216 protein-coding genes and 1 tRNA gene (2 of these 217 only partly in view) are annotated in these 227,281 nt (G+C 68.2%); 94 read left to right on the forward strand and 123 right to left on the reverse strand.

The features are described from left to right. From EV649_RS34885 to EV649_RS34895, 3 genes are all read left to right on the forward strand, one after another. Positions 1-306: the end of an FtsX-like permease family protein gene (locus EV649_RS34885; RefSeq protein WP_130387958.1), read on the forward strand. Its footprint begins 1,017 nt before the window's first position; only the last 306 of its 1,323 coding nucleotides appear in the window; its start codon lies beyond the left edge, outside the window; the stop codon is at positions 304-306. Continuing rightward, positions 306-926: a CDP-alcohol phosphatidyltransferase family protein gene (locus EV649_RS34890; RefSeq protein ID WP_130387959.1), complete on the forward strand. Its 621-nt coding sequence runs from the start codon at positions 306-308 to the stop codon at positions 924-926. Before EV649_RS34885 ends, EV649_RS34890 begins: the two co-directional genes overlap by 1 nt. An 82-nt stretch (positions 927-1,008) precedes the next feature. Beyond that, on the forward strand, positions 1,009-1,497 hold the full coding sequence (locus tag EV649_RS34895) for a hypothetical protein (RefSeq protein WP_130387960.1): 489 nt from the start codon (positions 1,009-1,011) through the stop codon (positions 1,495-1,497). On the opposite strand, the gene EV649_RS34900 is transcribed toward EV649_RS34895, so the two are convergent. Next, positions 1,494-2,369: a phosphoribosylaminoimidazolesuccinocarboxamide synthase gene (locus EV649_RS34900; protein WP_130387961.1), complete on the reverse strand. Its 876-nt coding sequence runs from the start codon at positions 2,367-2,369 to the stop codon at positions 1,494-1,496. The two genes, EV649_RS34895 and EV649_RS34900, sit on opposite strands and share 4 nt — an antisense overlap. Positions 2,370-2,390: 21 nt before the next feature. Continuing rightward, positions 2,391-3,452, reverse strand: coding sequence for an FAD-dependent oxidoreductase (locus tag EV649_RS34905; RefSeq protein WP_130387962.1), 1,062 nt, complete (start codon positions 3,450-3,452; stop codon positions 2,391-2,393). Positions 3,453-3,505: 53 nt separating this feature from the next. Between EV649_RS34905 and EV649_RS34910 the strand changes: the two genes are divergently transcribed. Then, positions 3,506-4,084, forward strand: coding sequence for a TetR family transcriptional regulator C-terminal domain-containing protein (locus EV649_RS34910; protein WP_130387963.1), 579 nt, complete (start codon positions 3,506-3,508; stop codon positions 4,082-4,084). Here EV649_RS34910 and EV649_RS34915 read toward each other — a convergent pair. From EV649_RS34915 to purD, 10 genes are all read right to left on the reverse strand, one after another. Then, complete coding sequence (locus EV649_RS34915; protein ID WP_130387964.1) at positions 4,068-4,490, reverse strand: hypothetical protein; 423 nt, start codon at positions 4,488-4,490, stop codon at positions 4,068-4,070. The two genes, EV649_RS34910 and EV649_RS34915, sit on opposite strands and share 17 nt — an antisense overlap. A gap of 95 nt (positions 4,491-4,585) precedes the next feature. Then, positions 4,586-4,870 (reverse strand): hypothetical protein, encoded by a 285-nt coding sequence (locus EV649_RS34920; RefSeq protein WP_130387965.1) that lies wholly within the window; start codon positions 4,868-4,870, stop codon positions 4,586-4,588. Between the two features lie 2 nt (positions 4,871-4,872). Next, the gene (locus tag EV649_RS34925) at positions 4,873-6,882 is read right to left on the reverse strand and encodes a glycosyltransferase family 39 protein (RefSeq protein ID WP_130387966.1); all 2,010 of its coding nucleotides are present in this window, start codon (positions 6,880-6,882) and stop codon (positions 4,873-4,875) included. Between the two features lies 1 nt (position 6,883). Further along, complete coding sequence (locus tag EV649_RS34930; protein ID WP_130387967.1) at positions 6,884-8,116, reverse strand: bifunctional glycosyltransferase family 2/GtrA family protein; 1,233 nt, start codon at positions 8,114-8,116, stop codon at positions 6,884-6,886. 63 nt (positions 8,117-8,179) lie between these two features. Next, positions 8,180-8,572 carry a hypothetical protein gene (locus EV649_RS34935; protein WP_130387968.1) on the reverse strand — a complete coding sequence of 131 codons (393 nt, stop codon included), beginning with the start codon at positions 8,570-8,572 and terminating at the stop codon, positions 8,180-8,182. Position 8,573: 1 nt separating this feature from the next. Then, positions 8,574-8,930: a hypothetical protein gene (locus tag EV649_RS34940; protein WP_130387969.1), complete on the reverse strand. Its 357-nt coding sequence runs from the start codon at positions 8,928-8,930 to the stop codon at positions 8,574-8,576. Positions 8,931-8,933: 3 nt separating this feature from the next. Then, the gene (purB, locus tag EV649_RS34945) at positions 8,934-10,370 is read right to left on the reverse strand and encodes an adenylosuccinate lyase (RefSeq protein WP_130387970.1); all 1,437 of its coding nucleotides are present in this window, start codon (positions 10,368-10,370) and stop codon (positions 8,934-8,936) included. A gap of 15 nt (positions 10,371-10,385) precedes the next feature. Then, positions 10,386-11,003 (reverse strand): hypothetical protein, encoded by a 618-nt coding sequence (locus EV649_RS34950; RefSeq protein ID WP_130387971.1) that lies wholly within the window; start codon positions 11,001-11,003, stop codon positions 10,386-10,388. Next, the gene (locus EV649_RS34955; RefSeq protein ID WP_130387972.1) at positions 10,996-11,484 is read right to left on the reverse strand and encodes a SigE family RNA polymerase sigma factor; all 489 of its coding nucleotides are present in this window, start codon (positions 11,482-11,484) and stop codon (positions 10,996-10,998) included. Before EV649_RS34955 ends, EV649_RS34950 begins: the two co-directional genes overlap by 8 nt. Positions 11,485-11,571: 87 nt before the next feature. After that, positions 11,572-12,849 carry a phosphoribosylamine--glycine ligase gene (purD, locus tag EV649_RS34960; RefSeq protein WP_130387973.1) on the reverse strand — a complete coding sequence of 426 codons (1,278 nt, stop codon included), beginning with the start codon at positions 12,847-12,849 and terminating at the stop codon, positions 11,572-11,574. A gap of 76 nt (positions 12,850-12,925) precedes the next feature. Here purD and EV649_RS34965 point away from each other — a divergent pair, with 76 nt between their 5' ends. The 3 genes from EV649_RS34965 to EV649_RS34975 are packed head-to-tail and all read left to right on the forward strand — an operon-like array spanning position 12,926 to position 16,102. Next, entirely contained in the window at positions 12,926-13,843 is a 918-nt protein-coding gene (locus tag EV649_RS34965; protein WP_241999073.1) for a sugar ABC transporter permease, read from the forward strand. Next, entirely contained in the window at positions 13,840-14,682 is an 843-nt protein-coding gene (locus EV649_RS34970; protein ID WP_130387974.1) for a carbohydrate ABC transporter permease, read from the forward strand. Before EV649_RS34965 ends, EV649_RS34970 begins: the two co-directional genes overlap by 4 nt. 16 nt (positions 14,683-14,698) lie before the next feature. Beyond that, complete coding sequence (locus EV649_RS34975) at positions 14,699-16,102, forward strand: ABC transporter substrate-binding protein (RefSeq protein WP_130387975.1); 1,404 nt, start codon at positions 14,699-14,701, stop codon at positions 16,100-16,102. A 23-nt stretch (positions 16,103-16,125) separates the two neighbouring features. Here the strand turns inward: EV649_RS34975 and EV649_RS34980 are convergent, their stop codons facing one another. Continuing rightward, on the reverse strand, positions 16,126-16,578 hold the full coding sequence (locus EV649_RS34980) for an SgcJ/EcaC family oxidoreductase (RefSeq protein WP_130387976.1): 453 nt from the start codon (positions 16,576-16,578) through the stop codon (positions 16,126-16,128). A 152-nt stretch (positions 16,579-16,730) separates the two neighbouring features. On the opposite strand from EV649_RS34980, the gene EV649_RS34985 reads away from it, so the two are divergent. Further along, the gene (locus tag EV649_RS34985) at positions 16,731-18,446 is read left to right on the forward strand and encodes an HNH endonuclease signature motif containing protein (protein ID WP_130387977.1); all 1,716 of its coding nucleotides are present in this window, start codon (positions 16,731-16,733) and stop codon (positions 18,444-18,446) included. Positions 18,447-18,524: 78 nt separating this feature from the next. Then, positions 18,525-19,067 carry a GrpB family protein gene (locus EV649_RS34990; RefSeq protein WP_130387978.1) on the forward strand — a complete coding sequence of 181 codons (543 nt, stop codon included), beginning with the start codon at positions 18,525-18,527 and terminating at the stop codon, positions 19,065-19,067. Between the two features lie 400 nt (positions 19,068-19,467). Here EV649_RS34990 and EV649_RS35000 read toward each other — a convergent pair whose 3' ends face one another. Continuing rightward, the gene (locus tag EV649_RS35000; RefSeq protein ID WP_130387979.1) at positions 19,468-20,043 is read right to left on the reverse strand and encodes a TetR/AcrR family transcriptional regulator; all 576 of its coding nucleotides are present in this window, start codon (positions 20,041-20,043) and stop codon (positions 19,468-19,470) included. A gap of 129 nt (positions 20,044-20,172) precedes the next feature. On the opposite strand from EV649_RS35000, the gene EV649_RS35005 reads away from it, so the two are divergent. Together EV649_RS35005 and EV649_RS35010 are read left to right on the forward strand one after the other, a co-directional pair. Next, positions 20,173-20,907, forward strand: a complete 735-nt coding sequence (locus EV649_RS35005) for an SDR family oxidoreductase (RefSeq protein WP_130387980.1) — start codon at positions 20,173-20,175, stop codon at positions 20,905-20,907. Between the two features lie 29 nt (positions 20,908-20,936). Then, on the forward strand, positions 20,937-21,563 hold the full coding sequence (locus tag EV649_RS35010) for an NAD(P)-binding domain-containing protein (protein ID WP_130387981.1): 627 nt from the start codon (positions 20,937-20,939) through the stop codon (positions 21,561-21,563). Here the strand turns inward: EV649_RS35010 and EV649_RS35015 are convergent. Beyond that, on the reverse strand, positions 21,551-22,231 hold the full coding sequence (locus tag EV649_RS35015) for a hypothetical protein (protein ID WP_241999075.1): 681 nt from the start codon (positions 22,229-22,231) through the stop codon (positions 21,551-21,553). The two genes, EV649_RS35010 and EV649_RS35015, sit on opposite strands and share 13 nt — an antisense overlap. A 6-nt stretch (positions 22,232-22,237) precedes the next feature. Further along, complete coding sequence (locus tag EV649_RS35020; RefSeq protein ID WP_130387982.1) at positions 22,238-23,104, reverse strand: alpha/beta hydrolase; 867 nt, start codon at positions 23,102-23,104, stop codon at positions 22,238-22,240. 80 nt (positions 23,105-23,184) lie between these two features. Here EV649_RS35020 and EV649_RS35025 point away from each other — a divergent pair, with 80 nt between their 5' ends. Continuing rightward, complete coding sequence (locus tag EV649_RS35025) at positions 23,185-23,556, forward strand: FKBP-type peptidyl-prolyl cis-trans isomerase (protein WP_130387983.1); 372 nt, start codon at positions 23,185-23,187, stop codon at positions 23,554-23,556. 60 nt (positions 23,557-23,616) lie between these two features. Here EV649_RS35025 and EV649_RS35030 read toward each other — a convergent pair whose 3' ends face one another. Further along, positions 23,617-27,297 (reverse strand): S8 family serine peptidase, encoded by a 3,681-nt coding sequence (locus tag EV649_RS35030; protein WP_198682855.1) that lies wholly within the window; start codon positions 27,295-27,297, stop codon positions 23,617-23,619. Between the two features lie 140 nt (positions 27,298-27,437). On the opposite strand from EV649_RS35030, the gene EV649_RS35035 reads away from it, so the two are divergent. From EV649_RS35035 to EV649_RS41350, 4 genes are read left to right on the forward strand one after another with little or no spacing between them, the layout of a single operon-like run. Further along, the gene (locus EV649_RS35035) at positions 27,438-28,421 is read left to right on the forward strand and encodes a helix-turn-helix domain-containing protein (protein WP_130387985.1); all 984 of its coding nucleotides are present in this window, start codon (positions 27,438-27,440) and stop codon (positions 28,419-28,421) included. Positions 28,422-28,474: 53 nt separating this feature from the next. Beyond that, the gene (locus tag EV649_RS35040) at positions 28,475-29,065 is read left to right on the forward strand and encodes a hypothetical protein (protein WP_130387986.1); all 591 of its coding nucleotides are present in this window, start codon (positions 28,475-28,477) and stop codon (positions 29,063-29,065) included. 23 nt (positions 29,066-29,088) lie between these two features. Next, complete coding sequence (locus EV649_RS41390; protein WP_206751599.1) at positions 29,089-29,934, forward strand: hypothetical protein; 846 nt, start codon at positions 29,089-29,091, stop codon at positions 29,932-29,934. Beyond that, positions 29,862-30,155: a nucleotide disphospho-sugar-binding domain-containing protein gene (locus EV649_RS41350; protein ID WP_206751600.1), complete on the forward strand. Its 294-nt coding sequence runs from the start codon at positions 29,862-29,864 to the stop codon at positions 30,153-30,155. The genes EV649_RS41390 and EV649_RS41350 overlap by 73 nt, the downstream gene beginning before the upstream one ends. A gap of 10 nt (positions 30,156-30,165) precedes the next feature. Here EV649_RS41350 and EV649_RS35050 read toward each other — a convergent pair whose 3' ends face one another. Next, entirely contained in the window at positions 30,166-35,154 is a 4,989-nt protein-coding gene (locus EV649_RS35050) for an AAA domain-containing protein (protein ID WP_130387987.1), read from the reverse strand. Beyond that, on the reverse strand, positions 35,151-36,317 hold the full coding sequence (locus EV649_RS35055) for a M48 family metalloprotease (protein ID WP_157996370.1): 1,167 nt from the start codon (positions 36,315-36,317) through the stop codon (positions 35,151-35,153). Before EV649_RS35055 ends, EV649_RS35050 begins: the two co-directional genes overlap by 4 nt. Positions 36,318-36,379: 62 nt before the next feature. Between EV649_RS35055 and EV649_RS35060 the strand changes: the two genes are divergently transcribed. Next, on the forward strand, positions 36,380-37,105 hold the full coding sequence (locus EV649_RS35060) for an MBL fold metallo-hydrolase (protein ID WP_130387989.1): 726 nt from the start codon (positions 36,380-36,382) through the stop codon (positions 37,103-37,105). Here EV649_RS35060 and EV649_RS35065 read toward each other — a convergent pair. Next, positions 37,069-38,016, reverse strand: a complete 948-nt coding sequence (locus tag EV649_RS35065) for a LysR family transcriptional regulator (RefSeq protein WP_130387990.1) — start codon at positions 38,014-38,016, stop codon at positions 37,069-37,071. The two genes, EV649_RS35060 and EV649_RS35065, sit on opposite strands and share 37 nt — an antisense overlap. Before the next feature lie 83 nt (positions 38,017-38,099). Between EV649_RS35065 and EV649_RS35070 the strand changes: the two genes are divergently transcribed. Next, positions 38,100-41,405, forward strand: coding sequence for a S8 family serine peptidase (locus EV649_RS35070; protein WP_157996371.1), 3,306 nt, complete (start codon positions 38,100-38,102; stop codon positions 41,403-41,405). Positions 41,406-41,412: 7 nt separating this feature from the next. Here the strand turns inward: EV649_RS35070 and EV649_RS35075 are convergent, their stop codons facing one another. The 3 genes from EV649_RS35075 to EV649_RS35085 form a co-directional block, all read right to left on the reverse strand. After that, positions 41,413-42,294, reverse strand: coding sequence for an ABC transporter ATP-binding protein (locus EV649_RS35075; protein WP_130387992.1), 882 nt, complete (start codon positions 42,292-42,294; stop codon positions 41,413-41,415). Between the two features lie 3 nt (positions 42,295-42,297). Further along, positions 42,298-43,335, reverse strand: coding sequence for an iron chelate uptake ABC transporter family permease subunit (locus EV649_RS35080; RefSeq protein ID WP_130387993.1), 1,038 nt, complete (start codon positions 43,333-43,335; stop codon positions 42,298-42,300). 115 nt (positions 43,336-43,450) lie between these two features. Beyond that, complete coding sequence (locus EV649_RS35085; RefSeq protein WP_130387994.1) at positions 43,451-44,518, reverse strand: iron chelate uptake ABC transporter family permease subunit; 1,068 nt, start codon at positions 44,516-44,518, stop codon at positions 43,451-43,453. 115 nt (positions 44,519-44,633) lie between these two features. Here EV649_RS35085 and EV649_RS35090 point away from each other — a divergent pair, with 115 nt between their 5' ends. Beyond that, the gene (locus EV649_RS35090) at positions 44,634-45,440 is read left to right on the forward strand and encodes a siderophore-interacting protein (protein ID WP_130387995.1); all 807 of its coding nucleotides are present in this window, start codon (positions 44,634-44,636) and stop codon (positions 45,438-45,440) included. 4 nt (positions 45,441-45,444) lie between these two features. Here EV649_RS35090 and EV649_RS35095 read toward each other — a convergent pair whose 3' ends face one another. The 3 genes from EV649_RS35095 to EV649_RS35105 all read right to left on the reverse strand — a co-directional run bounded on the left by EV649_RS35095 (position 45,445) and on the right by EV649_RS35105 (position 47,787). Further along, positions 45,445-46,632: an alginate lyase family protein gene (locus EV649_RS35095; protein ID WP_130387996.1), complete on the reverse strand. Its 1,188-nt coding sequence runs from the start codon at positions 46,630-46,632 to the stop codon at positions 45,445-45,447. Positions 46,633-46,790: 158 nt separating this feature from the next. Next, a complete protein-coding gene (locus tag EV649_RS35100; RefSeq protein ID WP_157996372.1) occupies positions 46,791-47,186 on the reverse strand; it encodes a PPOX class F420-dependent oxidoreductase in 396 nt (131 codons plus the stop codon). 16 nt (positions 47,187-47,202) lie between these two features. Continuing rightward, the gene (locus EV649_RS35105) at positions 47,203-47,787 is read right to left on the reverse strand and encodes a TetR/AcrR family transcriptional regulator (RefSeq protein WP_130387998.1); all 585 of its coding nucleotides are present in this window, start codon (positions 47,785-47,787) and stop codon (positions 47,203-47,205) included. Positions 47,788-47,877: 90 nt separating this feature from the next. On the opposite strand from EV649_RS35105, the gene EV649_RS35110 reads away from it, so the two are divergent. Continuing rightward, the gene (locus EV649_RS35110; protein WP_130387999.1) at positions 47,878-48,579 is read left to right on the forward strand and encodes an SDR family oxidoreductase; all 702 of its coding nucleotides are present in this window, start codon (positions 47,878-47,880) and stop codon (positions 48,577-48,579) included. Here the strand turns inward: EV649_RS35110 and EV649_RS35115 are convergent. Then, positions 48,568-49,164 (reverse strand): DJ-1/PfpI family protein, encoded by a 597-nt coding sequence (locus EV649_RS35115; protein ID WP_130388000.1) that lies wholly within the window; start codon positions 49,162-49,164, stop codon positions 48,568-48,570. The genes EV649_RS35110 and EV649_RS35115 overlap by 12 nt on opposite strands. 176 nt (positions 49,165-49,340) lie before the next feature. Between EV649_RS35115 and EV649_RS35120 the strand changes: the two genes are divergently transcribed. After that, complete coding sequence (locus EV649_RS35120) at positions 49,341-51,341, forward strand: sialate O-acetylesterase (RefSeq protein WP_157996373.1); 2,001 nt, start codon at positions 49,341-49,343, stop codon at positions 51,339-51,341. 30 nt (positions 51,342-51,371) lie between these two features. Next, positions 51,372-53,213: a serine/threonine-protein kinase gene (locus EV649_RS35125; RefSeq protein ID WP_130388002.1), complete on the forward strand. Its 1,842-nt coding sequence runs from the start codon at positions 51,372-51,374 to the stop codon at positions 53,211-53,213. A gap of 24 nt (positions 53,214-53,237) precedes the next feature. On the opposite strand, the gene EV649_RS35130 is transcribed toward EV649_RS35125, so the two are convergent. Together EV649_RS35130 and EV649_RS35135 are read right to left on the reverse strand one after the other, a co-directional pair. Beyond that, complete coding sequence (locus tag EV649_RS35130) at positions 53,238-54,518, reverse strand: adenylosuccinate synthase (protein WP_130388003.1); 1,281 nt, start codon at positions 54,516-54,518, stop codon at positions 53,238-53,240. Positions 54,519-54,785: 267 nt separating this feature from the next. Beyond that, positions 54,786-55,262: a VOC family protein gene (locus tag EV649_RS35135; RefSeq protein WP_130388004.1), complete on the reverse strand. Its 477-nt coding sequence runs from the start codon at positions 55,260-55,262 to the stop codon at positions 54,786-54,788. Positions 55,263-55,319: 57 nt separating this feature from the next. Here EV649_RS35135 and EV649_RS35140 point away from each other — a divergent pair, with 57 nt between their 5' ends. After that, positions 55,320-56,138, forward strand: coding sequence for a helix-turn-helix transcriptional regulator (locus tag EV649_RS35140; RefSeq protein WP_130388005.1), 819 nt, complete (start codon positions 55,320-55,322; stop codon positions 56,136-56,138). 9 nt (positions 56,139-56,147) lie between these two features. Here the strand turns inward: EV649_RS35140 and EV649_RS35145 are convergent, their stop codons facing one another. The 5 genes from EV649_RS35145 to EV649_RS35165 all read right to left on the reverse strand — a co-directional run bounded on the left by EV649_RS35145 (position 56,148) and on the right by EV649_RS35165 (position 61,007). Then, positions 56,148-57,479, reverse strand: a complete 1,332-nt coding sequence (locus EV649_RS35145) for a DEAD/DEAH box helicase family protein (RefSeq protein ID WP_157996374.1) — start codon at positions 57,477-57,479, stop codon at positions 56,148-56,150. Then, on the reverse strand, positions 57,476-58,375 hold the full coding sequence (locus tag EV649_RS35150; RefSeq protein ID WP_130388007.1) for a CBS domain-containing protein: 900 nt from the start codon (positions 58,373-58,375) through the stop codon (positions 57,476-57,478). The genes EV649_RS35145 and EV649_RS35150 overlap by 4 nt, the downstream gene beginning before the upstream one ends. Before the next feature lie 83 nt (positions 58,376-58,458). Continuing rightward, positions 58,459-59,664, reverse strand: a complete 1,206-nt coding sequence (locus tag EV649_RS35155) for an MFS transporter (protein ID WP_130388008.1) — start codon at positions 59,662-59,664, stop codon at positions 58,459-58,461. Between the two features lie 154 nt (positions 59,665-59,818). After that, positions 59,819-60,556: a 2-phosphosulfolactate phosphatase gene (locus EV649_RS35160; protein WP_130388009.1), complete on the reverse strand. Its 738-nt coding sequence runs from the start codon at positions 60,554-60,556 to the stop codon at positions 59,819-59,821. 43 nt (positions 60,557-60,599) lie between these two features. Next, positions 60,600-61,007: a DUF3151 domain-containing protein gene (locus EV649_RS35165; protein ID WP_130388010.1), complete on the reverse strand. Its 408-nt coding sequence runs from the start codon at positions 61,005-61,007 to the stop codon at positions 60,600-60,602. Positions 61,008-61,150: 143 nt separating this feature from the next. On the opposite strand from EV649_RS35165, the gene EV649_RS35170 reads away from it, so the two are divergent. Genes EV649_RS35170 through EV649_RS35180 form a run of 3 tightly spaced genes read left to right on the forward strand, consistent with a single transcriptional unit; the run spans position 61,151 to position 63,394 of the window. After that, on the forward strand, positions 61,151-61,600 hold the full coding sequence (locus tag EV649_RS35170) for an HNH endonuclease (RefSeq protein WP_130388011.1): 450 nt from the start codon (positions 61,151-61,153) through the stop codon (positions 61,598-61,600). 12 nt (positions 61,601-61,612) lie between these two features. Further along, positions 61,613-62,377 (forward strand): GNAT family N-acetyltransferase, encoded by a 765-nt coding sequence (locus tag EV649_RS35175; protein WP_130388012.1) that lies wholly within the window; start codon positions 61,613-61,615, stop codon positions 62,375-62,377. A gap of 45 nt (positions 62,378-62,422) precedes the next feature. Next, the gene (locus tag EV649_RS35180; protein WP_241999077.1) at positions 62,423-63,394 is read left to right on the forward strand and encodes a type IV toxin-antitoxin system AbiEi family antitoxin domain-containing protein; all 972 of its coding nucleotides are present in this window, start codon (positions 62,423-62,425) and stop codon (positions 63,392-63,394) included. Between the two features lie 64 nt (positions 63,395-63,458). Here the strand turns inward: EV649_RS35180 and fbaA are convergent, their stop codons facing one another. Together fbaA and EV649_RS35190 are read right to left on the reverse strand one after the other, a co-directional pair. Then, a complete protein-coding gene (fbaA, locus tag EV649_RS35185) occupies positions 63,459-64,484 on the reverse strand; it encodes a class II fructose-bisphosphate aldolase (RefSeq protein ID WP_130388013.1) in 1,026 nt (341 codons plus the stop codon). A gap of 192 nt (positions 64,485-64,676) precedes the next feature. Then, positions 64,677-65,396, reverse strand: coding sequence for a GntR family transcriptional regulator (locus EV649_RS35190; RefSeq protein ID WP_130388014.1), 720 nt, complete (start codon positions 65,394-65,396; stop codon positions 64,677-64,679). Positions 65,397-65,535: 139 nt separating this feature from the next. Here EV649_RS35190 and EV649_RS35195 point away from each other — a divergent pair, with 139 nt between their 5' ends. Beyond that, the gene (locus tag EV649_RS35195; RefSeq protein ID WP_130388015.1) at positions 65,536-66,555 is read left to right on the forward strand and encodes an SIS domain-containing protein; all 1,020 of its coding nucleotides are present in this window, start codon (positions 65,536-65,538) and stop codon (positions 66,553-66,555) included. Positions 66,556-66,637: 82 nt separating this feature from the next. After that, positions 66,638-67,057 carry a VOC family protein gene (locus EV649_RS35200; RefSeq protein ID WP_130388016.1) on the forward strand — a complete coding sequence of 140 codons (420 nt, stop codon included), beginning with the start codon at positions 66,638-66,640 and terminating at the stop codon, positions 67,055-67,057. 13 nt (positions 67,058-67,070) lie between these two features. Here EV649_RS35200 and EV649_RS35205 read toward each other — a convergent pair whose 3' ends face one another. Together EV649_RS35205 and EV649_RS35215 are read right to left on the reverse strand one after the other, a co-directional pair. Then, the gene (locus tag EV649_RS35205; RefSeq protein ID WP_198682856.1) at positions 67,071-68,012 is read right to left on the reverse strand and encodes a DUF1905 domain-containing protein; all 942 of its coding nucleotides are present in this window, start codon (positions 68,010-68,012) and stop codon (positions 67,071-67,073) included. A gap of 55 nt (positions 68,013-68,067) precedes the next feature. Next, positions 68,068-68,850, reverse strand: a complete 783-nt coding sequence (locus tag EV649_RS35215; protein WP_130388017.1) for an IclR family transcriptional regulator C-terminal domain-containing protein — start codon at positions 68,848-68,850, stop codon at positions 68,068-68,070. A gap of 64 nt (positions 68,851-68,914) precedes the next feature. Between EV649_RS35215 and EV649_RS35220 the strand changes: the two genes are divergently transcribed. Genes EV649_RS35220 through EV649_RS35230 form a run of 3 tightly spaced genes read left to right on the forward strand, consistent with a single transcriptional unit; the run spans position 68,915 to position 72,619 of the window. Beyond that, on the forward strand, positions 68,915-70,003 hold the full coding sequence (locus tag EV649_RS35220; RefSeq protein ID WP_130388018.1) for a maleylacetate reductase: 1,089 nt from the start codon (positions 68,915-68,917) through the stop codon (positions 70,001-70,003). A gap of 16 nt (positions 70,004-70,019) precedes the next feature. Beyond that, on the forward strand, positions 70,020-70,892 hold the full coding sequence (locus tag EV649_RS35225) for an intradiol ring-cleavage dioxygenase (RefSeq protein WP_130388019.1): 873 nt from the start codon (positions 70,020-70,022) through the stop codon (positions 70,890-70,892). Next, a complete protein-coding gene (locus EV649_RS35230; protein WP_130388020.1) occupies positions 70,889-72,619 on the forward strand; it encodes an FAD-dependent monooxygenase in 1,731 nt (576 codons plus the stop codon). The genes EV649_RS35225 and EV649_RS35230 overlap by 4 nt, the downstream gene beginning before the upstream one ends. Here the strand turns inward: EV649_RS35230 and EV649_RS35235 are convergent. The 3 genes from EV649_RS35235 to EV649_RS41355 form a co-directional block, all read right to left on the reverse strand. Further along, the gene (locus EV649_RS35235; protein WP_130388021.1) at positions 72,608-72,796 is read right to left on the reverse strand and encodes a hypothetical protein; all 189 of its coding nucleotides are present in this window, start codon (positions 72,794-72,796) and stop codon (positions 72,608-72,610) included. The two genes, EV649_RS35230 and EV649_RS35235, sit on opposite strands and share 12 nt — an antisense overlap. A gap of 93 nt (positions 72,797-72,889) precedes the next feature. Next, complete coding sequence (locus tag EV649_RS35240; protein WP_130388022.1) at positions 72,890-74,068, reverse strand: alpha-amylase family glycosyl hydrolase; 1,179 nt, start codon at positions 74,066-74,068, stop codon at positions 72,890-72,892. Continuing rightward, positions 74,058-74,201, reverse strand: a complete 144-nt coding sequence (locus EV649_RS41355) for a hypothetical protein (protein ID WP_198682889.1) — start codon at positions 74,199-74,201, stop codon at positions 74,058-74,060. Before EV649_RS41355 ends, EV649_RS35240 begins: the two co-directional genes overlap by 11 nt. 848 nt (positions 74,202-75,049) lie before the next feature. Between EV649_RS41355 and EV649_RS35250 the strand changes: the two genes are divergently transcribed. Further along, complete coding sequence (locus tag EV649_RS35250; protein WP_130388024.1) at positions 75,050-75,472, forward strand: MarR family transcriptional regulator; 423 nt, start codon at positions 75,050-75,052, stop codon at positions 75,470-75,472. On the opposite strand, the gene EV649_RS35255 is transcribed toward EV649_RS35250, so the two are convergent. Beyond that, entirely contained in the window at positions 75,454-76,080 is a 627-nt protein-coding gene (locus EV649_RS35255; protein ID WP_130388227.1) for a TrmH family RNA methyltransferase, read from the reverse strand. The genes EV649_RS35250 and EV649_RS35255 overlap by 19 nt on opposite strands. A 60-nt stretch (positions 76,081-76,140) precedes the next feature. Between EV649_RS35255 and EV649_RS35260 the strand changes: the two genes are divergently transcribed. Further along, positions 76,141-76,839, forward strand: coding sequence for a DedA family protein (locus tag EV649_RS35260; protein ID WP_241999079.1), 699 nt, complete (start codon positions 76,141-76,143; stop codon positions 76,837-76,839). Here EV649_RS35260 and EV649_RS35265 read toward each other — a convergent pair. The 5 genes from EV649_RS35265 to pyrE form a co-directional block, all read right to left on the reverse strand. Further along, entirely contained in the window at positions 76,833-77,243 is a 411-nt protein-coding gene (locus tag EV649_RS35265; RefSeq protein WP_130388025.1) for a hypothetical protein, read from the reverse strand. The genes EV649_RS35260 and EV649_RS35265 overlap by 7 nt on opposite strands. Positions 77,244-77,335: 92 nt before the next feature. Then, a complete protein-coding gene (locus tag EV649_RS35270) occupies positions 77,336-80,317 on the reverse strand; it encodes a BTAD domain-containing putative transcriptional regulator (RefSeq protein WP_130388026.1) in 2,982 nt (993 codons plus the stop codon). A 216-nt stretch (positions 80,318-80,533) separates the two neighbouring features. After that, positions 80,534-81,367 (reverse strand): LemA family protein, encoded by an 834-nt coding sequence (locus EV649_RS35275; RefSeq protein WP_130388027.1) that lies wholly within the window; start codon positions 81,365-81,367, stop codon positions 80,534-80,536. Positions 81,368-81,404: 37 nt separating this feature from the next. Then, complete coding sequence (locus EV649_RS35280) at positions 81,405-82,136, reverse strand: DUF3137 domain-containing protein (RefSeq protein ID WP_130388028.1); 732 nt, start codon at positions 82,134-82,136, stop codon at positions 81,405-81,407. Next, positions 82,136-82,681 (reverse strand): orotate phosphoribosyltransferase, encoded by a 546-nt coding sequence (gene pyrE, locus EV649_RS35285; RefSeq protein WP_130388029.1) that lies wholly within the window; start codon positions 82,679-82,681, stop codon positions 82,136-82,138. Before pyrE ends, EV649_RS35280 begins: the two co-directional genes overlap by 1 nt. Before the next feature lie 112 nt (positions 82,682-82,793). Between pyrE and tdh the strand changes: the two genes are divergently transcribed. The 7 genes from tdh to EV649_RS35320 all read left to right on the forward strand — a co-directional run bounded on the left by tdh (position 82,794) and on the right by EV649_RS35320 (position 88,404). Beyond that, positions 82,794-83,843, forward strand: a complete 1,050-nt coding sequence (gene tdh / locus EV649_RS35290; protein WP_130388030.1) for an L-threonine 3-dehydrogenase — start codon at positions 82,794-82,796, stop codon at positions 83,841-83,843. After that, positions 83,843-85,027: a glycine C-acetyltransferase gene (locus tag EV649_RS35295; RefSeq protein ID WP_198682857.1), complete on the forward strand. Its 1,185-nt coding sequence runs from the start codon at positions 83,843-83,845 to the stop codon at positions 85,025-85,027. The genes tdh and EV649_RS35295 overlap by 1 nt, the downstream gene beginning before the upstream one ends. 177 nt (positions 85,028-85,204) lie before the next feature. After that, positions 85,205-85,675 (forward strand): hypothetical protein, encoded by a 471-nt coding sequence (locus tag EV649_RS35300; RefSeq protein ID WP_130388032.1) that lies wholly within the window; start codon positions 85,205-85,207, stop codon positions 85,673-85,675. A gap of 38 nt (positions 85,676-85,713) precedes the next feature. Further along, positions 85,714-85,989: a ribbon-helix-helix protein, CopG family gene (locus EV649_RS35305; RefSeq protein ID WP_130388033.1), complete on the forward strand. Its 276-nt coding sequence runs from the start codon at positions 85,714-85,716 to the stop codon at positions 85,987-85,989. Continuing rightward, entirely contained in the window at positions 85,989-86,399 is a 411-nt protein-coding gene (locus EV649_RS35310) for a type II toxin-antitoxin system VapC family toxin (RefSeq protein WP_130388034.1), read from the forward strand. Before EV649_RS35305 ends, EV649_RS35310 begins: the two co-directional genes overlap by 1 nt. 32 nt (positions 86,400-86,431) lie before the next feature. Next, entirely contained in the window at positions 86,432-87,517 is a 1,086-nt protein-coding gene (locus EV649_RS35315) for a winged helix DNA-binding domain-containing protein (protein WP_130388035.1), read from the forward strand. 62 nt (positions 87,518-87,579) lie between these two features. Then, positions 87,580-88,404: an aldo/keto reductase gene (locus EV649_RS35320; protein ID WP_130388036.1), complete on the forward strand. Its 825-nt coding sequence runs from the start codon at positions 87,580-87,582 to the stop codon at positions 88,402-88,404. Here the strand turns inward: EV649_RS35320 and EV649_RS35325 are convergent. Next, positions 88,401-89,294, reverse strand: a complete 894-nt coding sequence (locus EV649_RS35325) for a LysR family transcriptional regulator (protein WP_198682858.1) — start codon at positions 89,292-89,294, stop codon at positions 88,401-88,403. The genes EV649_RS35320 and EV649_RS35325 overlap by 4 nt on opposite strands. A 98-nt stretch (positions 89,295-89,392) precedes the next feature. Between EV649_RS35325 and EV649_RS35330 the strand changes: the two genes are divergently transcribed. Further along, positions 89,393-89,638 (forward strand): hypothetical protein, encoded by a 246-nt coding sequence (locus tag EV649_RS35330; protein WP_130388038.1) that lies wholly within the window; start codon positions 89,393-89,395, stop codon positions 89,636-89,638. Further along, positions 89,595-90,494, forward strand: a complete 900-nt coding sequence (locus tag EV649_RS35335) for a LysR family transcriptional regulator (RefSeq protein WP_130388039.1) — start codon at positions 89,595-89,597, stop codon at positions 90,492-90,494. Before EV649_RS35330 ends, EV649_RS35335 begins: the two co-directional genes overlap by 44 nt. 14 nt (positions 90,495-90,508) lie before the next feature. On the opposite strand, the gene EV649_RS35340 is transcribed toward EV649_RS35335, so the two are convergent. Continuing rightward, the gene (locus EV649_RS35340) at positions 90,509-91,303 is read right to left on the reverse strand and encodes an SDR family oxidoreductase (protein WP_130388040.1); all 795 of its coding nucleotides are present in this window, start codon (positions 91,301-91,303) and stop codon (positions 90,509-90,511) included. Positions 91,304-91,355: 52 nt separating this feature from the next. On the opposite strand from EV649_RS35340, the gene EV649_RS35345 reads away from it, so the two are divergent. From EV649_RS35345 to EV649_RS35360, 4 genes are all read left to right on the forward strand, one after another. Beyond that, positions 91,356-91,994, forward strand: coding sequence for a pyrimidine 5'-nucleotidase (locus tag EV649_RS35345; protein WP_130388041.1), 639 nt, complete (start codon positions 91,356-91,358; stop codon positions 91,992-91,994). Between the two features lie 94 nt (positions 91,995-92,088). After that, positions 92,089-92,787 carry an FCD domain-containing protein gene (locus tag EV649_RS35350; protein ID WP_130388042.1) on the forward strand — a complete coding sequence of 233 codons (699 nt, stop codon included), beginning with the start codon at positions 92,089-92,091 and terminating at the stop codon, positions 92,785-92,787. Then, positions 92,784-93,215 (forward strand): GNAT family N-acetyltransferase, encoded by a 432-nt coding sequence (locus EV649_RS35355; protein WP_130388043.1) that lies wholly within the window; start codon positions 92,784-92,786, stop codon positions 93,213-93,215. The genes EV649_RS35350 and EV649_RS35355 overlap by 4 nt, the downstream gene beginning before the upstream one ends. Positions 93,216-93,287: 72 nt before the next feature. Beyond that, on the forward strand, positions 93,288-95,240 hold the full coding sequence (locus tag EV649_RS35360) for a glycosyl hydrolase family 28-related protein (protein ID WP_130388044.1): 1,953 nt from the start codon (positions 93,288-93,290) through the stop codon (positions 95,238-95,240). Between the two features lie 21 nt (positions 95,241-95,261). Here EV649_RS35360 and EV649_RS35365 read toward each other — a convergent pair whose 3' ends face one another. Then, positions 95,262-96,821 carry an MFS transporter gene (locus EV649_RS35365; RefSeq protein ID WP_198682859.1) on the reverse strand — a complete coding sequence of 520 codons (1,560 nt, stop codon included), beginning with the start codon at positions 96,819-96,821 and terminating at the stop codon, positions 95,262-95,264. A gap of 93 nt (positions 96,822-96,914) precedes the next feature. Here EV649_RS35365 and EV649_RS35370 point away from each other — a divergent pair, with 93 nt between their 5' ends. Next, complete coding sequence (locus EV649_RS35370; RefSeq protein ID WP_130388045.1) at positions 96,915-97,346, forward strand: MarR family transcriptional regulator; 432 nt, start codon at positions 96,915-96,917, stop codon at positions 97,344-97,346. 4 nt (positions 97,347-97,350) lie between these two features. Next, complete coding sequence (locus EV649_RS35375) at positions 97,351-98,502, forward strand: pyridoxal phosphate-dependent aminotransferase (protein WP_130388046.1); 1,152 nt, start codon at positions 97,351-97,353, stop codon at positions 98,500-98,502. Here the strand turns inward: EV649_RS35375 and EV649_RS35380 are convergent. Beyond that, positions 98,499-98,963, reverse strand: a complete 465-nt coding sequence (locus EV649_RS35380) for a hypothetical protein (RefSeq protein WP_130388047.1) — start codon at positions 98,961-98,963, stop codon at positions 98,499-98,501. The genes EV649_RS35375 and EV649_RS35380 overlap by 4 nt on opposite strands. A 102-nt stretch (positions 98,964-99,065) precedes the next feature. Between EV649_RS35380 and EV649_RS35385 the strand changes: the two genes are divergently transcribed. After that, positions 99,066-99,617 carry a dihydrofolate reductase family protein gene (locus EV649_RS35385; RefSeq protein ID WP_130388048.1) on the forward strand — a complete coding sequence of 184 codons (552 nt, stop codon included), beginning with the start codon at positions 99,066-99,068 and terminating at the stop codon, positions 99,615-99,617. Positions 99,618-99,665: 48 nt separating this feature from the next. Here EV649_RS35385 and EV649_RS35390 read toward each other — a convergent pair whose 3' ends face one another. From EV649_RS35390 to dnaK, 8 genes are all read right to left on the reverse strand, one after another. Further along, on the reverse strand, positions 99,666-102,287 hold the full coding sequence (locus tag EV649_RS35390) for a hypothetical protein (RefSeq protein WP_130388049.1): 2,622 nt from the start codon (positions 102,285-102,287) through the stop codon (positions 99,666-99,668). Then, positions 102,284-102,883 carry a hypothetical protein gene (locus tag EV649_RS35395; protein ID WP_130388050.1) on the reverse strand — a complete coding sequence of 200 codons (600 nt, stop codon included), beginning with the start codon at positions 102,881-102,883 and terminating at the stop codon, positions 102,284-102,286. Before EV649_RS35395 ends, EV649_RS35390 begins: the two co-directional genes overlap by 4 nt. Positions 102,884-103,122: 239 nt before the next feature. Next, positions 103,123-105,702 carry an ATP-dependent chaperone ClpB gene (clpB, locus tag EV649_RS35400; RefSeq protein WP_130388051.1) on the reverse strand — a complete coding sequence of 860 codons (2,580 nt, stop codon included), beginning with the start codon at positions 105,700-105,702 and terminating at the stop codon, positions 103,123-103,125. Between the two features lie 163 nt (positions 105,703-105,865). Next, entirely contained in the window at positions 105,866-106,402 is a 537-nt protein-coding gene (locus EV649_RS35405; RefSeq protein WP_130388052.1) for a GNAT family N-acetyltransferase, read from the reverse strand. A gap of 218 nt (positions 106,403-106,620) precedes the next feature. Further along, entirely contained in the window at positions 106,621-107,076 is a 456-nt protein-coding gene (locus EV649_RS35410; protein ID WP_130388053.1) for a helix-turn-helix transcriptional regulator, read from the reverse strand. Then, positions 107,076-108,239 carry a molecular chaperone DnaJ gene (gene dnaJ, locus EV649_RS35415; protein WP_130388054.1) on the reverse strand — a complete coding sequence of 388 codons (1,164 nt, stop codon included), beginning with the start codon at positions 108,237-108,239 and terminating at the stop codon, positions 107,076-107,078. Before dnaJ ends, EV649_RS35410 begins: the two co-directional genes overlap by 1 nt. Positions 108,240-108,269: 30 nt before the next feature. After that, positions 108,270-108,959 (reverse strand): nucleotide exchange factor GrpE, encoded by a 690-nt coding sequence (gene grpE / locus EV649_RS35420; RefSeq protein ID WP_130388055.1) that lies wholly within the window; start codon positions 108,957-108,959, stop codon positions 108,270-108,272. Further along, on the reverse strand, positions 108,956-110,827 hold the full coding sequence (gene dnaK, locus EV649_RS35425; RefSeq protein WP_130388056.1) for a molecular chaperone DnaK: 1,872 nt from the start codon (positions 110,825-110,827) through the stop codon (positions 108,956-108,958). Before dnaK ends, grpE begins: the two co-directional genes overlap by 4 nt. Positions 110,828-111,059: 232 nt before the next feature. Here dnaK and EV649_RS35430 point away from each other — a divergent pair, with 232 nt between their 5' ends. Further along, positions 111,060-111,521, forward strand: coding sequence for a GNAT family N-acetyltransferase (locus EV649_RS35430; protein ID WP_130388057.1), 462 nt, complete (start codon positions 111,060-111,062; stop codon positions 111,519-111,521). 143 nt (positions 111,522-111,664) lie between these two features. After that, positions 111,665-112,579, forward strand: coding sequence for a DUF559 domain-containing protein (locus tag EV649_RS35435; protein ID WP_130388058.1), 915 nt, complete (start codon positions 111,665-111,667; stop codon positions 112,577-112,579). An 18-nt stretch (positions 112,580-112,597) separates the two neighbouring features. On the opposite strand, the gene hutI is transcribed toward EV649_RS35435, so the two are convergent. The 9 genes from hutI to hutH all read right to left on the reverse strand — a co-directional run bounded on the left by hutI (position 112,598) and on the right by hutH (position 122,930). After that, on the reverse strand, positions 112,598-113,761 hold the full coding sequence (gene hutI / locus EV649_RS35440) for an imidazolonepropionase (RefSeq protein ID WP_130388059.1): 1,164 nt from the start codon (positions 113,759-113,761) through the stop codon (positions 112,598-112,600). After that, the gene (locus EV649_RS35445; protein ID WP_130388060.1) at positions 113,758-115,068 is read right to left on the reverse strand and encodes a formimidoylglutamate deiminase; all 1,311 of its coding nucleotides are present in this window, start codon (positions 115,066-115,068) and stop codon (positions 113,758-113,760) included. The genes hutI and EV649_RS35445 overlap by 4 nt, the downstream gene beginning before the upstream one ends. Continuing rightward, on the reverse strand, positions 115,065-116,252 hold the full coding sequence (locus EV649_RS35450; protein ID WP_130388061.1) for an allantoate amidohydrolase: 1,188 nt from the start codon (positions 116,250-116,252) through the stop codon (positions 115,065-115,067). The genes EV649_RS35445 and EV649_RS35450 overlap by 4 nt, the downstream gene beginning before the upstream one ends. 7 nt (positions 116,253-116,259) lie before the next feature. Next, on the reverse strand, positions 116,260-117,183 hold the full coding sequence (locus EV649_RS35455) for an ABC transporter substrate-binding protein (RefSeq protein WP_130388062.1): 924 nt from the start codon (positions 117,181-117,183) through the stop codon (positions 116,260-116,262). Positions 117,184-117,262: 79 nt separating this feature from the next. Then, positions 117,263-117,913 carry an ABC transporter permease gene (locus EV649_RS35460; protein WP_130388063.1) on the reverse strand — a complete coding sequence of 217 codons (651 nt, stop codon included), beginning with the start codon at positions 117,911-117,913 and terminating at the stop codon, positions 117,263-117,265. 1 nt (position 117,914) lies between these two features. After that, positions 117,915-118,571: an ABC transporter permease gene (locus EV649_RS35465; RefSeq protein ID WP_130388064.1), complete on the reverse strand. Its 657-nt coding sequence runs from the start codon at positions 118,569-118,571 to the stop codon at positions 117,915-117,917. After that, positions 118,568-119,566 (reverse strand): ABC transporter ATP-binding protein, encoded by a 999-nt coding sequence (locus EV649_RS35470; RefSeq protein WP_130388065.1) that lies wholly within the window; start codon positions 119,564-119,566, stop codon positions 118,568-118,570. The genes EV649_RS35465 and EV649_RS35470 overlap by 4 nt, the downstream gene beginning before the upstream one ends. 150 nt (positions 119,567-119,716) lie before the next feature. Beyond that, positions 119,717-121,372 carry a urocanate hydratase gene (gene hutU / locus EV649_RS35475; protein ID WP_130388066.1) on the reverse strand — a complete coding sequence of 552 codons (1,656 nt, stop codon included), beginning with the start codon at positions 121,370-121,372 and terminating at the stop codon, positions 119,717-119,719. Positions 121,373-121,388: 16 nt separating this feature from the next. Further along, a complete protein-coding gene (gene hutH, locus EV649_RS35480) occupies positions 121,389-122,930 on the reverse strand; it encodes a histidine ammonia-lyase (protein ID WP_198682860.1) in 1,542 nt (513 codons plus the stop codon). A 107-nt stretch (positions 122,931-123,037) separates the two neighbouring features. Between hutH and EV649_RS35485 the strand changes: the two genes are divergently transcribed. From EV649_RS35485 to EV649_RS35495, 3 genes are read left to right on the forward strand one after another with little or no spacing between them, the layout of a single operon-like run. Continuing rightward, positions 123,038-123,934 carry a GNAT family N-acetyltransferase gene (locus EV649_RS35485; protein ID WP_241999081.1) on the forward strand — a complete coding sequence of 299 codons (897 nt, stop codon included), beginning with the start codon at positions 123,038-123,040 and terminating at the stop codon, positions 123,932-123,934. Beyond that, on the forward strand, positions 123,931-124,122 hold the full coding sequence (locus tag EV649_RS35490) for a hypothetical protein (protein ID WP_130388067.1): 192 nt from the start codon (positions 123,931-123,933) through the stop codon (positions 124,120-124,122). The genes EV649_RS35485 and EV649_RS35490 overlap by 4 nt, the downstream gene beginning before the upstream one ends. 25 nt (positions 124,123-124,147) lie before the next feature. Further along, entirely contained in the window at positions 124,148-124,906 is a 759-nt protein-coding gene (locus EV649_RS35495; RefSeq protein ID WP_130388068.1) for an IclR family transcriptional regulator, read from the forward strand. A 6-nt stretch (positions 124,907-124,912) separates the two neighbouring features. Here the strand turns inward: EV649_RS35495 and rpsN are convergent, their stop codons facing one another. Both rpsN and rpmG read right to left on the reverse strand, forming a co-directional pair. Further along, positions 124,913-125,218 (reverse strand): 30S ribosomal protein S14, encoded by a 306-nt coding sequence (gene rpsN / locus EV649_RS35500; RefSeq protein WP_130388069.1) that lies wholly within the window; start codon positions 125,216-125,218, stop codon positions 124,913-124,915. Further along, positions 125,219-125,386, reverse strand: a complete 168-nt coding sequence (gene rpmG, locus EV649_RS35505) for a 50S ribosomal protein L33 (RefSeq protein ID WP_130388070.1) — start codon at positions 125,384-125,386, stop codon at positions 125,219-125,221. Between the two features lie 74 nt (positions 125,387-125,460). Here rpmG and EV649_RS35510 point away from each other — a divergent pair, with 74 nt between their 5' ends. The 3 genes from EV649_RS35510 (at position 125,461) to EV649_RS35520 (ending at position 128,346) form a co-directional block, all read left to right on the forward strand. Then, positions 125,461-126,543, forward strand: coding sequence for a GTP-binding protein (locus EV649_RS35510; protein WP_130388071.1), 1,083 nt, complete (start codon positions 125,461-125,463; stop codon positions 126,541-126,543). Next, a complete protein-coding gene (locus EV649_RS35515; RefSeq protein WP_130388072.1) occupies positions 126,540-126,785 on the forward strand; it encodes a type B 50S ribosomal protein L31 in 246 nt (81 codons plus the stop codon). The genes EV649_RS35510 and EV649_RS35515 overlap by 4 nt, the downstream gene beginning before the upstream one ends. Positions 126,786-126,924: 139 nt before the next feature. Beyond that, positions 126,925-128,346 (forward strand): aromatic amino acid lyase, encoded by a 1,422-nt coding sequence (locus EV649_RS35520; protein ID WP_130388073.1) that lies wholly within the window; start codon positions 126,925-126,927, stop codon positions 128,344-128,346. On the opposite strand, the gene EV649_RS35525 is transcribed toward EV649_RS35520, so the two are convergent. From EV649_RS35525 to kdpF, 7 genes are read right to left on the reverse strand one after another with little or no spacing between them, the layout of a single operon-like run. Continuing rightward, the gene (locus tag EV649_RS35525) at positions 128,343-129,185 is read right to left on the reverse strand and encodes a hypothetical protein (RefSeq protein WP_130388074.1); all 843 of its coding nucleotides are present in this window, start codon (positions 129,183-129,185) and stop codon (positions 128,343-128,345) included. The genes EV649_RS35520 and EV649_RS35525 overlap by 4 nt on opposite strands. A 53-nt stretch (positions 129,186-129,238) precedes the next feature. After that, positions 129,239-129,916, reverse strand: coding sequence for a response regulator (locus EV649_RS35530; RefSeq protein ID WP_130388075.1), 678 nt, complete (start codon positions 129,914-129,916; stop codon positions 129,239-129,241). Then, positions 129,913-132,486 (reverse strand): DUF4118 domain-containing protein, encoded by a 2,574-nt coding sequence (locus EV649_RS35535; RefSeq protein ID WP_130388076.1) that lies wholly within the window; start codon positions 132,484-132,486, stop codon positions 129,913-129,915. Before EV649_RS35535 ends, EV649_RS35530 begins: the two co-directional genes overlap by 4 nt. A 17-nt stretch (positions 132,487-132,503) precedes the next feature. Next, a complete protein-coding gene (gene kdpC / locus EV649_RS35540; protein WP_130388077.1) occupies positions 132,504-133,136 on the reverse strand; it encodes a K(+)-transporting ATPase subunit C in 633 nt (210 codons plus the stop codon). A gap of 13 nt (positions 133,137-133,149) precedes the next feature. Further along, positions 133,150-135,150, reverse strand: a complete 2,001-nt coding sequence (gene kdpB / locus EV649_RS35545; RefSeq protein WP_130388232.1) for a potassium-transporting ATPase subunit KdpB — start codon at positions 135,148-135,150, stop codon at positions 133,150-133,152. 17 nt (positions 135,151-135,167) lie between these two features. Next, the gene (gene kdpA / locus EV649_RS35550) at positions 135,168-136,829 is read right to left on the reverse strand and encodes a potassium-transporting ATPase subunit KdpA (protein WP_130388078.1); all 1,662 of its coding nucleotides are present in this window, start codon (positions 136,827-136,829) and stop codon (positions 135,168-135,170) included. Beyond that, entirely contained in the window at positions 136,829-136,918 is a 90-nt protein-coding gene (kdpF, locus tag EV649_RS35555; RefSeq protein WP_130388079.1) for a K(+)-transporting ATPase subunit F, read from the reverse strand. Before kdpF ends, kdpA begins: the two co-directional genes overlap by 1 nt. A gap of 136 nt (positions 136,919-137,054) precedes the next feature. Here kdpF and EV649_RS35560 point away from each other — a divergent pair, with 136 nt between their 5' ends. Continuing rightward, a complete protein-coding gene (locus EV649_RS35560) occupies positions 137,055-137,678 on the forward strand; it encodes a hypothetical protein (protein ID WP_130388080.1) in 624 nt (207 codons plus the stop codon). On the opposite strand, the gene EV649_RS35565 is transcribed toward EV649_RS35560, so the two are convergent. From EV649_RS35565 to EV649_RS35580, 4 genes are all read right to left on the reverse strand, one after another. Beyond that, positions 137,675-138,481, reverse strand: a complete 807-nt coding sequence (locus EV649_RS35565; protein ID WP_130388081.1) for a PhzF family phenazine biosynthesis protein — start codon at positions 138,479-138,481, stop codon at positions 137,675-137,677. The two genes, EV649_RS35560 and EV649_RS35565, sit on opposite strands and share 4 nt — an antisense overlap. Positions 138,482-138,565: 84 nt before the next feature. Continuing rightward, complete coding sequence (locus tag EV649_RS35570; protein ID WP_130388082.1) at positions 138,566-139,045, reverse strand: GNAT family N-acetyltransferase; 480 nt, start codon at positions 139,043-139,045, stop codon at positions 138,566-138,568. A 96-nt stretch (positions 139,046-139,141) separates the two neighbouring features. Next, positions 139,142-139,702, reverse strand: a complete 561-nt coding sequence (locus EV649_RS35575; protein ID WP_130388083.1) for a cysteine dioxygenase family protein — start codon at positions 139,700-139,702, stop codon at positions 139,142-139,144. Beyond that, positions 139,699-140,601: an amidohydrolase family protein gene (locus tag EV649_RS35580; RefSeq protein WP_130388084.1), complete on the reverse strand. Its 903-nt coding sequence runs from the start codon at positions 140,599-140,601 to the stop codon at positions 139,699-139,701. Before EV649_RS35580 ends, EV649_RS35575 begins: the two co-directional genes overlap by 4 nt. Before the next feature lie 116 nt (positions 140,602-140,717). Here EV649_RS35580 and EV649_RS35585 point away from each other — a divergent pair, with 116 nt between their 5' ends. The 4 genes from EV649_RS35585 to EV649_RS35600 all read left to right on the forward strand — a co-directional run bounded on the left by EV649_RS35585 (position 140,718) and on the right by EV649_RS35600 (position 146,345). Then, on the forward strand, positions 140,718-141,719 hold the full coding sequence (locus EV649_RS35585) for a LacI family DNA-binding transcriptional regulator (protein WP_130388085.1): 1,002 nt from the start codon (positions 140,718-140,720) through the stop codon (positions 141,717-141,719). 171 nt (positions 141,720-141,890) lie between these two features. Next, positions 141,891-144,767: a LuxR family transcriptional regulator gene (locus EV649_RS35590; RefSeq protein ID WP_198682862.1), complete on the forward strand. Its 2,877-nt coding sequence runs from the start codon at positions 141,891-141,893 to the stop codon at positions 144,765-144,767. Positions 144,768-144,815: 48 nt separating this feature from the next. Beyond that, positions 144,816-145,820 carry a methyltransferase gene (locus EV649_RS35595; RefSeq protein ID WP_130388087.1) on the forward strand — a complete coding sequence of 335 codons (1,005 nt, stop codon included), beginning with the start codon at positions 144,816-144,818 and terminating at the stop codon, positions 145,818-145,820. 27 nt (positions 145,821-145,847) lie between these two features. After that, on the forward strand, positions 145,848-146,345 hold the full coding sequence (locus EV649_RS35600; protein WP_130388088.1) for a nitroreductase/quinone reductase family protein: 498 nt from the start codon (positions 145,848-145,850) through the stop codon (positions 146,343-146,345). 27 nt (positions 146,346-146,372) lie between these two features. Here the strand turns inward: EV649_RS35600 and EV649_RS35605 are convergent, their stop codons facing one another. The 3 genes from EV649_RS35605 to EV649_RS35615 form a co-directional block, all read right to left on the reverse strand. Continuing rightward, complete coding sequence (locus EV649_RS35605) at positions 146,373-146,831, reverse strand: SDR family NAD(P)-dependent oxidoreductase (RefSeq protein ID WP_277875750.1); 459 nt, start codon at positions 146,829-146,831, stop codon at positions 146,373-146,375. 533 nt (positions 146,832-147,364) lie between these two features. After that, a complete protein-coding gene (locus EV649_RS35610) occupies positions 147,365-150,220 on the reverse strand; it encodes a M36 family metallopeptidase (protein WP_241999084.1) in 2,856 nt (951 codons plus the stop codon). Positions 150,221-150,494: 274 nt separating this feature from the next. Then, positions 150,495-151,706, reverse strand: a complete 1,212-nt coding sequence (locus tag EV649_RS35615) for a peptidase S8 (RefSeq protein ID WP_130388091.1) — start codon at positions 151,704-151,706, stop codon at positions 150,495-150,497. Between the two features lie 365 nt (positions 151,707-152,071). Between EV649_RS35615 and EV649_RS35620 the strand changes: the two genes are divergently transcribed. The 6 genes from EV649_RS35620 to EV649_RS35645 all read left to right on the forward strand — a co-directional run bounded on the left by EV649_RS35620 (position 152,072) and on the right by EV649_RS35645 (position 158,787). Further along, the gene (locus tag EV649_RS35620) at positions 152,072-153,334 is read left to right on the forward strand and encodes a sugar ABC transporter substrate-binding protein (RefSeq protein ID WP_241999086.1); all 1,263 of its coding nucleotides are present in this window, start codon (positions 152,072-152,074) and stop codon (positions 153,332-153,334) included. Between the two features lie 83 nt (positions 153,335-153,417). Beyond that, positions 153,418-154,197: a sugar ABC transporter permease gene (locus EV649_RS35625; protein ID WP_241999088.1), complete on the forward strand. Its 780-nt coding sequence runs from the start codon at positions 153,418-153,420 to the stop codon at positions 154,195-154,197. Further along, entirely contained in the window at positions 154,182-155,006 is an 825-nt protein-coding gene (locus EV649_RS35630; RefSeq protein WP_241999090.1) for a carbohydrate ABC transporter permease, read from the forward strand. The genes EV649_RS35625 and EV649_RS35630 overlap by 16 nt, the downstream gene beginning before the upstream one ends. 107 nt (positions 155,007-155,113) lie before the next feature. After that, positions 155,114-155,830: a hypothetical protein gene (locus EV649_RS35635; protein WP_130388094.1), complete on the forward strand. Its 717-nt coding sequence runs from the start codon at positions 155,114-155,116 to the stop codon at positions 155,828-155,830. Beyond that, positions 155,814-158,285, forward strand: coding sequence for a GH116 family glycosyl-hydrolase (locus EV649_RS35640; RefSeq protein WP_130388095.1), 2,472 nt, complete (start codon positions 155,814-155,816; stop codon positions 158,283-158,285). The genes EV649_RS35635 and EV649_RS35640 overlap by 17 nt, the downstream gene beginning before the upstream one ends. A gap of 16 nt (positions 158,286-158,301) precedes the next feature. After that, complete coding sequence (locus tag EV649_RS35645) at positions 158,302-158,787, forward strand: hypothetical protein (RefSeq protein WP_130388096.1); 486 nt, start codon at positions 158,302-158,304, stop codon at positions 158,785-158,787. A gap of 46 nt (positions 158,788-158,833) precedes the next feature. Here the strand turns inward: EV649_RS35645 and EV649_RS35650 are convergent, their stop codons facing one another. Continuing rightward, positions 158,834-159,214: a DUF779 domain-containing protein gene (locus EV649_RS35650; RefSeq protein ID WP_130388097.1), complete on the reverse strand. Its 381-nt coding sequence runs from the start codon at positions 159,212-159,214 to the stop codon at positions 158,834-158,836. Between the two features lie 4 nt (positions 159,215-159,218). Further along, the gene (adh, locus tag EV649_RS35655; RefSeq protein WP_130388098.1) at positions 159,219-160,742 is read right to left on the reverse strand and encodes an aldehyde dehydrogenase; all 1,524 of its coding nucleotides are present in this window, start codon (positions 160,740-160,742) and stop codon (positions 159,219-159,221) included. Between the two features lie 83 nt (positions 160,743-160,825). Here adh and EV649_RS35660 point away from each other — a divergent pair, with 83 nt between their 5' ends. Further along, a complete protein-coding gene (locus EV649_RS35660; RefSeq protein ID WP_130388099.1) occupies positions 160,826-162,277 on the forward strand; it encodes a helix-turn-helix domain-containing protein in 1,452 nt (483 codons plus the stop codon). Position 162,278: 1 nt separating this feature from the next. Here EV649_RS35660 and EV649_RS35665 read toward each other — a convergent pair whose 3' ends face one another. Further along, positions 162,279-162,806: a hypothetical protein gene (locus tag EV649_RS35665; protein ID WP_130388100.1), complete on the reverse strand. Its 528-nt coding sequence runs from the start codon at positions 162,804-162,806 to the stop codon at positions 162,279-162,281. Between the two features lie 189 nt (positions 162,807-162,995). On the opposite strand from EV649_RS35665, the gene EV649_RS35670 reads away from it, so the two are divergent. The 5 genes from EV649_RS35670 to EV649_RS35690 all read left to right on the forward strand — a co-directional run bounded on the left by EV649_RS35670 (position 162,996) and on the right by EV649_RS35690 (position 169,539). Continuing rightward, entirely contained in the window at positions 162,996-165,152 is a 2,157-nt protein-coding gene (locus EV649_RS35670; protein ID WP_130388101.1) for a (Fe-S)-binding protein, read from the forward strand. A gap of 87 nt (positions 165,153-165,239) precedes the next feature. After that, entirely contained in the window at positions 165,240-166,037 is a 798-nt protein-coding gene (locus tag EV649_RS35675; RefSeq protein WP_130388102.1) for a hypothetical protein, read from the forward strand. Between the two features lie 99 nt (positions 166,038-166,136). Further along, positions 166,137-167,708: an alkaline phosphatase D family protein gene (locus tag EV649_RS35680; protein ID WP_130388103.1), complete on the forward strand. Its 1,572-nt coding sequence runs from the start codon at positions 166,137-166,139 to the stop codon at positions 167,706-167,708. Beyond that, the gene (locus EV649_RS35685; protein WP_198682864.1) at positions 167,705-168,556 is read left to right on the forward strand and encodes a discoidin domain-containing protein; all 852 of its coding nucleotides are present in this window, start codon (positions 167,705-167,707) and stop codon (positions 168,554-168,556) included. Before EV649_RS35680 ends, EV649_RS35685 begins: the two co-directional genes overlap by 4 nt. A 188-nt stretch (positions 168,557-168,744) precedes the next feature. Then, positions 168,745-169,539 carry an aminoglycoside phosphotransferase family protein gene (locus EV649_RS35690; RefSeq protein WP_130388104.1) on the forward strand — a complete coding sequence of 265 codons (795 nt, stop codon included), beginning with the start codon at positions 168,745-168,747 and terminating at the stop codon, positions 169,537-169,539. On the opposite strand, the gene EV649_RS35695 is transcribed toward EV649_RS35690, so the two are convergent. Further along, complete coding sequence (locus EV649_RS35695; RefSeq protein ID WP_130388105.1) at positions 169,531-170,067, reverse strand: hypothetical protein; 537 nt, start codon at positions 170,065-170,067, stop codon at positions 169,531-169,533. The two genes, EV649_RS35690 and EV649_RS35695, sit on opposite strands and share 9 nt — an antisense overlap. 66 nt (positions 170,068-170,133) lie before the next feature. Then, positions 170,134-170,207 (reverse strand) — tRNA-Gly (locus tag EV649_RS35700). Between the two features lie 357 nt (positions 170,208-170,564). Here EV649_RS35700 and EV649_RS35705 point away from each other — a divergent pair. Beyond that, the gene (locus EV649_RS35705; protein ID WP_130388106.1) at positions 170,565-171,005 is read left to right on the forward strand and encodes a MarR family transcriptional regulator; all 441 of its coding nucleotides are present in this window, start codon (positions 170,565-170,567) and stop codon (positions 171,003-171,005) included. A gap of 145 nt (positions 171,006-171,150) precedes the next feature. Then, on the forward strand, positions 171,151-171,726 hold the full coding sequence (dcd, locus tag EV649_RS35710; protein WP_130388107.1) for a dCTP deaminase: 576 nt from the start codon (positions 171,151-171,153) through the stop codon (positions 171,724-171,726). Between the two features lie 43 nt (positions 171,727-171,769). Here dcd and EV649_RS35715 read toward each other — a convergent pair whose 3' ends face one another. From EV649_RS35715 to EV649_RS40980, 4 genes are all read right to left on the reverse strand, one after another. Then, positions 171,770-173,281: a hypothetical protein gene (locus tag EV649_RS35715; protein ID WP_130388108.1), complete on the reverse strand. Its 1,512-nt coding sequence runs from the start codon at positions 173,279-173,281 to the stop codon at positions 171,770-171,772. A 195-nt stretch (positions 173,282-173,476) separates the two neighbouring features. Continuing rightward, entirely contained in the window at positions 173,477-173,722 is a 246-nt protein-coding gene (locus EV649_RS35720; protein ID WP_130388109.1) for a hypothetical protein, read from the reverse strand. Positions 173,723-173,866: 144 nt separating this feature from the next. Next, positions 173,867-174,703, reverse strand: coding sequence for a DUF4097 family beta strand repeat-containing protein (locus tag EV649_RS35725; RefSeq protein WP_130388110.1), 837 nt, complete (start codon positions 174,701-174,703; stop codon positions 173,867-173,869). Further along, positions 174,700-175,476, reverse strand: a complete 777-nt coding sequence (locus EV649_RS40980; RefSeq protein WP_157996375.1) for a hypothetical protein — start codon at positions 175,474-175,476, stop codon at positions 174,700-174,702. The genes EV649_RS35725 and EV649_RS40980 overlap by 4 nt, the downstream gene beginning before the upstream one ends. 228 nt (positions 175,477-175,704) lie before the next feature. Here EV649_RS40980 and EV649_RS35735 point away from each other — a divergent pair, with 228 nt between their 5' ends. Then, positions 175,705-176,499 carry an SDR family oxidoreductase gene (locus tag EV649_RS35735; protein WP_130388111.1) on the forward strand — a complete coding sequence of 265 codons (795 nt, stop codon included), beginning with the start codon at positions 175,705-175,707 and terminating at the stop codon, positions 176,497-176,499. Here the strand turns inward: EV649_RS35735 and EV649_RS35740 are convergent. Further along, positions 176,487-177,071, reverse strand: a complete 585-nt coding sequence (locus EV649_RS35740) for a TetR/AcrR family transcriptional regulator (protein ID WP_157996376.1) — start codon at positions 177,069-177,071, stop codon at positions 176,487-176,489. The genes EV649_RS35735 and EV649_RS35740 overlap by 13 nt on opposite strands. 187 nt (positions 177,072-177,258) lie before the next feature. Between EV649_RS35740 and EV649_RS35745 the strand changes: the two genes are divergently transcribed. Next, on the forward strand, positions 177,259-179,343 hold the full coding sequence (locus EV649_RS35745; RefSeq protein ID WP_130388113.1) for a hypothetical protein: 2,085 nt from the start codon (positions 177,259-177,261) through the stop codon (positions 179,341-179,343). On the opposite strand, the gene EV649_RS35750 is transcribed toward EV649_RS35745, so the two are convergent. Further along, positions 179,316-179,699 (reverse strand): hypothetical protein, encoded by a 384-nt coding sequence (locus tag EV649_RS35750; protein ID WP_198682865.1) that lies wholly within the window; start codon positions 179,697-179,699, stop codon positions 179,316-179,318. The two genes, EV649_RS35745 and EV649_RS35750, sit on opposite strands and share 28 nt — an antisense overlap. Positions 179,700-179,804: 105 nt before the next feature. Between EV649_RS35750 and EV649_RS35755 the strand changes: the two genes are divergently transcribed. After that, complete coding sequence (locus EV649_RS35755; protein WP_130388114.1) at positions 179,805-182,300, forward strand: polysaccharide lyase family 8 super-sandwich domain-containing protein; 2,496 nt, start codon at positions 179,805-179,807, stop codon at positions 182,298-182,300. Here the strand turns inward: EV649_RS35755 and EV649_RS35760 are convergent. From EV649_RS35760 to EV649_RS35790, 7 genes are all read right to left on the reverse strand, one after another. Next, positions 182,278-182,754 carry a MarR family transcriptional regulator gene (locus EV649_RS35760; protein ID WP_130388115.1) on the reverse strand — a complete coding sequence of 159 codons (477 nt, stop codon included), beginning with the start codon at positions 182,752-182,754 and terminating at the stop codon, positions 182,278-182,280. The genes EV649_RS35755 and EV649_RS35760 overlap by 23 nt on opposite strands. Further along, positions 182,751-183,350, reverse strand: coding sequence for a DJ-1/PfpI family protein (locus EV649_RS35765; RefSeq protein WP_198682866.1), 600 nt, complete (start codon positions 183,348-183,350; stop codon positions 182,751-182,753). The genes EV649_RS35760 and EV649_RS35765 overlap by 4 nt, the downstream gene beginning before the upstream one ends. A 212-nt stretch (positions 183,351-183,562) precedes the next feature. Then, complete coding sequence (locus EV649_RS35770) at positions 183,563-184,735, reverse strand: MFS transporter (RefSeq protein ID WP_130388117.1); 1,173 nt, start codon at positions 184,733-184,735, stop codon at positions 183,563-183,565. Next, on the reverse strand, positions 184,732-185,754 hold the full coding sequence (locus tag EV649_RS35775; RefSeq protein ID WP_130388118.1) for a MerR family transcriptional regulator: 1,023 nt from the start codon (positions 185,752-185,754) through the stop codon (positions 184,732-184,734). Before EV649_RS35775 ends, EV649_RS35770 begins: the two co-directional genes overlap by 4 nt. A gap of 34 nt (positions 185,755-185,788) precedes the next feature. After that, complete coding sequence (locus EV649_RS35780) at positions 185,789-186,307, reverse strand: AAA family ATPase (RefSeq protein ID WP_241999092.1); 519 nt, start codon at positions 186,305-186,307, stop codon at positions 185,789-185,791. A 16-nt stretch (positions 186,308-186,323) separates the two neighbouring features. Beyond that, entirely contained in the window at positions 186,324-187,475 is a 1,152-nt protein-coding gene (locus EV649_RS35785; protein ID WP_130388119.1) for an anhydro-N-acetylmuramic acid kinase, read from the reverse strand. Between the two features lies 1 nt (position 187,476). Then, positions 187,477-188,754 carry an MFS transporter gene (locus EV649_RS35790; RefSeq protein WP_130388120.1) on the reverse strand — a complete coding sequence of 426 codons (1,278 nt, stop codon included), beginning with the start codon at positions 188,752-188,754 and terminating at the stop codon, positions 187,477-187,479. A 132-nt stretch (positions 188,755-188,886) separates the two neighbouring features. Here EV649_RS35790 and EV649_RS35795 point away from each other — a divergent pair, with 132 nt between their 5' ends. From EV649_RS35795 to EV649_RS35805, 3 genes are all read left to right on the forward strand, one after another. Then, positions 188,887-189,393 carry a SigE family RNA polymerase sigma factor gene (locus EV649_RS35795; RefSeq protein ID WP_130388121.1) on the forward strand — a complete coding sequence of 169 codons (507 nt, stop codon included), beginning with the start codon at positions 188,887-188,889 and terminating at the stop codon, positions 189,391-189,393. After that, the gene (locus EV649_RS35800) at positions 189,390-190,238 is read left to right on the forward strand and encodes a hypothetical protein (protein WP_130388122.1); all 849 of its coding nucleotides are present in this window, start codon (positions 189,390-189,392) and stop codon (positions 190,236-190,238) included. Before EV649_RS35795 ends, EV649_RS35800 begins: the two co-directional genes overlap by 4 nt. A gap of 157 nt (positions 190,239-190,395) precedes the next feature. Further along, the gene (locus EV649_RS35805; RefSeq protein ID WP_130388123.1) at positions 190,396-191,295 is read left to right on the forward strand and encodes an endo-beta-N-acetylglucosaminidase H; all 900 of its coding nucleotides are present in this window, start codon (positions 190,396-190,398) and stop codon (positions 191,293-191,295) included. A gap of 45 nt (positions 191,296-191,340) precedes the next feature. On the opposite strand, the gene EV649_RS35810 is transcribed toward EV649_RS35805, so the two are convergent. Both EV649_RS35810 and EV649_RS35815 read right to left on the reverse strand, forming a co-directional pair. Continuing rightward, positions 191,341-191,559, reverse strand: coding sequence for a hypothetical protein (locus EV649_RS35810; RefSeq protein WP_130388124.1), 219 nt, complete (start codon positions 191,557-191,559; stop codon positions 191,341-191,343). 97 nt (positions 191,560-191,656) lie between these two features. Further along, positions 191,657-192,172 (reverse strand): histidine phosphatase family protein, encoded by a 516-nt coding sequence (locus tag EV649_RS35815; RefSeq protein ID WP_130388125.1) that lies wholly within the window; start codon positions 192,170-192,172, stop codon positions 191,657-191,659. Positions 192,173-192,266: 94 nt separating this feature from the next. Between EV649_RS35815 and EV649_RS35820 the strand changes: the two genes are divergently transcribed. From EV649_RS35820 to EV649_RS35840, 5 genes are all read left to right on the forward strand, one after another. Beyond that, positions 192,267-194,126 carry an acyl-CoA dehydrogenase gene (locus EV649_RS35820; RefSeq protein WP_130388126.1) on the forward strand — a complete coding sequence of 620 codons (1,860 nt, stop codon included), beginning with the start codon at positions 192,267-192,269 and terminating at the stop codon, positions 194,124-194,126. Positions 194,127-194,426: 300 nt separating this feature from the next. Next, positions 194,427-195,638, forward strand: a complete 1,212-nt coding sequence (locus EV649_RS35825; RefSeq protein ID WP_130388127.1) for a hypothetical protein — start codon at positions 194,427-194,429, stop codon at positions 195,636-195,638. Beyond that, positions 195,635-196,279, forward strand: coding sequence for a hypothetical protein (locus EV649_RS35830; RefSeq protein WP_130388128.1), 645 nt, complete (start codon positions 195,635-195,637; stop codon positions 196,277-196,279). Before EV649_RS35825 ends, EV649_RS35830 begins: the two co-directional genes overlap by 4 nt. Further along, positions 196,276-197,496 carry a hypothetical protein gene (locus EV649_RS35835; RefSeq protein ID WP_130388129.1) on the forward strand — a complete coding sequence of 407 codons (1,221 nt, stop codon included), beginning with the start codon at positions 196,276-196,278 and terminating at the stop codon, positions 197,494-197,496. Before EV649_RS35830 ends, EV649_RS35835 begins: the two co-directional genes overlap by 4 nt. Before the next feature lie 117 nt (positions 197,497-197,613). Further along, positions 197,614-198,384 carry a DUF4097 family beta strand repeat-containing protein gene (locus EV649_RS35840; protein ID WP_130388130.1) on the forward strand — a complete coding sequence of 257 codons (771 nt, stop codon included), beginning with the start codon at positions 197,614-197,616 and terminating at the stop codon, positions 198,382-198,384. A 4-nt stretch (positions 198,385-198,388) separates the two neighbouring features. Here EV649_RS35840 and EV649_RS35845 read toward each other — a convergent pair whose 3' ends face one another. The 11 genes from EV649_RS35845 to paaN form a co-directional block, all read right to left on the reverse strand. After that, a complete protein-coding gene (locus EV649_RS35845; protein ID WP_130388131.1) occupies positions 198,389-198,637 on the reverse strand; it encodes a DUF6458 family protein in 249 nt (82 codons plus the stop codon). A gap of 59 nt (positions 198,638-198,696) precedes the next feature. Next, entirely contained in the window at positions 198,697-200,475 is a 1,779-nt protein-coding gene (locus tag EV649_RS35850) for an NHL domain-containing thioredoxin family protein (protein ID WP_130388132.1), read from the reverse strand. Positions 200,476-200,530: 55 nt separating this feature from the next. After that, a complete protein-coding gene (locus EV649_RS35855) occupies positions 200,531-202,165 on the reverse strand; it encodes a hypothetical protein (protein ID WP_241999095.1) in 1,635 nt (544 codons plus the stop codon). A 142-nt stretch (positions 202,166-202,307) separates the two neighbouring features. Beyond that, the gene (locus tag EV649_RS35860) at positions 202,308-203,213 is read right to left on the reverse strand and encodes a carbohydrate ABC transporter permease (RefSeq protein WP_130388133.1); all 906 of its coding nucleotides are present in this window, start codon (positions 203,211-203,213) and stop codon (positions 202,308-202,310) included. After that, entirely contained in the window at positions 203,210-204,109 is a 900-nt protein-coding gene (locus EV649_RS35865; RefSeq protein WP_130388134.1) for a sugar ABC transporter permease, read from the reverse strand. Before EV649_RS35865 ends, EV649_RS35860 begins: the two co-directional genes overlap by 4 nt. 43 nt (positions 204,110-204,152) lie before the next feature. Next, complete coding sequence (locus EV649_RS35870; protein ID WP_130388135.1) at positions 204,153-205,430, reverse strand: ABC transporter substrate-binding protein; 1,278 nt, start codon at positions 205,428-205,430, stop codon at positions 204,153-204,155. A 302-nt stretch (positions 205,431-205,732) separates the two neighbouring features. After that, complete coding sequence (locus EV649_RS35875; RefSeq protein ID WP_130388136.1) at positions 205,733-206,287, reverse strand: hypothetical protein; 555 nt, start codon at positions 206,285-206,287, stop codon at positions 205,733-205,735. Beyond that, positions 206,284-206,847: a WHG domain-containing protein gene (locus EV649_RS35880; RefSeq protein ID WP_198682867.1), complete on the reverse strand. Its 564-nt coding sequence runs from the start codon at positions 206,845-206,847 to the stop codon at positions 206,284-206,286. Before EV649_RS35880 ends, EV649_RS35875 begins: the two co-directional genes overlap by 4 nt. A gap of 41 nt (positions 206,848-206,888) precedes the next feature. Next, positions 206,889-207,407, reverse strand: a complete 519-nt coding sequence (locus EV649_RS35885) for a flavin reductase family protein (RefSeq protein ID WP_130388137.1) — start codon at positions 207,405-207,407, stop codon at positions 206,889-206,891. Then, positions 207,404-208,771 carry a serine hydrolase domain-containing protein gene (locus tag EV649_RS35890; protein ID WP_241999097.1) on the reverse strand — a complete coding sequence of 456 codons (1,368 nt, stop codon included), beginning with the start codon at positions 208,769-208,771 and terminating at the stop codon, positions 207,404-207,406. The genes EV649_RS35885 and EV649_RS35890 overlap by 4 nt, the downstream gene beginning before the upstream one ends. Positions 208,772-208,902: 131 nt before the next feature. Next, positions 208,903-210,576: a phenylacetic acid degradation protein PaaN gene (gene paaN / locus EV649_RS35895; protein WP_130388139.1), complete on the reverse strand. Its 1,674-nt coding sequence runs from the start codon at positions 210,574-210,576 to the stop codon at positions 208,903-208,905. A gap of 71 nt (positions 210,577-210,647) precedes the next feature. On the opposite strand from paaN, the gene paaI reads away from it, so the two are divergent. The 3 genes from paaI to paaK are packed head-to-tail and all read left to right on the forward strand — an operon-like array spanning position 210,648 to position 213,572. Further along, a complete protein-coding gene (gene paaI / locus EV649_RS35900; RefSeq protein ID WP_130388140.1) occupies positions 210,648-211,067 on the forward strand; it encodes a hydroxyphenylacetyl-CoA thioesterase PaaI in 420 nt (139 codons plus the stop codon). After that, a complete protein-coding gene (gene pcaF / locus EV649_RS35905; RefSeq protein ID WP_130388141.1) occupies positions 211,064-212,266 on the forward strand; it encodes a 3-oxoadipyl-CoA thiolase in 1,203 nt (400 codons plus the stop codon). The genes paaI and pcaF overlap by 4 nt, the downstream gene beginning before the upstream one ends. A gap of 10 nt (positions 212,267-212,276) precedes the next feature. Continuing rightward, positions 212,277-213,572, forward strand: coding sequence for a phenylacetate--CoA ligase PaaK (gene paaK / locus EV649_RS35910; protein ID WP_130388142.1), 1,296 nt, complete (start codon positions 212,277-212,279; stop codon positions 213,570-213,572). An 89-nt stretch (positions 213,573-213,661) separates the two neighbouring features. Here the strand turns inward: paaK and EV649_RS35915 are convergent, their stop codons facing one another. Continuing rightward, a complete protein-coding gene (locus EV649_RS35915; protein WP_130388143.1) occupies positions 213,662-214,345 on the reverse strand; it encodes a hypothetical protein in 684 nt (227 codons plus the stop codon). A gap of 128 nt (positions 214,346-214,473) precedes the next feature. Between EV649_RS35915 and EV649_RS35920 the strand changes: the two genes are divergently transcribed. Together EV649_RS35920 and EV649_RS35925 are read left to right on the forward strand one after the other, a co-directional pair. Beyond that, complete coding sequence (locus EV649_RS35920) at positions 214,474-214,836, forward strand: DUF664 domain-containing protein (RefSeq protein WP_241999100.1); 363 nt, start codon at positions 214,474-214,476, stop codon at positions 214,834-214,836. A gap of 87 nt (positions 214,837-214,923) precedes the next feature. Further along, positions 214,924-215,550 (forward strand): TetR/AcrR family transcriptional regulator, encoded by a 627-nt coding sequence (locus tag EV649_RS35925; RefSeq protein WP_130388145.1) that lies wholly within the window; start codon positions 214,924-214,926, stop codon positions 215,548-215,550. Here the strand turns inward: EV649_RS35925 and EV649_RS35930 are convergent. Then, on the reverse strand, positions 215,547-218,795 hold the full coding sequence (locus EV649_RS35930; protein ID WP_198682868.1) for a BTAD domain-containing putative transcriptional regulator: 3,249 nt from the start codon (positions 218,793-218,795) through the stop codon (positions 215,547-215,549). The genes EV649_RS35925 and EV649_RS35930 overlap by 4 nt on opposite strands. 85 nt (positions 218,796-218,880) lie before the next feature. Between EV649_RS35930 and EV649_RS35935 the strand changes: the two genes are divergently transcribed. Further along, positions 218,881-220,233 (forward strand): serine hydrolase domain-containing protein, encoded by a 1,353-nt coding sequence (locus EV649_RS35935; protein WP_130388147.1) that lies wholly within the window; start codon positions 218,881-218,883, stop codon positions 220,231-220,233. Here EV649_RS35935 and EV649_RS35940 read toward each other — a convergent pair. The 5 genes from EV649_RS35940 to EV649_RS35960 form a co-directional block, all read right to left on the reverse strand. After that, positions 220,230-220,673, reverse strand: a complete 444-nt coding sequence (locus EV649_RS35940) for a VOC family protein (protein WP_130388148.1) — start codon at positions 220,671-220,673, stop codon at positions 220,230-220,232. The genes EV649_RS35935 and EV649_RS35940 overlap by 4 nt on opposite strands. Before the next feature lie 36 nt (positions 220,674-220,709). After that, complete coding sequence (locus tag EV649_RS35945; protein WP_130388149.1) at positions 220,710-221,525, reverse strand: ABC transporter permease; 816 nt, start codon at positions 221,523-221,525, stop codon at positions 220,710-220,712. Then, positions 221,522-222,511 carry an ATP-binding cassette domain-containing protein gene (locus tag EV649_RS35950; RefSeq protein WP_130388150.1) on the reverse strand — a complete coding sequence of 330 codons (990 nt, stop codon included), beginning with the start codon at positions 222,509-222,511 and terminating at the stop codon, positions 221,522-221,524. The genes EV649_RS35945 and EV649_RS35950 overlap by 4 nt, the downstream gene beginning before the upstream one ends. Positions 222,512-222,610: 99 nt before the next feature. Beyond that, on the reverse strand, positions 222,611-223,927 hold the full coding sequence (locus EV649_RS35955; RefSeq protein ID WP_130388151.1) for an MFS transporter: 1,317 nt from the start codon (positions 223,925-223,927) through the stop codon (positions 222,611-222,613). Continuing rightward, positions 223,924-224,655: a GntR family transcriptional regulator gene (locus EV649_RS35960; protein ID WP_241999101.1), complete on the reverse strand. Its 732-nt coding sequence runs from the start codon at positions 224,653-224,655 to the stop codon at positions 223,924-223,926. The genes EV649_RS35955 and EV649_RS35960 overlap by 4 nt, the downstream gene beginning before the upstream one ends. Positions 224,656-224,902: 247 nt before the next feature. Here EV649_RS35960 and EV649_RS35965 point away from each other — a divergent pair, with 247 nt between their 5' ends. Further along, positions 224,903-226,288: a S8 family serine peptidase gene (locus EV649_RS35965; RefSeq protein ID WP_130388153.1), complete on the forward strand. Its 1,386-nt coding sequence runs from the start codon at positions 224,903-224,905 to the stop codon at positions 226,286-226,288. 680 nt (positions 226,289-226,968) lie between these two features. On the opposite strand, the gene EV649_RS35970 is transcribed toward EV649_RS35965, so the two are convergent. Beyond that, positions 226,969-227,281, reverse strand: the 3' portion of a protein-coding gene (locus tag EV649_RS35970) for an AAA family ATPase (protein WP_198682869.1). The gene runs 1,451 nt beyond the window's last position; only the last 313 of its 1,764 coding nucleotides appear in the window; its start codon lies off the right edge, out of view; it ends in the stop codon at positions 226,969-226,971.

The following is a 227,281-nucleotide window of genomic DNA, read 5'->3' on the forward strand; positions in this document are numbered from 1 at the left end:
CGCCAGTTCGCCAGCCTGACCGCGCTAGGGGTGGACCTACCGTTCCTCCGCCGGGTCATTCGCCGCCAACTGACCGTCGTCGCGGCTCCCGCGTTGGCCGTCGGTCTGCTGTTCGGCACGGTGATCGGCATCAACCGAGTAGCCGGCGGCGCGGTCGTGCCGTTCGATCCGGGGACGCTGCTGCTCGCGGCGATCCTGACGATCGCAGGCTGGCTCCTCGGTCACCTCGGCGGCGCCGCCGCCGGTTTCCTGCTTCGCAACCAACTGCGGGACGCACTCGATCCCGAGAATCTGAGGGCGGCCTGATGACCTCGACACCTTTGGCGGTCCGACCCGCGTTGCTGCTCGGGGTACCGAACCAGATCACGCTGGTCCGGACCGTGATCGCGATGGCGCTCGCCACCTACGCGTTCAGCACCGGCGATCTGCTGTGGCTGGTGATCGGGTACGTCGCCTACTGGTTCGGCGACAGTCTCGACGGCTGGGTGGCTCGCCGCCGGAACGAGGAGTCGCTGTCCGGGGCGGTGTTCGACATCGTCTGCGACCGGGCCTGCTCGTTCCTGCTGGCGGCCGCCTTCATGGCGACGTACCCGGACACGATCGGGCCGCTGGCGATCTACCTGGCGCAGTTCGGCGTACTGGACACCATGCTGACGTTCTCGTTCCTGCTCTGGCCGTGGATGCTCAGCCCGAACTACTTCTACAAGGTGGACCGGCCGATCTACATGTGGAACTGGTCCAAGCCCGCCAAGGCGATGAACACCGGCGCCGTGGTGGTCTCGCTGGTCGTCGCCGGCCAGACCGGAGCCGACTGGCTGCCGTACGCAGTCGCCATCGCGGCCCTCGCGGTCAAGATCGTCTCGTCCTACCGGCTGATCCAGATCCTCTGCGGACGCCAGGCCGCCGCCCCGGGAGAGCCACGATGATTACCCGATGTGACCCTGATCCCTCCCCCAACAGGGGCCGAGATCCGTGGCGGTGGCCGTGATCGCGCTTAGCCTCGGAGTTATGTGGGTGTGGCAACTGGTGGTTGCGGTGGGCTTCGGGATCGGGTCCGCCGTCGTACCGTTCGTGAACGCCGAGGCGTACGTGCTCGGCGTCGGTGTCACCGGTGCCCTGAACCCGATCGTCGCCGCGAGCGGCATCGCCGTCGGCCAGACCATCGGCAAGGTCGCGATGTTCCTCGCCGTCCGGTACCGCCCCGGCTACGCGGCCCGCAAGACCAAGGAACCGAAACCGGTCGACCTGGACACCCGCTGGGGCCGCTTCGTCCAGCGCAACCGCGACCTGAGCAAGCGGCTCCTGGACGCGATGAGCGACAGCCGCTGGGGCATCCCGGTCACGTTGCTGAGCGCGTTCGTCGGCGTCCCGCCGCTGTACGGCGTCGCGCTGATCGGCGGCGCCTCGCGGATGAAGACCGTCGTCTTCACGCTGTCGGTCCTGGTCGGCCGCAGCGCCCGCTTCATCCTGCTGGCGCTGGGCATCAGCGCGATCTAGGCGTCGAACTTCCGCCCGGTCAGCTGCTCGTACGCCGCGATGTACGACGACCTGGTCCGCTCGACGACCTCGTCGGTCAACGGCGGTGGCGCCTCACCGGATGTGCGGTCCCAGCCGGACTCGAACTGCAGCCAGTCCCGGATGATCTGCTTGTCGTACGACGGCTGCGGCTTGCCCGGCGCCCACTGGTCGGCCGGCCAGAAGCGGCTCGAATCCGGTGTCAGCACCTCGTCGGCGAGCACGAGCGTCCCGTCCGCGCGGGCACCGAACTCGAACTTCGTGTCGGCCAGGATGATCCCGCGCTCCTCGGCCATCGCCCGCGCCGTCGTGTAGATCTCGAGCGTGGTGTCCCGCAGGGCAGCCGCCGTGTCCGCGCCGACGGTCGCGACCACCACGTCGTACGACACGTTCTCGTCGTGCTCGCCGAGCGCGGCCTTCGTGGCCGGCGTGAAGATCGGGGTGTCGAAGCGCGAGCCCTCGACCAGGCCGCCCGGCAGCGGGATCCCGCAGACCGCGCCGGTGGCGTTGTAATCGAGCAGGCCGGTGCCGCTCAGGTACCCGCGGGCCACGCACTCCACCGGGTAGATCGCGAGCTTCTCGCACACCACGGCCCGCCCGGCGACCTCGGCCGGCACGTCCGTGGAGATGATGTGGTTCGGCACGTCCAGCTGCTCGAACCACCACAGGCTCATCGCGGTGAGCACCTTCCCCTTGTCGGGGATCGGCGTCTCCAGGATCCAGTCGAACGCGCTCTGCCGGTCGCTAGCGACCATCAGCAGGTCGCCGGACTCGAGCTCGTACAGATCCCGGACCTTGCCGGAGTGGAGGTGCTTCGCACCAGGAATCTCGGGCGCCTGCGGAGGTGTGGTCACAGGCCAGATTGTTCCATCCGCCTACTTGCGGGCCCGCAGGGCCACCAGCTTCCCGCCGACGGCGAGCAAGGCGTCACGGATCGTGCAGAGCACTGGGTTCTCCGTCTGGCCCACACGGCCGACGCTGCGAGAGCGCTTCACCAGCTTGGTCGTCGCGGGCCGCCGTTCGGCGTCGTACGCCGTCAGCGCCGCCGGCAGATCGCTGGTCCGTCCGAGGTGGCGCGCCAGCGCGCCGGCGTCCTCGATCGCGGAGCAGGCGCCGCGGCCAAGGTTCGGCGTCATCGCGTGCGCCGCGTCCCCGAGCAGCACCACCCTCCCCTGCACGAACGGCACCAGCGGCAACGTCAGGTCGTAGATGTCGTTCTGCAGGATCTTCTCGCTGCCCGCGATCAACCGCGGCAGCGGATCGTGCCAGCTCTCGAACACGGTCGGCTCGCTCTTCGTGCCGGCCGGCTGGTTCGCGGTCGCGTACCAGTAGAACCGCCCGTCGATCAGCCGCGCGAATCCGAACAGTTGCCCGCGGCCCCAAGTCTCGCCGCCACCGTCGTCGAGGTCCACGTCCGCGATCCCGCGGTACGCCGTGAACCCGGAGTACCGCGGTCCTGCGTACTGCGGATACAGCGCTCCACGCACCGCGCTCCGGATCCCGTCAGCCGCCACCAGCAGCTCCGCCCGCAGCTCACCGTTGACCGTGACACCATGCGAATCCTGCGTCACCGTCCGTACGTCGTACCCGGTCCGGACCGTCACCGCCGGACCGAACTCGGCCGTGATCAGGTCGTGGAGCTGCGCGCGATGGATCATCACCGGGAGCTCCATGCCCAGATCGGCCGCGCCGACCACCCAGCGGCCGTCGGGTTTACGCATCCCGGCCGGCTTGGACTGCACCGACGCCTTCTCGACGCCCTTGACCCCGAGTTCCTCGAGCACGGCGACCGCCGACGGCCAGACCGAGATACCGGCCCCAACCTCACCCAGCTCCGGAGCACGCTCCAGGACTGTGACCTGCCAGCCGCGCCGTTGCAGCGCGACAGCAGCCATGACCCCTCCGATACCCGCCCCGACCACGATCGCCGTACTCATGACACCGACTCTACATCTGTAGAGTTCGGCTGGGAAGTGCGAGACTGTGCGACGTGACGAAGGAGGCTCCGCGGGGTGCGGATCGGCAGGACGCCATCGCGGACGCGGCGATCCATCTCGTCGCGACCCGCGGACTGCGCGGGCTGACGCACCGCGCCGTCGACGCCGAGGCGGGCCTGCCGCCCGGCTCCACGTCGTACTACCTGCGGACGCGGAACGCCCTGCTCACCGCGTGCGTGAGCCGGATGCTCACCCGGGACGTGGCCGGGATGCCGCCGCCCGGGGCGGATCCGGTCGAGCTGATGGTGGCGATGACGGCGGGCCTCGCGCAAGACCGGCCGGACGACCTGGTCGCGCGGTACGAGTTGTCGCTGGAGGCGAGCCGTCAGCCGGAACTGCGGACCGCGATCGACGAAGGCGGACGGCAGCTGCGGGCGATGCTCACGCAGTTGCTGGCCGGTCTCGGCGTACCCGATCCGGAGGCGGCGGCGTGGCCGGTCGCCGCGATGCTGGACGGACTGATGTACGACCGGGTCGCCGGGACCGGAACAACGCTCTCACCAGAAGCGTTCGAGGCCGCCGTACGACGCTCTGTCACGGCGCTGATCGCCGGACTCAGAGACGGTCCGTGACCGCGACGAACGTGAAATAGCCGACGCCGATCAGCATGCCCACGTGGCCGAGGACGGACAGGCCGGCGCCGGAACCCCAGGCGTCACTCTGCGCATCCTCGGAGTGTTTGCCGGCGCTCGGCAGCCAACGGGCCAGAAGCAACAATCCGATGACCGTCAGCAACCACCAACCGGCAAGTATGACCAGAGCGATCTCGCGCCGACCGGTGACCAGGGCAACGACCCAGCCGATCAGCGTGATCACTCCGACCACGGTGTGCAGCCGTATCAGCGTTGCTGAGTACCCGTGCCGGCCGGCGCCGTGACCGGTGCCGTCGACAACAGTCCCACCGAGCCGGACGCGCGTGATCAGTACGACGACCGCGCCGAGCGCGGTCAGGAACCAAGTGACGTTCGACCATTCCACGCACCGATCCTTACCCCTCCCGGTGCGCAAGTGAACCATTCAGCGTGTCGTCTCGTCCTTGACGCTCGTCCAGAATGGTCGGTGGGGCACTCGGGTCAGCGGTTCGGGGGTGTGGCTTGCCCGGTGCCTTGGCCGTTGCCCTGGGGGAACCCGCCGGGGCCGCCGAACTGGCCCTGCTGGTTGCTCGTGCCGTCCCACGAGTGCCCGACCGCCATCCCGCCGAGGAAAGCCAGCACGGCAAGGATCGAACCGGCCCCAGCAAGCACCAGATTGCTAGGCCGACCACCCTTCGTAACCTCCGGCTCCTGAGCCGGCGGGGTGGCCGGGTTGCTCTGGGCGGCCTGTGCAGCCTGGAACTGGGCTTCTGTGGACTGTGTCATCTTCATGCTCCTGTTCCGGTGGAGAGGTCGTAGACGGCGGTGCTGCCGACGGTCTGGGACTGGAAGTTCTCGCTGACCCAGGTGGCGATCTCGCTCGAGGTGCCGTTGCGGCCGCCCATCATCCCGCCGCCACTGCTTCCAATGAAGTAGTGGATCTTGCCCTGGGCAACCAGCTCCTTGAACTCGTCGAGCGAAGGCGCCGGGTCGGTGCCGTTGAACCCGCCGATCGCCATGATCGGCTCGCCGGACGCGATCTGCAGCGGCGCGGCGCCGTTCGCGGTGACTGCCGCGGCGGCCCAGGTGTACCCCTTCGCGCCCTGCTGCAGCAGGGTCACCAGCTCGCTGGAGACTCCACTGATCCCGCCACCGCCGAGGAACCCGCCCATACCGCCACCACCAGGACCAGCTTGCTGCGTAGCGCCGGTCCCCGGCTGCTGCGTCGTACCGGTGCCGGTCTGGCCAGGCAGCGTCCCCATCCGGCCGCCGCCACCGAAGCCACCGCGCCCACCGCCCATGCCACCGGCACCCGACGGTCCAGCGGAAGGCAATGCACCGGCGTGCGCCGCACTGATCGTCTCGACCGAGTACGCCGTCGGCCCGGCCAGCGCGCTCACCGCGAGCAGTGTCGCCGCGAACAGCCCGGCCCGCCGAGCCGCCGTACGGTGCAACTTCAGCTCAGGCAGCACCATCAGCAACCCGGCCGCCACCACACCGGCGGCCAGAACCACCCAGCGCAACCACGGCTGCCACGTCGGCGTCTGGTTCAGCAGCGCGAAGCTCCACCCTGCCGTCAGCAGGATCCCGCCGGCCAACGTTGTTCGTGGCAACCATTCCGTACGTCGCTTCCAGAGCACCGCCATCGCCGCACCGATCAGCGCACCGATCGCCGGAGCCAGCGCGATCATGTAGTAGCTGTGGATGATGCCCTGCATGTAGCTGAACACCAGCCCGGTGACAACCAGCCAGCCGCCCCACAGCAGCGCGAATGCCCGCTTCCGATCCGTCCGCGGCGCTTTGCCCGAGGCAACAACCAGCACGATCGTCGCGAGCAGAGCCGCCGGCAGCAGCCAAGCGATCTGTGAGGCGAACTCACCGCCGAACAGCCGCTGGACGCCGGCTGCGCCACCCCACCCGGCGCCACCGGTCCCGCCGCCGACCGAACCGGTCTCGTTGCCGTTCAACCGGCCGAGGCCGTTGTAGCCGAGGGTCAGCTCGAGAATGCTGTTCGTCGACGACCCACCGATGTACGGTCGCGCCGAGGCCGGAATCAGCTCGACGACCGCGACCCACCAGCCGGCGCTCACGATCAGCGAAACAGTCGCGAGCACCAGGTGCAGGAGACGCTTCCCCCACGCCGGCTTCCCGGCAACCAGGTACGCGATCCCGAACGCGGGCAGGATGAGGAACGCCTGCAGCATCTTCGTCAGGAAGCCGAACCCGACAAGGGCACCGGCCAGGATCATCCATCGCGCCGAGTGCTTCACGGAGTCGATCGCCCGCGTCACGGCCCATGCGCCGGCGACGAGCAGCAGGATCAGCAGCGCGTCCGGGTTGTTGAACCGGAACATCAGTACGGCGACGGGCGTCATCGCGAGGATCGCTCCGGCCAGCAGGCCGGCGTTCGCGGAGAACCACCGCCGTACGGACACGTACACGAAGCCGACGCTCGCGACGCCCATCAGCGCCTCGGGTACCAGCATGCTCCAGGTGTTGAAGCCGAAGATCCGCCCGGACAGCCCCATCACCCACAGCGAGGCAGGGGTCTTGTCGACGGTGATGAAGCTGGAGGAGTCGAGCGACCCGAAGAACCAGGCCTTCCAGCTCGTCGACCCGGCCTGCACCGCGGCGGCGTAGTACTCGTTCGCGTAGCCGTTCTTGGACAGGCCCCACAGGTACGCGATCGCGGTCAGCGCCAGCAGACCGCCGTACAGGACCTTGTCCCTTCCGAGCGTGTACTGCGTGGAGATCGCGCGAGGTCTTGTCGCCTCGACGGGATCGGTGAGTGTCGCCATGTCAGTTGCTCCGGGTGTTTTCGAGAACCGCCGGGGGTTCGAAGGTGGGGATGGTGGGTGCGTTGTCGTCGAAGACCCAGGCCTGGAAGAGGCTGAACCGGACGACAGTTGCGGCCAGGTTCGCGATCGTCAGGACGGTGATCTCGACCGCCTGGTGTGGCGCGGCGACCGCGGTGTGCAACAGCCAGAGCGACGCCGCGGTCAGGCTCCAGCCGATCCCGAAGGTGACCAGGCCGCGCAGGTGATGCCGCCAGCGGCCTTCGATACCGCGCACCCCGAACGTGACCCGCCGGTTGAGCGCGGTGTTGCCGACCGCGGTGATCAGCAGCGCCATCAGGTTCGCCACCTGGGCCGGCATGCCCTGGCGCAGCACGAGATAGAGCAGCGCGTACGCCGCCGTACTCAGCACCCCGACCGCGCAGAACCGCAGGACCCGCGCAGCCATCGCGGTCCGCGGATCGAGGATGCGTGGCCGGCCGTACTTCTGCCGGATCGGCTCCAGGTCGACGCGCCCACGTCCCACATCGCGCATGAGTCGGGCGATCCCCCGCAGGTCCTCGCCCACCGTCTTCGCGATCGCGACCCGGGAGTCCAGGTCGTCGACCCAGTCCACCGGTATTTCGTGGATCCGCAGCCCGGCCTGCTCCGCGAGCACCAGCAGCTCGGTGTCGAAGAACCAACTGGTGTCCTCCACCAGCGGCAGCAGCTCGCGCGCCACGTCGGCGCGGATCGCCTTGAAGCCGCACTGCGCGTCGGAGAAGTGCGCGCTCAACGTTGCCCGTAGCAACAGGTTGTACGAGCGCGAGATGAACTCCCGCTTCGGCCGCCGGACCACCCGGGAGCTCTTCGCCAACCGGGTGCCGATGGCAACGTCACTGTGCCCGGCGAGCAGCGGCGCGACCAGCGGCAGCAGCGCGTTCAGGTTGGTGGACAGGTCGACGTCCATGTAGGCGAGCACCTCGGCGGTGCTGGCGGACCAGACCTGCTTCAGCGCGCGCCCGCGCCCGGACTGCTCGAGCCGCACCACCCGGACCCCGGGCAGCTCGGCGGCGAGCAGCGTGCCGATCTCATATGTCGCGTCCGTACTTCCGTTGTCCGCGATGCAGACCTCGGCCGGAAACGGGAAAGCGGTGTCGAGGAACTCCCGCAACCGTCTGATATTCGGTCCGAGGTCGTTTTCCTCGTTCTTGACGGGTACGACGATCTCGACCCGAGGATGACCTGGAATCTGCATGTCACCGATGCTGTCCGGTGAACCTGAGTCAGCCCCTGTGTGTGGCTGGCAGTTTCCTGGGACTCACCGCGTGCGACGGAGCCAGAGCAGGCCGAGCACGGGAAGGACGAGCGGCACGAAGCCGTAGCCCTGCCCGAAGTGCGACCACACGGTCGCGTCCGGGAAGTCGTCCGGTACGGCGTAACTGAACGCGCCGATCGCGATCACACCGGCCAGCTCGATCGCGATCGCGGCCGTGGCGACCTTGCGCGACACCACGGTCGCCTTCGCCAGCGCGAACGTCGCGGCGCAATAGATGACTGCGGCAACGGCCGACAACAGGTACGCGATCGGGGCGTCGCCGAACTTGGTCGCGATCTGTACGCCGGCCCGCGCGGTCGCGGCCAGCGCGAACACGCCGTACACCGCGATCAGGATCCGTCCGGGCCCGTGCTTCGTGGCCGCGGGATCGGTCATCTCAGACCGCCCACAGGTCGTGCAGCCGCAGCTCGACGATCGGGATCACCAGGCAGGCGATGGCCAACGCGCCAGCACCCCACCGGCTGCTCTCGGCCAGTGCCCAGAACGCCCCGATCGGCAGGATGATCAGCGACCCGATCAGGTACCCGATGAAGAACGGGCCGGACACGTCCCGGTCGGTCCCGGCGTACTGCGCGATCCCCACGACCAGTTGCGTGATCAGCCCGACCTCGACGATCCCGACCGCGCCCAGCACAGTCCAGTCGATCCGCTTGTCCCGCGCCGCCAGCACGACGGCGTACACCATCGCAAGCAGCGCCGACGCGACAAGAAACCAGGTGAGCGGTGCGAACACGAGTTAGAGGATGTCACCCGGGGTGTAGGCGGCTGCTTCCGGGTGGCGCTTGGCGAGTTCGTCGATCTTGGCGACGACCGTGGCGACCTGGGCGACGGCCGCGCCGGTGAAGGACAGTGGCTCGCCGACGATGCCGACGATCTGCTCCTCGGTGAGGCCGAGGCGGCCGTCGGCGCCGAGGCGGTGGAACAGGTCGTTCGCCGGGAGGCCCTTGCGGAGGTCGAGCGCGGTGGCGACCGCGTGCTCCTTGATCACCTCGTGCGCGGTCTCCCGGCCGACACCGTTCTTCACCGCGGCCATCAGCACCTTGGTCGTGGTCAGGAACGGCAGGTACCGCTCGAGCTCACGCGACACGACCGCCGGGTACACCCCGAACTCGTCCAGCACGGTCAGGAACGTCTCGAACAGCCCGTCCAGCGCGAAGAACGCGTCCGGCAGCGCGACCCGCCGTACGACGGAACAGAAGACGTCGCCCTCGTTCCACTGGTTGCCGGCCAGCTCGCCCGCCATCGACGCGTACCCGCGGAGGATCACCGCGAGACCGTTGACCCGCTCGCAGGACCGGGTGTTCATCTTGTGCGGCATCGCCGAGGAGCCGACCTGGCCCTCCTTGAAGCCTTCGGTGACCAGCTCGTGCCCGGCCATCAGCCGGATCGTGGTCGCGAGGCTCGACGGGCCCGCGGCGAGCTGCACCAGCGCGGACACGACCTCGTAGTCGAGCGACCGCGGGTACACCTGGCCGACGCTCGTGAGTGTGTGGCTGAACCCGAGGTGCTGGGCGATGTCCTGCTCCAGCTCGTCCAGCTTCGCCGGGTCACCGCCGAACAGGTCCAGCATGTCCTGCGACGTACCCACCGGGCCCTTGATGCCGCGCAGCGGGTACCGCTCGATCAGCTCCTCGATCCGGGCGACCGCGACCAGCAGTTCGTCGGCGGCCGACGCGAACCGCTTGCCCAGCGTGGTCGCCTGGGCGGCCACGTTGTGCGAGCGCCCGGTCAGCACCAGCGCCGCGTGGTCGGCCGCCAGCTGGCCGAGCCGTACGGCGGTTGCCACCGCACGGTCCCGGACCAGTTCCAGGCCGGCGCGGATCTGGAGCTGCTCCACGTTCTCGGTCAGGTCACGACTCGTCATCCCCTTGTGGATGTGTTCGTGCCCGGCGAGCGCGCTGAACTCCTCGATCCGCGCCTTCACGTCATGTCGCGTGACCCGCTCGCGGTCCGCGATCGACGCCAGGTCGACCTGGTCGACCACTCGTTCGTAGTCCTCGACGACCCCGTCCGGAACCGCGACCCCGAGCCGGCTCTGGGCCTTCAGTACGGCGACCCAGAGCTTCCGCTCGAGCACGATCTTGTGCTCCGGTGACCACAGCTCCGCCATCGACTGACTGGCGTAGCGCGCGGCGAGAACGTTGGGGATCCGGGGTTTGGTCACGAACCCCATTCTCCCAGACGGCGACTAGCTGACGGTCACCAGACCACAGAGCAGCGAACCGGACAGCGTGCACACCCGGTACGAGCCCGACGGCAGGCCCTTCGGCATCGCCAGCGTGTACGGACCGGCGCCGGAGTACGACGGGATCGCGATACCCGCCTCACCCGTCATCCGGATCGCGTACGGCGTGGTCGGGTCACCCGGGACCTTCGCGACCAGCGTGTACAGCGCGACTTCCGGCTTGGACGCCGAGGACAGCGAGAACGTCACCGCGCGGACCTGCTTGTCCGGAAACGAGGCGACGAACTCTCCGCCGGCGAGCGTGGTCACCGATTTCAGCGACTTCAGGCCGAGCGCGCCGGCCTTCTGCAGCGGCGGCGCGGACGTCACCGACTCCACCGACGGCGGCGCAACCTTGTTGGTGGGCACCGGGCTGTCAGCGACGGGCGTGTTCGTCGCCGGCCGGAGCGTCGGGACGATCGCGACGGCGCCGACCACCGCGGCCGCACCGATCACGGTCAGACCGGCGGTCCGGCGGCGCTTGCGGGTCTTGGCCGTGGTCAGAACGGAGTCGAAGTCTCCGGCGGACTCGGCGGCGCGGCGGTCGGCCAGCGCCTGCAGGTCCTCCTGCAGATCAGGCATGGTCGTCACTCCTCAACAGCAATGAATCGGACAGGGTGTCCCGGGCGCGGGACAGGCGCGATTTGACCGTGCCCTCCGCGATTCCGAGCGTGTCCGCCACCTGAGCCACGCTCAGGTCACAGACGTAATGGAGGACGACAACCTGCCGGGTCGGCATCGGCAGGCCGGCGAGAGCCTGCTCGAGGTCACCGGCATACCGGTCGGCGGGGTCCGGGACGTGTTCGGCCGGCAGCCGGTGGAACAACTGCGTGAACCGATTGCCGTCCCGGTGCCTGTTCGCGGCCAGCCGCACCGCGACCAGGCGAACCCAGGCCTCCGGAGCCTCGTACCGCGACACCTTCTCCCAGCGGGGCACGAGCCGGACGAACGCCTCCTGGACGATGTCCTCGGCCTCGGCACGCGACCCGGTCAGCAGCGAGATCACACCCACCAGCCGCGGCTGGTGGGCGCTGTAGAACTCTCGCAGCCCCTCCGTCTCCATACCTACCAACACCCCCGACCCCTGGATCCGGTTCCATCGAATTCTCGACTTTATCCTGACCTCGGGCTGCGGTGAGCTGCTGTGCGGTCAGACGGTGATCTCGCCGCGCTCGGCCTTGAGGGCGATGTCGGTGCGGTGCTGGGAGCCCTTGATCCGGATCTGACCGACGGCGGCGTACGCGCGCTGGCGGGCCTCGGCGAGGTCCTTGCCGACGGCGCTCACCGCGAGGACGCGGCCGCCTGCCGTCACCAGTTCCTCGTCGTCGAGCGCCGTACCGGCGTGGAAGACGCGGACGTCGTCGCTCTCCGCCTGCTCGACGCCGGTGATCGCGTCGCCGCTGCGCGGGCTGGCCGGGTACTTCTTCGCGGCGACCACGACCGCGACCGACGACGCGTTCCGCCAGCTCAGGTCACCGTGGTCGGCGAGCTTGCCGGTCGCGGCGGCGTACAGCAGGCCACCCAACGGGGTCTTCAGCATCGGCAGCAGCGCCTGCGTCTCCGGGTCACCGAAGCGGCAGTTGAACTCGATCACGCGGACACCACGCGACGTCAGCGCGAGACCGGCGTACAGGAGACCACTGAACGGCGTACCGCGATGGCGGAGCTCGTCGATCGTCGGCTGCAGGACGTTCTCGGTGATGTCGGCGACCAGGTCGTCCGGCGCCCACGGGAGCGGCGTGTAGGCGCCCATGCCGCCGGTGTTCGGGCCCTCGTCGTTGTCGCCGAGGCGCTTGAAGTCCTGCGCCGGTTGCATCGGCAGCACAGTCGTGCCGTCGGTGATCGCGAACAGGGACACCTCAGGGCCGTCCAGGAACTCCTCGATCAGCACCTGGTCGCACTCGGCCGCGTGCGCGAGCGCCGCCTCACGGTCCGAGGTGACGACCACACCCTTACCCGCGGCGAGCCCGTCGTCCTTCACGACGTACGGCGGCCCGAACGCGTCGATCGCCGTCGCGGCCTCCTCGGGCGTCGTGCAGACGTAGGCCCGTCCGGTCGGCACGCTCGCGGCGGCCATCACGTCCTTGGCGAAGGCCTTCGAGCCCTCGATCTGCGCGGCCTCCCGGGACGGTCCGAAGACCGCGAACCCGGCGTCCCGCAGCGGATCGGCCAGGCCGGCTACCAGCGGCGCCTCCGGTCCGACGATCACCAGATCGACGCCCAGCTCCCGCGCCAGCGCGACGACCGCGTCGTGGTCGGAGATGTCCACCGGACGGCAAACGATCGTTTGCCCGTCGTACGCCGGACGCAACACGGCAATGCCAGGGTTGCCCGGGGCCGCCACGACCTGCTCGACCTCCGAATCCTGGGCCAGCGCCCAGGCCAGAGCATGCTCGCGGCCACCCGAGCCGATCACCAAGACCTTCACGGGCGCTCAGCCTAGCGTGCCTGGCTCTGGAGGACCCCGGGCGGTGTAAGACTGCGCCCCTACTGGAGGTAAGCGATTGACTACAACAACAGCCGCGGCGCGCGCCGGACGCCGCCCCACTCCCGCTTCGCTGCTGTCCTGGTTGATGCTCCTGCCGTGCGTCGTGGTGTTCGCACTGTTCATCGTCTGGCCGCTCGGTAAGTCCGTCTCGCTGTCGCTGCACGGCTCGGACCTGTTCGGCCGGCCGGACGCGTACGTCGGGCTGCAGCACTACAAGGACATGCTCGGCTCGGCCGAGTTCCGGCACATCCTCTGGGTGACGTTCGCGTTCGTGCTGCTGACCGTGATCCCCGGCGTGCTCGGCGCGCTGGTCGTCGTACTGCTGCTCGAACAGCACATCAAGGGCATCCGGATCTTCCGGACCGCGTTCGCGCTGCCGTTCGCGTTCTCGGTCGCCAGCGCCTCAGTCATCTTCGCCACCATCTACAACCCGGCGATCGGGCTCGCGAACGGCCTGCTCGGCCGGTTCGGCGTCGACCGGATCGGGTGGCTGACCGACCCGTCCTGGGCGCTGATCAGCATCGCCATCACCACGGTCTGGATGAGCATCGGGTACAACGTCCTGGTCCTGTCCGCGGGTATCGGCGCGATCCCGACCGAGATCAACGAGGCCGCCACCCTGGACGGCGCCGGCGGCTTCCGCGCGTCGCGGTACATCACGATCCCGCTGCTCGGCCCGCAGTTGTTCTTCCTGATCGTGATCTCCACGATCCAGTCCCTGCAGGGCTTCGGGCAGATCAAGATCCTGACGCCGGAGGGCGGCCCGGAGCAGTCGACCAAGACGCTCGTCTACTCGATCTACCACACCGCCTTCGCGAACAACGCCAGCGACTTCGGCGCCGCGTCGGCCCAGGCGATCGTGCTGCTCGTGATCCTGCTCGCCTGTACGGCGATCCAGTTCGGCGTCCTGGAGAGGCGGGTGCACTACAAGTGAGAACAGGTCGTGTTGTCACCTACGTGGTGCTGATCGGGGCCGCGCTCCTGGTGATCTTCCCGGTGTACTACGTCATCGCCGGGTCGGTCATGGCACCCGGGCGGATCTCGTCGTACCCGCCGGATCTCTTCCCGCACGGGTTCTTCACCGGCAACTACAAGGGTGCGACGTCGTCGGGCACGCCGATCGGGCAGCAGTACCTGAACTCGATCCTGCAGACGTCGATCATCACGCTGTCGCAGCTGATCACCAGCGTGCTGGCGGCGTACGCGTTCGTCTTCATGAAGATGTGGGGACGCACCGTGCTGTTCGGGCTCTTCCTGGCCACGCTGATGGTGCCGTGGGAGTCGATCGTCCTGCCGAACTACCTGACCATCACCGGCTGGGAGCTCGGCGGGCACGGACTGACCAAGACGTACGCCGGGACGATGATCGCGCTGGTGCTGCCGTTCCTGGCGAACGCGTTCGGGGTGTTCCTGCTCCGGCAGTCGTTCCTGCAGTTCCCGGTGGAACTGCGGGACGCGGCAACGATCGACGGTGCCGGTCACTGGCGGTTCCTCAGCCGGATCCTGCTGCCGCTGAACAAGCCGGCGCTGATGGCGGTCGGGCTGTACGTGTTCCTGTCCGCGTGGAACCAGTTCTTCTGGCCGTTGCTGATCGGCGACTCGGCGTCCCGCCGTACCTTGCAGATCGGCATCAGCCAGCTCAACGACGCGGAGGCCGCCGACCCGGGACTCATCCTGGCCGGCGTCACGCTGTCGATCCTGCCCACGCTGGCCATCGTGATCTTCGGCCAGCGCTTCATCGTCCGCGGGCTGACCGCGGGTGCGATTCGCTGAGAAAGGTTGGTTTCGTATGAGATCCGTTCGACGTACGGCGAGTGCCGCGGCACTGCTGGCGGTGCTGGCTCTGGTCGCCGCCGGCTGTGGTGGCTCCTCGGATTCCAAGGACTCCGGCAGTGGCGGGCAGGACGCGCCCGACGCCGGCGCGCTCGACAAGGCGAGCGGGGTCACGAAGGTCACCTTCTGGCACGGCATGAAGGGCGCGAACGGCGCGGCCGTCGACAAGCTGGTGAAGGCGTTCAACGCCGCGAACTCCGGCAAGATCGAGGTCACCGCGGTCTACCAGGGTGACTACGACGACACGATCACGAAGTACAAGACCTCGGTACAGCAGGGCAACACGCCTTCCGTCGTACAGATCTACGACATCGGGTCGCGGTTCATGATCGACTCCAAGCAGACCGTGCCGGTGCAGAAGTTCGCCGACAAGGACGGCTACACGCTGGACTCGATCGAGCCGAACATCGCGAACTACTACTCGATCGACGCACAGCTGAACTCGATGCCGTTCAACACGTCGATGCCGTTGCTGTACATCAACAAGGAAGCCTTCGTGAAGGCCGGCCTCGACCCGGCGAAGCCGCCGACGAACCTCGACGAGATCATGGCGGCCGCGAAGAAGCTGACCGTCAAGCAGGGCGGGAAGACCGTGCAGTACGGCTTCAACGCGGCGATCTACGGCTGGTTCGTCGAGCAGCTGATCGCCCAGTCCGGTACGACGTACTGCGACAACGACAACGGCCGCAAGGACCTCGCGACGAAGGTGAACTTCGCCGACGAGCAGGGCGTGAAGATCGCGACCTGGTACCAGGAGATGGTCAAGCAGGGCCTGATGCCGAACACCGGCAAGAAGACCGACGACGCACAGGCCGTCTTCAAGTCCGGTACGTCGGCGATGCACCTGGAGTCGACCGGTGCACTGCGGGGCTACCTGGACGCCGCGAAGGGCAAGTTCACGGTGATGACCGCGCCGTTCCCGCACCTGACCGCCTCTGACAGCGGTGGACCGATCATCGGCGGCGCGTCGCTGTGGATCGACGGCCCCGGCCACTCGGATGCCGAGAAGCGCGCCTCGTGGGAGTTCGTGAAGTTCGCCTCCTCCCCCGCCCAGCAAGCAGCCTGGCACACCGGCACCGGCTACTTCCCCATCAACAAGAAGGCGCTGGACGAACCCGCCGACAAGGCGTGGGTGGCGCAGTACCCGCAGTTCACCACCGCGATCACCCAACTCCACAACACCAAGCCGACCAACGCCTCCTCCGGCTGCATCCTCGGCGTCATGCCGCAGGCTCGCAAAGCCGCCGAAGACGGCCTGGAGAAGGCAGTCCTAGGCACCGACCCAGCGACCGCAATGAAGGCCGCCGCAGACTCCATCAAGCCCCAGATCGACCAGTACAACAAGACAGTCAAGAAGTAGCTCTTACGCACTGCAGCCTGTCTTCAGTCGCCCTGACTGAAGACAGGCCTGCTTTCCGCGTCTGCAACCAACTCGTCGTCGAGAACGCCGGTGTTCTGGCAGGCGGTCAGAAGCCACCGTCCGTCCTCTTTCGTCATGACCCACAGCGGCGTACCCACGTCCGGCCCATCGGGCGTCCGGTACACCTGGCGCACCTTGACCGCCGCGACGTCGGGGCGGATGAAGAGCACGTGCTCCAACTCGAACGTGACCGTCATGCCCTGCATCCCGCCCGGAAGCACCTGATGTGTGAAGGTCGAGATCGCCTCGAGGCCGAAGAGACGCTTGCCACCGCCCGTTGTCCAGATCGCATCCGTTCGGAACAGCCCGAGGAACTCGTCGGGGAGCTCATTGTTCTGGGCGTGTTCGACTACGGCGATCACCTGCTCGATCGCTGCGATGTCGGCCTCGCGCGAAGAGACGTCTGAAGTGTCCATGGGGTTGATGGTGAAACATCATGCACACTTGAGGTCAAGACATCGCGTGCGCCCACGCCATCGCCTCGCACGAGGGCGCTTCCCCTTGTGAATAAGGCTTCTGGACTCATCTCGATTTGAGCGAGACGCAATCGTGACCTAGAATAGAACACATGTTCGATGAAGATCTGGAGGAACTCGGCACCGCGGACCTGCTGGCCGCGGCGTCGCAGTTCGGCCGGATCCAGGACCGGGCCGCCGTACGGGTGCTGGAGGCGGCGCTGGTCTTCGCGGATCGCAACGGGGAGGTGTACCGCGAGCCACGTCCGGGCTACGAACAGATCCACGTGTACGGCGGCGACGGCTGCCCCGGCGTCGCGGAGTTCGCACCGATCGAGTTCGGTGCGGTGATGCGGATGTCTTCAGGTGCGGCCGCGGCGCTGATCGGCGAGGCGCTGGCGTTGCGGCATCGGCTGCCGAGGATCTGGGCCGCCGTACTGGCCGGAAACGCCGTCGCGTGGCGGGCCCGCAAGGTTGCCCACGCCTGCCTGTCGCTGTCGCTGGAGGCGGCCGCGCTCGTGGACCGGCGGGTGGTCGGGATCGTCGACACCGTCACGCCCGGTGCGTTGAAGAAGATCGTCACCGCGGCCCTGTGGGAGGCCGACCCCGAGGCAGCGAAAGCCCAGGCAGAGGCGGCCGCGCGGACCCGGGGTGTGTTCGTCGCTCCGTCCGATGACCAGGGCACGAAACGGATCTGGGTCCGCGCTGCGGCCGGTGATGTGATCCGGTTCGACGCGACGACCGACGACCTGGCCCGGGCGTTGAAGATCCTGGGTGACACCGACGACCTGGACCAGCGGCGTGCGAAGGCGATCGGCTGGATCTCCGACCCCGCAGCGGCCCACCAGCTCTTGGAGGTAGCCCGCTACCTCGCCCGCACCCAGCCGACCGATACCCCGCAAGCAGACCCCACGCCAGCAGGCACCCATCCGACCGACTCGCATCCCACCGACGCCCAGCCGCCCCACACCCGGCGGACGCACGTCACCCCAGACAATGCTGCCCCAGCACCGCCGTGGGCCGGCCCCGAGGACGAGTCCGTCCAGGCCGAGCAGGATGCGCCGGCAGCCGACCAGACCGCGCAGTTCACGGCCGACGAGGCAGAGGACCGCGCAGAGGCCCGGGCAGACGGCGCGTATGACGCTGCAGATGACCGTGGGGAGGACGTTGCCCGTGACGGTGGGGATGACGGGGATGGTGGGGATGCGTTCACGCGGCGGATGTTGGCGGGTGAACTGCCTGCACGGCTGGCCGCGATCAAGCAGGAGGCCCACAGGAACGGTCTCGGTGCTGGGAGTGGGCGGCGGAACCGGCACACGCTGTACGTGCATCTGACCGACCGGACGCTTGCTACCGGCAACGGCGTACTGCGGGTTGAAGAACTCGGACCGCTACTGGCCAGCCAGCTGACTGAACTACTCGGCCACGACCAGGTCGTCGTGAAGCCCGTGATCGATCTTCAGGACGAGGTCAGCGTGCACAGCTACGAGATCCCCGACTGGATCCGCGAACAGGTGAGACTCCGGCACCCAGTCGACATGTTCCCGTACAGCGGCGCCGAGGCCACCACCCGGATGGATCAAGACCACATCACGCCTTACGACCGCGCCGGCCCACCCGGGCAAACCACCGCCGACAACCTCATACCGCTAGGCAGACTCCACCACCGCGCCAAAACCTTCGGCGGCTGGCGAAGCCGACGCCTGCCCACCGGAGCCGTCGACTGGATCAGCCCTCATGGGTTCCGGTTCGTTGTCGACCACACTGGCACCCATCCAGTCCCGCCCGCCTCCACCGCGACAGACTTCGACACGGCTGCAGGTCTGTGACAGCCTCCCTGCAAAGCACATGGTCAGACGTCGGATCGACCCACTGCCGCGTTCATTCGTGCGAACTATGGTTCTGGCATGGAGGGTGCTGTCGGCGGCTCGGGTCTCGGGCTGATGCGCGGAGAGGTGCGCCTGGCGCCGAGCACCCCATCCTGGCCGGCGGCGTACGAGCGGGTGGGTCTCAAGCTGCGAGCTGCGCTGCGAGGTTTCGTGGTCGCGGTCGAGCATGTCGGGTCGACGGCAGTACCAGGTTTGCCGGACAAACCGATTCTCGACGTTGCTGTCGGCCTTCGGGCTGACGCGGACCGGGACACGGTGGTCGAGGTACTCGAATTGCCCGGGTTCATCCACCGAGGGACCGTGGAGGAGGACGACGGGCCCAACCTGATGTTCGGTTGGGAGGACATCCCGAGGCATCGAGTCGTCAATCTCCACGTCGTTTCTCACGCCGGCCGGCAGTGGCATGAATGGATGGTCTTCCGTGACCGCCTCCGCGCGGACAGCCGGGCGCGCGCCGCCTACGCTCAATTGAAGGCCGACCTGGCCCGCAGGTTCCCGAATAACCGACAGGCATACATCGCCGGCAAGGACGCATTCGTTGAGCGAATCCTTGCAACCTGACGTGCCGGGCCCTTCGTCAGCACCTGTTGTTGTAGGAGGGTTTTGCTGCGATAGCGCCAGATTCGCTCCAGTGCGGTGCCGAAGGTTTTCGTAGATGCGCTCGCCCTCCGGTGTGGCGCTGAGGTCAACTCGGTCGGCGGCGATGGAGCGTGCCCGATCGCTGACGTCGCGCGCCAGTGTCGTTCCATAGCCGCGGCCACGATGCTCGGGCAAGGTGATGACGTTGGCCAGTCGAACCGTTCGTCCCGTCGGACATTGCGGGTTGGGAACCCCGAGCTCGAGTGTGCCGATGGCTGTGGCGACTGTCTGTCCGTCGACTTCGATCAGCGGGAACCGGGCGTTGCCGGCGTCGTCGACGTACCGAGCGAACCAGTCACGTGCGTGAACCCAGCCCGGGCCGTCATGACGCCGGGATGGCGTTGTCGATTAGGACGGTGGCGATGGCGGCGGCGGTGGGGAAGGATTCGGTGTTGAGGACTCGGGTGCGGGCCGAGGCGCCGTCGATGAGCAGGGCCAGTTGTTCGCCGAGTTGTTCGGGGTTGGTGGCGCCGGCTTCGCGGGCGGTTTCGGTGAGCCGCGCGGCGATGGCGGTCTTGTAGTCGCGGGCGTACTGGGATGCGGGGTGTTCTGGGTCGTGGAGTTCGACGGCCGCCGCGATGTACGGGCACAGGGGCATGGACGCGGGGATCTCGAAGGCGGCGAGGAGTCGCTCGCGGGGTGCGAGGTCGGTGCGGTCGAACACTCCGGGCATGACGTCGGGATCGAATCGGCGCAGGTATTCGGCGACGAGTTCGTCCTTGCTGGTGAAGTGCTGGTACGCCGTGCGCTTGGACACCTGGGCCACGGCGCAGAGTTGGTCCATGCCGGTGCGGTTGATGCCCTGATCGCGGAACAGCTGCTGTGACGCGCTGAGGATGCGCTCGCGTGCGCCCCTACCGCGGCGCCGGCCCAGAGGGCCCTTCTCCAACTCCGTCATGCCTCCAGTATAGGCGGTTCGGTACCGACCGGTGTACGTAGCTTGCGCTCCCCATCGGCCATCGGATACGTTACGTACACAGTTTGGTGTATATAAGCGCCGGACACCCATCAATCCAACGGAGTAATCGTGGGAAAGCTCGACGGCAAGGTAGCGGTGATCACCGGCGGATCCACCGGTATGGCACTGGCCGGCGCCAAACTGTTCGTCGACGAAGGCGCGTACGTCTTCATCCAGGCCCGGCGGCAGGAAGCACTGGACGACGCGGTCAAGCTGATCGGCCGCAACGTCACCGCCGTCCAGGGTGACGCGGCCGACCTGGACGACCTGGACCGCTTGTACGACACCGTCAAGCGGGAGAAGGGCTCGATCGACGTGCTGTGGGCCCACGCCGGGAACGGCGAAGAGGCCGTCCTCGGCGATATCACCGAGGAACAGTTCGACCGCGCCTTCTGGCTCAACGCGCGCGGCACCCTGTTCACCGTGCAGAAGGCACTGCCGCTGATCAACGACAACGGCTCGATCTTCATGACCGGATCCAACGCCTCCCTCGGCGCCTTCCCCGGCTGGAGCCTCTACGCGGGAAGCAAAGCCGTCCACCAGGCCTGGGCCCGCGTCTGGCTCAACGAACTGCGCGACCGCAAGATCCGGGTCAACGTCCTGACCCCCGGCCAGGTGGCCACTGCCAAACAGGAAGAACTGTTCGACGAGGCAACCAAGGCCGCATTCGAGTCCCTCATCCCCCGCGGACAGATGGGCCGCCCCGAGGAAATCGCCACCGTCGCCCTGTTCCTCGCCTCCGACGACTCCAGTTACGTCAACGGCCTGGAACTGGTCGCCGACGGCGGCACCACCGCCATCTGAACCACACCCAGGAAAAGGGAGCACACCTCATGAGCAGCATCACCCTCATCGGTACAGGGAACATGGCCCGTACCATCGGCACGCTCGCGGTGGCGGGCGGCAACACCGTCGAGGTCATGGGACGCGATCAGTCCAAGGCCGATGGCCTGGCCGAGGCTCTGGGCGGCGGCGCGACGACGGGCAAGTGGGGCGCCGTACCGGCCGGGGACATCGTCATCACGGCCCTGTTGTACGACGGTGTCGTTCCGGTCGTCGCCGACTACGGAGACGCCCTCGCGGGCAAGGTCATCGTCGACATCAGCAACCCCTTCAACGCCACATTCGACGGACTGGCTCACAGCGAGGAGACCTCGATCGCACAGGAGGTGGCCAAGGTGGCCCCGGCCGGCGCCAGCGTGGTGAAGGCGTTCAACACCATCTTCCGTAACGTCCTGGAGAACGGCCGGCCCAACGTCTTCATCGCCGGCGACAATGCGCAGGCGAAGGCGGGCGTGGCGGCGTTCATCGAGAGCCTCGGGCTGCGTCCGCTGGATGTCGGCGGCCTGAAAATGGCGCACTGGCTGGAAGGAATGGGCGTGGTCACGATGGGCCTCGCCGGCAATGGGGTCGGCCACTGGGACTTCGCCCTCGGCGTCAACGAATATCAGCGCCAGTAGTACCGGCCGTCGGCATTCCAGGTGAGGGGGACTGTGGTGCGGTTGGTGAAGGACATGCCGAGGCCCTTCGCCAGTTCTACTGTGCGAGTTAGCTGGAGGGCGTAGGGGTGTTGGTTGTCGTCCCACCACTGTTCGTACTGGGTGATGCAGGTCTGGTTTGAGTAGTACGGGTTGTTGCAGGGGTGGGGTGGGAGCCACTTCTGGAGGTGGCGGAAGTGGACCGTGGTGGAGCCGTTGGGGGGCTTGATGGTGCCGGTGGCGTCCAGGCAGTAGCCGGCCGCGGGGATGGTCCACTTCACGTAGTGGTGGCGGCCGGCGTTGGGCGGGATGGGTTGCTGGTTGGCGCAGTTCGCGTCGCCGATGGTTTCGGTGGTGACGCGTTGGATCTGGGTAAGCGGTCGGCCGGCGCCGTCGTTGTAGCCGTCGAGGAGGACCCAGTCGCCGTCGTGGACGAAGTGCTCCGCGGACTTCGGCGGCCAGGCCTTCGGGTCACCCCAGGAGATGTCGGACTCCGTCGTACTCAACGGAGTCCACGCCCACTGCCCGGCCGCCGTCCCGCCGGCGAAGTACTGCCCGGCGGACTTCTCGAACATCATGGAGTACTGCGCATACGTCTCCGGGGCAGGCGCAGTCAGCAAGCTGACCACTAAAACGAGCGCTTTGATCACAGAGCGCTACTCTACGCCGAGCACCTCGCGGAGCTTGGCGGCGAACTCGACCGGCTTGCCCGGCTGCCCGTACTCGTTGCCGAGGAAGCCGCCGTGCCCGCTCGGGAACACCACCGGCGTCAGCCCGAGCCTCTCGGCCGCGACCTTCCCGCCACGACCCGCGAGCGCGTTGCCCGACTCCTCGCCGACCCCGATGACGATCCGGTCGGTCGCCTTGCCCAGGGCGTCGAAGTCCGGCTGGTACGACGTACAGCCGCGAAGGTTCTGCCCGAGCAGGGCGTCCGTCCGCGTCCCGTCGTCCTCCAAAGGCAGGCCGAACATCGCCGGATCCGGTGCGGGCTGCTGCGTGTAGTCGGCCGGGATCTCGCCGTCGTACGACACCAGCGTGATGAACTTCGCCATCCCGGGCCCCATGCCGTCGCGCTGGTACGTCTCGTACATGTCTGCGACCGCGGCCAGTGCGGCCTCGCGGTCCGGGAGGATCCCGGCGAGCGGCGGCTCGTGCGCGACCAGCGTGTTGATCAAGTCAGGGCGACGAGCGGTCAGCGCCAGCGCGTTCACCGCCCCGCCGCTGCTGGCGAAGATGTCCACAGGCCCCGCGTCCAGGTGCTCGATCAAGGCGGCGAGGTCACCGGCGTGGTCGTCAGGCGAGAGCTCACCCAGCTCACCACTCCGGACGCTACGCTCGACACCCCGCGGGTCGTAAGTGACTACTGTGCGGTCCTCGAAGTGCGAGGCCAAGGTCGGGAATCCGCTGGCACCCATCGGTGAGCCGATCATCAACAGCACCGGCCGTTGCGCCAGGTCACCACGAACGTCGTACGTCAGCGTCGCCGCCGATACGTCGAGCGTCTGCGTCACAGGCTCCGGCATCACAGCACCTCCAGGTCCGGCCCACCCCCATTGGTCGGCCTCCTGACCGAGAGCCTAGACCGGTCTGGTTAGCTGGTGGCATGACTGAGAAGCCAGAGATCGACTTTCCGGATGGACCGCCGCCGGCGGATCTGGAGATCACCGACATCACCGTGGGCGACGGCGACGAGGCCAAGGCCGGTTCGCGGGTGAACGTGCACTACGTGGGCGTTGCCCACTCCACCGGCGAGGAGTTCGACGCGTCGTACAACCGCGGCGCCCCGCTGGCGTTCCAGCTCGGCGTGGGTCAGGTCATCCAGGGCTGGGACACCGGCGTCCAGGGCATGAAGGTCGGCGGCCGGCGCAAGCTCGTCATCCCGCCGCACCTCGGGTACGGCGACCGCGGCGCGGGCAGCGCGATCAAGCCCGGCGAGACCCTGATCTTCGTCGTGGACCTGATCACCGTCAGCTGACGAAAACCAACAGCCGGCGGTGACCAGGAACTCCTGGTCACCGCCGGCTGAGTCATTTCCTTACCGGATCGCGGTCGCCCGAATCACTTCCTGGCTGACCTTGTTCCCGGCGTCGTCGGTCGCCGTCGCGCGCAGCGAGAGGTACGACGCACCCTTCGGCAGCCGCACGACAGACGACCACTCGGCACCCGTCCGCGAGAGCGGAGCGGCCTGCCAACTGGCGCCGTCGTCGTACGAGACGTCCAGCGTCGCGCCGTTGACCTTGCCCGCACCTTCGACGCCGGCGAGGTGGAACGCGGACAGGCCGATGCGCTGCCAGCTGCCACCCGCGAACGCGCCGTTCAGGTCCGTCGCCAGGTGGTAGTCGAGCTGGATCAGCGGCAGGTAGACCCAGTCGCTCGACTCGGTCGTCTGGGCCCGGAAGTCCCACGCGCTCGTCGTCTTCGTCCCGAGGCTCCACACCTCCGGCCGGGCGGTGTCCATCTCGAACCGGTAGTCCGCCCATCCGGACGTCGCCGGTACGCCGGTCTGCACCGCCTGGAAGGTGCTCTTCCGAATCAGCGTCCCGTTCTGGAACAGCCGCGTCTCCACCGTCGACTCGTCGTCCATCGAACCGGTGACACCCTGGTCGCCGCTGCTCGTCGTCGGCACGTTCACCGCGAAGAAGTCACCGCTGCGGCGGGGGTTCCAGTATCCCGAGCCGACCCGAGGCCGGGCGGCCGGAGCGAACCACGAGTTCGTCTGCAGGGTCCGCGGCTTGTAGGTGTGCCGCTCGCCCCGCTGCTCCCAGCCGCGCGGGTGGTTCGTCTGCTCGTACCAGTCCGTGCCCGCCTGCGTGGACACATAGTCGATCCGCTGGGTCCCGAGGTGGATCGGCTCGGTCACCTGCAGACACGGCGGCCAAAACCCGATCCGGCAGTCGGCGCGGCTCTCGAACGCGAGCTCACCGGTCGGCCCGACGAACCGGTTGACGACCGTGGCCAACTCCCCGGACCCCGGCGCGTACCGCAGGTCCGCGGGAAGCGCACCGGTGTAGGCCTTCACCAGGTCATACAGGTACGGCGGCGCCTCGGTACCGATCACCCGCAGCCGAACGTTGCCCCCAGCACCGATCCGCGCAACCAACGGACCGCCCTCGGCGGCCGTCAGCGAGTACACGGGCAGATCGGTCCCACCGGCGAGGTCGTAGTACTTGCCCGCACCGCTGTTCACCACGACGAGCAGCCGAGCCCCGGCGTCGCGAGCAGCAGTCGCCCGCGCGCTCGGCGTGACCGCATCGCTCGCCGTCACGAACACGACCTTCCCGCGAACGTCCTTGCCCGCATAGTCCGCAGCCGCACCAGCACCGACGTACGCCGCAGTCAGCGTCGCCTTGCCGTCCCAGCGCTTCGAGCCGCGCTGCAGCAACGGATGCAGCTGCTGGTAGTCGACTGTCATCGACACGAGCGGCGACGTACGGCGCCAGCGGGACGAGAAGTCGTACACGCCACCGGCCACCGCGCCGGTCGGAGCGGCGTACACCTTGGTGACCACCGGCGTCGGCACGTACTGGCTGAGGAAGGTCGCGTAGTCGCCACCGATTCCCGAGTCGTGGTACCAGCCGGACCGGCGATAGACGTCCTCGCCGGGCAGCGGCGTGCTGAGGGTGATCGGGTTCGCCTGTCGCGCGTCGAGCTTGAGGTCGGTGTTCTTCTCGATGACAAGGTGCGGGTTGCCGACCAGCGCGACGCCCTCACCTCCGTCGACCGGCAGCCAGGAGTACGCCGCGTACACGCCAGGCGTCAGGCGCTGGCCCGAGAGAGTCCCGGTGGCGGGGTCGATCTCGAACGTGTTCACGAACTGGTCGCCGTACTTGTAGAGCGTCAGGAACCCACCTGCGGGCTTACCGTCACGACCGGTCGCCTGCACGTTGAGGTCGTACCGCTCCCCTTCCATGACGAGGCCGACCGCGGTCTGCGCGATCTGCTTGCCGTCTTGCTTGGCGATGACCGTGCCCGAGTAGGTCAGTCCTGGAGTGGCCAGGTTCGGCGTCGCGGTGACGGTCACCGAGGCGGTCCCGTTCACGGGCACGGTGACCTGGGCCGATCCGAGCGTGAACAGTCCGGCGGGCGCCGGCGTCGTACCGTCGCTGGTCACGTCGGCCGACAGGTCGAGCGTGGCCGGGGTGTCGCCGAGGTTCGTGTAGGTGATGGTCTGCTCGACCGGGGCGTCGTCGCCGTGCGGCCAGGTGTGGAGGCCGAAGTCGCGGGTCGCGGTCGCGTTGATCTTCCCGAAGGCGGCCGCCGGTACGTCGAGCCGACCGCCACCGACCTGGTACGCCGTCTCGCCGGCGAGCGGCTTCGCGGTGCTGACCAGCGCGGCCTTGACCTGCTCGCCCGTCCAGTCGGGGTGCTTCTGGACGAGCAGCGCCGCGGCACCGGCCACATGCGGCGTCGCCATCGACGTACCGCTGAGCGACTTGTAGTACCCGGTGCCCGAGGACTTCGCCGCGCGAGCCGCCAGTACGTCGACGCCCGGCGCCACGATCTCCGGCTTCACCGTGGCATCGCCGAGGCGCGGACCCATGTCCTGGAAGTACGCCCGCTCGTCGTTCTTGTCCACCGCGCCGACCGTGAGCGCGGACGCTGCCGCACCCGGCGAGCCGATCCCGCTTACCCGGCCATAGTTGCCTGCGGCAATCACGAACAGGGCGCCGGTCTCCGCACTCAGTTCGTCGACCGCGAGCGCCATCGGGTCGGTGCCGTCGCTGGCCTCGGTGCTACCGAGGCTCATGCTGACCACCTTGGCGCGGTGCGCGGCCCACTCCATTCCTTCGATGATCCAGGACTCGGCACCGGAGCCGCCGTCGTTGAGCACCTTGCCGATCGCGAGCTGCGCGGCCGGCGCGACGCCCTTCTCGACGCCGTTCGACGCGGCACCGGTACCGGCGACCGTGGAGGCGACGTGCGTGCCGTGACCGTTGACGTCGTCGGTGGTCTCGCCCGGGACGAAGCTCTTGGTCTCGGCGATCCGCCCCGCTACGTCGGGGTGGGTCTGGTCGATGCCGGTGTCGAGGACGGCGACCGTCGTACCGGTGCCGTCGAGGCCCTGGGCCCAGGCGTCCGGCGCGCCGATCTGGGCGACGCTCTCGGCCAGGCTGGCCTCGACCTTCCCGTCGAGGAACACCTTCTGGATCCCGGCGCCAAACTGCCCGGGGATCGCCGACCTAGCAGTGCTAGCGGTGATTCCGGACCAGAACTGGGAGGCCTCCGCCTTGTGCGCGGACAGACCAAGACCGCCGATGCTCTCCAGCGTGGCGCCACGGTCGGCATGCTGCGGGGTCGCCGCGGCCGCACGCAGGCCCGGGCGGTACTGCACGATCAGCGGGATCGACTTGACCGACGCGTCGTCGTACCCCTGGTCGACGAGGGACGTGACGTTGAAGAGATCGGGGTCGAGACGACCTGCAGCGAGGTACGGCAACGCGACGTCCGGTACGACGTACAGGTCATCGCCGACCTGCTGGATCTGGACGCCTCCGGCATTGCCGGCTGCCTGCTCGACGGCGGCCGTCGGCGGCCCGCCCGCCGTTTCGGTCAGGGTGACCACGTCGCCGGTGAGGAGCGTGACGCGGTGGGTCTCGATGGGTGGTGCGGCATCAGGTACGGCGACGCCGTCGGCCTGCGATGGAGCCGTCGTCACCGCGGCGAGGGCCACGAGTACGGCGAGACCACCGGCGACGGCGCGGGCGGATCGGGACATGGGCGGACCCTTCCTGGGGGATCTGCGGAACAGATGGCATGAACATGCCATGCCGCCGTAGACTGCTCAATGGCGGGATTGCGGCATGACATGTGTCCGCCACGCCGTACGTCACCGAAGGGCCCTCGAAGGAGCGCACGATGCTCGACGTGCTGGGATTGGATGCGATCGAGGAAGGCGCCTACCGGCGGCTGATCGCGCTGCCGTCGGAGTCGCTGGAGACCTTGGCTGCCTCGATGGAGGTGGAGGTCGCCGACGTCGCCGCGGCCCTCGACGGACTCGAGGAGAAGGGCCTGGTGGCGCGGTCGACCGCGACGCCGGGACATTTCGTCGCGTCCCCGCCGACGCTCGCGCTCGGCTCACTGATCGTGCAACGCCAGGAGGAGATCCGGCGGGCGCAGCTCGAGCTCGGGCGGCTCGCGGAGCAGTACCGGGGCGTGATGGCGGATCGCTCCGACACCGACGTGATCGAGGTGGTCCGCGGCGCGCAGGCCGTGGCGCAGCGGTTCGGCCAGATGCAGCGTGGGGCGTCGGAGGAAGTGCTGGCGCTGGTGAAGGCGTCGGTCGCGTTGGTGCCTGCGGACGAGAACGTGGACGAGGATGCGGCGCTGGCTCGCGGCGTCTCCTACCGGGTGGTCGTCGAGCGGGCGGCGTTCGCCAAACCCGGGTTCGTCGACCTGGTGGCCGAGTCGCTCAAGGCCGGCGAGAAGATCCGGGTCACCGGCGATCTTCCGCTCCGGCTGATCATCGCCGACCGCTCGCTCGCTTTGTTGCCCTTGGCCCCCACTGCGGCGAACGCCGCCGGCGGGGCACTACTCGTGCATCCGTCCGGGCTGCTGGATGCGCTCCTGCATCTGTTCGACCTGGTCTGGGCGACAGCCAACGAGGTGCTACCCACCGCCGACGGAGCTACCGAACAGGCCGCCGAACGCCTCGACGACATCGACGCCCGAATCCTCACCCTGCTGCTCGCCGGCCTCACCGACCACGCGATCGGCGGCCAGCTCGGTATGTCGCTACGCACCGTCCAACGCCGGGTCAGCCAACTCATGGACCGGGCGCAGGTCGTCACCCGCTTCCAACTGGGCCACGAAGCCTCTCGCCGCGGCTGGCTGGGCGTCTGATGATCGGTAGTTGTACTCATCCGCCGTACGCCGCGGCTCGATTGACTGGTGGTATGAGTTTGACACGGTACGCCGCTCTGCTCGCGAAGGTGCTGCTCCTCGGGTTGTTGCTGTCGGCACTGATCTGGCCGGACCTCAGCGGTATCAAGGGAAAGGCGTCGACCGCTCGCCTGGTCGTGTACCCGCTCGGCGGGATGGTCCTGCCGCTGTGGTGGTGGGCCTACGGGCGAACGCGGAGCAAACTACACCGCTCGTTCCCGTGGCCGGCGGATCTGCTGATGACGCTGCCCTGGTTGATCGACCTGATCGGCAACCGGCTCAACCTGTTCGACACCGTCGGCTGGTGGGACGACGCGATGCACTTCGTCCTGTGGGGCTTCCTGACTGCCGGCGTACTGCTGGCGTTCGTACCCCGCGACCTCTCGAGCGCCGTCACCACGTTCGTCGCCCTCGGCTTCGGCGCCACCGCCGCGGTCGTCTGGGAGGTCGGCGAGTACGTCACCTTCGTCCGCAACTCACCCGAACTCCAAACCGCCTACACCGACACCCTGGGCGACCTGACCCTCGGCACGCTGGGCGCGCTGCTCGCCGGCCTGATCGTCAGCCAGCTCCGCCCACATCCCCCTACTACTCGTAACCTGTAGCGGACCGGAACGGAGACCTTTCGATGCGTGTTGTATTGACGGCCTGGGGATCGCGCGGAGATGTGGAACCGTTGGCGGCGCTGGCGGTGGCGCTCCGGGAGGTCGGTGCGGAGGCAGTGGTCTGTGTGCCACCGGAGCCGGATTTCGAAGCATTGCTGAAGCGGGCCGACGTACCGATGGTGCCACTCGGTCCGTCGGCGCGGTCGGTGGTCACCGCGCCGAAACCATCATCGGGGCATCCCGCGTTCGAGCTGGCGCCCAGGCTCGTCGCCGCGCGGTTCGAGACGCTCGGCGCCGTGGCGCAAGGCGCCGATGCGATCGTGGCGACCGGGTTGATGCCGGCCGGTGCGCGGGACGTGGCCGACAAACTCGGCCTCCGCTACGTGCTCGCCTGCTTTCACTTGGGCGGAATTCCGTCGCAGCATTTCCCGCCCGGAGCACGACCAGGTACGCCGTCGCCGGCCGGCGAGACCGATCGGCGCGTGCTGTGGGAGCACGATGCTCAGCGGGTGAACGAGTTGTACGGGTCGGCGCTGAACAGCCAGCGGGCCGCGATCGGACTGCCGCCGGTCGCGAACGTCCGCGACTACGTGTTCACCGATCACCCCTGGCTCGCGGCGGATCCGACGCTGTGCCCGTCGAAGGGCATGACGGATCTCGACGTCGTACAGACCGGCGCATGGATCCTGCGTGACGACCGTCCGCTCCCGGACGAACTGCAGGAATTCCTCGAGGCCGGCGAGCCGCCGGTGTACGTCGGGTTCGGCAGGCACTGTTCCCGAGGGTCGCGGCGGTCGTGCACCACGGCGGCGCGGGTACGACGACCACGGCCGCGCGAGCCGGCGTGCCACAGCTCGTCGTACCACTGATCGCGGATCAGCCGTACTGGGCTTCCCGGGTCGCCGCGCTGGGCATCGGCGCCGCACTCCAGGGCTCGGCGCCGACCGTTGACTCCTTGTCCAGAGCACTCGGGGAAGCCTTGTCTCCGGAGGTCCAGGCGCGCGCCGCAACTGTGGCCGGTGCGATCAAGCTCGACGGTGCAACGGTCGCAGCGCAACTCCTTCTCGACGGTGCAGCCACGTCGTCCTGACGACCCGTAGCTAGTCGACCGGGCGGTGCAGGGCGTCGATCAGGTGGGTGACGACGGTCTCCGGCGAGCGGGTCCAGTCCGTCGTCAGGACGTGGTGGACTCGCCAGCCGGTGGTGGTCAGCGCGGCGGGGTGGGTGGTCAGCCGCTCCAGGAGAGTGTCGGCAGCGACTCGTTCGGGCGTGTCTACGAGAACCGCGAGGCGATACCCGGTGTCCCCGGGGACCTTCAACGCGAGGTCACATCGGAACACGGACTCGCCCACCGCGAGATCGACCGCCACGCCGCGAGCCTCCAGTGCGGCAGCGAGTTGTTCGACGACCGGAGTACGACGCGTGCCGGCCACGCGCGCGGTCCTCAAGCTGTACGACGTGAGCGCGGACTTGGCGGCAACCTGGTCTCCTCGGGACACGGCAGCGGCGTACCCGAGGAATCGGCGCAGCGTGTTCGCGCCGTCGTTGTAGGTGTTGGTGATCGCGTCGGGTTCGATGCTGCTGACGATGACCATGTGTTCGCGCGCCCGGCTGAAGATCACGTTCAGGCGCTTCTCGCCGCCCGATGTGTTGATCGGGCCGAAGTTCATCAACATCCGGCCGTCGGGGCCGGCGGCGTAGCAGACGCTCATCAGGATGATGTCGCGCTCGTCGCCCTGCACGTTCTCCAGGTTCTTCACGAACAACCCGGCGTCCTGCTCGCCGTGCGTCCGCACCTGCTCCGCCTCGTACAGCGCCGCGAAGGACGGATCGCGGTCGGCGAGCTCGTCCAGCGCCCGCTCGATCTCGCCCTGCTGTGCCTCGGAGAACGCCACGATCCCGAGACTCTTGCCGGTCCCCCGCACCAGCAACTCCTGCACCAGCGAAGCAATCCACCGCGCCTCGGCCGGATTGGTACGCCGGACGTACACCCCGTCGACGAGCCGAACCGCCGTGATGCTCCCGGCCAGCAGGCTGTCGCACACCTCGGCCACCTCGGACACCGGAGAGTCGGCCCGCAGCGTCCACGGCGGCGCCGTATTGGGCGGCAACCGATCGGGAACTGTGGCCAGCTTGCCCTGGTAGAACGCCGCGTTGCTGAACGAGATCAACGCCTCGGAGCGACTCCGGTAATGCCAGGTCAGCATCGTCGACGCCAGCCGCAACGCACTGATCGAGAGGAAGCTGTCCTCGGTCAACGCGATCCCGACCTGTTCGGCGCCCTCGTCGTCCGCCTGGAGGTCCTCGGGTTCGCTCCGCACCCGGAAGTACTGCGTCGGCGGCAGCTGCATCTGATCCCCGACGACGATCACCTGCGGCGCACGGTGCAGCGCCGGGATCGCCTCCTCCACAGGGATCTGGCTCGCCTCGTCGTACACCACGACGTCGAACGAAGTTGTCAACGGCAACGTGTCGGACACCGAGGACGGGCTCATCAACCACACCGGCCGCAGGACGGACACCACCTCGCCGGGGGCACCGGACGCGACGTCGCGGATCGACCGGTACCGCATCACCTTGCCGAACTCGTGTTCCAGCTCGCGCCGCCCGGTCGCGAACGTCTTCTTGCGTTCACGGTCCTCGGGCGACATGCCGGTGACGCTGCGCTCGGAGTGGTCGACCTCGGCGAGGAACCGGCGGCGGACCTGGGCGACGACGACTTCCGCGTTGAGCGCGGTGAGGTCGTCGTACACCATGCTCAGCTCGCCGACGATCGCGTCGACGCGGTCCGAGGACAGCTGCAACGGCGCAGCCGAGCGGGCACGCTCCCATTCCGCAGCGCAGACGGCGTACTCGAGCTGGTCCGGCGTCGCATCCAGCCGACGGAGCGCGGTGAGCGCGGAAGGCGTCAGCTCCCGAAGCTTGGGACCGACGGCGCGTACGACGGGACCCTCGGACGCCAGCCGATCGGCGAGGTCGCGGAGACCGTCGACTGTCAACGTGTCCCAGTGATCGGCCAACAGATCGCTGGTGACTTCCGAGGCGTCGTCGAGGGCATCCGCCAAGCGCGCGAGCTCAGCCGGGGCGCCGTCGTCGAGGACGAAACGCCAGTCGGGGATGCTCTTGCGGGCGGCGGCGAGTTGGTCGATCAGCTCGCGCGGATCGTCGGCCGCCCAGTCGTGGCGGGTCTGTTCGGTGTGTTCCGCGACGGCGGCCGAGGCGGATTGGGCGGCGACCAGGTCGGTGAGGATCTCGGTGACGGACGGCTGCACGGAGCGCGTCGTACTGTCGAAGCGACTGCGGACAAGGTTCTTCACGCGGCGCCAGTCGCCGCTGAGGAACGAGAACGCCCTACCTTCCTTGCTCTGGGCAACCTTCAACGCGGATCGTGCGTCGGCCGGCGCGAGCGGCTCCTGCCAGCCCGCGGCCTCCTTCCACGCGGTCCGCTCGGCGGCGACGAGCTTCTTCCGCTCCGCCCCGGCTGCCGCCAGGTCGCGAGCCGTCGCCGACCGCGGAACGATCACGTCCACCTGATCCAAAGCCGCCAACGGCTCCAGCAACCGTCCGAGCTGAGCCAATCCGCGCACCTCCCGCACAGCCGCATCACTCGAGCCGGACAGAGCGACCGCCACTGCATCCCACTTCGCGCGGAGTTCCCTGGCGGACGCTGTCACGTCGGAGTCCCACCGGGCGAGGAACGCAAGCGGGCTCCGCGCCAACACTCCACCGGTCGACGGATCAGCCGCCGCCAGCGCCTGAGCAACCTCCCGCACAGCTCCCTCGGCCGCAAACCACTCACCCACAGCCGGCAGCTCGGACCCCTCAGGCGGGTTCCACGCGTGATCATGAAGCGAAGCGAGCCGATTGACGAGATCCCGGAGCCGAGGGCTGCCAGTCGCCAACTGTTTCTCGAAGGCATCCACAGTCGCCAGCAGACGATCGACCCGCGCGACCAGCTCAGCACGCCGCTCTGTCAACGCGTCCAAATCGTCCTCAGCGGACAGCCACGATTCGTACGTCTCCCGAAGCCCGTGGATGAACGCCTTCTTGTCGCCCTGCGAATCGTGGATCAGCGCACACAGCCCATCCAAGCGCCGACTCGCCAACCGCGCGTGCACGACGTCCAGCGCAGCCCGCTTCTGGCAGACGAACAGCACCCGTTTCCCGCGGGCGACGAAGTCCGCGATCAGGTTGGTGATCGTCTGCGACTTCCCCGTCCCCGGCGGTCCCTGGATCACGAAGCTCTCGCCCCGCCGCGCCCGCGCGATCGCCGCCACCTGCGACCCATCGGCAGGTACGACGAGATGCCGGTCGGCAGGAGCCAGCTCCGGCAGCGCACTCCCCACCGGTCGCGGTCGATCCGAGAACAGCTGGTCGAACGACGCCGCAGACTCCCCGGTCGTCAGCAGCTCGTCATAGTCCCGAACCAGCCCCAGCGTCCGGTAGTTGAAGTTCGCCAGCGACACCGCGCAGAGATCGACGTCCCACGAGTACGGTCCGCCCTCGGTGTCGAGCGAGTACACGTCGGTCTCGAGCGCCCCCGGCCGCCGCGGCTCCGCGCCGAGTGCGATCCCGAGCGGCAGCGACTGCTGCGCGATCTGGGCCCGGAAGATCTGCACCCCGAGCGGCTGATAGTCCGTACGCCGGTACGAGTACGGATACTGCTTCCCGCCGAACCCGGTCGCCACGTTCCCATGCCGCCGCCGGTTGTACGTCCGCAGCCGCGTCATCGCCCGCTGCCGCACCAGGTCGATCCGCGGTTTCTCGCGCAGATGCAGCTGCAGACCCGGCTCGGTCGCCTGGATCTCCTTCGCCAGCCGCTCGTGCAACTCCCGCAGCGCACCAGGAGCCGACAGGTCGACAGTCTCCGGCAACGAGATCCCGTACAGCTGCCGCAAGCTGTGCCGCAGCGTCGGATTGACCTCCGCGATCGGATCCGTGACCCGCAACGTGTACGAGTCCCGCACACCGCGCTTCTTCGTCAGCTCCACCTTCGCCAGCACCAACGGCGACGCGAGCCGCGTGTCCCTGTCGTTCTTCAGGTCGTGCCAACGCAAGAACGCCGGCACCAGCCGCAGCTGGTCCTGCCCGTAGTCGGCGCGATCCCGGCGCGCCGTGGAGATCAGCTTGTCCAGCGTGTTCGCGGCGTACGGCGCCTCGTCGTACCGGATCCACTTACCCAGCGGCTGGGCCTTCTTCAGCAGGTGTTCCGCGATGTCGTCGCGCCAGGTGAACAGCTGCTCCGAGCGAATCGTCCGTACGTCGAGCATCAGCGGCACCGACACCTCGGTGAGGTTCAACGTCTGGGCCGTCGGGCGGAAGTTGATCAGCCGGTTCCGCCGGGAGAGGTCGAAGAGCCGGTCGCGGAGCGCGCCGAGCACCGCCGTACGACGGTCCGCGGCGCCTTGGACGATCGCCTCGACGTCGAAGTCGAGCGGCTGGTCGCGATAGTTCTCCAGTCGTTCGATCAGCGAATGCAGGTCCTGCGCGCGCCGGTGCCGGTCCGGCTCGACCATCTGCGCGGCGACCGAGACGATCACCGGGTGCAGGTCCGGATCCAGCCGATACAAGTTGCCCCGGGCATCGATCAGGGTCGCGACGTCCTCGGTCCTCGACAGGTCGAGACCGCAGCCGAGCGCGAGCAGCAACTGCCCCAGACTGAAGATGTCGGTGAGCTGATCGTGGTGCCCGACCACGTGCTCCCAGCTCTGCCACCCGGCCACCAGCGTCGGCGCCCCGATCGCGTCCGGAACCGGCTCTGGTACGACGGTGGTCTCCTGGCCGCCGCTCTCCCCCAGATCGAAGTCGGCCTGTCGATGCGCCACAACCTCAACAGCAGAAGGACGTTTGCCCTGTCTTACCTCGATCTCAGCGGCGGCCAGAGCCGGCCGGCCCGCGTCCTCGGGCGCGAATCCCAGCCGGTTCTGCTCGTCGACCACGATCCGATCCAGGCCGCGCAACGGCGCGACCAGCCCACGCTCGTGCACGGCTGCCGTCTCGTGGAACAGCGGCAGCACCGCCGCCAGCAACGCATCGTTGCCCAGACCGCCCTGCGAGACGGCCAGCGCGACGAGATCCTCCGCGCTCATCCGACCACCTCCGCGGCAGCCTGCACGAAGCGTGCCCGTTCCTTGTCGCTCCACCCGAGCTCGTCGTCTGCGACATCGACGTACCCGGGCAATCCGGACCGTCGCGCAACAGCCAGCGACGCGACCAACCCGGCATCGCCGACCTCGGGATCAGCCGTGGCGAGATCGAGCAGCAAGTAACACAGATAGCGTTTCGTGGCCGCGGTCAACGGGCGTGGTCGCGGCAGTGGCGCTCCGTCCACCGGTCGCACCGCCAACGGCTCGTCGAAGCGCACCGCTCCGCCAGGCACGCCGAGAGGTCCAGGCGGATCCGCGAAGCCGGCTGCCGCTGTGGCGATCGCATCGGTCCGCAGCCCGTCCGTGTGCGCGATCGCCGCGGCGAAGTCCCGACTCAGCTCACGCAACAACACAGCGTCGAGCAGGTCCGGCGCGTCCACGTCGAGCGGACCGGTCACCAGGACCTCGACGTCCTCGCCGTCGAGCCAGTTCTTCAACGCCCACGCTCGTCCGACAGCCTCCGGGTGCGACGTCCCTCGACTACCGGAGCGGAGATCCAGCGACTCCGCCTGCCGCAGGTACGCCGCGGGGTCCGCCGTACTCAGACCCGTCTCCAGCTTCAGCAACGCGCGGATCGCCGTACTCAGATCACCGCACGCCGTCACCGCTCCCCGGTCCGCGAACAACTCCGTCGCCAGCGACCAGCGCCGATGCGTCTCGAGGTACTGCGACGGCGTCCGAGCGTCACCCGCCGCCGCATCGAGCAGCCGATCGACAGCGAGGTACCCACCGTCCTCGGCCTGCCACAACAGCCGATGCGCCAACTCGTGCCCGATCACGGCCGTCAATTCATCCTCGTCCAGCCGGTCGAGCAACGCCCCTTGGAAGAGGATCACCGCCTTGCCGGCCTGGTGAAGGTACGCCGCATTCGGCTCGCCGCTCACCTGGTAGAAGTCGACGCCCTCGTCCAGCTCCAACGCACGAGCCGCCCGCTCCCCCGCCCGGAAGACATCCGGATGTGCGTCGGCCTCCAACCGGTACGCATTCCGCAACAAGAGCTCGTCGAGCGACCCCTCCGGCCCACCGTGCAACGCCGCCCAGGCACGCTCGTCCACCTGGCGGACGACCGCCAGGACGGACCGGTGATACCCGAGCGCTGACAACATGCTCGCCACCATAACCACCCCGACCGACGAAATCCGAGCCTTCTCTCTGAGACTGTGGACAAGTGGACGTGACTGTTGCCGGCAGCGGAGACGCCTTCGGATCGGGCGGGCGTTTCCAGACCTGTATCGCGATCGGTACCCAGACGCTCGTCGACTGCGGCGCGACCAGCCTGACCGCGCTCCGTCAACAGTCCCTGGACCCGAACGAGATCCGCACGATCGTGATCACCCACCTGCACGGCGACCACTTCGGCGGACTGCCGTTCCTGATCCTCGACGGCCAGTTCCGCCGCCGCACCGAAGACCTCACCATCGTCGGCCCACCCGGCACCCAGGCCCGCCTGACCACTGCCATGGAGACGCTCTACCCGGGCTCGTCGCAAGTCCGTCGCCGCTTCGCTGTCCACATCCACGAGCACGCCGATCGCCGTACGCGCCAAATTGAAGGCCTGCGGATCACGCCCTACGAGGTGCGGCACGCATCCGGTGCGCCGGCGTACGCCGTGCGGGTGCAAACGCCCGAGCGAACGGTCACGTACTCCGGTGACACCGAGTGGACGGACGCACTTCTGGACGCGGCCGACGGCGCCGATCTCTTCCTCTGTGAGGGATACAGCCTCACTCCGATCCGCTGGCACCTCGACCTGGACACGCTGGCGAAGCACCGCAATGCCCTGACCTGTCGAGAGCTGATCCTGACCCATCTCTCGCCGACCGCACTCCAGGCGGACCTCAGCGACTGGCGCGTGGCCTATGACGGATTGCGCCTGCCACGCCAGGCTCGATAGGCCGGCGTCACGTCGGCAAGGGCCTGGTAAGCGGCCAGGAGCTCGTCACGAATCTGCTGGGCGTGCTCGGCGACCGGACCGGCAGGCGACCAGACGAGGCGTTCGCGGACCCACATCGGGTCGTCGGCCAGCGGGCGTACGACGACGTTCTCGCGTTCGACCGTGACTGCTCGGCACACGGCGACGCCGTGGCCCTGGCTGATCAGCGAGAACACGACGCTCGCGTTCGTCGGCTGGATCCGGCGCGGCACGAAACCCGCCCGGCGGCACGCCTCGCGGAACATCGAGCGCATCCGCAGGTCGTTCCCGTCGCCGGGAAGCCACTGCTCGCCGGCCAGCGCGGCGAGCGGAATTTCCGTCTCACCGGCGAGTGCGTGGTCCTTCGACAGCACGACGAACGCCGGCTCCACCATCAGCTCCGCCTCGGTCAGACCGTCCGGCACCGGCAGTTCGTAGCCGGGATAGTCCTGCGTCAGCCCGAGCTCGAGCCGGGCCTCGGCGAGAAGTTCGATCAGTTCCTCGTCCGAATCACAGACGTGCAGGGAGACCTCGACGTCCGGCAGGACCTGCCGGCTCACGGTCACCAAGGCGGCCGCCATCGGTCCGGCGGTGGCGCCGAGCCGCAGCGTTGCCAGGTCCGCGCCGGTCTCTCGTCGCCGGACGTCACGCACCAGGTCGTCGTGCAACGCGATGATGCTCTGCGCGTGGGACAGGACGATCGTGCCCAGCGCGGTCGGTCGCGCACCGCTTCCGTCCCGGGCGAAGAGCGGACCGCCGAGAAGGCGTTCGATCCGCTGCAGCTGCCCGGTGACGGCCGGCTGACTGTGGCCGAGCAGCACCGACGCCCGGCTGATACTGCCCGTCTCGGCGATCGCGGCGACGACCCGGAGGTGGCGGATCTCCAGATCCATAACGCGATGTTATGGGCAAATCGGAGTACCTGAGGGGGCTGTCCGGATCCCAGACTTTTCCTGACGCATCAGGAAGGAGACTTATGTCTCGACTGTCCCGGCGCCGGCGCCTGACCGTTCTCGCGCTGACCACCGCCCTCCTCGCCGGTCCCCTGACCGCTGCGACCGCCCATGCCGAAGCAGAGCCGACCGGCTGGACCACCCGGCAGGCCGCGAAACCGACCGGAAGCTGGGTCACACTGCTCACCGGCGACCGGGTCTTCGTCGACGGCAACCGGATCACGCTCGACCCCGCACCCGGCCGGGAACAGCTCGGCTTCACCCAGTACCAGCGCGACGGCCACCAGTACGTCGTACCGAACGACGCCCTCGGCCTCGTCTCGAGAAACCAGGTCGACCAGCGGCTCTTCGACGTCACCGGACTGGTCCAGGCCGGGTACGACGACGCACACGTGGCCGAGGTGCCGACGATCGTGTCGTACGGCGCGACCGCGGCTCCGAAGCTCCGAGCAGCCCGCGTCACCAAGAACCTGCCTGCCCTGCGCGCAGCCGCGATCAAGGTCGGTAAGACCAAGGCCCGCGACTTCTGGACCGACGTCACCACCGGCACCACGACCAAGCGGACCACCGCACCCGGGATCGCCCGGGTCTGGCTCGACGGCAAGCGCGAGGTGTCGCTCGACCAGAGTGTCCCGCAGATCGGCGCGCCCACCGCCTGGGCAGCCGGGTACGACGGAACGGGTGTCACCGTGGCCGTGCTGGACACCGGCATCGACGACACCCACCCGGACCTGGCCGGCAAGATCATCGGCGAACAGAACTTCAGCGACGCCGCCGACACCGAGGACAACGTCGGACACGGAACGCACGTCGCCTCGACGATCGTCGGCAGCGGCGCGGCGTCGGGCGGCAAGTACAAGGGCGTCGCACCCGGTGCGAACCTGTTGATCGGCAAGGTCTGCAGCACGCGGAACTGTGCCGAGTCGGCCATCCTGGCCGGCATGGAGTGGGCAGCGCCCCAGGCCAAGGTCATCAACATGAGCCTCGGCGGCGACGACTACCCGGGCATCGACGTACTCGAGGAAGCCGTCAACCGCCTCACCGCCCAGACCGGGGCGCTCTTCGTCATTGCCGCAGGCAACAACGGCGCCACGGGCGGGGTCTCGTCACCGGCGACCGCCGATGCGGCGCTCGCGGTCGGCGCGGTCGACAAGCAGGACAACCTGGCCGACTTCTCCAACCGCGGCCCGCGGAACGACGGAGCGATCAAGCCGGACATCACCGCTCCCGGCGTCGGCATCGTCGCGGCTTTGGCCAAGGGCTCCGACTATCCGCAGTACTCCCCCGGGTACACCCAGCTCAACGGCACGTCGATGGCCACGCCACATGTCGCCGGAGCCGCGGTGTTGCTCGAGCAGCAGCACCCCGGGTGGTCCGCGACCGACCTGAAGGCAGCGCTGATGGCGTCGGCCAAGCCGAACAGCGCCTTGACAGTGTTCGAGCAAGGCGCCGGCCGAGTGGATGTCGGCCGCGCGGTCCAGCAGGCCGTCCTGCCCAGCGTCTCCAGCCTGGCTCTCGGCTCCCAGCCCTGGCCGGCTGAGGACGACACACCGGTCACCAAGACCGTGACGTATCGCAACGAAGGCACGTCCCCCGTGACGCTCGACCTGTCGACCGCGGTGACCGGACCGGACAACGCTCCTGCTCCGGCCGGGTTGTTCACAGTCACTCCGGCCCAGCTCGTCGTACCGGCTGGAGGTACGGCGGACGCCGTACTGACCGCTGACACCCGAGTGCAGTCGGCTACCGGCCTGTTCACCGGCGCGTTGGCCGCAACCAACGCCGATGGTGTGTCGGTGCGCGTGCCGTTGACGATTACGAAGGGACACGAGGCACGGACCGTCACCTTCAAGGTGACCGACCGGACCGGTGCACCGGCGGCCGACTACGCGATCTGGGCGACTGGACTGGATCTGGACGTCTTCAAGTTCCCGTACAGCGCGTCCGGAACAGTCACTGCCCAGCTGCGGCCAGGCCGGTACCACGTGCAGGCCTCGGTGGTCAGCCCGGACGGTAGCTCCACTCTGCTGGTGCAGCCGAACCTCACTGTCGGTCACTCGGACGACGGTGTGGTCGAACTGGATGCCCGCAAGGGCACACCGGTGTCAGTCACCGTCCCTAAGGCCTCGGCCAGGACCAAGTTGGTCTCCGTCGGTGCCTATCGCGTGCTGCCGCGCGGCTACGCGATCGACGCCCGTATTACCGGGCCTGACTTCAGCAAGCTCTTCACCGCGGACCTGGGTGACGAGGTCACGGCAGACGAGGGCACGCTGCTCACAGACGTCACCAGTCGCTGGGCCGAGCCGACTGCGGACGGCACGTTCTACAACTCGCCGTACGAGTACGACATCGTCGACTTCGTCCGGGGACGCTTCCTCACCAACTACAAGCACACCGTCCGCCAGAGCGAACTGGCGACAGTGACCACCCGCAACCACAGCGTCTGGCCCGTCAAACAGACCGGCTTCATGCACAACTGGGGATTCCCGGCCGAGGGTGGCAGTGCGATCTCGGCAGCGATCCTGTACGACGTACCCGGCGTCCGGACCATCTACTACAGCGCGAAGGGCGTGACCTGGAACAACCGCTGGGACATCAGCGGCGGTAGCCAGACACAGTTCTGGTACGACGGCACCACCTGGCAGCCAGGTCGTCACTACACGGTCGACTGGCAGCGTGGACCGGCCGGACCGAAGTTCAACGCACGCACGTACGTCGCCCGGGTCGGCAACACGATCGTGCTCAACGTGCCGCCGTTCGGCGACGACTCCGGTCACACCGGGTACTCGCTGCTCGACAGCGGCCGGGTCGGGTTCTACCAGAACGGCGTGCGGCTGGCCGAGATCCCGACGTACTTCTACGACGCGAGCGGGCCGGTGCCGGCCGCGGAAACGCCGTACCGGCTGGAGTACGAGGTCAATCGGCCAACCGGGTTCAACACATCGACCAAGATCAGTGGCTCGTGGACCTTCAAGTCCTCGGAGGTCGGCACCGACAAGTGGACCTACCTGCCGCTGTCGTCGTTCTCCTTCACGCCGGCGGTCGATCTGAACAACAGCGCGCCGGCCGGTACGGCGTACCTCGTGCCGGTCAGCCTGAAGACACAGCCGGGCTCGACGCCGTCCGCGACACGCAAGATCACCGTCGACGTCTCGTACGACGAGGGCACCACCTGGCGCACCACCACCCTCATCCAGACCGGGGCTGACACGTGGCTCGCCGCCCTGCGTCACCCGTCGAAGGGTTCGGTGTCGTTCCGGGCCACTGCGGAACGTGCCGACGGCGGCACGGTCGACTACACCGTGATCCGCGCGTACAACCTGCGGTAGCTAGGACCTAGGCGTCTGTCGGACGGCAGATACCGCTCGCGGCGGCGGAGGCAGCCAGTGCCTTCGCCGCCAGGTTGTTCGGCGCAGGGGTGGTGTGCCGGCCGATCGGGACGACCATCGGGGTGCCGGCGACCGGGTCCGGGACGACCTTGACCGCCAGCCCGAACACGTCCTGGACGACCTCTTCGGTGATGACCTGCGACGGGTTGCCCTCGGCAACGATCGCGCCGTCCTTCATCGCGATCAGGTGGTCGCCGAACCGGCAGGCCTGGTTCAGGTCGTGCAGCACCAGCACGATCGTTCGATCCTCCGACTTGTTCAGGTCGACCAGCAGGTCGAGCACCTCGAACTGGTGCGTCAGGTCGAGGAACGTCGTCGGCTCGTCCAGCAGCAGGATGTCGGTCTCCTGCGCCAGCGCCATCGCGATCCACACCCGCTGCCGCTGACCGCCGGACAGCTCGTCGATCGGCCGGTCCGCGATCGACAGCACGTCGGTCGACGTCATCGCTTCCGCAACTGCTTCGTCGTCGGAACGCGACCACTGCCGGATCCACCGCGTCCGCGGGTACCGCCCACGACCGACGAGGTCCGAGACCGTGATCCCTTCCGGTGCTGTCGGCGACTGCGGCAGCAGGCCGAGCTTGGTCGCCACCTCCCGCGTCGGGATCTGCTGGATGCTCTTCCCGTCCAGCAGCACCGTCCCGCGCGACGGCTTCAGCAACCGCGCCAGCGTCTTCAGCAGCGTCGACTTGCCGCAGGCGTTGGCGCCGACGATGACCGTGATCTTCCCGGTCGGGATCCGCACCGACAGGTCGTGGATGATCTCCCGCTGGTCGTACCCGACCGCGAGACCGTCCGCTGCCAAGCTGTGTTCCACAGGGTTCTCCATCTTTCAGCCACCACTCCCGACACGGTTGGCCCGCGCCAGCAGGAACATCAGGTACGGCGCTCCGACCACGCCGGTCACCACACCGACCGGCAACTGCGTCTCTCCGAATGCGTGCTGCGCGACCAGATCCGACAGCCCGACCACGAGCGCCCCGAGCAGGCCGGACGTGATCATCGCCGGCCCCGGCGACCGGGTCAGCCGGCGCGCGATCGGCGGCGCGACGAACGCCACGAACCCGATCGGCCCGGCCGCCGCCGTCGCCACCGCGGCCAGCAGTACGGCGACCACGATCAACCCGAGCCGCGCCACCTCGACCCGCAGCCCGAGCCCGTACGCCGTCTCGTCGCCGAGCTGCAGGATCCGCAGCTGCCGCACGAGTAGTGCCATCACCGGAAGCAGGACGACGAAGGTGATCGCCAGCGACCGTACGTTCGACCAGTCCCGCCCGTTCAGGCTCCCGGTCAGCCAGATCAGGGCCTGCTGCGCGATCTCCACCCGAGCCTTGGTCAGCAGGTACGACGTGATGCTCGTGGCGATCGCGCCGATGCCGATCCCGATCAGGATCAGCCGGTAACTCGACACCCCGTGCCGCCACGCCAGCACGTACATGATGAAAGCGGTCAGCACCGCGCCGACGATCGCGAACGCCGACACCGCGACCCCGGTCAGCCCGAGGGTGATGATCGCGAACACGGCGAACGCGCTGGCGCCGTACGTCACGCCGATGATGTCCGGGCTCGCCAACGGGTTGCGGGCGATGCTCTGGAAGATCGCTCCCGACAGGCCCAACGCCGTACCGACCAGCAGCCCGGTGAGTGCCCTGGGCAACCGCAGCCGGTTGACGATGAACTCGGTCGCCCGGTCGCCGCCGCCGAACAGGGTCTTCACCACGTCGATCACCGGGATCTTGAAATCACCCAGCGACAGCGAGACGCAGAAGGTCGCGAACACCACAACCGCGAGGACGGCGATGACGACCAGCGAACGGGCCTGCCGGGCCGCGCGCGCCCGAGCGATGACCTGGACCGCTTCGCCGGTCATGGGGCCTCCCGTCCTGGACTGAGGAGCGGAGGGAGCGAAGCGACCGGAGCGACGAGGGAAGGACGGGAGTTACAGCCCCATGACCCGCCGCGACGGAGTCGCGGCATCAGTACGGTCACAGGTCTGCCAGCTTTCGGCGTCGTACCAGGACGATGAAGAATGGAGCGCCCAGCACTGCGGTGACGATGCCGACCTGCAGTTCACCGGGCAGCGCCACGACACGGCCGATCACGTCGGACCCGAGCAGCAGGATCGGCGCGAGCAGCATCGAGTACGGCAGGATCCACCGGTAGTCCGGTCCGGTCACCAGCCGCGCCACATGCGGGATGGTCAACCCGATGAACCCGATCGGCCCAGCCGCCGCGGTCGCCGCACCACAGAGCAGCACGACGACCACAGCGACGAAGACGCGGGCGAGTCCCACCCGCTGACCGAGTGACTTGGCCACGTCATCCCCCAGCGACAACGCGTTCAGCACTCGCCCGCAGAACATGGCAAGCACCATCCCGACCAGGATGAACGGCGCCACCTGTTTCGCGATGTCGGGGCCGCGGCCGGCGAACGATCCCACCGACCAGAACCGGAACTGGTCGAAGGTGTCGACGTCACCGATCAGCAAGGCCGTCGTCAGCGACCCGAGCATCGCGGTCAGCGCCGCACCGGCGAGCGCGAGTTTCACCGGCGTCGCGCCCTCGCGTCCCATCGAACCGAGCAGGTAGACGGCGACCGACGCCGCGGCCGCGCCCAGAAACGCAAGCCAGACGTACGACGTCAACGACGACAACCCGAACCAGTAGATGCCCCCGACAACGAACAGCGCCGCACCGCCGTTCACACCGAGGATGCCCGGATCGGCCAGCGGGTTCCGGGTCACGCCCTGCATCAGGGCCCCGGACAGACCGAGCGCGGCGCCGACCATCAGGCCGATCAGCGTCCGCGGCACACGCAGTGACCGGACGATCACGTGATCGGTGTCGGACTCGTTGTAGTGGCGGAGGGCATCGATCACCGTGGACAACGGGATCTGCTTGGACCCGATCGCGATGCTGAGCAGCGACACCAGGACCAGCAGGACGACGCAACCGACCAACCCGAGGACGAGCGTGGTCCGCCGGGTTCGGCGCGGGCGCGACGGGACAGCGGTCTCCGGGCCGGCTTCGACCATGGCACTGGGCGGGGGCATTGGACTTTCGGGATCCTCTTAGGTAAGGCTAACCTCTAGATGCCTCAGAATAACCCGGCCGCCCTCGGGTCCGCATCTGAGCCTCCCCTGCCAGAGTTTATGGAGAAACCAGCGCATGACGACTGTGCTCGAGCGATCGATCGTTTTCGACTCGCTCCTGGCCACCGTGGCGGCCGTTGAGGACCTGAGCCCGCACCTGCGCCGCGTGACGTTCGTCGCACCGCGGATCGCGGAGGCGGTCACCGCCGGACCGGACCAGCGGATCAAGATCCTGCTCGCCCCGCCCAACGGCAGTGCGATCAGACTGCCGTCTGGACCCGAGTGGTACACCGAGTGGTGCGCCCAGCCGGTGGAAGAGCGCTTCATCATGCGGACCTACACCGTGCGAGCACTCCGGCCGGAGGTGGCCGAACTGGACGTCGAGTTCGTCCTGCACGGAGTAAACGGACCTGCATCAGCGTGGGTGAGTGAAGCCGAGCTGGGCGACCAGGTGGGCCTGCTGTTGCCGTTCGCGGTCGACACGACCAGCACCAAGGGCCTCCTGCACTCTGGCGTCGACTACGTCCCGCCGGCGACCAGCGTGCGCCGGATCCTCGTAGCGGACGAGACGGCATTGCCGGCACTGGCCGGGATCCTGGAGGAGCTGCCGGCCGCAGTACAGGCCGCGGTGTTCGTCGCCGTACCGGATGCTGCTGACGTGCGGCCGCTGGCCAGCTCGGCTGAGGTCACATGGGTGACTGACGGCTCGTTGGTGGACGCGGTGAAGTCAGGAGCGCTGCCGTTCGACCCTGACTACGCGTGGGTCGCAGGCGAGTCGTCGATGATCAAAGAGGTACGTCGCCACCTCGTGAACGCCGTCGGGATGCCGAAGTCGGCGATCTCGTTCCAGGGCTACTGGAAGCGCGGCGAGGCGCACTGCTGATGCGCTAGGACGGGTTCTCCGCGTGGGTCAGCGTCTCCCACGCGACGAACAGGTTGTTGGAGCCCGCCGGCCGCCGGGACTCGGTCAGCGCCTGGGTGTTCGCCATCGCGATCCCGAGCCGCGTGTGCAGCGCGTTGTAACCGACCTCGGTGATCGGTCCGAGCCCGCGCTTGAGCGTGCCCTTGCAGAGCCACGACGGCACCGGCTCCAGGTTGCGCTCCCACTTGGACTGGAAACCGAGCGCCTGACGGAGCCGCTCACCGAACTCGGGGTACATGTCGATGCCCTGGATCCGCGCCGTCTCCAGCACGTGTGAGATCGACGAGATGCCGTAGCCGGTGTGAGTGAAGTCGCGGCAGGTCTCCTGAGTCAAGCCTGTCACGAACGTTCCCTGGCCCTGCCAGTAGCTGACGATCTTGTCGCGGGTGTTGAGGTTCTGGCTCGGCACGGTCTTCGGCAGCGCGCCGTCGGACTCCAGGTACACGTACGCCGGTACGCGCAGCCGGTAGAGCGCGATCGCCTTGTCGTAGATCGCCTTGTCCTCGAGGAACACCCCGATGCCCTGCAGCGCCTCGATCATGCTCAACTCCCAGTTCCCGTTGGAGTTCGAGCCGTTGATGATCTCCGGGACGTAGACGTTGCGGAGCATGGTGGCGAAGCGGCCGGAGTTCGGCCAGTTGCCGTACACATGCTTGATGATCTCCGCGGCCTTCGGCCACGAGGACGCGGACCAGGCGGTCTGCAGCGGCGCATTGCTGTTGGTGTGGTCCTGGATGGTCGCCGACCACGCATCCATCAGCTGGATGGACTTCTGGGCGTAGCGGTCGTCGCGGGTGAGGTACCAGAGCAGTGCGTCGGTGTACGCCGCGATGGCGTCCTCACGTTCGTCGGTGCAGCCGTAGTTCGGGTTCGAGTACGGACCGCACTCCACGACCGCGCGTGGTTTCGGCGTACGGGACAGGGAGGCGTACGCACTGTTCTTCGCCTGGTTGAAGGCGTCGGTCCACGGCTGCGCGCCGGCCTGCACCTTGGCACGAACGAAGTCGAGCTGAGCCTGACTCGACCCGACACCGGGATGGGTGAACGTCGCAGGCGCGCCGACCGATTGCGACGAGGCGGCTGCCGGACTGCTGAGGGTCCCGGCAACCAGCGCGGCACAGGCGGCGGCCAGGACGAAGGGCATCTTTCGCATGGGCGGTGTCCTGTCTTCGGGGGCGGTAGGACAGCGGTTTCCACCGCAGTTTCACGACGCCCGATGCCACGGTCAAGACCTCGCCGGTACCGGAACTTCCCTGGAACAGAGGGCTCTTCTGTCCCATTTCCCGTGGAACAAAAGGCGTTCCCGTCCCACTAGTGACCGAGCTGGCTGGTGATGCGGTCGACGACGATGCTCGTCGCGTAGCGCGTCGTACCCGGCGGCTCGACATCCGACCAGCTGCCGGTGTACTTCCGCGCGATCGCCTGCTCCAGCGCGAACTCCGGATCGGCGACCAAGTCGTCGATCCGGCCGCGCAGCTCGATGTAGTACGTCGGCTGCGCCGGATCGACGACCACCACCGAGATCGCCGGGTTCCGCTGCAGGTTGCGCAGCTTCTGCCGCCCGTCCACCAGGCTGATGCGCACCCGCTCGCCGTCCCACAGGAACCACAGCGGCGTCACCTGAGGTTCGCCGCGCTTGCCGATCGTCCCCACCAGCGCGATCGCCGTCGAGGTCAGCAGGTCATGAAACTCACCAGGAATCTCCACGGTGGCGAGAATAGGCTCAGCTGAGGGCGAGCTCACCCGCATGGATGCCTGCGGCGTCGAGGAGCGCGGCCGCGGTGGTCGCACCGATGCCGCCGAGCGGCTGCGCGCGGACGACGGCACGAGCGGCCGCGCCGTCGAAGATCATCGTGAGCTGGACGGCCAGCGTGGACGGATCCTCCGCGTCGGCCTTCACCAGTTCGCGGTGGAAGAAGTCGGTGAGCTGCTGCTTGAAGTGCCGCGCCACCACGGACCCCGGGTGCTCGGGGTTCTTCAGCTCCACCGCCGTACTCACATAAGGGCAGCCGAGGTAGTTGCCCGCCGCAACCATGGCGTCCTGCCGGTCGAACACGGTGAGGATCCGCTCCCGCGGCGCGCGGTCGTCCTCGGCGCCCGGGTGCAGCAACGTCTGGTACGCCGGACCGCGGCTGGCCAGGCTTTCCGCGATCAGCTCGTCCTTCGACCGGAACAGCTGGTACATGGACTTCTTCGACACCCCCGCCGCCTTGCAGAGCGCGTCCACGCCGATGTTGACGCCGTCGCGATAGAAGAGTTCGCCCGCGGCGTCCAGAAGCCGCTCACGGGGAGTTGCGGAAGTGCTCATGCATTGAAGGGTACCGGCTGGATTTGAATTCGGAAACCGATCGGTTTACGGTGGCTGAAACAGATCGGTTTCCATCCTCAGGAGTTTCAGATGACCACACTCGAAGGCGCCGTTGTCCTCGTCACCGGCGGGCAGCGCGGGATCGGCAAGGCGATCGTCGACGACCTGCTCACCCGCGGCGCGGCCAAGGTCTACGCGACCGCCCGCAGTCCCCGCCCGAGCACCGACCCACGCGTCGTACCGCTGCCGCTCGAGGTCACCGACCAGGCCTCGATCGACGCACTGGCCGCGGCCGCGCCGGATGTCACCGTGCTGATCAACAACGCCGGCGCGAGCTCGCCGGACACCTACCTCGACGCCCCGATCGAGGACGTCCGCGCGGTCTTCGAGGCGAACTTCTTCGGCCCGCTCCAGCTCACCCGGGCGTTCGTCCCGATCATCGAGCGCAACGGCGGCGGCCATCTCCTGAACGCCCACTCGGCCCTGTCCTGGGTCGCCCGGCACGGCGCGTACTCCGCGACCAAGGCCGCGTTCTGGCTGCAGACCAACGCGATCCGGCTCGAACTGCTGAACCGCGGCATCGGAGTCACCGGCCTGCACATGGGGTACGTCGACACCGACATGGTGACCGCCGTGACCGCACCGAAGTCCCGCCCCGAGGACATCGCCAAGCAAGCCCTCGACGGCATCGAGTCCGGCGCGTACGAGGTCCTCGCCGACGACACCGCCCGCGGCGCGAAGGCCGCCATGGCCCTCGACCTGACCGCCGTCTATCCCGAGCTAGCCGGCTGACACGTAGACGTCGCGGTCGCGGGTGTACTCCATGGCTCCCGCGATTCCGTCGGCCACGTCAGCGCCGAGCTCGCGCTCGACGACGTACAGCGCCAGATCGATCCCCGAGGTGACGCCGCCCGCGGTGACGAGCGTGCCGTCGTCGACGACGCGGTTCTTCTTCAGCTCGGCGCCGAACTCCTCCAGCTCGGCCCACGCACCGCGGTTCGTCGTGGCCGGCCGGCCCTTCACCAGGCCGGCCTCGGCGAGCAGCATCGAGCCGGTGCACACCGCGCCGATCCACTGCAGCGACGGCGCCAACTCGGCGATCCGCGCCGGCATCACGCCACGCCGCGCCTCGGCCCACGCACCCGTCTCCGCACGGTTCATCCAGCCACCACCCGGTACGAACAGCGCATCCGGCTGCCCGAGACCCTCAGGTGCCTTGAACTGCAGCCCGTGCAGCCCGGTGACCTCGGCCGGCCCGTCCAGCCCGACCAGCGCCATGTCGAACCCAGGCCGCCTCGACGCGTGACTCCACACCTCGAACGGCCCCATCACGTCCATCTCGTCCACACCGTCGAACACCAGAATCTCGATCCGCATACCTCCACCCAACTGGGATGCGGGGACTGGAGCCAGTGGCCACGAGGCCGTGGTTCGCAAGATTCTGGCCACCTCTCGGCGCACGGTTGGCACCGCTGAGCGCTTGCCGCTCGCACCAGGGTCATCAGGCCGCTACATCTGGTGGAGAGACATCCCGCCGCCCCTGGAGGTCCACCGTGAGACGTCCTGCCGCTGTTGTCCTGACTCTGCTCGCCGCATCCCTTGTCGTCCTACCGACACCCGCCAGTGCTGCCACTGCGTGTGATGCCGCAGCCGCCGGATTCACACCCGTCCTGCAACTGGATCTGCCCGAACGCGCCAATTACCTGAACACCACACCGCCTTACAGCCTCGACCGGACCGCCGAGATCGGGCCCAACTTCGACCGTGTCGGTTACTGCCTGGAACTCGACGGGCAGTGGGTGTGGACGGCGATGGAACCGTTCAGCACCGACGCCCGGCGGATCGGTCTGCCGACCCGGCCGGGCGAGATCGTGCGCCAACGCGTCGGCGATCTCGACGTGCGATCCAACGTGCCCGGCGTGACCGAGGGCACAGGTCAGTCCGGCTACCTGGAGATGTGGCCGAACCAGTACGCGAAGACGGCTAGTGCCCAAGTGGCGAACGCGTCGGCGGCTACGTACGACGCCGACGACAGCCCGACCACGACCCTCGGCTACGGCTCGTTCCAGGTCTCGCAGGTCGGGCCGACGCGGCCGTCGACCGTGCCCGCGAAGCCGGTGTTCGCGATCAACACCTTCACCCAGTCGGACACCAGTCTGCTGTCGCTCGGCATCGGCGCGAGGCCCACCGCCGATCCGGACTGGACGTTCGCCGACAACGCAGCTCAGTACACCCAGCGTCGGCTGACGGCGTACGTGCGCACTTCGATCGTCACCCTGACCGAGTCACCTCAAGACCGTCAGCTGATTCCCCGGGACGCGTCCGGCGGCGCGGCAGTGCCCGTCGCCGGCCGGATCACCGATCCAAGGGTGAAGAGCGTGCAGCTGAAGGTGATCGGCAACGGCAAGACCGACGTCTACACGTCGGCATCGAGGCAGTTCCGTTTCACGCCGCGGATCACGGCGGGGCTGCACGAGTACACGTTCGAACTGCTGGCGCTCGGCCGGGTGGTGGCTCGCCGTGACGGCATCGTGTCCGGTGATGCGTACGTCGTCCAAGGGCAGTCGAACGCCGAAGCGTCGATGTACAACGGCGCCGCGAGTGGCGAGGAATCGCCGTACCTGCGCAGTTTCGGCAGTCCGGTCTCCGATCCGACGATCTCCGCCGCGGACCGCGTCTGGGGCTACGCGACCGGTGACGTGTCCCGGCAGTCGGGCTCGGTCGGGCAATGGGCGATCCGAATGGGCAGGCAGCTCGTCGACAAGTACAAGGTCCCGATCGCACTCATCAACGGCGCGCACGGCGGTCAGCCGATCAGCTTCTTCCAGCGCAACGACGCGAACCCGGACGACATCGCCACCAACTACGGCCGGCTTCGGCAGCGCCTGGTGGCCGCCGGCATCATGGGCCACCTCCGCGGCGTTCTCTGGTACCAGGGCGAATCCGACAACGACAACGCGGCCGTGCACGTCAGCGGCTTCACGTCGCTCCTGCAGGACTGGCGCTCCGACTTCGGCACGACACCGAAGTACTACGTCTACCAAGTCCGTACGTCGCCCTGCGGCAACTCAACCAGCACGAGTCTCCGCGAAGCACAGCGTGAGATGGGTGACACGCTCGGCGTCACCGTGCTGTCGACCACAGGGCTGTCAGGCCACGACGGCTGCCACTACGCATACGCCGGTGGATACCGCGACATGGGTGACCACGCGTACGCCGTACTGGCCCGCGACCTGTACGGCGGGCCGTCCGCCGGTGTGGCTCCGCCGAACCCGCGCAGCGTCACGGCCAGTGGCTTACAGCTAACAGTCCAGCTGCGATCGACCGATCCACTTACTGTGGAGGAAGGCGTTGCTGCTGACTTCCGAGTGGATGGGTGCTGCGGTCACGGTGACATCTGTCGCCTACCAACCGGGCAAGCTGGTACTACAGCTGTCCGGTCCGCCAACCGGAGCGACTGCCCTCACCTACCAGGCTCATCTGCGTGCGGGCCCGTGGATCACGAACGCCATCGGAACAGGTCTGCTGACCTTCACCCTTCCGATCAGGATTGATTGGTCTGGTGTCGACGTACCGTAGAAGGCATGTCAGTGACAGGGGGGCCGCCTTCCACCCACGAAGAGGAGGTGGAAGAGCGGGTCGGGCTATATCGGCTGATCCGACGGCTCGGACAGGGCGGCATGGGTGTCGTCTACCTGGCCGAGGGACCCGAGCACCAAGAGGTTGCGCTGAAGGTGCTGCGGTCGCACGTGGCGCACGACCCGATCGCGCGGGCACGGTTGCAGCGCGAAGCGACCACGCTGCAGAAGGTGAACCACCCCGGTGTGGCCGGCATCCTCGACCACGACCTGGAGGGCGAGCGGCCGTACCTGGTGACCCGCTTCGTTCCTGGCCGCCCACTGGACGAACAGGTGGACGAGCGAGGGCCGCTGACCCCGCGCAAGTGGCTCCCACTGGCCGGCTGCCTCGCAGAGTCGCTCCAGGCGATCCACGCCGCCGGAGTGATCCACCGCGACCTCAAGCCCGGCAACGTGATGATGTGCAACGGCAAGCCGGTGATGATCGACTTCGGCATCGCACAGGCCGCCGACGACCTGCGACTCACCCAGACCGGTCTGGTGATCGGTACGCCGGGCTACCTGGCACCTGAGCTCATCGAGGGCGAGATGGTGTCGCAGTCCGCGGACTGGTGGGGCTGGGCGGCCACTGCGGCCTTCGCCGCGACCGGACGCCGGCCGTTCGGCAAGGGACCGTTCGAGGCGGTGCTGGCGCGGGTGCACTCGGGACAGGCCGACCTGGACGGGCTGGACCCGCGACTGAAGTCGCTGCTCGCCGCGGCGCTCTCACCCAACAAGGCCGACCGGCCGACGCAGGAAGAGATCATGACCGGCCTCAGCCGGTACGCCGAGGGTCGCGACGCGCTCCCGCCACGTGAAGCTCAGACCGTGGCCGCCGTACCGCCGACCAAGTTGGTGACGAGGCTCATGCCGACGGAGGAGCCCCCGGTCGAGGAGCCGACGGGTCCGACGCCGACCCAGGTGGCGCAACTGGTTCCGCCGGTGATTCCGCCGCTGTCCGCATTCGCTCCGATGCGCGACAAGATCCGCGACGCGGCCACGAAGAAGCCGGTCGCCGAGGCACCTCCTGTCTACAACCCGTATGCGCCTGCGCCGTACCAAAGCGCGCCGCCGTACCAGAGTGGTCCTCCGGCGCCTTACCAGCAGCCTGCTCAGCCGGTGCCTGTCCCAGCTCAACCCGCTCAACCGGTCAAGTCTCCACCGACTGGTCGGCGTACTGCGGTCGTCGTCGGCTTCATGCTCGCGCTCACCGGACTGGTCGCCCTGACTCCGGGGCTCGGCACAGTAGTGGCAATCCTGCTGCTGGTCCTCGCCCGGACGGTCGACCGCTCGAGTACGGCGCTCATGCGGCGCCGTCAGGTCCGCGGCCGGTCCGGGAAGTCGGACGGCGTTATTGCGTTGGCCGCCAGCCCCGTACAGCTAGCCACTGCCGTCCTGATCACGCTGCCGTGCCTGATCCTGCCGCTGCTCACGGCGGTGGTTGTCGGCGGCATCGTCACCGGCGTCGCCGCGTCGACGTACGGGCTCGAGTGGCGGCCGCTTTCGGCCGTCGGCTTCGGTACGGCGGCACTGACCGCGCTGTTCTGCTGCTGGTGGGGGCCTGGTGGCAGCTCGCTGCGCCGCGGTGCGCACATCGCAGCACGCAACACGTTCCGGCCGCACTGGTTCTCCGGCCTGATGGCCGTCGTACTGCTGGCGATCGGCGGCGTGACGTTCTACCTGGCCACGCAGGGCGAGGGAGCCGGCTGGGCGCGCAGTCCGATCCAGACGCCGAACATCGAGCGCCCGACGCTCGGCGACCTGCGCAACGCGCCGTTCATCCGGGACCTCCCCATCATCGGCAACTGACGACGGGGAGATCCTCGGCTCGTCTCAGAGCTGGACGATCTGGCTGCGCTCCGGACCCACGCCGATGGCGGAGATCCGGGCGCCGCTGAGGGACTCGACGGCGCGGACGTACGACTGCGCCTCCTTCGGCAGGTCCTCGAAGGTACGGCAGCCGGTGATGTCGTCCGACCAGCCGTCGAACTCTTCGTAGACCGGCACCGCGTGATGGAAGTCGGTCTGGGTCATCGGCATCTCGTCGTGCCGGACGCCGTTCACGTCGTACGCGACGCAGACCGGGATCCGCTCGCGACCGGTGAGCGTGTCGAGCTTGGTGAGGACGAAGTCCGAGACGCCGTTCACGCGGGCGGCGTACCGGGCGATGACCGCGTCGTACCAGCCACACCGACGTGGGCGGCCGGTCGTCGTACCGAACTCGAAGCCCTGCTGCCGCAGCCACTCGCCGTCCGCGTCCAGGAGTTCGGTCGGGAACGGACCCTCGCCGACACGGGTGGTGTACGCCTTCACGACGGCCATCACACGGTCGATCCGGGTCGGCGGGATGCCGGTGCCGGTGCAGGCGCCCGCGGAGATCGCGTTCGAGGAGGTGACGAACGGGTACGTGCCGTGGTCGACGTCGAGCAGCGTGGCCTGACCGGCCTCCATCAGCACGGTCTTGCCGTCGTCGAGCGCCTTGTTCAGCAGCAGGCTGGTGTCGGCGACCATCGGCTTCAGGCGGTCGGCGTACCCGAGGAGCTCGTCGAGGACCTCGCGGATCTCGACCGCGCGCCGGTTGTACACCTTCACCAGCAGCTGGTTCTTCTGCTCCAGCGCACCGGTGACCTTCTGCTCGAGGATCTTCTCGTCGTACAGGTCCTGGATCCGGATCCCGATCCGGTTCATCTTGTCGGCGTACGTCGGACCGATGCCACGGCCCGTCGTACCGATCCGGCGGCTGCCGAGGAACCGCTCGGTGACCTTGTCGAGGGTCCGGTTGTACGGCGGGATCACGTGCGCGCTCGCACTGACCACCAGCCGGGAGGTGTCCACTCCGCGCGCCTGCAGCGCGTCGAGCTCCTCGAACAGCACGCTGAGGTCGACCACGACCCCGTTGCCGATCACCGGGGTGACGCCCGGTGTGAGGATGCCGCTCGGGAGCAGGTGCAGCGCGTACTTCTCGGACCCGATCACGACCGTGTGGCCGGCGTTGTTACCGCCGTTGAACTTCACCACGTAGTCGATGACCTCGCCCGTGTTGCCGAGCAGATCGGTCGCCTTGCCTTTGCCCTCATCGCCCCACTGGGCGCCGACGAGCACGATTGCGGGCATCTCAGCCCTCCTGTGCTTTGAAACGGTGAAGCCCGGAGACGTTCACCGGACCTTCATCCGGCAACGCATCCAGGCTCTTGCGACCAAAGCCTACCGGACCGGAGCTCACTCGTTTCGGGCTTGTCCACAACCCTCCAGCGATCGTTTCAAGTCGCTGTTCCATCAGGTGACGGGTTGCCATTTTCCGTGATCGCGTGCACACTCTTAGTCAGCGGCCCGCCGAAACTGCCGCAGGGGACGGTTCCGGCGGGCCGCTTCCTTATGCACTCACTTCGCGCCGGCCGCCAGCCACTCGTTGACCCGCCGCTCGGCCTCCTCGCGGGAGACGTCCTCGACCCGGGTCATGATCGCCCAGCGGTGCCCGAACGGGTCGATGACGGTGCCGAACCGGTCGCCGGTCACGAAGGTCTGCACCTCTTCCACGGACTTCGCGCCCGCCTCGATCGCCTTGGCGTACGTCGCGTCCACGTCCGGCACGTAGTGCACCAGCGAGGAGTGCACCCAGTCGCCGGCGGGCGCGCGCAGCCCGATCTGCGGCATCTCGTCACTCATCTGGAGCATCGAGTTGCCGAACTTCAGCTCCGCGTGCGCGACCTTTCCGTCCGGCATGTCCTGCCGGCTGATCACCTCGGCGCCGAACACCGACGTGTAGAACTCGATCGCCTTCGGCCCGTCCGCGACGGCGAGGAACGGCGTCAGCGAGTGATAACTGTCGGGGATGGGGTTTACGGTGTTCGTCGTCATGACTCACAGTCAATCTGCTGAGCCCCGAACGGTCTTGTAAGAAAGCGACAGCCGGCGTTGACCGATCCATCCAGCAGCGAGAAGGGGATCCTGCATCCCCGCGAGCAGGCCCGGCACCGCTCGCTGAACCGGCTTACCGCGGGGCCGGAGGCGGGGCGGTTCGTGGAGTGGTACTGGATCGTCGAGTGGGATCTCGACGAGCCGTACACGGCCGAGGTGCTGCCGTTCCCGGCGGTGAACGTGACGTTCGAGCAGCCGGGTGGCGCCTTCGTGAACGGCGTCTGCACCCGCAAGTTCGAGCGCGAACTCCGCGGGCGCGGGCGCGCGTTCGGCGTGAAGTTCTGGGCCGGTGGCTTCGGCGCGATCACCGGTCTCGACGTCGGCTCGTTCCGCGACGAGGTGCTGCCGCTGACCGAGGTGTTCCCCGACGGCGATCGGCTCGCGGACCTGGTCTTCGAGGCGGAGTCCGACGTACGGCGGCGCGCGGTGTTCGAGGCGTTCCTGCGCGATCACCTGGCTCCGCCCGATCCGTCGTACGAGCTGGTCCGGGAGATCGTGTCGACGATGGCCGCCGACCGCTCGGTGGCCCGCGTCGACGAGATCACCGAGCGTTTCGGCGTACCGATCCGCACGCTGCAGCGGCTCTTCCGGAGGTACGTCGGCGTGGGTCCGAAGTGGGTGCTGCGGCGCTATCGGCTGCACGACGGCGCGGAACTGCTCGCCCAGGGCGAAGTCGCCGAGCTCGCGGAACTGTCCGCATCCCTCGGCTACTTCGACCAGGCTCATTTCTCCAAGGAGTTCAAGCAGCAGATCGGGCTGACGCCGGCCGAGTACGCGGCACGCGCCGCGGCCGAACGCCAGATCACCTACCGCTGAACTTCACCGTCACTCGCGGAAGCGCTGAATCAGCGCATCGACCGAGTCAGTCTGTGAGTGAGATGACCGCGAGACATCAAGCAGAAGCCAGTACTCGGCTGGCGCGCCTTCGCCGCTCCGAAGACGACTCATCCGAACGAGCGAATTCTCAACACTAGGTAAGTCAAATGCGATACCTCTGCGGGATGGCAACTCGAATCCCTTGACCGAACTGTCATCGACAATAATCAGAGCATCAGACTGATCACCACCCGCAAAGCGTTGGTCTGAAATAGACCCAACGCTAGGCGCGACCGATTCAAGTTCGGCGATGAGAAGATCTCGAGTTTGAGTCCGGGATGTGAATACTACGACCGGGTCATCGACGCTCGCCCGCAGATCTCGACTGAGTGCGGTCACTAGCGCTTCGAGTCGCGCGTCGGACTCTGTTGCTTCAATGAGGTCGACGAGACGTTCCATCATCGCAACTGCCGCAACGAGTCTGGCCCGATCACCTGCATCCTGTCGTTCAATCTGACGATCATCACGCGGACCTACACTGCCATGAAGGAGTGCATTGCGAATCGGCATGGCCTCATGCAACGCATGCAGAGAGGCAGCCTGAAGCGCATAGAGACTTGAATACGCAGCACTATCGATCTGAGACACGATCTCATCGAGAACCCCCCGTCCTAGGTCATCGATTGCGCGAACCAAGTCGAAGACCTCTTCTTCTTGTTCGCTTCGCCCGAACGGCACCACATGCAATCGCGGAAAGATCTTCGACCGCGTACCGGGATAGGAGTAGAGAACACCCGACCAGTCAATAACGCCCCAGTCGGACGACTCAAACTCTGGAGGCAAGGCGCGCGTTATCACCAAGGTTCGCAGCGAGTGCGTTAATGTGAATTCTAAGACAATATCGGCATGAGAGGCGACGAATTGCTCATCGTCGAAAACGATGATGTCCCAAACTACGTTCGCAAGAGTTGCGCGCACCCATGGGTCGCGAAAGTCAGCAGACGTGGCGACCGCTACAGAAGCCGCCCGCATTTCAGATGGCGCAGCGACTTCACTCGGGTGAGAGCGCAGTCGGCGCTTCTGCAGTGAGACGGTTTTCAACTGGCGGTCTATTGCCCTCGCTTCAAACTGGTCCCCAAGCATCTTAAGAGGGGCGATATATAGACAATTCGCCGCTGGCTCATCCTGGACGATCTGAAGTAGCAGCGACAAGACCGCAGCGGTTTTGCCTGATCCGGTTGGCGCGCTCAGCACAGCCCTGACTCCTGCTGGGCGAACTACCTCAGCGAGCTCTTGCTGATACGGCTGCAGCCTCGCCACCTCACTCCGCTCGATGCTCACAGTGTTGCTCCACTTCCGCGCAACTTGCGAAGCAGCCAACTCCGCGCACCCGCAATCCTCTGGCGTTCTTCATCGGAGAGATCACGTTTAAAATGAGACACGACGTTTCGCAGATTACCCAGCTGCGAAAATCGGGTGGTGAATATCTCTCGCCGAGGCCCCAACAGCGGCGCGAATGCTGAGAAGTTGTGCTTATTCCCGATCACGTCTATGATCTCACTGAGCGTCATAGCTTCAACTGTCGCCGGCAATTCTTGCTCTCTGCCGGCGTAACGGATTCTGAGCACGCGATTAACGCACTCTTCTAATTCGGCTGGCGCCAGCGCATATTTGACAACAGCTCGTAGACAACGCTCAATCTCGCCAAGCTGCACGAACGGTTCGGTGAGTCCTTCGAGATATTTCCGAACATCAGCAGGTGTAAGGATCGCCTGCAGATCGTTCTGCGATCCGATCAACACTGCGTCGTCACTGTCAAGCGACGCATACAGCGATGACAGCTCAGCATCAGAATGTGCGATATGCAATTGCTCCAGAAACTCCTCAACAGGCATATCTTTCAGGGGAGTCCGCCAGGGGTTATCCACAGCGATCACGGCGAACGACCGGAACGAGAAGGATCCAAGTACCTCACCGGACCTTACAACTGGTAGCTGCGAGTACCCATGCGCGAGCATGATTTCGATTGCTTCACCGCACGTACTGTCAGGATCGATTGATCGGACAATCTGCTCGTCAAGCAGCACGTTGTTCGCGCGATGGAAGACTTCTTCCAACGCGATCCGATGACCAATCTCATTCATCTCGACTACATCGCCGCCTTCGGGTGCTGCTTCTTGCGCTGATCCGGCCTCGACATCGTCGCCTGGTGCCTTTTGCACCGTTTCCCTCCGCATTCGAACTGCGTACCTATGCGATGTAATCTAGCGCACGACAGCCTAGTTGCCACTCCCTCAGTCTGAATCGTAGATACATCAGATCACCTATTGCTGACCTTCACCGTCACCGCCATTGCCGTTGCCATCAGCGCCGCTCCGAGTGCGACCGCGAAGCCGTACTGCGGGTTGTGCCCGTCGACGACCCAGCCGGCGAACGCCGAGCCCAGCGCCATACCTGCTGCGCCGCCCGAGTTCACCCAGGTGAAGGCCTGGGTCAGGACCGCGGAGTCGACGGCCGACTCGGTCAGCACCGCCGACAAGGTCTGGAAAGGCGCGATCGCCAGGCCGGGGAGCGCCAGCGCGAACGCTGCGGTCAGTGGGCTGTGCACGGCGATCAAGGGCAGACAGCTCACGGTCAGCCAGACGAAGGCGATGACGAACTGCGTCTCCGGAGCGATCCGCCAGCGCCTCGCGCCGTACAGGAGACCGGCGAACAAACTCACCAGGCTGGTGATGCTGTAGAGCGGTCCGGCGAGACCCGGCGTACCTCGTGCGACTGCGAACGCCGTGACCGAGACCTGCATGCTGCCGAAGAACAGGCCGATGCCGACGTTCGTCCCGACCAGGCCGACGAATCGCTTGTGCAGCAGGCGTTTGGGACTCTGATGGTGACCTGGCGTGCTCGGCGGCGGCGCAGTACCTCGCTGCACTGCCAGCAGGAAGCCACCGGACAGCAGGAGACTCGTCGCGAGGATCGAACCGATCGCCGGGCTGATGGACGAGCTCACGATGCCGACCAGTCCAGGGCCGACCATGAACGCGATGCCGACGCTGAACGCCTCCAAGGCGAACGCGGTGGACAGGAGCGGTGTGTCCCGGAGGGCGTGCGACCAACGCGCCCCGGTCTGCGCACTCAGCTGCGGTAGCGATCCACCGGCGAGTACACCGGCCACGATGAGTGACCACAGGGACGCGTGCGAGACGGTGAGGCCGATGAGCAGCGCCATCGTCGTGGCGTGCGCCAGCAGCGTGACGGGCAACATGCGGGTCTGACCGAAACGGTCGATGAGCCGGGCGACCTGCGGCCCGGCGACCGCTTCGGCGACTGCGAAGCCGCCGGTGACGCTACCGGCCGCGGCGTACGAGCCAGTTGATCCGTGGACCAGCCAGACGATGCCGAGGCCGGTCATGGCGATCCCGATCCGTGCCGGGGCCGCCGCTAGGTAGAACTTCCACGCGCCGGGAGTACGCAGTACCGCTGCGTAGGTGTTGGTGGGCGCGTCTATCCGTCCGGTGAGAGCCGGCACGGTGAGACCTTCCGCTGCCCGATGGGGCGGGGACCCGACCGTGGGCGTCCAGCTTCGCCGGTCTTGTCCATCCGCCTAGAACCGTCCATGTTCGACAGGAAGCGGGGACGCTCACCGCCTGCCGGCACTGTCAACGGGCAGAAACCTTGATGGTTCAGGTTGACCGGAACATCGTACCGCCCTCGAGCACCGGCACCGAGTCACTTTCGTCGACCTCGGCCGCGATCGCGACGTCCTCACCGAAGCCGTACTGCGTGAGCTCGCGGCCGCCGGCGCACTCGTGCAGGAGCGCGGGCAGGTCGTCCGCAACCGCGTCGTACGCCGCCACCGCCGCTCGTGCTTCCGGGGAGAGGCTGTCGCCCTGGAGCGCGCTCAGGAACCCGCCGGCTCCCCAGAGGTCCTCGACCGCGGGCCGGAGCGACCCGTCCTTCCACCGCTCCCCTGCCGCGATCGCAACGACCTTGCGGCCGGCACCGTGCTGCTTCACCCAGTCTGCGGCGGCCCGCCGGTTGCGCAACGACACCGCCAGCACCGTCGCGCCGCTGTCGCTAAGCAGCTTTGCGATCGTCGAACCGTTCGGCGACGGCAGCACGAGCTTGGTGATTCCGGTCACTCGCCTGATCGACACCGGCGAGAGGCTGACGCCGTCAGGGCCCGCCTCGGAACGGCCGACGGCCAGCTTCGCTCCGTACTGCTCGGCGTACTTGACCGCCGTCGCGTCCCGCCATCGGTACGGGTAGACGTCGATCCCGAGGTCGGCCGCGACGGTCACCGCTGTGGTGAACGACAGCACGTCGACGACCGCGACGATGTCACCGGCAACGACCCCGGCGCCGGCCGGCCCCCACTCGAACCCGATGCCGAATCCGTCCTGCGCGTAAGGGCTGGCCACCCGGCAGATCATTCCGCCGGGCGCCCAACCCCACAAGCAGGTTTCAGCTCAGTGCGTCGGCAGCAGCCGGCGACGAGTCCCGCAGGAACGTGACGCAGCGCTCGGCCTCGTCCTTCTCGTCGATGAGCGCCGCGGCCTTCCCGAGCGCCGCGAGCGCGCGCAGGAACCCACGGTTCGGCTCGTGCTCCCACGGCACCGGCCCGTGGCCCTTCCAGCCGTTGCGGCGGAGCAGGTCGAGGGCCCGGTGGTAGCCGGTGCGCGCGTACGCGTACCCCTCGATCGTGCGCCCGTCGGCGAGCGCCCCCTCGGCGAGCACCGCCCAGGCCAATGACGATGTCGGGTGCTTGGCCGCGACGTCCGCCGGAGCGGCCCCGTCGGCGAGTTCCGCCGCGGCCGGGTCGACCGGTAGTAGTGTCTCGGGTGGACCGGACAGCAGATTGTTCAATTCCATAAGCACATCTTCGCTGATCACGCAGCCGTAACGGCACGTGACCGTCTGGCGAAATCCGTTGACCGTTCACCCAGCGGCCACGGATGCTTGAGACCCTGCATCAACCGCCGTGGTTCCCAGCTACGGCCGGAAGGAGGCACCGGATGAGCGTCATAGTCCTGAACGCGTCGTACGAACCGCTGCACACCGTCTCGATCCAGCACGCCATCCGGATGCTGGTGCGCGAGGTCGCAGTGGTCGAAGAGTCGCACGGAGAACGAACTATCGGCCCGTTTCCGGTCCCCCGAGTCCTCCGCCTGGTCCGGTACGTCGTGACGCACTGGCGCTACGCGGCCGGCCGGATGAAGTACAGCAAGCACGGCGTCCTGCGACGGGACAAGTTCCGGTGCGCGTACTGCGGTCTCGAGAACGCCGACACCATGGACCATGTTCAACCCAGGTCCAGGGGCGGCCGCACCGAGTGGCTGAACGCCGTGGCCGCCCATGCCTCCTGCAACGAGCGGAAAGGCAACCGCACCCCGTCCGAGGCCAACATGCCGCTCCTCTGGCAACCCTGGGTACCAACCCGCGCCGAGCTCGTCATAGACACATGACGGGCCTTTTTTATGCCCGCTTCCAGGCATCGGCTGCCCTCCGGGCGCACCCTCGAGATCACCACCGTCGCTGACCGCCCGGACCTCGCCCACGCCGACATCGATGTGGGCGACTGGCCGGCCTTCATGCGCCACAACCGCGTCTCCGAGGCGTATTTCGCCCAGACGGTAGAGACGTTCGCCGACACCTGCCTGATCGCTACCTCGGACGGCAGACCCGTCGGCGACGCCCACGCCGTCCAGCTCTCGGGCGGCAACTTCCCCGCCGGAGGCTGGGAACAATCGGTCGTCCGGGCGTTCACCGACGCCCGCCGCGGCGTCCAGCCAGACACCGCCTGCGCCCTGAACATCAGCGTCGCCCGAGACTTCCAGGGCGAGGGTGTCGCCGCCCTCCTCCTTGCCGCGCTTCGCGAGGCATCCGCAGACCTCGGCCTCAACGCCCTCGATGCGCCCGTACGCCCGACGCACAAGCATCTGGAGCCATTGGTCGCGATGGACGACTACGCCTCCCACACCCGCCCCGACGGCCTCCCGCTCGACCCGTGGCTGCGCACCCACGTTCGCGCCGGCGGCCGAATCGTCGGCGTCGCACCGGCATCGTGGGTGATCGCGGGATCCCTGGCGGAATGGCGCTCCTGGACCGGGCTTCCGTTCGACCGCAGCGGTCCCGTCGAGGTCCCGGGCGCGCTCGTTCCGGTGGAGTGTGACGTCGTCGCCGATCGCGCGGTGTACGTCGAGCCGAACGTCTGGGTGCGGCACGAGTTCTCCACAGATTGAAAATCGTGGGTCCGGGCGGGGTCGGATCGCGGCACGTTCTTGGGCATGAATCCTCAACTTGCCGTGATGGCGTCGATCCGGGGTGGCGTGTTCACCCGGGCCGACGCACGTGCCTCCGGTTACTACGACGCTGACATCGACTCTCTCCTGCACTCCGGGTCCTGGCGACGGATCCGGCGCGGGACCTATGCCGCTCACCGTTCACTCATGCTCGTCACCGACGAGGTCCTCTACCTGCGCCGGATCTACGACGTCCTGCGCGCGGGCGGACCCGGCGTGTTCGCCAGCCATCAGTCGGCCGCGGCCCTGCATGCCTTGCCCGTCTGGGGGCTCGACCTGACCCGGGTCCACGTGACAGCCGCAGACGGACGCTCCGGCCGGGTACGTGGCGTTCACCGCCACATCCGCGACCCAGTGGGGCCTGGCGTCCAACTGTGGAACAGGCTGCGCATGGCCTCGCCCGCCCGGGCGATCGCCGAGGTGGCCGCGACCGCACCACCCGCGCCGGCAATCGTGCTCGCCGACGCCGCGATGTACGCCGGACTCGTCAACCGGCGCACGTTGAACCATGCGGTCACGATGCTCGACCACGGCGCCAAGCGAGCCTCCAGAGTCCTCGACCAGCTCACCGGATCGGCCTCGATCGCCGAGTCCCGCCTGCGCTTCATCCTCGCCGACGCCGGCCTCCCTACCCCCAGTCCGTCACCGCCACCGGACTTCGAACCAGCTGATCCCGACGTGTCCCCAGCCGAAGGATTGTGGTTCCCCGACGAGCGCACCGTCGTCGAGTTCGAACCGCGCTTTCCCTTCTGGTGCGAGGAATTCGAGCCTTCCACCGAGGAGCCGGTCCCCGAGCCGGCCGCCGCCGACCCTGACGGGCCGCAACCCGTCGAGCACTGCTGGATCTCCTGGACCGACCTCGCCGACCCACCGACCGTGGCCGACCGCATCCGTACCACGTTCACCCGAGCCGCCCGCCGAACCGGAATCCGCCACTTCGACCTAGCCCGGATGTGACAGAAGGGCCCACCGCCGGTGGCGGTGAGCCCTTCGCAGGCCCCTACAGGAGGACCAGATGATGTCAGGCGTTCAGCGACGTGCCCGTCGAGCGAAGGTCCTCGCACGCCTCGGCGACGCGCTTCGCCATACCTTCCTCGGCCGCCTTGCCCCACGCGCGCGGGTCGTAGGCCTTCTTGTTGCCGACCTCGCCGTCGACCTTCAGCACGCCGTCGTAGTTGGCGAACATGTGCCCCGCCGCCGGCCGGGTGAACGCGTACTGCGTGTCGGTGTCGACGTTCATCTTGATGACGCCGTTGTCGACCGCCGCCCGGATCTCCTCGAGCGTCGAGCCGGACCCGCCGTGGAACACCAGGTCGAACGGGCGCTCCTTGCCGACCTTGGCGCCGACCGCGTCCTGGATCTCCGCGAGGATCTCCGGCCGCAGCTTGACCGCGCCCGGCTTGTAGACGCCGTGCACGTTGCCGAAGGTCAGCGCGGTCAGGTAGCGGCCGTTCTCACCGGTGCCGAGCGCCTCGACCGTGGCCAGGCCGTCCTCGACCGTGGTGTACAGCTTCTCGTTGATCTCGTTGGCGACACCGTCCTCCTCGCCACCGACGACGCCGACCTCGATCTCCAGGACGATCTTCGCCGCGGCCGCCTGGGCCAGCAGGTCCTTGGCGATCTCCAGGTTCTCGGTCAGCGGCACCGCCGAGCCGTCCCACATATGCGACTGGAACAGCGGATTCTCGCCCCGGGCGACGCGCTCGGCGGAGATCGCCAGCAGCGGCCGGACGAAGCCGTCGAGCTTGTCCTTCGGGCAGTGGTCGGTGTGCAGCGCGATGTTCACCGGGTAGTTCTTGGCGACCTCGTGCGCGTAGGCGGCCAGCGCGACCGAGCCGGTCACCATGTTCTTCACGGTGGAACCGGACAGGTAGTCGGCACCGCCGGTGGAGACCTGGACGATGCCGTCCGAGCCCGCCTCGGCGAAACCGCGGATCGCGGCGATCAGCGTCTGCGAGGAGCTGACGTTGATGGCCGGGTAGGCGAAGCGGTTCTGCTTGGCCTTGTCCAGCATCTCGGCGTAGACCTCAGGGGTTGCAATAGGCATGTCTCGCGGTACTCCTCACAACACAGTTCTTGTGGGTTCGGCTCCAGTATTGCTGCCGGGCACTTCGTCGGATCCGGCGGCCCACCTGCCGAGCCGGCCCGGTGGCCGGGGAGCAATCGGCAGGGATGTAGACCAGTTGATGAACAGGACAGGTCCAGTTCGTTGCGGCGCGATGACGACCGCGCGTCGGGCTCAGGCCGAGCCGGTGCGCGGGCCGCGGGGGGTCAGGGCCATGTGCAGCCGGTAGCGGTCGGCGCGGTAGGCCGACCAGGACAGTTCGACGACCTTGCGGCCGGCGAAGGTGGTGCGCTCGAGGACCAGCAGGGGTGCCCGCCGGGCCACGCCGAGCACCCGGGCGACATGACCGTCGGCGTTGTCCGCCCGGACGGTCTGCTCACCGGAGGTGACGACGACGTCGTACTCACTGGCGAAGACGTCGTACAGAGTGCCGAGCTCGCGGCCGAGCAGGCCGGGGAAGAGCGCGGACGGGTAGTAGCCGACCTCGTAGGCCATCGGCGACGCGTCGGCCGTGCGGAGCCGCTCGACCCGGATCACCTTGGTGCCCTTCGCGACCCGCAGGCCCTTCGCGGTCTCGTCGGAGGCCTCGATCTCGCTGGCCGACAGCACCACGGTCCCGGGCTCGAGCCCACGGGCCCGCATCTCCCGGGAGAACGAGGTCAGGTGCAGCTGCGAGTCGACCTGCGGACCGGTGACGAAGGTCCCCTTGCCGTGCACCCGTTCCAGGGCGCCGGACTCGACCAGGTCGCTGATCGCCTGCCGGACGGTCACCCGGGAGACGTTCAGCTTGTCCACCAGGGCTCGTTCGGAGGGGATCGGGTCCCCGGGATGCAGCTCGACGTCGATCAGCCGTTCCAGCACCGATCGGACCTGGGCCCGCTTCGTCGCCACCATGGAATCTCGATCCTCCAGACCTGGGCGGGTCTCGGGGGTGCCCCGGGACGCCGCTCACTGCTATCGTGCGCAGCATACCTGTTAAGACCAGATAGGACCAGTGATCGTAGTGGTGTCTGTCCCCGCCCAAGAGACCCGGATGGCGGCCGAGATCGCAGAGCAGCCGGCCGCGCTCGCCGCGACGTTCGAGCATGTTCTGCCGCTGCGGCACGACATCACCCGGCTGGCTGCCGGGCGCCGGAACGTGATCTTCGTGGCGCGCGGATCGTCCGACAACGCGGGGGTCTACGGCCGCTACCTGACCGAGATCCACGCGGGCCGGCAGGCGTCACTGGCCGCTCCTTCGGTTGCGACGTTGTACGGCGCGAACCTGGACCTCTCGAACTCGCTGGTGGTCGCGGTCAGCCAGTCGGGCGCGACCCAGGAGATCGTCGACACGGCCGAGTGGGCGAAGCGGAACGGCGCGGCGATCGTCGGCATCACGAACGACGGCAACAGCCCGCTGGCCTCGACGGCCGACGTCGCCCTGATCACGCAGGCGGGCCAGGAGCTCGCCGTACCGGCCACGAAGACGTACACGACGCAGCTGGCCGCGATCACGGTCGCCGTGGACGCGCTCGCGCCGCGGCCCGGGACGCTCGACGCCGACATCGCGCGGGTCCCGGACGCCGCGACCAAGATGCTGTCCGGGTCGGTCGAGGCGGCGGCGGACCTGCTGGCGGCGGCGCACGACGTGCTCGCGAGTGGTCGCGGACTGACGTTCGGCACGACACTCGAGGTCGCGCTGAAGCTCGAGGAGACCTGTCTCCAGCCGGTCCGCGGACTCTCGTACGCCGACCTGAAGCACGGCCCGATCGCGGTTGTCGACGCGGACCTGGTGACAATCCTGGTCGCCGCAGGCGACGGTCCGGCGCTGCCCGGTATGACCGAGCTGGCCGGCATCGTCCGCGAGAAGGGCAGCAAGATCCTCGGCATCGGCGGCGACTCCACCTTCGCCTCCCGCTGCGACGTGAACCTGGCCGGCCCCGACCTCCCTGAAACGCTGGCGCCGCTCGCGCTGGTCATCCCGGCCCAACGCGCCATCGAACTCCTGGCCCGCAAACTCGGCCTCGACCCCGACGCTCCCCGCGGCCTCCGCAAGGTCACCCAAACCGACTGAACAAAGTGCTCACTTGGTGAGCACTTTGGGTGGAATCGTGGTGGTCATCAACCGGGGCAGCACCTGAGAGAGGACCACCACGATGTTGCGAGGGTTTGCGACTGTCAGCTTCTACGCGGGCGACGTGAAGGCGGCACGGAGCTGGTACGAGGAGTTCCTGGGGATCGAGGCGTACTACGCCGTGCCGACGGCGGAAGAGCCGGCGTACGTCGAGTTCCGGTTCGGGGACTTCCAGTGCGAGCTGGGAATCATCGACGCCAAGTACGCAACGCACCAGGTCGGGCCGGTGGCAGCCGGGGCGATCGTCAGCTGGCACGTCGACGACCTGGAGGGCACGCTCGCGCGGCTGCTCGAGCTCGGGGCGACGCTCAACGAGGGAATCGTTGAGCGGGGCAACAACACGGGCTTCCGCACCGCGTCGGTCGTCGACCCGTTCGGCAACCTGATCGGCATCATGAACAACCCGCACTACCTGCAGATTCTCGAAGAACTGAAGGCGTGAAGGCGGGCGAGGTTCAGAAGTCGATCCGCATGACCGCGCGGCGTTTGCCCGGCCGGCTCACCTCGGCGAAGCCGGCGTCGGCGAACGTGTCGAGCGTGCCGACCGATCCGCCGTCGATGAAGTCGGGGTAGCCCTCCACGGCGCGGGCGCCGCGTTCACGGGCGAAGTCGGCGGCGGCCCGGGCGAGTGCACGGCTGATACCGCGGCGCCGGTAGCCGACGCGGGTGACGAAGCAGGTCACGGCCCATACCGTCGTGTCGGCCTTGTCCTCGTTGCGGTCCGTCCAGGGGACACGGTTGTCGCGGCGCAGCCTCGGGTGGTCGGCGCGCGAGGCAACGGCGCACCAGCCGACGGGCTCGCCGTCGAGGTACGCGACCAGGCCGCTCGTGGTCTTCGCCTTCGGGTTTCCGCAGGCGGTCTGGTCGCGGAGCCGGGCGGCGAGCTCTTCGGGGCCTTCCGAAGCCCAGGACTCCTTGGGCAGCATCCGGAATCGTTGGCACGAGCAGCGCGCGGTGTCTCCGCTCGCACCGAAGACCGCCTCGAGGTCCTCAGCGGTCGCCTGGTTCGCGGGGACGATCGTGAGCTGTTCCGCGGCGATCGGTTCGCGGGAGCCCGAGTGACGAGGAACCGGCATCCGCGGGGGCGCAGGGCGCTTCTCCCTCTCGGGCAGTGCGTCCAACATGAGCCGGACATCCACCGTGTCGCCTGCGTCCAGTCCGTGCGGCTTGCGTACTGCGTCCTTCAGCGGGAGCACGTAGCTGCCGTCCTTCGGCATCAGGGACGTCTTCCACTCGGTGCTGCCGATCCGGGCGCGAATCGGCAGCATCCCCCAGCCGTAACTGGCGGCAGAAGCCACGGCCCGCAGCGCGTCGGACTCCTCCTCCGGCACGGGAACGAAGTAGTACGGCGCGGGACCGCGCCACTCGATGACCTCGCCGCTGAACGACTGATCCATGGATCAGATGCTAGGCCGTGTTCCGGACAGACAACTTCCGGATTCGGCACCTATTTCAGAAGTTGCCGCGGTGGGTGAGGGCAGTGGTGATCTGAGTCGCGGCCTGCTGAAGGTGCGGGAGGAACTCCTCGCAGAGGGACGTCGAGGTTGAGCGGGAGGCGTGGGCCGAGACGTTGAGCGCGGCGATGATGCGGCCGCGGGAGTTGTGGATTGGGGCGGCGATGGAGCGGAGACCGAGTTCGAGTTCCTGGTCGACGAGGGCATAACCGTCCGCGCGGGCCTGGGTGATGCTGGCGCGGAGGTCACCCGGCGTCGTGATCGTGCGATCCGTGAGCGGCTCGGCTTGCAGGGTCTCGAGGTACGCCGTGAGGTCCTCGTCTGGCAGGGCGGAGAGAAGGACCCGGCCCATCGAGGTCGGGTACGCCGGCAGCCGGGCACCGACGCCGAGGGCGACGGTCATGATCCGGCTGGTTGGTACGCGAGCGACGTACACGATGTCGGGGAGGTCGAGGGTCGCGATCGAGCATGACTCCCGGGTCTTGGCACTCAACTCCTCCATGAACGGGCCGGCGAGTTCGCCGAGGTCCAGGGAGGAGAGGTACGCCCAGCCGAGGGCGAGGACGCGTGGGGTGAGGGAGAACCGGCGGTTGTCGCTGCGCACGTAGCCGAGTTCCTCCAGCGTGAGCAGGATCCGGCGCGCTGTCGCGGGCGTGATGCCGACGGCTCGCGCCACCTCGCTGAGGGTCAGCGAGGGCGCGTCGGTGGAGAACGCGCGGATCACCGCGAGGCCTCGCTCCAGACCTTGCAGAAACGTGCCTGTAGACGCGTCACCCGGCATCGGCTAGCCTGCTTTTCGTTGAAAGAAGAACTATTCGCTGAGCGAAATCGTAGCGGAGCTGCCGATGCCACGTCCAGTCGAGACTGATGCGGCGCCGTCCGGCGCTGGGTTCGTGCACACGTTCCTGCCCGGGCGGGTGGTGTTCGGGGCCGGATCGCTCGACCGGGTCGCGACCGAGGTCGAAGCACTCGGCGTACGGCGGACGCTCGTGATCGCGACGAACTCCGCGCGGGCCGCCGCCGACGCGGTCGAGGCGCAACTGGGCGACCTATTTGCGGGCCGGATCGACGGCGTGGCACAGCATGTCCCCACCGAGCTGGCGGAGGGCGCGCGGGCGAAGGCACGCGAGGCCGGAGCGGACGCGGTCGTCGCCATCGGTGGTGGCTCGGCGATCGGGCTGGCGAAGGCAATCGCCCTCACCACCGAACGCGTGGTGATTGTTGCGGTGCCGACGACGTACGCCGGGTCTGAGATGACGCCGGTGTGGGGTGAGACGACAGACGGCCATAAGAGCACTGGGACTGACCTGCGAGTGCTGCCGCGCGTGGTGGTTTACGACCCGGTGTTGAGCCGTGAATTGCCGTTGAAGGTGACGGCGGCGAGTGTGGCGAATGCGATTGCGCATTGCGTGGAAGCGGTCTGGACACCGAAGGCCGATCCGATCACGGAGCTGACCGCGGTGGAAGGACTGCGGGCGTTGAGCAGCGGATTGCGGGATGTGTTGCTCGTCCCCGACGACTTAGATGCTCGAAGCAACCTTCTATACGGTGCCTGCTTGGCGGGTTCGGCGCTGGCGACGGCTGGGACCGGCCTGCATCACAAGCTGTGTCATCTGCTGGGCGGCACCTACAACCTGCCGCACGCAGAGACGCACGCGGCGGTACTTCCTCAGGTTGCCCGCGTCAACGCTTCCTCAGTTCCAGAAGCGAAAACACGGCTGAAAGCCGCACTGGGCACAACAGACCTGGCAGGTGGATTGTTCCACCTGTTCCAGGACGCGGGAGTGCCAACGAGTTTGCGGGAGCTGGGCTTGACCGAGGAGCAGGTCGCGGAAGCAGCCGCGGCGTTCAAGCCGACGGACAACCCGATCCCGGCGACGGAGGACCTGGTGCGGGACATCCTGACCCGCGCCTGGTCCGGTACGCGACCTTGATGAGCGAGGAGACCGGATGGACCTGCAAGGAGATGATCTGACCGCAGCCGTGGTGGCCAGCTTCGGGGACAGCCCGAGCGACCGCTACCGGGAGGTGATGAGCGCCCTCGTACGCCACCTGCACGCGTTCGCACGCGAGGTGGACCTCACCGAGGACGAGTACTTCACCGCCATCGACTTCCTGACCCGGACCGGTCAGATCTCGACCGGCACGCGACAGGAGTTCGTGCTGCTGGCCGACGTACTCGGGTTGTCGATGCTCACGGTCGGACTGGGGAACCGGAAGCCGCCCGGGGCCACGCAGTCCACGGTGTTCGGCCCGTTCTTCGTCGAGGGATCACCCGAGGTGCAGCTCGGTGGCGACATCTCGAACGGCGCCCCTGGACAGCCGTGCCTGGTGAGCGGGCGTGTCCTCAACACCAAGGGCGAGCCCATCCCGGACGCGCTCGTCGAAACCTGGCAGGCCGACGAGGACGGATTCTACGACGTACAGAAGGAGCTCGACGGCCCGCAGAACCGCGCCCATCTGACGACCGATGCCGATGGCAACTACCGGTTCTGGGCGGTCAAGCCGGTCGCCTATCCGATCCCCGACGACGGGCCGGTCGGCGAACTCCTTCGCGCGGGCGGTCGCGGCCCGATGCGCCCAGCGCACATCCACTTCATGGTCACGGCCCCTGGGTACAGCCGCCTGATCACGCACGTCTTCGCGGCAGGCGACGAATACCTCGACACCGACGCGGTGTTCGGCGTCAAGCAGTCGCTCATCGCCGACTTCACCGAACACCCGGCCGGCACCGAGGCCCCCGACGGCAGTACGCCGGACCAGCCCTACTACACGGTCAGCTACGACCTGGTGCTCGCCACCACCGAGGAGACCCAGCAATGATCACCACAGACGTTCTCATCGTCGGTAGTGGCCCCGCAGGCGGCGCCGCCTCCCTCTTCCTGTCCACGTACGGCGTCGACAACATTGTCCTCACCCGGTACGGCTGGACCGCCAACACGCCCCGCGCACACATCACGAACCAACGCACGATCGAGTTGATGCGCGACGCGGGCATCGAGGATCAGGTCGTCGACAAGGGCACCGCCCACGACCTGATGGGCCAGACCGCGTTCTGCACCAGCCTGGCCGGCGAGGAGATCGGCCGGATCCGCACGTGGGGCACGCATCCACGCCGCCTGGCCGACTACACGGAAGCCAGTCCCTGTCTGCCCATGGATCTCCCCCAGACGCTGTTCGAGCCGATCCTGGTCAGTACGGCGGCCAGTCGCGGCGCGCGGCTCCGCTTCAACACGGAGTATCTGTCCTTGGAGCAGGACGACGACGGCGTCACCGCCACGGTGCGGGATCGGTTGAGCGACACGACGTACCAGATCCGCGCCAAGTATCTGATCGGCGCGGACGGCGGGCGGAGCAAGGTTGCCCAGGACATCGACCTGCCGATGGCCGGTGCGATGGACATCGAGGGTTCGATGAACATCGTGTTCGAGGCCGATCTGAGCCGGTACGTCGCGCATCGCCCGAGCGTTCTGTACTGGGTCCTCCAGCCCGGCGCGCAGATCGGCGGTATCGGCGCCGGTCTCGTCCGGATGGTCCGTCCGTGGAACGAGTGGCTGATCGTCTGGGGCTACGACATCAACCGGCCCGCGCCGGTCGTCGACGAGGCGATGGCGACCGAGATCGTGCACAACCTGGTCGGCGACGACACGATCGACGTGAAGCTGAAAGGTACGTCGGTCTGGAGCGTCAACCACATGTACGCCGAGAAGATCTCGAAGGGCCGCGTCTTCTGTATGGGTGACGCAATCCACCGGCATCCGCCGAGCAACGGCCTGGGCTCGAACACCTCGATCCAGGACGCGTACAACCTGGCCTGGAAACTCGCCCTGGTTCTCAAGGGTCAGGCCGCGCCCGAGCTGCTGCAGAGCTACGAGGCCGAGCGTGCCCCGATCGCGCGGCAGATCGTTGACCGCGCCAACAAGAGCCGTAACCAGTTCGGCCAGATCTTCCGGGCGCTCGGCATGACGCCGGACGCGCCGGCGGGGCGGACGATCGAGTCGCGTAAGGACGACACGCCAACCGCAGCCGCGCAGCGCGAGGAGCTGCGGAAGGCGATCGAGCTGAAGGACTACGAGTTCAACGCGCACGGTGTCGAGCTCGGGCAGCGCTACCGCTCGTCTGCCGTGGTCGACGACGGTACGCCCGAGCCGCCGTACGAGCGGGATCACGAGCTGTACTACCACCCGACAACCTGGCCGGGTGCCCGGATCCCGCACTGCTGGCTGACGCGCGGATCGGACACCGTGAGCACGCTGGACGTGGTCGGGAAGGGCCGCTTCACCCTGCTCACCGGCATCGGCGGCGACGCGTGGGTAAAGGCGGCGCAGTCCGTGTCCGAGCAGCTCGGCGTACCGATCGAGCCGTTCGTGATCGGGCCGGGTCGTGAGCTGGACGACCTGTACGGCGATTGGGCGCGGGTGCGCGAGATCCCGGACGAGGGCTGTCTGCTCGTCCGGCCCGACGCGCACATCGCCTACCGCGCGTTCGACCAGCCCGACGATCCGACGGAAGCGCTCCGACAGGCGGTCGGTGCGGTCTTAGGCCGCTGAGGAGGCGGCGGCCTCGCGGAGGATGCGGTCGAGGATCGCCGAGATCTCCGCGGTCTCGGCGTCCAGCAAGGTGATCAGCGCGACCCTCGAGGTGTCCGACCGCGCCTCCAGAGCTGCCGCGCTCAACGCGCGCACGGTGCCCAGCTCGTGTATCAGTTCGTCCCACAGAGCGTTCATCAGCAAACCCCCATGTGCCCCGTCACCACATCCAGCGCGACGAGAAGCCTCACTTCTGTCTTACCGAGAACAACGGGCGCAAGCGGAGGAAGGTTACGGACTTGTCAACAATTCCCAGCTGTGGGCGGGGACGGGCGGGGTGCCTGCGAGCGGGAAACGCTGCTCCTGATCCGAGATGTTCAGCAACAAGAGGACTGATTCCTCACCATGGGTGCTCCGCAGCGCGAGCGACTCGTTGGTGAGATGCTCGACGGTCGTCCGCGCCCGGGTCAGCCACGGATGGCGGCGCCGTACGCCGATAAGTTCCTGGTGCAGGCGGTACGTCGGCAGCCCGTACGGCGCCAGCTCGTCGGGCGACCCGGGGAACGCCGGACGGATCGCGTCGTCCCCACCGGCGCGATCCTCCTTGAGACCACGGAACGCCTGCTCGTCGCCCGAGTAGACGCTCGGTACGCCGCCGACCGCGAACAGGATCGCCAGCGCGTGACCGAGGTGGCGTTCGTCCTCGAGCCGGGTCGCGAGGCGGGTCACGTCGTGGTTGCCGACGAACGTCTGCGGGACGAACGTGTCGAGCAGCGCGTTGTGCCGGCCGAGCGCGTACGAGAGCTCGTAGAAGTTGCGATCGTTGAGCGAACTCCAGATCGCCTTCCAGAGCTCGTACTGCGTGACGGAATCGAGCCCGCTCTTCTCGACGTACGCCGCGTAGTCGCCGTGGATGACCTCACCGAAGTACCAGGTGTCGCGGTCCCTCGGCAGCACGTGACGCCAGAACTCAGGCGGTACGGCGTACGCCACGTCGAGGCGCCACGCGTCGACCCCGCGGTCGTTCCAGAACCGCACGACGTCACCGACGTACTGCGCGACCTCGGTGTTGCTGTGGTCGAGCGCCACCAGATGTTCATGACCCTCAAAGGTGTCGAGGCCATCGCGGCGGAACCACTCCGGATGGGCGAAGGAGCGCGCGACGTGGTTGAAGACGCCGTCGAGGGCGACCCGGAGGCCGCGGGCGTGGGCCTGCGCGATCAGGCGGTCGAAGTCGGCGTCGTCACCGAGGCGCGGGTCGATCCGGAAGTGGTCGACGGTGTCGTAGCCGTGGGTTTCGGAGGCAAAGACGGGACCGAGAAGGAGCCCGTTGCAGCCCAGGTCGATCGCGTAGTCGAGCCAGTTCTCCAACTGCGGAAGGCGATGCACGACCGCCTGCTGGGCCGTCGCCTCAGCCGCAGTGAATCGGAGCGGATAGATCTGCCACCAGATCGCGTGATCAGGCCACATGTCGCCTCCTCAGAACCAGAGTAGGAAAGATCGCGATCAGGCAACCGATCACGGTGTCGATCAGGCGGTACCCGATCGTCGAGAATCCCGGCGTACGGCCGAGGTCCATCAGAAGCACGACGAGCGGGGTCATGACGGGCCACGATCGCCCAGGACGGCGGTACCCAGGGGACGAGGGCGCCACCGACGAGCACGCCGGCGCACGTACCAAGACAGCGTTGCGTTGCCCGAAGCAACGATCCGCCGCGGCGCCGGACCACAATCACCACGGCGAGCGCGATCCAGTACCCCTTCTCCTGATGCCACAGCACGCCGATCGCCTCGGCCACAGCGAGTGCGGGCACCAGGCGTACGGCGTACTGCCATCCCTCGAAGCGACGCAGGTTTCCCCACCAACGCCTCCATAACTGCCGGTACGTCGGAACGCCGCCGGCCGCGGCAACCGGTGCCGAGAACGCAGCAGCCGCGAGCCCCAACAGGATCGCCCACACGACCCCGCCCGCAAACCACCGGGCGACCTCCCAAGCGGCCCCACTCAACCCGGTCGCCAGCACCAGAAAGGTGATGAACCGCGCCGTCGCGTCAGCCATCCACCGGCTGAACCCACCAACCACCGCCGCAACCGCAGCCAGCAGCACGACACCCGCCGCGGTCACCCACCCACGACCTCCCAACCCCCCGACCAGCGCGGCCCCGGTCACCACCACCCCCACGCGACTTTGAGCACCGACCAACCACGAAATCGGTCTGCGAATGGTTGGTGGGTGCACAAAGTTGACGGCTAGGGCACCGAGGGCCGCGAAGGAGGCGTGGGTGAGGTGGCCGGTGGTTACGCCGTACGTGATTGGTCCGGCCATCGCGAGGGCCGCGGTGACCAACTGGGCCGGGACCACAGGCGTGTCCCGGGACCAGTGGATGACATGCACGCTCATAGTAAGCTGAGCTTAGCATTCTTGACCGTCAGCGAGCTTAGGACAGTAAATGGAAGCTTACGAAACAGCTGTTGCGCTCCGACGGGCCAGTACGCGGTTGGCGTTGCGGTTGCGGGCTGAACGGGCTGGGGACGGGCTGGGGAGTACAGGGGTCGCGGTGCTCGGGCAGCTGCATCGGCGTGGGGCACTGACGGCGAGCGAGATCGCCGCGGCCGAGCGGGTGCAGCCGCAGTCGTTGACGCGGGTCCTGGCGAGTCTCGAGGAGCAGCAGCTCATCTCGCGGCAGCAGGACACGCACGACCGGCGCCGGCACACGATCGAGCTGACCGATCGCGGGCGGCAGTTGCTCAAGGAACACATGAAGAGCTCGGATGACTGGCTCGCCGAGGCGATCGCCGAGCGCCTCAATCCCACCGAGCGCGCAGTACTGGAGCTGGCGGCCGGGATTCTCGATCAGCTGCTCGACGGCTGACCGAAGGTGTGCCGGCGGATCCAGGCGTGCATCGCGATCGCGGCCGCCGCGCTGGCGTTGATGGAGCGGGTCGAGCCGAACTGGGCGATGGAGAGCACGGACGTGCAGATCTGGTGCGCGTCGTCGGTGAGCCCGGGCCCCTCCTGACCGAAGAGCAGGATGCACTCCCGGGGCAGGTCGTACGTCTCCAGCGGCACGGACCCCGGCAGGTTGTCGATCCCGAGCACCGGCAGCCCGCGCTCGGCGGCGTACGTCGCGAGGTCGGACAGCGCCGGCTGGTGGCGGACATGCTGATAGCGGTCGGTGACCATCGCCCCGCGGCGGTTCCACTTCCGGTTGCCGACGATGTGGACCTCCGACGCGAGGAACGCGTTCGCGGTCCGGACGACCGAGCCGATATTGAGATCGTGCTGCCAGTTCTCGATCGCGACGTGGAACGGGTTCCGCTGCCGGTCCAGGTCCTCGACGATCGCCTCGAGCTTCCAGTACCGGTACCTGTCCACGACATTGCGCCGGTCCCCGGCCTCGAGCAGCTCCGGATCCAGCCGCGGATCCTCCGGCCAGTCGCCCTCCCAGGGACCGACCCCGACCTCGCTCGGGCCCACCATGTCCGCTCCCCGTACGTCGCCGATCAGCTCATGCACAGGTTGGGACGCTACCCTGTCCGCGTGCTTCCTCTTGTCGCGATGCTGATGCCCAACTGGATGGACCCGGAGTACCTCCTGCACTGGATGGGGAACTGGGCCCTCTGGGGCACGCTGCTGGTGGTGTTCATCGAGTGCGGGGTGCTGTTCCCGATCCTGCCCGGTGACTCACTGCTGTTCGCCGTCGGCCTGTTCATCGCGCAAGGATCCATCGACGTACCGCTCTGGCTGGCCTGTGTGCTGCTGACCATCGCCGCGTTCCTCGGCAACGTCTCCGGCTACTACATCGGCCGGGCCCTCGGTACGTCGTTGTTCCGCAATCCGAACGCCCGGTTCCTGAAACCGAAGTACATCGAGCAAACGCATGAATTCTTCGAGCGGTACGGTCCGCGCGCCCTGGTGATGGCGCGCTTCGTGCCGATCGTCCGGACGTTCATCACGATCGTGGCCGGCGCCGGGAAGATGGACCCGAAGAAGTTCTTCCTCTGGACCGGGGTCGGCGCGGTGATCTGGGCGCCGGGCATCACGCTGCTCGGCCACGCGCTCGGCAACGTGCAGTTCATCCACGACCACCTCGAGTCCGCACTGATCCTGCTGGTGCTGGTCTCACTGATCCCGATGGTCGTCGAGTACTTCCTGGCTCGGCGCCGCAACCGCAATAACAAGTCCGGCGACGCCCCTAAGCACGCCGCACCGAAGCACCCGGTGAGCAACGGTCAGTGACCGAAAGGAAAGAGCGGCTCCGACCAGACCCAGTCGGTGCTGAGTAGCGACAGCTCGGCGGCCTCGACCGGTCCGGTCGGCAGCGGGCCGACCACCTGACCGGAACCGAGTGAACAAGCCACCCGGATCCGGTCTGCCGCCTGGTACCAGACCAGCGCCCCCCGTGGCGCCGCCCCTTCACGGAGCAGGGCGTGGTGGTCGAGCCAACGAACCGCATCGGCCGCGTCGTGCCAGCCGCTGTCGTGCGCATAACCGAAAGCCATCCGCTGGAACTTCAGCGGCCAGTCCAGCCAGGCCGCCGATCCGACGCGCTCCAACTGCCAGTTGAGCGCCGCCTCGGTGTCCCGCGGGTTTGCCACCCGCGGGACGTTCCGGCGTTCCACGACTACGTCCCCCCAGGCCATAGGTCCTCCCCGATCCCCCGTCCTCGGCCTACGTGCCGTGGCATGGTCAGAATGTTGGCGGACCTGAATACAGCCGCCGTACATTCACGGCGTCAGCCGGCCGCGGCCCCTGCCTCGAACCCGGCGAGCAGGCGGCGACACTCGGCCGCTGCCTCGTCGTTCCCGGCCTGCTGCCACACGCGTGCAGCGCGTTCGAGGGTACGGCGGGCGTTGTCCAGGCTGCCTGTGGACAGGTACAGCTCGCCGAGGTGCTGCGCCGCCTCGCCCTCGACGCTGCGATCGCCCAACCGGTGACCGATGTCGATCGCGTCCAGCAGGATCTTGCGCGCCGCAGCCACCTCACCACGCTCCATCAGCGCCTGCCCGAGCAGCGCCCGGGTGTACGCCGCACAGTGGTCGTCACCCATCCCGTCGAAGATCGCCAGCGCCTTCCGCAGTTGGCGGACGGCCTCGTCGTGTCGGCCTTGATGGACGCGGAGGTCCGCGATCCGCCGTCGTACCTTCGCTTCCCGGTGGGCGTCGGCCCGCCGTACGGCGATCAGAAACGCCTGGGCGAGGAGACCCCGGGAGGTGACCAGGTCGCCGCGGACCATGTAGATGTTCGCGGCCGCGGTCCGCGCCAGGGCCTCGGCGTTCGCGTTCCCGTCCTCGACGAACGCCTCGATCGCCTTCTCGTACTGCTTCAGGCCCTTGTCGCGCTCGCCGCGTTCCCGCAGCCAGGTGCCGAGCCCGACGGCGGCGACACCTTCACCGAGGCGGTCGCCGACCTCCGCGAACGCCTGCGCGGCCGCGTCGAAGTGCCGGCGCGCGGTCTCCCAGTCGTCCTGGTAGACGGCGAGCTGACCGAGGTTCCGGTGCATGATCGCCTCGCCGCGCCGGTCCCCGCACGCGATCGCGCTGAGCAGTCCCTGCTGGTGCGAGCCGTTCCAGTCGTCGAACCCGGCCCGCAGGTCGAGGTACGGCCCCCACGCCGCCGCGATCCGCCACGCGTGCTCGTGCAGACCGTTCTGCGCCGCGGCGCGGATGGCCGGCACGAACGTACTGCGCTCGCTGTCGAACCACGCGATCGCGTCGGTCTCGGTGAACGGCGACGGGTCCGGCTCCGTCAACGGGCCGGTGTGCTCCAGTACGCCGAAGTACTCGAAGGACAGCCCGTTGTTGGCGCGCCGGATCTTGTTCAGGATCGCGTCGACCACAGCCTCGACATCGCGGACCGCCTGCGCCTTCTGCTCGTCGTCGCCGACGCCGAGCGCGTGCAGCCTCAGGAGGTCGTGGACGCGGTAGCGCGCCGTACCGCGCTGGTCGACCGAGCTGATCCGGACGAGGTTGACCTCGATCAGCCGATCCAGACTGCGTCGTACGGCGGCCGGTGACGCGACGGCCTCGAGTGCGCGCGCGGAGAAGACGCCGACCGCGAAGTGACCGATCAGCCGGTACAGCCGGGCTTCCTCGGGGCTCAGCGCGCCGTAGCTCAGGTCCGCGCTGGATCGTACGGCGAGCTCGCCGATGCTCAGCTCGTCCAACCGCGACGCCTCGTCCCGCAACCGCCGCGCCAGCTCACGTGCACTCAGATCAGGCCGCTGCGCCAGGCGGCTGCCGACGATCCGGATCGCCAGCGGGAGGTTCGCGCACGCCGCGAGGATCTCCTCGGCCTCGGGCGAGGACGGGTCGATCCGGCCGTCTCCAGCGACCGACGACAGCAGGAGGGCTGCCTCGCGGTCGTCGAACGTGTCGAGCGGCGTACTGTCCGCACCTGCCAGGTCCATCAGCCGGTTGCGACTTGTCGCCACGACGGCCGAGGCGCCGGTGCCGGGCATCAGTGGAGTCACCTGACCTGCGGTGGCCACGTCGTCGAGGATGATCAGCACGCGGCGGCTGGCCAGCTCGGAGCGCAACATCGCAGACCGCCGCTCCGGGTCGGTCGGGATCGCGTAGTCAGGCAGGTTCAGGCTGAGCAGCAGATCGGTCAGCGCGGCGGCCGGGTCGCGTGGGTGCGTCGCGCCGTGCATGTCCAGGTAGATCTGCCCGTCCGGGAAGTACTCCCGGACCAGGTGCCCGAGCCGTACGGCCAGCGAAGTCTTCCCTGTCCCCGGCGCACCGGAGATGACAGCGATCGGCGGCCGTACCGGGTCGCGACCGCAGACCAGGTCGCGCAGCTGTTCCAAGAGCTCCTGCCGACCGCTGAAGTCGGCCAGGTCGAGCGGGAGCTGGCTCGGCGGCCGCAGCGGATCGGTCAGCTCGGGCGCCGCCATCGGTCCGGGTTGTGCGGTCGGTCCCGGGCGGTCCGCCGTACGGTCTGCTGGGATGCCTGGGTTGGGCCAGTTGGCCGAGCGGCCGTTCTCGGCGCGGGCGCCGGCGGCCTCCAGTTCCGGACCGGGCTTGATGTCCAGCTCGTCGGCCAGCGTCTGCACAGCCTTCGCGTACGCCGCTCGCGCCTCACCAACTCGCCCCGCGGCAACGAGTGCGTCGACGAGGCGCCGCCAGAGCTGCTCGTCGTACGGGTCCTCGGTGAGGCGTGCACTCAGCAATACGGCGGCACCGGTCGCGTCGCCGTACTCGAGCCGCAGGTCCAGCAGGCTGTCGACGAGCCCGCGGTGCTGCGCCTCCAAGCGTCCGATCGAGCCCTCCCACGCCGCCGGCATCGGCAGATCCTCGAGCGGGCGTCCGCGCCAGAGCGAGTACGCCCGGGACAGCACCTGCATGGCCTGCCGGCCGTCACCCTGGTCGCGGAGGTGGCCACCCTCCGCGAGCAGCGACTCGAACAGGCTGGCATCGAGCTCGTCGACACCGACCTCGATGCTGTAGCCGGCGGCCGACGTGTCGATCGGCGCGGGCAGCCCGGCGTCCTGCAGCACTCCCCGGAGCGCACGGACGTACGTCCGGATGTTCGCGGTCGCGGACCGCGGCGGGGTGTTCTCCCAGAGCGCGTCGGCGATCAGATCGGTCGAGACGAACCGGTTCGGGTGCAGCAGCAGCGTGGCGAGCAGCTGGCGCGGTTTGGCGGCCTTGAGCGGCTGGCCCGGGACGTGAACGAGCCGCAGAGGTCCGAGGATCCCGTACCTCAGACTGTCCACTCGTCCGACCTCTCCACTCTTGAACCGACCTATCGTGGCATCCGGCTGTACGCACCGGGAAGGCCGATGTACGCCGGATGTATCTCAGTCCGGCACTGTAGTCACAGGTACCGGGGGGAGGGCAGGCCCGGAGGTGGCGACTTGACCGCCGTCACACCGGGCCTGGCACTGGGAGAGAGTTCGGGATCGGGGGTCCTGGACTACGGGGACCGGTGCCTACTGGCCACCGGTGAATGGCGGCTGTCCGTCCTGTGGCGCGGGGGAACCCGCAGGCGGCCCGCCCACCGGTGGCTCTCCCTGGTACTGCCCCTGACCAGGCTGGCCCTGGTACGGCGGCTGCTGCGCGGGCTGCTGGTAGCCACCCGGGATCTGCTGCTGCGGCGGGTAGTTGCCCTGGTCCCCCGGCATCTGCGGGTGGATCTGGCCCGATGACGGCGCACCCGGCTGCATCTGCGGCGGCGCCTGCTCACCGGCGACCGAGCCGATCGTGCCGAACGAGACCTGCGGCACCGCGCGGACCTGCTCGTCCTTGACCTCGAAGTAACCGGCCTTCTCGAACTTGAAGCCGCCCGCGATCAGGTTCGACGGGAACGCCTCGATGCGGGTGTTGTAGTCGCCGACGTTCGCGTTGTAGAACCGGCGGCCGGCCGCGATCCGGTCCTCGGTGTCGGTCAGCTCGCGCTGCAGACCGAGGAAGTTCTGGTTCGACTGCAGCTGCGGGTACTGCTCGACCGAGATCATCATCTGACGCAGCGCGCCGGACAGCTGACCCTCCGCAGCGGCCCGCTGCTCCGGGTTGGAGCCCTGCACGTTCACCGCCTGGGTGCGCAACCGGGCGACCTCTTCGAACACGTGCCGCTCGTGCGCGGCGTACGCGCGCACGGTCTCGACCAGGTTCGGGATCAGGTCGTACCGGCGGTGCAGCTCGACGTCGATCTGCCGCCACGACTCCTGGATCAGGTTCCGCTGCTTGACGAACCGGTTGTACGACGTGATCAGCATGATCGCCAGAATGACGATCACCGCGACCACGATGATGACCCAAACCATGACGAGCTCCCGAGAGTTGGCAGTGCTGGGAGCGACTCTACGGGTAGCCGGGTCCGCCCGCCGGTGGCTGCTGGCCGCGAGGGTCGACGCCCGCGTAGTCACGCCAGACGTACCCAGGGACGTTCAGAACCACCTGTTCGAGCAGCCCGAGGCGGTTCAGCACCTCGCTCGGGTTGTGCGCGCCGCTGTCCCAGCCGACCAGCGAATTCCCCTCGACCCGCCAGCCGATCTCGCCGCGGGCGAGCAGCATCTCCATCATCCGCGGCGTCACGACCGCGTGCCCGAACCGCTCGTCGTCGGCCTTCACCCGGAACGCCCGGTTGAACTGCTCGCTCTCGAACTGGATGTCCCGGAAGCCGAGCGCGTTGGCCACCGCGCCGCCGAAGATCCCCTCGTGCGTCACCTCGAGGTGCGGCAGCGCGCCAGGTAGTTGCAGCACGACGACACCGAAGTTGTGGGTGGTCGTCCGTCGCTGACCTTTCCCGTTCGTGGTGTGGGTCTGGTAGCTGTAGTCGAAAGCAACCATCTGGTGACCGTTGAACGGACCCGACAGCACGTTCTTCGCGCGCCGGTTGTCGCCCGTGCGGAACGGCGTACCGGCCCATTGACCGGCCAGTGAGTTGTTGACCGGCACGTACGACCAGCCGTACTGGGCGGCGAGGCCGGCGAACATCTCCCGGCGCTTCTTCGCCCGGTAGTAGTTGAAGTAGGCGAGACCGCCGCCGACCACGAGCGCCAGCAGGATGAACAGAACGGTGTTGCTCTCCATCAGCCGAGCCCCAGGTCCTCGAGACCGAACACGGACCGGTACTCGAGGCCCTCCGCCTCCACCCGCTCCTGCGCACCGGTCGACCGGTCCACGATCACCGCGACCGCGACCACCTCGGCCCCGGCCTCGCGCAACGCCTCGACCGCGGTCAGCACCGATCCCCCGGTCGTCGAGGTGTCCTCGACGGCGAGCACCCGGCGACCCTTTACGTCCGGTCCCTCGATCCGCCGCTGCAGACCGTGCGTCTTCTCGGCCTTCCGTACGACGAACGCGTCGAGCGTCCGCCCCTCCTGGGCCGCCGCGTGCAGCATCGACATCGCGACCGGGTCCGCGCCGAGCGTCAGTCCGCCGACAGCGTCGTACTCCAGGTCTTTGGTCAGCTCGAGCATCGCCGGGCCGATCAGCGGCGCAGCGGCCGCATCGAGCGTGATCCGGCGCAGGTCGACGTAATAGTCGGCTTCCTTACCCGACGCCAGCGTCACCCGGCCGTGCACGATCGCCTTGCTCTTGACCTGCTCCAGCAGTCCGTCCCGGTCGTAGCTCATGAGCCTTGAGCTTAGATCACGGGCGGGGCGCACCCAGTATGCAGTTGGACTGTAAAGGCTGTGTACGACGTGTCGATGGACGGCGATGGTTGCCCGGGACGACGATGTGGGCATGAAGGCGCTCGTGAAGGCTGAGGCCAAGCCTGGTCTGTGGTTGCAGGAGGTCCCGGAGCCGAAGATCGAGGCTGACGAGGTCCTGATCAAGGTGCTCCGCACCGGGTTGTGCGGCACCGACCTGCACATCCAGAACTGGGACCACTGGGCGCAGAAGAACGTGCCGGTGCCGATGGTGACCGGGCACGAGTTCTGCGGTGAGGTGGTCGAGGTCGGCGTCGGCGTCCGTGACGTCGCGGTCGGCGACCTGGTCAGCGGTGAGGGACACCTGGTCTGCGGCCGCTGCCGCAACTGCCGGGCAGGACGTCGCCATCTGTGCATCAAGACGCGAGGCCTCGGCGTCCACGTGCCGGGTGCGTTCGCGGAGTACGTCGCTCTGCCCGCCATGAACGCGTGGGTACACAAGGACAAGGTCGACCTCGACGTCGCCGCGATCTTCGACCCGTTCGGCAACGCCGTCCACACGGCCTTGTCGTTCCCGCTGGTCGGTGAGGACGTGCTGATCACGGGCGCCGGCCCGATCGGGGTGATGGCCGCTGCGGTCGCGCTGCACGCCGGCGCGCGGAACGTGGTGATCACCGATCTCTCGGAGTACCGCCTCGACCTGGCGCGGAAGATCGGCGTGACCCGTGCAGTGAACGTCGCCGACGAGACGATCGCGCAGGCGCAGCAGAGCCTCGGGATGCGCGAGGGGTTCGACGTCGGGATGGAGATGTCCGGGCAGCCGGCCGCGCTGCGGGAGCTGCTCGCGAACATGACGCACGGCGGGAAGGTCGCGATGCTCGGCCTGCCGTCCGACGAGATCGCGATCGACTGGGGCACGGTGGTGCTCAACATGCTGACCATCAAGGGCATCTACGGCCGGGAGATGTTCGAGACCTGGTACTCGATGTCGGTGATGCTGGAGCGCGGGCTCGACCTGACGCCGGTGATCACCCACCGGTTCGGGTACGGCGACTTCGAGCGGGCCTTCGACGTGGCGCGCCAGGGGCAGTGCGGCAAAGTGATCATGGACTGGACGGCTGAGACGCTGGAGGAGAAGCACTGATGTTCGGGCGGATGCGGGACGACCTGACGACGACCATCGGCGAGATCCGGGACGCCGGGCTCTACAAGTCCGAGCGGGTGATCACCTCACCCCAGCAGTCGATGATCTCGGTTGCGTCGGGCAACGAAGTACTGAACTTCTGCGCGAACAACTACCTCGGCCTGGCCGACCATCCCGAGGTGGTCGCCGCGGCCCGGGACGCCTTGGACCGTTGGGGTTTCGGGATGGCGTCGGTCCGTTTCATCTGCGGGACGCAAGAGATCCACAAGGACCTCGAAGGTGCGCTGAGCAACTTCCTCGGGACCGAGGACACGATCCTCTACAGCTCCTGCTTCGACGCGAACGGCGGCCTCTTCGAGACGCTGCTCGGCGCGGAGGACGCGATCATCTCCGACGAGCTGAACCACGCCAGCATCATCGACGGCGTCCGGCTCTCGAAGGCCCGCCGGTACCGGTACAAGAACCGGGACATGGCCGACCTCGAGGCCCAGCTGAAGGACGCCGCCGACGCGCGGTACCGGCTGATCGCCACCGACGGCGTGTTCTCGATGGACGGGTACGTCGCTCCGCTCGACGAGATCTGCGACCTGGCCGAGCGGTACGACGCCCTGGTGATGGTCGACGACTCGCACGCGGTCGGTTTCGTCGGACCGGACGGCGCCGGTACCCCGTCGCTGTTCGGCGTGAAGGACCGCGTCGACATCGTCACCGGCACACTCGGCAAGGCCCTCGGCGGCGCGTCCGGCGGCTACGTGTCCGCTCGCCGCGAGATCGTCGAGTTGCTCCGCCAGCGCTCCCGCCCGTACCTGTTCTCGAACTCGCTGGCACCGTCCGTCACCGCTGCCTCACTGAAGGCACTGGAGTTGATCGGCACCTCGAGCGACCTGCGCGACAAGCTCGCCGCCAACACCGCACTCTTCCGCAGCAAGATGACCGAGGCCGGTTTCGACGTACTCCCCGGCGACCACCCGATCTCCCCCGTGATGATCGGCGACGCCGCCGAAGCGGGCCGCCTGGCCGACAAACTCCTCGACCTCGGCATCTACGTCATCGGCTTCTCGTACCCCGTCGTACCCCAGGGAAAGGCCCGCATCCGGGTCCAGCTCTCCGCCGCGCATTCCACCGAGGACGTGGAGCGCGCCATCGCTGCGTTCGCCGAGGCTCGCGCCGCCCTGGCGGGGTAGTTCGTCCGGTCGGGCCGGACGCCGTTAGGGTTGTCCGGTTCGCACTGGGTGAGGAGCTTTATGCGCCAGATGCTGGCCGTTGTCGGAGTACTGGGTTTGGCGTGTGCTGCCGGGTGTGGGGCGGACGGTGGGCCGGTGGCTACGGCGCCGTCGCCTGCCTCCTCGAGTGCACCGTCCGTGACGCCTTCGGAGCCGGTCGGGGCGTACGCGCCGCCGTCGCCGGCGCGGAGCGCTCCGGTCGCGCGGACGAAACCGACGATGCTGAGTCTTTCCGCAGCGGGGACGAAGTACCTGCAGATCACCCGGCCGTACAACGTCGCGCTCGAGCGGTTCGAGAAGGCGGCCAACGAGAACATGTCGCTGACGACCCTGCAGGCCAGGGCCAAGGCGGTGGCCGCGGCGAACCTCGCCGAGTCCGGCGCACTGAGGTCGACCGTCTGGCCCGCCAAGGTCTCGACGCAGATGCGGGCCCTGGCGAAGGCCGATGCCGCCGCCCGACCGCACTGGCTCCTGGCCGCGGCGGCCGAGAGCAAGTCCGAGATGGCCGACCACGTCGAACAGGCCACAGCCGCCGGCGGCAAGGCCCCGTCCACCCAGATCCGCCAACTCCTCGGCCTTCCCAAGTACGACGAAAAGGACTACAGCTGACGGCACCATCAGTGGTACCGCCGTGGTACCGTTGATGCATGGCCATGAACCTGCGACTCCCGTCCGAAGTGGCAACAGCCCTTCAGGCGGAGGCGGAACGGACCGGTCAATCCCAGCAGCAGATCGTCCGGGACGCGCTCGGCCGTCGACTGCACCTGATCGACGACGAGGATCCGGCGGGTGAGCGCGAACGCGCTCGGGCCGCGCAGGCTGTGCAGCCGGCTCGCGTCCCGTATCGCAAGGTGCGGCCGCGGCTTCGACTGCCGAAGGGAACCACCAGCCTCGACCTGCTCGGTCGGGACGACCGCTTCTGATGCGGGTCTACTTCGACAGCAGCGCGCTGATCAAGCGAGCCGTCGCCGAAGAGGAATCCGACGACCTGGTGGACTTCCTCGACGCACACTACGAGCAGGGCGACGTGCTCGCATCGTCCTCGCTCGCGTGGGTCGAGGTCTCGCGCGTCGTACTCGCCCGAGTGCGGGCGCCTGCCGACGCCGGTGAGCTGATCGACGGCGCGATGTCCGGTATCGACGAACGCCAGATGACGGCCGAAGTCGTCAGCGTCGCCCGGCGGATCGAGCCGCTCGTCCTGCGCAGCCTCGACGCATTGCATCTCGCAACGGCGGTGCTGATCGACGCCGACCTCGTTGTCACGTACGACGAACGCCTCGCCGACGCGTGCCGCCGCAACGCACTCGCCGTCGCGTCGCCGGGGCGTCGCTGACATTTGTCGGTGCGGCCGGGCAGGATGCGTGCATGGTGGTGATGAGTGGGCGGGCAGTCAATCGGGCGACGTTGGCGCGGCAGGTTCTGCTGGGTCGGGAAGCGGTGCCGGCGGTTGAGGTGGTCGGCCGGCTGGTGGGGATGCAGGGGCAGGAGGCCAAGCATCCGTACGTCGGGTTATGGTCGCGGATCGACGGGTTCGCGGAGTCCGAGCTGGATCAGGCGGTCCGGGAGCACGACGTCGTACGGGGAACGCTGTTTCGCGGGACGTTGCATCTGGTGACCGCGGCGGACTACCTGCGGTTCCGGGTGACTGTGGCGCCGGTGCTCGAGGCGGGGTTGAAGGTGTTGGGGGAACGCGGCGCGGGGCTCGAGCCGGACAAGGTCGTGGCCGCGGCGAAGAAGCTGCTGGCGAAGGAGCCGTTGACGTTCACCGAGGTGCGCGACGCGTTGCAGCAGCAGTTCCCGGACGTCAACGAGCGAGCGCTCGGGTTCTGCACGCGGATGCTGGTGCCGTTGGTGGTGTACCCAACAGACGTCCGCTGGTCCTGGACGGCGAACTCCAAGTTCACGCCGGCCGAGGAGTGGATCGGGAAGAAGCTCCACCAGCGCTCCGAGACCAAGGAGCTCATCACCCGCTACCTGCAGGCGTTCGGCCCGGCCACGCCGACGGACTTCCAGACCTGGTCCGGTTTGCAGAAGGCGAAGCCGTTGTTCGACGAACTGGAGCTCGAGACGTTCACGGACGAGGCCGGCAAGACGCTGTACGACGTACCGGATGCGCCTCGCCCCGATCCGGACACATCGGCGCCGGTGCGCTTCCTGCCGGAGTTCGACAACGTGCTGCTGTCACACGCGAAACGGGAGCGGATCATCGCGGACGAGCACAAGCCGGCCGTGTTCACGAAGAACCTCCGGGTCAAGGCGACGTACACCGTCGACGGCCTGGTGGCCGGACTGTGGACGACCGAGAAGAAGCGTGGTGTGGCCACTCTCACGCTCACTCCGTTCGGCCGGACGCTGAAGAAGACACAGGCGGAGCTGGAGCGCGAGGGCGACGGGCTGCTCCGGTTCCTGGAACCCGATGCCAAGTCCTACGAAATGGTTACTACCGGTTAATGAGGTTGTTGTCACACGTCGGATGACTGGGCCAGAAACCCTTTGCCGGGTGGAATGGGTAGATGAACACAGTCCCCTCCATCACTCTGGACAACGGCGTCGAGATCCCGCAGCTGGGCCTGGGGGTCTGGCAGGTCGAGGACGCAATCGTCACTGACGTTGTGGCGTCGGCGTTCGAGACCGGCTACCGGCACATCGACACCGCAGCGATCTACGGCAACGAGACCGGCGTCGGCCGGGCGATCGCGGCGTCGGGCATCCCGCGTGACGACCTGTTCATCACCACCAAGCTGTGGAACTCCGAGCAGGGGTACGACAGCACGCTGAAGGCCTTCGACACGAGCCTGGAAAAGCTCGGTCTGGAGTACGTCGACCTGTACCTGATCCACTGGCAGTCGCTGCAGCGGGACCTGTACATCGACACCTGGAAGGCGTTCGAGCAGCTGTATGCCGACAAGCGGGTGCGCGCGATCGGCGTCTCGAACTTCCACGAGCCCGCGCTGCGGCGGATCTTCGAGGAGACCACGATCCGGCCCGCGGTGAACCAGATCGAGCTGCACCCGGCGCTGCCGCAGGACGAGCTCCGCGCGTTCAACGCCGAGAACGACATCGTCACCGAGGCGTGGAGCCCGCTGGCCTCCGGCGAGCTGCTGGCGAACCCGGCGCTCGCGACGATCGGCGCGAAGTACGGCAAGTCGGGGGCCCAGGTGATGATCCGCTGGCACCTGCAGCTCGGCAACGTGGTGATCCCGAAGACCGTCACGCCGAGCCGGATCCAGGAGAACTTCGAGGTCTTCGACTTCCGCCTGGACAACGACGACATGGCCGCGATCGCGGACCTGGAGACCGGCGTCCGCACCGGCGGCGACCCGGACGTCTTCGGCTAAATCAGGTCCAGGAAGCGCGCCAGGACTGGCGAGCGGTTGTCCGGCGACCAGGCTACGGAGAGTTGCCACGGTGGTAGGTCGTCGGACAACTCGCGGTAGACGACCGTGTCGGGGTTGGACGGCGGCGTCGGGCTGATCAGCAGCGAGATGCCGAGTCCGGCCGCGACCAGCGACACGATCGTCTGTACGTCGGCCGCCTCCTGCTCGATCCGCGGGGTGAACCCGACCTCCCGGCAGTACCCGACGATCGTGTCGTGCACCGCCGGCCCGCTCGGCCGCGAGTAGAACACGAACGGCTCCTCCGCGAGCTCAGCCAGCCGTAGTCGTTTCCGCCGCGCCAGGCGATGCCGGGCCGGCAGCGCAGCCACCAACGAGTCCTCGGCAACCACCCGCGACGTCAGCTTCGGCGCGAGCTGTACGACGGCACTCGCACCGCCCGGCGTACTGGGCCGAAGCAGGCCGACGTCGATCCGCCCGTCACACAACGCCTCGGTCTGCCGCAGCGTCGTCCACGACTCCAGGTCCAGCACCACCTCGGGATACGCCTGCCGGAACGCACCCAGCAGCCGCGGCAGCGCGTCGAACGTTGCCGACTGCACAAATCGCAGCCGCAACGTCCCCAGCTCACCGCGTTGCGTCCGCTGCGCCGTGCGGACCGCCTCGTCCGACCGCCGCAGCAGGTCCTGCGCGTCGGCGAGGAACGTCGCGCCCGCGGCCGTCAGCACGAATCTGCGCTTCACGCGAGCGAACAGCTCGACGCCCAGATCGTGCTCGAGTGCCGCGATCTGGCGACTCAGCGACGGCTGGGTCAGGTGCAGCCGCGTGGCCGCACGCCCGACGTTCATCTCCTCGGCCACCACCACGAACGACCTGAGCTGGCGCAGTTCCATACCCACATCATGCACCAGACACATCAACTCCACACGGAACTTTCATTGGACGTATGAAGGTCCAGGTTCCTACTGTCGAAGGGTCGAAAGGAACCACCGTGCAATACATCCCGTTCTCGATGATCAAATCGATCCACGAGCAAACCCACTCTGCGATGCCCGACGCCCCGATGCGTCCTTATGTCCCGAAACGCCACCCGATCCGCGACGCCGTACGCCGGTGGCGCGAGCGCCGTACCCCGGCGCTGCCCGTTGTCGACCTGAAGCTGCTCCCGACCGACCTGTGCCAAGCTGAGCTTCGTGATCGAGGTACGTCGCCTGCGGGTGTTGCGCGCGCTTGCTGACCACGGGACTGTGACCGCGGCCGCCGAGGTGCTGCATCTGACGCCCTCGGCGGTCTCGCAGCAACTGGCGGCCCTGGAGTCCGAGGTCGGCCAGGAACTGCTCGAACGCCGCGGCCGCCGGGTCGCGATCACGTCGGCCGGCCGGCTGCTCCTCGCCCATGCCGACACCATCCTCGCCGAGGTAGAACGCGCCGAGGACGCGATGCGGCTGCACGCGAACGGCGCGAACGGCGAGGTCCGCGTCGTCGCCTTCGCGACCGCGATCACCCTGCTGGTCGCACCGGCGCTGACCAGGCTCCGCGAGACCAGCCCCGGCCTCACCCTCGTCGTCCGCGACGCCGAGGGCCACCAGGGCATCACCCATCTACTCGACGGCGACGCCGACGTCGCGATCGCCGTCGAGCACCGCGGCTCCCCGCGGCACGACGACAAGCGGCTGGTCCGGATCCCGTTGTACGCCGAGCCGTTCGTCGCCGTCCTGCCGTCGACACACCCGGGCGCGGACCACGACACGATCGAACTGGGCATGCTCGCGGACGACGACTGGGTGATGACCGGACCCGGCAACCCGATCCGCGACGTCGTACTGCTCGCCTGTGAGCAGGCCGGGTTCCAGCCGCGGATCGTCCACCAGTCCGACGATTTCCGCGCCGTCGCGGCCCTGGTCGCGGCCGGCGGCGGCGTCTCGCTCGTCCCACGCCTCGCCGTACCCGAGCCGACCCTCGCGCTGATCCGTCCGCTCCCGGATCCCGCGCCGACCCGCCGCGTGTACGCCGCCGTCCGCAACAGCCGGGCCGATCACCCGCTGATCACCGCAACCCTCGCAGTACTCACCGAGGTCGCCGAGAAGCTGTAGTCAGTTGGAGCTGACTACTCTCCACGAGACTTTGCAGCCGAGGAAGCGGGACGGCGGCCGTCCAGCCCTACAGTCGACACGCGCGCAATGAGCGCGCGGGGCGTGAAGCGCGCGGCGACCATCAGGAGCTTGTAGCGGCGGCTCGGGATCGAGATCGCCTTGCCTCGCTGCAGGTCCTTCCAGGCCGCGGCGACCAACTCGTCCGCGTCCAGCCACATGAACGACGGGATGAGCGACTTGTCCATCCCCATCCGCTCGTGGAACTCGGTGTGCACGAACCCCGGGCACAACGCCATCACCGCGACACCCTGTGCGTGCAGCCCGGTCGCCAACCCGGCGGAGAAGCTCGTCACCCAGGCCTTGTGCGCGCTGTAGATGTTGCGCTGCAGGAATCCGGCCACCGAGGACACGTTGATCACCGCACCCGAGCCCCGCTCGATCATCGGAAGTACGGCGGCATGCGTGAGCCGCAGTACGACGCGAACCAGCAGATCGAGTTGCTTCTCCTCGACCTCGACCGGGTTCTCCCAGAACGGCTTCTTCTGCCCGAAGCCGGCGTTGTTCACCAGCAACTCGATCGGCCCGGTCCGGAACCGCTCCTCGACGCGCGCCAGATCGGCCGCGTCGGTCAGGTCGGCGGCCAGCACCTCGCACTCGACATCGTGCAGCCGCGTGATGTCGGCGGCGACCTCCTTGAGGCGCGCCTCGTCCCGCGACACCAGCACCAGGTCGTACCCCTCGAGCGCGAGCTTGTCCGCGAACGCCCGGCCGATCCCGGTCGCCGGCCCGGTGACGAGCGCAGTCGGCATCGTGCAGTCCTCCCGTCGGTGACGCACCCAGTGTGTCACCTACCCTGATCACGTGCTGGCGGACATCGACACCTGGGTTCTGGACCTCGACAACACGTTGTATCCGGCCGAGGTGGGACTGGCCGACCAGATGAACGTCCGGATCCGGGCGTACCTCGCCGACCTGTTCGGCACCGACGAAGCCGAGGCCCTTCGGTTGCAGGCACAGCTCGTCGCCGAGCACGGGACGACCCTCCGCGGCCTGATGAACACCCGGTCGATCGACCCACACGACTACCTCGCGTGGGAGCACACGATCGACTACGAAGTACTTCGTCCCGATCCCGTGCTGGCAGAGATCCTCACCGGGTTGCCGGGGCGGCGGTACCTGTACACGAACGGCTCGGCGTACCACGCGCAGCAGGTGCTCGGGCGCCTCGGACTGACCGAGTGCATCGACGGCGTCTTCGACATCCTCGCCGCCGACCTGATCCCGAAGCCGTACGACGAGAGCCTGGACGCCTTCCTGACCTCGTTCGGGATCGACCCGGTGCGGGCCGCGATGTTCGACGATCTCGAGGTGAACCTGACCGGGCCCCACGAGCGCGGGATGACGACGGTCTGGGTGACCGGCGGGACGCCGTACGAGCAGCTCGCGGCCCGGCGCTGGCGGGCGGCCGACCTGCCCGGGTTCCTACGAGCAAACATCTGATGAATCACTGGACTGGCTCGGCCGGACAGGCTGAGCATGTACAGATGTGACCAGAAGTGGTCTGAGGACTTACTCTTCGGGAGGAGGTGAGGGGATGGCTGCTACGGACAAGGCACTGGCCGGGTTGCGGCAGATGATCGCGTCCGGGGAGCTCGGGCCGGGGGCGAAGTTCCCGCCGGAGCCCGAGTTGTGCGACCACTTGGGCGTGTCCCGGAGCTCGCTGCGGGAGGCTGTGCGGTCGCTCGGCGCGCTCGGCGTGATCGAGTCCCGGCACGGGTCGGGCACGTACGTCACCGCGCTGGACCCGGCCGCGATCATCGGCAGGTTCTCGCTGTCGGTCGAGCTGATCCCGCTCGAGGGAGTGCTCGAACTGCTGGAGGTACGCCGGGTGCTCGAGGCGCACGCCACCGCCGCCGCGGCCGCCCGCCAGGACCCGGAACTCGAAGCGCAACTGAGCTCGGTCCTCGATCGGCTCGAGTCGACCACGGACGCGACCGAGATCCAGCACCTGGACGCCGAGTTCCACGGCCTGATCTGCGCGGCCGGCGGCAACCCGACGGTCACCGCACTCACTGGCGTGATCCGCGGTCGCGGCGGCCACTACCGGATCTTCGAGCCCGGCGCCGACTTCGACGCGATCAAGCAGACCAGCGACCGCGGCCACCGCGCAATCCTGGCCGCGATCACCACCCGCGACCCCGCGGCCGCCGCCACCGCCGCGTCCGCCCACATCGCCCAGACCGAGCTCTGGCTGCGCGCCCTCCGGCCCGTCCCGCAACCGGCGCTGCCATGAGGTGGAGGTTGCGGCCGGCGACGGCGAACGACCTCGAGGAACTCGTCGAACTCCGGGCCGTCGCCATGCGCCCGGACCTCGAACGCCTCGGGCGGTACGACGATCATCGCGTCCGGCAACGCCTGCGTGACGCGTACACACCCGAGCACACCCGGATCATCGAGGTCGACGGCGAGTTCGCCGGATCCATCAGCATCCGGCCGGCCGAGGACCGCCACTGGCTCGAGCATTTCTACCTTGCCCCGCACCACCAGGGCCGCGGCCTCGGTTCCGCCGTACTGCGTTCCGTCCTGGACGAAGCCGGCGCCGCGACCGTCGCGCTGAACGTGCTGCAGGGCAGCCCGGCCCGGAAGTTGTACGAGCGCCACGGCTTCGTCACCGAGACCGAGGATCCGGTCGACGTCTTCATGGTTCGGAAATTTCTCTGACCTGTCGAGATCTTGCGCACCGATCGTCGGGTGCATAACCTCCAGACAATTCGTCCGGGAGGGGATCCGCCGATGTCCCGTTCGCACATGATCGCGGTCGCCGTGACGACCGCGCTCCTCGGTGCCGTGCTCACATCTCAACCAGCCGCCGCAGGCCCCGCGCCGCGGCTCACCCGGGCCGGGCTCGATCCCGCTTTGGTGACCGGCCGCGGCGCCGACGTACCGTTCGTCGAGCAGGAGGCGGAGAACGCCGTCTTCACCGGCGAGCAGCTCGGCCCGGGGCGGGAGGCGTACACGCTCCCGGCCGAGGCTTCCGGGCGTACCGCCGTACGGCTGCAGCCCAAGCAGTACGTCGAATTCACGCTGACGCAGCCCGCGAACGCGTTCACGTTGCGGTACAGCATCCCGGACGCGCCGGCCGGCGGTGGGATCACCGCGCCGCTCGACGTGAGCGTCGACGGGAAGCACCGGCGGACGATGACGCTGACGTCGCAGTACGCGTGGCTGTACGGCATGTATCCGTTCTCCAACGACCCGAACGTCGACCCCATCCCGGGCTGGTGGAAGCCTGACCCGGACCCGGTCGCCAAGCCGTTCCGACCGAACCACTTCTACGACGAGCAGCGAGTGATGCTCGACCGGACGTACCTGGCCGGCTCGCGCATTCGGTTCGCGGTACCTCGTGAGACCACGGCGGCGTGGACCGTGCTCGACGTCGCGGACTTCGAACTGGTGAAGGCCCCGTTGAAGCAGCCAGCACGGTCGCTCGACGTACGGCTGTTCGGCGCCGACCCGACCGGACGACGGGACGCCGCGCCCGCGATCGAGCGCACGATCGCGGCCGCGCAGCGGATCGGCTGGTCGGTGTTCATCCCCGCGGGGACTTTCCAGATGAACCGGCACATCGTCGTCGACCAGGTCACGATCCGCGGCGCGGGCAACTGGTGGACGATCATCAAGGGCAAGGTGCTCCCGCTCGCCGAGCCCGCGCCGGACAAGTCGGTGCACAGCGCACCTGGCTTCTACGGCAAGTACGCCGCCGACGGCGGGAGCACCGGCGTACATCTGTCGGACTTCGCGATCGAGAGCGATGTCAGCGAACGCATCGACACCGACCAGGTGAACGGAATCGGCGGCGCGATCGGCGGCGGCTCCACGATCGAGAACCTGTACCTGCGCCACACCAAGGTCGGCATCTGGCTCGACGGCCCGATGGACAGCCTGCTGATCCGCAACAACGTCATCACCGACGCGGTTGCCGACGGCATCAATCTGCACCTCGGCGTCTCGAACGTCCGGGCCACCAACAACTTCGTCCGCAACAGCGGCGACGACGGGCTGGCGATGTGGTCGGAGGCGAACCCTTCCGGTGTGGTCAATCACGACAACGTCTACGACCACAACACCGTGCAGACACCCGTGCTCGCGAACAACATCGCGATCTACGGCGGCCGGGACAACGCGGTGACCGACAACCTGGTCGCCGACCCGATCCGCGAGGGCAGCACGTTGCACGCCGGCTCGCGATTCAACGCGACGCCGTTCGAGGGCACGCTGACGTTCGCCCGCAACACCACGGTCCGCGGCGGTCCGCGCGATCTCAACTGGAACATCGGCCTCGGCGCGATCTGGCTGTACGCGCTGCAGTCCACGATGTCCGCTCCGATCGAGATCGTCGACAGTTCGTTCCTGGACTCGACGTACAACGCGATGATGTTCGTCGTCGACTGGCCGGTGAAGGACGACTACGCGATCACGGGAGTCGCCGTCCGCAACATCAAGGTCGACGGCACCGGGACCAACGTGGTGAACGCCCGGGTCGGCGGCTGGGCGACGTTCGAGAACGTCGAAGCCCGAAACGTCGGAGCCCCGTTCGTCAACAACTGCGGCACGTTCCACTTCAACGGCCCACCGGAGTTCGACGTACGACTCCTCGCCGGCAACGACGGCGGCTGGGCCGGCGCAACGTGGTGCGAAGACCGCCCCGCCGTCGTCCCGCCACCGCCGCCGTCTCCGTGGAACTGACGGTTCCCCAGGCCATCACAATTAGCCGATGCCGGCGCGCTCCGGCGTGGTCGCTTCCTGATCCGGCGATTGTGATGGCCTGGGGATCCGGAAGGCGGCCGTGAGGACGATCGCGCCAAGCAGGACGATGGCCGCGGCGACGCCGGCCGCGGTGTGCATGGCGTGGACGAAGGCGTCGTTCGCGAGTTGCACCAGGTCGGGGCGGTGCAGTGCGCCGGCCGCGTGGCGGGTCGCCTCGGCCGACGTACCGATCGCCTCCTCGTTCGGCAGGCCGGTCAGGGCGGGCGCGATCTGGTGCTGGTACGTCGACGACACGACGGTCCCGAGTACGGCGACACCCAGCACGCTGCCCACCTGGCGCAGGGCGTTGCTGACCGCGGAGCCGGCCCCGATCCGATCCATCGGGAGCGTCGCCATCACGGCCGCGGTCGTCGGCGCGACGGTCATACCGATCGCGAGTCCAGCGAGGCCGCCGATGATCCCGATCACCAAGAGCGACGTGCTGACGTCGTACGTGAGGTTGAGCGCGAAGCACGCTGCGAGGGTGAGGACCGCCGTACCTGACACCTTCGCGACACCGAGCCGCGCGGCCAGCCGGGCACCGAGTGGGGCGCCGACGACCACGCCCATTGCCCCGGGCAACGACATCAGGCCCGCGTCCAGGGCGCTCATGCCGCGGGCGCCCTGGAGGTAGAACGCGAGGTAGAAGGCCTGCCCAGTAATGGTGAGGAAGACCGCCGCCAGCGAGAGGTTGCCCGCCGCGAACCGGCGATTGCGGAACAGGCGCGGGTCGAAGCTCGGCTCGGGTTCGCGCCACTCGGAGTACAGGAATCCGGCGAGCAGCACGAGGCCGGCGCCGATGCTTGCCCAGACCTGCCAGCGATCCCAGCCGCCTTGGTGACCGCCTTCGATCAGCCCGTACGACAGGCCGAGCAGTCCCAGCGTGGACAGGCCGAGGCCGAGCGGGTCGAGCCGGCGGCGCTGCGGGCTGCGCGGGTTCGGGAGTACGACGGCGGCGCCGATCAGACCGAAGGCGACGATCGGCAGGTTGATCGTGAAGACCGAACCCCACCAGAAGTGATCGATCAGCACCCCGCCGAGCACCGGCCCGACGGCGACGCCGACACCGGCCGACGACGACCAGACCGCGATCGCACCGGCCCGGCGCTCCGGCGGGAAGGTCCAGCCGATGATCGCCATCGACGTGGGCATGATCAGCGCACCGCCGAGCCCCATGGTCGCGCGGGCGAGGATCAGGCCGGCCGGGTCGGTGGCCCACGCTGCCCAGGCGGAGGCGATGCCGAAGATCAGCAGGCCGAGCATCAGGACGGTTCGGTGGCCGTAGCGGTCCCCGAGGGCGCCGGCCAGGAACAGGGCGGTGGCGAACAACAGCGAATAGATGCCGACGGCCCACTGCAGCTGGCCGGGCGTGGCGCCGAGACCCGCTACGGGATCGGCGAGGCGTTCGAGAGCGATACCGAGGACGGTCGAGTCGATCCAGATCAGGACGGCCGAGACGACCAGGATCGCGAGGATGCGGCGCTGGTGGATTGGACCTTGCGGGGGGTCGATCGCAGACACGAAGTCTCCTATGATTGACAGGACCCTGACGAGGTTTTCCATCGTCCTCGATTGACAGGAACCTGTCAATCTCCTTTTCGGCAGAATGTGCTCATGGATCCCACTGACGAGACCGGCTGTGTGACGTTCCTGGTGCGGCACGCCTGGCTGAGCATGCGATCCGCGCTCGCGGTCGCGCTCGACGAGCACGGCCTGTCGGTCCAGCAGTACGGCACGTTGCTGTGCGTCCGCGAGGCGCCGGGACTCACCGTGGCCGAGGTCGGCCGCGTGGTCGGCACGACGCGACAGTCCGCGAACGAGCTGATCACCGGGATGGAGCGGGCCGGCCTGGTCGAACGGCGGCCGAACCCGAAGGACCGCCGTACCCAGCAGGTGCATCTCACCCCCGGCGGCGAACGCCGGCTGGCCGAGGCGGCCCCGGCGATCCGCAAGGTCGAGGACGAACTCGAGGGCACGTTCAGCGCAACTGACCGCGCCACCGCGCGCGCCTGGCTTGCCCACATGGTCACGGCCGTCGAGGGTTAGGGGCATGCGCGCACACGCTGAGCGGTTGAACGGCCTCGGTACGACGATCTTCGCGGAGATGTCCGCGCTGGCGGTGGCGACCGGATCGGTCAACCTCGGCCAGGGCTTCCCGGACCGCGACGGGCCGGACTCACTGCTTGAGGACGCGATCGCGGCGATCCGGGCCGGCGCGAACCAGTACGCACCGGGTCGTGGGGTACCCGCGCTGCGGCAGGCGATCGTCGACCACCAGAAGCGGTTCTACGACCTCTCGTACGACCCGGACACGCAGGTCCTGGTCACCACCGGCGCGACCGAGGCGATCGCGGCCGCGCTGCTCGCGTTCGTCGAGCCCGGTGACGAGGTGATCGCGCTGGAGCCGTACTACGACTCGTACGCGGCAGGGATCGCCTTCGCCGGCGGACGGCGCGTACCAGTGACCCTGCGAGCACCGTCGTACCGGCTGGACCTCGACGAACTGCGCGCCGCCGTCACACCGCGGACGAAGGTGCTGCTGATCAACTCACCGCACAACCCGACCGGGACCGTCCTCAACGACGAGGAATTGCGCGGCATCCGCGACGTCGCCCTCGAACACGACCTGATCGTCATCACGGACGAGGTCTACGAACACCTCGTGTACGACGGGACGCACCGGCCGCTCGCGACGTACGACGGGATGGCGGACCGGACCGTGTCGATCAGCAGCGCTGGAAAGACGTTCGCGGTCACCGGATGGAAGATCGGGTGGGTCACCGGTTCGTCTGAGGTGGTGACGGCGGTGACCACCGCCAAGCAGTTCCTCACCTTCACGTCGGGCGCGCCTTTCCAGCCGGCTGTCGCGAACGCCCTTGCCCTGGGCACCGATTACTACGACGCCCTGCGCGCCGACCTCCAGTCCCGCCGCGACCTGCTGGCAACCGGCCTGGCCGACCTGGGCTTCGAGGTCCACCTCCCCGCCGCCACCTACTTCATCACCACCGACATCCGCCCCCTCGGCCACACCGACGGCATCGAATTCTGCCGCATGCTCCCCCAACGAGCCGGCGTAGTAGCCATCCCCCACCAAGTCTTCTACGACAACCCCGAACCAGGCCGCCCCTTGGTCCGCTGGGCCTTCTGCAAACAACCCGAGGTACTACAAGAAGCCCTGACCCGCCTCCAGAAGCTGAGTTAGCGGTGGTTGAACCAGAGTTTGGTGGGGCGTTGGAGCATGAGGGTCAGGAGGGTGACGTGGATGGCTAGGCCCAGGAGGCTTGCCGGTAAGGCCATTACGCCGCCTGCGATACCGAGGGCTGCTACGGCGATCAGGACGTAGCGGGACCAGGGGCGGCGTTTGCGGAGGTAGAGGGCGGGGACGAGGTAGACGACGGCGCAGACCAGCGCGGCCGCGACGGCGACCGGGGTGTTGCCGCGGGAGCCTGTGAGTACCTCGGAGATCTGGCCGCCTGCGGACGTCAGGGCTAGCGCCGCCAGCAGCAGGCACATCGCGCCCAGCCCGGCGGAGATGACCGCGGCGACCGTCACCTGCTTGGGTGTCGCCGCCTGGTAGCTGTGCGTGTCCGGCACCGCACCGAACAGTCCGCTGTACGGCCCCGGCCCACCATCAACCGGCTCGTCACCACGCTGCTCAGCCATCCGCTTCCTTCCACGACCCCCGCCCCGATCCTCCCAGATCACCAAAACCGATTCCTTTCTCACGCGCGGCCGGTCTATTCACCAAAGACCGGAAGGAGCAGCATGCGCAAGATCATCGCCTCGGCGCTGATGACGCTCGACGGAGTCGTAGAGGACCCAGGAGGCTACAGCGGTACGGCGTACGGCGGCTGGGCGCAACCGTACTTCGGCCAGGAATCGGTGCGTCTGTCCATCGAGAAGCTGGCGACCTGCGACTACTTCCTGTGTGGGCGGCGTACGTACGAGATGTTCGCCGCCGCCTGGGGAAACGCCGACGGGCCGTACGCCGATCGTCTGCGAAGCCTGCCCAAACTCGTTGCCTCCAGCACCTTGACCGGGAAGCTGACGTGGAACGCGACACTGCTGGAAGGCGATGCGATCGCTGCTCTCCGGCAGATCAAGAAGGAGGACGGCGGCGACATCATGATGTACGGCAATCCGGCGCTCCTGCGCAGCCTGCTGGAGCACGGCCTGGTCGACGAGCTGGAGATCATGCTGCACCCGCTGGTGCTGGGCACGGGTCAGATGCTGTTCGCGGAACGCACCGAGCTGAAACTGGTGCGTCAGAAGACGCTGCAATCAGGCGTTCTGGTGTTGACCTACGAACCTGCATAGACGAAGGGGCCTGGTCGGATTGACCAGGCCCCAACACGTCAGCGAACCTCAGGAGGTGGCGCGCCTGCGGAAGAGGCTGGTGGCGCCGATGGCGGCACCGAAGACCGCCAGGCCGGCGAGAAGGCGGATCCAGCTGCGGTCGCCTTCACCGGTGGCCCCGGCCAGCTTGAGCGAGTACGCCGTTGCGCCGGCCGCACCCTCGGGAGCACCGAAAGGCATTGACTCGGTCTTGGCGCGGTCGGCGCCGGCGGAAAGCAGGCTGTAGCGGCGGCCGAAGTCGCGTGCGGTGTCGGCGCCGTTCTTGGTCAGCACCTTCGCACCTTCCTTCGAGAGCCGGCCGGCGCCGTCGGGGATAGCGGGCGCTTGTTCGGTGGCGGTGGTGAGACCGTCTGCCAGCTTGCCCGAACCCTCGGCCGCGGAGCCAATGCCGGTCGCCAGATCCTTGGAACCCTGCGCCAGCTGGTCCGAGCCGGTCTTGGCCTGGCCGACGCCGTCGGCCAGTTTGCCCGTACCGCCGGCCAGCAACCCGAGCCCGTTGCCGAGCTGCCCGGTGCCGTTCGCCAGCACGCCGGCACCTGCTTTGAGCTTGCCAGTGCCGGTGGACAGCGCACCCGCTCCCGTGTCGAGCTGGTCAGCGCCGTCCGACAGCTGGGTGAGGCCGGCCAGCAGCGTTTTACCACCTGCCTGGATCTGTCCGATGCCACCCTGCAGCCCGTTGACCCCACCACGCAGGGTCTTCTTGGCCGGCGTGTCCTTGGAAGTGCCGATGCCGCCCTGGACGCTGGCAACCACTCCGGACACCAGCTGAGTCACACCGGCATCCACCGCCATGAGTCCCTGCATCAGACCGGGCTCCGAGTCCGGGCAGCCCGCGACCCGGTTGTCGAGCCCGCACTGCAGCTGCGCAATACCTGGTACGGCGCGCTGGGTCAGCCGGCCCTTCAGGTAAGCGAGCGCAGCCTGCAGTCTGGCGGAATCCGGCAGCGGCTTGTCCAGATCGGGCACCGGGTCACCCATCGAGCCCATCTGGGCGATCACCGAGTCGAGGATCATCTTCTTGACCGGATTGGTCTCCGGCCCGACGTTCAGCGCCCCGGCCGGCCCGTTCAGCTGCGCGGCAGCGGCGCCATAGCAAGCCTCGTCGTACGTTCCGGCCGGCTTGCCCTTGCTGACCGCAGTGAGCGCGTCCGCCGCACAGTGCACGCCACCGCGCATCTTGTCGATTCCCGGACCGGAGGCCGCGAGCTGCTTCTTCAGCGTCTCCAATCCGCCGAGCAGCGTTCCCTCGGTTCCGACCGAGCCGATCCCCGCGCGGAGCTGTGCCACGCCGTCGTGCAGGCCTTTGGCCTTGGTGGGCAGTTGGCCGATGCCGCCGTACATCTGACCGAGCCCGTCCTCGACGCTCTTCAGCCCGCCGCTGACCTGGTTCAGTCCGTCGATCAGGGCAGGAGCCTTGCCGGTGGCCTCGTCCAGGCCGGAGGCGAGTTTGCCGGTGCCGGTCTTCAGCCGGCCAGCACCTGCGGCAAGGTCCTTCGCGCCTTTCTGCAGCTCACCCGCGCCCTTGTCCAGCTTGTCCGCACCCTTGGCGGCCTCGCCGGTCTTCGTGCGTAGCAGAGATGCACCTGACTCGAGCTCAGCCATGCCGTCGGCCAGCCGCGACGCACCGCCCGAGAGCTTCGTGGCACCAGGCGCGGCCTGGTTGGCGAGGCCTTCGTTCAGGGTCTTCGCACCGGCGTTCAGCTGGAGCAGGCCGGAGAGCAGCTTCTGGGCGCCGTCCCGCAGCCGGATCAGGTTCGAGTCGAGCGTCGTACCGCCCTCGACCAGGTCTGCGCCCTTCTCTGCGCCGCTCTGATACCCGGAGACCGCGGTCTTGAACGACGGGCTTTCCAGCGGGCTGACCGGCAACGCGGTCAGCTCGGCCTCGGGGACGATCGCGTCCTTGACCTCGGCCGCCCAGCCGAACTCCGCGGTCGCGGCGCCGACGGGCGGGAACAGCGTCGCGGTGAAGCTCAGCTTCGTACCGCCCTTGCCGTCGCCGGCCTTGTTCGCCTCGGCCGAGGTGACATCAGCGAATTCGGGCGGCAGCACAGTCGTCAGCTGACCGACCATCGGGATGACGACGTCGGCCTCCTCGACGACCTGCTTGCCGTACCCATCGGTGATCGTCACCGACTCGGTCTTGGCCGTGGTGTTCTCCACGACGTAGTGCGCCTCCAGCCGGCCCTTCTTGCCGACGACGTCACTGGGCTTGGACAGCTTCTTGCCGTTCAGGGTGTAGGTGACGGCGATCTTGATCGGCAGCTTCTTCTTGTCGAAGTCACTGACGGTGCGAATCCGCTGCTCTCCGTCCACCGACAGGTCCACAGCCATCTTGCCGTGCTCGACCGAGAAGCCGCCGAAGCTGTCCAGGTTGCGCAGGCTGTCGGTCGACACCGGGTTGGTGAGTTTCACCTTTCCGGTGCCGGCAAAGGCGAGTTGCTCGTAGATGCGGGCGCCTTCGACCTTGCCGCTGGGGTCGAGTCTGGCCTGCACAGTCTCGGTGTTGGTGACCGTGACGGGTCCGGCGGAGAGTGCGCTCGACGTGGCCAGCGCCGGGGACGTCGACAGGACGAAAGCGGAGGGGACGGCGATGACGACAGCCAGTCCCCGGGTGATGCGTCGGGCGGTCACGCACGGTCTCCTTCGGTCGAGGCAAGCTCACGGGTGTCGTCGGCCGGAACCCAGGCATCTTCTTCGGTCGGCTCGTCGGGTGGAACCTCGGAACGCTCAGCGGCCGGCGCCGGTCGCGGCCGCTGGAGCGAGGTCGCCAGGAACCCGAGCCCGGCCGCCAGCAGTACGCCGGTGGCCGCCGACGGCGACTGGGCCAGGAAGGCCGGGCTGTCCGCGGTATAGGTCTCCTCGTACACGGCGACCATCGCGGCAGCGCCGAGCAGTAAGGTCCACAACGGGATCCGGTCGGCCGAGCCGGCCGTGAACGCCACGCACACGGCCACGACGGCGACGGCCGCGACGGCGCGGCCGGACGCCGAGTCAGGCAGATAGAGCGCCCGTACGGCGAATCCGAGCCAGGCGACGAACAGCCCGATCAAGAAGCCGGCCGCGCGCATCGCCGGCGTGCGATCCTGCACCAGCCCCACCACGCCGCCCAGTGCCCCGCCGACCAGTGCCACGTGCTGCGTATCCAGACCGAGAGCTTCCCCGACCAGACACAACAGACACGCGACGACGGCCAGCAGCGCACCGGATACCAGGGTGCTGCGCTGCATTGAGTCCTCCACTCACTGTGGGACTCCGGGGACCCCCCGCCGGAAAATCCAAGTTTCAGGTACTTGAACTACTGTTCAGTACTTTGCTGACGGACGTTCCTACCAAGCAGTAACCATTGGTTTCAAGAGCGGAGAGATACCGACTGGAAACTGCCCGAAGTTCAAGTGTTTGAAGGCATTCCAGGACAATGCAAAAGCCGGGCCGGTCAGGGAGACCGGCCCGGCTCGAGCAGTGATCGTCAGGCGGAGACGTCCAACGCGTCCTTCGACTCGTTGAGGGTTACCTTGACGGTTTCGCCGTCGCGGATGGTGCCGTTGAGCAGGCCGCGGGCGAGTTCGTCGCCGATCGCGGACTGGACCAGGCGGCGGAGCGGGCGGGCGCCGTACACCGGGTCGTACCCGGTCAGCGCCAGCCACTCCATCGCGCCCTCGTCGACGTCCAGCGTGATCCGCCGATCGGTCAGCCGCCGCTGCAGCGCGACGATCTGCAAGCCAACGATCTGCGTCAGCTCCTCGCTGCCGAGCGCGTCGAACAGCACGATCTCGTCGAGCCGGTTGATGAACTCCGGCTTGAACGACTGCCGCACCACGGCCATCACCTGGTCGCGCTTGGCCTTGTCGTCCAGCGACAGATCTGCCAGGTACGCCGAACCCAGGTTGCTGGTGAGGATCAGGATCACGTTCCGGAAGTCGACCGTACGACCCTGGCCGTCGGTCAGCCGGCCGTCGTCCAGCACCTGCAGCAGGATGTCGAAGACCTCGGGGTGCGCCTTCTCCACCTCGTCGAGCAGAATCACCGAGTACGGACGGCGACGGACGGCCTCGGTCAGCTGGCCACCCTCTTCGTACCCGACGTACCCGGGCGGCGCGCCGACCAGCCGCGCGACGCTGTGCTTCTCGCCGTACTCCGACATGTCGATCCGGACCATCGCCCGCTCGTCGTCGAACAGAAAGTCCGCGAGCGCCTTCGCCAACTCGGTCTTACCCACACCGGTCGGGCCGAGGAACAGGAACGAACCGGTCGGCCGGTCCGGGTCGGAGATGCCCGCGCGCGCCCGCCGTACGGCGTCGCTCACGGCCTTGACCGCCTCGCGCTGACCGATCAGCCGGTGCCCGAGCTCGTCCTCCATCCGGAGCAGCTTGCCGGTCTCGCCCTCGAGCAGCCGGCCGGTCGGGATGCCGGTCCACATCGCGATCACCTCGGCGATCTCGGTCGGCCCGACCTCCTCGTTCACCATCGCTTCGGGGCCTTCGGCAACCTCTTCCTGGGCGTCGGCCTCCTCGAGCTCCTTGGTGAGCTGCGGAATCTCGCCGTACAGGATCCGGGCCGCGGTCTCCAGGTCGCCGTCGCGCTGGGCGCGCTCGGCCTGGCCGCGCAGCTCGTCGATGCGCTCCTTGATCTCACCGACCCGGTTCAGGCCGGTCTTCTCCCGCTCCCAGCGGGCCTCGAGCGCGCGCAGCTCCTCCTCGCGGTCGGCGAGGTCGGCGCGCAGCCGCTCCAGCCGTTCCTGCGACGAGGGGTCGTCCTCGCGGGACAGCGCCAGCTCCTCCATCTTCAGCCGGTCGACAGTACGGCGCAGTGAATCGATCTCGACCGGGGACGAGTCGATCTCCATCCGCAGCCGGGACGCGGCCTCGTCGACCAGGTCGATCGCCTTGTCGGGCAGCTGGCGACCGGTGATGTACCGATTCGACAGCGTCGCCGCCGCGACCAGCGCGGAGTCGGAGATCGCGACCTTGTGGTGCCCCTCGTAGCGCTCCTTCAGGCCACGCAGGATGGCGATCGAGTCCTCGACCGACGGCTCGCCGACGAACACCTGCTGGAAACGACGCTCCAGCGCCGGGTCCTTCTCGATGCGCGTCCGGTACTCGTCCAGGGTGGTCGCACCGATCATCCGCAGCTCACCGCGCGCCAGCATCGGCTTCAGCATGTTGCCGGCGTCCATCGCGCCCTCGCCGGACGCACCGGCGCCGACGACAGTGTGCAACTCGTCGATGAACGTGATGACCTGACCGTCGGACTCCTTGATCTCGGTCAGCACGGCCTTCAGCCGCTCCTCGAACTCACCGCGGTACTTCGCACCCGCGACCATCGCGCCGAGGTCCAGGCTGATCAGCCGGCGGCCACGCAGCGACTCGGGCACGTCACCGGCCACGATCCGCTGGGCCAGCCCCTCGACGACGGCGGTCTTGCCGACGCCGGGCTCACCGATCAGGACCGGGTTGTTCTTGGTACGGCGGGACAGCACCTGGACCACGCGCCGGATCTCGGTGTCCCGGCCGATCACGGGGTCGAGCTTGCCGTCGCGAGCCCGTTCGGTGAGGTCGACGCCGTACTTCTCCAGCGACTTGGTGGTGCCCTCGGCCTCCGGCGAGGTGATCCGGCGGTTGCCGCGCATGTGGTCGAACGCCTGCAGCAACGCCTCTGGCGTCACGCCGACCGCACTCTTCGCAGCTCCCTCGACGGTCGCGAGCGCGATCAGCAGGTGCTCGGTGGAGACGTACTCGTCCCCGAGCCCGAGGGCCCGCTGCTCCGCCTGGTTCAGCACGTCACCGGTCTTCGGCGACAGGCTCGGCGCCTGCACGCTGCCACCGCTCGCCTTCGGGAGTCGGCTCAGCTGCTCGGCGGTCTTCCGGCGTACGGCGTCGAGGTCGCCACCGGCCGCTTCGAGCAGGCCGATCGTGGTGCCCTCGGGCTGCGCGAGCAACCCGGACAGCAGGTGAATCGGTTCCACGGTCGGGTTGCCCGCCGCGGAGGTCTGACGGATCGCGACCGACAGGGTTTCGCGCGCGAGGGTCGTCAACCGCTGAACGTCCATCTAGTTCCAGCCTTTCAAGTTCCAGCAACAACAGTCACTAGATACAACTTATCCAAACTTGAGTCCATTCCACTCAACTCTGGAAAATCCCAGGGACAAGTCAGGGTCCCGGGGCATGACTGAGGGGTGGCACCGGTACGGCGCCACCCCTCGTGGAACAGGCTCAGGTGGTGAACTCCGACGCGCGGATCCGGTACACCTGCAGATTCAGGTTGTAGTACTTGTCGGTCTCGCCGACCCATTCCATGCCGAGCCGTCTCGCGGTGGCGATCGCGCGCTTGTTGGCCGGTCGCGCGACGGCGAACAGTTCGTCGACCTCGCCGTCGCCGAACGCCCAGCCCATCAACGCGTGGCTGGCCTCGGTCGCGTACCCGAAACCCCACGCGCTCGGCCGCAACTGCCAGCCGATCTCGAGATCCTCCTCGTACGGCGGGAGCAGGCGGATCAGCAACGCGCCGACGACCTCACCGTCGTCCCGGCGCGCGATCGCCCAACGGCCCGCGGGTACGACGAAGTTCGGCTGGGCCTCGATCCAGGACTGCAGGATCAACCGCATGGTTGCGGCGTCCGGCACCTTGTCGATGGCCGGTGACAGCCAGGGCGCCACGTCGGCGGAGCCAAAGATCTCCAGCGCGGCGTCGGCGTCGTCTTCCTCCCAGTCCCGGAGCAGCAGCCGGTCCGTCTCCAGCTTCAGCGTCACCTCGCCAGGGTATGCGTTGCCCGCCGGAAGACAACAGGACGAACGAGAACCGCAGGGCGGTCCTGGAACGGACCACCCTGCGGGGGTCGAAGGGCGCTGGGGGGTTAGCGCACCTTCGACTGTGGAGGCGTCGTGGGGGAACGACGACCTCCACCGGACCGGAGGCTCCGAGGGGGATCAGAACACTCCGGTGGCCCTATGAGATGTACGGCGGAGGATCAGCGAGGGCCGAGTTCCAGGGGCTGGGTGCGGATCCATCGCGTCGTGGTCTGCTGCCGGCCCATGGCGATCACGTCGCCTGCGGGACCGGCCGAGAAGACCCGGCTGGCGGCGGGACGCCGGGAGGCGCCGACACCGCGCTGGACTTCGGCCAGGAGCTGGTTGACCCGCTGACGCAGGTCCTCCACCTCCGACTGTAGCGCGAGGACGTGCCGAATTCCCGCGAGGTTGACGCCTTCTTCCTGGGACAGGTGCTGCACATAACGCAGCCTCGCCACGTCGTACGCCGAGTACCGCCGGCCGCGGCCGGACGCCCGGCTCGGCACTACCAGGCCGAGCCGGTCGTACTGGCGCAACGTCTGCGGATGCATGCCGGCCAGTTGGGCCGCCACCGAGATCACGTAGATCGGGGTGCGGTCGTCCCAGGTCGGCACCTGGCTGAACGGGATGCCCATCACGAGCTCCCGAACAACCCGGCCCGCAGATCAGGCTGGTCCGACGCGGAGCTGAACTCCTGCAGCTTCTCTTTCTGCTCGTCGGTCAGCTCGTGCGGGACCTGCACTTCGAGCGTGAGCATCAGGTCGCCCTTGGTCCCGTCCCGCCGGACCGAACCCTTGCCGCGGACGCGCAGCTTGCTCCCGTTCGCCGTACCTGCTGGGATCCGGACCGTGACGGGCAGGCCGTCGAGGGTCGGAACCTTGATCTCGGCACCCAGCGCCGCCTCGGTGAAACTCACCGGGACGTTGAGCGTCAGGTGCTCGCCCTGCCGGCCGAAGATCCGGTGCGGCTTGACGTGCACGGTGACGTAGAGGTCGCCCGCGGGGCCACCCCGTTCGCCCGCCGCGCCCTTGCCCTTCAGCCGGATCCGCTGACCGTCCTGCACGCCCGCGGGGATGCGGACCTGCATGGTCTTGCTCGACTGGCCGCGGCCGGAGCCGTGGCAGGTCTCGCACGGCTGGTCGACGACCAGACCGCGACCCTTGCACTCGGTGCACGGCTCGGTCATCGCGAACACACCACCCTGCACCGAGGTCTGCATACCCGTGCCTTCGCACTTCAGGCAGACCCTCGGCACAGTGCCGTACTTCGCACCGGTCCCGCGACACGTCGCGCACGGCTCGTCGCTGGTCATCCGGAGCCCGACCGTGACACCGTTCACGGCCTCGGCGAAGTCGATCGTCGCCTCGGTCTCGATGTCCTGACCGCGCCGCGGACGGGCCGTGGTGGTGGTCGTGGTCCGGCCACCACCGCCGAACATGCCGCCCAGGATGTCGCCGAGGCCGCTGCCGCCGCCTTGGCCGCCGCGGTTGAACAGGTCACCGACGTTGAAGTCGAAGCCACCGCCCTGACCGCTGCCGCTCGGCATCCGGAAGCCGCCGCTGCCGAACAGCCGGCGTGCCTCGTCGTACTCCTTGCGCTTCTTCGGGTCGCCGACGACGTCGTACGCCTCGGAGACCTCCTTGAACTTGGCTTCCGCCTTGGTGTCCCCGGCGTTGGAGTCCGGGTGGTACTGCCGGGCCAGCTTGCGGTAGGCCTTCTTGATCTCGTCGGCCTCGGCGGTCTTGGAGACGCCGAGAATCTTGTAGAAGTCCTTCTCGATCCAGTCCTTCTGGCTCATCTGGCGCCTCCCCTCCCGTCGTGGTCGGTACTACTCCGCGGACCTGTCCGCGTCTTCATCAGTGCTCTCCACCGGTACGTCGGCCTTCGCGGCCTCGCCCGGCAGTTGTTCGGTCGGCTCCGACACGGCCACTCGCGCCGCCCGCAGGATCCGCTCACCGTGGCGGTAGCCCGGTTGCATGATCATCGTCGCGGTCGGACCCTCGACCTCGTCGGAGTAGTTGTGCAGCAGGGCCTCGTGGATCCGCGGGTCGAAGGTGTCGCCCTTCTCGCCGAACTTCACCAGGCCGAGCTTCTCGGTGACCCGCTCCAGCGACTCGGCGACAGCCTTGAACGCGCCCTCGAGCTCACCGGCTTCGCGGGCCCGGCCGACGTCGTCCAGGATCCCGAGCAGTTCGGACAGCACCGTGCCGATCACCAGCTCGCGGGACGCTTCCCGCTCCCGGTCCACGCGGCGCTTGTAGTTCACGTACTCGGCCTGCAGTCGCTGCAGGTCCGCTGTACGCTCCGCGAGCGCCTCGGTCAGCAGGGCCTCCTGGGCGGACGGACCGATCAGATCGGACGGGTCCCGCGGCGGCTGTCCGCTCGGGGCCCCCGCCGCGGGAGCCGCGGACTGGTCCGCAGGCTCCCGCAACTTGCCGGTTTCCGGGTCGATCCGGCGCTTGTCGCGGATGACGGGCTCCCCGTCACCGAACTCGCTGCCAGTCGGTCGATCCGTCACTTGTCCTCCGTCTTGTCCTGCGGCCGGTCCTCGTCCACGATCTCGGCGTCGACGACATCGTCGTCGTTGCTGTTGCTGCTGCCGGTCGTGTCCTCGGAGGTGGCGCCGTCGTCGGTCGAACCGCCGGCGGCCTGGGCGTTCGCGTACATCGCGGCGCCCATCTTCTGGCTGGACTGGGCGAGCTTCTCCGAGGCGGCCTTGACCGCGTCGGCGTCGTCACCCTCGAGGGCCTTCTTCAGCTCGGCCACGCCGTCCTTGACCTCGGTCTTGACGTCGTCCGGAACCTTGTCCTCGTTCTCCTGCAGGAACTTCTCGGTCTGGTAGACCAGCGACTCCGCCTGGTTGCGGTTCTCCACCGCCTCGCGGCGCTGCCGGTCCTCCTCGGCGTACTGCTCGGCGTCGCGGACCATCTGGTCGATGTCGGTCTTCGGCAGCGCGGAGCCACCCGTGACCGTCATCCGCTGCTCCTTGCCGGTGGCCAGGTCCTTGGCGTTCACGTGCACGATGCCGTTCGCGTCGATGTCGAAGGTGACCTCGATCTGCGGCACGTTCCGCGGCGCCGGCGGCAGGCCGGTCAGCTCGAAGTTGCCGAGCGACTTGTTGTCGCGGGCCATCTCGCGCTCGCCCTGGTACACCTGGATCATCACCGACGGCTGGTTGTCCTCGGCCGTGGTGAAGATCTCCGAACCCTTGGTCGGGATCGTGGTGTTGCGCTCGATGATCTTGGTGAACACGCCGCCCTTGGTCTCGATACCGAGGCTCAGCGGGGTCACGTCGAGCAGCAGGACGTCCTTGACCTCACCCTTCAGCACACCGGCCTGCAGGGAGGCGCCGACCGCGACGACCTCGTCCGGGTTCACACCCTTGTTCGGGTCCTTGCCGCCGGTCAGCTCCTTGACCAGCTCGGCGACCGCGGGCATCCGGGTCGAACCGCCGACCAGGATCACGTGGTCGATCTTGGCCACGTCGATACCGGCGTCCTTGATGACGGCCTTGAACGGGGCGCGGGCGCGCTCCAGCAGGTCGTTGCTCATCTTCTGGAACTCGGCCCGGGAGAGCTTCTCCTCCAGGTGCAGCGGGCCCGCGTCGGTGAGGCTCAGGTACGGCAGGTGGATCGTGGTCTCGGCCGCGGCGGACAGCTCGATCTTCGCCTTCTCGGCGGCCTCGGTGAGGCGCTGCATCGCCATCTTGTCGCCGGACAGGTCGGTGCCGTTCTTGTTCTTGAACTGAGTCACCAGCCACTGCACGATCCGCGCGTCCCAGTCGTCACCACCGAGGTGGTTGTCACCGCTGGTCGCCTTCACCTCGAAGACACCGTCGCCGATCTCCAGCAGCGAGACGTCGAACGTGCCGCCGCCGAGGTCGAAGACCAGGATGGTCTGCTCGGTGCCCTTGTCCAGGCCGTAGGCGAGCGCGGCCGCGGTCGGCTCGTTGACGATCCGGTGCACCTTCAGGCCCGCGATCTCGCCGGCCTCCTTGGTCGCCTGGCGCTGCGCGTCGGAGAAGTACGCCGGCACGGTGATGACCGCGTCGGTGACCTGCTCCCCGAGGTACGCCTCGGCGTCCCGCTTCAGCTTCTGCAGCACGAACGCGCTGATCTGCTGCGGCGTGAACTTCTTGCCGTCGATGTCGACGCTCCAGGCCTCGCCCATGTGGCGCTTGACCGAGCGGATGGTGCGGTCCACGTTCGTGGTGGCCTGGCGCTTCGCCACCTCGCCGACCAGGACCTCGCCGTTCTTGGCGAAAGCCACCACCGAGGGCGTCGTGCGCGCTCCCTCGGCGTTGGGGATGACGGTGGGCTCGCCACCTTCCAGTACGGCGATGACGGAGTTCGTCGTACCGAGATCGATACCGACCGCGCGGGCCATTCTTTACCTCCACGAAGTTGAGTGATACAGACTCAATGTTGCCCGTTCGTCCGCCTCGGTTCAAATCCGTGACTGAACAAACTTGAGTTCACTGGACTCAACATTGCACGACGGTCAGGTCATTCCCAAGGGCGGCCCCCGATTTCGGGGTCCCGGCCAGGGTGCGGCCAGGGAGACCCCTCCCGATGCAAACGTTTACCGTGCGATCCTGCTCAGTGTGAAACTCCGCCCGATGACCGCAGCCGACCTCGGCGCGGTTCTCGCGCTGAATGCCTCCGCCGCGGGGCTCGTCGACCCCCTGAACCCCGACCGCCTGGACTGGCTCCGGCTGATCGCCGCACACGCCGTCGTCGTCGACCTGGACGACGTACCCGCCGGGTTCGTCCTCACGTTCACCCCGGGTTCGGCGTACGACGGGCTGGCGTTCGAGGCGTTCACCCAGACGTACGCCGACCGGTTCCTGCTCATAGAGCGAATCGTGATCGCCGCCGAGCACCGGCGCACCGGCATCGCGACCCAGGTCTACCGCGCGATCGAACGAGCCGCCAAGCCCTTCGACCGCACAGTCGCCGCCGTCCCGACTGACACGCCGGCGATCGACTTCCACCACGCCCGCGGCTACATCGAGGTCGCCAAACAACGCCTCCCCAACGGCACCACCACCGCCCTCCTGTCCAAGGAACTGTCCGACTAGATTGCGACCGCCAGGCCATCACAATTGAACGTCCCTCGCCTGGCCACGCGGGCACGGCCAGCCGGCCGTCAATTGTGATGGCCTGGAGATCGCCTGTGGACAACTCCCGACGCGACATGCGCTAGGTGCGCCACCATGAAGACGTGCCCGAGGTCATCGATGTGCTGCTGCGACGGGAGGGCGTGGCGACGTTCGGAGAGCTGCGGGCGATCGTGTCCGGCCACGCGATTCGCGCCGCCCTGGCCGGCGGATCGATCCGCCGGATCGCGAAAGGCGTCTATGCGCTGCCGACTGCGCCCGATCCGATCGCGGCCGCCCGTGCCCAGGGCGGGCTGGTGTCGCATCTCAGCGCAGCGGTGCTGCACGGATTCGACGTGCTGGAACTGCCGGACAAACCCCAGATCACCGTCCCGCGCGGGCAGCACCGACGGCTGAGTCCGGTGAAGTGCGAGCTGCACTGGGCCGACAACGTGCCGTCCGACGGCCCGTGCACCAGCAGGCTCCAGACGGTTCTGGACTGCGCGCGGACCTTGCCGTTCGCGGCCGGTCTCTCGATCGCAGACTCCGCGCTCCGCGGTCGTGTCCTGGACCGCTCCCAGCTCATGGTCGCCGCTGCGGAGCTGAGCGGACCGGGCTGTCGACGGGCGCGGCGGGTTGCGGCCGCTGCGGACGGACGGGCCGAGTCGCCGCTCGAATCGGTGCTTCGCGCGATCCTGATCGAGGCGGGCATCATCGGGTTCGAGCCACAGGTCGTGGTGCGCGACGGCACCTTCTCGGCCCGGATCGACCTGGCCAACTCGGCGCTGATGATCGCGCTCGAGGCCGACAGCTTCGCCCACCACGGGACTCGTACGGCGCTCGCCCGCGATTGCCGTCGGCATGTCAGCCTGACGGTTCGCGGCTGGCGGCTCCTGCGGTTCTCCTGGGAGGACGTGATGTTCGACCGCGAGTGGGTGGTCGCCGCGATCCGCGCGGCGGTGGCCGGATCTCCAGGCCATCACAATGCTCGGGAATCGCGCCTGGCCACGCTGGGATCGATCGGCCAGGGGCAATTGTGATGGCGTGGGGGTTCGCCCCTACACCAGTCGCCCGGCGATGAAGGTTTGCGTGACCAAAGGGACCGCCGGGCGGTAGGCGAGGTGTAGGTAGGACGGGGCGTCCAGGACGGCTAGGTCGGCTTGGGTGCCGGGGGTTAGGTGGCCTAGGTCGGGGCGGCGGAGGGAAGCGGCTCCGCCGGCGGTGGCGGACCAGAGGGCTTCGGCGGGGGTCATGTGCATTTCGCGGACGGCGAGCGCGATGCAGAAGGGCATGGAGGACGAGTAGCCGGAGCCGGGGTTGCAGTCGGTGGCGAGGGCTACGGTGACGCCGGCGTCGAGGAGGCGGCGGGCGTTCGGGTACGGCGACCTCGTGGAGAACTCGATCGCGGGCAGCAGCCCGGCGACGACGCCACTCGAGGCGAGCGCGTCGACGTCGGCATCGGTGAGATAGGTGCAGTGATCGGCCGAGGCGGCGCCGACCTCGGCCGCGAGTTGGACGCCGGGCCCCTCGCCGAGTTGGTTGGCGTGCACTCGCGCTTGCAGGCCGCGCGCGATCCCGGCCTGGAGGATCGCCCGTCCTTGGTCCGCGTCGAACGCGCCACGCTCGACGAAGACGTCGATCCACCTCGAGTGCTTGGCCGCCGCGTCGAGCATCGGCCCCGTCACGAGCGACACGTAGCCCACCGGGTCGTCGGCGTAATCGGCCGGTACGACGTGCGCACCGAGGTACGTCGTCTCTTCGGTGAACTGCCGCGCGATCTGCAGCCCCCGCGCCTCGTCCGCGACCGTCAGCCCGTACCCGGACTTGATCTCGACGGTCGTCGTCCCCTGCCGGCGCATCTCCGCGACCAGCCGGGACACGTTCGCGGTCAGCTGTTCGTCGGTGGCCTCCCGCGTCGCCGCCACCGTGGTCCGGATGCCGCCCGCGGAGTACGGCGTACCGGTCATCCGGGCCGCGAACTCCTCGGCCCGGTCGCCGGCGAACACCAGGTGCGAGTGCGAGTCGACGAACCCCGGGATCACTGCCCGCCCGCCGAGGTCGATCGCACTGTCGGCCGCCGGCGCCTCGCGCCGCGATCCGACCCACGCGACCATGCTCCCGTCGATCACGAGCGCCGCGTCGTGGAGCTCACCGAGCAACCCGCCATGGGCGGGATCGTTCGTCACCAACGACCCGATACCGGTCAGCAGGAGTGAGCTCACGAGGTCACCGCCGCGATCGAGGTGGACAGAGCGGACGGTGCGTCGATCGTCGAGTGCTTGCCCGCAGCAACTACCCGTCGGCCGGAGACAACTACGTCGGTGACGTCCGCTGCCGTCGCGGCGAACACCGCGGTCTCCACGTTGCCGCCGGTGCCCGCCGTACGGACGCTGTCGAGGCGAATCGCGACGAGGTCTGCGCGAGCGCCGGGCGCGATCACTCCCGCGTCCTCGAAGCCGATCGAGCGGTGGCCGTCGACGGTTGCCGCCTTGAGGAGCTCCGCCGCGGACCAGTGACCGCGCTCCTGGGACGCCAGCCGTTCATCCAGCTCGACGGCTCGCATCTCCTCAAACAGATCGATCGCCGCGTGACTGTCCGAGCCCAGCGTCAACGGCGAGCCCGCATCCCGCAGCTGCACCGACGGACCGATCCCGTCCGCGAGATCGCGCTCTGTCGTCGGGCAGAAGCAGGAGTACGCCGCGGAACTCCCGAGCAGCCCGATGTCGACCGAGGTCAGATGCGTCGCATGCACCGCACTCGTCCGCCCGGACAGGAAACCGGCCTCGTCGAGCAACTGCGTCGGGGTCCGGCCGTACGCCGCGAGGCAGGCCTCGTTCTCCGCGACCTGCTCGGACAGATGGATATGAAGCGGTACGTCGGGAAACGCCGACGCGACCACCCCGAGCTGATCCTGCGGAACGCCCCGCACCGAATGCGCCGCCGCACCGATCACGACATCGTCCGCGCCGGCGAGCTGCGCGACCCGGGAGGCCCAGGCCGTGGCGTCGCCGTCGCTGAAGCGTTGCTGGACCTCGTTGAGCGGCTGGTCGATCCCACCCGCGATGTAGCAGGTGTCGAGCAACGCGATCCGGAGGCCGGCGTCACGCGCCGCCGCGATCAGCGCCGTACCCATGGCGTTCACATCGTCGTACCGTCGACCGCCGGGTGCATGGTGCAAGTAGTGGAATTCGCCGACCGCGGTGATCCCGGCGAGCAGCATCTCGGCGTACACGGCCTTTGCGAGCTCGTAGTACGTGTCGGGGGTGAGCGCGGCGGCGACGGCGTACATCTGCTCGCGCCAGGTCCAGAACGTGCCGCGCTCGGTCTGCGTGCGGCCGCGGAGCGCGCGGTGAAAAGCGTGACTGTGACAGTTCGCGAGCCCGGGGACGACGAGGCCGCTCAGCACCTGGGCGTCGCCGGGGTCGACACCAGCCACCACCGAGGCGAAGCGACCGTCGACCACCGACACCAGAACTCGTCCAGCGAGACCGTCGGGGAGGAGAGCGGTCTCGCACCAGTACGACGTCACTTCGCGAGATCCTTCAGTACGGCGGCCAGCGCGTCGACGCCGGCCAGGCAGTCGTCCAGCTCGGCGTACTCGGCCGGGGAATGCGAGATGCCCGTCGGGTTGCGGACGAACAGCATCGCGGTCGGGATCCCGGCGTCCGAGAACACGCCCGCGTCGTGCCCCGCGCCGGTCGGCAGCACCGGTGCGCCGTCGAGCACGTTCACCAACCGGTCGCGCAGTCCGGCCGGGAAGTCGACGACCGGCGAGACCGACTCAGGTGTCACCTCGAGCGTCGTACCGTCCCGCTCGGCGCGTTCCGTCGCCTGCTTGATGATTGCTGCGAGCAACGATTCGAGCGTGGCGGTGTCGGCGGCGCGGGCGTCGAGCCACGCGGTGACCTGGGACGGTACGGCGTTCGTCCCGTTGGGCTCCACCGAGAGCCGGCCGAACGTTGCGCGGGCGCCGGCGAGCCGGGCCTGCTTGTTGGCGGCGAGGGCGGTCATCGCGTACGTGAGCATCGGGTCGTGCCGGTCCTCCATCAGCGTGGTGCCGGCATGGTTGGCCTCACCACCGAACGTGAACCGGAATCGCCCGTGCGGCCAGATCGAGCTGGCCACGCCCACCGGCGCGGTCAATCCGCGACCCTGCTCCACGTGCAGCTCGACGAAGGTCCCCATCCTCCTCAGCAACGGCGACGGACCGACTCGGGCCGGGTCGAGACCCGCATCCTCCAGGGCCTCCCCCAGCCCGACGCCGGCCCGATCCTTCAACTGCAGAGCCTTCTCGGCGGACAATACTCCGGCCGCGACCCGGGACCCCAGACAGGGCATCCCGAATCGCGACCCTTCTTCTTCTACGAATGCCCCGATGCCGATCGGCACCCCAGGCTCGAATCCCTCTGCCCGCAACTGATCAACAGCCGCTAGCGCCGACACGACCCCGAGCGGGCCGTCGAACGCCCCGCCGTCGATCACCGAATCCAGATGGCTACCGGTGACCACACCAGGTCCGTCCGAGGCACCCCACCATGCGATGAGATTGCCTATGCCGTCGGATTCGACGGTCAGGCCGCGGGCGGCGCACTGGTCCAGGAACCAGTGCGTCGCCTCGCGTTCGGTGGGAGACCAGCCGCCGCGGGTGTAACCGCCGGTGTCGGGGTTACGGCCGATGGCGGACTCGTCCGCCCAGAGGGATTCGAAGCTCAAGACAGACTCACGTCAGGGGGTTCTTCGACAGCCAGTCCTTGGCGACCGCGTCCGCGCTCTCCTTGCCGACGTCGATCCGCTTGACCAGGTCGGTCAGGGCGTCGGTGGTCAGCTTGGCGTCGACGGCGTTCAGCGTCGCCACGACGTCGTCGGACTTGTGGTCGGTCCGGATCAACGGAACGATGTTGTTCGGCGGCAGGATCTTCTCCGGGTCGTCGAGCTGCACCAGGCCCTGGTCCTTGATCACCGACTGGGTGGTGAACAGGTTCGTCACCTGGATCTGGTTGTCGGTCAGCGCCTTGATGCTCAGCGGACCGCCCGCGTCCAGCGTCTTGTACTCCTTGAACTCGACGCCGTACTTCTCCTTCAGGCCCTTCAGACCCGCCGACCGGACCTTGAACTCCGAGCTACCGCCCGCAACGAGGTTCTTGCCCTTGAGGTCGCCCAGCGACTTCAGGCTGTACTTGTCCGCGGTCGCCTTGGTGACGACGATCGTGTCCTCGTCGGCGGCCGGCGACTTGTCCAGCACCTCGAGCCCGGGCGTCAGCGCCTTCTTCAGCGCGTCGTACGCCTTGTCGGGGTCGGTCTCGGTGGAGCTCTTGTCGAAGTACGCCAGCGCGGCGCCGGTGTACTCCGGCACCAGGTCGACGGACCCGTCCTTGATGGCGGCCATGTAGGTCTCGCGGTTGCCGATGTTCGGCTTCTTCTTCACCTCGATGCCCTTGGCCGCCAGTGCCTGGCCGTAGATCTCCGCCAGCAGCTGGCTCTCGGAGAAGTCGGCGGACCCGACGGTGATGCTGGTCACCTTGGACGGCGCGGGCGAGTCCCCCGCCTTGTCGCTGCCGAGCTGGTCGCCCCCACCCCCACAGCCGGCCAGGCCGAGCACCGCCATCCCGGCGATCGCAGTACGGATGAGTGTGGATCTCAACACGAGAGCCTCCAGTGTTCTCGTTCAGCCATCGACCGGTGCCGATGGATGTCGTTCAAGTTCATCAGGTACGACGGACAGTTCAGCCGATCTTGAGTCCTGGCGAGACGGTGATCCGCCCGATCAGCGCGAAGAGTGCGTCGAGGGCGATGGCGAGGAGTGCCACCAGCAGGGCGCCGGTGAACATCTGCGGGAAGTCACGGAGCTTCAGCCCGTCGACCACGTAGCGCCCGAGGCCGCCGAGCGACACCAGTGCGGCGATCGTCGCCGTGGACACGATCTGCAGGGTGGCACTGCGGATGCCGGAGATGATCAGCGGCAGCCCGATCGGGATCTCCACCTTGGTGAGGATCTCGCGGCCGGTCATCCCCATCCCGCGCGCGGCGTCGATCGTGGCCGCATCGACACCCGACAAACCGGCGTACGTCGAGGCCAGGATCGGCGGGATGCCCAGCGCGACCAGCGCGATCAGCACCGGCAGGAAGCCGATCTGATCGGTCAGCAGCACCGCGATCATCAGCAGGCCGAGGCTCGGCAGGGCGCGCGCGGCGTTGCCCAGGTTGATGGCCAGGAACGCTCCGCGCCGGGTATGCCCGATCCGCAGACCGATCGGCAAGGCGATCACGACGGACAGGCCCAGCGCGGCGAACGTGTACCAGAGGTGCTCGACGATCCGCGCCCAGATCCCCTCGTTGCCGGACCAGTTGAACGAGTCGGTCAGGTATTCCCACATGTCACGCCACCTCCGCCACGGGTGTCGCAACCCGCGCCCAGGGAGTCAGGACCCGCTGCAAAGTGACCAGGATCAGGTCCGCGATCAGCGCCAGGGCCAGCGACAGCACCACGCCGACCACGACCGGGGTGAGGAAGTCCTTCTGGAAGCCCAGCGTGAACAGCTCCCCCAGCCCGCCGATCCCGATCACCGCGCCGACGCTCACCATCGAGATGTTCGCGACCGTCACGACCCGCAGACCGGTGAAGATGACCGGTACGGCGATCGGCAGATCCACCGCGATCACCCGGTGCAGGGCGCCGTACCCGACCGCGATCGCCGACTGCCGGACGTCGGGCGGCACGGAGCGGAGTCCGTCGATCACGTTGCGGATCAGCAGGGACACCGTATAGATGGTCAGCGCGACGATGATGTTGACCGTGGACAGCACCTTGGTGCCGAGCACCGCCGGGATCACGATGAACAACGCGATCGACGGGAGCGAGTACAGGACGCCGCCGAACGCGATCAGCGGATTCGCCAACCAGGCGTAGCGCGTCGCGACGTACCCCAGCGGCACCGCGATGATCAGCCCGAGGATGACCGGAACGATCGCCAGATAGAGATGCTCGCGTAACTGTTCCCAGATCAGCCCCAGGTTGTCGCCGATCCACGTCATGACCGGAGCGCCTCTGCGACCGTGGCTTGGTCGATGACGCCGACGGCCTTGCCGTTGTCGTCCACGCAGACCCCGCAGCCTGTCGGCGAGGTCAGTACGGCGTCCAGGGCCGCGCGCAGCGAATCACCGCGTTTGAAGACGGAGCCGACCGGCAGCAGCTCCTCGGACCCGTTCCGCCACCCGAGCGGTACGCCGTCCTGCAACGCCAGCTCGTCCGGCAACGGCTTCACCGGCAGCGCTTCCGGATGCACGAACGTCAGCGCACGGTAACCCCGGTCCTGCCCGACGAACCCGCGGACGAACTCGTCGGCCGGGTTGGCGAGCAGCTCGGCCGGCGGCGCGAACTGTGCGAGCTTGCCGCCGACCCGCAGTACGGCGACGTTGTCCCCGAGCTTGATCGCCTCGTCGATGTCGTGGGTGACGAACACGATCGTCTTGCCGATGTCGCGCTGCAGCCGGAGCAGCTCCTCCTGCAACTGGTGGCGGACGATCGGGTCGACCGCGCTGAACGGCTCGTCCATCAGCATGATCGCCGGATCGGCCGCCAGCGCACGGGCGACGCCGACTCGTTGCTGCTGGCCACCGGACAGCTGGGCCGGGTACCGCTCGGCGAGCTTGACGTCGAGGCCGACGCGTTCGAGCAGTTCCATCGCCGTACTGTGCGCCTTGCGCTTGTCCCAGCCGATCAGCTTCGGCACGGTGGCGACGTTCTCCACGACCGTCTTGTGCGGGAACAGGCCGGCGTTCTGGATCACGTACCCGATCCCCCGGCGCAACGTCACGGCATCCTTGCCGTTGATGTCGTCGCCGTCGATCGAGATGGTCCCGCTGGTCCGCTCGATCGTGCGGTTGATCATCCGCAGCGACGTGGTCTTGCCGCAGCCGGACGGGCCGACGAACACGGTGATCTGGTTGCTCGGGATCCGTAGGGACAACTTGTCGACGGCGACGGTGCCGTCCGGATACCGCTTGGTGACATCCTCGAACTCGATCATGGCGCCCTTTCGCGCTCGTCGTCTGCGAGATCCCCAACAGCCCAATCGACCCTAGCGGACCGCGCGACCGATGCCACGTGATCGCACGGTTTCCCGGTCCGTGAGAAAGTGCACCGTAGCAATACAGATAACCACGGTCGCACTCTGCGATCAGCTTTCCCGCATCGGCACCCGCACACCCCGCTGGTCGGCGACCTCGACGGCCTTGTCGTAACCGGCATCGACGTGCCGGATGACACCCATCGCCGGGTCGTTGGTCAGTACCCGCTCCAGCTTCTGCCGGGCCAGATCGGTGCCGTCGGCAACCGACACCTGGCCGGCGTGGATGGAGCGGCCGATGCCGACGCCGCCGCCGTGGTGGATCGACACCCAGGACGCGCCGCTGGACACGTTCACCATCGCGTTCAGCAACGGCCAGTCCGCGATCGCGTCCGAGCCGTCCAGCATGCCTTCGGTCTCCCGGTACGGCGAGGCCACGCTGCCGGTATCCAGGTGGTCGCGACCGATCACGATCGGCGCCTCGAGTTCACCGGAGGCCACCATCTCGTTGAACCGCAGCCCGGCCTTGTCGCGCTCGCCCTGGCCGAGCCAGCAGATCCGGGCCGGCAGGCCCTGGAACGCGACCCGCTCGCCGGCCAGCTTGATCCACCGGCTGAGGTGCTCGTTGTCCGGGAACAGGTCCAGGATCGCCTGGTCCGTCTTCGCGATGTCCGCCGGGTTGCCGGACAGCGCCGCCCACCGGAACGGGCCCTTTCCTTCACAGAACAACGGCCGGATGTACGCCGGAACGAAGCCGGGGAACTCGAACGCGCGACTGTAGCCCGCCTTCCGCGCCTCGTCCCGGATCGAGTTGCCGTAGTCGAACACCTCGGCGCCCGCGTCCTGGAACCCGACCATCGCCGCGACGTGCCGCGCCATCGAGGCTTGCGCGCGCTCGGTGAACCCGGCCGGGTCCTTCTCCCGCGCGGTCGCCCAATCCTCGAAGTCGATGCCGACTGGCAAGTACATCAACGGGTCGTGCGCCGACGTCTGGTCGGTGACGATGTCGATCGGCGCACCGAGCTCGAGGAGCTCGGGCACGATCACCGCGGCGTTGCCGAGGACACCGATCGACAGCGGACGGCGCGCCTTCTTGGCCTCTTCCGCCAGGCGCAGCGCATCGTCCAGAGAGGACGCCCGTACGTCGAGGTAGCGGTGCTCGATGCGCCGGTCGATCCGCGTGGAGTCGACGTCGATACAGATCGCGACGCCGTCGTTCATCGTGACCGCCAGCGGCTGCGCGCCACCCATGCCGCCGAGTCCGGCGGTCAGCGTGACGGTGCCGGCCAGCGAGCCGCCGAACTTCTTCTCGGCGACCGCGCCGAACGTCTCGTACGTGCCCTGCAGGATGCCCTGCGTACCGATGTAGATCCACGACCCGGCCGTCATCTGGCCGTACATCGTGAGCCCCATCGCCTCGAGCTTGCGGAACTCCTCCCAGGTGGCCCAGTCGCCGACCAGGTTCGAGTTCGCGATCAGCACCCGCGGCGCCCACTCGTGCGTCTGCATCACGCCGACCGGGCGGCCGGACTGGACGAGCATCGTCTCGTCGTCCTTCAGCGTGGTCAGGGTGCGCACCATCGCGTCGAACGAGTTCCAGTCGCGGGCGGCCTTGCCGGAACCGCCGTACACGACGAGTTCGTCAGGGTGCTCCGCGACCTCGGGGTCGAGGTTGTTCTGCAGCATCCGCAGCGCGGCTTCCTGCTGCCAGCCGCGGGCGGTCAGCGTGGTGCCGCGAGGCGCGCGTACGGGACGGGGTCCGGACATGGGTGATCCAGCCTTTCTAGTTCAGCGGGCCGGTGACGGCCTCGGCGGCGGTGACATAGGTGCCGTCGGCAACGAGCCCGACGGAGTGCTCGATCTCGGGAGCGAGATGCCGGTCGGTGCCCGGACCCTCGACGTGCTCCCGCAGGGCGGCCCGGACGGCGGCGGTGGCCGGTGCCGGGTCCAGCGGCGCGCGCAGGTCGAGCGCCCGCGCGGCCGTGAGGATCTCGATCGCCAGCACCCGCTGCAGGCCGTCGACCGACTTGCGCAGCTTGCGTGCGGCGGACCAGCCCATCGAGACGTGGTCCTCCTGCATCGCGCTGCTCGGGATCGAGTCGACGCTGGCGGGTACGGCGAGGCGCTTCAGCTCGGACACGATCGCGGCCTGCGTGTACTGCGCGATCATGTGGCCGCTGTCGACGCCCGGATCGTCGGCCAGGAATGCGTTCAGGCCGTGGTTGCGGGCGACGTCGAGGAAACGGTCGGTACGTCGTTCGCTGATGCTGGCGAGGTCCGCGACGGCGATCGCGAGGAAGTCGAGCACGTACCCGACGGGAGCGCCGTGGAAGTTGCCGTTGGACTCGACCCGCCCGTCCGGGAGGACAACCGGGTTGTCGATCGCGGCGGCGAGCTCGCGGCCGGCGACGCTCGCGGCGTGCGCGGCGGTGTCGCGGGCGGCTCCGTGGACCTGGGGCGAACACCTGAGGGAGTAGGCGTCCTGCACCCGGTTGCAGTCCGGACCGCGATGGCTGGCGACGATCGCACTGTCCTTGAGGATCGCGCGCAGGTTAGCGGCGGACGCCGCCTGGCCGGGGTGCGGGCGAAGGGCCTGCAGGTCCTCGGCGAACACTCGGTCGGTGCCGAGCTGGGCCTCGACGCTCATCGCGGCGGCGAGGTCGGCGGACTTGAACAGCCGGTCGAGGTCGGCGAGCGCGAGGAGCAGCATGCCGAGCATGCCGTCGGTCCCGTTGATCAGCGCGAGGCCTTCTTTCTCGGCCAGGACGACCGGTGCGAGGCCGTGCTGCTGGAGGGCTTCGCCGGCGTCGAGAAGGTTGCCGTCGGCATCGCGGACCTTGCCTTCGCCCAGGATCGCGAGGGCGACGTGAGACAGCGGGGCGAGGTCGCCCGAGCACCCGAGGCTGCCGTACTCGTGGACCACCGGCGTCAGGTGCGCGTTGAGCAGACCGGCGTACGCCTGGGCCGTCTCGACCTTCACTCCGGTGCGGCCGGTGGCGAGGGTGGACAGCCGGAGCAGGGCCAGCGCCCGGACGACCTCGGTCTCCACCTCGGGACCGGAGCCGGCCGCGTGCGAGCGGATCAGACTGCGCTGCAACTGCGCCCGAAGCTCCGGCGCGATGTGCCGCGTGGCGAGCGCACCGAACCCGGTCGAGACCCCGTAGTGCGGGGTGTCCGCGTGGGCCAGCGCCTCGATCGCGGCGCGCGACTTCGCGATCTCCTCGAGTGCCTGGTCGTCGATCCGTACCTGCGCGCCGTACCGTGCGACCGCGACCACTTCGGCCGGGGTCAGCGGTCCGACGCCGACATTCACTGTGTGTTCCACCCGAACATTGCACCGCGCCGGATCGCTCCTGGACAGCAGCGCCGTACCACTATCCGTCTCGAATCTGAGACAGCCGTCACGACCCTCTGTAGCCGTAGAGTCCTGCCATGGTGTTCGAGGTCCGGACGGCGCGTCCGGAGGATGCGGTGGGGATCGCCCGGGTCTGGGCCGCGACGATGCCACAGCTGGTGAAGACGGCACGGGCGATCGAGCTGCAACTGAAGCACGGTCGCAGCCAGGAGGTGCTGATCGCCGTCGACGGACCGGACGTGGTCGGGTACGCGAGTATCTACCTGCCGCCGGCGGATGCCGAGGCGCCGCGGGTGCGGGTCACGCTCCAGGTGCCGCCGGAGTACCGCAAGCGCGGGATCGGGAGTGCGTTGACGACCGCGATCACGGAGCGGGTCACCGAGCTCGGCGCCGGGCGCTTGCTGGTGGTCGTGGCGGACGACGAGGACTCGAAGACGTTCGCGACGAAGCGCGGATTCACGATCGACCGGCGGATGTCGCACTCCGCTGCCGACCTGACAGCGGCGCTCGAGCCGGTCGCATCGCCGGAGGGTCTGCGGGTGGCGACGTACGACGAGTTGGATCCGAAGCAGTTGTACGACGCCGAGGTCCAGGTGCGTGACGACGACCCGAGCGGGCTGTCGGGCGGACCGGCGTACGAGGAATGGGTCCGTACGTCGTGGTCGAACCCGGACAACCGGTTCGACCTGAGTGTCGCCGTACTGGACGGGGACCGGGTGCTGTCGTTCGTGACCACGACCGCGGATCCGGACCGGAAGATGATCTGGTCGAACCTGACCGGGACGATCCCCTCGGCGCGTGGCCGCGGGCTGGCGAAGGTGGTGAAGTCCGTGGCGCTCGCCCGCTCACGGGATGCCGGGTTCACGGTCGCATCGACCGGGAACGACGCGGCGAACGAGCCGATGCTCGCGGTGAACCGGTGGCTCGGCTACCAGGAGACCGGGGGCGCCTGGACCGCGGAGAAGGCACTGTGAAGCGGCTCGCGACCTCGCTGGCGTTCTTCCTGGTGCTGGCGCTCGTCATCGGGTATGTGGTGTCCGGGCCGGCGTTCATGGACTGGGGTGTGGCCGGCGGGCTGTTCGCGGTCGCGGTCGCGGGCGAGGGCTTCCGGTTCTGGCTGCGCCGGAGCCGCGCGAAGAAACGGCAGTCGTCCGGGATCTGAGGCAGGGCGGGGTTACAGTGCGGTTGTGAGCGGCAACGTTCCCGCCTCGACCCGAACCCTGCGGGTCCTGACGTTCCTGGCCACGCAGCCCGGTCCCGTACCGATGGAGCGCATCGCCTCCGCGGTCGGGTTGCCGCGCTCGTCGACGTACCACTTGCTGCGGGCAATGATCGACGAGGGATTCGTCGTACATCTGCCCGAGGAGAAGCGGTACGGGCTCGGGGTGGCGGCCTTCGAGATCGGGTCCGCGTACCTGCGGCACGATCCGCTCGAGCGGTTGGCCCGGCCGTTGCTCGCGCAACTGGTGCACGAGGTGGGGCAGACGGCGCATCTCGGCGTACTGCATGGTCGGGAGCTGGTGTACCTGCTGAAGGAGCAGCCGCCGCGACCCGTCACGTTGGTGACCGATGTCGGCGTACGGCTGCCTGCCACGCTCACGGCGTCCGGTCGGGCGTTGCTCGCCGAGCTGCCGCCTGCTCAGGTACGGGCGTTGTTCCCGACGCCGGAGTCCTTCGTACGCCGTACCGATCTGGGACCGCAGACGCTGACCCAACTGCGCCGCATCCTCGCCGACGAGAAACGCCAGGGCTTCGCCGTCGAGGACTCCTTCATCACCCCCGGCGTCGCCTCGGTGGCCAGCGCCGCCGTCGACCACGCCGGCCACCCGGTAGCCGCCATCAGCGTCACCTTCCGCACCGACGCAGTCCCCGCCACCGACCGCCCCCACCTGGCCCACAAGATCCGCCAAGCAGCCAAAGCCCTGACCCGCCGCCTCCACGGCTGAACCGGCCTACCAGGAGGACTTGGTCACGCCGGGGAGTTCGCCTCGGTGGGCTAGTTCGCGGAAGTGGATTCGGGAGAGGCCGGCTTTGCCGATGTAGCCGCGGGGGCGACCATCCGTCATGTCGCGGTTGCGGATGCGGGTGGGGCTGGCGTCTCTCGGGAGCTTTTGGAGCTTCAACTGCGCCTCGGCGCGGTCAGCGGGCGACGTGGCCGGGGCGGCGATGATCGCCTTCAGGGCGGCCCGGCGCTCGGAGTAGTGGGCGACGGTACGGCGGCGGTGGTTGTTGCGGGCGATCTTCGCCGTGGTGGCCATCTACCGCTCTTCGCGGAAGTCGACGTGTTGGCGGAGTTTGGGGTCGTACTTGCGGATTACCAGGCGGTCGGGATTGTTCCGACGGTTCTTGCGGGTTACATAGGTGAAGCCGGTACCCGCCGTACTGCGGAGCTTGACGATGGGGCGGAGGTCGTTGCGCTTGGCCATGCTGTCCTTTCTCTGACCGGTGACCCATAGGGTACTTTGTACTGGTTATCATTTTCAACAAGACAGGAGAGCAGATGATTCCGGTGACCTTGCTGACGGGGCTCGACGACGGGTTCCGCGGCGCCGTCGCGGGGAATCTGCTGGCCGCCGCCGGCCCGCGGGGCGTCCTGGTGGAGTACGACGTGAGCGCCCTGAGCACCGGCTCCGTCGTACGGATCGCACGCACCGCCACCGGCGTGATCGACCGCGAGGTGGTCACGATGGACCACCCGTGCGTCTCCTGCGCGATGCGCGGATCGCTGGTCCAGCTGCTCGCAAGCATCGCCGCCGTTGAGCTGTACGACATCGCGATCGTCAACGTCCCCACCGCCGGTGACACGCACGCGATCGCGACCGAGATCGACCACGACACCGACCTCGCTGTCGACGCTGTCATCACCACCGTCGACACGACGACCGCGACCGCCGACCTCACCGGCGAAGAGCTGATCCGGGAGCGCGGCATCCCGACCGCCGCGGAGGACGGCCGAGCGATCGCCGAGGTTGTCGTACGGCAGCTCGAGTACGCCGACGCAGCCGTCCTCACCACCGACGACGAAAGCACCAGCGCGCTCATCCAGGCGATCAACCCGAGGCTCCTGGTCAAGACCAGTCCGGCCGGCCTGCTCGGTGTACGGCTGCATGTTCCCGGCGTCACCGTCGAGCCCGGCTCGATCGCGGCGCCTGTGGACGGGCGAACGTTCGTCTGGCAGTCCGCCCGGCCGTTCCACCCCGAGCGGCTGTACGACGCCCTCGAGGATCTGGTCGCCGGCACGGCCCGCGGCCGCGGCACGCTCTGGATCGCGACCCAGCACCGCAGCCGGCTCAGCTGGGACAGCTTCGGCACGAACGTCTCGATCGGCGTCCTTGGTCCGTGGCTGGCCGACCTCCCGGCCGACCGCTGGGCAGGCGTCGGGCAGCAGCACCAAGCACGGTCGGCCCTCGAGTGGCACCCCGAGTACGGCGACCGCGCGTCGTACCTCTCACTGACCGGCGTCGACCTGGACGTCCGGGAATTACGCGAGCGCCTCGACGGTTGTGTCCTGCGTGCGGACGAAGCGGTCCACCCCCTGACCGATCCGTTCGCCCCCTACTTGGAAGGAAGTACTGCAGCATGAAGAAGGACATCCACCCCGACTACCGCCGGGTCGTCTTCCGGGACAAGTCCGGCAACTTCAGCTTCCTCACCGGTTCGACCCGCGAGAGCAACGAGACCATCGAGTGGCACGACGGGAACACCTACCCGGTCGTCGACGTCGAGATCTCGTCCGCGAGCCACCCGTTCTACACGGGCCAGCAGCGCGTGATGGACACCCAGGGCCGCGTGGAGAAGTTCCGCAAGCGCTACGGCCAGAAGTAACCCCGCCGTACCCCCCAACGGCCCGCTCGGTCTCCGAGCGGGCCGTTCGCATGTCCGGAGACTCAACCGTCTCGGATTCGAGACGGGAAGATGGCGGGGGTAGTGGGAGTTCGTGGGTGGGGCGGATCACACTGTGCGCATGGAGCCGGTTGAACTGACGGGTGCGGGGCTGTCGCCGTTGGAGGCGGTGGCGCTCGGGCAGCGGCGTACGGCGGTGCGGTTGAGCGACGACGCCCGGAAGCGGATGTACGAGTCGGCGCAGGTAGTGGCCGAGGTCGCGAGGCGGCGGCCGGTGTACGGGCGGACCACGGGTGTCGGGGCGAACCGGGACGTGCTGACGTCCGACCCGGAGCACGGCGCGCGGTTGCTCGGATCGCATTCCACCACCGGTACGACGTCGTTCCCGAAGGACGTCGTACGGCTCGGGCTCCTGATCCGGGTCAACCAGCTCGCGGCGGGCGGGTCCGGGCTCGACCCGGCGGTGGCCGACGCGATCGTTGGCCTGCTCAACGACGACGACCTGCCCGACCTGCACCGCGGCGGCGCGATCGGCACCGGCGACCTCGGCCCGCTCGCCGAACTCGGGCTCGCTCTCGGCGACGTCATCGACGGAACCAGTGCGCTCCCGCTGCTGTCCAGCAACGCGCTCACGCTCGCCGAGTGCTGCCTCGCGTACGTCGAGGCCGCAACGCTGATCAACGTCGTACCGCTGGTCGGCGCCCTCTCCCACGTCGCACTGCGCGGCAACGCCGAGGTGTACGACGTCCGGGTCCACGAGGCCCGTCCGCAGCCGGGTCAGATCCGGGTCGCGCGCAGGATGCGTGACCTGCTCGAAGGGCTCCCGCTGAAACCGGCCCGGGTTCAGGATCCGTTCGGGTTGAGGGCTTTCGCCCAGGTGCTCGGCCCGGCCGTCGACCATGCCGATGCCCTGGGCAACAGCGTGCGGATCGACATCAACGCGGCTGCGGAGAATCCGCTGGTGGCCGGCGACACCGTGCTGCACAACGGCAACTGGCACGCGATGCCGATCGCCATCGCCCTCGACTCGCTCCGGCTCAGCCTGCACAGCGTCGCCACCCTGTCGACGACCCGGGTGGCGAACCTCGTCGACCCGGAGTACACCGGCCTCAGTGCGTTCCTCGCGAGCGGCGCCGAGGCGAGCTCGGGCGTGATGATGATCGAGTACGTCGCCCACGACGCCCTCGCCGCGGTTCGCTCGGCCGCGCAACCCGCGACTCTCGGTACGGCGACGCTGTCCCGCGGCGCCGAGTTGCACGCCAGCTTCGCGCCGCAAGCCGCCGTACTGACCAAGCAACTCCTCGACGCACTCCGCGAGGTCCTCGCCAGCGAACTCGTCACCGCAGTCCGCGCGATCCGCCTGGCCGCCCTGACTCCCGATGATCTCGCCCCGGCGCCCGTCGGCCCGTGGCTGACCGACGCTCTCGCGGCCCTGCCGGACGACCTGGCCGACCGATCGCTCCGGGAGGACCTGGAGATCGCCCGCGGCATACTCACGCAGTGGGGCGACCGCCAGGTCGAACATCCCGCCGAGTCCGGTTAGAGGCGGTTGTAGGCCTTCAGCGTGCGGAGGGCGCCGACCGTGACGATGCCGCGGTACTCGAGGGTGGCGGCCGGGCCCGGCGGTTCCCAGGTGATGGCCCAGCCGCCGTCGTCCTGCTGGTCCTCGATGAGGCGGTCCAGGTGGGCGTCGAGCTGGGCGTCGGTGAAGAGCGGACGCCAGAAGCTGTCCGGAGTCGACGCGAACTGCAGCGGAGTCACGCCGTACGTCGGATCCCCGGCGTCGGCACGGTAGTGCCCGAGCTTGGGGAGCCACTCGCGGACGCGGTCGAAGTCGACGTCGTCGGTGTGCTCCAGGAACTCGAGTGCCTCGTGCATGCCGTGGGCGTCCTCCGGGAACCCCTTCGCCAACTGCGCGGCGCACCAAACGGCGGCCCGTTCGCGCCACGGGTGCTCGATGTCGAGCTTGTGCAGCCGGCCTACCAGGCCCGCGGTGGGGTTGATGTCGGGTTGGTAGGTCCACTCGGTGATGTGCTCGGCGCGCGGGTATCCCTCCACCGCCGGACCACACAACGGCACGGCACCGTCGGCCGTCGCGGTCCGATCGAGCCAGTCTGCCGCCCGTCGGACCATCTCCTCGTCCCGGGCACCCGCCGCGAGCAACGTGTCGAACGCGACCTCGACGTCCAGCGGGAGGCTGTCCGGACACCGCTTGTCCGGCTCCAGCCCATGCCCGAACCCGCCGTCGGCGTTCTGGAACCCACGGAGCGCGTCGACCACCCCCTGCGGATCAGCCCCCTCGAAAACCGCCGCGAAGAGCCGCCGCTCGAGCACCCGAGCGTCCCGCCGTACAAAGTCCCGACCTGCCGTGAAGATGTCCATACCCCCACCCTTACCCATCCCCACACCCAGGTCTTGAACGAATCGGACAGGCTTCACGGCTCGAAGCGGTAGCCCATTCCTGGTTCGGTGAGGAGGTGTTTCGGTCGGGCGGGGTCGGGTTCGAGTTTGCGGCGGAGCTGGCCCATGTAGAAGCGGAGGTTGCCGCTGGCGGACTCGTAGCCGGGGCCCCAGACCTCGGTGAGGAGCTGGCGCTGGGACATCAGCTTGCCGGGGTTGCGGATCAGGACCTCCAGCAGGTGCCACTCGGTCGGCGTGAGGCGGATGTCCTCGCCGTTCTCCAGGGTGACGCGCTTCGCGGCCAGGTCGACGACGGCGCCGCCGACAGTCACGATCGGCTGGTCCTGGGCGAGGTTGCTGCGCCGGAGTACGGCGCGCATCCGGGCCAGCAGCTCATCGATCCCGAACGGCTTCGTCACGTAGTCGTCCGCGCCGGCATCCAGCGCCTCGACCTTGTCGGTCTGGTCGGTCCGCCCGGACAGCACCAGGATCGGCGCGTCGGTCCAGCCGCGCAGTCCGCGGATCACGTCCACGCCGTCGAGGTCCGGCAGCCCGAGGTCGAGGATCACCAGCTCCGGCGGATGCTGCGCGGCGACCTTCAACGCCGACGTACCGGTGCCGGCCAGATGCACCTCGTACCCCCGCGCCTTCAGGTTGATCTGCAACGCCCGCACGATCTGCGGCTCGTCATCAACCACCAAAACCCTGGTCATGGACCCTCCTGCTCGGATCGTTCGCGCGCTCCGGGGACCGGCGCGTCAGGGCGGAGGGTGGCGGTCGGGATCGCGACCACCATGGTCAGTCCACCACCTGGGGTGTCCTCGGGCTGCAAGGTCCCGTGCATCGCCTCGGCGAGTCCTCGGGCCAGGGCGAGCCCGAGCCCGACGCCGACCGTGTTGTCGGTGTCGCCGAGTCGCTGGAACGGCGCGAACACCCGGTCCCGCTCCTGGCGCGGGATCCCCGGTCCGCGGTCGATGACCCGGATCTCCACGGTGTCGCCGAGCGCGCTCCCGGTGACCAGCGGCGCCCGGCCGTCCGGCGAGTAGCGGATCGCGTTCGCCAGGATGTTCGCGACCACGCGCTCCAGCAGCGCCGGGTCCGCCTCGACCAGCGGCAGCGTGTCCGGGATGTCGACCGTCACCCGATCGGCGTCGTCGCCCAGCTCGGACAGTACGCCGGGGAGGATCTCGTCGAGCGCCATCGGACGGGTGAAGACCGGGAGTACGCCGGCCTGCAGGCGACTGAGGTCGAGCAGGTTGTCCACCAACCGCGACAACCGGTCGAGTGACTCGTCTGCGGTCTCCAGCAGCTCGGCCCGCTCGGATTCGCTCCACTCGACATCATCGCTGCGCAGCGAAGTCACCGAGGCCTTCGCCGACGCCAGTGGGGATCTCAGGTCATGACCGACGGCGCGAAGCAACGCCGTACGCAGCTTGTCGGCCTCGGCGAGTGGCTTCGCCTCGGCGGCCGCCTCACTCAACCGGCCCCGATCGACCAGCGCCGCCGCATGCGCCGCGAACGCCCCGACCAGCCGCCGCTCGTCCGCCTGCAGCTGATGGCCCTGCAGCACCAGCACCAGGTCGTCGCGGGCGGGAATCTCCGCGTCGGCCTCCTCCGGCCGGGTGCAGGTGAGCGACCCGGCCGAGGCGAGTGGTCGCCACACCTCGGTCAGCTCGTCGTCGTCCACGCGCTCCATCAGGCACGCCCCGGTCATCCCGAACGCCTCGCGGACCCGCTCCAGCAGGGCGGGCAGCGCTGTCTCGCCACGCAGTACCGATCCGGCCAAGGTCGCCAACGTCTCCGATTCCGCGGCCGCCCGCGCCGCTTGTCTGGTACGGCGTGCCGCGCGATCGACGACCGTACTGACCATGGCCGCGACCAGGACGAAGATCAGCAACGCCAAGGCGTTGTTCAGCTCGGCGATCGTGAAAGTCCGCTTCGGCGGCGTGAAGAAGTAGTTCAGCACCAGCGAGCCGGCGATCGCGGTCACCATCGCCGGCCACATCCCGCCGACCAGCGCCACCACGATGACGGCGAACAGGAACGCCAGCACGTTGCTGGTCAGGTTGAGCGTGTCTCCGCCGAGCCCGAGGACCAGCGCAAGCACCGGCGGCAGGAGGACGGCCAGCACGAAGCCCTGGATCTTCCGTTTCCGGGACAGACTGCCCCGAAGCCTGGGCAACCTGCCGCGGCCCATCAGCGAGTGCGTAACGAGGTGTACGTCGATATCGCCGGAGTCGCGGATCGTCGTCGACCCGATGCCCGGGCCGGTGAGCAACGTCGACAGCCGGCTCCGGCGCGAGCCGCCGAGGACGAGCTGCGTGGCGTTCTCCGCCCGCGCGAAGGTCAGCAGCGCGGTGGGGATGTCGTCGCCGACCACCTGGTGGTAGGTCCCACCAAGCTTCTCGACCAGGTTCCGCTGCTCGGCGAGCTTGCTCGGGTTCGCGCCGGTCAGCCCGTCGGACCGCGCGACATGGACGGCGAGCAGATCGCCGCCCGACGACCGCGCTGCGATCCGGGCGGCACGCCGGATCAGCGTCTCACCCTCGGGACCTCCTGTCAGCGCGACCACGACGCGCTCGCGAGCCTCCCAGGTGGAGTCGATGTCGTGCTCCGCGCGGTACTGCTGCAGACCGGCGTCCACCCGGTCCGCGAGCCAGAGCAGCGCGAGCTCCCGCAGCGCGGACAGGTTGCCGACCCGGAAATAGTTGCCCAGGGCAGCGTCGATCTTGTCGGCGGTGTACACGTTCCCGTGCGCCATCCGCCGGCGGAGCGCCTCCGGCGTCATGTCGACGAGCTCGATCTGGTCCGCGGCCCGCACCACCCGGTCCGGGACCGTCTCCTGCTGCGGTACGCCGGTGATCTTCTCGACCACGTCGTTGATCGACTCGAGGTGCTGGATGTTCAACGTCGAGATCACGTCGATCCCGGCGTTCAGCAGCTCGTCGATGTCCTGCCAGCGCTTCTCGTGCCGGCTGCCCGGCACGTTGGTGTGCGCCATCTCGTCGATCAGCGCGACGTCCGGGCGCCGGGCCAGGACCGCGTCGAGGTCCATCTCGGTGAAGCTGGCGCCGCGGTAGTCGAGGATCCGTCGCGGCACCGTCTCCAGACCGTCCAGCATCTCGTCGGTGTACTTGCGGCCGTGGGTCTCCACGAAACCGACCGCGACGTCGGTTCCCCGGGCGCGCCGGCGGCGGCCCTCGCCCAGCATCTTGTAGGTCTTTCCAACGCCGGGCGCGGCCCCCAAGTAGATCCGCAGATGCCCGCGGCCGCTCTTGCTCATAGCCCCATGCTCTCAGCTCAGCCCAGCGCAGCCAGTGCAGCGTTGAGCTTGACCACGTTCACTCTGGGCTCCCCGAGGAAGCCCAGGGTCCGGCCCTCCGTGATGTCCTTCACCAGCTTCTGGACCTGTTCGACGCTCAGGCTCCGCTCACGGGCGACCCGGTTGACCTGCAGAGCGGCGTACGCCGGGCTGATGTTCGGGTCGAGACCGCTGCCGCTGGCCGTGACCGCGTCCGGCGGGACCTGGGACGGGTCGACGCCCTCCAGCGCCGCGACCGTCTTGCGCCGCTCCTCGATCGCGGCTAGCAGGTCGGCGTTGTTCGGTCCGAGGTTCGAGCCGCCACTGGCCTTCGCGTCGTAGTCGCTCGCGGACGGGCGGGTCTGGAACCACGTCGGGTCGGCGACCATGATCGCCTTGCCGTCGGAGTCCTTCTTTCCGCTGTCCATGGTGTACGCCTGGCCGATCAGGTCCGAGGCGACCTCCTTGCCGTTCACCTTGATGATCGACCCGTTCGCGTTGCCGTGGAACAGCGCCTGGGCGACACCGGTCATCACCAGCGGGTAGACGATCCCGAGGATCGCCGTGAAGACGAGCAGCGCCCTGAGCGCCACTCCGAACTGCCGGACCGAGCCGGGCAGATTGCTTGCCATCAACAACGACCTTTCAACGCAGCCCGGGGATCAGTGAGATCACCAGGTCGAGGAGCTTGATGCCGACGAACGGCGTGATGAGCCCGCCGACGCCGTAGATGAGCAGGTTGCGCCGCAGCATCGCCGAGGCCGACGACGGCTTGTACCGGACGCCTCGCAGCGCGAGCGGCACCAGCGCCACGATGACGAGGGCGTTGAACACGATGGCGGACACGATCGCCGACTCCGGCGAGTGCAGCCCCATGATGTTCAGCTTGTCCAGACCCGGGTACGCCGCCGCGAACAACGCCGGCAGGATCGCGAAGTACTTCGCCACGTCGTTCGCGATCGAGAACGTGGTCAGCGAACCACGGGTGATCAGCAACTGCTTGCCGATCTCCACGATCTCGATCAGCTTGGTCGGGTTGGAGTCGAGGTCGACCATGTTGCCGGCTTCCTTGGCGGCCGACGTACCGCTGTTCATCGCCACGCCGACATCGGCCTGCGCCAGCGCCGGAGCGTCGTTGGTGCCGTCGCCGGTCATCGCGACCAGCCGACCGCCCTCCTGCTCCTTCTTGATCAGCGCCATCTTGTCCTCGGGCGTCGCCTCGGCCAGGAAGTCGTCGACCCCGGCCTCCTCCGCGATCGCCTTCGCGGTCAGCGCGTTGTCGCCGGTGATCATCACGGTCCGGATTCCCATCGCGCGCATCTGGTCGAACCGCTCCCGCATCCCCGCCTTGACGACGTCCTTCAGGTGGATCACTCCGAGCGCCCGCGCCGTACCGTCGATGCTCTCGGCAACGACCAGCGGCGTACCGCCGGACGCCGAGATCCCGTCGACGATCGCCCCGAGCCGCGCGTCCGTCGTACCGCCGTGCTCACCGATCCACGCGTTCACCGCACCCGCGGCGCCCTTGCGGACCTGCCGGTTGTCGACGTCCACACCACTCATCCGGGTCTGCGCGGTGAACTCCACGAACGTTGCGTGCGGCAACTCCCCGGTGTGCCGCTCACGCAGCCCGTAGCCGGTCTTCGCCAGTACGACGATCGACCGGCCCTCCGGCGTCTCGTCGGCGAGGCTCGACAGCTGCGCTGCATCAGCCAACTCGGTGTCGGTCACACCCTGGACCGGGATGAACTCAGACGCCTGCCGGTTGCCCAGCGTGATGGTGCCGGTCTTGTCCAGCAGGAGCGTGTTCACGTCGCCCGCAGCCTCGACCGCGCGGCCGGACATCGCCAGCACGTTGCGCTGCACCAGCCGGTCCATGCCGGCGATGCCGATCGCGGACAGCAGCGCACCGATCGTGGTCGGGATCAGGCAGACCAGCAGGGCCACCAGGATCACGATGCTCAGGTTCGTGTGCGCGTACGCCGCGAACGTCGGAAGCGTCACGGTCGCGATCAGGAACACGATCGTCAGGCTGGCCAGCAGGATGTTCAGGGCGATCTCGTTCGGCGTCTTCTGCCGGGATGCGCCCTCGACCAGCGCGATCATCCGGTCGATGAAGCTCTCACCGGGCTTGGTGGTGATCTTCACGACGATCCGGTCGGACAGCACCTTCGTACCGCCGGTGACCGCGCTGCGGTCGCCACCCGACTCGCGGATGACCGGAGCCGACTCGCCGGTGATCGCCGACTCGTCGACACTCGCGACACCCTCGACGACATCACCGTCACCTGGGATGATCTGGCCGGCCTCGACGACGACCAGGTCGCCGAGCCGCAACTGGGTGGCCGGAACCTCTTCCTCGTCGCCGCTCGCGGTCAGCCGGCGCGCGGTGGTCTCGGTCTTGGCCCGGCGCAGCGTCTCCGCCTGGGCCTTGCCGCGGCCTTCGGCGACGGCCTCCGCGAGGTTCGCGAAGATCACCGTCAGCCAGAGCCAGACCACGATCCACCAGACGAACACGCTGGAGTCGGTGAAGGCCAAGATCGTCGATCCGGCAGCGCCCACCTCGACCACGAACATGACCGGGTTCTTCCACATCACCCGCGGATCGAGCTTACGCAGCGCGTCCGGCAGCGACGTGAGCAACATCTTGGGCTTGAACGTGGTCACAGTCCCTCCGCGAGGGGTCCGAGAGTCAGTGCGGGGAAGTAGGTCAGGCCGGTCACGATCAGGACGACACCGACGAGCATCGTGACGAACAGGGCTTTGTGGGTGGGCAGCGTGCCCGGGGTCACCGGGACCGGGTGCTGCCGCGCGAGCGAGCCGGCCAGGGCGAGCGCGAACACGATCGGCACGAACCGGCCGAGGAGCATCACCAGCCCGAGGGCCGTGTTGTAGAACGGGATGTTCGCGCTGATACCGGCGAACGCGCTCCCGTTGTTGTTGCCGGCCGATGTGAAGGCGTACAGCACCTCCGAGAAGCCGTGCGGGCTGTCGGTGTTGAGGATCGAGGCGCGCGCCGTCGCCAGTCCCATCGCGATCGAGGTCCCGACGAGGACCAGGGTCGGCGTGGTGAGGATGTAGAGCGAGACCAGCTTCATCTCGCGCGCGGTGATCTTCTTCTTCAGGTATTCCGGCGTACGGCCGACCATCAGGCCCGCGACGAACACCGCGAGCACGGCCAGGATCAACATGCCGTACAGCCCGGTCCCGGTACCGCCGGGCGTCACTTCGCCGAGCATCATGTGGAACAGCGGCACGCCGCCGCCGAGCGGCGTGAACGAGTCGTGCATCGAGTTGACCGCGCCGGTCGACGTACCCGTCGTGGAAACCGCGAACAGAGTCGACGCCCACTCACCGAAGCGGGTCTCCTTGCCCTCCATCGCGGCACCGGCGGCCTGGGTCGCGGAACCCGCGCCCTGGACCTCGAAGAGCGTCGCGAGGACGACGAACGCCGACCAGATGGTCGCCATCACGCCGAGGATCGCGTACCCCTGCCGCTTGTCCTTCACCATCAGGCCGAAGGTCCGGGTCAGGCAGACCGGGATGACCAGCAGCAGGAAGATCTCGAACAGGTTGGACAGCGGGTTCGGGTTCTCGAACGGGTGCGCGGAGTTGGCGTTGTAGTAGCCGCCGCCGTTCGTGCCGAGCTCCTTGATGACCTCCTGGCTGGCGACGGTGCCGCCCGGGAGGGTCTGCGTCTGGCCGACCACCGAGGTGACCTCGTGACCGCCGGAGAAGTTCTGTACGACGCCCATCGCGACCAGCGCCACGGTCCCGATCACGGCGATCGGCAGCAGCACCCGCAGTACGGTCCGGGTCAGGTCGACCCAGAAGTTGCCGAGCCGGTCCGTCCTCGACCGGGAGAAGCCACGGATCAGGGCGATCGCGACCACGATGCCAACGGCCGCGGACAGGAAGTTCTGCACCGCGAGACCGGCGAACTGGACCAGGTGGCCCATGACCGCCTCGGGCACGTAACTCTGCCAGTTCGTGTTCGACACGAACGACGCGGCAGTGTTGAAGGCCAGCCCGGACTCGACGTTCGGCAGGCCGAGCGAGAGCGGCAGCCAGTGCTGCAGCCGCTGGAGCAGGTACAGCAGAACGACACTGAGCGCGGAGAACGCGATCAGCGAACGGGCATAGACTGCCCAGGTCTGATCGACCTTCGAGTCGACGCCGAACAGCTTGTACGTCGCGCGCTCGATCCGCAGGTCCTTGTCGGACGTGTAGACCCTGGCCATGTACCCGCCGAACGGACGGTAGACGGCCGCCAGGCACGCGAGGAGAAGGCCGACCTGCAACAGGCCGGCTGCGGTGTCGGACATCAGAACCTCTCGGGAAAGACCAGGGCGGCGATCAAATAGAGGACCAGAGCAGCGGCCACTACCAGGCCGGCGATGTTCTCCGCGTTCATGCCTTCACTGCACACCGTTGGATGCCCGGTCAGGAGGGTTCTCGCAGGCCTCTCACACCCGCCGACACAGCTCTCACAGGCTTCTCACATACTTACGCCTGGCATTCCCACCAACAGATGAGGGAAGAACACGCACGTGACTGAACTGGACACCCCCGCCCCCGCCGAGCAGTTCTTCTCCGCGGAGACCCGGACCGCCCTCGCCGACGCGAGCCGCAAGCTCGCCGAACGGCTCCAGGCGCACACCGACGCCCTGCTCGCGATGACGGGCGACGAGGATCACACGACGCTGTTCGAGCACAACGCCGCGCTCGAAGGTGTGGTCGAGGACTGGAACGACGCGGTCTTCGAGCACACCGGTACGTCGCCGTTGCTGCTGGACGACGCGGCCGACGACGAGGAGGACGAAGACGCCGAGCAGGACCAGGTGATCAGCGTGGTGTCGCGGTTCGACCTGCGCGTGTTCGACCTGGACGCGCTGCTCGAGGCCGGACGCGCCGCGCAGGAACGGCACCCGGCCGAACTGGACGAGTCCGGCGACCGCGAGCCGGTCGACTCCGCCGAGCAGGCGATCTACGAGATCAGCCGTGAGGTCGGCGAGGCCTGGTTCGAGCTGCCCGGTATCGAGATGGTGGCCGGCGCCCGCGCGTACGTCGTACCCGAGCCGCCCTTCGAGCCGCTCGACGCGGAGGCCGACGACGTCGTCACCGAACTCGTCGCCCCGAACGGCGAGGCCATCTATACCGAGGCCTGGGCCTAGACGAGTAGTTCACCGTCCAGCACCGTGACCGCTTGGCCCTTCAGGTAGACGCGGTCGCCGGCCTGCACGACCTGGACGACACCGCCTCGGGCGGACGCCTGGTAGCCCACCAACTCGTCCCGCCCGAGGCGCTCGGCCCAGTACGGCGCCAGGCTCGTGTGCGCGCTCCCCGTCACCGGATCCTCCGGGATCCCGCTCGCGGGCGCGAAGAACCGCGAGACGAAGTCGTACGCCGAACCCTGCGCCGTCACGATCACGCCGCGAAGGCTCTCCCGCTGCGTGATCGCGGCGATCGCGTCGTAGTCCGGCGCCACCGCGAGCACCGCCGCCTCGTCGCGGACGACGACCAGCAGGTCACGGAGCTCGCCGGTGACGTAGACCTCCGCCGGCTCCACCCCCAGCGCGGCGCCGAGGCCGTCGGGCGTCGGCACCTCAATCGGCCGGTTGACCGGAAAGTCCAGCGTGATCCCGTCGTCCGCAACGTCCGCCACCAACACCCCACTCAGCGTCGCGAACGAGGCCTTCCCGGACACCTTCCCGTCCGCCGCCAGCACATGGGCAGTCGCCAGCGTCGCGTGCCCGCAGAGCACCACTTCCTTCGTCGGCGTGAACCACCGCAGGTCCCACTCTGCCTGGGCTCCCGCCGACGGCCGGACGAACGCGGTCTCCGCGTGCTTCATCTCGGCTGCCACCGCTCGCATCCAGCCCTCGTCCGGCCAGTCCCCGGCCTCGAGCACACACACGCCCGCCGGATTCCCGGCGAAGGCTCGGTCAGCGAACGCATCAACCACGCGGATCCTCATACGCCGACGCTAACCACTGCGGCACCCCTCGTTCCATAACCACTTTCCGCCCGAGTGGCCATCGAACCGCCCCGCAAACCGTAGTCAGAGCTGCTTCTCGAACCAGTGGTCGGCGTAGGGCTCGGCATTGAAGGCTGGGACCTCCTCGTAGCCCGCTGAGCGATAGAGGGCGATCGCCTCGGTCAGGCTGCGATTGGTTTCCAGCCGTACGGCGGGAGCACCGTGGGCAATCGCCTCGCGTTCCAGTTCGGCGAGGAGGCGGCGCCCCAACCCGAGACCGCGGGCATCGGGAGCCACCCACATTCGCTTGATCTCGGCAGGCTCGTTCCCGTGAAACTTAAGTGCACCACACCCGACCGGCTCCGAGTGGAGTGTTGCTACGAGCAACAACCCGGCGGGCGGGGTCAACTCGGCATTGTCTGCGGAGATGCTGCGAGACCTGTCGAAGCCGGCCTCGAAGCGCTCACCGAGCTCAGCGAAGTACGACTCCAAGCAGTACTGCGCCACCGCCACCCGCGGATCCACCACACCAACCCGCACCAACGACCGATCCACCTCACTCATCCCCTGACCTTAGTCAGACAACGATGCATGCCGATTGGGGACCGGGGAACGCTACCCACCTGGAACGGTCGGTAGAACTCCCCGCTCCCCTCGGACTCAGTCGAGCGGGCGGAGTTCGTCGGCGTACGAGACGGAGACCCGGCGGAGTACGCCGTCCTTGACCGAGTACTGGCCCATGCGCCACAGGGGCGGGCTGTAGGCGTGGATGGTGACGCTGCCCTTGTCCAGGCCGACGACGCGGTGGATGTGGTCCGGGCCGAAGCCGTACACGTCGCCGGCCTCGATCTCGGTCTCGACCGACTCGACGCCGATGGCCAAGTTGTGCTCGACGAGCTTTCCGCGGGCGACCGCGACGGCGCCTGACGAGACGTCGTGGTCGTGCCAGCCGGTGTCGTTGACCGGGGTCCAGCAGATCAGCCAGACGTCGACGTTGGCGTCGCGGTGCAGCGAGGCGAAGACGCGTTCGTCGTCGCTGTAGGCGACCTTGTCCTCCCACAGGTGTGGCTGCGCCGCGAGGCCGCCGGCCAGCTCGGCCAGCTCGTCAGGGGTGAGATCACGTCCTGGAAGGTCGTCGAGCGACAGACAGTTGTTGAGCTCCACGAGCCGGCTGGCCTGGCGCGCCGGGACGTTGGGTACGTCGATTGGCTGAGCAGTCACTGCACTCCCCTCTCAGGAGTAGATGTACCGGAGCCGAACAGCAGCCGGTAAGGATTGTCGTGGCGGATCACCGCGGTCGCGGCGTCGCCTTGGCGAAGTTCGACCGTGTCGGCGTACGGCCGGTCGGTGCCGTGCACGACCTGGTCGATGCCGAGGACCCGAGCGACCGCGTCGATCCCTTGTGGGCCGTAGCTCGACGTGTCGACGTACAGGTTCGGGTCGATCGTGCCGAGCCGGCCGCCGCGCGCGGCCAGCCGCTCGTGGTGCACAGGCGCAAGACCGGCAGCGGCAACGAAGCACAAGCGGAGATCGGGGTACGAGCGTCGCCCGCCGAAGGCATGCCACGCCCACCAGGCCGCCTGCAACTGTGTCGTGTAGTCGACAACCGGCGCCCACCACCCCGGCGCCTCGGTCGGTCGCGCCGTACCGGGGTGCACCAGGATCGGCCTGCCCGCCCGCTCGGCGACGCGCAGCAACTCCGCCTGCGCCTCCCAACCTTTCGGCGTATCGAGGACGTGGGCCGGCAGCTGCAGTCCAAGAAACCCCTTGTTCAGAAGGGATTCCAGCCCAGCAACATCAGGCTCGAGCAGATCGACGGAAGCCCATGCCCGGAACGGCTTCGGGAACTCCGCGGCGCCGTCATGCCAGGCGGCGAGCAGCTCCGCATCCCCGAGTTCCTCGACACCGAGCGGACTCGACAGCGACACCGCGGCCAGCGTCGTACCGGAGTCCTGCTCCAAGGCGACCCGCTTACCGAGCTCGTGTGCCGCGGGATCCACGTCGTACGGCGCTTCGCAGGTGGTGTGCAGCGTCCAGCCGTCGAGGTACGGCGGCTCGCGGCGGGCCCGGAGCCGGTCGACGAAAGCTTCCGGCCAGAGATGCTGGTGGACGTCGATCATCGGCCCCTCCCCTCGCCTGTTTGATCAGATTGAAGCGCTTCAGGATGATTAGAGTGAAGCGCTTCAATGCCCGGTCTGTCAAGTTTCTGTCCACGGCGGCGGCTAGGGTCTTGAGCATGCCGGGAACCAGCCGGAGGCCGACCCTCAAGGACATCGCCGCCGAGACCGGGCTCTCGATGGCCGCCGTGTCGTACGCGCTGCGCGGTCTGCACGGCACACCCGAGACCCGGCAACGGGTCCAGGACGCCGCCGACCGCCTCGGCTACCAGGCCGATCCGGTCGCCCGCGCGCTCGCCTCCGGCCGCAGCGGATCCATCGGCGTACTGTGCGCTTCGCTCGAGGATCTCTGGCAGCAACGCGTCGCCGCCGCACTCGGCCGCGAGCTCTTGGCCCCGGACCGGAACGCCTGGATCATCGACTCGGCCGGCGACGCCGACCGCCAGCTCGAGCTCGCCCAGCACCTGGTCGACCACCGCGCCGACGCGATCGTGGTGATCCCGATCGACCCCTCCGCGAAGGCCTGGGCCGCGATCGCCCAGCAGGCGCCGGTGATCGCGATCGGCGACGCGCTTCCCGGCGCGAAGGCGAAGTCCGAGGTGATCCTCGACAACGAGACCGGCGTGAGTACGGCACTGCGCCGCCTGTCGGACGCCGGCCACCGCAACATCGGCGTACTGAGTCCGACCCGCCGCCTCGAGCGCCCCGCCGAGGAGATCGCTCAGCGCGTGGCGGCCGACCTCGGCCTGAAGATCCGCCTGCTGCAATGCCCGCACGACCTGGCCGGCGCGACCGCTGTCGCCCGCACGCTGCTCTCCGGCAGCACGCGCCCGACCGGCATCCTCGCGCTCGCCGACTCGATGGCCTTCGGGGTGTACGCCGCCAGCCGCGAACTCGGCCTGCGCATCCCGGAAGACCTGTCGCTGCTCGGGTACGACGACCAGCCGATGTCCCAGCTGCTCACGCCGCCACTGTCGACCTTCCACTGGCCCCTCGACGACCTGGTCAGCCACGTCGTCTCCCGCGTGACGTCCGCCGTCGACACCAACCGCCGAGTCCGCCGGACCACACTCACACCGACCCTGATCGAACGCGGCTCGGTCGCCGCCCCGCCTAACTGAGCGGGACAGCCACCGATGCGCGACAGGTTCCACGCGGTCGAAACTAGACTAATCCACTGCACTTACTGCCCCTTGTCCATGATCCGGACGTCGGCCAATTCCTCGATCCTCGCGGCCCCCAGCCTCTTGTGGTGCACTGGACGCAACTGGTGGACCGCCGGGGGGGTGAACATGACAGACGGCCTCGTCGGGAGGGACCGAGAGCTCGCCACCCTGTCAGCCTGCCTCGACGCCGCTGGGACGGGCCGGCCACAACTCGTCGTCTGTCGGGGCGAGCCCGGCGTCGGCAAAACCCGGCTGGCCCGGGAGCTGGTGGTGCGCGCCCGCGGGGAGGGGTTCCTCACCGGCTTCGGTGCTGCAGTGGAGGCCTCCGGGTCTCCGCCGTACTGGTGCTGGTGGCAGGCACTGCGCGGAGTGGACGAGGTCGTCGGGCTGGACGATCTGGCCCGGGAACGCGGCCTGGAGGCCCAGCTGTCGGGTCTGCGCGACACCGGCGGTCCCCAGCTGGGGACGACTCCCGAGGACCGGTTCCGGCTCTTCGACGGCGTCGCGCGGCTGGTACGGGAGGTGGCCCGGCGGTCGTCCCTGCTGCTGGTGCTCGATGACATGCACTGGGCCGACGAGGCCAGCCTTCGACTGCTCCAGCACGTGGCGAAGGCGCTGCAGGACGAGCGGCTGCTGCTGGTAGTCAATGCGCGCCGACAGTCAGGAGGCCCGGAGATCGACGTCCTCGGCACCCTGCTGAGCGAGCCGGTCGCCACCGATCTGGCTCTCGGCGGGCTGGACGGTACGGCGGTACGTCGGCGCCTCCTCGAGCTCACCGGACGCGCCGTCGACGACGCCCTGGTCGAGCGGGTCCGGGCCTCGACCGGCGGCAACCCGTTCTTCGTAGGGGAGGTCGGCCGCGCGCTCGCAGCCGGACCGGATCCGGGTCGGGTGCCGGTGACCGCCGCGTTGCGTGCGGCGATCGCCGAGCGCCTGCGCAGCCTGGCACCCGCCGCCGCGGACGTGGTCCGGGCGGCGGCCGTCCTGGGCGAGGAGGTGTCGGTCCCGGAACTCGCCAGGCTCGCCGACGCCGATCCGACGGAGGTTGTGCGGCTGCTCGGTGAGGCACAGGACGCCGCGCTGCTCCAGCCTGCGGACGCCGCCGGCCGGTGGTGCTTCGCCCACGCGATCGTGCGCGACGCCGTACTCGACGCGCTACCGGTGCCGATGCGCGGCGCGCTCCACCGGGCTGCGGCCGAAGCACTGGAAGCGCGCGTGGGCGCGTCCCCTGGCGCCCACGTCTTCGACATCGCCCACCACCGCGCCGAGGCGGCGATCGTCGGGGACGATCGCCTGGTCGCTGCGGGTTGGCTCGAGCGCGCCGCCGTGCGGGCGATGGGCCAGCTGGCCTTCGAGGACGCGGCGCTGCTGCTGCGTCGTGCACTAGTGCTGGGGGAGGCCGAGCTGGCCCCCGTCGACCGGGTTCGGCTGCTGCTGCTGGTCGGCCGCGCCGACCACCTGGCGGGGAACCTCGCCGGCCGGCTCCGGGCCTGCCTGGACGCCGCGGACGTCGCCCGCGAGCTCGAGCGGGCAGACCTCCTCGCCGAGGCGGCACTCGTGATGGAGGTGACCGCGAGCGCGCCGGGCTTCGAGGTCGTGACCCGGAGGCTGTGCAAGGAGGCCCTGGCGGCGCTCGGCCCGGAGCCCACGTCGCTGCGGGCGCGACTTCTCGCCCGGGTGGTGGACACCCACATGTTCGGCAGCGACCTTGAGACGGTCGCCCCCGAGAGCGATGAGGCGCTCGCCATCGCGACGGCCTGCGACGACCCCGTGGCGCTGGGCGCGGCGATGGCGGCCCGCCGGATCGTCTGCGCCGGCCCCGGCGGACTGGCTGAGCGGGAGCTCCTGGCCGCGCGGATGCTCGAGCTGGCCGCGCGGGATGGCGATGCGCCCACCGAGCTGGCGGCTCACCTGTGGCAGATCGATGCCTCGAGCGAGCGCGGCGACCTCCAGCGGGTGGCCGACGAGGTCGACGCCCTGGCCCGGTGCGCCTCGTCGCTCGGCTGGCTCACCGCCCGCTTCGACGTAGTGAAATGCCGTGCGGTGCTGGCGCAGGCGCAGGGCCGGTACGCCGACGCGGTGCGGCTCGAGGACATGGCATACGAGCTCATGGAGGCGCGGGGCCTGGCGTCCACCCTCGTGCTCAGATCGGCCCTGCTGCCCGTGGTCGGCCGCCACGTCGGGCCGGACCGGCGGTCGATGGACGCCAGCGCGATGATATCGGGCGACCCGGAGGTCCTGCGCGGCTTCGGGCTGATCGCTCACGTGGCCGCAGCGCACGCCCACGCGACGGCCGGCGAGCTCGAGGAGGCAGAGCGGCTGTACCGCGCGTTCGGTCCGGTCGAGTCCTGGCGTCCGCCGCCGCACGTGGTGCTGCTCGTCGATGCTTTCGGTATCGCGGTGTCGGACGTCCTCGACGACGTCGGGGACCTGTCCTACCTGCGCGATCGTCTCGCCGCCCATCGCGGCCACCATGTCGTGAGCGGCATCGCCCAGGTCTGCTATTTCGGGCCGGTCGAGCTGTGGCTCGGCGTGGCCGCACACCGGCTCGGGCTCCTGAACGAGGCCGTGGCCGACCTCGAGCAGGCCGATGTCCACTGTGCGCGCGCCGGCGCCGCGGGCTTCCGGGTGGAGGCCCAGATCCGCCTCGCCGCCGCGCTGGCCGACCGGCGTGACCACGGCGACCTGGCCCGGGCATGTGTCCTCCTCGGTGAGGCGGCTCCGGCAGCGCGCCGGCTCGGCATGACGCCGTACGTCGCGACGGCCGCGGCGGTCCAGACCGAGGTGGACCGGCTCGCCGGCGTGGTCGCACTGTCGCCGCGGGAGACGGAGGTGGCACGGCTGGTGGCGCAAGGGCTCACCAACCGCGAGATCGCGGCGCGCCTGGTGCTTTCGGAGCGCACCGTCGAGCAGCACGTGCGGAGCGTACTGGCCAAGCTGGGGCTGGCCAACCGTGCGCAGGTGGCCGCCTGGGCTGCGCATCGGGTTGAGTACCACGCCTGAGTGGATCCACGGATCCCACGGACGGGAAGGCGCTCCTACGGTGCGGTCATGACCACCGACACCGCTTCCGCTGCCACGCTCGCCCACGAGACCGTCTGGTCTCTGACCAACGCCGCCGTTCCGGCGCATTGCCTGCACGTGGTCGCCCAGCTCGGGGTGGCCGACCAGGTCGACGACGAGTCCGACGTCGCCGCGCTGGCCGAGCGTTGCGCGGTGGACCCCGACTCCCTCGACCGCGTGCTCAGGCTGCTGGTCAGCCACGGAGTCTTCACGCGCCGCGGGTCGACGTACAGCCACAACGACACCTCCGCGCTGCTCCGCTCGGACCACCCCAGGTCGATGCGCGCCTTCGCGCAGATGATGGGCCTGCCGGTCTTCGACGAGACCTTCGCCCGGCTCACTCACACGCTCGCGACCGGCGCGCCGGCGATCGAGAGCGTCTCCCCGGGCGGCCTGTGGACCTACCTGCGGTCCCATCCGGAAGCGGCCGAGACCTTCAACCGGGCCATGGAGGCGAAGGCGCAGGCCGATATCGGCGCCGTACTGTCCGCCTACGACTTCCAGCCGTTCGCCACGGTCGCGGACATCGCGGGCGGACGCGGTCACCTGCTACGGGCCGTCCTCGAGGCGGCTCCGGGTACGCGGGGCATCCTGTTCGAGCTGCCCGGAGTGGTGGACTCGTTGCCGGAGCCCGGCCCCGGCCTCAGCTACCACCGCGGCGACTTCTTCGTGGACCCCTTGCCGCGTGCCGACTGCTACGTGCTGATGGAAATCATCCACGACTGGGACGACGCCGAGGCGACCGCGATCCTGCGCGCGATCCGCAGTGCGGCCTCGCCCGGCGCGACCGTGCTGATCGTCGAGGGCATCCGCGACGATGACGTCGACGACCCGCGCGCGGCCACGCTCGACGTGATCATGCTGGCGCTTACCGGGGGCCGCGAGCGTACACCGGCGCAACTCGGCGTACTCCTCGGCGACGCCGGGTTCCGCACCACCGCCGTCATCGAGACCGCGGGCACCATGCGGGTGCTCGAGGCCGTGGCGATCTGACCACACCTACCGACTCGAGGAGGAGTCATGGCAACCGAATCTGCGGCCGGTGTCCGCCTCGTACCACCGCCCCCACGCTGGGTGCTGCGGACGATGAACCACGTGATGCGGCCGCTGCTCGCCTCACCGCTCGGCAGGCGAATGGACGGCGTCATGCTGTTGGAGTTCCACGGCCGGCGCTCGGGCCGCACCATCCGGGTCCCCGTCAACATGAACCGCGTGGACGGAGTCTTCATGGCCTTCACCAAGGGGCAGTGGCGGCACAATTTCGCGACCCGGACGCCCGTAACCGTGACCTACCGCGGCCGGGCGCACCACACCCACGGCACCCTCGTGCGCCTCACCCCGGAGGAGATGGGTGCGGCCGTCCGCAAGTCGCTGGACAGCGGTGGCTCGGCCCAGCGGATGGGGATCCGCAGTCCGAAGGGGCACGAGCCGACCGCCGCCGAACTTGCCGCACTGGGTGCGGCCCTGGGCAGGTGCGTCATCCGCCTCGAGCTAGAGTCCGCGGCCCTCGACGAATGACCGGGAAATCGTTTCGGCGACCAGTGCTCAGGGTTTGATGCCGTTCAGTCCCACAGCACCGGCGAGCACGCGATCCCTCAACCCCGCTGGGAGTTTCGGGAGGATTGCGCCGAGGGTACGGGCCTCGGCGACGGCGTACCGGCGCTTGGGGCGGCGTGCTTCGACCGCGCGGACGATGACCTCGGCGACCTTGTCCACCGGACCGGGCTTGAAGCGGTCCATCGCCTTCTCGTAGGCGGCCAGATGCGCCTGATACAAGCCGATTCGCTCCTGATCGGCGTGCTGCATCGCGGCATCCGCGGCGGCGCCGGCGCGCGCGAAGATCTCGGTTTCGGTGGTTCCAGGTTCGATCACCACGACCGGGATCTTCCACGCCGCCAGTTCCAGCCGGAGCGCGTTCGACATCGCCTCCAGCCTCGCCTTGCTCGCCGACAACGCCCCGAGCAACGGCATCGCAACCCGCCCGGTCGGAGCACTCACATTCACAATCCGCCCCGGGACCGCGCGGCGCGACGAGCCGTCCGGCGGTCAAATGCAGCCTCGATCCACGACTCGCGGTTTCCAGGGGCAACCAAACGCCACGACTCCGCGTGAGGCCACACGGCGGGCGGTGTGAGCTGTCGTGGCAGGGAAAGAAATCGTCGCTATCTGCAACTTTGTGTCCCCGCTCTCGACGGTCGTGCCGGAGATGTGGGTGTTGTGTTTGCCGGCTGGCGGGTTCTGTGTCCGAAGGCGGGAAGTAGGAGGCGAGCGGTGGACATAACCCGCCACCGGTGGACCTGCCGACAGGCTGTCTGGCGCCGCCCTGGACCCGTCGACCACCCACACATCAGTCACAAGAGCCGGATATCCGCTCGCGTGAATCACGCCGTGGGCGGCGCGGGTGGGTCGGTGGGTAGGACGCGCGAGTGGGCGGTGGCGCGGGTGGGGTGGTGGCGCGGGTGGGGTGGTGGTTTGGGGGTGGAATGCCGGAAGGCCGGTCGAGTTGTTGCTCGGCCGGCCTTCTCGGGGTGGTGTGTTTACTTGGTGCCGAAGACCTGGAGTTCGGTCAGGTCGGTGAAGCTGCAACCGCTGGTGGTGCTGCCGGGGCAGGTGGTGGCGAAGTCCGGGACCTGCGGGCTGAGCATCCAGAAGCGGACGTACTGGACGCCGGTCGCGTTGCCGCTCGGGGTGAGCAGGTTGTACTTGCCCTGGTTGGCGGTGGTGAAGGTGCCCTCCTGAGCGGTCGCCCAGGTGGAGCCGTCGGCCGAGGTCTCGATCCGGTACTGCCCGGTCGACGCCGTGCCCGAGTCACCACAGGTGGCTGACGGGTCGACGTTGAAGGAGCTGATGTTCACCTTCGCCGGCAGCTTGATGTCGACGTGCTTCGGGACCATCGTGCCCGTCGGCGTGCCGTTGTCGTCGCCGGTGGTGCTGCCCCAACCGGTGCCCTGGGCGTTGTCGATCGCACCGCCCGGACCGCAACCGAAGTCGCTGTAGTCCGGACCGTTGAAGCCGGCGACCGTTCCGCCACCGGAGGAGGCGGCCCAGTTACGGCGCGGTACGAAGTTCGCCTGAGCGCCGGCGCTGACCTTGACGGGCTGGACGAGCAGCTCGTAGCCCGGAGCGGACACGACAACCTTCGGGTAGGTGCCCGGGGCAACGCCGGTGATCGTGTACTTGCCGGTCGCGTCGGTCGAGCCGGCGTAGTCACCGGCGTAGCCCGACGAGTGACCGCCGACATAGACGAGCGCGCCGGCCACCGGAGCACCGGTGTCCTTGTCCTTGACGGTGCCGGTGAGCGAGGTGGTCGCACCTGTCGGCGGCTTGTGGAAGTCCTCGGCCGGGTAGGCGTCACCGCCGTCGACGACACCGGCGTACCAGCCCATGCCGCGGTTGGCGAACACGGTCCAGATGATGTCGGCGTTCTTGCCGCCGCTGGCGACCAGGTCGGCCTGGACGACCGCGTTGCGCATGTCGAGCATCGTCGGGTCGGCCGGCGACAGCTCCATCGCGCGGGTGATGATGCTCATCGCGTAGGCGCGACCGAACCGCTCGCGCAGGTCCCAGAGAGTCTGGGCCCACACCTCGCCGGACGAGTGCACCTCCGGCCCGCGGGAACCGATGGTCGGGAAGTCGCCGTACGTGTAGCCGCCCTTGGCACCGTTCGCCTTGACACAGTTCGGGCTCACGGCCTTCACGCGGCAGTCGATCGCCTGGGTGCGGAACAGGTCGCCGTGCGCGACGTACTTGCCCTCGAGGACCTCACCAGCAGCGGTGGTGTCCTTCTCCAGGCCGTGCGAGACCAGGTAGTCCATCGCGTAGAAGTCGCTCCACGCCTCGCCCATCGAGCCGGCCTGGATGCTGTTCAGCGTCGAGTTGCCGGTGGCGTCGACGACCAGGCGGTTCGACAGACCGTGCGTGTACTCGTGGTACAGGATGCTGGCGTCGTTGGCACCGCTCGCCGGGACCCACGGCTCCTGCTCGTCGGACTTGCCCGGCGAGTGCCACAGGTACATCTGCATGGTCGGCGAGGTGCCGTCCGGCGGTGTCGACATGTTCGCGTTGTCGTCGTGGTTGGCGTCGGGCCCGCCGTTCGCACCGGTGGCCGCGCCGTCGAGGGCGTTCAGGTGCACCGGGTCGCCGCCCGCGGTGTCGAACGAGCCGGCCGCCGGGGTGAAGCTGATCGGCGCCTTCGCCAGCCAGTCGTGGAAGTTGCTGGCCAGGTAGAACGCGTTGGTGACGTCCTGGTTCAGGTTGGTCTTCCAGGAGTCGGGCTTCGCCGGGTCCCAGGTGCAGATGAACGAGGTCGAGCAGAACGACGACGCGTTCGGGAAGGTGGTCAGCTTGTACTCGGCGCCGGTCTTGGTGCCGGGCACCTTGACCGTCTCACCGGCGTTCGGCTGGTTGTCGTCGTTGACGTCCGCGAAGGCGGCGACCGACGTACCTTCCAGGAGGGTCTTGGCGTTCTTCGGCAGCCAGTTGTTGTAGATCAGGTTCTCGACCCGCTGCGTGCCGCCCTTCGCGGCACCCGGGTAGTTGTCCTGCACCAACGCGTCGCCGTTGCCCTCGCTGACCAGGTCCTTGCGGTACAGCGTGGCACCGGTCTGGGCGTCGACGACGTGGCTGTAGATCTTGGTGCCGCCGGAGTTGGTGTAGGTCAGCCAGCCCTTGCGGAGCCCGTCGGCGGTGTGGAACCACACCTGCTTGGCGGTGTCGCCGTTGCTCCACTTGGTGCTCACGCCGGACGTGGTCGCGGTCGCGGACTTCGTCGTACCGCCGGCGTCCTGGATCGCGGCGCTGCGGGCGCCCGCGGCGGTGACCTTCGACGCTGCGACGGCGGACCGGCTCTGCGCGGCGGAGGTAAGGCCGGAGACCGGCGAGCCCATCACCGAGATCAGCTGGCCGTTCTTGGTGACGTTGGCCTTCAGACCGTTGCCGAACACCTCGACGCCGTCGACGACCTGCGACCAGAACACGTGATGGGTGCCGAGATCGTCGACGTAGTCCTTACGCAGCTTCAGCGTGCCGAGGTCGGCGTCGGACAGCTTGAAGATCTCAGGGTGCGCCTGCACGTAGCCGAGGGCAACGTCCGTGGCCTTCTTCGCGCTCTTGCCGGTGAGGAAGCCGTTCAGCTTGGTCACCTGGGCCGGCGTACCGGTGTTCGGGTCGACCGAGACGACGCCCTGGGCGCCGAGCGAGTCGCGGAACTTCTTCGCGGCGGCCGTCTCCTTGCCCTCGACCTTCGCGGAGCGGGCGTAGGTGGTGCGGGCGTTCGGCGTCCGGGCGTCGAAGTTGCCCTTGCGGTCCTTGGCTGCACTCTGTTCGGCCTGCGCGGGCTTCTTGCCCTCGGCACCGGAGTTCTGGGCAGCGTCCGCGCCACCGCCGGCCGTCATGGCCAGCACAGTGGCGGCCGCGGAGACGGCTGAGACTGCTAAGAGCCCCCGCCCTCTGCGTGATGTTGTCACAGCAAATCTCCATCAAGTTCGTGTTCGCGGGTCGCCCTCCACGACCCGTCCCCGGGGGCCGACCTTAAGCCTGAGGGGGTCTCCGGGGAAGAAAATTCTCCGGAATACCGCGGAGTCGAGGGTTCTCCTTCGTGTCCGGAACAGTACTAGGAGCGATCGGGCGGTTGCACGTAGCCACCGCCCGATCGCTCCTAGTGTCGAATCAGAAGGCTCCGGCGCCGTTCGGCGTACCGAGGCCCGTCGGACCGTCCCAGCCGGCGCGGGCGTTGCACCACTGGGTTGTCGGGCACGTGCCGTTGCTGCCGCTCGTCACGTCGAACAGCGAGCCCGGATGGGCGTACGGCAACGCGTTCGCGTACCCGGCCGTGTTGCCGGACAGCGCGTAGACCGCCGCGATGATCGGCGCGGCCTCACTCGTACCGCCGAACTGCGCCCAGGTCGACGCTGTCTTGGTCGTCGGGTAGTAGATCGCCATACCGCCCTTGGACGGATCGGCCGCCGCGGACACGTCGGCCATCGCGCGCTTCGAGCAGCCGGTGTCGAACGACGACGCGCCACTCAGAGCCGTGTTGTACGTCGAGCAGCCCGAGCCGGCACCGCTCCACACGGACTCGCTCCAGCCCCGAGTGTTGCTAGCGGCAACCAACGACGTACCGCCGACAGCAGTCGTGTACGACGAGGATGCCGGGTAGCTGCCGCCCTGGTAGCCGTCGTCACCGGTGGAAGCGGTGACCGCGATACCCGGGTGGTTGTAGTAGCTGCCGTACGTCGCGTCGGACGCGTCGCCACCGCCGTAGCTGTTGGAGATGGCAACGACTCCCGGCTGCTTGGACGCCGTCACGACCGCGGCGCCGAGGTCGGCGAAGCTCGCCGAGTTCGCCTGGACGACGACGATCTTCGCGTCCGGCGCAGCCGCCGACACCGCGTCGACGTCGAGCGCCTGCTCGCCGGCCCAACCGACGTTGAATCGCGGCAGTGTCGTGCCGCCGCTCTGGTTGATGACCTTCAGGCAGCCGTTGGCCGTCGTACACGCCGACAGGCCGAACTGCGAGCGGTAGACACCGAGGTCGCGCTCCAGGTTCGGGTAGCCGTAGGCGTCGACGATCGCGACCGTCCGGCCGCCGGCGCTCAGACCGTTCAGCTTGTAGGCGTCGCGCAGGCCGGTCGGGGTCAGGCCGGTGGCCGGCGGTGCGGTGGCGGCCGGCGTTCGGCCGTCCGGGCTCACCAGTTTCACCGCATTGCAGCTCGCGGTGTGCTTGGCCTTCGCGTCCGAACAGACGCGGGCGGCGTGTTTGCCGACGGTGTAGGGAGACGGGGCCGCGGTGGCGCCCGACGCCGTCAGTGCTTGGGCGGTCAGTCCTGCGACGGCCAATGCGCCGACACCCAGGGCGGACACGAGAATCCGTTGCCTCAACTGGACTCCTCGAGGTAGCGCAGGCCTCCGCGTGTGGGTCCCGTTCGGCCGGTGGGCGGAGGCCGGCTTGATTTGGGGGTGATCGCATCGTGCGTCCGCCGGAGCACCGGAAGCCAGCGATCGGACCGCTGACAAATGTCATGGGTGACTCCGTGACAACCGCCCCGACTGGACCAGAATTTGCGCGTGATCGCAGTGTCACGAGGGGTGCGCGAGCCGATGAAGGTTTCCCCCTGAGTTTCCGGAGCACCGACCCTTGACACGGTTTCAGCCCCCAGGACTATGCTGCCGGGATCCCTGAGAAATCGATTTCCCTGCCTGGAGGCTCCGTCATGGATCAGCCCGTGCTCAGTAGGAGACGTTTCTTGCAGGCGAGCGGAGGTACGGTGCTCGCCGCATCGCTGGCCGCCTGCGGAGGCGGCGGCAGTGGGGGCGGCGCGTCCACCAAGGAGCTGTCGTTCGTCTATATGGGAACGGCCGAGCAGCAGGCGACCTGGAACAAGCTGTTCGCGAAGTTCACCGAGCAGCACCCGGAGATCAAGCTCAAGGCCGAGGGCATCCCGCTGTCGAACTGGGGCGACTTCTTCAACAAACTCTCCACCCGGATCGCCGGCGGCCAGGTGCCCGACGTCATCCAGATCGCCACCGAGGGCCAGCGGCTGTTCGCGTCCAAGGGCCTGCTCGCACCGCTCGACGACTACATCGCCAAGGACAAGGCGACGATCGACGAGTACTACGGCGACATGGACCCGAACCTGATCGAGTGGGACAAGAAGTATGCCTCCACCGACGGCAAGACCTACTACCTGCCGGGCGAGTTCAACACGATGTGCATGTGGTACTCGAAGGACCTGTTCGCGAAGGCCGGCGTACCGGAGCCGACGGCGAAGTGGACGTGGGACGACTTCCGGCAGGCGTGCGAGCAGATCAAGGCGAAGACCGGCGCCTTCGGGTACGCCGCCGACTCGGCGTACTTCGCCGCGATCATGCCGTGGCTGCTCACCAACGGGACCAGCAGTTTCTCCGAGGACTGGTCGAAGCCGACGTACGACGACCCGAAGGTGATCGAGGCCGCTGAATTCAACCGGAAGCTGGTCGCCGACAAGCTGTCGCCGCCGCCCGGCGGCACGTTCGACGCGTTCACGGCGGCCGCGCAGGGCAAGCTGGCGATGTTCGGCGGCGGCCGCTGGCCGATCATCAGCATCCGGAACCTGAAGGCGACGTCGAAGATGGGCATCGTGCCCTGGCCTGTGAAGGTGCAGCAGGGCTCGCCGGTCGGCTGGAACGGGTACCCGATCCTGAAGGCGTCGAAGAAGAAGGACGACGCCTGGACGTTCATCAAGTTCCTGATCTCGAAGGAAGGCTCGTCGACGTTCGCCCAGCTCGGCGGCACCATCGTCCCGGCGCGGAAGTCGATCGCGAACAGCCAGTCGTTCCTCGAGGACGCGCCGAAGGGCACGGAGTACCTGTACCAGGCACTGAGCTACGCGACCCCGATCCCGTCGCCGGACAAGGGCGCCGCCGTACAGAAGGCGATCGAGGACGGCTGGAAGCAGGTGCTGACGGGCAACGCCGCACCGGCCGACGCGCTCGGCAAGGCCCAGACCACGCTGGAGGGATTGGTCTGAAACCGCAGCGGAGGGACTGGCTCCCCGGCTACCTGTTCATCAGCCCAGCCATCCTGCTCTTCGTCGTCTTCGTCGCGGGGCCGTTGGTCGCCGCCTTCGCGCTCAGCCTGTTCCACTGGGATTTGCTGAGTACGCCGGAATTCGCGGGTCTGGACAACTTCAAGCAACTCGTGACCGACGGCGCCACCGTCCGCGCCGTGATCAACACCTTCGTCTTCGCTCTCGCGTCGGTGGTGACTCATATCGGGATCGGGATGCTGCTCGCGCTCGGCGTACACCGGACGATGACGCGCGGAACGAAGTACTTCGTCAGAACCGCCTATTTCTTTCCGTTCCTGGTGTCCTGGGCGGCGGTCGCGCTGATCTGGAAGTACGTCCTGGATCCCGCGTTCGGCTTGGCGAACTACTACCTCTCGGCAACGACGAACTGGCTGGCCTCGCCGACGCTCGCGTTGCCGACGCTGATCGTGGTCGACTGGTGGCACACGATCGGGTACACGTTCATCATCCTGCTGGCCGGTCTGCAGACCGTGCCGGCGCAGCTCCACGAGGCGGCGCGGGTGGACGGCGCGAACGCATGGTGGCGGTTCTGGAGCGTGACGCTGCCGGTGATGTCGCCGACGATCTTCTTCGCCACGGTGATCACGTTCATCGGCGCGTTCCAGATCTTCGACCCGATGGTGATCATGACCCAGGGCGGCCCGGACGGCGCGACCCGGAGCATCGTGCAGTACACGTACGAGAAGGGCTTCCAGTCCTTCGAGGTCGGGTACGCCGCGGCGCTGTCGCTCGTCCTGTTCGTGGTGATCATGGTCGTCACCGGCCTCCAGTTCCGCCTGAGCCGGAGGTGGGTGCACCAGTGAAGGGCAAGCTGCTCGACCTCGTGCTGGTGCTCGGCGGGGTGGTGATGATCGCGCCGCTGGTGTGGCTGGTCGTGAACGCGTTGTCCGAGCCGATCGACGCGTTCCAGTTGCCGCCGCGGTGGATTCCGCGACCGCCGACGCTGCAGAATTTCCAGCAGGTGCCGGACCTGATCCCGTTCGCGCAGATGGCGTGGAACAGTCTGCAGATCGCGGTGATCACGACCGCCGGCGCATTGTTGACCAGTGCGCTGGCGGCGTACGCGTTCAACCGGCTGCGGTTCCCGGGGCGGGACCAGATCTTCTCGGTTCTGCTAGCAGCGCTAGTTGTTCCTGTGCAGCTGACCGTGGTCCCGATCTTCATCATGATGCGCTGGCTGCATCTGGTGGACACGACGGTGGCGATCTGGTTGCCGGCGTTGGTGAACGTGTTCGGGATCTTCTTCCTGCGGCAGTACATCTCGTCGATCCCGCGGGAGCTGGACGAGGCGGCGATCATGGACGGCGCCGGGCACTTCTGGATCCTGTTCCGGGTGATCCTGCCGCTCGCGCGGCCGGGGCTGACCGCGCTCGGGATCTTCGTCTTCGAAGCGTCCTGGAACAACTTCTTCTGGCCGTACATCTTCCTGTCGTCGCCGGAGAAGATGACGCTCCCGGTCGGCCTGGTGTCGCTGCAGGGCGCGGTCGGCGGCGGTCCGGCCGTCGTACTGTTCGCCGCGATCACACTGGTGGTGCTGCCGATCCTCGTGCTGTTCCTGATCTTCCAGCGCTCGTTCATCGCCTCCATCGCGTCGACGGGACTCCGCGCATGACGCACCGACCCAGCCCCGCGTCCGATCGCCCCGGAGCCGACCGGCCAGGGGCCGACTGGTCGCCACCGCACCCAGCCGAGTCCCATTTGGCTGGTCAGCCAGGCAAATTGGGGAGGGCCGGGGGCGAGGGGGCCGGGGTCGCGGGTGGTGTTGCCGGCGCGGATGATCCGGTTGGTGCGGTCCGGGATCGGCTTCCTGTTGCGTTCGGTGCGCTTTGGGGCGAGCTGCCGCTCCTCGCCTCCGCCGGCATCCTGGTGTGTACTGCGGGGGCTCTCGTCGTCCTGCTCAGTCCGGGGCTGTCACCACTCAGCGTCCTACTCGCCGCGCTCCTCATCTCACCTGTCTGGGGAGCAGTCATCGCGACCACGGACGCAGTCGTCTTGCGGGATCGCGGTGGTGTCGCAGTACTGCTCAAAAACCTGCGGAAGCACGCCTTTGCGGGTCTGGGGGTCGGGGTGGTGCCTGGTGTCGTGGCCGCGCTTGGACTGTTCAACTGGCAGCTGTACTCCGGGCCGGTCTTCGCTGTCCCATTGGCGGTTAGCGGCTGTGCCAGCGTGCTGCTACTACTGGCTTCCTGCTTCGCGTTCAGCCTGCGCGTCACCTCAGGACTGCGCGGCAAGACGCTCTGGTTCATCGCGCTCCACCTGGTCGCCCGCGCTCCGCTGGTCCCACTCGGCGTACTCGCACTCGTTTTCGTAGCGCTGTTCCTCGGGACCTCGGTTGCGGCCTCACTACTCCTGCTCGCCCCCGGTCCGGTGGCTCTGTTCGCCTCTGCCGGTACCTGGACTTCTTATGGGACGGAGAAACATGCACTACACCGGTGAGAACCTTCGACACTTCGCACTGCCGCTGGGAGGTCTCGGCACCGGCACCGTCGCGCTGGCCGGCAACGGCGCGCTGCGGCAGTGGCAGCTGCACAACATCGGCAACCACGAAGGACATGTGCCGGACAGCTTCTTCGCGATCCGCCTCTCCCAGATCGAGCCGCCGCTCGACGAGATCCGTCTCCTCCAGGGTCCGCCGCTGGAACCCACCGACACCCCGCTGGTCACCGATGACGTGGTGCCGGCCGGCGAGAAGCGACTGCACGAGGCAATCCCGTCAATCGGTCCGACTCAGGTGACCGCGACGTACCCCCGCGCGCACGTGGAGTACGAGACGGAGCTGCCGGTTGAGATCAGCCTGGACGTGTTCAACCCGTTGGTGCCGTCAGACGCGGCGGCCAGCTCCCAGCCGGTCGTCGGGTTCACGTTCACGCTGCACAACCCGGGTGACATCGCCGTCCACGGCAAGCTCGCAAGCGCGCTCCAGAACTCAGTCGGCTGGGACGGCGTCACGCCCGTCGACGGCGTGTCCTGCAGCCTGTACGGCGGCAACACGAACCGTATGCGGAAGGCCGACGGCTGGACGTCTGTGGTGATGGAGAACGGTGGACTGCCTGCCGACCATCCCGGAGCGGGTCAACTGGTGCTCGCCACCGATGGCCCTGGACTAGTCTGTGCGCAGTGGGCCCGGCCTGAGGAGTTCGTTGCCTTTCTCAACGGTCCCGTGACACCGGTGAGCGGTTCGAGCGCGCCCGGGACAACGTGGAACGGTGGGTTGGCCGTCCCGTTCAACCTGCAGCCGGGTGAGACGAAGCAGATCCGGTTCCTGATCGCGTGGCACTTCCCGAACCGATATGTCGACTTCAACCAGTTCGGCCCGCACCCGGAGTACGGTCACAGCCGCTTCTGGCTCGGCAACGCGTACACCCGTCGTACGCCGGACGCCGTCGCCGCAGCCGACCACTTCATCGAGCACTGGTCCGAACTGGAAACACTGACCACCGCCTGGACGGAGGCGTTCGAGCAGAGCAGTCTGCCCGGCGAGGCCGGTGCACGGCTAGCAGCGCTAGCGGCCGACGTACGGAGTCCAACCGTCTTCCAGACCGCGGACGGCGACGTACTGGGGTTCGAAGGCGTGCTCGGCGCATCCACCGCGATGTGGGGCGGCCGGTACGGCGGCTCGTGTCCGCTCAACTGCACGCACGTGTGGAACTACGAGCAGACTCTGTCCCGCCTGTTCCCGTCGCTGGAGCAGAACATGCGTGACACGGAGTACGACGTCATGCAGGCACCGGAGGGGTACATCCCGCACCGGGTACGCGCACCGCTCTACGTGAAGCAGCTGTGGGACGTAGTGATCGGTGGGCCCGAAGAGCCCGCACTGGACGGGATGCTCGGCAGCGTACTGAAGACCTACCGTGAGGTGCGCCAGGGCGCCGGTCTGGACTGGCTGCGTCGGCGTTGGCCTCAGGTGGTCCGATTGCTCGACCACATCCACGGCAAGTGGCTGCGGGACGGCGTACTGCGTGGCATCCAACCCAGTACGCACGACATCGACCTGTGTGGCGTCAACTCGTTCATGGGCACACTGTGGCTCGCGGCACTGCGTGCGGCGGAGGAGATGGCGCTACTGCTCGGTGAGGACGCCAAGCAGTACCGCAGCCTGTTCGACACGGGCAGCACGGCGTACGACGAACTGCTCTTCACAGGCGAGTACTACCGGCAGATCCTGGACCCGGACGAGACCCGTGACTTCCAGTGGGGTGACGGCTGCTTGGCAGACCAGCTGATCGGGCAGTGGTGGGCGCACCAGTTGGACCTCGGTTACGTGCTTCCGGAGGACCACGTGCGTACGGCGCTGCGCAACGTCGTACGGCACAACCTTCGGACCGGCTTCCGCGACTTCGACCACCCGTACCGCGTCTTCGCCGACGGCGACGACACCGGACTCCTCATGTGCACCTGGCCGCACGGCGGTCGCCCCGACATCCCCACGCGGTACTGCGACGAGGTCTGGACCGGCTCGGAGTACCAGGTCGCCGCCCACTGCCTCTATGAAGGTCTCACCGACGACGGCATGTCCATCCTGCAAGGCCTCTGGACCAGGTACGACGGAACCCGCCGCAACCCGTTCAACCCGATCGAATGCGGCGACCACTACATCCGCAACGCCGCCGGCTGGTCAGTCCTCGAAGCCCTCACGGGCTACCGCCACAACGCCATCACCAAAACAATCACCTTCGCGCCCCTCGCCCTGGCCCGATCCGGCAACACCTGGCAATTCCCTTTCACCACCAACACCGGCTGGGCCACCGCCACCCATGACGGCACCACCCTCACCATCCACTGCAAAGCCGGCCACCTCGACCTCCGCACAATCCACCTCGACGGCACGCCGTACGAGATCGACGCCCCGATCCACCCAGGAAAACCCTTGGTGATCACAACAACCTGACGCCTACCGTCGAGGAATGTCCCTCGTCGAGCGTGCGCAGTCGTTGCAGGCCGAGGCTCAGGAGCTCTACCAACTCCTGGACCTCGGCGCAGCGTTCCCGTGGAAGCCGGTGCTGATCGGCAGCGCCCTCTCCGGGCTGATGGTCGACCGCGACCTCGACGTCATGTTCGACGCACCGGACGCGACGGCCGCGACTGTCCTCGCCGGGCTGACGACGCTCGCCCAGCGCGTCGAGCTCCGCAGCGTCCACATGCAGGACGAACGTGAAGACCGCCGACCGACACCAGCAATCACCGACGAACGCTTCTACGCGGTCCTGCACACCCAGGCTTGGAAGATCGACCTGACCTTCTGGCTGCATGTCGTGGAGCGGCCACACGTCGCCGACGCCCTACGGCTGCGGGACGCGAGCGACAGCCAGCGGCTCGAGATCCTGCAGCTGAAGGACGCGAACAGCGAGCGGGACAGTTCGGCGATCTACGCCGCCGTACTCGGGAAATAGGAGAGTGCCGGCCGTCCGGCAACGCCACCGGACGGTCGGCACTCGATCAGAGGAGTCCTAGTTCTGCGGACTCTTTGTCGGTGAAGAGGCGGGAGCGGATCAGGAAGCGGACGCCCTCGGGAGCTTCAACCGAGAAGCCGCTGCCTCGGCCTTTCACCACGTCGACGGTGAGTTGGGTGTGCTTCCAGTACTCGTACTGGTTCGCGGACATCCAGAAGCCGATCGGATCGTCTACCCCGTCGACGACCAGATCGCCGAGATGCACGTCCGCCGACCCCGTTCGAAATTCCCCGTCCGGGTAACACATCGGCGAGCTGCCGTCGCAGCAGCCACCGGACTGGTGGAACATCAGCGGACCGTGCATCCCGGTGAGGCGGCGCAACCACTCCGCCGCCGCGTCTGTCAGCAACACCTTCTCGACCGCCATGAGCTCAGAAGAAGCCCAGCTTCGACGGGCTGTAGCTGACCAGCAGGTTCTTGGTCTGCTGGTAGTGGTCGAGCATCATCTTGTGGTTCTCCCGGCCGATGCCGGAGTTCTTGTACCCGCCGAACGCCGCGTGCGCCGGGTACGCGTGGTAGTTGTTCGTCCAGACCCGCCCGGCCTGGATCTCCCGGCCGGCCCGGTACGCCGTGTTGATGTCCCGCGACCAGACGCCCGCCCCGAGTCCGTACAGCGTGTCGTTGGCGATCTTCATCGCGTCGGCGTAGTCGTCGAACTTCGTCACCGCGACGACCGGACCGAAGATCTCCTCCTGGAAGATCCGCATCTTGTTGTCGCCCTCGAAGACCGTCGGCTGGATGTAGTACCCGCCGGCCAGGTCGCCTTCCAGTTCCGCGCGAGCTCCACCGGTCACGACCCGAGCGCCCTCGGCGCGACCGATCTCGATGTAGGCGAGGATCTTCTCGTACTGGTCGTTGCTGGCCTGCGCGCCCATCATCGTGTCGGTGTCGAGCGGGTTGCCGAGCTTGATCGCCTGTGTCCGGGCCACCGCGTCGCCGAGGAACGAGTCGTAGATCGACGACTGGATGAGCGCCCGCGACGGGCAGGTGCAGACCTCGCCCTGGTTCAGCGCGAACATCGTGAAGCCCTCGAGCGCCTTGTCGTAGAAGTCGTCCCGGGACGACGCGACGTCGGCGAAGAACACGTTCGGGCTCTTGCCGCCGAGCTCGAGCGTCACCGGGATGATGTTCTCGGACGCGTACTGCATGATCAGCCGGCCGGTCGTGGTCTCACCAGTGAACGCGACCTTGGCGACTCTGTTGCTCGAGGCAAGCGGTTTCCCGGCCTCGACGCCGAACCCGTTGACGACGTTGAGTACGCCGGGTGGCAGCAGGTCGTGGATCAGCTCGAGCAGCACGTGGATCGAGGCCGGGGTCTGCTCGGCCGGCTTGAGTACGACGGCGTTGCCGGCCGCCAGCGCGGGCGCCAGCTTCCAGACCGCCATCAGGATCGGGAAGTTCCACGGGATGATCTGCGCGACCACGCCGAGCGGCTCGTGGAAGTGGTAGGCGATCGTGTCGTCGTCGATCACCGACACCGAGCCCTCCTGGGCCCGCAGCGCGCCGGCGAAGTACCGGAAGTGGTCGATCGCCAGTGGCAGATCGGCGGCCAGCGTCTCGCGGACGGCCTTGCCGTTGTCCCAGGACTCGGCAACCGCGAGCAGCTCGAGGTTGGCCTCGATCCGGTCGGCGATCTTGTTCAGGACGTTCGCCCGCTCGGCCGGCGACGTCCGTCCCCAGCCCGGCGCGGCACCGTGGGCGGCGTCGAGGGCGCGCTCGACGTCGTCCGCCGTACCGCGTGCGATCTCGGTGAAGGTCTCACCGGTGACGGGAGTGGGGTTCTCGAAGTACCCGCCCTTGACCGGCGGCACCCACTCGCCACCGATGTAGTGGTCGTAGCGCGACTTGAACGTGACCGGGCTGCCATCCTGCCCGGGAGCTGCGAAGATCGTCATTGGTTCTCCTTCGGATACCCGACGTTGGACCGAAGGTAGGAGAATGAACGTTGCACCGACGTTGCAGCGCGGAGTGAGGCGGCATGGACGCACCGGATCAGGCCCGCCGGTTGAGTGAGTTGTACGACGAGGTTCTCGGCGGTGGCAGGGCCGCCGCCGACCCGCGCCCGCTGGTCGCCGCTTCCTGGGAGCGCTCTCTCGCGGCCGCGGTAGATCCCGAACTGGACGCGCCACCGGTGATCGTCGACCCGGACGTGGTCGCGGCGATCCGCGAGAACCACCCACTGCAGGCCGTCCTCCCGGTGCTCCGGCAGACGCTGACGACGATCGCCGACGAGGCGTCGCACATCATGATCATCACCGACGCCCAGGGGACGATCCTGTGGCGCGAGGGTTCGTCCGAGGTGAAACGCCAGGCCGACCGGATCGCGCTGTCCGAGGGTGCGGTCTGGTCGGAGGAGAAGATCGGGACGAACGGCATGGGTACGTCGCTCGCCGTCGGCCAACCGGTCCAGATCCACTCGGCCGAGCACCTGGTCCGCCGGATCCACGAATGGACCTGTGCCGCCGCGCCGGTTCACGATCCCGACACCGGCAAGCTGCTCGGCGCGGTCGACGTCTCCGGACCGCTGCGCACGGTCCACCCCGCGATGGTCGCCCTGGTGACCGCGGCGGCTCAGCTTGCCGAGGGACAGCTGAAGGTCCGGATGGCCGCCGCCGACGAGATGCTGCGCGCCCGCAACATGCGGCACCTGATGGCACTCGGCGATGCGCCCGGCGCCTTGCTGACCCCGACCGGCCGCGTACTCGCGGTCCAACCGCTCGAATGGTTGCCCGATCGCCTCGTCGTACCGGACGGCGCCGACCGTATCGACCTCGGCGACGGCCGGGAAGGTCTGGTGGAGCGCTTGGACGAGGGGTTCCTGCTCCGCATGCCCGGTACGCCGGTACGCCGTACGCGACCGTCGTTGCGGTTGAAGCTGCTCGGCTCGGGGCAGCCGATCGCGGTCGTGGGCGGTCGCGAGATCGCGCTGACGTTGCGGCGCGCCGAAGTACTCGCACTGTTGTTACTGCAGCCGACCGGGCTCACGGCCGAGCAGCTGATGCTCCAGTTGTACGGCGACGAGGGCAACCCGACGACGGTCCGCGCCGAGATGCACCGGCTGCGGAACCTGCTCGGCGGCGGAGTCCTCGACACGAAGCCGTACCGCATCATCGCCGACGTCACCGGTGACGTGACCGAAGTACAGGCAGCCCTCCGCAGCGGCGACCTGCCGAAGGCCCTCGAGCTGTACGCCGGTCCGCTGCTCGCCCGCTCCGACGCCCCGGCACTGCGCTCCGAACGTGACGAACTCGACGCCACCCTCCGCCGCGCGGCCCTCGACGCGCGCAACGCCGACCTGCTGTGGCAGTTCGCGCAGACCACCACCGGCGCCGAGGACCTGGAAATCTTCGAGGCCCTCGCCGCCGGCCTGCCGACGGACGACCCACGCCGCGCCGCCGTCGCCGCCCGCCTGACGAGACTGCTCGACTGACTTACTCCCGGCCGACGAGGATCCACATGTAGTCGCGGTTCTTGGTCGGGAACGTGGCGGTCTTGTTGCTGACTTCCTTGGTCTTCTTGCAGTCGCTGGTGGTGTACTTCCAGCGCACCACCTGGACCCGCCAAGACTGCTTGAGCTGGTGCAAACGGCGTACCTTGCCGGACGGCACTTCGGCGGTGTACGACCAGCTGTCGGTGACCGCGTGGGACTTCCCGACCGTCTTGGAGTACTTGTTCTGGATCTCGGCGATCACCAGCGGGATGCTCACCCCGAGATCACCGGACCACGACGAGTTCGACTCCGAGGTCGCGGTCTTCTGGTAGGTGATCCGCCCCGGGCCCTCCATCCAGTCGCTGTAGAGGTTCGTGCCGACGTACACCTCGTGCCCGCCGCGCTCGTACCAGTAGACCGCTTTGGTGTCGCACTTCTTGGCCGCGGCCGGCGCCGCGTTCGCTGCGGCCGGCACCACGAGACCGGTCGCGATCAGTACTCCAGCAGCGATTCCCCGACGAAGACGCATGGCTCTCTCCCACCGAAACCGATTGACAGATACTGCGGTTGCAGTGGTTAGAAACTTACGGATCGATCCATTCCAGGCGCAACGAATCTTCTGTAACGCTGTGTGTCGATTCGGTGACAGCGGAATTGGCGGCGTGACGAGCCCTACACAGACATGACTGACGGGTAACCGACCAATAACATCGCTGGTATGCAGATCCTCGCCATCGTCGTCTCGCTCGCGATCGCCGCCGTCGGTGTCGCGTTGTTCGGCAAGACGATCGGGCACATGGTGTCCGTCATCAAGCTCGGCCAGCCGGCCGCAGGTCGCACCGACAACCCTGGGCAGCGCTCGGTCACGCTCGCCAAGGAGACGCTCGGCCACACCCGGATGCTGCAGTGGAGCCACATCGGCGTACTGCACTGGTTCGTCGCGTTCGGTTTCATCGGGCTGTTCCTCAGCCTGGTGACGGCGTTCGGGCAACTGTTCGACCCGCACTGGGTGCTGCCGGTGATCGGTCACTGGTTCGTGTTCGAGTGGGTCAGCGAGTTCCTCACCTGGACCGGCCTGATTTCGATCATCGGGCTGATGGCGATCCGGTTGCGCAACCTGCCGCGCGGCGAGAAGGGCCGCTACAGCCGGTTCTTCGGATCCACCGCCTGGCAGGCGTACTACGTCGAGTACACGATCCTCGGCGTACTGATCTGCATCCTGCTGCTCCGCGGCCTCGAGTACGAGCTCGGCGGCGGGACCAAGTTCCACTTCCCGACCACGTTCTTCGTCGGCGACGGTCTGTTCGGCGGCCTGTCCGAGCACGCACTGGAGAACACGGTCTATCTGGTCGCGATGATCAAGATCCTGATCTCGTTCGCGTGGATGATCACGATCTCGCTGAACGCGACGATGGGCGTCGCCTGGCACCGGTTCACCGCCTGGCCGAACATCTGGTTCAAGCGCAAGGCCGACGGCGGTACGGCGCTCGGCGCGCTGCAACCGATCATGGTCAACGGTGCTCCGATCGACTTCGAGAACATCGACGAGCTCGACGAGGACGCGGCGCTCGGGGTCGGCAAGGTCGAGGACTTCACCTGGAAGGGCCTGCTCGACTTCACCACCTGCACCGAGTGCGGGCGGTGCCAGTCGCAGTGCCCGGCGTGGAACACCGACAAGCCGTTGTCGCCGAAGCTGATCATGATGAATCTGCGCGAGCACGCGTACGCCAAGGCGCCGTACCTGCTGGCCGCCGATGACGACACCCGCAAGTCGCTGCCGGAGCTGGTGCTCGCCGAGCAGGAGAAGCCGTTGGTCGGACCCGCGGACGTCGCGGTCATCGACGAGGAGGCGCTGTGGGCCTGTACGTCGTGCGGCGCATGCGTGCAGCAATGCCCCGTCGACATCGAGCACGTCGACGCGATCATGGACATGCGCCGGTACCAGGTGCTGATCGAGTCGTCGTTCCCGTCCGAACTCAACGGGCTGTTCAAGGGCCTGGAGAACAAGGGCAACCCGTGGAACATGAACCCGTCCGGCCGGATGGACTGGGCCAAGGACCTGCCGTTCGAGGTCAAGCAGGTCGGGTCGGACGTCGAGTCGCTGGACGAGGTCGAGTACCTGTTCTGGGTCGGTTGCGCCGGCGCGTTCGAGGACCGCGCGAAGAAGACCACGCAGGCGGTGGCCGAGCTGCTGAACATCGCCGGCGTTTCGTTCGCAGTGCTCGGTGACGGCGAGACCTGCACCGGTGACCCGGCGCGGCGGTCCGGCAACGAGTTCGTGTTCCAGCAGTTGGCGATGCAGAACGCGGAGGTCTTCAAGGAGACAGGAGTCCGCAAGGTTGTCTCCACCTGCGCGCACTGCTTCAACACCCTGAAGAACGAGTACTCGCAGCTCGGTGTCGAGCTCGACGTCATCCACCACACACAGCTGCTGAACCGGCTCGTCCGCGACGGCAAGCTGACCCCGGTCGCGCCGGCCGACAGCTCGCTCAACGGCCAGAAGATCACCTACCACGACCCGTGCTACCTCGGCCGCCACAACCAGGTGTACGACGCCCCGCGCGAACTGCTCGACATCATCCCGGGCGCGGAGTACGCCGAGATGCCGCGGAACCAGACGAAGTCGTTCTGCTGCGGCGCCGGCGGCGCGCGGATGTGGATGGAGGAGAAGCTCGGCACTCGGATCAACCTGAACCGGACCACCGAGGCGGTCGAGACCGGCGCCGACAAGATCGCCACCGGCTGCCCGTTCTGCCGGGTGATGCTGTCCGACGGCCTCACCGCCAAGCAGGCCGACGGATCGGCACGCGAGTCGGTCGAGGTCCAGGACGTCGCTCAGCTCCTCCTCGCTTCCGTAAAGCGTGGGGAAAGCTGACCTGCAACTAGCTGCAAAACTCTTCCTCCCCGGGTGGTCCAGACCATAAGATCCACCGTCTGAATCACCTGGGGAGGAAAACGCATCATGAAGTTCCGCGCCGCCGTGGCCACCGCGGCCGCAATACCACTCGCCCTCGGCCTCGCCGCCTGCGGTGGAGAGCCCAAGGCCACCGGTTACAAGCCGTCGACTCCGGTGTCGACACCGGCCACCGCGACGTCGAGCCAGGCGCCACAGAAGGTCGCACCTGCCGCACATCTCGACGCGGCCAGCTTCATGCCGGCCATGAAGAAGGGGATGATCGGGAAGGACACGGCCCGGCTGACGATGCGGATGGTCGCCGGCGGCCAGACGATGACGATGAGCGGCGTGTTGTCCATGAACCCGCTCGCGGCGCAGCTGGACATGGTGGGCGCGGAGTTCGGCGGCCGGATGAAGATGATCCTGATCGACGACGTCGTCTACCTGTCGACCCCCGACCTGCCGGCCGGCAAGTACCTCAAGATCGACGCCAACTCCGACAACCCGATGGCCAAGGAGCTCGGCGGCATGTTGGAGGAGATGTCGCCGACGAAGATCTACGACGCCTTCGACGCCGGCCTGCGGAATGCGCAGTACATCAAGACCGAGACACTCAGTGGCCACAAGGTCGATCGTTACGCGGTGACCGTCGATGTCGCGGCCGCGATGAAGGCAGAGGGGCAGAAGATGCCGGCCGGCATGCCCAAGAACATCGTCTACACGATCTGGATGGGGTCGGCCGACCACTTGATGTACAAGGTGGTCTTCGACATGCAGGGGGTCTCCGCGACCATGACGGCCGACGACTGGGGCAAGCCTGTCAGCATCAAGGCGCCCTCGGCGAAGAACATCGTTCGACGCTAACGGCCGGAATCGGTCATTTTCCCACCCCGTTGTGTGAACTTCTCGTAATCTCCCGTTACGGATGTGATCACCTCAGGATGATCGGGTGGGTGGGTGCCGATGCCGACTACACGACGCAATTTCCTTACCGTCAGCGGAGCAGCGGCGGCGCTCGCGCTGAGCGGCAGTCTTCCGGAGATCAAGACGGCCGCAGCGGGATGGACCGGCCGGGTGGACCGGCGGGATCCGTTCACGCTCGGTGTCGCTTCCGGCGATCCGTTGCCGGACGCGGTGGTGATCTGGACCCGGCTGGCCCCCGATCCACTCGCGCCGTTCGGCGGGATGGATCGGCGGCCGGTCGAGGTGCAGTGGCAGGTCGCGGAGGACGAGCAGTTCCGCCGGATCGTCCGCTCCGGCACGGCCAGGACCGGGCCCGAAGCGAGCCACTCGGTGCACGTCGACGTACGCGGGCTGCAGCCCTGGCGGCACTACTGGTACCGCTTCCGCGCGAACGACCAACTCAGCCCGATCGGTCGGACCAAGACCGCGCCGGCGTACGACGCTGTTGTTCCTGAACTGTCGCTGGCGTTCGCGTCCTGTCAGGCGTGGTGGGAGGGCTGGTACACGGCGTACGCCGACATGGCCAAGCGCGACCACGACGTGGTGTTCTTCCTCGGCGACTACATCTACGAGTTCGGGATCGACCGCGGCATCCGGCCGCATTCGAACGAGCCGTACATCACCCAGCAGACCGCGACGCTGGACGAGTACCGGCAGCGATACGCGGCGTACAAGCTGGATCCCGATCTCCAGAGCGCACACGCGAACGCGCCGTGGGTCGTGACGCTCGACGACCACGAGGTGGTCGACAACTGGGCCGACGAGGCGCATCCGAGTGCGCCGCCGGCCCAGTTCCGGGTACGTCGGGCCAACGCGTTCCGCGCGTACTGGGAACACATGCCGCTGCGGCTCGCGCAACTGCCGAAGGGCCCGGACATGCAGCTGTACCGGCGGATCCGGTACGGGCGGCTCGCGGAGTTCAACGTGCTCGACACGCGCCAGTACCGGTCGGACCAGGCGTACGGCGACGGCACGAAGGCACCCGGTCCGGAGACAGCCGATCCGGCGCGCACGATCACCGGTGATGCGCAGGAGAAGTGGCTGCTCGACGGATGGGCCGCGTCGCAGACGCGCTGGAACGTGCTGGCGCACCAGACCGCGATCGCCCGGCTGGACACCAAGGACGGGCCGGAAGTGCTGGTCCCGATGGACACCTGGGACGGGTACGAGGCATCGCGGAACCGGATCCTCGGCGGCGCGGTTCAGCGCAAGGTCCGCAACCTGGTGTCGATCGCCGGCGACCTGCACCGCAGCGTCGCGTCGGATCTGAAGCTGGACTTCAACGACCCGGCGTCGGCGACGGTCGGCGCCGAGTTCGTCGGTACCTCGATCACGTCCGGGATCGACGGTGAGGACCTCGACGCCGGCGGCGCGACCTTGCTGCGGGAGAACCCGCACATGAAGTTCGGCAACTTCCAGCGCGGGTACGTCAGCTGCTCCATCACGCCGCAACGATGGATCTCCGACTACCGCGTCGTCGACAAGGTGTCCGTCCAGGGCGGCACCGTGAGCACTCGCGCCAAACTCCTCGTCGAGGACGGCCGCCCCGGCATCGCGGAGGTACAGAAATGAGGATCCCCCGACAGACCGTCGTCGCGGCCGGCACCCTGCTGGCGGCCGCCCTGCTCGGCTCCGGTTCGATGCCCGCGGCAACCTCCGATGTTGCGGTGAGCGTCGCTCCGCAGCAGTTGAGTGTGGTCGGACTCCCGTGCCTCCCCAGCACCCTCAACCTGACGATGACCAACACCGGCAGCCAGGACCGGTACGCCGACCTGACGCTCGAGCCGACCGGTCCGCTGCAGCTGTCCCGCACACTCTTCTCGTCGTGGCTGCCCGCGGTGGACCCCGACCAGCCCGTCTCCGCGCCGGTCGAGGTCCGGGTCCCACGCGACACCAAGCCCGGCAGCTATCAGATCGGCGTCGAGGTCGACCGGTCGCAGGTCACGGTTCCGGTGACGGTCGAGCCGCTGCCGTCGAAGGGCCCCGGTGACAACCTCGCGCTCGGCGAGCAAGCGACGGCGTCCTCGACCCATGGCAACTTCACCCTCTGCGGCGCCGTCGACGGCGACAATGACCCAGAGCACTGGGACACCCTGACCGGCTGGAACGACGGCACCCGCGCGGTCTTCCCCGACACGTACGACGTCGCGCTGTCGGCACCTGCCACCGTGAACCGGGTGGAGCTCTACACACTCGACTCGGCGAAGTACCCGGCACGGCTCAACGGCCTACGCGACTGGGACGTCCAGGCGAAGGTCGGTGGCGCATGGCAGACCGTCACACAGGTCCGAGGCAACACCCTGGGCCACGTCACGTCGACCTTTGACCCGGTCCAGGCGGAAGCTGTACGCATCCTCTGCCTCGACGGCAACGACCACACCTACTCCCGCATCGTCGAACTCGAGGCCTACGGAACCTAGGTCAACCATTTGAACCATGCCTAGTTCAGAAGAAATCGCGCTCGCATTCGCACTGGGCGCACCGGACGGCGACCTCATCCACGTCCGACGCGGCGACGCGGATGCCTGGCGGCTGAACACCTCGACCGGAAGCTACTTCGTCAAGGGGTACTTTCCTCCCGCGGGACGTGCACCAGTTGGCGGTCGCGATGGCATTCGAGCGTCAGGCACTCGCGTCCGGCGTGGACATGCCGGAGCCGATCACGCCAACCAATCCCCTCCTCGGTTGGGTGACCCGCGTCGACGACCGGCTGTTCCGGGTCTACCGATGGATCGAGCACCGCACGCAGGAGCCCGACATCTCGGCGTGGCTCGGCCGGACGATGGCGCAGGTCCATCAGCTGCAGGCGCTCGGCCGAGCCGGCTTGCCTGAGTGGTGGCGGCAAGCAGTGCAGGAGCGCGGGACCTGGGAGAGCTGGTTCGCCGAGGCCAAGCAACGTGACGCCTCGTGGGCAGGTCTAGGCGTGGACAACCTTCCGCACATCCTCACTGTCAACACACGCATCGCTGAGCTCTGCGACGACGTACCGGATCTCGTGACAACCCACGGCGACTTCAAGACCCACAACGTCGTCATGTCGCAATCCGGCCCCGTGCTTGTGGACTGGGACAGCGTCCGGACCGACAGCGCAGCCCTTGAGGCAGGTCGGTCGGCGTACATCTTCGGAGGCGGCGAACCCGAGCAGGTCAAGAGAATCCTCACCGCGTACGTCGCAGCAGGCGGCGATCTCGGATGGGCCGGCGCGGACCTCTTCCTCAGTGTGGCGAGAAATGTCGTGCAGGTTCTCGGCGAGCAAATCCGCGTCTCACTCGGGGAGACCACCGCGGTCCGATGGATGGGCGACCGCACGACGATCGAAAACGCCATCGGCAACACTCTGCGGGACCTTCCCGGCAAACTCGACCAACTGCACCGAACAACGCAAACGATCGATTTACTCTGAGTTGTCCAGCAGATCGAAGTGGCGCAGCGTGCGCTCAGCCACCTCGTGCGGCTCAAGGCCGCTGGTGTCGATGACCAATTCGTCCAGGTCCGCGGCGTCGAGACGGGCGGCGATCTCGTCGCAGCGCTCCAGGTGCCACTCCAACGCCGACCTCTGACTCGCGCTGTATCGGCCCCGCAGTCGTTTCCTGGTGATGTCGGCATTCGCGGTGAGGCGAACCATGCGAAGAGGACTCTCGACTGCGGCCTCGTAGCGCTCTCGGTCGGCTGCGGTACTGATCACCCCACACATGACCAACTGGCGCGGGCCCGCCGACCGATAGGACTTCCAGACCGCGGCGATGTTGTGTGCCTCGATCAGAGCATTGTCCTGCTCAGCAGGCGGCCACGAGCGATGGAACCAGTCGACATCCATCAGGCTGAACGGCCTGCCGGTGTTCGCGAGCAGATCCCCGATATGCTCGAGCGTGGACGACTTGCCGACTCCGAATCCACCGTTCAGAAAGATCGCGTGGCCGGACTGCGACACGGTGAATCCTCCCTGGGACGACAAAACCCGCAGATCAGAACATGCCGCTGACCTGCGGGTTATCGGTGGAGCGGGTGACGGGAATCGAACCCGCACTGTCAGCTTGGGAAGCTGATGTTCTGCCATTGAACTACACCCGCGCGGCCGGTCTCCCGACAGCGGTGAAGAGCATAGCCGATCCGGGAGCACGCAACCACGCCGGGTCCGCGTGCCGGGCGCCCCGGCACGACCTACCGTGGAACAACCGGGTTGCTGCGGCGTCAGCCGCCTTGGCCCGGAAATCGGTGCCGAACGCATCGAAAACAGGGGGTGGACGGTTTGCACCGGGGGTTCTTGGGCAGTTTTTCACAAAGGGCACGTTCAGGACTGGGCAGGTTCGTCATCTTCTGGCAGATTAGAACGCGTTGCCGGGGGCAACATTCGACGCAACGTGAGGATGCGGTCCTCGCCGGGACCGGACAAGATGGTTGCGGGGCAACTGGATGAAGGGGTGAACGGTGGCAACAGACACAACTGACGCGGTGGACAACCTGGAGAAGGAACTCGTCACGTTGGCACGGCGGCTGCGCGGTCTGCAGCGGACGCTGTCCGACGAGGCGCATCCGGACCTGGAGCCGGCGCAGTACGCGTTGCTGAACCACGTGGAGGAGCTGGCACCGGTGCGGATGGCCGACCTGGTGGCAGCACTCGAGGTGGACAAGGGACCGGTCAGCCGGGCCTGTGCGCGACTCGAGGAGGAGGGCCTGCTGAAGCGGGCCGCCGACAAGTCGGACGCGCGTGCGACGCTGCTGACACTGACCGCGGCCGGAAAGCGCAAGCTGACGGCGGCCCGGAAGAAGCGGCACAAGGTGATCGAGGACCTGCTCAAGGACTGGTCGCCGGCGCAGGTGAAGACCTTCGCCACCCAGGTGTCGAAGTTCAACAAGCTGGCCAACTGACGATAGTTGCCTCAGGCCCACGGTCTGGTGGTGTGCTCCCGCCGGGGAGCTGAGGGCTCCGGACGACTCACCACCAGGCACGGGAAACGGGCCTGACCGGCAACTCGAGCTGTGCGGACGAGCGGCACGCTGCTAACGTGCGACCGTGCTGCTCTCCGACCGTGACATCCTGGCCGAGCTCGACGCGAAGCGGGTCCAGCTGGATCCGTTCGATGCTTCGATGGTGCAACCGTCGAGTGTCGACGTACGACTGGACCGGTTCTTCCGGGTCTTCGAGAACCACAGGTATCCGCATATCGATCCGGCCGAGGAACAGCCCGACCTGACCCGGCTGGTCGAGCCCGAGGGCGGCGAGCCGTTCATTCTGCATCCCGGTGAGTTCGTCCTGGGATCGACGTACGAGCTCGTCACACTTCCCGACGACGTCGCCGCCCGTCTCGAGGGCAAGTCGTCGCTGGGCCGTCTCGGCCTGCTGACGCACTCCACCGCCGGCTTCATCGACCCGGGTTTCTCCGGCCACGTGACGCTCGAGCTCTCGAACGTCGCGACGCTGCCGATCAAGCTCTGGCCCGGCATGAAGATCGGCCAGCTCTGCTTCTTCCGGCTGTCCTCCCCCGCGGAGCACCCGTACGGCTCGTCGAAGTACGGCTCCCGCTACCAGGGGCAGCGCGGCCCGACCCCGTCCCGCTCCTACAAGAACTTCCACCGCACCGACGTCTGACAAACGAAAGGGCCCCGGGAAGCCGGGGCCCTTCTCGCTGACGTCAGGCGGTCGGCTTCAGGAAGATGAAGACGGATTCGAGCTCGACGGAGCTCATGCCGTCGCCGCTCGGCAACTGCCCGTAGACACCGCCGTACGGCGACACGGCCGACGGCGACAGCACCTTGCCGTCGAACAGACCCATGTCACCGTTCCCGGGAGACTCGTTGCCCGTCGGCGAGTCGCTGCCGGACGGCGTGTCACCGGACGTGGGTGTGTCACCGGAGGACGGGGTTTCGCTCGAGCCCGGGCTGGACGAGGATGACGCGCTCGGCAGGTCCGCACCGGTCTTCGCGTCCATCAGCACCGGCTGTGCCTCGGTCTGCGCGTACACGACTCCGTGGAAGGCCGCGGTCACTCGTGGTACGACACGACCCCCGGAGTCGCTCGTGTAGCCCCACGCCTTCTTGCCGGTCGCGTCGTCGAACCCGACGATCTCCAAGGCACTGCCCTGGACCGTCTTGCTCGTGCAGACGACCGAAGTCGCCTGGTCCGCCAGGCACTCGACCTCGGCGTTCGAGTCCGACGGGGGCGCGGGCACGGTCTGCGTGACGGCACCGGTCGACAGGTCGACCACGAAGATGGCCTGGCCCTTGGTCCCGCTGACGTACGACGCGTCCTTGTACCCGTAGAAGTACGCGTGCCCGGCGCTGGTGGCCAGCGGCTGGAGGGAGGCCTGCTGGAGCGGGACCTGCTTCGTGACCTTGCCGCTCGCGCCGTCGACGAGCAGGACCGTGCCGTCCGCGCCCTTGTCCGCCGCGCCCTTCGAGCCCGCGACCACGCCGCCGTGCACGGCGGCCGGGTTCATCCCCGGCACGATCGTGGACTTCTGCGTCTTGGGATCCGCGTACACCGTCTGGTACTTCGACACGCTGCCGGCCAGGCCCACGCCGACGGCAACCTGGCCGGTCTCGGGGTCGTAGGCCGCGGCGGAGATGCTCGGGGTGCCGGGCGCGGTATCGCCGGTGCCCTCCAGCGTGCTCACCTTCGCGGACACCTCGGCGATCTTCTGGCCGGACTCCACGTCGACCCAGTGGACGACCACCAGCCCGCTCGGCTTCTGTGTCCCACTGCCCTTGTCGGATTCGGCGTACGCGACCAGGGCGACGTCCTTGCCGTCGACCTTGACCGCCACCGGCTTCGTCGCGTCACTGACCTTGGTGGTCTCGACCTCCGCGGACTTGACCGTCCAGGTCTTGTTCGGGTCGGCGACGTCGTGGCCGGTGAGGCCGGTCCAACGCCCGATCAGCGCGACCTGGCCGGCAATGCCCGTCTGGGCCTTCGCCTCCGTGAACCGGTTCTCCTTGTCCTTGATCACCGGGTACGCTCCCGCGGGGCTGAAGGCCTTGGGCGGGTCGAAGGACGGGGCGGTCGGGGCGGACGGTGTGGTCGAGGTGGTGGACTCGCCGCCCTTGTTCTCGGTGCCCGCGTCGGACTTCTTGTCGTTGCCGCCGCAACCGGCTACCAGGATCAGGGCTGCGGTGACAGCTGTGGTTGCCACCATCGGACGCAACATCGTTGGTTTCTCTCCCAGGTCGCCGAGAATGATCGCCTGAACGCTAGCAGTGTTCGCGGGTCCGTCCGGCGGTTATCCACAGGCATTGCACCAACCTGCAGCGCTACCGGCGGTCCGGCGATCCTGCGCCGAGAAGTCCGAGCCTTTCCAAGACCGCACAGATCGCAGCGGCCGCGCCGTTCAGCGGTAGGCCGTTCATCGGACGATCGAGAGCCCGGTCCCGCGGTGGCGGGGCTGCGGCTCGGTCAGCGGCCGGGTGGCCGGCTCGGTCAGGCGGCGGGAGGTGGGCTCCAGCCGGTCGGCCAGCTTGCGCAGCGCACCTGCCAGGCCCTCTCGTGCGCTGATCCGGGTCGTGTCCTGGCGCCGCAGCGCCCGGGCCTCGGCGGCCTGCACCCGCTCGGCGATGCGGTAACGGGCAACTTCCTGCTGTTCGCTGATCATGATCGTGCTCCCCTCGCATAGTCCCCGTGCTGGTTTTCGGCAATGCTTCGCCTAGGGCCCGCCCTAGGGCGGGACCTCTGGCTCCCCTACATCAACCCAACGAACCCGGGCACGCCGATCCGACGCGTGCGGTCGTTTTTCGGGTCAGACCTTGACGACGGTGATGTCGCCGGAGACGGTGCGGGCGCGCAGCATCAGGGCGCGGTCCCCCTCGGCCGGCTTCTCGCCGGGCTCGAGATCGCACCGGATCCGTCCGGTGACCGTCTTCAGGTCCAGGTACGTCGGAAGTCCGTCCGGGACCCCGATCTGTACGTCGCCGCGGGCCGTCTCGGCCTGGACGCTCGGCCCGTCGGCGATCTCGACCTTGACGTCGCCGGAGCCGGAGGTGGCGACCGAGTGGTCGCGGATCCGCTCGATGGTGATGTCACCCGAGCCGACCTTGACGGAGGTGGGACCGGCCGCGTCGCCGATCGTGACGTCGCCGGAGCCGGTGCTCAGGCCGAGCGCGTCGCCGGCCTCCTCGATCTCGATCGAGCCCGAGCCGGTGCCGGCCCGGACCGCGCCGGCGGCCGACTCGACTTTGACGTCACCGCTGCCGGTGTTGACGCCGAGCTCGTGCTCGACCCGGGTCAGCCGGACGTCGCCGGAGCCGGTCGCGAGTCGCGCGGAGCCGAGCGGCACCTGCGACACGATGTCGCCCGAACCGGTTTTCACCCGGGCGTCGAGAACCGTCGAGGTGGCGATCCGGACCGTGATCTCCGGGCCGCGGCGGACGTTGCGCGGGCTCTCGATGACGAGCTCGCCGTCGGTGACCTCGAACACGATGCCGTCGTCGTCGCCTTCGACCTCCATCGAGACCACGGTGCCCTCACCCTCGGGGTGGGGCCCGACCTCGACCAGGCCGGAGCCGATCTCGATCCGGATCCGGTTGATCCGCTCGTGCTCGTCGTCGATGAACTGGGTGGCACTCCGCTCGCTCATTCTGCCCATCCCGTCAGTCGCTGGCCCGGTCCGTGTCCGCCCCGGTTCCGGTCCTTGTTCTCGCGGCGCCGATCCTTGTCCTCCCGGCGGCGGTCCCGGTCGTCACGGCGCCGGTCGCGCTCGAAGCGGCCGCGGTCCTGGCCGAAGACGCCTTCCTCGCCGAACGGTCCGTTCGGACCGAACACGCCGTTCGGGCCGAAGACCCCGTCGGGGCCGAGCGGTCCGTTGGGACCCAGCGGGCCCTCCGGGCCGAACACCGGGCCACGCGGCGGGCGCGGTGGCCGGGGCGGGCGCGGGCCGCCGCGGCGGCGCTCGCTGAGCTCGGTCATCACGGTGCGCATCAGCCACGCGTTCGAGGAGATGCCCTCGGCGTCGGCGGCCTCGTCGACCTTGTTCTTGATCGACATCGGCAGCCGCAGCGTGATCCGCGCGGTCGGCTCGTCGGCGTCGAACACGAACTGCTCGTCCGCCTCGGCGTCGGTCTCGTCGTCGATGTCTTCTTCGATCTCGTCCGGACCGGTCAGCTGGCTGGGCGCCGGCGTGACCACGAACTCCGGGCGGCCGCCGGCCATCCGGAGCTCGACCGAACCCGGGGACAGCTCACGGCTGATCTCCCCGGCGGCGTCGGACAGGGCTGAGATGAGGGCCAGGCGGCCCGCGTCATCCAGCGTTGCCCCGAGGCGCTGTGCCACGGAGCGAGTTTGCTCGTCGGCCAGGGCGGTGGCGTTCTCAACGCTCCGCCGGACCGACTCGAGGTAGTGGTCAAGTTCCATGACAGCAAGCATGACGTCATCGTGACGTCACTGTCAACCCCGGTGATGTCATGTCGTCGTCAGACTGGCGTCAGAGGCACAATGTCGGCAGTCATCGACAGGAGGAACCGTGTCTGTATTGATGCCGCGACTCCGTCGCGGCGGGTCATGGGGCTGCAACTCCCGTCCTTCCCTCGTCGCTCCGGTCGCTTCGCTCCCTCCACTCCTCAGTCCAGGACGGGAGGCCCCATGACCAGAGGAGTACTGATCACCGGTGCGTCGAGGGGTGTCGGCGCGGCCGCCGCGCGGGCGTTCGCGGCCGCCGGCGACCGGATTGTGCTGCACTGCCGGGGCGCCGTCGATCGTGCCGAGGAGGTCCGCGCCGGACTGCCCGGCGAGGGCCACGCGGTGATCGCCGCAGACCTTGGCGATGCCGCCGCAATCCCTTCCCTGGTTGGGGAATCGGCCTCCGCGCTCGGTCGCATCGACGTGCTGGTGAACAACGCCGCGATGTTCGTCGACGAGCCGGTCGCGGGCTCCCGCCGGGTCGGTCACCCGCTGGCGGAGACGTCGTACGACGAATGGGTCGCGACGTGGCGTCGTACCCTCGCCGTCAACCTCGAGGGCGCGGCGCACGTGACCTGGTGCGTGGCGCGGCAGATGCTCGACAAGGAGCCTGCGGACGGCGTCCGGCGAGGCGCGATCGTCAACGTCGGGTCCCGCGGCGCCTACCGCGGTGAGCCCGACGTCCCGGCGTACGGCGCCTCGAAGGCCGGACTGCACTCGCTCGGACAGTCGTTGGCGGCGTCGTTGGCGCCATATGACATCACCGTGACGTCAATCGCGCCCGGTTTCATCGCGACCGACATGACCGAGACGTTCCTCGCGGGTCCCGGCGGCGACGCGATCCGGGCGCAGAGCCCGTTCGGTCGCGTCGCGACCGCCGAGGAGGTCGGGAACGCGATCTACTGGCTCGCCTCAGCCCAGGCGAACTGGGCGAGCGGCGCGGTCCTCGACTTCAACGGCGCGTCCTACCTGAGATAGGGGGCGATCATCAGGTCGAGCTGCTCGGTCAGGAAATCGGGCAGCGAGCCCCAGCCGTTCACCGCCCAGACCTGGAGCGCGCCGTTGAAACAGACAAGGGTGTGCCGAGCCAGCGCCGGTACGTCGGTGTCCGCGCGGAGCTCACCGACTTCCACCGCGGCCAGGTAGAACGTCTCACAGCTGTCGACGATCGCCGCGGAGTGCGTCAGCGCGTGCTGCCGGAACTCCGGATCCGCGACGTCGAGCTGGACAAAACCGAGACCGTTGCCGAGTTCCTCGCGACGCTTGATGTGCGCGACCGCGGACAGCGCGAAGTCCCGCACGGTCGCGAGGGGCGACGCGTTCCGGGCGGCGGCCTCCTCGGCCGCGAGCTTGACCATCAGCGGTGACCGGGCCGCGGATGCGAGCAGCAGACCGCGCTTGGAACCGAACCGCTGCATCAGCGTCGGCGGCGCCAGACCGACCCGGGAACCGACCGCCGCGAGCGTCAGTTTCACCGGTCCGAGCTCGGCCAGCACCTGGCGAGTGGCATCCAGGATCGCGTCGTCGCTCACCAGCCGTGGCCGGGCCATGTCAGCGCCTCCGCGTTTGTGAATGGCCATTCGTTAATACACGAAATCGTAACAGATCCTTGTTGGCTCAGTTATTCAGTGACAACGGGTGAGCTTCCGGACACCTGGAGAGGGGTCCGGACCAGTGCACCCGCCGTCCGGTGCACCCGTCCGTGGGCCGGGCTCGTCGGACAACGGGAGCCTCTTCATGCGTTTCGCCCGCATCACCCTGGGTCTGCTGCTGGCACTGTCAGGCCTGCTCGCCGCCATCGCCGGAGCCGTCGCGGCTTTCTGGCTCGTCGGCCCGGACAACACGATCTCGACACCTCGCCGCGAGCTCGCCAGCACGGGCCTCGCGGTCGTCACCGCACCGTCCCTCCTCGACCGGCACGGCCCGACGCTGCGCGTGAGCGCGTCGGGCGACAAGCCGCTGTTCATCGGCGTCGGGCAGGACCTGGACGTGCGCGACTACCTCTCGGGGACCGCGCACACCCAGCTGATCCAGTTCGAGCCGCCGGCCAAGTTCGGCACGCAGGAGCTGCGCGGCGACACCAAGAAGCTGACGCCGCCCGGCCAACTGGACTGGTGGGTCGCCCAGTCCGCGCCCGGCTCGCAGGCCGTCAACTGGCCGATCCAGGACGGGCTGTACGACGTGGTTGTGATGAACGCGGACGGTACGCCGGCGGTCGGCGCGCAGGTCACGTTCGGCGTCGAGGTGCACCGACTGTTCGGCATCTGCTTGCTGGTCCTCGGGGCCGGCGTGGTGGTGCTCGCACTCGGCCTGGCCCTGGTGCTGCGCCGCCGCTCTGTGGTGAAGGAGATCGCGGACACGACCGAGATCCCGGTCATCACGAACACGCGGATCCCAGTCCTGGTGACGACGGCCCCGGTCCAGCGCGACGAGGAGGCGAACGCCCCGGCGTACCGCGTCTCCCCCTTCGCCCCCGACCGCGTATCCCCGTTCGCCCCGGTCATCGCCAAGAAAGAGCAGCCTGCTGAGGCGGATCCGGCACCGGTCGCGGCGGAGGTCCGCCCGACTCCGGTGAAGGCGCCGGTTCGGCAGGTGCCTGTCCGGCCGGCTCCGGCTCGGCCGGCGGCCGCTGTACCGGCGGCGCCGATGTTCATGTCGCCTGCTGCGGTCGCGCGGGCCAAGTCACCCGCGCTCATCGGGGCCGGCGCCTCCCAGCGGTACGACGAGCCCGCGCAACCGACGTACGCCGAACCTGTCGAGGAGCCCGCCGACAGTGTCGCGGAGGAGATCGTCCCGTTGGCAGCGTCTCCGGAGTTCGAGAAGAGCGACGAGGCAGTGCGGCGTACGGCGGCGTTGCTGGCCAGCGGCGCGATGTTGCTGACGGCAACCAGCTGCGGGCTGATGCCGCCGAAGAACACGATGACCACGGCGGACTCCCGCCCGGCCGTCACGCTCGCCGACGCGCAGGCCGTCGTCCAGCGGTACAACCAGCTCAACAACCAGGCCAACAAGACCCGGGACGGGAAGCTGGCCGGGACGATCGAGGGCAACCCGACCCTCGCGCAGACCCAGGCGGGCTTCCTGATCGGCCGGAAGCTCGACGCCGCGGGCAAGGACGTGTCGAAGCCGTTCAGCTACACCGACCCGGAGATCGGCGCTCCGCAATTCACGTCGTACCCGATGCGGTTCGTGGTCAGCTCCGGCGTCTCGGACGCGCCCGGCAGCCGTCAGCTCGGTGTCTGGCAGCGGGAGAACGCCGGCAGCCCGTGGCTGCTCACCCACTCGGTCTACCCGCCGAACCCCGTGGAACTGCCGTCCGTCGACGGCCTGCGGACCCCGAACGCGGACGACCTGAGCAAGCTCCAGGGCCGGCCCGACGCGGTCGCGAAGGACCTCGCGGCGTACCTCACCGGTGGTAAGAACGCGCCGCAGTCGAAGCTGTTCACGCCGACCCCCGGCCTGACCAAGATGCTCGACCTCCGCGCGAAGTCCAAGGCCACCGACACCGCGGAGCCGTACATCGCCGACGTCACCGACACGTTTGCGCCGTCCGGTGTCCCGCTGACTTTCATCACGGAGTCCGGCGACGCACTGGTGTTCCTGTCGCTCACCGAGCGGTACCTGCAACGCGTCGAGCCGGGCTCGAACGCCTACTGGACCAGCGGCGAGGCAACCGCGTTCAGCAGCATGGTCAAGTACACCCAGACCCTCCACCAGGACTACCTGCACCAGGTCGCCGTAGTCATCCCAGCCAAGTCCACCGGCAACGCAGTACAGGTCCTCTCGATCGACCCTCAACTAGTAGGCGCCGGCGGCGCCTGACCGGCCAGCAGCCACCGCCACCGCGGCTGCTCCGTCACCACACAAGCGGCCGCGAGGACGCTGACGACGACCGCCACGACAGTCGGCCAGGCGAACCACGCAGCCACAACTGCGGCGACCGCCTGCAAAAGCACCAGCAGGACAGTGACGAAACCGGGCACAGGTACGACGACATGCGGCTTGTCGCCCCATGTCTGGAAGACCGTCGGCAGGCCGATCAGGACGACGACCGAGGCGATCGCGAGCAGGACGGAATGCGGCGCGATCGCCCACGGGGCCCCGACCCACGCGATGAGCTCGGTCGTGAACCGAAATACGGAGGCGAGACGGCTGTCGGGGGCCGTGTGCGTGGTCACGGGCAGAACGATCTCACGTCTTACTGAGCAGTCAGCGGTTGTCGAAGGATAGTTCCGCCTGATTGACTTCACTGGTTAGGTTTTCCCATCCGCCCGGGAGCACCAGTGGATCTCACCCGCCGTCGTCTGCTGTCCTTTGTCCCTGCGACCGCATTGCTGACTGCGGTCAACCCGGCTTCGGCCGCGCGCGCCACCATGGGTGCGGTGAACGCCGACCCCAGCCAACTGCTGGCCAACGCGATCGCGATCTACGCCGGTACGGCGGAATCGAACGCGCGACCCGAGGTCGCCGCGAAGGTCACCGCGATCGACACCACCGCCCGCACCTGGCTGGCCGCCCTCGACCGCGCCGGCAGCGGCGAGCTGTTTGCGGGCCTCCCGCTCGGAACCAGCGATCCGAACCTGAGCTCGTCGTACCAGCACCTCTACGAGATCGCCCTCGCGTACCGGCGACCCGGACCGGCCTCGGACCTGCAGGGCAACGAGCAGATCCGTGCGCGGATCGCGGAGAAGCTCGTCTGGCTGCACGACAACTACTACGGCGACCAGTCGAAGGGGTACTACGGCAACTGGTTCACCTGGGAGATCGGCATCTCGACGTACGTGTCGAAGACGCTCGCCCTGATCGACGCCCCGGCCGACCTGATCACGCGGTACGTCGCCTCGATGGACGCGTACCTGCGCAACGGCAAGGACGGCGACGTCGACCTCGACTCGCGCTTCCACACCGGCGCGAACCTCGTCGACATCACCGCGAACCGGGTCCTCCAAGGCGCCCTGCTGAACGACGACGCGCGGATCCGGAAGGCGCTGCAGGACCAGTTCACGGTGTTCGCGACCGTCGACCCGTACAACCTGCAGCACGGCGTCACCGACGGGTACTACGCGGACGGCTCTTTCATCCAGCACGCGTCGGTCGCCTACACGGGCTCGTACGGAAAGGGCCTGCTCAGCAGGGTTGTGCAGACCATCAAGGTGCTCGCCGGGACGGAGTACGCACAGAGCGACGATCTGGTCGGCGTGGTGCAGGGATGGGTCGAGCACGGGTTCGCGCCGCTGATCTTCGAGGGCTGGATGATGGAGATCGTCAAGGGTCGCGCGGTGTCCCGGACGGGGACCGGGTACGACGACGTCGCGGTCATCGTGGAGGCGATCGTCGACCTCGCGGACTACGCGACCGGCGCGGACTCCCAGCGGTTGAAGGCGTTCGCGAAGTTCACCGCCCGGCCGACGATCAATGTGAATTCCTTCGTCTCACCGGTGAGCATCGGGCGTTTCGCGGACATCAAGAATGATCCCGCGATCGTCCCGGCCGACCTCAACCCGGCGGCCGGTACGACGGCGTTCAACGCGATGGACCGGACGGTGCATCGCAGGCCGGGGTACGCGTTCGCGCTGGCGCGGAACTCGTCGCGGATCAGCAAGTACGAGTACATGAGCGGCGAGAACCTGATGCCGTGGTTCCAGGGCGACGGCGCGCACTACCTGTACCTCGCCGGCCAGGATCAGACGCAGGCTTTCGGCATCGACTACTTCACCACGGTGTCGCCGTACGCGCTGGGCGGCGTCACGACGCCGGTCGAGACGCGCAAGTCGATCCCGGAGCTGTACGGGACGGCGTACTACGACAATCCGCCGACGTTCACCCCGTCGTCGGAGTCGCAGAACACGTACGTCTACTTCCCGGTCGGAACCAACGAGTACTCCGGCGGCGCGACGCTCGACGCGTACGGCGCGGTCGGCTGGGTGCAGTCGGACGACTTCGCGTACGCGTCGCGGGCGAGCCTGCCGGACGACTTCGTGGTCTACCAGAACGCGTCGGCGACCAAATCGTGGTTCCTGCTCGACGACGAGATCGTCGTACTCGCAGCCGGTGTCGGGGACGCGACCCGTGCGGTCACAACCACTCTCGACACCCGCATCGCCGGTGCCGCCGATCCCGTGACGATCACCGGCGTACGACGTGATGGGCAGAACTGGACCGGGACCGGGGACCCGCGTTGGCTTCGCTACGCCAACGGTGCCATGTCCGTCGGCTACTACTTCCTTCAGCCGACCGAACTGTCGGCAGGTCTCCAGACAGTCACCCGGAGCCGCCGGGTGGTGCGGACCTCCAATCCGGACACCGCGGTCACCAAGCAGGTGTTCGCGCTCACCGTCGCCCAACCGGCCGGCGCGAAGCGCGCACTCGCCTACGCATTGGTGCCCAACGCAACGGATTCCGCGTTGAAGTCGTACCAGCACGGGCGGATAGTGACGCTCTCGAACACCGTGAAAATGCAGGCGATCCAGCATCTCGGCCTGCGCCTCACCGCCGTCAATACGTTCACTCCCGGTCCCCACAACCTTCCAGGATTGAGCATCGACGGTCCGGCTTCACTGCTTATCCGCCGACAGTCCTCAAGCGTGCAGGTTGCCGTGTCCGATCCCACGACGCAGCGCGACACCATCACCGTCAATCTGCGGGCGCAGTACCTCAAGCCCGCGGTCCCGGTCGACGGGGTGCAGGTGACGCGCACGGTCACGGGAACGCGGCTGACGTTCAGCACGCGGCACACCTACGGGCGGAGCCTCGCGATCAAGCTTCTTCCAGCTTGGTGATCAGGGTCTGCAGGGTACTGAGCGTCGTACGAAGGTCGTCGAGGTCGACGGACGTCGCGAGCTCGGAGGTCCACGGATGCTGGGCGACCGCGATCTTGCGGATCGCCCAGTAACCGGCCTCGGTACAGGCGAGCAGTTTGGCGCGACGGTGCGCCGGATTCGGGCGGTACTCCGCGAGACCGCGCTCGACCAGTAGGTCCGCGATCCGCTGCACTCCTTGGCGGCTGACGCCCATGATCCGGCCGACGTCGGCAACCGAACGTGGCTCGTCCAGTACGCCACCGAGCACCTGCCACCAGGCCGCGGTCAGTCCGCCGTTCGCGGCCAGTCCTTGCGCGGCCTCCATCAGGCGCGCGTTCAGCCGGAAGGTGGAGAGGACGACATCCGTCAACACCGCACCACCTTCCGACTGCGGCCCGGGCTTCGGCCAGTCCTCCCGCGGTGGAACAGTCATCCCACCAGGGTGGCGTAGGCCGCCGGGTCGGCGCGGTGGAACACGCCCTCGTACGCCTCCCGCTTCCGCTCGTCCGCGAGCTCGAGCCGCTCCATCACGGCCCGCGCGAACTGCACCGGCGAGTCCGGTCCGGCCGTGATCAGATCCCGGTCGACGACCGCGCGTGCATCGACGTACCGCTCCGAACCCTGATACCCGGTCGCCTGCAGGTACTCCTTGGCCGCGCTCGTGTGCTTCCGCTCATCGAGCAGCCCCGCGCGAGCCAGCCCGGCCGTCGCTCCACAGATCGCCGCAACCGGTACGCCGGCATCGAGGAACTGCCCCGCGAGCTTCGCGAACGCCTCGCCACCACCCACGTCCCACTGCCCCGACCCGGCAAGCACGAGCAGATCCCCCGCATCAGGCGTCACGTCCGCGATCGTCACATCCGGCACGACCCGCATCCCACCCATGGTCACCACCGACTCCAACGTCTCACCAACCGTCACCACACTCCACGGCACCCCGGTGAACCGCCCAGTCCGCAACTCCACCACCAAATGCCCAATCTCCCAGTCCGCCAACGTCTCGTACACCGCCACATATGCCGTATTCATAGACAACATGCTGTCATAACGACAACATGTTGTCAATAGAGTACGCCGCCCCGGAACCCGGCCAGTTGGACCACTTTGAGCACGGATCAACCAAAAATCGGCACTCAAAACGGTTGAACCGTGCCCAAGGTCGCGGCGCAGCCGGTCGACGCAGCTGCGGCGCCCAAGGCGCAGTACATGACGGACCGTTGCCGGGCGCACGACACGTCGTATTACGACGCCACGAGGCGGTCGGATGGTTTGAGTTTGAGGAGGATGAGGCCGGCTAGGGCTGTTGCGGTGGCGGCGAGGGTTAGGGCTTGGTGGATGGTGAGGGTGGCCAGGAGGTTTGTCGAGGCGATCAGGGGGACGGTTTGGGCTAGGGAGAGGAGGGATTGGAGGCGGGTCAGGTGGGATCTTGGTGTGCTGCGGACGAAGAGGGGTGCTAGGTGTGAGGTGAAGAGGCCGATGCCTATGCCTTGGGCGAGGGTTGCGCCGATCGCGGTGGGGACCGATGGGGCTAGGGCGAGGGCTGCGATGCCGAGCGCGGCGAGTAGGCAGCCGAGGCCTCCGGTTAGTTCGGCTCGGGTGAAGGTGCCGAAGCGTGCGACGAGGACCGTTACTAGCAGTCCGCCGGCGATGTTCCCGGCCACCACGAGGCCGGCCTGACCGGCGGTCCAGCCTTGTGAGCGGGCGAGTAGGGGGACGCAGAGGGACGTGACCGGTAGTACGAAGGCTGCGACGAGGGCGACGACCGCGAGGATCATTCGTAGTACGGGATCGCCGACGGCTATCCGGAGTCCGTCCACGGCATCACGGATGACTGACGGGCGGTCGCGTTGCGGTGTCACGTCGTACGGCGGTCTGAGCATGAGGAGGACCACGAACTGGACGGCGAACGTCAGGCCGTCGAGCATGAGCGCCCCGACCAGGCCGACCGTCGCTACGAGCAGGCCGCTGATCGGTCCGCCGGCGAGGGTGATGAGCTGGGTGGCCGACGTACGCAACGCCATTGCCCTGGGCAACTGATCGTCGGGCACGAACAGCCGCGGAAGTGCACCGGCGGCAGGCAGCGCGAAGGCGTCTACGGTGCCGACGACGACCGACGTGGTCAGCAGTAGCCCGGCCGAGACTCCGCGGATCCCGACAGCGACGGCGAGCAGGAAGCAGCACATGCCGACGATCGCTGTGCAGGCGAGGAGGAGGCGGCGTGGACCGATGCGGTCACCTAGTACGCCGCCGAGCAGCAGGAGTACGGCGCGGGGCAGGGTGAATCCGGTCAGCACCAGCGCGGCGACCCGCGGGCCGATGCCCGTCGCGGCCCAGCCGAGTGCGAAGAACAGCGCGGTGTCGCCGAGAACCGAGAGTGTCGAACCTGCCAGCCAGCCGTAGTAGGACCGGTTCACCCGTCCAGCCGGACGGGCATGACGAGGGTGGTGAACGTGCCCTGATCGGCCGACCGTACGACGACCGGTCGCGCTGGCTCACAGATCTCGAGTAGCACGTCCGGCCCGACACTCGCCTCGAGCGCGGCCGCCAGCAGGCTCGCGGTGAATCCGATCCGCACCGACCCGGTCCCGATCACGTCGAGCTTCACCTCGTCGCCGATCCGCAGACTCTGCTGATCGATGTCAAAGGCAACGAAATCTCGCCCGGCGAGCACGTCCAGCAAACCCAGGCGATCGACCACCACCCGGCACGCCGGCGGTGTCAGCCCGTCGAGGATCTGGCCGTACGCCGGATACTCCGCGTCAACTGTCTGCAGTTCACGCGACTCGTCGCCCCGCACCAGCGCCAGACCGCCGTTCACCTCCACCCGTACGACGTCTCCCGCCGCAGCCCACCGACTCACCTCAGCCAACTCGTGGGCCCGCACCAGCACCCGCGCCGGCACCCCGTCAAACTCCACGGGCCGCACGGTCCGCACAGCCAGCCGATACCGATCCGTCGCAACGAAGGTGACCTCATCCGGCCCCAGCTCAACAAGCACACAGCTCAACACCAGCCCCAGGTCGTCCTCACCCGGTGGGGCTGCGGTGGGGGCTACCTGGCGGATGGCGCTGGCTAGTTCTGGGCCGCCGAGGACGGCTGTTGTTTGCTGGGAGAGCAGTTGGGTGAGGAGGCGGGTTGCGGCTGTGCGGGTGGCGGTGGACTTGGCTTCCAGGGTGCGGAGGTGGGCGCGGACCAGGTCGGCTACCTCCGAAGCAGACGCATCCAGGGCGAGGCGGACGTCGGGGAGTGGGAGGTCGATCTCGCGCAGGTCGCGGAGCAACTGAGCCCGGGGTTGTTGCGATCTGTCGTAGTACCGGTAGCCGTTCGTCGCGTCGACCTCGGCGGGTGGGAGCAGACCGCAGTCGTCGTAGAACCGCAGCGCGCTCGGCGCCAGTCCCACCAGCCGTGCGAACTCACTGATCGTCAGCCTCATGGGCCCGACCTTCATCCCTGCACCAACTCGAAGGTCAACTCCGGAACCGGCCCCACAGGCTGAGGGTCTTGCCGAAGCGTTCCCCGCGGATCCAGTCCAGGATGCTCTTCGCGACCCGCTCCGGAGAGACATCCCCGCGCACCGACCGCGGCACGAGCTTGCGGATCTCGGCCGCGTCCGCGAGCGCCTCGTCGATCTGGGACTCCGGCCAGCCACGTCGCGCCAGCCGCTTCCGGCGTACGGCGTCCGGGCAGTCCAGGTGCAGCCACCGGCCCTCGGGCAGCTCGGCGGGCTGCGCCGGGGACAGCAGCAGGACCGGTATGCCGGAGCGCCGGATCAGCTCGGTGATCCGCAGCCACAGCGCGTTGTACGCCGGCCAGATCGGTGCCGCCATCGGACTCGCGATGTCGAGCCCGAGCAGCCGGCCGTTGTCGTCCAGCAGCTCGTCCATGTCCATCACGACCAGGTTCCCAGGACTGAGCCGAACCAGCTCCGGCACGACCGTCGACTTCCCTGATCCGGGCGCCCCCGTCACCACGAACAACCTCGTCATAGGGACTAGTGTGCGGTCACTCGATCAGGAGGCGCATGGGTGGTCGTGCCTCGCCCGAGATCGTCGGGAGTCCGCTCAGGCCGGGGGTGACCGAGCCGAGGACGCTCGAGTGCCCGGCGCCGGTGCAGCTCGGCACTGTTCCCCCGAGTCCGTGCACGGTGAGGAATCCGAGTACGGCGAATGCGTACGCCTCCTTCGCCGCCGACGGTATCCCCAGCTCGTCGGTGGTCCGGACCGGAATGTCCAACTCGTCCGCCAGCAGATGCATCAGCGCCGGGTTCTGGATCCCGCCACCTGACGCGACCACCTCGGTCCCGCCGTACCGCCGTACCGCGTCGGCAACGGTCCGCGCCGTCAGCGTGGTCACCGTCGCGACCAGATCCTCCGCCGGGATCACCGGCAGGCCCTGCATCGCCTGGGCCAGGTACGCGAGGTTGAACAGCTCCTTTCCCGTCGACTTCGGCGCCGGCCGCGCGTAGTACGGCTCGGCCAGCAACCGCCCGAGCAGCTCCTCGTGCACCTGCCCGCGCGCCGCCATCACCCCGTCCGCGTCGAACGGCCGCCCGGTCAGCTCCGCCACGACCGCATCGATCAGCGCATTCGCCGGACCGGTGTCGAAGGCCACCGGTTCGCCCTGGACGACGGTGATGTTCGCGATCCCGCCGAGATTCAGCGCCACCGGTACGCCGGGACGCCCGCGCAACCACAGCACGTCGAGGATGCTGACCAGCGGCGCCCCCTGCCCGCCTGCAGCGACGTCCCGCGACCGCAGGTCCGACACCACCGGTACGCCGGTCGCCTCCGCGATCCAGGCCGGCTGCCCGAGCTGCAGCGTCCCGCGCACCGCCCCGTTGTCGACCCAGTGGAACACCGTCTGCCCGTGCGACACGATCAGGTCCGCGTACCCACCGCAGAGCTGCTCGACCGCCTGCAGCGCCACCGCCGCGAACGACTGCCCGATCCCGGTGTCGAGCTTGCACACCTGCTCGACCGAAGTAGACGCCGGCGGCAACGACGCCGCGACGGCCGCCCGCAGCTCGTCCGGGTACGGCTGACTCAGCATCCCCAGCGGCGTCAGCACCAGCTGATCGCCGTCCAGCCGCAGGTCCGCAGCTGCGGCGTCGATCGCGTCGTACGACGTCCCGGACATCAATCCGATGACTCGCATGTCAGTCCCGCAGCTCCCGTCGGTAGTCGTCGCCTCGCAGTGTGAGCAATGCGATCACACTGACCGCACAGGTGACCACCACGTACCAGGCCGGAATGTCGACGTTCTTCGTCCGCTTGATCAACTCGGTGATGATCAGCCCGGCCGATCCCGAGAAGACCGCGTTCGACAGCGAGTACGCCAGCCCGAGCCCGGTGTAGCGCGCCCGGGTCGGGAACATCTCCGCCAGCATCGCCGGCCCGGGTCCCGCCATCAGCCCGACGACGAGGCCGGCGACGAACACCGCGATCCCCTTGGCGGCGTTCCCCGACTCCTTGTCCTGCAGCACGTTCATCAAGGGGAACGCCAGGACGACGACCAGCGCCGCGCCGGCCACCATCACCGGCCGCCGCCCGATCCGGTCGCTCAACCACCCGGCCGGGAGGATCGAGACCGCGAACCCGGTGTTCGCGAGCACGGTCGCGACCAAGGCCTGCTGGAACGTCGCGTTCAGGGTCGCCTGCAGGTACGACGGCATCACCACGAGGAACGTGTATCCGGCCGCGGACCAGCCCATCAGCCGGCCGATGCCGAGCGCGATCGCCTTGGCCACCGCACCGGCCGGGGCGGGGCGCGGCTCCTCCTGGACGCGCGCGAAGCTCGGCGTCTCATCCAGTTTGAGCCGCAGCCACAGCGCGACCAGACCGAGCGGCAGCGCCACCAGGAACGGCACCCGCCAGCCCCAGTCCGACAACGCCTCCTTGCTCAACGTGGTCGCGAGAATCGCCGCGAGTCCGGCTCCCGCGAGCAGGCCGAGTGCGACCGTGAACGACTGCCAGGCGCCGTACAGGCCGCGCTTCGTCCGGGGCGCGAACTCGGTCATGATCGACACCGCGCCGCCGAACTCACCACCCGCCGACAGCCCTTGCAGCGCCCGCACCAGCGTCAGTAACCACGGTGCAGCCGCGCCGACACTCGCGTATGTGGGCAGCAGACCGATCAGCGTGGTCGACAACGTCATCAGCAGCAGCACGAGGATCAGCGTCGGCCGCCGTCCGATCCGGTCACCGACCCGGCCGAAGATCGCGGCGCCGATCGGGCGGAAGAAGAACGCCAGCGCGAACGAGGCGTACGTCTTGATCAGGCTCTCCGCGTCGCTGGTCGCCGTACTGCTGAAGAAGTTCGCCGCGATCACGGTGGCGAAGAAGCCGTAGGCGCCGAACTCGTACCACTCGACGAAGTTGCCGACCGTCCCGGCCAGCAACGACCGCCGCGTCCTGACGTCGGTCGAGACACTCATCCGAACCCTCTCTCGTAACTTTCTCCCGCCCGCCACGACTATCTTGGTCTATCTTTTCCTGATCCCGCGACCCCAGATGCAACCATCCGGCGCCGGTCGGTGTTTTCCTGCGTAGCAGAGGAGGGTGGGTGGATGGCCACACGCGGGGATGACTTCGACGACTTCGTCCGCGGCAGCGCGACCCGGCTGCTGCGGACGGCGGTACTGCTCACCGGCGACCGCGGTGCCGGCGAGGACCTGGTGCAGGAGACGTACGAACGGATCTATGTCCACTGGCCGCGGATCCGGACCGGCGCCCCCGAGGCGTACGCCCGGAAGACCCTGACCAACCTGGTCGCCAACCGCTGGCGCACCCGGCTGCGCCGACCGGCCGAAGTGACGCTGGCGGAGAACCACGACGAACCGACGCAGGACGATTCCGAGGCGTACGCCGTCCGCCAGGAACTGCTGCGCGCACTCCAGGACCTCCCGCCCCGGCAGCGCGCCACCATCGTGCTCCGGTACTACGAGGACCTGACCGAGGCGCAGACCGCCGAGGTCCTCGGCTGCTCCGTCGGCACCGTGAAGAGCCAGGCCTCGCGCGCCCTGGACCGGCTCCGACTGATCACCGAACCCGCGATCCTGGAGGGACTGCGATGACCGAGACCCAGCTGAAACAGCGCCTGAGCGCCGGTGTCAAGGACATCGACGCCCCGTCCGACCTCCTCGACCGCGCCCGCCTCGGCGGCGCCCGCCGCTTGCGCCGGCGCCGGTTCACCGCAGTCGCCGCGGCCTCGCTGGCCGTCGCTGCGATCGCCGGTGCAACCTTCGCCGTACCGGCTGTTCGCGACCGCGCCGACCAGGCCCAGGTGGCCACGCCCACGCCGTGGACGGATCCGATCACGCCGAACCCACTCGACCGCTACGCGCTCTTGATGACCGGGGAGACCGGGGGCGACCTTGCCGGGGACAGCGCCTATCTGGCTCAGGTTCTCGCGACCTGGCACGACACGCAGCGCAAGGATCGCGGCAAGCTGATCGACCCCGTCGCCGGAGACGTGTGGGCCAACCTGCGCGGCGAACCGAGGATCTATTGGGCCGGGAACACCCCCGCCGGCCGGATCGCGCTCCTGGTGCAGCACTACCAAGTGCCTCGCCCGAGCTCGAGCTCGACGATCACGCCCAAGGTGCCGCTCCCCACTGCCCGGTCCACACCCGGCGGGATCCTCACCGTTGTCGCGATGGTGCGCGACGACAGCCAGGGCCGGCCGAAGGTCAGGGAGTTCGTGACGCCGTACGACGACCACAGCTTTCCCTACTTCACGATCCGGGACCCCGGGAAGTCCACCTTCTTCTACGTCATCGTGAGCATGGGCAAGCGGCTCGGGTGGCGGCTGTCGGATGGCACAGCCACACCGTTCGTCTTCAAGGACGGCGTCGCCGTGACGGAGTTGCCGATTGCTCTGATCAACCGGATGTACATCGATCCGCTCCCCGAGCGGTAGCCTGCTCACCCCTTGACACCGGGTTGTCACCGACCGATGATCGGTGTCGCTATACCGGTTTATCTCCTGTCGCCGCCTTGCTGAATGCCGAGGCGGCGACGGGTACTTAACCGATATAGCGACACCGCCCATCGTTTGACGAGGAGTCGATCAGCTCATGAAGCGAAGGACCCTGTTGTCAGCCCTGGCCGTCGGGACCGCCGCGGCCGCCACCGGTGCCGCGCTGCCCGCCGAGGCCGCGGACAAGCGCCGCCCGCGGGCGAAGACCGGCCCGGTCACCGTCGCGTACATCGAGGTCAACGACCACAGCATGCTGAACGCCGGCAAGTACACGCTGGCGAACGGCGGCGCGCAGGTGATCGACGTCGCGGTGATCTTCGCGGCGAACATCAACTACGACGGCACGAAGGCGTACCTGTCCTTCAACCAGCAGGTCCAGAGCGTGCTGGACAACGTCGCCACGCAGGTCCGCCCGCTGCAGCAGAAGGGCATCAAGGTCCTGCTCTCGATCCTCGGCAATCACCAGGGCGCCGGCTTCGCGAACTTCCCGGATCAGGCGTCCGCCGACGCCTTCGCCCAGGAACTCGCGGACGCGGTCAACCAGTACGGCCTCGACGGCATCGACTTCGACGACGAGTACGCCGAGTACGGCAACAACGGCACCGGCCAGCCCAACGACTTCTCGTTCGTCTACCTGGTCCAGGCGCTCCGCGCGAAGCTGCCGACCAAACTCATCACGCTCTACGACATCGGCCCGGCCGCGGACCGGCTCACCTACAACGGCCAGAGCATCGTCGACACCTTCGACTACGGCTGGAACCCGTACTACGGCACCTGGGGCATCCCGTCCGCGCCGAGCGCCAAGTCGCGCGTGTCCCCAGCCGCGGTGTCGTACACCGCCACCAGTTCCTCGACCGCCGCAAGCCTCGCCCAACGCACGGTGAGCGAGGGGTACGGCGTCTTCCTCACGTACAACCTCACCGAGTCCGACACGTCGTCGTACATGACCGCCTTCACCCAGAAGCTGTACGGCAGCGCGACGGTCTACAAGCCTTAGAAACAACGGGATGGCCGGCCCCCAGGGCCGGCCATCTCCTGGCGACTAGCGCTCGTTGCCCTCGCGCTTGTCACGGGCAGACTGGATGCGGTCCTGCAGCACCTCGGGTGAATCTCCCCGGCCTGCGCCGTTGATGACATTCTTCGCGGCCTTGGTCTGGCCGTTCGCCTGGAGCCGGTCGACGACCTTCCCGAATTGCCGCTGGTTGGTCTCCGCCTTGTCTCCCGCAAGCTCATCCTTCGCGGGCCTGTCTCGCCACCCCATGCCAACTCCCTCTGTGACGTGTGAGGCCGTGGGCGACCTCGTGCTGAACGCTTGTGATCCTAGGACGCGAAAAGTTCATCGCCGGTTCCTTCCGGCGCTAGCACTCGTAATCCCAGCCCGGCTGCCAGTTGACGCCGTCGGCAACCAACTTCTCCATCGGGGCGCGACTGCCCACGAGGTGCTCGAGGGACCAGCGGTTCGCCGAGTGCGCCACCACGAGCACCACCTGATCCTCGTACCAGCGCTTCACGTCAGCGAGGAACGAGCGCGTCAGCTCGAGTACGTCGTCGTACGACTGGCCACCGGGAAACGGCGTACCGACGCGGTCGACTCGCGGCTCGAGCGCGTCGCGCGGCGCGCCGTTCAGTTCGCCGTAGTTGCACTCGCGCAGCCGCCAGTCCTGGAAGTGCGGCACGGTCAGCCCGGACAGCTCGACCGTCTGCACCGCACGTCGCAGATCCGAGCTGAACACGACGTCGACCTCTCGCCGGCGCCCGCCGAGTTCCCGCGCCTGCTCCCGCCCCGCAGCGGACAGCTCACCCGGCAACCAACCGGTCGCGATCCCGCGTTCGTTGTCGACCGTGGTCGCATGCGTCTCGTAAATCAACTTCATACCTCACAGTCAATCTCCCTTTGCCCTCGTTACCGACGGGTATATACTTAAGTTACTGGTGAGTAAAGTTGCAGCGAAGAGGCAGGGAGTCTCTGTGAGCCACTACAAGTCGAATCTGCGGGACATCGAGTTCAACCTGCTCGAGGTGCTGGGCCGGGGCGACGTGCTCGGTCAGGGCCCGTACGCCGAGATGGACGTCGACACCGCCCGCGAGGTGCTCGCGGAGATCGACCGGCTGGCCAAGCACGAGCTGGCCGAGTCCTTCGCGGAGGCCGACCGGAACCCGCCGGTCTTCGACCCGGAGGCGCACGAGGTCCGGATGCCGGAGGCGTTCAAGAAGAGCTACCACGCCTACATGGACGCCGAGTGGTTCAAGCTCGAGCTGCCGGCCGAGCTGGGCGGTCAGCCGACCCCGCCGTCGCTGCGCTGGGCCGCCGCCGAGCTGGTGCTGGGCGCCAACCCGCCGGTGCACATGTACGCCGCCGGCCCGAACTTCGCGCACGTGCTCTGGCGCAACGGGACCGAGCGGGACCAGAAGATCGCTCACCACATCATCGAGCGCGGCTGGGGCGCGACCATGGTGCTGACCGAGCCGGACGCCGGCTCCGACGTCGGCGCCGGGCGGACCAAAGCCACCCTGCAGGACGACGGCTCCTGGCACATCGAGGGCGTCAAGCGGTTCATCACCTCGGGCGAGCACGACATGACCGAGAACATCGTCCACCTGGTGCTCGCGCGGCCGCAGGGCATCGAGGGTGTGGGCGGTCCGGGTACCAAGGGCCTGAGCCTGTTCGTGGTCCCGAAGCACCACTTCGACCTGGAGACCGGTGAGCTGACCGGCGAGCGCAACGGCGCCTTCGTCACGAACGTCGAGAAGAAGATGGGCATCAAGGTCTCCACGACCTGCGAGGTCACCTTCGGCGACGGCGTCCCGGCGAAGGGCTGGCTGCTCGGCGAGGTGCACGACGGCATCGCGCAGATGTTCCAGGTGATCGAGTACGCGCGGATGATGGTCGGCACCAAGGCGATCGCGACCCTGTCGACGGGCTACCTGAACGCGCTCGAGTACGCCAAGGAGCGGGTCCAGGGCGCCGACATGACGAACCCGGCCAAGGACGCCCCGCGGGTCACGATCACCCACCACCCCGACGTACGGCGTTCGTTGCTGACGCAGAAGGCGTACGCCGAGGCGCTGCGGGCGCTCGTGCTGTTCACGGCGACGTACCAGGACCGGGCCGAGCAGGCGCGGTACGCCGGTGAGCACGACACGCTCGCCGAGGGCGTCAACGACCTGCTGCTGCCGCTGGTGAAGGGCTATGGCTCGGAGAAGTCCTGGACGCTGCTCGGCACCGAGTCGCTGCAGACCTTCGGCGGCTCCGGCTTCCTGCAGGACTACCCGATCGAGCAGTACGTGCGGGACGCGAAGATCGACACGCTCTACGAGGGCACGACCGCCATCCAGGGCCAGGACCTGTTCTTCCGCAAGATCATCAAGGACCAGGGCAAGGCGCTCGGCCACCTCGCCGAGCAGGTACAGGCGTTCGTCGCCTCCGAGGCCGGCAACGGCCGGCTGAAGGAAGAGCGAGGGCTGCTCGCGAAGGGCCTCGAGGACACCCAGAAGATCCTGGGCATCATGGGGCAGGCCCTGATGGCCGCCAACCCGCAGGCGGAGAACGGCGACCCGCGGAACGTCTACAAGGTCGGCCTCAACACCTCCCGGCTGCTGTTCGTCCTCGGCGACGTGGTCTGCTCGTGGCTGATGCTCCGGCAGGCCGAGGTCGCGCTGGAGAAGCTGGGCGGCGAGCTGTCCCCGGCCGAGCAGGACTTCTACACCGGCAAGGTCGCGGCGGCGCAGTGGTTCGTCCGCTCGACGATGCCGTCGGTTCGCGCGGAGCGGGTCAAGGCCGAGCTCACCGACCTCGATGTGATGGACCTTCCCGAGTCCGCCTTCTGATCCCGTACTCCTCCGGCTCGGCCACTTGCGCGGGTCGAGCCGGAGGTTCGGGGCCTTCGGCAAGAATGCTCAGGACAAACTCGGGGCATGAAATCGGCTGATCTGCCCCAGGCTGCCCCACGATCTGCCCTGTTGCGGAGCGTGTTGGTGTAGCAACGTTTCTGCCCTGAAACACCGTGACCCTGGCTTGGTCTCCCCTGTCCGAGCCAGGGTCGCGCCAACTCTCTCGGGTGGAACCAGTTGATGTGCGCTTGCGTCCGTGTGAATGTGTCCAGGCCCGGTCGTCGTAGGCTGTCCGCGATGCCCGTTCGATTTCTCACCGCCCTGCTCGCGGCAGTCGCGTTCCTCCCCGCCCTCCCGGCGCGTGCGCAGGCGCCTGAGCTGCCCGACCGGATCGCCGTCGCCTGGCGAACCGATCACCTGTCCGTCGACCCGCGACTCGCGATCCCCGCGACCGAGCTGGACCGGATCCGCGGCGCGATGCGCACCGCGGGCGTTCCGGTGTACGTCGCGCTCGTGCCGCGCACGCCGTACCTGGCGAAGAACCGGTTCGACCTGCCGACCCTGCTGCACGCGCGGATCGGCGAACCGGGGTTGTACCTGGTCGCGACCGTGGACGACAAGTCCTGGGCGACGAATGCGGGGCTGTACCGCCAGGGCGGGCTCCGGGGCCGCGATCTGACCAGCGTGCGGGGCGACGACAAGCAGCGCTTCGACATCGTCTCGGATCGTCCGGCGCCGCAGATCGTCCGCACGATCCAGCATGCGTCGACGGCGTACGACGGTCGCGCGCTGCCGGCTGTCCCGGCCGCCGATCTGGAGCCTGAGCGCCACCGCGGCCTCTCGGTGACCGACAAGTCGGACCGGGCCGCGTACGTCGGCCTCGGTGTCGGCGGGTTCCTCGGGCTCGTGCTGACGCTGATGATCGCGCTGCGGCGCCGTGGCAAGCCGGGACGTTCGGGGACCAGTCAGCGGGCGGTCGAGCCGCGAAAGGTGCAGCTCAAGGCGGACGGGAAGATCAAGCAGGCCGAGCGGGCCTTCGGGCGACTGGACCGGCGTCGCAACAAGACGACCAAGCTGCTGGATCAGCGCGACGACGCGTACCGCCGGCTCGACGCGGCGCGGACGCTGCGCGCGGACCAGCCGGACGACGTCCTCGCTTCGGCCGGTGCGCTGGTGCTCGCCCGGCAGGCCGAGCGGATCGCGTCCGGTGCGGCCCTCCAGCCGCCGTGCTTCTTCAACCCGACGCACAACCCCGGCACGGCGAAGGTCGACTGGTCGGACGACGTCGAAGTACCCGCCTGCGAGTGGTGTGCGAGCGTCGTACGCCGAGGCGATACGCCGCCCGGTCTGCTGGTGCCGGCGAAGTCGGGGCTGCTCGGTCACGACCGCAAGCCGGTGCCGTACTGGACGCTCGACCCGGAGGACAGCCCGATGGTCGCGACCGGCTTCGGCGCGCTCTCCGACGACCTGGCCGACCGCATCACCGGCCGGAAGGAGGATGCCCGATGAGACGGCTCGTCCTCTTGCTGACGGCAACAGTTGTTCTGCTGACCGGGACCGCGTGGGCGGCCACTCCGACCGATCCCCGGATCACCGCCGCGGTCGCGGCCTGGGCGCAGGAGCGCCTGTACGTCGATCCGGACTTCACGTCGATTGCCGATCGCGACGAGACGCTGCAGGTCATCTCGAACGCGAAGGTGCCGGTGTTCGTGGCCGTCCTACCGACCGGTGAATGGTTCCCGGAGAAGGGCGACGCCACGTTGCTCGCCGGCCGGCTGGCAGCTGCGAACGGCAAGCCGGGCGTGTACGTCGTGATGGACGGCGACCAGTCGTACGGCGTCGCGCACCAGCTCGGTGTGTACGCGCCGACGTGGACCTACGCGGCCGGGAAGGAGGCGCTGAGCAAGCAGCTCTCGGAGTACCTCGACGGCCTGCGGGAGTCGAAGTACAGCACGCCGAAGCCGGCCCGGACCGCGCCGCTGCCGCCCGAGCCGGAGGACTCGGCACCGGTGGAGAAGTTCACCGTCGGCAAGGCGATCGGGAACGGCCTCGGCGGCACTGCCCTCGGTCTGATGGGCGGCGGCCTCCTCGGCGGAGTTGTGTTGATCGTGGCGGCGCTCGCCCGCCCACGACGGAAGGGACGCGCGTGAAGGCCCGTTTTCTCCTCACCTGCGTCGCGGCGGCGCTGACGCTGCTCGTCGCGGCTCCGGCCGAGGCCGGTACTGCGCGGACCCCGGCGGAGCGGGCGCAAGAGATCGCGACCGCGTTGAAGAAGGACCCGGTCTACATCGACCCGGCGTACAAGACGGCACTGCCTGCGAAACTGCTGGATGACATGCGTACCAAGGCGAAGGCGCTCGGGTACCCGGTCTACACCGTCGTCCTGCCGCTGACCCCGAGCGACGAGTTCCAGGGCGAGGAGAGCACGGCACTCACCCTGATCATGGATGCGCTCCGGCAGCCGGGGCTGTACGTCGTGGTGGACGGCGGCAGCCGCTTCCCATGGTACGAGGCGCGGGACGTGTCGCAGGTCAGCGAGGACAAGCTGCAGGCGGCGCGGACGCGCGCGCTGGCCGACACGGGGTACGACGCCGGGCCGACCGAGGTGCTGGCCCGGATGTACGAGCTGCTCGCCCAACCGGGCATCCCGAAGACCTCGAACCGACCGCAGTCGGGTGGGCCGTCACGGGGCATCTCGGAGCCGAGTGGTCACGGGTGGATCGTCGCGCTGTCGATCGTCGGCGGCCTCGTCGTCCTGGTCGGTCTCGGTCTGCTGATCGGGCGCAGCCGGGGTTCGGGGTCCAAGACGTTCCGGATCCCGCCACACGTGGCCGCGACGGTCGCGGCCGAGCGGCGCCGACGCCTGACCCAGGAGACGAACACCGAGCTCACCAGGCTCGGCTCGGAACTGGCCGCACTCCCGACCACCGAAGGCGCAGGGCTGGTTCACCAGCAGGCCGCGCTCGACGACCACGCCGCCGCGTCGAAGGTCCTCGACTCGTCGCCCGGCCTCGTCGACCTGGTCGGCGCGATGGTGCTGCTGGACAAGGCACGGCGGGAGTACGACGCCGCGGTCGCGATCGCGGCCGACCGAAAGGTGGACGCCGTACCGGATCTGTGCGCGTTCAACCCGCTGCACGGTCGCTCGTCCGGTCGGCCGACGAAGGTGGAGTCGGACGGCACCACACTCACGCTGCCGCTCTGCACCGAGTGCCGGCAGGCACTCAAGCGTCGCTCGGCGCCGGCGTCGCTGCCCGGCGAGGACGGGCCGTACTGGTACGAGGACTCGGTCTGGGCGCGAACCTTCTTCGGCACCACCGGCGACGATCTGGCCGCGGCGGTGTCCCGGGGCGAGTTGCACCGGTAAGAGGGCTTCCCTGAGAGCGGTTCAGGGGCGCGTCGGGGGATCTGCCGGATCCTGGGGCCCGGCCTCGGAGCCTACTGTCGTTGCGACAACGTGGGTGGGCTCGAGAAGAGGCGGACGATGGCGGAGAACAAGCAGCTCGGCGTGATCCTGCTGGTGGCGGCGGCCGGGCTGGCGTTCTGGCAGTTCGGGGATCGGGACTCCGACGACACGCACAAGATCGACGACAAGGTCACCACCGTCCAGCTCGCCGCGGGCCACGCCGACATCACGATCAACGTGTCCGACGACGACCATGCCGGCGTGCGGGAGAAGCGCAAGTTCTGGTTCTGGAAGCACGGCGACGCGTACTCGGTGAACGACGGCGTACTCAAGCTGGACGGCGACTGCGGCTGGCAGTGCACCGCCGACTTCGAGGTGACCGTGCCGCGCGGCACCAAGGTCACCGGTGAGAACGGCAGCGGCGACATCGAGATCACCGGCGTGGCCGGGGTCGACGCGAAGTCCAACTCCGGCAAGGTCGAACTCCGCGAGGTCAAGGGCGACGTCAACCTCGATGTCACCTCCGGCGACGTGTCCGTGCTGGACCTGACCGGCAAACTCGACGTGAAGGCCAACTCCGGCGACATCGAGGCCAAGGACCTGAACGGCGGCGCGGTGAGCGTCGAGACCACGTCCGGCGACATCGAACTCGACCTCTCCGAGGCCAACGACATCCGCGCCAAGGGGACCAGCGGGGACATCGAGATCAGCGCCCCGACCGGCGCCTACAAGGTCACCACCGAGACCAAGCACGGCGAGGTCGAGGACAGCCTCGGCAACAACACCACCGCCGGCCACTCCCTGACCGCTACCACCACCTCAGGCGACATCGAACTCCACAGCCGCTGAGGGACTACTCCTTCATGTCGCGGTGGTGTTCCTCGACGACGCGATACTCCTCTTCGACGGCTGGGTCGATGGCGTCGGTCTCAACCCGCCGGCGGCGGTTGGTGATGTAGAAGGAAAGCAGGATGCCGGCCAGGCCCGCGAGGAGCAGGATGTAGCCGACGATCTGCAGGTTCACGGCGTCCCAGGTATCGCGGATGGCGAACGCGAAAATGCCGCCGACCACCATCAAAAAGATCCCCACACCGATGCTCATCGAGCCTCCCAGTGAGTTCTTAGCCCTACACCTTCGACGGTACCCGCTCGGCAAACAAGTTACTTACTGCCGGACAGGACGAGTTCGACGCGGTTCGGGCCGTCGGGGGTGATGTTGACGGGGACACCCCAGTCCTGGCGGTGCATGTGGCAGGCGGGGAACTCCACCTCGGCGGAGTCGTCGCACGAGGCGGCCTGGACGGCCACGTGGAGGACCCCGGAGCCGGCGTGCGGGTCGACGACGAGACGGCGTACGAGATCGGTGGAGTCGCCCGCACCCTCGCGGAGCAGGTTGTCCGGGGTGGAGGAGACCAGCAGCCGCGTGGACGGGCCGTAGCGGTTGTCCAGCTTCTGTCCCGGCGGCGGGTTGAAGACGACCTCGAGCGTGACCTCTCCGGCGGCGAGATCCATCGGCGGGCGCTGCGACTGCGTGCTGAACTCGTCGGCGGTCGCGGAGGCGCCGAGCGGGATCCGAGTCAGGCGGTGCGCGGCCGACTCCACGACGAGCAACTCGTTGCCGACGACAACGGCTCCGCTCGGCTCGGCCAGCCCGGTCGCCATCGTCTCGACGGTCTCGGTCCGCGGGTCATAGCGACGTACGGCGCCGTTGTAGGTGTCGGCGATCGCGACGGATCCGTCCGGGAGGACCGTCACGCCGAGCGGATGCTGCAACAGCGCCTCGCTCGCCTTGCCGTCGCGCAGCCCGAAATCGAAGAGCCCGGTGCCGACGGCGGTGTGCACCTCGGTGTCGATCCACCGCAAGGCCGAGATCTCGGAGTCGGCCAACCACAGCCGATCGCCGTCCGCCGCGAGCCCACTCGTCTGCGCGAACCACGCCTCGCCGAGCGGCCCGTCCTTCAGCCCTTCGTTGGTCGTACCTGCCGCGACCGCAGTCTCTCCGGTGAACGGGTCGAACGTCCACAGCTGGTGTACGCCGGCCATCGCGATCCACACCCTGTCGCCCCACCACGCGACATCCCACGGCGAACTCAGTACGTCGGTCCCGTCGCCGTCCATCCATTGCTTGCCGGTGCCAACCAACGTCGTCACCTGCCCGTCGGCGAGCGACACGCCGCGCAGCGCGTGGTTGACAGTGTCCGCGACCACCACGTCGTACCCGACCTTGCCGGCCACGTCTGACGGGAGCACCACGAGGCCGTTCGGCTCGGAGAAGCTCGCCTGATTGGCGGCTCCGTCGGCGAAACCACGGTGGCCCGATCCGATCCGGCGTACGACGGTGGTCGCGTCGGCGGCGAGCTCGACGATGCTGTGGTTACCGGCGTCGGCGACCAGGAACCCGTTGTCCACCGCAACGACCTTCGCGGGGAAGCGGAGGTCTGTCGGCTCGGGCGTCGGCGCGACGTACGGCGATCGGCCGCGGGTGAGGGTGCCTGCTTCTTCGTGCTGCACGATCAACTCGGCCAGCAGGGCGTCCAGGGCGTGCTCGTGGCCTTCACCGGAGTACTGCGCGACGACGTACCCGTTGGGATCCACCAGGACCAACGTCGGCCAGGCGCGTGCGGTGTAGTTCTGCCAGGTGATCAGCTCTGGGTCGTCCAGCACCGGATGGCCGACCTCGTACCGCTCGACGGCGGCTCGGACCGCGGCTTCCTCACCCTCGTGCGCGAACTTCGGCGAGTGCACCCCCACGATCACCAGCGCGTCGCCGTACTTCTCCTCCAACGGCCGCAACTCGTCCAGCACATGCAGACAGTTGATGCAGCAAAACGTCCAAAAATCCAACAACAAAAAGCGTCCACGGAAGTCCGCGAGCGACAACTCCCGCCCTCCCGTGTTCAACCACCCACGACCCTTGAGCTCCGGCGCACGCACATGCATGTCCCCATTGTCCGCCGCGGCTCAACCGCAGCCGGCACGGGCCCGGCGGATGAGATCAGCGCGGCAGGATCAACGTGTCGGTGAGGAGCTTTGCGGTTTTTCGGAGAGTTGCCGGGGACGACGAGAGGTCGGCGGCGAGGGTGTAGGGAGTGAGGGTTTCGCCAGGGCCTACCAGGCGGTGGCGGTGGGCGAGGAGCCAGACGATGGCTCGGGGCCAGGTGGAGAGGCGCGCCTTGGCCAGGAGGTCGGGGGCCTCGCGGACCAGGCGCTCGGCGATGTCGAAGGCGTCCGGCGCGTACGACGTACCGAGGGTTTCGCCGGCCATCAGCCAGGCGTGCGGTGCGAGGACCGAGAGGGTCGCGGCTTGGTGGTTGTCCAGGCCGCGGAGGTCGGGCTGGGGCGGGGAGCCGAGGCCGGCCAGGGCTCGGTAAGCGTCTTCCAGGTCGTTGGTCGCGTCGTCGAGGAAGACCCGCTCGCCAGGCTTCGAGCCGACCGGGTCGATCATCGCGGCGGCTTCCAGCGCCGGCTGCCAGACGTCGACGGCGTCGATCGCCTCGTCGACCGTGTCCAGCGGCAGGTGGGTCCGCTCGCCGGCGAACTCGAGCCAGGCCTTCACGACCAGCGGGACCGCGTCGAAATAGGTGCTGTCAGCAAGCACCTTGCGCGGCAACCAGTGCGCGAGGAAGAGCTCCACCAGTACGCCGCTGACACGCTCTGGACCGCCGACGGTGTGGTCGACAGCGTGATCGATCCACAGCCGGGCGATGTCCGCCGCGTCGTCGGGCAGACCAACGGCGTACCGCGAATCGAGGAACTCCTCGACCAGCTGTTCGCGCTGTCGTGGGGTCATGAGCGGGCGGATCGGCGGCCGGACCGGGCGCTCCGGCATCTGGGTCAGCCGGTTCACCAGCAGGCCGGTGAAGAACTCGAAGTCCTCGCTGACCGGCGGATCGTCGTAGTCACGGGTCTCACCCAGCGCCTGCAGGATGATGCCGGCCGCGATCGGCGGGCGCACCGTCCGGATGGTCACCCGGCCGCCGCGCTCGTACGCCTCCAGGACGCGGTCCACCGGCGGGCCGACGAACACGTCCTTGATGATCGCGCCGAGATTGTTGTCGATGAACACCACCACGGTGTGCGGGTGCTGCTCGTCGTCGTAGTCGAGCACGACGCTCAGCCCGTCACCGGTGATGTCCTCGGACACGATCGCGCTGGTCAGCCGGAAGCCGGCGATCCGGGTCACCCATTCCGGTACTTCGTCCTGCGTCCGCAACCGGGACACGTGCGCCCGCTGCAGCGGCAGCCGCCCGGCCGGGCCGACCGTCCGGGCCAGGCTCGTCAGCAGGACGAAGGACTCGAGATCACGGCGCTCGCCGAGCACTCGCGCCGCGTCGGCCCAGAAGAACCGCTCCACCTCGCCGATCTCGTCTGGAAGCCCGGCCGGCCACAGCTGGTCGGCGAGCATCGCCGCCGAGCGCGCCACCGACGCCTCGGCGATCACCGGATGCAGAGCGGCCGGCACCGCGGCCATGTCGAGGGCAAGCGTTTCCAGCAGGGTCTCCAGCACGGCGACGCTCGGCGTGGTGTCCACATCCACAGCCACCGCCGGCACGGACGGCTCGCCCGGGTCGGAGCCGACGAGCCGCAGATGGCTGCGCCGTCCGTCCCGTCCACTCGGAGACTTGGTCACCTCCGTGAGATTACCGTCCGCACCCCGTCCCCCGCAGTCCCGTCAGCGCGCCCTGTGGACAACCTCGCCGTACATCCTTGAGCACCCACCAACCGTTTCGCGCGGGGAAATGTGGTTGGTGGGTGCTCAAAGACGGCTGGCGTCAGCCCTTGAGGGCGCCGGCCATCAGGCCGCCGATGAACCAGCGGCCCAGGAGGATGTAGACGATCAGCGTCGGGAACGACGTGATCAGCGCACCCGCCATACTCGCCGCGTAGTCGACCTTCTGGCCGCCGGCCAGTGCTGCCAGGCCCAGGGTTACCGGGCCGTTGTTCTGCTGGGTGAGGAACAACGCGAACAGGAAGTCGTTCCAGACCGAGGTGAACTGCCAGATCAGCGTCACCACGAACCCGGAGATCGAGATCGGCAGGATGATCCGGAGGTAGGTCTGGATCAACCCGGCGCCGTCCACCCGGGCCGACTCGATGATCTCGTTCGGCACGATCGTGGCGTAGTAGTTCCGGAAGATCAGCGTGCAGATCGGCAGACCGTAGATGCAGTGCGCGAGAATCAGCGTCGGCACGCCCCGGGTGACGTCCAGCTCGGTGAACGTCGTCCGCAGCGGCAGCATCACCGCCTGGTAGGGGATGAACATCCCGAACAGGATGAACGCGAACACGATGTTCGCACCGGGGAACCGCCAGCGGGCCAGCACGAACCCGTTCGCGGACCCGATCAGCGAGGAGATGATCGCGGCCGGGATCGCCAGCGACAGCGACCGGATCATGTACGGCTGCAGCACGTCCCAGGCCTTGCGCCACGGCTCAAGCGTCCATTCCTTCGGCAGCGACCACTGCTGGGCGGCCGTGGTGTCGCCGGAGGTCTTGAAGCTGGTGATCAGTACGACGTACACCGGGGTCAGCACGAACAGCAGGAACAGCAGCAGGAGGAGGTATCGCACGGTCCTGCTGCGCCGGGTCGACCCGTCCGCGATCGTCCCGCGCTTCTGCGGCTTCCGGCTGATCGCCGCTGCAGCCTGTCCGGTAGCAGCAGCGGTCTCGGCGCTCATTCCTCGGTCTCCTGCCGGACGGTGTACGCGATGTACGGGATGACGAGGACGGCGACAACTGCTAAAAGAACGATGGCGATCGCGGCTGCCTTGGCCTGGTCGCTGCGCAACAAGGTGTTCCACATGTAGACCGAGGGCACCTCGGTGCGGAACTGGTTCGGCCCGGTGATCGCGTAGATCAGGTCGAACAGCTTCAGCGACATGTGCCCGAGGATGATCAGCGCGGACAGCGCGATCGGCGACAGCTGCGGGAACAGCACGTGCCGGTACAGCTTGAACTCCGACGCACCGTCCACCCGGGCCGCCTCGCGCAGCTCCGGCGGGATCCCCCGGAAACCGGCCAGGAACAGCGCCATGATGTAGCCGGACAGCTGCCAGACCGCGGGCAGCGCGATGGACGCCATCGTCGTCCATCTGTTCCCCGCGGTCCACCACGAATTCTCCAGGAACCCCAGATGGAGGATCTCGAACAACCGGTTCAGGCCGCGCGCGTCCTCGCCCTGGGACGGGTTCAGCAACCAGCCCCAGACCACGCCCGAGGCGATCATCGAGATCGCCATCGGGAACAGGTAGACCGACCGGAAGATCGACTCGCCGGGCACGCCCTTCTCCAGCAGCAGTGCCCAGAGCAGGCCGAAGATCAGCGTGCCCACGATGAACGCCACCGTGAGCACGCCGAGGTTCTTCAGCGAGTTGATGAACCGTTCCTCACCGAACAGGTGCCCGTAGTTCTCGAACCCGACGTAGTCCGCCGGACCCTTGCGAGCCGTGTGCCGGTTCGTCAGCGAGGTGTTGAAGGACCACGCGATCAGCCCGTAGACGAAGTACCCGAGCAGTAGCACGGTCGGCAGCAGCACCAGGGCTCCAGGTCCCCAGGTGCGGATTCTCCCGTGCACGATCAGTCCTCCAACTCGTTCTTGTTCCGCAACTCGACCTGCATCAGCTCGTCTTCATCGCGGTACCGAGTGCCGTCTGCAGCTTCGCGACGTCCTGGCCGCCACTGAACTGGCTGAGCGCGGACAGGATGTCGTTGTTCTGGCCGAGGGTGCACGCGGCACCGTGGGCGCAGGACGGGACGATCTTGTCCTTCTTCCAGTCCGCCATCGCCGACTGCTGGTACTTCGGGTAGTCGGCCGGGTCGGCGTCCGAGCGCGCCGGGATCGAGCCCTTCTTGGTGTTGAAGGCCTTCTGACCCTCGGCCGAGCCGACCGTCTTCAGCCAGCACTTCGCGCCCTCGGGGTCCGCGCCGTTGGTCGGCAGCGTGAACGAGTCGGACAGGAACTGGAAGTTGCCCGCCGTACCCGGAGCCGGCCAGTAGGTGTACGCCGTGTCCGGGACCTTGTCGGCCAACTGCTGTGCGGCGACCCAGTCACCCATCACGAAGTACGCGGCCTGGCCCTTGTTCAGGTACCCCAGCGCGTCCGGCCAGTCGACCGACTCGCGGTCGGTGTTGGTGTAGGTCAGCAGCTTCTTGTACTTGTTCAACGCCGAGGTCACGTTCGCGCCGGCCCAGTCGGTCTTGCCGTCCCACAGGCCCTTGAAGCTGTCCGGTCCGAGCTCGGCCAGCAGCACGACCTCCATCACCATCTCCTGGGCGAAGCCCTTGGAGATGGCCAGCGGCGCCTTCACACCGGCGGCCTTCAGCTTGTCCATGTCGGCGATCCACGCGTCCACGCTGGCCGGAGCCGTGGCGGGGTCGAGGTTCGCCTTCTTCAGTGCGGCCGGGTTCGTCCAGACCACGTTGGCGCGGTGAACGTTGGCGGGGATCGAGTAGATCTTGCCGTCGACGGTCAGGTTGTCGATCAGGTTCTGCGGGAACGCCTTGTCCAGCCCGAAGTCCTTGTACAGACCGCTGACGTCGTCGACCTGACCGGCGTCGATGTAGTCCCGCAGCTCCGCACCGGCGTGCGCCTGGAACGTCGACGGCGGCTTACCGGCCTGCAGGTCGTTGGCCAGCACCTGCTTGGCGTTCGACCCCGCGCCGCCGGCGACGGCGGAGTTGACGAACTTGTAGTCCGCGCAGTCGGTCTTGAACACCGACACCATGCCGTCCAGACCGGCCTTCTCACCACCGTCGGCCCACCAGGTGAAGACGGTGACGTCCTTGTTCGCGGACGAGTCTCCGCCACCGCTGTCGTCGCTGTTTCCGCAGGCGCTCACCGCGAGAAGACCCGCCGCACCCACCAGCGCCAGGGTCTTGCTCAGACCACCACGCATGATTTCACTCTCCGATCATTGGATGGAGCCGCCTGTGACAACGATGCCCCCTTGACGGTGCAACTCTGGGACGGCACGCACCGAGTGTCAACGTTCCGCGCAGGCGCGTTGCGCAGCCGTGACCCCGGGTCCCTTGACAGTGTGAGAGCGCGCACATTCCGGGTTCGATCGGCCTCTGCGCGCATCCGCAGTGCGCAAAAGGTCAGGGTCGCAGCAGCACCTTCGGAAATGAGGTCCGTGGCACCGAATTCCTTCGCCAACGGACGATCTTCCAGCCGTACGTCGAACGCTCCATGGTTGGATCAGGCCGGCACGGGTACGGGCTCGACCCGCTTCGCGTCCCAGGCCAGCCACACGCAGGCGGCCGCGAGGAGTACGCCGTGACCGATCCGCAGGGCGGGCGGGCCGAAGAACTGGGGCAAGAACAGCCCGAACCCGACCGCGAACAGGATCGCCGGCACGGTACGAAGCCGAATCGCGAGGATGATCGCGCCCGCTGCCATGGTCAGCAGCCCGAGCCCGAACATCGTCATCGCGAACGGGTTGTAGCGCACGTCCTCGGCGAGGTCGAGGATGTTCGACTGGTGGGCGATCGCGTGCAGGCCGAAGTCCTCGGCCCCGTAGTACGGCAGCGTCAGGCCGGCGCCGATCCAGAACACGATGGCCGCCGTGCGGTTGAACTGCAGCAACGCGACCGCGACCACGATGAACCCGATCATCGCGCACAGGTGCGCAACCACCCACGCGGTGGAGCCCATCGCGGCCGCGGCGCCCGAGGTAGTCGTCTCGTCCTCCCACGGACGGAGGGCGGGGTAGAGCAGGAACAGCACACCTGCAACGGAGAGCGGAATTCTCATGAGTCTTTCCTCAGGCTGGCGAGATACATCTGGATGAGTTGGTCGTAGGTACCGTCGAGGTCTTCGGGCAGGCCGAAGCCACCGCCGGACTCGATGGAGGCGAAGCCGTGCACGAGCACCCGCAGGCGCCGGGTCGCATGCACCGCCGCCGCACCCTCGAGCCCGTAACCGCGCAGCGTGGCGTACATGACGCCGACGAGCTTCTTGCCCGCCGCTTCCTGCACCGGATCGTGCAGCGGATCCATCGGCATCGCGGCGTACCGCTTCGGATGGGCGGCGACGTAGGAGCGGTAGGCGTGCATCAGCGCGATGACGGCCTCGTCACCGCCCATCCCCAGGACGGTGGCGGTGAACTGCTCGGTCATGTCCTCCAGCACCCGCACACCGACTAGTGCCTTCAGCTCGCCGAGGCTCGCCACGTGCTTGTACAGCGACGGTGTGGCGACGCCGCAGCCCTGCGCGACGGCGGCGAGCGTGAGGCCGGCCGGCCCGTGCTCGTCGACGATGCCCAGCGCAACCTCGACCACGGCAGCAGGCGTCAGGGACCCTTTAGCAGCCATAGCCAAAAGGCTAATGGCATTAGCCGACCGAGGTCAACCGATTAGACCGTCACGTAGCGTCCGCGGCGGTGGACCAGGGCCGGTACGTCGTCCGCGGCGAACTCCACGTGGACGATCTCGAGTTGCACCTGCACTCCCCATCCCACTTCGGGTGGGTCGGGGTCGACGAGGGTGCAGCCGGCCCAGGTGCTGACGCCGACCGGCGCCGGACCCCAGGCGGTGTCCGTCCAGTCGATCATCCGGAACGGTCCGCCCGGAGCGGGTGCGACATACCCGAAGGCGTCGGCCAGTTGGCGGTGCGGTTCGCCGAGCAGCGACACCACCGCGGTCCTTGCCTCGCGCAACGTTTCCCACAGGTCCGAGTCCGCGTCGAGCAGCCCGATCACGTACCCGGGCTCGCCGTCCGCCACCAGCATCGACGACACCGTGAGCCCGGCCCGCTTGCCGTCGTACGCCGTCGTCCACAGCCCGACCGGCGACGGCAGCCGCCCGCGCAACCGCCGTACCGGACTCCGCTCGGACTCGGGCGGGAGGAACGGGTGGTCACCGTGAATGGTCACGGAGCCACGGTAACGCGCTCCGGAAGGGTGAAGGTCTCGATGGGCTGCAGGCTGAGGCCGCTGGAGCCGTGGACCGTCTCGACCGCGCCATTGGCGTCGAACGTGAAGCGGTACGACTCGCCGTACGAGCCGTAGCCGTTGCCGCCGGTGACCCGGAGCGTGTCGCCGTCCGCCTCGAGCGGCTGCGGTTCGTCGGCGGGGTTCGGGCCGGACGGGTCGGTCGCGTACAGGCGGCCACCGATGACGACGAAGTCGGTGACGCCCCAAAGGTTCGCGAAGCGGCCGGTGAAGCGGGCGAGGTCGCCTTCACCGCGGTCCTTCGACTCGGCGAGGTCGAGGAGTCTGAAGAGACCCTCGGCGAACTGCGACGCCGGCCCGTCGATCGCGTTGGTCAGCACCGAGACGACGATCCGGTGCTCAGGGTCGACGAGGGTCCTCGTGATGTGGCCCGGGTACCCACCGCCGTGGCCGAACACCTCACGGTCGCCGACCTTGTTGACCGCCAGGCCGAGGCCGTACCGCGCCTTCTCGTCCGCCCCGGTCGTCCACAGCGGGTGCTGCATCTCGCGCTTGGACTTGTCCGAGAGCAGCCGGTTGTCGCCAGGCAGGTGCGCGGAGAAGTACGTCACGAGATCGCGCGCGTTGCCGAAGAACCCGGTCGCCGAGGCCAGCGCGCGGGTATCGACATGCTCGATCGGGACGCGGGTGTCGGCGTACGTCAGCGCGCTGTATCCGGCGGCGTACTCGTTCAGCCGGGCCGGATCCAGCTCCGGGCCGAGGCCCGACAGCCCGAGCTTGCCCACGATCGCGGTCTGGACATACGAGTTGTACGGCGTACCGCTCGCCGCCTCGACGACGAGCCCGAGCAGGCCGTAGCCGATGTTCGAGTACTTGAAGCGCTCGTTCTCCGCGATCACGGTCGACGACTCGTCCCGCAGTACGTCGAGCAGCTGGTCGCGATCCGGGAAGGCCGAGGACAACTGCCACCAGTTCGCGTCCAGGCTGTCCCGGGTCACGCCGCCGGCGTGCGCGAGCAGCTCCCGTACGGTCCGCTCGCCGACCGGCGTACCGACGATCTCGGTGACGTGCTGCGCCACCTTGTCGTCCAGCCGCAGCCGGCCCTGCTCGACCAGCTGGAAGATGGCGGTCCCGGTGAACGTCTTCGAGTGCGAGGCGATCCGGAACAGATGCTGCTCGGTCAGCGGTACGTCGTTCTCCACATCGGCCAGCCCGTACGCCGCCGAGAACGCGATCGCGTCCTCGACGTACACCGCGACCTGGACGCCCGGCACCCGCTGGTACCGCTGGTTGAACGCCAGCCAGCTGTCGTAATAGGCGAGTACCTCGGTCACGCTTTGTGTCACGGCGGTTCTCCTGGCGGATCGGCGGAGGGAGATTTCTGACATACCTTCCGCATCAGGGTCCGCTCAACGACGCTTGGGCAGCAACTTGAGCACCGCGAGTCCTTCCATTCCTGCCGAAACGAATCGACCCACTACCCAACGTGGCGGCGGGACTGGATGACCCGGAAGCGGCTCGCGACATAGGCGCCGTCGGTGTACGTCGCGTTGGCTGCCGGGTTCGCCCCGGTGCCGTGGAAGTCGCTGAACGCTGCCGACTGGTTCACGAACACCTGGCCGGTCAGGTTCTCGGACAGCGCGACGCCCGCGTCGATGGCCGCGTCCCTGGCCTCGTCCAGAACCTTGGAGTCGGTCGAGTAGATCCCGGCGGTCATCGCGCCGCCATCGGCGACGGTCGACCGGAACAGCTCGATCGACTGCGCGGTGTCGGCCGTCCTGACCAGGAACGAGACCGGTCCGAAGCACTCGCGCCCGTACACGTCGGCGTCGTCGGCGTCGATCGCCACGAGCAGCGGCGTACGGACAACCGCGTCCGGGAACGCTGGGTGCTGGATCGCGCGGGACTCGAGCACCACGTCGCCGTACTCCGGGGCGAGCTCGAGGCGGCTGATCACGGCCTGGTTCACGATCCCGCCGAGGATCTCGACAGCGCGGGCGTCGTCGCCGAGCAGTCTGCCGATCGCCGTCGCGAGCGCGGTGCCGACCTCCTCGAAGGACTTGTGCCCCTCGTCGGTCTCGATCCCACCGGCCGGGACGAACAGGTTCTGGGTGGTGGTGCACATCTGGCCGGAGTAGAGGGAGAGCGTGAAAGCCAGGTTGCCGGTCAGTGCCTTGAACGAATCGGTGGAGTCGATGATGACCGCGTTCACGCCGGCCTTCTCGGTGAAGACGGTCGCCTGGGTCGCGTTCTGCTCCAGCCACTCGCCGAACTCGCTGCCGCCGGTGAAGTCGATCAGCTTCACCTCGGGCCGGGTCGCCAGCGGCTTGGCCAGGCCGTCGCCCGCGCGCTCGGTTGCCAGGGTGACCAGGTTCGGGTCGAAGCCGGCCTCGGCGAGCACCTCCCGGCAGACGTCGACTGTGATCGCCAGCGGCAGCACGGCCAGCGGGTGCGGCTTCACGACGACCGCGTTGCCGGTGACCAGCGAGGCGAACAGGCCGGGCCAGGAGTTCCAGGTGGGGAAGGTGTTGCAGCCGATCACCAGCGCGACGCCGCGGCCGGTGACCGTGAACGTCTTCTCCATCCGGATCGGGTCGCCCTTGGCCGGCTTCTCCCAGGTCGCGGTCGCCGGGTAGCGGTTCATCTCCTCGTGCGCGTACGCGACCGCCTCCAGCGCGCGGTCCAGCGCGTGCGCGCCGCCGGCCTGGAACGCCATCACGAACGCCTGACCGCTGGTGTGCTGGACCGCGTTGGCCAGCTCGAAGATCCGCTTGTGCAGCCGGTCGAGAATCTCCAGCGCGACCCCGGTCCGCCCGTCGATCCCGGTCCGGCGCCAGTCCGCGAGTCCCTGCTGCGCCGCGGTCAGCAGCTCGTCCAGACCTTCCTCGACGACCCGCGGGTACGAGACGTCCATCGCGATCCCGTACGGCGACTGCTCGGTGACGACGGTGCCGCGCGATCCGGGGATCTCGAGCGCGTACGTCGTCCCCAGATGGGCCTCGAAGGCCGCCTTGCCGTCGGCCGCCGCGGTCTCGCCGTACGCCCGGGGGCTCGGTGACTCCGGGAACGCGGAGTGATAGCCGCGGTCGTGGATCGCCTTCAGCGCACCGTTGAGGCGCTCGCGGTGGGAGGAGAGCAGGTCGGTGGTCATGAGGGCGATGTTACAGTCGTTGACGCGATTCGTACTAGGGTGTCACAAGCCTCTTCTCGATTGGGCAAGGTATGGACGACTTGGCGGCCCGCGTGGCGGCGGCGATGTGGGCGGAGGACACCGCCAGCGCCGGGCTGGGGATGCGGCTGGTGGCGGTCGGCGAGGGTACGGCGCGGCTCGAGATGCCGGTGCGCGAGGACATGGTCAACGGGCACGGGATCGCGCATGGTGGATTCGTGTTCTGTCTGGCCGACTCGGCGTTCGCGTTCGCCTGCAACTCGCGCAACCAGGTGACGGTCGCGCAGGCCTGCGACATCGTGTTCGTCGCCCCGGCACGCCGTGGCGATGTGCTGGTCGCCGACGCCCGGGAGCGGACGACATTCGGCCGGAACGCGATCTACGACATCACGGTCACCCGCGACGACGAGGTGATCGCCGAGTTCCGTGGCCGCAGCCGCCAGCTCTCGGGAACCATTGTGGAGGAGTCATGACGCGCGAGGCCTTTCTGGTCGATGGAGTCCGCACCCCGATCGGGCGATACGGCGGTGCGCTCGCCATGGTCCGTCCGGACGACCTCGCGGCGCACGCGATCTCGTCGCTGCTGAACCGGACCGCGTTCGACCCGGCCCGGATCGACGACGTGATCCTCGGCTGTGCGAACCAGGCCGGCGAGGACAACCGGAACGTCGCACGGACGGCGGTGCTGCTCGCCGGGCTGCCGGACTCGGTCCCGGGGACGACGATCAACCGGCTGTGCGGGTCGGGCCTGGACGCGGTCGCGTACGCCGCCCGGTCGATCATTGCCGGAGACAACGACATCGTGGTGGCCGGTGGCGTGGAGTCGATGTCGCGGGCGCCGTTCGTGATGCCGAAGGCAACGACCGCGTTCTCCCGGCAGGCGGAGGTCTTCGACACCACGATCGGGTGGCGATTCGTCAATCCGGCACTGAAGGAGCAGTACGGGATCGACTCGATGCCGGAGACGGCCGAGAACGTCGCCGCGGAGTTCTCGATCTCGCGCGAGGACCAGGACCTGTTCGCGTTGCGCTCGCAGCAGCGGGCCGCCAAGGCGCAGGCCAACGGGCGGCTGGCCGAGGAGATCGTTTCGGTCGACGTACCGGGCAGGCGCGGAGCAGTCACTGTTGTTGATGTCGATGAGCATCCGCGCGAGACCTCGCTCGAAGCGCTTGCCGGTTTGAAGACTCCGTTCCGATCGCCCGGGACGGTGACCGCGGGGAACGCGTCGGGAGTGAACGACGGGGCGGCGGCCTTGCTCGTGATGAGCGGTGAGGCTGTGGAGCAGTACGGCGTGACGCCGTTGGCCCGGGTCGTGGGGACGGCCGCTGCCGGCGTACCGCCTCGGATCATGGGGATCGGGCCGGCGCCCGCGACGCGGAAGCTGCTCGATCGCACCGGGGTCGCGTTGTCCGACATCGACGTGATCGAGTTGAACGAGGCATTCGCGGCGCAGTCGCTCGCCGTACTGCGGGAGCTCGGCCTGCCCGACGACGCCGAGCACGTCAACCCGAACGGCGGCGCCATCGCCCTCGGCCACCCGCTGGGGATGTCCGGCGCCCGCCTTGCTCTCACCGCGGCCCTGGAGCTTCGCCACCGCGACGCCCGGTACGCGCTGGCCACCATGTGCATCGGCGTCGGCCAGGGCATCGCAACCCTGCTCGCCCGTCCTTAGAGGAGTCTTCATGTTCGGTGAGGCTTGTCCTGCGGAGTTGCGTGACGCCGGCGAGCAGTTGTCGGTCGACGAACTCCGGGCCCGTCAGCTGTCGTTGCTGCAGGCAACCGTACGGCGGGCGTACGAGAACGTCCCGCATTACCAGGCCGCGTTGGACGCGGTCGGGTTCAAGCCCGGCGACCTTACTGATTTGAGCGATCTGAGCCGGTTGCCGTTCACGGCGAAGAAGGATCTGCGCGACAACTACCCGTTCGGTATGTTCGCCGTACCGCGGACCGAGGTTGCGCGGGTGCACGCGTCGTCCGGTACGACGGGACGCCCGACGGTGGTCGGCTACACGAAGAACGACCTGGACAACTGGGCCGATCTGATGGCGCGATCGATCCGCGCGGCCGGTGGGCGCGCGGGCGATGTCTGTCATGTCGCCTACGGGTACGGCCTGTTCACCGGCGGACTGGGTGCGCACTACGGCGCCGAGCGGCTCGGGTGCACCGTCGTACCGGTCTCCGGCGGGATGACCGAGCGGCAGGTGGACCTGATCCGCGACTTCGGCGCCCGGATCATCATGGTCACGCCGTCGTACTTCCTCTCGATCGTCGACGAGATGGACGCCCGCGGGCTCGATCCGCGGGACACGTCGCTGCGGATCGGGATCTTCGGCGCCGAACCGTGGACCGAGCAGATGCGCACCGAGGTCGAGGAACGCACCGGCATCCACGCCGTCGACATCTACGGACTGTCCGAGGTGATGGGGCCTGGCGTCGCGCAGGAATGCGTGGAGACAAAGGACGGCCTGCACATCTGGGAGGACCACTTCTACCCGGAGATCATCGACCCTGTCACCGGCGAAGTACTTCCCGACGGCTCCGAAGGCGAACTGGTCTTCACCACGTTGACCAAGGAAGCCTTCCCGGTACTGCGCTACCGCACAAGGGATCTGACCCGGTTGATGCCGGGGACGGCCCGCCCCGGCCTGCGCCGCATGGAGAAGATCACCGGCCGCACCGACGACATGATGATCGTCCGCGGCGTCAACGTCTTCCCCACCCAGATCGAAGAACAGATCCTCCTGGTCGAAGGCCTCACCCCGCACTACCTCTGCGTCCTCACCCGCCCCAACCGCCTCGACGAACTAACCGTCCAGGTAGAAGCCGCCCCCGACCTCACCGACCGAGCAGCCGCGGCCACCACCTTGTCCCGCCGGATCAAGGACCGGGTAGGCGTCACCGCCACCGTCGAGATCCTCGACCCCCACGCCCTGGAACGCTCCCTAGGCAAGGCCAAACGCATCAAGGACAACCGCTAAGGACAGGAGGTAGTCGCCTGATGCGCCGCGCGGCCGCCTGGCTGAGGCGGGAGCGGTCGAGCGGCGGCCGACTACTTCCTGTCCTTAGCTCAGAGCAAGGAGTCCGGTGGGGTTTCGTGGGGGCGGGTTTTGTGGAAGGCGGGTGGGCGGATGTGGGGGCGGACCAGGGCTTCCACCTCGAAGTCCTCGAGGTTGAACTTGGTGGCGATTTCTCGGTACGGCGCGCCGGTGCGGACCTGGTCGATGACATCTTCTACGCGGACGTCCTCGACCATCGGGCGGCCGTGGGAGCGTTCGGGGTCCACGATCACGTCGATGTCGTGGTAGATCACCAGCCGCAGAGTTCCGGCGTACCCGTCGTCTGACCAGCCGATCGCGGCTGAGCCGCGGCGCAGGACGCCGGGGAAGCCGCCCTGGCTGTCGCGGATCCGTTCCCAGCCCTGTTCGCGGCCCTCGGCGGCGATCTCGACCAGCAGGTCGCGGCCGTCGTGGGCGAGACCCGACCAGGCCAGCGGATAGCGCCGGCCGGCCCGGGACCGCAGGGCGATGGCGGCTTCGCCGATCGCGTGCAAGGACAGGCCGGTACGACGCAGGTGCCGGAGCATATGCGTCTCGACCAGACCGGCGAACGTGATCGTTGGCTCGCCGCGGCTCCCGCTACTCGCCTCCAGCGCTCCCGACCGCAACCAGTCCCCGAGCGTCGTAGCCGGCAGCCCAAGGTGCAGCGCGGCCTCAGCCCGCGTGTACAAGGGCAGGTCGAACCGTGGATCCACGTCTCACCTCTCAGCGAAGGCGGTCGCCGACCCAACGAGCATGCCATCCCACCAGCCGACCTTGAGCACCCACCAACCAGTTCGGCCCGCGGAAAATGGTTGGTGCGTGCCCAAAGTGGAGCTGTACGGTGCGCGCGCATCTCCGCTGGAACGAGTACTCCTGGTTCCAGCTCAACGTGATGGGCGTACCCGACACCGGACAGACGCCCTGGACCGAGGGCGGCCATCCGGACGCGGAGATGCTCGTCGACGACATTCCGCTCGCCCAGCTGCTCGACGAGTACGACGCCGAGTGCGCGCGCTCCAACGAGACCATTGCGGACCTCTCGCTGGACACCGTCGAACAGGGTCCCTACGCCGGCAAAGGTGAGGCCGCCTCGCTGCGGTACGTGCTCTGCCACATGATCGAGGAGACCGCCCGGCACGTCGGTCATCTCGACATCATCAGGGAACTGATCGACGGCGCTACGGGGTACACCAAGCTGGGCTGAGGCTCGAGGGCGGTGACCCGGTTACGCGCGGGCCGAGGGGTGGATAGGATGTCCGGGATCTGGCACGGGGTAGCGACAAGAGGTGTGATGAGGGAACCCTCCGTACGCCGTTATTCCGGGCGGTCAGTCGAGGAGTGGAAGGCCGCGCGCCGGGAACGGCTACTGGCTGCTGCGCTCGAACTCTTCGGGACCGAAGGATATCCGGCGACATCCGTGGAACGCCTGTGCACACAGGCGAAAGTGTCCACGCGGCACTTCTACCACGAGTTCCAGAACAAGGAAGCGGTGCTCCTCGCGGTGCACGCGCAGGTGATCGAGCTGGCGGTCCGGACCACCGGGGACGCGCTCCGCCGGACAGCCGACCGGCCGGTGCGGGAGCGGATCGCCGCGGCCGTCGACTCGTACCTGCGCACCATCATGGCCGACCTCCGGCGGGCCCGGATCTCGTTCGTCGAGGTGGTCGGCACCAGCCCGGCGGTCGAGGAGCAGCGGATCGCGTTCCGGGAGCTGCTGATCCGCAACGTGCAGGCCCTCGGCGACTCCGCGGTCGAGCGCGGCGAGATCAAGCGCAAGGACTTCCGGTTCCTCGCGCTGGCGTTCTTCGGCGCGGTGAACACCGTCGTCTACGACTGGATGCTCACCGACCCCCGGCCACCGGAGCAGAAGGTCCAGCAGTCCCTCCGCGACCTGGCGGTCCAGCTCATCACGGCTTAGTCGGTGGTGTAGCGCTTTCGGAGTTCGGCGACGGCGTCGGCGCGGGTCAGGGCGGCGCCTTCGCCGTACGCTGTCTCGTACGGTTCGTTGCCCAGGGCATCGCGCAGTCCGTCGACGAGCCGCTGTACGTCGGCGTCCGGGATCGCCCGCGTGCCCTTGATCGCCGCCGCGAGACCGAGCGTGCGAGCGGCCGCCGCCAGCTCGGCGGTGCGAGTCCCGGCAGCCAGCACCAGCGCGTCGGTCGACGCCTCGACAACGGCTGCCGCGACCGGCATGTCCTCGGTGCTGAGCGCCAGCCCGACCGCTTCCCGTCCGCGCCGCTGTGCTTCCTCGACCTCGCCGGTGGACGCGTAGATCCGGCTGAGCTGCGAGAGGACCATCGCCTGTCCATGCGGCGCCACGCGCTCCGCCACGAGATCGAGCATCGAGTAGGCCCGCTCCGCGAGCTCCTTGGCCTCGTCGAAGTTGCCGCTGCGGTGCGCCAGTCGCGCCAGTCCTATGTACGCCATTGTCTGGCCGCCCTGGGATCCGGTTTCCTCGGACAGCCGGATGGCACGCTCCAGATCGGCGCGGGCGCCGTCGTGGTCACCGAGCTCGATGCGGCTCATCGCGCAGCCGCCGAGCAGTTGCGCGACGCCGTCCGTCGTACCGAGCTCCTCGACCAGCCGGAGTGCCTCGAGCAGTGACTCCAGGGCTTTGTCGTGCTCCGCGTGGCTGGCCTGGTAGCCGGCGAGTCCGCGCAGCGCCATCGACGAACCGAAGCGGTCGCCGAGCTCGCGGAAGCCGTCGAGCGCGATCGTCAGGGTGGCCGCCATCTCGTCGACCTCGCCCTCGTTCTCGCGGAACATCGCGCTCGTCATCAGGCCCATGTTCCGGATCCACGGATCCGGGTGCCGGGACGCGGCCTCGAGCTCGGCGAAGCAGGTCGCCTTGTCCCGCCGGATCGCCGCCCAGATCGCATTGGTGAACAGTCCGATCCCGGAGTCGACGAGGATCCGGTGCCGCCGGGTCATCCAGCGGACCGTGGCGAGTCCACGGATCATCTGCTGGAACGATGTGGACGGCTCCCGCTCGGTGGACATCCGGCCGAGCGCGAGCAGGTACAGCGCCTCGGCCTTGTCCAGCGGAACGCTCTTGCCCGGTACGGCGAGGGCGGCCTGCATCCAGCTCACCGCTTCGGCCGGGCGGCCGCTCATCGTCCAGTACTCCCCCAGTACGGCGACCATCTGGACGGCGACCCGCGCCGACCCGATGTCGATCGCCGTCCGGAGCGCGTCGATCAGGTTCTCGTTGTCGGCGGTCAGCCGGGCGATCCACTCGATCTGCTCACCGGTCCGAAACTTCGGCCGAGCCCTACGCAGCATGCGGCTGAAGTACATCGTGTGCGCGTGCCGGAACCGGTCGTACTCACCCGAGGCCTTCAGCTGCTCCGCGCCGTACGCACGGACCGTCTCCAGCATCCGGTAGCGCACGGACCGTTCGTCGGCCGCCGCCTCGACGAGTGACTTGTCCACAAGGGATGCGAGTACGCCGAGCACGGACTCGGCGGGGATGCTCTCGTCGCTGCAGATCTGCTCGGCCGCATCGAGTGTTGCGCCGCCGGAGAACAGTGAGAGTCGCCGGGCTACCGCCTGCTCGTCCGGGTCGAGCAGGTCCCAGCTCCACTCCACGACCGCCCGCAGCGTCTGGTGACGTGGCAGTGCCGTCCGGGAACCGCTGGTGAGCAGCCGGAACCGGTCCGCGAGCCGGTCCACGATCTGCGGTGGGTTGAGCGCCCGCAGCCGAGCGGCCGCCAGCTCGATCGCCAGGGGCATCCCGTCGAGCCGCCTGCAGATCTCTGCGACCGCCTCCCGGTTGGCGTCGGTCAGCTGGAAGTCAGGACGTACGGCGCGGGCGCGGTCGACGAACAACTGCATCGCGGGGTACTCGTCGGTGAGCGAGTCCTCTGGAGGCAGACCGAGAGGACCGACAGGATGCAGGTGCTCACCGGGGATGCTCAACGGCTCGCGGCTGGTGGTCAGGACGCGGAGCCGCGGGCACGAGGCCAGCAGCGAGTCGACCATGCCGGCGACCTCTTGGACGAGATGCTCGCAGTTGTCGAGGACGAGCAGGATCCGGCGGTCGCCGATGACCTCGACAAGGCGCAGGGTCGCGGCGCGGCTCGTTGGAACGTGTTTCGGCGCCCCGAAAGGTGTCGACGGCAGGTCGACGTACTCGCTGGCACCGAGAGTAGACAGGACCGCAGGCGCCACGTCGGCCGAGTCACCGAGCGGTGCGAGCTCTACGAACCAGATGCCGTCGCCGGACTGGCTTACGAGCGTCCTACCGGTCTCAGTGGCCAGTCTGGTCTTGCCGGCGCCACCTGGCCCGACCATGGTCACCAGACGGGTCCCGTTGCTCAGCAGACGCGTCAGCTCCGCCACGTCCTCGCGACGGCCGACAAAGCTGGTCATCGGCGCGCGCAGATTGCTGCGGGGCGCTGCTAGCACCGACACGGTGGCTGTCTTCGCAGTCGGATCTACTGCGGCGCCACGCAGTACCGAGACATGCAGGTCCCGCAGGCGGGTGCCGGGGTCGGCTCCGAGTTCGTCAGCCAGGGTGGTCCGGATACGTTCGTACGCCGCCAACGCTTCCGCCTGGCGGCCGTCGGCGTACAGGGAGCGGATGAGGAGCTCGTGCACGCGCTCGCGGAGCGGGTGGGTGACGGCGAGCTGTTCGAGGTCGGTGATCAGGTCGCGGGCGTGACCGCAGCTGACGGCGGCCTCGGCCTGGTCCTCCGCGGCGGCGAGGCGCAGCTCGGCCAGCCGGTCTGTCTCGACCGGGGCGAACGGGAGGTCGCGCAGGTCGGTGAGGGCGTCCCCGCGCCACAGTTTCTCGGCCTGCGTGAGGAGCGTGTGCGCCTGCTCCGGGTCGGACGTGAGGAACGCACGCCCCCGCCGTACCAGCTCCTCGAACTGGAGGGCGTCGACGCAGTCCGGGCCGATCGTCAGCGTGTAGCCCGCCGGACCGGACTGGACGGAGATGCTCGACTCGGTGGCCGGCAGGCTCGCCCGCAGGCGGGACACGAGCGACTGCAGAGCGTTCGCACTCGGAGCCTCACTGCCCCACAGCCCGTCGACCAGGGTCTCGACGCTGACCGGCCGGCCCGCGCTCAACGCGAGGCGCGCGAGCAGTCCGCGCAGGCGGACGCCGCGGATGTCGAGCGGAGTCCCATCGGCCGCCCACATCGCGAGAGGCCCAAGCACCGCTATGCGCACTCCACCAGCCTCGCACATCCGCCCGACCAAACACCCGTGCCTTTTGTCATTCCGGAGCTTAGGGTCGGGAGCCGTGACAGAAATCGCCGCGCAGACGCAGTTCGCGCTCTCCCGAATCGTCGCCGAACGTCAATCCAAGGGCCGGGTTCCCGGGGTGGTGGGCGCCGTCGCCCGCGCCGGGTCGCTCGCCTGGTCGACCGGGGTCGGGTCCGCCGACCTGGACAATCCCGGCGTACCGCCGACCGCGGACTCCCAGTTCCTGATCGCGTCGCAGAGCAAGACGCTGACCGCGGTCACGATCATGGCGTTGCGTGACGAGGGCAAGCTCAGCCTCGACGACCCGATCGAGAAGCTCATCCCGGACAGCAAGCACGAGGGCATCACTGTCCGGCAGATGCTCAGCCACGCCAGCGGGATGCAGCGCGAGCCGGTCGGCGACGTGTGGGACCTGATGAAGTTCCCGTCCCGCGACGAACTGGTGCCCGGCTGGAACGCCGCCGAGCGGATCGGCAAACCGCACCACCGGTTCCACTACTCGAACCTGGTGTTCTCGCTGCTCGGCGAGATCGTCGCGCGGATCGACGGCCGGTCCTGGTACGACGCGGTCAAGGCGCGGATCCTGGACCCGCTGGAGATGCGCCGTACGACGGTCGGGATGGACGGCGGGCCGGCACAGACCGGGTATTACGTGCCGCCGTGGTCCGACGTACCGGTGCGGGAGCCGCTGCTCGACATCGGCGCGATGGACGCGTGCGGCGGGCTGGCGTCGACCGCGGAGGACCTGGCGAAGTGGGCGATGTTCGTCGCGAACCCGGTCGACGAGGTGCTGTCGAAGGACACCCTGGACGAGATGTGCCAGGTGCAGATCATGGCCGATGTGGACCGTTGGCAGCTGGCCTTCGGGCTCGGGTTCATGCTGCTGCGCCGCGGCGACCGGCTGTTCGTCGGCCACGACGGCGGCATGCCCGGCCACATCACGTCGACCTTCGTCGACCGCGCGTCCGGTACGGCGGGGATCGCGCTGTTCGGCGCCACGTCGTCGCCGGCTCCGAGCGCGCTGGCCACCGATCTGATCATCAAGGTCCTCGAGGACGACCCGCTCCCACCGGACGTCTGGGTTCCCGGCACCGAGGTCCCCGCCGAACTCGCCGGCGTCCTCGGCACCTGGTTCACCGAAGGCAGCCCGTTCGTGTTTTCGGTGAAGAACGGTGTACTCGAGGCCAAGTCCCCGGCCGCCGCCGAGTACCAGTCCCCCGCGGTCTTCGAACGGCTCTCCGAAGACACCTACCGCACCGTCTCCGGCCGCGAAACCGGCGAACTCCTCCGCATCACCCGCAACCCCTCCGGCACCCCCACAAAGTTGCACTGGGCAACCTACCTCTGCACCCGAGAACCCCTGGCCTTCGCCGACATCACCCCGGGCTAGACGACGCAGAAGTCGTTGCCTTCGGGGTCTTTTAGCCAGAGGTGGTCGAGGGTGGTGGAGTTGTCCATGGGGACCTCTTGGAAGAGGGTGGCGCCGGCGGCTATCAGGGTGGCGGCGGTGGCGCGGATGCGTTGTTCGCGGAGGTGCTGGGGTACGGCGCGACCGCCTGCTACCTGAAGATCCAGGTGCAGGCGGTTCTTGACCGTGCGGGGCTCGGGGACCTTGAGGAACGAGATGTTCGGGAGGACGCCGTTCGGGTCGGAGATCGAGGCGCCGTCGTACCACTCGTCCTTGGGAACGTTCAGGTCGGTGAGCCAGTCCTCCCAGGTGTCCCAGCCCTGCGGCGGATCCGCCTCCGTGTAACCGAGCGCCGTACACCAGAAGCGTGCGACGAGGGGCGGATCCGCGCAGTCGATGGTGAGCGTCCAGTTGGTCGTCATACCGACCACTGTGCCGCTCACCACCGACAGTTTCGCTCAGGTACGGCGGCGGTAGGCGCGGATCGCCAGCGGGGCGAAGACCGCGACCAGGCCGACCATCCAGGCCAGCGTGATCAGGAGTGGCTTCTGGAGCGCACCGCCGCCCATCAGGGCGCGCTCGGTGTCGACCAGGTACGTGATCGGACTGACCTTGGTGAAGGCCTGCAGGAAGCCCGGCAGCGTGCTGGCCGGGACGAAGATGTTGCTGCCGAAGGTCAGCGGGAACATCACCAGGAAGGCGATGCCCTGCACGCCTTGGGCAGTCTTCATGACCAGGCCCAGCCAGACCCAGATCCAGCACATCGACAGCGCGAACAGCAGCACGATCAGCATGCCCAGGAGGCCGTTGCCGACCCCGTTGTCGAAGCGGAAACCGAGTACGAACCCGCTCGTCATCAGGATCACGATCGACAGCGAGTACCGGACCGCGTCCCCGAGGACCGCGCCGATCAGCGGCGAGACCCGGGCGATCGGCAGGCTGCGGAACCGGTCGAACACACCCTTGGCGAAGTCGTCGTTCAGACCGACCCCGGTGCCCATCGTCGCGAACACCACGGTCTGCACGAGCAGGCCGGGCAGCAGCGTCGGCAGGTAGCTACGCCAGCCCCCGCCCCCGGCGATCGCGCCGCCGAAGACGAACAGGAACAGCGCCAGGAAGATGATCGGCTGGAACGTCACGTCCGCCAGGGCTTCCGGGTTCTGCCGGATCCGGACGATGTTCCGCCAGGCCAGCGTCAGGCTCTGCTGTACCCAGGCGAACGGCCGTGACCGGTAGCCCAGGTGCGCAGCTGGTTCAAGAGTTGCGGTGCTCATCGGCTCGCTCCTTCCAGTACGGCGTCGGACTTCTTCTCTTCGGCGGTGTGCCCGGTCAATGCCAGGAACACCTCGTCCAGGCTGGGCAGCCGCAGCGACAGCTCGGTCACCGCGATCCCTGCCTCGTCCAGCCGCCGTACGACGACCGGCATCGACGAACCGTCGCTGACCGGAACGCTGACGAGGGTGTTCACCACGTCGACGCTCGGACGTGTCCCGGTCGACTCGGCGACGATCGCGGCGACCCGCTCGAGGTGGGCCGGCTCGGCCGGGCGGACGTCCAGCGACTGCTTGCCCGCCTGAGCCTTCAGCTCGGCGGGCCGCCCGTTCGCGACCACGGAGCCCTTGTCGAACACCACGATCGAGTCGGCCAGCGCGTCGGCCTCTTCCAGGTACTGCGTGGTGAGCAGCACCGTGGTCCCGTCGAGCACCAGGTTGCGGATCGTCTCCCAGACGCCGTTGCGGGCATGCGGGTCGAGTCCGGTCGTGGGCTCGTCCAGGTACAGGATGCTCGGGTTGCCGACCAGGCTCGAGGCCAGGTCGAGCCGGCGGCGCATACCGCCCGAGTAGGTCTTCGCGATCCGGTCACCGGCGTCGACCAGCTCGAACCGCTCCAGCAGCTCGTTCGCCTTGGCTCGGGCCTGCGGTCGCGAGTAGCCGAGCAGGCGGCCGATCATGATCAGGTTGCGGCGGCCGGACATGTCCTCGTCGACACTCGCGTACTGCCCGGTCAGGCCGATGATGCTCCGGACCTTGCCGGCCTCGCGGACGACGTCGTACCCGCCGACCGTGGCGTGGCCGCTGTCCGGCCGAAGCAGCGTGCCGAGGATGCGGACCGCGGTCGTCTTGCCGGCGCCGTTAGGGCCGAGGACTCCGAGGACCGTGCCGGTCGGCACGCTCAGGTCGACGCCGGCCAGCGCGGTCGTACTGCCATATTTCTTGACCAGACCGACCGCCTCGATGGCGACCTGGTTCGTTGTGGTCATCGGTCCCTCCCAGCTTTCGCACTTCACTGGGACTACCGTGCCGGGTTGCCCTGGCACCGCTCTGGCACTCGGCTGTCAGGCCGTGACAGTGCGCTGGTATCAGCCCTTCAGCGGGACGATCTCGTTGGCGAGCAGGGCCTGGTAGGCCTCGGGGTTGTACCGCGCGAGGTGGCCGCGGGCCTTCCGCCGGTACTTGAGGATCTGCCGGGTGCCGATCGCCCACAGCACGTACTGGAACGCCAGTGCGAACTTGAAGTCGTCGATCGCCTGCGGTGCACCACCTGACGACGCGTCGAGCAGTACGCCGACCATGCCGATGCAGATCAGGGTGGCGATGAACCCGCCGGTGTTGACCATCCCGTTGGCCGCACCGAACCGCGTTGTGGGGTTGAACGTCCGCGCGTAGTCCAGCCCGAGCATCGAGCCCGGTCCGCCGGCCGCCTGTACGACGATGAGCGCGAGGAGCACCGGCAACGGCGCACGACCCGGCCAGAGCAGTACGACGGTCCACATCACGACCGAGCCCGCGATCACCGCCAGCACGATCCACGAACGGTAGAACGGGAACTTGGCGGCGTACCGCCCGACCAGCGGGCCATAGCAGAGCCCAGCGAGCACAGGAATGATCAGCATGGCCGCAGCGGTCGTCGGAGCGAGCCCCTGTCCCTGCACGAGGAACGGGTAGCCCCAGAGCAGGCCGAACGTGCTGCCGGAGAAGCTGGTGGTGAAGTGCGTCCACAGACCGAGTCGCGTACCCGGTTCCTGCCAGGCGCGGCGCAGGTTCTTCTTGACCTCGTGCAGCGGCGGCTTGGCCCGGCGGAGCGGTTCGTCGTACGGCGAGTCCTTGATGAGGAACAGCACGAGCACACCGGCCAGGAGGCTCAGCACGCTTGCACTGGCGAACGTTGTCGTCCAACCGAAGGCGTGGAAGGCTGCGGCCATCGGCACGGTCGACATGATCGCTCCGAGACCACCGAGCATTCCGGTCGCCTGCGACATCACAGGCTGCCGTAGCGCGGGGAACCAGGACATGACCACACGCAGCACGCTGATGAAGACCAGTGCGTCGCCGACACCCAGTACGGCGCGTGCGGCGAGCGCAGCGGGGTACGAGTCGACCAGGCTGAACGCCGATTGCGCTACGAACAGCAGCCCGGACGCGGTGATCAGGAGGCGCTTGGAGCCGTACCTGTCGAGTAGTACGCCGACGGGGACCTGCATAGCGGCGTACACCGTGAGCTGTACGACGGTGAAGCTCGCCAGAGCGGATGCGGAGATGTCGAAGCGTTCTGCGGCCTGGAGGCCGGCCACGCTCATCGAGCCGCGGTGCAGCACGGTCACGAGGTACGTCAGGACAGCAGTGGCCCACACCGCCCAGGCTCGCCGTCCGCCCAGGGGGAAGAGGAGTTCGGTCACCGAGTGCCCCGCAGATCGCTCGCGGCTTCGGCAATGTGGGCGATGACGAGTTCACGGAAGCGCTTGACGCTGTTGCCGCCGAGCGCCTCGATCATCTCCTGGTGCGCGGTGATCGACTTGTCCATCCGGACCGGCTGGACCTCGATCCCGGGCACGCCCATCCGGACCTGACGGTCCCGCAGGCTGTTGTAGAGCTTCGCCAGGATTTGGTTGCCGGCGGCATCGACGATGGCCTCGTGGAAGGCCCGGTCGGCCTCCAGGAAGCTCTTCGCGTCACCGGACTTGCGGTGCGCGCGCATCTCGTCGACGCGCTCGGTCAGCGCCTCGATCAGCCGCTTGCGCCGCGGCCAGACCTTGGCGGCAGCGTGCGTCTCGATCAGCTCGCGGGCCTCGAGGACGTCGTCGATCTCCTGCGGCAGCACCGGGAGGACGAGCGCGCCGCGCTTCGGGTACAGCTTGACGAGGCCGGACTCCTCGAGGCGGAGCAGCGCCTCGCGCACCGGCGTACGGGAAACGCCGACTGCGGTCGCAAGCTCACCCTCGGTGAGCAGCTCGCCGCCGGGATAGGCCCGGTCCAGGATCGCGGCCTTCACGTACGCATACACGCGCTCGGCCGCGGGGATCTTCTCCACCCCCGGCGCCGCCTCGACGACCACGCGCGCAATCTCCGCGGTCTCGTCACCCAATATCAACGCATCCGGCGCCTGCGCCGGGTCCCCGCCTACCACTGAACTCCCACCCATACGGCTCGTATCTCTGTTGTATCTATCTTACACACAACTCAATCCACCGCTGAGGCCGGGTATTCCCCAGCTTGTCCACGAGTTATCCACAGGCGCGTCCACAGGATGTGGGGAACTGAGCGTGATGCAGGGTTTCCCCTGCGTTGTGGATGAAGGACTCCCTCTGTCCCGAATCCGGCCTAAAGTCTCCGCTTACCGGGCCCGTCCGCCCGGCACGCTCTGAGGAGGCATCTTGTCCCGAACGTCCCGCCCCCGCCGACTGGCAGCCGGCCTCTCCGCCATCGCCCTGGCGTGTGTGTCCCTGGGTGCCGCGACCACGGCGCAAGCCGACCCGGCACCCGGCCCCCTGATGAACTACGTGGTGAACACGAAGGCCACGCCCGGTCACGTCCGGAAGACCGAGGACGCGGTGAAGGCCGCCGGCGGGACCGTCCTGGTCTCGTACCGGCAGCTCGGCGTGGTGATCGCGCAGTCGACGAACCCGGACTTCAAGACCGACGTCCGCGTTTCGCGTGATGTGCAGTCGGTCGGCGCCACCCGGACCGCGGCGGTCAGCGAAGGTCCCGGCGGGCTGAACTCGAATGACCTCGCCGAGGCGACCCCGGTCGCCGACCCGCGCGAGGGCGAGCAGTGGGACATGGTCCAGATCAAGGCGGACCAGGCCCACGCGGTGACCGACGGCTCCCGGAACGTGCTCGTCGGCATCAACGACAGCGGCGTCGACGACACCCACCCCGACCTCGCGCCGAACTTCGACGCTGCGGACTCGGTGAGCTGCGTGGACAACGGCGTACCGGACACCGCAGCGGGCGCCTGGCGGCCGACGACCAGCTCGCACGGCACACACGTGGCCGGGACGGTCGCTGCTGCCCGGAACGGCGTCGGGATCGTCGGGGTCGCACCCGGCGTACGGATCGCGTCGGTCAAGGTCGTGAACGACGCGGGCTACATCTACCCGGAGTACTCGATCTGCGGGATCGTGTGGGCCGCGCAGCATCGGATGGCCGTGACGAACCACAGCTACTTCATCGACCCGTACGAGTTCTGGTGCAAGGACAACGGGGACCAGGGCGCAGTGCAGGAAGCCGTACGGCGCGCGTACGCGTGGGCGACCGACCAGGGCACGCTCTCGGTCGCGGCCGCCGGTAACTCGAACTACGACCTGTCCAACAAGACCACGGACGCCAACAGCCCGAACGACTCGACCGCCGTCACACGGACGATCAACAACGACTGCCTCGACATGCCGACCGAACTGCCCGGCGTCATCACCGTCGCCAGCACCACCGTCGACCGCGTGAAGAGCAGCTTCTCCAACTTCGGCCTGAACAAGATCGACGTCGCAGCCCCCGGCAGCTCGATCCTGTCCACGGTCCCCGGCGGCTACGCCAAGTTCAGCGGTACGTCGATGGCGTCGCCGCACGTCACCGGCATCGCGGCCCTGATGAAGTCCACCCACCCGTGGTGGGGCCCGCGCGACATCGAACGCGCCCTCCACCACGAAGCAGACGACACCGCCTGCCCCACCACCCCCGACCCCCGCTGCACCGGCACCACAGCCAACAACGCCTTCTACGGCGAAGGCATCGCCGACGCCCTAGACGCCGTAACCCCCTGAACCGAGCGGGGGTCCCCCGCCCGGGACCCCCGCTCACAGCCACTGTCTTACCGGCGAACTGTGGTTTGCCGGGCATGTGGTCTGCCGGGGAACTGTGGTTGACCGCGGGAAACTATGGTTTACCGGGGACGAAGAGATGTGGATTGCCGAGAGAACTGTGGTCGGCCCAACGCGGTGCTACGCACGGCTCCTCCGTCGCCGCACTACGCGCCGCCCCACCCACCCTCCGGCTTAGCGCCGGCACACAGTTCCGGCTAGCGCCGCGTACTGCCGGCTACCGCCGGCGAGCTGCGGGCTAGCGCCCGCCTTCTGCTCGCAGCGCTCGCAAGCAACCACCAGCCCCACGCCCCGACCAAGTCGACTGTCGTCCGGGCAACTGCAGCGGCGCCCCGCGACCGGCCAACCACCACGCGACGCGAACCGACGGACTGGCGGCCTGCGCGCCCGCCGCAAGGCCAGCACCCACCACTGAGCCTGCGAGCCGGACCGCTTAGTCACGGGTCGCCGTCGAGACCTGCATGTAGCGAGACATGGGTCGAGCCTGATCCTGAGGTCCCGCACAACTGCGGGCGGCTGGAGCATGTCGAAGATTCCCGCGACCAAGTCGCGATGTCGACATCGCGAGCCAGGTATGCACCAATGATCCGCCTTCGAGCCTCGCAAGGGTCTCGCGCCGCCAACTACTGATGCGCCGCCGCATCTATCTCCCGAAGAAGATCCGCAAGTTCGGCGGGAATCTCGGACACTCGATGGCTCCGAGCAACCGCAACCATGGATACGGGCTTGTAGCCAGAGGATTGGAGGGTCTTGTTCAGATCTGCCACAATCTGCTTAGGCGGACAATACCTCCGCCGAAAATCCGCAGACTTCCAGCTGACGCCAAACTCATTCTTAAATTTCGTCATGACGTCGACCTGATGAGTCTTCGCTCCCACCTCGTACGCAATTCTGTCGCTCAACATTCTCCCGAACACCGCATCTTCCATCGTGAGG

The sequence above is a fragment of the Kribbella sp. VKM Ac-2569 genome (assembly GCF_004216905.1).
Taxonomy (GTDB): Bacteria; Actinomycetota; Actinomycetes; order Propionibacteriales; family Kribbellaceae; genus Kribbella.

What these genes read in the sequence shown, in the direction of transcription:
- EV649_RS35680 (WP_130388103.1), top strand. Translation starts at nt 166,137, where the DNA reads ATGCCGACTACACGACGCAATTTCCTTACCGTCAGCGGAGCAGCGGCG.
- EV649_RS35645 (WP_130388096.1), top strand. Translation starts at nt 158,302, where the DNA reads ATGTCCCTCGTCGAGCGTGCGCAGTCGTTGCAGGCCGAGGCTCAGGAG.
- EV649_RS34935 (WP_130387968.1), bottom strand. Translation starts at nt 8,572, where the DNA reads ATGACCGATCCCGCGGCCACGAAGCACGGGCCCGGACGGATCCTGATC.
- EV649_RS35580 (WP_130388084.1), bottom strand. Translation starts at nt 140,601, where the DNA reads ATGATCGACGTCCACCAGCATCTCTGGCCGGAAGCTTTCGTCGACCGG.
- EV649_RS34980 (WP_130387976.1), bottom strand. Translation starts at nt 16,578, where the DNA reads ATGGACACTTCAGACGTCTCTTCGCGCGAGGCCGACATCGCAGCGATC.
- EV649_RS35665 (WP_130388100.1), bottom strand. Translation starts at nt 162,806, where the DNA reads ATGCGTCTTCGTCGGGGAATCGCTGCTGGAGTACTGATCGCGACCGGT.
- EV649_RS35360 (WP_130388044.1), top strand. Translation starts at nt 93,288, where the DNA reads ATGTCCCGTTCGCACATGATCGCGGTCGCCGTGACGACCGCGCTCCTC.
- hutU (WP_130388066.1), bottom strand. Translation starts at nt 121,372, where the DNA reads ATGTCCGGACCCCGTCCCGTACGCGCGCCTCGCGGCACCACGCTGACC.
- rpsN (WP_130388069.1), bottom strand. Translation starts at nt 125,218, where the DNA reads ATGGCCACCACGGCGAAGATCGCCCGCAACAACCACCGCCGCCGTACC.
- EV649_RS35845 (WP_130388131.1), bottom strand. Translation starts at nt 198,637, where the DNA reads ATGAGCATCGGTGTGGGGATCTTTTTGATGGTGGTCGGCGGCATTTTC.
- EV649_RS34895 (WP_130387960.1), top strand. Translation starts at nt 1,009, where the DNA reads ATGTGGGTGTGGCAACTGGTGGTTGCGGTGGGCTTCGGGATCGGGTCC.
- EV649_RS35295 (WP_198682857.1), top strand. Translation starts at nt 83,843, where the DNA reads ATGTTCGGGCGGATGCGGGACGACCTGACGACGACCATCGGCGAGATC.
- EV649_RS35000 (WP_130387979.1), bottom strand. Translation starts at nt 20,043, where the DNA reads ATGACGGAGTTGGAGAAGGGCCCTCTGGGCCGGCGCCGCGGTAGGGGC.
- EV649_RS35720 (WP_130388109.1), bottom strand. Translation starts at nt 173,722, where the DNA reads ATGATCAGCGAACAGCAGGAAGTTGCCCGTTACCGCATCGCCGAGCGG.
- EV649_RS35105 (WP_130387998.1), bottom strand. Translation starts at nt 47,787, where the DNA reads ATGAGCACTTCCGCAACTCCCCGTGAGCGGCTTCTGGACGCCGCGGGC.
- EV649_RS35660 (WP_130388099.1), top strand. Translation starts at nt 160,826, where the DNA reads ATGGACGCACCGGATCAGGCCCGCCGGTTGAGTGAGTTGTACGACGAG.
- EV649_RS35860 (WP_130388133.1), bottom strand. Translation starts at nt 203,213, where the DNA reads ATGAGCGCCGAGACCGCTGCTGCTACCGGACAGGCTGCAGCGGCGATC.
- EV649_RS35235 (WP_130388021.1), bottom strand. Translation starts at nt 72,796, where the DNA reads ATGAACGCTCTGTGGGACGAACTGATACACGAGCTGGGCACCGTGCGC.
- EV649_RS35225 (WP_130388019.1), top strand. Translation starts at nt 70,020, where the DNA reads ATGGACCTGCAAGGAGATGATCTGACCGCAGCCGTGGTGGCCAGCTTC.
- tdh (WP_130388030.1), top strand. Translation starts at nt 82,794, where the DNA reads ATGAAGGCGCTCGTGAAGGCTGAGGCCAAGCCTGGTCTGTGGTTGCAG.
- EV649_RS35765 (WP_198682866.1), bottom strand. Translation starts at nt 183,350, where the DNA reads ATGAATACGGCATATGTGGCGGTGTACGAGACGTTGGCGGACTGGGAG.
- EV649_RS35565 (WP_130388081.1), bottom strand. Translation starts at nt 138,481, where the DNA reads ATGAGGATCCGCGTGGTTGATGCGTTCGCTGACCGAGCCTTCGCCGGG.
- purB (WP_130387970.1), bottom strand. Translation starts at nt 10,370, where the DNA reads ATGGGGTTCGTGACCAAACCCCGGATCCCCAACGTTCTCGCCGCGCGC.
- EV649_RS35305 (WP_130388033.1), top strand. Translation starts at nt 85,714, where the DNA reads ATGGCCATGAACCTGCGACTCCCGTCCGAAGTGGCAACAGCCCTTCAG.
- EV649_RS35025 (WP_130387983.1), top strand. Translation starts at nt 23,185, where the DNA reads ATGACTGAGAAGCCAGAGATCGACTTTCCGGATGGACCGCCGCCGGCG.
- pyrE (WP_130388029.1), bottom strand. Translation starts at nt 82,681, where the DNA reads ATGAGCTACGACCGGGACGGACTGCTGGAGCAGGTCAAGAGCAAGGCG.
- EV649_RS35610 (WP_241999084.1), bottom strand. Translation starts at nt 150,220, where the DNA reads ATGACGGCCGGCGGTGGCGCGGACGCTGCCCAGAACTCCGGTGCCGAG.
- paaN (WP_130388139.1), bottom strand. Translation starts at nt 210,576, where the DNA reads ATGACCACCGACCTGCTCTCCTCCCACCGCGAGCGCCTCAACGGTGCG.
- EV649_RS35830 (WP_130388128.1), top strand. Translation starts at nt 195,635, where the DNA reads ATGAGACGGCTCGTCCTCTTGCTGACGGCAACAGTTGTTCTGCTGACC.
- EV649_RS35810 (WP_130388124.1), bottom strand. Translation starts at nt 191,559, where the DNA reads ATGGGGTGGCGAGACAGGCCCGCGAAGGATGAGCTTGCGGGAGACAAG.
- EV649_RS35315 (WP_130388035.1), top strand. Translation starts at nt 86,432, where the DNA reads ATGGTGGTGATGAGTGGGCGGGCAGTCAATCGGGCGACGTTGGCGCGG.
- EV649_RS35735 (WP_130388111.1), top strand. Translation starts at nt 175,705, where the DNA reads ATGACCAGAGGAGTACTGATCACCGGTGCGTCGAGGGGTGTCGGCGCG.
- EV649_RS35370 (WP_130388045.1), top strand. Translation starts at nt 96,915, where the DNA reads ATGGATCCCACTGACGAGACCGGCTGTGTGACGTTCCTGGTGCGGCAC.
- EV649_RS35310 (WP_130388034.1), top strand. Translation starts at nt 85,989, where the DNA reads ATGCGGGTCTACTTCGACAGCAGCGCGCTGATCAAGCGAGCCGTCGCC.
- EV649_RS35130 (WP_130388003.1), bottom strand. Translation starts at nt 54,518, where the DNA reads ATGCCCGCAATCGTGCTCGTCGGCGCCCAGTGGGGCGATGAGGGCAAA.
- EV649_RS35515 (WP_130388072.1), top strand. Translation starts at nt 126,540, where the DNA reads ATGAAGAAGGACATCCACCCCGACTACCGCCGGGTCGTCTTCCGGGAC.
- EV649_RS35175 (WP_130388012.1), top strand. Translation starts at nt 61,613, where the DNA reads ATGCCCGCTTCCAGGCATCGGCTGCCCTCCGGGCGCACCCTCGAGATC.
- EV649_RS35585 (WP_130388085.1), top strand. Translation starts at nt 140,718, where the DNA reads ATGCCGGGAACCAGCCGGAGGCCGACCCTCAAGGACATCGCCGCCGAG.
- EV649_RS34985 (WP_130387977.1), top strand. Translation starts at nt 16,731, where the DNA reads ATGTTCGATGAAGATCTGGAGGAACTCGGCACCGCGGACCTGCTGGCC.
- EV649_RS34930 (WP_130387967.1), bottom strand. Translation starts at nt 8,116, where the DNA reads ATGCAGATTCCAGGTCATCCTCGGGTCGAGATCGTCGTACCCGTCAAG.
- EV649_RS35355 (WP_130388043.1), top strand. Translation starts at nt 92,784, where the DNA reads ATGAGGTGGAGGTTGCGGCCGGCGACGGCGAACGACCTCGAGGAACTC.
- EV649_RS35520 (WP_130388073.1), top strand. Translation starts at nt 126,925, where the DNA reads ATGGAGCCGGTTGAACTGACGGGTGCGGGGCTGTCGCCGTTGGAGGCG.
- EV649_RS35125 (WP_130388002.1), top strand. Translation starts at nt 51,372, where the DNA reads ATGTCAGTGACAGGGGGGCCGCCTTCCACCCACGAAGAGGAGGTGGAA.
- EV649_RS35385 (WP_130388048.1), top strand. Translation starts at nt 99,066, where the DNA reads ATGCGCAAGATCATCGCCTCGGCGCTGATGACGCTCGACGGAGTCGTA.
- EV649_RS35745 (WP_130388113.1), top strand. Translation starts at nt 177,259, where the DNA reads ATGCGTTTCGCCCGCATCACCCTGGGTCTGCTGCTGGCACTGTCAGGC.
- EV649_RS35590 (WP_198682862.1), top strand. Translation starts at nt 141,891, where the DNA reads ATGACAGACGGCCTCGTCGGGAGGGACCGAGAGCTCGCCACCCTGTCA.
- EV649_RS35250 (WP_130388024.1), top strand. Translation starts at nt 75,050, where the DNA reads ATGGAAGCTTACGAAACAGCTGTTGCGCTCCGACGGGCCAGTACGCGG.
- EV649_RS35790 (WP_130388120.1), bottom strand. Translation starts at nt 188,754, where the DNA reads ATGAGTGTCTCGACCGACGTCAGGACGCGGCGGTCGTTGCTGGCCGGG.
- EV649_RS35430 (WP_130388057.1), top strand. Translation starts at nt 111,060, where the DNA reads ATGACCGCAGCCGACCTCGGCGCGGTTCTCGCGCTGAATGCCTCCGCC.
- EV649_RS35325 (WP_198682858.1), bottom strand. Translation starts at nt 89,294, where the DNA reads ATGGAACTGCGCCAGCTCAGGTCGTTCGTGGTGGTGGCCGAGGAGATG.
- EV649_RS35780 (WP_241999092.1), bottom strand. Translation starts at nt 186,307, where the DNA reads ATGACGAGGTTGTTCGTGGTGACGGGGGCGCCCGGATCAGGGAAGTCG.
- EV649_RS35340 (WP_130388040.1), bottom strand. Translation starts at nt 91,303, where the DNA reads ATGCCGACTGCGCTCGTCACCGGGCCGGCGACCGGGATCGGCCGGGCG.
- EV649_RS35110 (WP_130387999.1), top strand. Translation starts at nt 47,878, where the DNA reads ATGACCACACTCGAAGGCGCCGTTGTCCTCGTCACCGGCGGGCAGCGC.
- EV649_RS35725 (WP_130388110.1), bottom strand. Translation starts at nt 174,703, where the DNA reads ATGAGCGAGCGGAGTGCCACCCAGTTCATCGACGACGAGCACGAGCGG.
- EV649_RS35950 (WP_130388150.1), bottom strand. Translation starts at nt 222,511, where the DNA reads ATGACCACAACGAACCAGGTCGCCATCGAGGCGGTCGGTCTGGTCAAG.
- EV649_RS34990 (WP_130387978.1), top strand. Translation starts at nt 18,525, where the DNA reads ATGGAGGGTGCTGTCGGCGGCTCGGGTCTCGGGCTGATGCGCGGAGAG.
- EV649_RS35740 (WP_157996376.1), bottom strand. Translation starts at nt 177,071, where the DNA reads ATGGCCCGGCCACGGCTGGTGAGCGACGACGCGATCCTGGATGCCACT.
- EV649_RS35220 (WP_130388018.1), top strand. Translation starts at nt 68,915, where the DNA reads ATGCCACGTCCAGTCGAGACTGATGCGGCGCCGTCCGGCGCTGGGTTC.
- kdpF (WP_130388079.1), bottom strand. Translation starts at nt 136,918, where the DNA reads ATGAACGCGGAGAACATCGCCGGCCTGGTAGTGGCCGCTGCTCTGGTC.
- EV649_RS35800 (WP_130388122.1), top strand. Translation starts at nt 189,390, where the DNA reads ATGACCGAGACCCAGCTGAAACAGCGCCTGAGCGCCGGTGTCAAGGAC.
- EV649_RS40980 (WP_157996375.1), bottom strand. Translation starts at nt 175,476, where the DNA reads ATGGAACTTGACCACTACCTCGAGTCGGTCCGGCGGAGCGTTGAGAAC.
- EV649_RS35850 (WP_130388132.1), bottom strand. Translation starts at nt 200,475, where the DNA reads ATGCATGTGCGTGCGCCGGAGCTCAAGGGTCGTGGGTGGTTGAACACG.
- pcaF (WP_130388141.1), top strand. Translation starts at nt 211,064, where the DNA reads ATGACGCGCGAGGCCTTTCTGGTCGATGGAGTCCGCACCCCGATCGGG.
- EV649_RS35055 (WP_157996370.1), bottom strand. Translation starts at nt 36,317, where the DNA reads ATGTTGTCAGCGCTCGGGTATCACCGGTCCGTCCTGGCGGTCGTCCGC.
- EV649_RS35070 (WP_157996371.1), top strand. Translation starts at nt 38,100, where the DNA reads ATGTCTCGACTGTCCCGGCGCCGGCGCCTGACCGTTCTCGCGCTGACC.
- EV649_RS35190 (WP_130388014.1), bottom strand. Translation starts at nt 65,396, where the DNA reads ATGGTGGCGACGAAGCGGGCCCAGGTCCGATCGGTGCTGGAACGGCTG.
- EV649_RS35320 (WP_130388036.1), top strand. Translation starts at nt 87,580, where the DNA reads ATGAACACAGTCCCCTCCATCACTCTGGACAACGGCGTCGAGATCCCG.
- EV649_RS34925 (WP_130387966.1), bottom strand. Translation starts at nt 6,882, where the DNA reads ATGGCGACACTCACCGATCCCGTCGAGGCGACAAGACCTCGCGCGATC.
- EV649_RS35465 (WP_130388064.1), bottom strand. Translation starts at nt 118,571, where the DNA reads ATGACGTGGATCGGCGACAACCTGGGGCTGATCTGGGAACAGTTACGC.
- EV649_RS35180 (WP_241999077.1), top strand. Translation starts at nt 62,423, where the DNA reads ATGAATCCTCAACTTGCCGTGATGGCGTCGATCCGGGGTGGCGTGTTC.
- kdpA (WP_130388078.1), bottom strand. Translation starts at nt 136,829, where the DNA reads ATGTCCGACACCGCAGCCGGCCTGTTGCAGGTCGGCCTTCTCCTCGCG.
- EV649_RS35050 (WP_130387987.1), bottom strand. Translation starts at nt 35,154, where the DNA reads ATGAGCGCGGAGGATCTCGTCGCGCTGGCCGTCTCGCAGGGCGGTCTG.
- fbaA (WP_130388013.1), bottom strand. Translation starts at nt 64,484, where the DNA reads ATGCCTATTGCAACCCCTGAGGTCTACGCCGAGATGCTGGACAAGGCC.
- EV649_RS35670 (WP_130388101.1), top strand. Translation starts at nt 162,996, where the DNA reads ATGCAGATCCTCGCCATCGTCGTCTCGCTCGCGATCGCCGCCGTCGGT.
- EV649_RS35065 (WP_130387990.1), bottom strand. Translation starts at nt 38,016, where the DNA reads ATGGATCTGGAGATCCGCCACCTCCGGGTCGTCGCCGCGATCGCCGAG.
- EV649_RS35255 (WP_130388227.1), bottom strand. Translation starts at nt 76,080, where the DNA reads ATGGTGGGCCCGAGCGAGGTCGGGGTCGGTCCCTGGGAGGGCGACTGG.
- EV649_RS35600 (WP_130388088.1), top strand. Translation starts at nt 145,848, where the DNA reads ATGGCAACCGAATCTGCGGCCGGTGTCCGCCTCGTACCACCGCCCCCA.
- EV649_RS35880 (WP_198682867.1), bottom strand. Translation starts at nt 206,847, where the DNA reads ATGGCTGCTAAAGGGTCCCTGACGCCTGCTGCCGTGGTCGAGGTTGCG.
- rpmG (WP_130388070.1), bottom strand. Translation starts at nt 125,386, where the DNA reads ATGGCCAAGCGCAACGACCTCCGCCCCATCGTCAAGCTCCGCAGTACG.
- EV649_RS35785 (WP_130388119.1), bottom strand. Translation starts at nt 187,475, where the DNA reads ATGCGAGTCATCGGATTGATGTCCGGGACGTCGTACGACGCGATCGAC.
- dnaK (WP_130388056.1), bottom strand. Translation starts at nt 110,827, where the DNA reads ATGGCCCGCGCGGTCGGTATCGATCTCGGTACGACGAACTCCGTCATC.
- EV649_RS35685 (WP_198682864.1), top strand. Translation starts at nt 167,705, where the DNA reads ATGAGGATCCCCCGACAGACCGTCGTCGCGGCCGGCACCCTGCTGGCG.
- EV649_RS35410 (WP_130388053.1), bottom strand. Translation starts at nt 107,076, where the DNA reads ATGGGCATCCCGTTCAGCCAGGTGCCGACCTGGGACGACCGCACCCCG.
- EV649_RS34905 (WP_130387962.1), bottom strand. Translation starts at nt 3,452, where the DNA reads ATGAGTACGGCGATCGTGGTCGGGGCGGGTATCGGAGGGGTCATGGCT.
- kdpC (WP_130388077.1), bottom strand. Translation starts at nt 133,136, where the DNA reads ATGGCAAGCAATCTGCCCGGCTCGGTCCGGCAGTTCGGAGTGGCGCTC.
- EV649_RS35595 (WP_130388087.1), top strand. Translation starts at nt 144,816, where the DNA reads ATGACCACCGACACCGCTTCCGCTGCCACGCTCGCCCACGAGACCGTC.
- kdpB (WP_130388232.1), bottom strand. Translation starts at nt 135,150, where the DNA reads ATGTTGCTCACGTCGCTGCCGGACGCGCTGCGTAAGCTCGATCCGCGG.
- EV649_RS35570 (WP_130388082.1), bottom strand. Translation starts at nt 139,045, where the DNA reads ATGAGTGAGGTGGATCGGTCGTTGGTGCGGGTTGGTGTGGTGGATCCG.
- EV649_RS35870 (WP_130388135.1), bottom strand. Translation starts at nt 205,430, where the DNA reads ATGCGTGGTGGTCTGAGCAAGACCCTGGCGCTGGTGGGTGCGGCGGGT.
- EV649_RS35195 (WP_130388015.1), top strand. Translation starts at nt 65,536, where the DNA reads ATGGCGGCCGAGATCGCAGAGCAGCCGGCCGCGCTCGCCGCGACGTTC.
- EV649_RS35945 (WP_130388149.1), bottom strand. Translation starts at nt 221,525, where the DNA reads ATGAGCACCGCAACTCTTGAACCAGCTGCGCACCTGGGCTACCGGTCA.
- EV649_RS35485 (WP_241999081.1), top strand. Translation starts at nt 123,038, where the DNA reads ATGGTGTTCGAGGTCCGGACGGCGCGTCCGGAGGATGCGGTGGGGATC.
- EV649_RS35640 (WP_130388095.1), top strand. Translation starts at nt 155,814, where the DNA reads ATGCACTACACCGGTGAGAACCTTCGACACTTCGCACTGCCGCTGGGA.
- EV649_RS34955 (WP_130387972.1), bottom strand. Translation starts at nt 11,484, where the DNA reads ATGGAGACGGAGGGGCTGCGAGAGTTCTACAGCGCCCACCAGCCGCGG.
- EV649_RS35840 (WP_130388130.1), top strand. Translation starts at nt 197,614, where the DNA reads ATGGCGGAGAACAAGCAGCTCGGCGTGATCCTGCTGGTGGCGGCGGCC.
- clpB (WP_130388051.1), bottom strand. Translation starts at nt 105,702, where the DNA reads ATGGACGTTCAGCGGTTGACGACCCTCGCGCGCGAAACCCTGTCGGTC.
- EV649_RS41390 (WP_206751599.1), top strand. Translation starts at nt 29,089, where the DNA reads ATGCGTGTTGTATTGACGGCCTGGGGATCGCGCGGAGATGTGGAACCG.
- EV649_RS35165 (WP_130388010.1), bottom strand. Translation starts at nt 61,007, where the DNA reads ATGGAATTGAACAATCTGCTGTCCGGTCCACCCGAGACACTACTACCG.
- EV649_RS35715 (WP_130388108.1), bottom strand. Translation starts at nt 173,281, where the DNA reads ATGTTGCGTCCGATGGTGGCAACCACAGCTGTCACCGCAGCCCTGATC.
- EV649_RS34920 (WP_130387965.1), bottom strand. Translation starts at nt 4,870, where the DNA reads ATGACACAGTCCACAGAAGCCCAGTTCCAGGCTGCACAGGCCGCCCAG.
- EV649_RS35350 (WP_130388042.1), top strand. Translation starts at nt 92,089, where the DNA reads ATGGCTGCTACGGACAAGGCACTGGCCGGGTTGCGGCAGATGATCGCG.
- paaK (WP_130388142.1), top strand. Translation starts at nt 212,277, where the DNA reads ATGTTCGGTGAGGCTTGTCCTGCGGAGTTGCGTGACGCCGGCGAGCAG.
- EV649_RS35090 (WP_130387995.1), top strand. Translation starts at nt 44,634, where the DNA reads ATGACGACTGTGCTCGAGCGATCGATCGTTTTCGACTCGCTCCTGGCC.
- EV649_RS35825 (WP_130388127.1), top strand. Translation starts at nt 194,427, where the DNA reads ATGCCCGTTCGATTTCTCACCGCCCTGCTCGCGGCAGTCGCGTTCCTC.
- EV649_RS34975 (WP_130387975.1), top strand. Translation starts at nt 14,699, where the DNA reads ATGAGATCCGTTCGACGTACGGCGAGTGCCGCGGCACTGCTGGCGGTG.
- paaI (WP_130388140.1), top strand. Translation starts at nt 210,648, where the DNA reads ATGGACGACTTGGCGGCCCGCGTGGCGGCGGCGATGTGGGCGGAGGAC.
- EV649_RS35020 (WP_130387982.1), bottom strand. Translation starts at nt 23,104, where the DNA reads ATGCCGGAGCCTGTGACGCAGACGCTCGACGTATCGGCGGCGACGCTG.
- EV649_RS35200 (WP_130388016.1), top strand. Translation starts at nt 66,638, where the DNA reads ATGTTGCGAGGGTTTGCGACTGTCAGCTTCTACGCGGGCGACGTGAAG.
- EV649_RS35085 (WP_130387994.1), bottom strand. Translation starts at nt 44,518, where the DNA reads ATGCCCCCGCCCAGTGCCATGGTCGAAGCCGGCCCGGAGACCGCTGTC.
- EV649_RS35760 (WP_130388115.1), bottom strand. Translation starts at nt 182,754, where the DNA reads ATGACTGTTCCACCGCGGGAGGACTGGCCGAAGCCCGGGCCGCAGTCG.
- EV649_RS35525 (WP_130388074.1), bottom strand. Translation starts at nt 129,185, where the DNA reads ATGGACATCTTCACGGCAGGTCGGGACTTTGTACGGCGGGACGCTCGG.
- EV649_RS35815 (WP_130388125.1), bottom strand. Translation starts at nt 192,172, where the DNA reads ATGAAGTTGATTTACGAGACGCATGCGACCACGGTCGACAACGAACGC.
- EV649_RS35135 (WP_130388004.1), bottom strand. Translation starts at nt 55,262, where the DNA reads ATGACGACGAACACCGTAAACCCCATCCCCGACAGTTATCACTCGCTG.
- EV649_RS34890 (WP_130387959.1), top strand. Translation starts at nt 306, where the DNA reads ATGACCTCGACACCTTTGGCGGTCCGACCCGCGTTGCTGCTCGGGGTA.
- EV649_RS35040 (WP_130387986.1), top strand. Translation starts at nt 28,475, where the DNA reads ATGAGTTTGACACGGTACGCCGCTCTGCTCGCGAAGGTGCTGCTCCTC.
- EV649_RS35375 (WP_130388046.1), top strand. Translation starts at nt 97,351, where the DNA reads ATGCGCGCACACGCTGAGCGGTTGAACGGCCTCGGTACGACGATCTTC.
- EV649_RS35535 (WP_130388076.1), bottom strand. Translation starts at nt 132,486, where the DNA reads ATGAGCAAGAGCGGCCGCGGGCATCTGCGGATCTACTTGGGGGCCGCG.
- EV649_RS35650 (WP_130388097.1), bottom strand. Translation starts at nt 159,214, where the DNA reads ATGGCGGTCGAGAAGGTGTTGCTGACAGACGCGGCGGCGGAGTGGTTG.
- EV649_RS35230 (WP_130388020.1), top strand. Translation starts at nt 70,889, where the DNA reads ATGATCACCACAGACGTTCTCATCGTCGGTAGTGGCCCCGCAGGCGGC.
- EV649_RS35925 (WP_130388145.1), top strand. Translation starts at nt 214,924, where the DNA reads ATGAGGGAACCCTCCGTACGCCGTTATTCCGGGCGGTCAGTCGAGGAG.
- EV649_RS35075 (WP_130387992.1), bottom strand. Translation starts at nt 42,294, where the DNA reads ATGGAGAACCCTGTGGAACACAGCTTGGCAGCGGACGGTCTCGCGGTC.
- EV649_RS35470 (WP_130388065.1), bottom strand. Translation starts at nt 119,566, where the DNA reads ATGATCGAGTTCGAGGATGTCACCAAGCGGTATCCGGACGGCACCGTC.
- EV649_RS35940 (WP_130388148.1), bottom strand. Translation starts at nt 220,673, where the DNA reads ATGACGACCAACTGGACGCTCACCATCGACTGCGCGGATCCGCCCCTC.
- EV649_RS35240 (WP_130388022.1), bottom strand. Translation starts at nt 74,068, where the DNA reads ATGTGGCCTGATCACGCGATCTGGTGGCAGATCTATCCGCTCCGATTC.
- EV649_RS35775 (WP_130388118.1), bottom strand. Translation starts at nt 185,754, where the DNA reads ATGAGGCTGACGATCAGTGAGTTCGCACGGCTGGTGGGACTGGCGCCG.
- dnaJ (WP_130388054.1), bottom strand. Translation starts at nt 108,239, where the DNA reads ATGAGCCAGAAGGACTGGATCGAGAAGGACTTCTACAAGATTCTCGGC.
- EV649_RS35690 (WP_130388104.1), top strand. Translation starts at nt 168,745, where the DNA reads ATGGCATTCGAGCGTCAGGCACTCGCGTCCGGCGTGGACATGCCGGAG.
- EV649_RS35205 (WP_198682856.1), bottom strand. Translation starts at nt 68,012, where the DNA reads ATGGATCAGTCGTTCAGCGGCGAGGTCATCGAGTGGCGCGGTCCCGCG.
- EV649_RS35675 (WP_130388102.1), top strand. Translation starts at nt 165,240, where the DNA reads ATGAAGTTCCGCGCCGCCGTGGCCACCGCGGCCGCAATACCACTCGCC.
- EV649_RS35265 (WP_130388025.1), bottom strand. Translation starts at nt 77,243, where the DNA reads ATGGCCTGGGGGGACGTAGTCGTGGAACGCCGGAACGTCCCGCGGGTG.
- EV649_RS35875 (WP_130388136.1), bottom strand. Translation starts at nt 206,287, where the DNA reads ATGAGAATTCCGCTCTCCGTTGCAGGTGTGCTGTTCCTGCTCTACCCC.
- EV649_RS35215 (WP_130388017.1), bottom strand. Translation starts at nt 68,850, where the DNA reads ATGCCGGGTGACGCGTCTACAGGCACGTTTCTGCAAGGTCTGGAGCGA.
- adh (WP_130388098.1), bottom strand. Translation starts at nt 160,742, where the DNA reads ATGACGATCTTCGCAGCTCCCGGGCAGGATGGCAGCCCGGTCACGTTC.
- EV649_RS35095 (WP_130387996.1), bottom strand. Translation starts at nt 46,632, where the DNA reads ATGCGAAAGATGCCCTTCGTCCTGGCCGCCGCCTGTGCCGCGCTGGTT.
- EV649_RS35460 (WP_130388063.1), bottom strand. Translation starts at nt 117,913, where the DNA reads ATGTGGGAATACCTGACCGACTCGTTCAACTGGTCCGGCAACGAGGGG.
- EV649_RS35380 (WP_130388047.1), bottom strand. Translation starts at nt 98,963, where the DNA reads ATGGCTGAGCAGCGTGGTGACGAGCCGGTTGATGGTGGGCCGGGGCCG.
- EV649_RS35275 (WP_130388027.1), bottom strand. Translation starts at nt 81,367, where the DNA reads ATGGTTTGGGTCATCATCGTGGTCGCGGTGATCGTCATTCTGGCGATC.
- EV649_RS35080 (WP_130387993.1), bottom strand. Translation starts at nt 43,335, where the DNA reads ATGACCGGCGAAGCGGTCCAGGTCATCGCTCGGGCGCGCGCGGCCCGG.
- EV649_RS35115 (WP_130388000.1), bottom strand. Translation starts at nt 49,164, where the DNA reads ATGCGGATCGAGATTCTGGTGTTCGACGGTGTGGACGAGATGGACGTG.
- EV649_RS35795 (WP_130388121.1), top strand. Translation starts at nt 188,887, where the DNA reads ATGGCCACACGCGGGGATGACTTCGACGACTTCGTCCGCGGCAGCGCG.
- EV649_RS34950 (WP_130387971.1), bottom strand. Translation starts at nt 11,003, where the DNA reads ATGCCTGATCTGCAGGAGGACCTGCAGGCGCTGGCCGACCGCCGCGCC.
- EV649_RS41355 (WP_198682889.1), bottom strand. Translation starts at nt 74,201, where the DNA reads ATGACCCCGCTCGTCGTGCTTCTGATGGACCTCGGCCGTACGCCGGGA.
- EV649_RS35150 (WP_130388007.1), bottom strand. Translation starts at nt 58,375, where the DNA reads ATGCGGAGGGAAACGGTGCAAAAGGCACCAGGCGACGATGTCGAGGCC.
- EV649_RS35170 (WP_130388011.1), top strand. Translation starts at nt 61,151, where the DNA reads ATGAGCGTCATAGTCCTGAACGCGTCGTACGAACCGCTGCACACCGTC.
- EV649_RS35510 (WP_130388071.1), top strand. Translation starts at nt 125,461, where the DNA reads ATGATTCCGGTGACCTTGCTGACGGGGCTCGACGACGGGTTCCGCGGC.
- EV649_RS35805 (WP_130388123.1), top strand. Translation starts at nt 190,396, where the DNA reads ATGAAGCGAAGGACCCTGTTGTCAGCCCTGGCCGTCGGGACCGCCGCG.
- EV649_RS35030 (WP_198682855.1), bottom strand. Translation starts at nt 27,297, where the DNA reads ATGTCCCGATCCGCCCGCGCCGTCGCCGGTGGTCTCGCCGTACTCGTG.
- EV649_RS35395 (WP_130388050.1), bottom strand. Translation starts at nt 102,883, where the DNA reads ATGCAGCGCAGCACCCTGGTATCCGGTGCGCTGCTGGCCGTCGTCGCG.
- EV649_RS35010 (WP_130387981.1), top strand. Translation starts at nt 20,937, where the DNA reads ATGAGCAGCATCACCCTCATCGGTACAGGGAACATGGCCCGTACCATC.
- EV649_RS35530 (WP_130388075.1), bottom strand. Translation starts at nt 129,916, where the DNA reads ATGACCAGGGTTTTGGTGGTTGATGACGAGCCGCAGATCGTGCGGGCG.
- EV649_RS35280 (WP_130388028.1), bottom strand. Translation starts at nt 82,136, where the DNA reads ATGGAGAGCAACACCGTTCTGTTCATCCTGCTGGCGCTCGTGGTCGGC.
- EV649_RS35035 (WP_130387985.1), top strand. Translation starts at nt 27,438, where the DNA reads ATGCTCGACGTGCTGGGATTGGATGCGATCGAGGAAGGCGCCTACCGG.